This is a genomic window from Roseibium sp., from assembly GCF_965276855.1.
In the GTDB taxonomy this organism is placed as follows: domain Bacteria; phylum Pseudomonadota; class Alphaproteobacteria; order Rhizobiales; family Stappiaceae; genus Roseibium.
In genome coordinates this window covers 514,777-745,462 of the sequence record NZ_OZ255700.1, presented here as the reverse complement: position 1 = coordinate 745,462, position 230,686 = coordinate 514,777, and the positions used below count along the sequence as shown (strand labels likewise).

General features: G+C 56.5%; 203 protein-coding genes, 2 tRNA genes and 1 pseudogene (2 of these 206 running past the window's edge). 107 read left to right on the top strand and 99 right to left on the bottom strand.

Annotated elements, in window-relative coordinates; all coding sequences use genetic code 11:
- The 3 genes from tssH to ACQY4Z_RS03315 all read left to right on the top strand — a co-directional run.
- A protein-coding gene (tssH, locus tag ACQY4Z_RS03325; protein WP_428526656.1) for a type VI secretion system ATPase TssH crosses the window boundary here: on the top strand, positions 1–1,580 show its 3' portion. It extends 1,162 nt beyond the left edge of the window; only the last 1,580 of its 2,742 coding nucleotides appear in the window; the start codon falls outside the window, past its left edge; its stop codon occupies positions 1,578–1,580.
- 117 nt (positions 1,581–1,697) lie between these two features.
- Positions 1,698–3,317, top strand: coding sequence for a sigma-54-dependent Fis family transcriptional regulator (locus ACQY4Z_RS03320; RefSeq protein ID WP_428526654.1), 1,620 nt, complete (start codon positions 1,698–1,700; stop codon positions 3,315–3,317).
- 106 nt (positions 3,318–3,423) lie between these two features.
- Positions 3,424–4,872: a serine/threonine-protein kinase gene (locus tag ACQY4Z_RS03315; RefSeq protein WP_428526652.1), complete on the top strand. Its 1,449-nt coding sequence runs from the start codon at positions 3,424–3,426 to the stop codon at positions 4,870–4,872.
- A gap of 13 nt (positions 4,873–4,885) precedes the next feature.
- On the opposite strand, the gene ACQY4Z_RS03310 is transcribed toward ACQY4Z_RS03315, so the two are convergent.
- A complete protein-coding gene (locus ACQY4Z_RS03310; RefSeq protein WP_428526650.1) occupies positions 4,886–5,659 on the bottom strand; it encodes a MinD/ParA family ATP-binding protein in 774 nt (257 codons plus the stop codon).
- A 26-nt stretch (positions 5,660–5,685) separates the two neighbouring features.
- The gene (locus ACQY4Z_RS03305; RefSeq protein WP_133950685.1) at positions 5,686–6,111 is read right to left on the bottom strand and encodes a hypothetical protein; all 426 of its coding nucleotides are present in this window, start codon (positions 6,109–6,111) and stop codon (positions 5,686–5,688) included.
- Between the two features lie 149 nt (positions 6,112–6,260).
- Between ACQY4Z_RS03305 and ACQY4Z_RS03300 the strand changes: the two genes are divergently transcribed.
- Positions 6,261–6,887, top strand: a complete 627-nt coding sequence (locus ACQY4Z_RS03300; RefSeq protein ID WP_428526648.1) for a LysE family translocator — start codon at positions 6,261–6,263, stop codon at positions 6,885–6,887.
- Between the two features lie 158 nt (positions 6,888–7,045).
- Positions 7,046–7,846 (top strand): hypothetical protein, encoded by an 801-nt coding sequence (locus tag ACQY4Z_RS03295; protein WP_428526646.1) that lies wholly within the window; start codon positions 7,046–7,048, stop codon positions 7,844–7,846.
- 88 nt (positions 7,847–7,934) lie between these two features.
- Here the strand turns inward: ACQY4Z_RS03295 and metG are convergent, their stop codons facing one another.
- The 3 genes from metG to ACQY4Z_RS03280 form a co-directional block, all read right to left on the bottom strand.
- Positions 7,935–9,455 carry a methionine--tRNA ligase gene (gene metG / locus ACQY4Z_RS03290; protein WP_428526644.1) on the bottom strand — a complete coding sequence of 507 codons (1,521 nt, stop codon included), beginning with the start codon at positions 9,453–9,455 and terminating at the stop codon, positions 7,935–7,937.
- Positions 9,456–9,798: 343 nt separating this feature from the next.
- Positions 9,799–10,794: a YeiH family protein gene (locus ACQY4Z_RS03285; protein WP_428526642.1), complete on the bottom strand. Its 996-nt coding sequence runs from the start codon at positions 10,792–10,794 to the stop codon at positions 9,799–9,801.
- A 15-nt stretch (positions 10,795–10,809) separates the two neighbouring features.
- The gene (locus tag ACQY4Z_RS03280) at positions 10,810–12,072 is read right to left on the bottom strand and encodes a cytochrome-c peroxidase (RefSeq protein WP_428526640.1); all 1,263 of its coding nucleotides are present in this window, start codon (positions 12,070–12,072) and stop codon (positions 10,810–10,812) included.
- 57 nt (positions 12,073–12,129) lie between these two features.
- Between ACQY4Z_RS03280 and ACQY4Z_RS03275 the strand changes: the two genes are divergently transcribed.
- The gene (locus tag ACQY4Z_RS03275) at positions 12,130–12,624 is read left to right on the top strand and encodes a tetratricopeptide repeat protein (RefSeq protein WP_409690887.1); all 495 of its coding nucleotides are present in this window, start codon (positions 12,130–12,132) and stop codon (positions 12,622–12,624) included.
- Between the two features lie 94 nt (positions 12,625–12,718).
- Here ACQY4Z_RS03275 and dctP read toward each other — a convergent pair whose 3' ends face one another.
- The 6 genes from dctP to ACQY4Z_RS03245 all read right to left on the bottom strand — a co-directional run bounded on the left by dctP (position 12,719) and on the right by ACQY4Z_RS03245 (position 18,318).
- Entirely contained in the window at positions 12,719–13,777 is a 1,059-nt protein-coding gene (gene dctP / locus ACQY4Z_RS03270) for a TRAP transporter substrate-binding protein DctP (protein WP_133950671.1), read from the bottom strand.
- Between the two features lie 27 nt (positions 13,778–13,804).
- Positions 13,805–15,094 (bottom strand): TRAP transporter large permease, encoded by a 1,290-nt coding sequence (locus tag ACQY4Z_RS03265; RefSeq protein WP_133950669.1) that lies wholly within the window; start codon positions 15,092–15,094, stop codon positions 13,805–13,807.
- Entirely contained in the window at positions 15,094–15,684 is a 591-nt protein-coding gene (locus ACQY4Z_RS03260; RefSeq protein ID WP_428526637.1) for a TRAP transporter small permease, read from the bottom strand. The genes ACQY4Z_RS03265 and ACQY4Z_RS03260 overlap by 1 nt, the downstream gene beginning before the upstream one ends.
- A 74-nt stretch (positions 15,685–15,758) precedes the next feature.
- Positions 15,759–16,274 (bottom strand): flavin reductase family protein, encoded by a 516-nt coding sequence (locus ACQY4Z_RS03255; RefSeq protein ID WP_133950665.1) that lies wholly within the window; start codon positions 16,272–16,274, stop codon positions 15,759–15,761.
- Positions 16,274–17,164 carry an aldo/keto reductase gene (locus ACQY4Z_RS03250; protein WP_428526634.1) on the bottom strand — a complete coding sequence of 297 codons (891 nt, stop codon included), beginning with the start codon at positions 17,162–17,164 and terminating at the stop codon, positions 16,274–16,276. Before ACQY4Z_RS03250 ends, ACQY4Z_RS03255 begins: the two co-directional genes overlap by 1 nt.
- Positions 17,164–18,318: an LLM class flavin-dependent oxidoreductase gene (locus ACQY4Z_RS03245; protein ID WP_428526632.1), complete on the bottom strand. Its 1,155-nt coding sequence runs from the start codon at positions 18,316–18,318 to the stop codon at positions 17,164–17,166. The genes ACQY4Z_RS03250 and ACQY4Z_RS03245 overlap by 1 nt, the downstream gene beginning before the upstream one ends.
- A 146-nt stretch (positions 18,319–18,464) precedes the next feature.
- Between ACQY4Z_RS03245 and ACQY4Z_RS03240 the strand changes: the two genes are divergently transcribed.
- The 5 genes from ACQY4Z_RS03240 (at position 18,465) to ACQY4Z_RS03220 (ending at position 24,544) form a co-directional block, all read left to right on the top strand.
- Positions 18,465–19,175, top strand: coding sequence for a GntR family transcriptional regulator (locus tag ACQY4Z_RS03240; protein WP_428526630.1), 711 nt, complete (start codon positions 18,465–18,467; stop codon positions 19,173–19,175).
- 38 nt (positions 19,176–19,213) lie between these two features.
- Positions 19,214–20,338 (top strand): Gfo/Idh/MocA family protein, encoded by a 1,125-nt coding sequence (locus ACQY4Z_RS03235; RefSeq protein ID WP_428526628.1) that lies wholly within the window; start codon positions 19,214–19,216, stop codon positions 20,336–20,338.
- Between the two features lie 287 nt (positions 20,339–20,625).
- A complete protein-coding gene (locus ACQY4Z_RS03230; protein ID WP_428526626.1) occupies positions 20,626–23,304 on the top strand; it encodes an SH3 domain-containing protein in 2,679 nt (892 codons plus the stop codon).
- A 511-nt stretch (positions 23,305–23,815) separates the two neighbouring features.
- A complete protein-coding gene (locus tag ACQY4Z_RS03225) occupies positions 23,816–24,079 on the top strand; it encodes a hypothetical protein (RefSeq protein WP_428526624.1) in 264 nt (87 codons plus the stop codon).
- Positions 24,080–24,082: 3 nt separating this feature from the next.
- Entirely contained in the window at positions 24,083–24,544 is a 462-nt protein-coding gene (locus ACQY4Z_RS03220) for an imm11 family protein (RefSeq protein ID WP_428529697.1), read from the top strand.
- Between the two features lie 874 nt (positions 24,545–25,418).
- On the opposite strand, the gene ACQY4Z_RS03215 is transcribed toward ACQY4Z_RS03220, so the two are convergent.
- Complete coding sequence (locus tag ACQY4Z_RS03215) at positions 25,419–25,880, bottom strand: Lrp/AsnC family transcriptional regulator (RefSeq protein WP_428526622.1); 462 nt, start codon at positions 25,878–25,880, stop codon at positions 25,419–25,421.
- A 104-nt stretch (positions 25,881–25,984) separates the two neighbouring features.
- Between ACQY4Z_RS03215 and ACQY4Z_RS03210 the strand changes: the two genes are divergently transcribed.
- Both ACQY4Z_RS03210 and ACQY4Z_RS03205 read left to right on the top strand, forming a co-directional pair.
- Positions 25,985–27,466: an aminotransferase class V-fold PLP-dependent enzyme gene (locus tag ACQY4Z_RS03210; RefSeq protein ID WP_428526620.1), complete on the top strand. Its 1,482-nt coding sequence runs from the start codon at positions 25,985–25,987 to the stop codon at positions 27,464–27,466.
- Positions 27,467–27,481: 15 nt separating this feature from the next.
- The gene (locus ACQY4Z_RS03205; RefSeq protein WP_428526618.1) at positions 27,482–28,270 is read left to right on the top strand and encodes a class II glutamine amidotransferase; all 789 of its coding nucleotides are present in this window, start codon (positions 27,482–27,484) and stop codon (positions 28,268–28,270) included.
- Here ACQY4Z_RS03205 and ACQY4Z_RS03200 read toward each other — a convergent pair.
- A complete protein-coding gene (locus ACQY4Z_RS03200) occupies positions 28,260–28,640 on the bottom strand; it encodes an STAS/SEC14 domain-containing protein (RefSeq protein WP_428526616.1) in 381 nt (126 codons plus the stop codon). The two genes, ACQY4Z_RS03205 and ACQY4Z_RS03200, sit on opposite strands and share 11 nt — an antisense overlap.
- Positions 28,641–28,921: 281 nt before the next feature.
- Here ACQY4Z_RS03200 and ACQY4Z_RS03195 point away from each other — a divergent pair, with 281 nt between their 5' ends.
- Positions 28,922–29,941, top strand: a complete 1,020-nt coding sequence (locus ACQY4Z_RS03195; protein ID WP_428526614.1) for a hypothetical protein — start codon at positions 28,922–28,924, stop codon at positions 29,939–29,941.
- A 61-nt stretch (positions 29,942–30,002) separates the two neighbouring features.
- Here the strand turns inward: ACQY4Z_RS03195 and ACQY4Z_RS03190 are convergent, their stop codons facing one another.
- The 3 genes from ACQY4Z_RS03190 to ACQY4Z_RS03180 all read right to left on the bottom strand — a co-directional run bounded on the left by ACQY4Z_RS03190 (position 30,003) and on the right by ACQY4Z_RS03180 (position 32,446).
- Positions 30,003–30,626, bottom strand: a complete 624-nt coding sequence (locus ACQY4Z_RS03190) for an HD domain-containing protein (RefSeq protein ID WP_428526612.1) — start codon at positions 30,624–30,626, stop codon at positions 30,003–30,005.
- A gap of 49 nt (positions 30,627–30,675) precedes the next feature.
- A complete protein-coding gene (locus ACQY4Z_RS03185) occupies positions 30,676–31,293 on the bottom strand; it encodes a helix-turn-helix domain-containing protein (protein WP_428526610.1) in 618 nt (205 codons plus the stop codon).
- A gap of 526 nt (positions 31,294–31,819) precedes the next feature.
- Complete coding sequence (locus tag ACQY4Z_RS03180) at positions 31,820–32,446, bottom strand: DapH/DapD/GlmU-related protein (protein WP_428526608.1); 627 nt, start codon at positions 32,444–32,446, stop codon at positions 31,820–31,822.
- Between the two features lie 386 nt (positions 32,447–32,832).
- Here ACQY4Z_RS03180 and phnC point away from each other — a divergent pair, with 386 nt between their 5' ends.
- The 5 genes from phnC (at position 32,833) to ACQY4Z_RS03155 (ending at position 38,322) form a co-directional block, all read left to right on the top strand.
- Positions 32,833–33,666 (top strand): phosphonate ABC transporter ATP-binding protein, encoded by an 834-nt coding sequence (gene phnC, locus ACQY4Z_RS03175; RefSeq protein WP_209173395.1) that lies wholly within the window; start codon positions 32,833–32,835, stop codon positions 33,664–33,666.
- A 55-nt stretch (positions 33,667–33,721) separates the two neighbouring features.
- Positions 33,722–34,639: a phosphonate ABC transporter substrate-binding protein gene (gene phnD / locus ACQY4Z_RS03170; protein ID WP_428526605.1), complete on the top strand. Its 918-nt coding sequence runs from the start codon at positions 33,722–33,724 to the stop codon at positions 34,637–34,639.
- Positions 34,640–34,711: 72 nt separating this feature from the next.
- Positions 34,712–35,560: a phosphonate ABC transporter, permease protein PhnE gene (phnE, locus tag ACQY4Z_RS03165; protein ID WP_428526603.1), complete on the top strand. Its 849-nt coding sequence runs from the start codon at positions 34,712–34,714 to the stop codon at positions 35,558–35,560.
- Positions 35,561–35,575: 15 nt separating this feature from the next.
- The gene (gene phnE, locus ACQY4Z_RS03160) at positions 35,576–36,910 is read left to right on the top strand and encodes a phosphonate ABC transporter, permease protein PhnE (protein WP_428526601.1); all 1,335 of its coding nucleotides are present in this window, start codon (positions 35,576–35,578) and stop codon (positions 36,908–36,910) included.
- A 212-nt stretch (positions 36,911–37,122) separates the two neighbouring features.
- Entirely contained in the window at positions 37,123–38,322 is a 1,200-nt protein-coding gene (locus ACQY4Z_RS03155) for a lytic murein transglycosylase (protein ID WP_428526599.1), read from the top strand.
- A 17-nt stretch (positions 38,323–38,339) separates the two neighbouring features.
- Here the strand turns inward: ACQY4Z_RS03155 and ACQY4Z_RS03150 are convergent, their stop codons facing one another.
- Complete coding sequence (locus tag ACQY4Z_RS03150; RefSeq protein ID WP_428526597.1) at positions 38,340–39,881, bottom strand: diguanylate cyclase domain-containing protein; 1,542 nt, start codon at positions 39,879–39,881, stop codon at positions 38,340–38,342.
- A gap of 220 nt (positions 39,882–40,101) precedes the next feature.
- Between ACQY4Z_RS03150 and parA the strand changes: the two genes are divergently transcribed.
- The 4 genes from parA to ACQY4Z_RS03130 all read left to right on the top strand — a co-directional run bounded on the left by parA (position 40,102) and on the right by ACQY4Z_RS03130 (position 50,155).
- Positions 40,102–40,743, top strand: coding sequence for a ParA family partition ATPase (parA, locus tag ACQY4Z_RS03145; protein ID WP_428526595.1), 642 nt, complete (start codon positions 40,102–40,104; stop codon positions 40,741–40,743).
- A 159-nt stretch (positions 40,744–40,902) separates the two neighbouring features.
- Complete coding sequence (locus ACQY4Z_RS03140) at positions 40,903–46,377, top strand: alpha-2-macroglobulin family protein (RefSeq protein WP_428526593.1); 5,475 nt, start codon at positions 40,903–40,905, stop codon at positions 46,375–46,377.
- 24 nt (positions 46,378–46,401) lie between these two features.
- Complete coding sequence (gene pbpC, locus ACQY4Z_RS03135; RefSeq protein WP_428526591.1) at positions 46,402–48,528, top strand: penicillin-binding protein 1C; 2,127 nt, start codon at positions 46,402–46,404, stop codon at positions 48,526–48,528.
- 451 nt (positions 48,529–48,979) lie between these two features.
- The gene (locus tag ACQY4Z_RS03130; RefSeq protein WP_209177502.1) at positions 48,980–50,155 is read left to right on the top strand and encodes a porin; all 1,176 of its coding nucleotides are present in this window, start codon (positions 48,980–48,982) and stop codon (positions 50,153–50,155) included.
- Between the two features lie 158 nt (positions 50,156–50,313).
- On the opposite strand, the gene ACQY4Z_RS03125 is transcribed toward ACQY4Z_RS03130, so the two are convergent.
- The gene (locus ACQY4Z_RS03125) at positions 50,314–51,228 is read right to left on the bottom strand and encodes an alpha/beta fold hydrolase (RefSeq protein WP_428526589.1); all 915 of its coding nucleotides are present in this window, start codon (positions 51,226–51,228) and stop codon (positions 50,314–50,316) included.
- Positions 51,229–51,502: 274 nt separating this feature from the next.
- Between ACQY4Z_RS03125 and dapA the strand changes: the two genes are divergently transcribed.
- Both dapA and smpB read left to right on the top strand, forming a co-directional pair.
- Positions 51,503–52,381, top strand: a complete 879-nt coding sequence (dapA, locus tag ACQY4Z_RS03120; RefSeq protein WP_428526587.1) for a 4-hydroxy-tetrahydrodipicolinate synthase — start codon at positions 51,503–51,505, stop codon at positions 52,379–52,381.
- A gap of 42 nt (positions 52,382–52,423) precedes the next feature.
- Positions 52,424–52,903: an SsrA-binding protein SmpB gene (gene smpB, locus ACQY4Z_RS03115; protein WP_133950617.1), complete on the top strand. Its 480-nt coding sequence runs from the start codon at positions 52,424–52,426 to the stop codon at positions 52,901–52,903.
- Positions 52,904–53,083: 180 nt separating this feature from the next.
- Here the strand turns inward: smpB and ACQY4Z_RS03110 are convergent, their stop codons facing one another.
- The 4 genes from ACQY4Z_RS03110 to ACQY4Z_RS03095 all read right to left on the bottom strand — a co-directional run bounded on the left by ACQY4Z_RS03110 (position 53,084) and on the right by ACQY4Z_RS03095 (position 56,266).
- The gene (locus tag ACQY4Z_RS03110; RefSeq protein WP_428529695.1) at positions 53,084–53,449 is read right to left on the bottom strand and encodes an acyl-CoA thioesterase; all 366 of its coding nucleotides are present in this window, start codon (positions 53,447–53,449) and stop codon (positions 53,084–53,086) included.
- 86 nt (positions 53,450–53,535) lie between these two features.
- Positions 53,536–54,699, bottom strand: coding sequence for an iron-containing alcohol dehydrogenase (locus ACQY4Z_RS03105; RefSeq protein WP_428526584.1), 1,164 nt, complete (start codon positions 54,697–54,699; stop codon positions 53,536–53,538).
- A gap of 277 nt (positions 54,700–54,976) precedes the next feature.
- Complete coding sequence (locus ACQY4Z_RS03100; RefSeq protein WP_428526582.1) at positions 54,977–55,705, bottom strand: hypothetical protein; 729 nt, start codon at positions 55,703–55,705, stop codon at positions 54,977–54,979.
- 153 nt (positions 55,706–55,858) lie between these two features.
- Positions 55,859–56,266 carry a DUF2000 family protein gene (locus ACQY4Z_RS03095; protein ID WP_428526580.1) on the bottom strand — a complete coding sequence of 136 codons (408 nt, stop codon included), beginning with the start codon at positions 56,264–56,266 and terminating at the stop codon, positions 55,859–55,861.
- A 16-nt stretch (positions 56,267–56,282) separates the two neighbouring features.
- On the opposite strand from ACQY4Z_RS03095, the gene ACQY4Z_RS03090 reads away from it, so the two are divergent.
- Positions 56,283–57,164 carry an AraC family transcriptional regulator gene (locus ACQY4Z_RS03090; protein ID WP_428526578.1) on the top strand — a complete coding sequence of 294 codons (882 nt, stop codon included), beginning with the start codon at positions 56,283–56,285 and terminating at the stop codon, positions 57,162–57,164.
- Here ACQY4Z_RS03090 and parC read toward each other — a convergent pair.
- Positions 57,161–59,413: a DNA topoisomerase IV subunit A gene (parC, locus tag ACQY4Z_RS03085; RefSeq protein WP_428526576.1), complete on the bottom strand. Its 2,253-nt coding sequence runs from the start codon at positions 59,411–59,413 to the stop codon at positions 57,161–57,163. The two genes, ACQY4Z_RS03090 and parC, sit on opposite strands and share 4 nt — an antisense overlap.
- A gap of 294 nt (positions 59,414–59,707) precedes the next feature.
- On the opposite strand from parC, the gene ACQY4Z_RS03080 reads away from it, so the two are divergent.
- A complete protein-coding gene (locus tag ACQY4Z_RS03080) occupies positions 59,708–61,756 on the top strand; it encodes a putative bifunctional diguanylate cyclase/phosphodiesterase (RefSeq protein WP_428526574.1) in 2,049 nt (682 codons plus the stop codon).
- Between the two features lie 13 nt (positions 61,757–61,769).
- Here the strand turns inward: ACQY4Z_RS03080 and recO are convergent, their stop codons facing one another.
- The 9 genes from recO to rpoZ all read right to left on the bottom strand — a co-directional run bounded on the left by recO (position 61,770) and on the right by rpoZ (position 69,712).
- On the bottom strand, positions 61,770–62,525 hold the full coding sequence (gene recO / locus ACQY4Z_RS03075; RefSeq protein ID WP_428526572.1) for a DNA repair protein RecO: 756 nt from the start codon (positions 62,523–62,525) through the stop codon (positions 61,770–61,772).
- Positions 62,526–62,586: 61 nt separating this feature from the next.
- Positions 62,587–63,486 carry a GTPase Era gene (gene era / locus ACQY4Z_RS03070; RefSeq protein WP_428529693.1) on the bottom strand — a complete coding sequence of 300 codons (900 nt, stop codon included), beginning with the start codon at positions 63,484–63,486 and terminating at the stop codon, positions 62,587–62,589.
- Between the two features lie 120 nt (positions 63,487–63,606).
- Positions 63,607–64,314, bottom strand: coding sequence for a ribonuclease III (gene rnc / locus ACQY4Z_RS03065; protein WP_428526570.1), 708 nt, complete (start codon positions 64,312–64,314; stop codon positions 63,607–63,609).
- Between the two features lie 48 nt (positions 64,315–64,362).
- Positions 64,363–65,115, bottom strand: coding sequence for a signal peptidase I (gene lepB, locus ACQY4Z_RS03060; RefSeq protein ID WP_428526568.1), 753 nt, complete (start codon positions 65,113–65,115; stop codon positions 64,363–64,365).
- A gap of 113 nt (positions 65,116–65,228) precedes the next feature.
- Entirely contained in the window at positions 65,229–65,660 is a 432-nt protein-coding gene (gene acpS, locus ACQY4Z_RS03055) for a holo-ACP synthase (protein ID WP_428526566.1), read from the bottom strand.
- Positions 65,661–65,715: 55 nt separating this feature from the next.
- The gene (locus tag ACQY4Z_RS03050) at positions 65,716–66,318 is read right to left on the bottom strand and encodes a DUF2062 domain-containing protein (protein ID WP_428526564.1); all 603 of its coding nucleotides are present in this window, start codon (positions 66,316–66,318) and stop codon (positions 65,716–65,718) included.
- A 35-nt stretch (positions 66,319–66,353) separates the two neighbouring features.
- Positions 66,354–66,935, bottom strand: coding sequence for an orotate phosphoribosyltransferase (pyrE, locus tag ACQY4Z_RS03045; RefSeq protein WP_008189523.1), 582 nt, complete (start codon positions 66,933–66,935; stop codon positions 66,354–66,356).
- Between the two features lie 31 nt (positions 66,936–66,966).
- Positions 66,967–69,207 carry a RelA/SpoT family protein gene (locus ACQY4Z_RS03040; RefSeq protein WP_428526561.1) on the bottom strand — a complete coding sequence of 747 codons (2,241 nt, stop codon included), beginning with the start codon at positions 69,205–69,207 and terminating at the stop codon, positions 66,967–66,969.
- A gap of 103 nt (positions 69,208–69,310) precedes the next feature.
- Positions 69,311–69,712 carry a DNA-directed RNA polymerase subunit omega gene (rpoZ, locus tag ACQY4Z_RS03035; RefSeq protein WP_428526559.1) on the bottom strand — a complete coding sequence of 134 codons (402 nt, stop codon included), beginning with the start codon at positions 69,710–69,712 and terminating at the stop codon, positions 69,311–69,313.
- A gap of 380 nt (positions 69,713–70,092) precedes the next feature.
- On the opposite strand from rpoZ, the gene ACQY4Z_RS03030 reads away from it, so the two are divergent.
- Together ACQY4Z_RS03030 and ACQY4Z_RS03025 are read left to right on the top strand one after the other, a co-directional pair.
- Positions 70,093–70,683 (top strand): NYN domain-containing protein, encoded by a 591-nt coding sequence (locus tag ACQY4Z_RS03030; protein WP_428526557.1) that lies wholly within the window; start codon positions 70,093–70,095, stop codon positions 70,681–70,683.
- A gap of 10 nt (positions 70,684–70,693) precedes the next feature.
- Positions 70,694–71,353, top strand: coding sequence for a uracil-DNA glycosylase (locus ACQY4Z_RS03025; protein ID WP_428526555.1), 660 nt, complete (start codon positions 70,694–70,696; stop codon positions 71,351–71,353).
- A 6-nt stretch (positions 71,354–71,359) separates the two neighbouring features.
- Here ACQY4Z_RS03025 and ACQY4Z_RS03020 read toward each other — a convergent pair whose 3' ends face one another.
- From ACQY4Z_RS03020 to hemB, 4 genes are all read right to left on the bottom strand, one after another.
- Positions 71,360–72,139 carry an arginyltransferase gene (locus tag ACQY4Z_RS03020; protein WP_428526553.1) on the bottom strand — a complete coding sequence of 260 codons (780 nt, stop codon included), beginning with the start codon at positions 72,137–72,139 and terminating at the stop codon, positions 71,360–71,362.
- A 30-nt stretch (positions 72,140–72,169) separates the two neighbouring features.
- Positions 72,170–74,008 carry an SLC13 family permease gene (locus ACQY4Z_RS03015; protein ID WP_428526551.1) on the bottom strand — a complete coding sequence of 613 codons (1,839 nt, stop codon included), beginning with the start codon at positions 74,006–74,008 and terminating at the stop codon, positions 72,170–72,172.
- A gap of 155 nt (positions 74,009–74,163) precedes the next feature.
- Positions 74,164–74,679 (bottom strand): RDD family protein, encoded by a 516-nt coding sequence (locus ACQY4Z_RS03010; RefSeq protein WP_428526549.1) that lies wholly within the window; start codon positions 74,677–74,679, stop codon positions 74,164–74,166.
- A 227-nt stretch (positions 74,680–74,906) separates the two neighbouring features.
- Complete coding sequence (gene hemB / locus ACQY4Z_RS03005; protein ID WP_409692110.1) at positions 74,907–75,902, bottom strand: porphobilinogen synthase; 996 nt, start codon at positions 75,900–75,902, stop codon at positions 74,907–74,909.
- A 268-nt stretch (positions 75,903–76,170) separates the two neighbouring features.
- Between hemB and ACQY4Z_RS03000 the strand changes: the two genes are divergently transcribed.
- From ACQY4Z_RS03000 to ACQY4Z_RS02970, 7 genes are all read left to right on the top strand, one after another.
- Positions 76,171–77,310: an isobutyryl-CoA dehydrogenase gene (locus ACQY4Z_RS03000; RefSeq protein WP_428526547.1), complete on the top strand. Its 1,140-nt coding sequence runs from the start codon at positions 76,171–76,173 to the stop codon at positions 77,308–77,310.
- Positions 77,311–77,364: 54 nt separating this feature from the next.
- Positions 77,365–78,396 (top strand): enoyl-CoA hydratase/isomerase family protein, encoded by a 1,032-nt coding sequence (locus ACQY4Z_RS02995; protein WP_428526545.1) that lies wholly within the window; start codon positions 77,365–77,367, stop codon positions 78,394–78,396.
- 18 nt (positions 78,397–78,414) lie between these two features.
- Complete coding sequence (locus ACQY4Z_RS02990; RefSeq protein ID WP_133950576.1) at positions 78,415–78,834, top strand: DUF6163 family protein; 420 nt, start codon at positions 78,415–78,417, stop codon at positions 78,832–78,834.
- Between the two features lie 115 nt (positions 78,835–78,949).
- Positions 78,950–79,840 carry a 3-hydroxyisobutyrate dehydrogenase gene (gene mmsB, locus ACQY4Z_RS02985; RefSeq protein ID WP_428526542.1) on the top strand — a complete coding sequence of 297 codons (891 nt, stop codon included), beginning with the start codon at positions 78,950–78,952 and terminating at the stop codon, positions 79,838–79,840.
- 156 nt (positions 79,841–79,996) lie between these two features.
- Positions 79,997–80,512, top strand: coding sequence for a transcriptional regulator LdtR (gene ldtR / locus ACQY4Z_RS02980; protein ID WP_428526540.1), 516 nt, complete (start codon positions 79,997–79,999; stop codon positions 80,510–80,512).
- A 384-nt stretch (positions 80,513–80,896) separates the two neighbouring features.
- The gene (locus ACQY4Z_RS02975) at positions 80,897–82,123 is read left to right on the top strand and encodes a L,D-transpeptidase family protein (protein ID WP_133950572.1); all 1,227 of its coding nucleotides are present in this window, start codon (positions 80,897–80,899) and stop codon (positions 82,121–82,123) included.
- 57 nt (positions 82,124–82,180) lie between these two features.
- A complete protein-coding gene (locus ACQY4Z_RS02970; protein ID WP_428526538.1) occupies positions 82,181–82,468 on the top strand; it encodes a DUF6898 family protein in 288 nt (95 codons plus the stop codon).
- Positions 82,469–82,544: 76 nt separating this feature from the next.
- On the opposite strand, the gene ACQY4Z_RS02965 is transcribed toward ACQY4Z_RS02970, so the two are convergent.
- From ACQY4Z_RS02965 to ACQY4Z_RS02950, 4 genes are read right to left on the bottom strand one after another with little or no spacing between them, the layout of a single operon-like run.
- The gene (locus ACQY4Z_RS02965) at positions 82,545–83,366 is read right to left on the bottom strand and encodes a GGDEF domain-containing protein (protein ID WP_428526536.1); all 822 of its coding nucleotides are present in this window, start codon (positions 83,364–83,366) and stop codon (positions 82,545–82,547) included.
- A complete protein-coding gene (locus ACQY4Z_RS02960) occupies positions 83,363–83,761 on the bottom strand; it encodes a DUF1987 domain-containing protein (protein WP_428526534.1) in 399 nt (132 codons plus the stop codon). The genes ACQY4Z_RS02965 and ACQY4Z_RS02960 overlap by 4 nt, the downstream gene beginning before the upstream one ends.
- A gap of 18 nt (positions 83,762–83,779) precedes the next feature.
- On the bottom strand, positions 83,780–84,331 hold the full coding sequence (locus tag ACQY4Z_RS02955; protein WP_209173505.1) for a SiaB family protein kinase: 552 nt from the start codon (positions 84,329–84,331) through the stop codon (positions 83,780–83,782).
- A 9-nt stretch (positions 84,332–84,340) separates the two neighbouring features.
- Positions 84,341–85,927, bottom strand: a complete 1,587-nt coding sequence (locus tag ACQY4Z_RS02950) for a SpoIIE family protein phosphatase (RefSeq protein WP_428526532.1) — start codon at positions 85,925–85,927, stop codon at positions 84,341–84,343.
- Positions 85,928–86,278: 351 nt separating this feature from the next.
- Here ACQY4Z_RS02950 and glyA point away from each other — a divergent pair, with 351 nt between their 5' ends.
- From glyA to ACQY4Z_RS02905, 9 genes and pseudogenes are all read left to right on the top strand, one after another.
- On the top strand, positions 86,279–87,586 hold the full coding sequence (glyA, locus tag ACQY4Z_RS02945; RefSeq protein WP_422024387.1) for a serine hydroxymethyltransferase: 1,308 nt from the start codon (positions 86,279–86,281) through the stop codon (positions 87,584–87,586).
- Positions 87,587–87,614: 28 nt separating this feature from the next.
- Positions 87,615–88,091: a transcriptional regulator NrdR gene (gene nrdR / locus ACQY4Z_RS02940; protein WP_133950560.1), complete on the top strand. Its 477-nt coding sequence runs from the start codon at positions 87,615–87,617 to the stop codon at positions 88,089–88,091.
- A gap of 14 nt (positions 88,092–88,105) precedes the next feature.
- The gene (gene ribD, locus ACQY4Z_RS02935) at positions 88,106–89,233 is read left to right on the top strand and encodes a bifunctional diaminohydroxyphosphoribosylaminopyrimidine deaminase/5-amino-6-(5-phosphoribosylamino)uracil reductase RibD (protein WP_428526529.1); all 1,128 of its coding nucleotides are present in this window, start codon (positions 88,106–88,108) and stop codon (positions 89,231–89,233) included.
- A 1-nt stretch (position 89,234) separates the two neighbouring features.
- Positions 89,235–89,846: a riboflavin synthase gene (locus tag ACQY4Z_RS02930; RefSeq protein WP_428526527.1), complete on the top strand. Its 612-nt coding sequence runs from the start codon at positions 89,235–89,237 to the stop codon at positions 89,844–89,846.
- Between the two features lie 168 nt (positions 89,847–90,014).
- On the top strand, positions 90,015–90,464 hold the full coding sequence (gene ribH, locus ACQY4Z_RS02925; RefSeq protein ID WP_209173509.1) for a 6,7-dimethyl-8-ribityllumazine synthase: 450 nt from the start codon (positions 90,015–90,017) through the stop codon (positions 90,462–90,464).
- 5 nt (positions 90,465–90,469) lie between these two features.
- Positions 90,470–91,003 (top strand): transcription antitermination factor NusB, encoded by a 534-nt coding sequence (gene nusB, locus ACQY4Z_RS02920; RefSeq protein ID WP_428526524.1) that lies wholly within the window; start codon positions 90,470–90,472, stop codon positions 91,001–91,003.
- 2 nt (positions 91,004–91,005) lie between these two features.
- The gene (gene thiL / locus ACQY4Z_RS02915) at positions 91,006–92,004 is read left to right on the top strand and encodes a thiamine-phosphate kinase (RefSeq protein WP_428526522.1); all 999 of its coding nucleotides are present in this window, start codon (positions 91,006–91,008) and stop codon (positions 92,002–92,004) included.
- 135 nt (positions 92,005–92,139) lie between these two features.
- A pseudogene (locus ACQY4Z_RS02910) lies at positions 92,140–93,363 on the top strand (MFS transporter).
- Positions 93,364–93,580: 217 nt separating this feature from the next.
- On the top strand, positions 93,581–95,719 hold the full coding sequence (locus ACQY4Z_RS02905; RefSeq protein ID WP_306146763.1) for a sodium-translocating pyrophosphatase: 2,139 nt from the start codon (positions 93,581–93,583) through the stop codon (positions 95,717–95,719).
- Positions 95,720–95,797: 78 nt separating this feature from the next.
- On the opposite strand, the gene ACQY4Z_RS02900 is transcribed toward ACQY4Z_RS02905, so the two are convergent.
- A complete protein-coding gene (locus ACQY4Z_RS02900; RefSeq protein ID WP_428526520.1) occupies positions 95,798–96,235 on the bottom strand; it encodes an outer membrane protein assembly factor BamE in 438 nt (145 codons plus the stop codon).
- Between the two features lie 114 nt (positions 96,236–96,349).
- Between ACQY4Z_RS02900 and ACQY4Z_RS02895 the strand changes: the two genes are divergently transcribed.
- The 6 genes from ACQY4Z_RS02895 (at position 96,350) to ACQY4Z_RS02870 (ending at position 100,797) form a co-directional block, all read left to right on the top strand.
- A complete protein-coding gene (locus ACQY4Z_RS02895) occupies positions 96,350–96,895 on the top strand; it encodes a ubiquinol-cytochrome C chaperone family protein (protein ID WP_428526518.1) in 546 nt (181 codons plus the stop codon).
- Positions 96,896–96,919: 24 nt separating this feature from the next.
- Positions 96,920–97,495 carry a YceD family protein gene (locus ACQY4Z_RS02890; RefSeq protein WP_428526516.1) on the top strand — a complete coding sequence of 192 codons (576 nt, stop codon included), beginning with the start codon at positions 96,920–96,922 and terminating at the stop codon, positions 97,493–97,495.
- A gap of 204 nt (positions 97,496–97,699) precedes the next feature.
- The gene (plsX, locus tag ACQY4Z_RS02885) at positions 97,700–98,764 is read left to right on the top strand and encodes a phosphate acyltransferase PlsX (RefSeq protein ID WP_209177536.1); all 1,065 of its coding nucleotides are present in this window, start codon (positions 97,700–97,702) and stop codon (positions 98,762–98,764) included.
- Complete coding sequence (locus ACQY4Z_RS02880; RefSeq protein ID WP_428526514.1) at positions 98,761–99,738, top strand: beta-ketoacyl-ACP synthase III; 978 nt, start codon at positions 98,761–98,763, stop codon at positions 99,736–99,738. The genes plsX and ACQY4Z_RS02880 overlap by 4 nt, the downstream gene beginning before the upstream one ends.
- Before the next feature lie 142 nt (positions 99,739–99,880).
- Entirely contained in the window at positions 99,881–100,186 is a 306-nt protein-coding gene (locus ACQY4Z_RS02875; RefSeq protein WP_040451807.1) for an integration host factor subunit alpha, read from the top strand.
- 8 nt (positions 100,187–100,194) lie between these two features.
- A complete protein-coding gene (locus tag ACQY4Z_RS02870; RefSeq protein ID WP_428526511.1) occupies positions 100,195–100,797 on the top strand; it encodes a MerR family transcriptional regulator in 603 nt (200 codons plus the stop codon).
- Positions 100,798–100,800: 3 nt separating this feature from the next.
- Here ACQY4Z_RS02870 and ACQY4Z_RS02865 read toward each other — a convergent pair whose 3' ends face one another.
- From ACQY4Z_RS02865 to ACQY4Z_RS02855, 3 genes are all read right to left on the bottom strand, one after another.
- Positions 100,801–102,129, bottom strand: a complete 1,329-nt coding sequence (locus ACQY4Z_RS02865; protein WP_428526509.1) for a hypothetical protein — start codon at positions 102,127–102,129, stop codon at positions 100,801–100,803.
- A 120-nt stretch (positions 102,130–102,249) separates the two neighbouring features.
- Complete coding sequence (locus ACQY4Z_RS02860) at positions 102,250–103,458, bottom strand: glycerophosphodiester phosphodiesterase family protein (RefSeq protein WP_428526507.1); 1,209 nt, start codon at positions 103,456–103,458, stop codon at positions 102,250–102,252.
- Between the two features lie 71 nt (positions 103,459–103,529).
- On the bottom strand, positions 103,530–104,765 hold the full coding sequence (locus tag ACQY4Z_RS02855) for a cytochrome P450 (protein ID WP_428526505.1): 1,236 nt from the start codon (positions 104,763–104,765) through the stop codon (positions 103,530–103,532).
- A gap of 274 nt (positions 104,766–105,039) precedes the next feature.
- Between ACQY4Z_RS02855 and ACQY4Z_RS02850 the strand changes: the two genes are divergently transcribed.
- Positions 105,040–105,225 carry a hypothetical protein gene (locus ACQY4Z_RS02850; RefSeq protein ID WP_428526503.1) on the top strand — a complete coding sequence of 62 codons (186 nt, stop codon included), beginning with the start codon at positions 105,040–105,042 and terminating at the stop codon, positions 105,223–105,225.
- A gap of 62 nt (positions 105,226–105,287) precedes the next feature.
- Here the strand turns inward: ACQY4Z_RS02850 and ACQY4Z_RS02845 are convergent, their stop codons facing one another.
- The 8 genes from ACQY4Z_RS02845 to ACQY4Z_RS02810 form a co-directional block, all read right to left on the bottom strand.
- Positions 105,288–105,872 carry an SOUL family heme-binding protein gene (locus ACQY4Z_RS02845; protein WP_428526501.1) on the bottom strand — a complete coding sequence of 195 codons (585 nt, stop codon included), beginning with the start codon at positions 105,870–105,872 and terminating at the stop codon, positions 105,288–105,290.
- A 213-nt stretch (positions 105,873–106,085) separates the two neighbouring features.
- Positions 106,086–107,171, bottom strand: coding sequence for a matrixin family metalloprotease (locus tag ACQY4Z_RS02840; RefSeq protein WP_428526499.1), 1,086 nt, complete (start codon positions 107,169–107,171; stop codon positions 106,086–106,088).
- A gap of 235 nt (positions 107,172–107,406) precedes the next feature.
- Positions 107,407–107,616 carry a hypothetical protein gene (locus ACQY4Z_RS02835; RefSeq protein ID WP_428526497.1) on the bottom strand — a complete coding sequence of 70 codons (210 nt, stop codon included), beginning with the start codon at positions 107,614–107,616 and terminating at the stop codon, positions 107,407–107,409.
- A gap of 124 nt (positions 107,617–107,740) precedes the next feature.
- Positions 107,741–107,817 (bottom strand) — tRNA-Pro (locus tag ACQY4Z_RS02830).
- Positions 107,818–107,954: 137 nt separating this feature from the next.
- A complete protein-coding gene (locus ACQY4Z_RS02825; protein ID WP_428526495.1) occupies positions 107,955–109,223 on the bottom strand; it encodes an O-antigen ligase family protein in 1,269 nt (422 codons plus the stop codon).
- Positions 109,220–110,821, bottom strand: a complete 1,602-nt coding sequence (locus ACQY4Z_RS02820; RefSeq protein ID WP_428526493.1) for an undecaprenyl-phosphate glucose phosphotransferase — start codon at positions 110,819–110,821, stop codon at positions 109,220–109,222. The genes ACQY4Z_RS02825 and ACQY4Z_RS02820 overlap by 4 nt, the downstream gene beginning before the upstream one ends.
- On the bottom strand, positions 110,821–112,050 hold the full coding sequence (locus tag ACQY4Z_RS02815; protein WP_428526491.1) for a glycosyltransferase: 1,230 nt from the start codon (positions 112,048–112,050) through the stop codon (positions 110,821–110,823). The genes ACQY4Z_RS02820 and ACQY4Z_RS02815 overlap by 1 nt, the downstream gene beginning before the upstream one ends.
- A gap of 105 nt (positions 112,051–112,155) precedes the next feature.
- On the bottom strand, positions 112,156–112,713 hold the full coding sequence (locus tag ACQY4Z_RS02810; protein ID WP_428526489.1) for a polysaccharide biosynthesis/export family protein: 558 nt from the start codon (positions 112,711–112,713) through the stop codon (positions 112,156–112,158).
- Between the two features lie 196 nt (positions 112,714–112,909).
- Here ACQY4Z_RS02810 and ACQY4Z_RS02805 point away from each other — a divergent pair, with 196 nt between their 5' ends.
- Positions 112,910–115,285, top strand: a complete 2,376-nt coding sequence (locus tag ACQY4Z_RS02805; protein WP_428526487.1) for a succinoglycan transporter — start codon at positions 112,910–112,912, stop codon at positions 115,283–115,285.
- A gap of 36 nt (positions 115,286–115,321) precedes the next feature.
- Here the strand turns inward: ACQY4Z_RS02805 and ACQY4Z_RS02800 are convergent, their stop codons facing one another.
- On the bottom strand, positions 115,322–116,524 hold the full coding sequence (locus ACQY4Z_RS02800; RefSeq protein WP_428526485.1) for a GNAT family N-acetyltransferase: 1,203 nt from the start codon (positions 116,522–116,524) through the stop codon (positions 115,322–115,324).
- A 153-nt stretch (positions 116,525–116,677) separates the two neighbouring features.
- Between ACQY4Z_RS02800 and ACQY4Z_RS02795 the strand changes: the two genes are divergently transcribed.
- Positions 116,678–117,751, top strand: a complete 1,074-nt coding sequence (locus ACQY4Z_RS02795) for a polysaccharide deacetylase family protein (RefSeq protein WP_428526483.1) — start codon at positions 116,678–116,680, stop codon at positions 117,749–117,751.
- A 32-nt stretch (positions 117,752–117,783) separates the two neighbouring features.
- Here ACQY4Z_RS02795 and ACQY4Z_RS02790 read toward each other — a convergent pair whose 3' ends face one another.
- Entirely contained in the window at positions 117,784–117,996 is a 213-nt protein-coding gene (locus ACQY4Z_RS02790; protein WP_428526481.1) for a DUF2842 domain-containing protein, read from the bottom strand.
- Positions 117,997–118,132: 136 nt separating this feature from the next.
- Here ACQY4Z_RS02790 and ACQY4Z_RS02785 point away from each other — a divergent pair, with 136 nt between their 5' ends.
- On the top strand, positions 118,133–119,260 hold the full coding sequence (locus ACQY4Z_RS02785; protein WP_428526479.1) for a COX15/CtaA family protein: 1,128 nt from the start codon (positions 118,133–118,135) through the stop codon (positions 119,258–119,260).
- Positions 119,261–119,331: 71 nt separating this feature from the next.
- Here the strand turns inward: ACQY4Z_RS02785 and ACQY4Z_RS02780 are convergent, their stop codons facing one another.
- The 3 genes from ACQY4Z_RS02780 to ACQY4Z_RS02770 form a co-directional block, all read right to left on the bottom strand.
- Positions 119,332–120,612 (bottom strand): O-acetylhomoserine aminocarboxypropyltransferase, encoded by a 1,281-nt coding sequence (locus ACQY4Z_RS02780; RefSeq protein WP_428526477.1) that lies wholly within the window; start codon positions 120,610–120,612, stop codon positions 119,332–119,334.
- A 1,045-nt stretch (positions 120,613–121,657) separates the two neighbouring features.
- Positions 121,658–122,188 (bottom strand): CoA-binding protein, encoded by a 531-nt coding sequence (locus ACQY4Z_RS02775; protein ID WP_428529691.1) that lies wholly within the window; start codon positions 122,186–122,188, stop codon positions 121,658–121,660.
- A gap of 5 nt (positions 122,189–122,193) precedes the next feature.
- Positions 122,194–123,015: an enoyl-CoA hydratase gene (locus ACQY4Z_RS02770; protein ID WP_428526475.1), complete on the bottom strand. Its 822-nt coding sequence runs from the start codon at positions 123,013–123,015 to the stop codon at positions 122,194–122,196.
- 102 nt (positions 123,016–123,117) lie between these two features.
- Here ACQY4Z_RS02770 and ACQY4Z_RS02765 point away from each other — a divergent pair, with 102 nt between their 5' ends.
- Positions 123,118–124,005: a DUF1194 domain-containing protein gene (locus ACQY4Z_RS02765; protein ID WP_428526473.1), complete on the top strand. Its 888-nt coding sequence runs from the start codon at positions 123,118–123,120 to the stop codon at positions 124,003–124,005.
- 11 nt (positions 124,006–124,016) lie between these two features.
- Here ACQY4Z_RS02765 and ACQY4Z_RS02760 read toward each other — a convergent pair whose 3' ends face one another.
- Positions 124,017–124,358 carry a hypothetical protein gene (locus tag ACQY4Z_RS02760; protein ID WP_428526471.1) on the bottom strand — a complete coding sequence of 114 codons (342 nt, stop codon included), beginning with the start codon at positions 124,356–124,358 and terminating at the stop codon, positions 124,017–124,019.
- Positions 124,359–124,576: 218 nt separating this feature from the next.
- On the opposite strand from ACQY4Z_RS02760, the gene ACQY4Z_RS02755 reads away from it, so the two are divergent.
- Positions 124,577–125,263 (top strand): DUF2161 domain-containing phosphodiesterase, encoded by a 687-nt coding sequence (locus tag ACQY4Z_RS02755; RefSeq protein WP_428526469.1) that lies wholly within the window; start codon positions 124,577–124,579, stop codon positions 125,261–125,263.
- A 22-nt stretch (positions 125,264–125,285) separates the two neighbouring features.
- On the opposite strand, the gene ACQY4Z_RS02750 is transcribed toward ACQY4Z_RS02755, so the two are convergent.
- Positions 125,286–127,472: a putative bifunctional diguanylate cyclase/phosphodiesterase gene (locus ACQY4Z_RS02750; RefSeq protein ID WP_428526467.1), complete on the bottom strand. Its 2,187-nt coding sequence runs from the start codon at positions 127,470–127,472 to the stop codon at positions 125,286–125,288.
- Between the two features lie 306 nt (positions 127,473–127,778).
- On the opposite strand from ACQY4Z_RS02750, the gene ACQY4Z_RS02745 reads away from it, so the two are divergent.
- On the top strand, positions 127,779–128,765 hold the full coding sequence (locus tag ACQY4Z_RS02745) for a calcium/sodium antiporter (protein ID WP_428526465.1): 987 nt from the start codon (positions 127,779–127,781) through the stop codon (positions 128,763–128,765).
- 30 nt (positions 128,766–128,795) lie between these two features.
- Here ACQY4Z_RS02745 and ACQY4Z_RS02740 read toward each other — a convergent pair whose 3' ends face one another.
- On the bottom strand, positions 128,796–129,521 hold the full coding sequence (locus tag ACQY4Z_RS02740) for a spermidine synthase (protein ID WP_428526463.1): 726 nt from the start codon (positions 129,519–129,521) through the stop codon (positions 128,796–128,798).
- A 195-nt stretch (positions 129,522–129,716) separates the two neighbouring features.
- Here ACQY4Z_RS02740 and ACQY4Z_RS02735 point away from each other — a divergent pair, with 195 nt between their 5' ends.
- Together ACQY4Z_RS02735 and ACQY4Z_RS02730 are read left to right on the top strand one after the other, a co-directional pair.
- Positions 129,717–130,700 (top strand): LysR family transcriptional regulator, encoded by a 984-nt coding sequence (locus ACQY4Z_RS02735; RefSeq protein ID WP_428526461.1) that lies wholly within the window; start codon positions 129,717–129,719, stop codon positions 130,698–130,700.
- Positions 130,701–130,838: 138 nt separating this feature from the next.
- A complete protein-coding gene (locus ACQY4Z_RS02730) occupies positions 130,839–133,274 on the top strand; it encodes a GcvT family protein (protein ID WP_428526458.1) in 2,436 nt (811 codons plus the stop codon).
- Positions 133,275–133,306: 32 nt separating this feature from the next.
- Here the strand turns inward: ACQY4Z_RS02730 and ACQY4Z_RS02725 are convergent, their stop codons facing one another.
- The 8 genes from ACQY4Z_RS02725 to ACQY4Z_RS02690 all read right to left on the bottom strand — a co-directional run bounded on the left by ACQY4Z_RS02725 (position 133,307) and on the right by ACQY4Z_RS02690 (position 143,326).
- Positions 133,307–135,343, bottom strand: coding sequence for an ASKHA domain-containing protein (locus ACQY4Z_RS02725; protein ID WP_428526456.1), 2,037 nt, complete (start codon positions 135,341–135,343; stop codon positions 133,307–133,309).
- Positions 135,344–135,462: 119 nt separating this feature from the next.
- A complete protein-coding gene (locus ACQY4Z_RS02720; RefSeq protein WP_428526454.1) occupies positions 135,463–136,416 on the bottom strand; it encodes a methyltetrahydrofolate cobalamin methyltransferase in 954 nt (317 codons plus the stop codon).
- Complete coding sequence (locus tag ACQY4Z_RS02715; protein ID WP_428526452.1) at positions 136,417–137,310, bottom strand: methylenetetrahydrofolate reductase; 894 nt, start codon at positions 137,308–137,310, stop codon at positions 136,417–136,419.
- Positions 137,303–137,605, bottom strand: coding sequence for a virulence factor (locus ACQY4Z_RS02710; RefSeq protein ID WP_133950486.1), 303 nt, complete (start codon positions 137,603–137,605; stop codon positions 137,303–137,305). Before ACQY4Z_RS02710 ends, ACQY4Z_RS02715 begins: the two co-directional genes overlap by 8 nt.
- Positions 137,606–137,708: 103 nt before the next feature.
- Complete coding sequence (locus ACQY4Z_RS02705) at positions 137,709–138,386, bottom strand: DUF1638 domain-containing protein (protein WP_428526450.1); 678 nt, start codon at positions 138,384–138,386, stop codon at positions 137,709–137,711.
- Positions 138,387–138,392: 6 nt separating this feature from the next.
- Positions 138,393–139,097 (bottom strand): corrinoid protein, encoded by a 705-nt coding sequence (locus ACQY4Z_RS02700; protein ID WP_409691125.1) that lies wholly within the window; start codon positions 139,095–139,097, stop codon positions 138,393–138,395.
- 721 nt (positions 139,098–139,818) lie between these two features.
- Positions 139,819–141,423 (bottom strand): hypothetical protein, encoded by a 1,605-nt coding sequence (locus tag ACQY4Z_RS02695; RefSeq protein ID WP_428526447.1) that lies wholly within the window; start codon positions 141,421–141,423, stop codon positions 139,819–139,821.
- A 232-nt stretch (positions 141,424–141,655) separates the two neighbouring features.
- Positions 141,656–143,326 (bottom strand): formate--tetrahydrofolate ligase, encoded by a 1,671-nt coding sequence (locus tag ACQY4Z_RS02690; RefSeq protein ID WP_133950480.1) that lies wholly within the window; start codon positions 143,324–143,326, stop codon positions 141,656–141,658.
- A gap of 201 nt (positions 143,327–143,527) precedes the next feature.
- On the opposite strand from ACQY4Z_RS02690, the gene ACQY4Z_RS02685 reads away from it, so the two are divergent.
- Positions 143,528–144,088, top strand: coding sequence for a helix-turn-helix domain-containing protein (locus tag ACQY4Z_RS02685; RefSeq protein WP_209177562.1), 561 nt, complete (start codon positions 143,528–143,530; stop codon positions 144,086–144,088).
- 122 nt (positions 144,089–144,210) lie between these two features.
- Here the strand turns inward: ACQY4Z_RS02685 and ACQY4Z_RS02680 are convergent, their stop codons facing one another.
- Positions 144,211–144,489: a hypothetical protein gene (locus ACQY4Z_RS02680; RefSeq protein ID WP_209002457.1), complete on the bottom strand. Its 279-nt coding sequence runs from the start codon at positions 144,487–144,489 to the stop codon at positions 144,211–144,213.
- Between the two features lie 236 nt (positions 144,490–144,725).
- Here ACQY4Z_RS02680 and ACQY4Z_RS02675 point away from each other — a divergent pair, with 236 nt between their 5' ends.
- From ACQY4Z_RS02675 to ACQY4Z_RS02665, 3 genes are all read left to right on the top strand, one after another.
- Complete coding sequence (locus tag ACQY4Z_RS02675) at positions 144,726–145,913, top strand: glycine C-acetyltransferase (protein WP_428526444.1); 1,188 nt, start codon at positions 144,726–144,728, stop codon at positions 145,911–145,913.
- Positions 145,910–146,947: an L-threonine 3-dehydrogenase gene (gene tdh, locus ACQY4Z_RS02670; protein ID WP_428526442.1), complete on the top strand. Its 1,038-nt coding sequence runs from the start codon at positions 145,910–145,912 to the stop codon at positions 146,945–146,947. The genes ACQY4Z_RS02675 and tdh overlap by 4 nt, the downstream gene beginning before the upstream one ends.
- A 121-nt stretch (positions 146,948–147,068) precedes the next feature.
- A complete protein-coding gene (locus tag ACQY4Z_RS02665) occupies positions 147,069–147,794 on the top strand; it encodes a hypothetical protein (protein WP_428526440.1) in 726 nt (241 codons plus the stop codon).
- A 151-nt stretch (positions 147,795–147,945) separates the two neighbouring features.
- Here the strand turns inward: ACQY4Z_RS02665 and ACQY4Z_RS02660 are convergent, their stop codons facing one another.
- Both ACQY4Z_RS02660 and ACQY4Z_RS02655 read right to left on the bottom strand, forming a co-directional pair.
- Positions 147,946–148,149, bottom strand: coding sequence for a YgaP family membrane protein (locus ACQY4Z_RS02660; RefSeq protein ID WP_428526438.1), 204 nt, complete (start codon positions 148,147–148,149; stop codon positions 147,946–147,948).
- Between the two features lie 140 nt (positions 148,150–148,289).
- Positions 148,290–149,501: a winged helix-turn-helix domain-containing protein gene (locus tag ACQY4Z_RS02655; RefSeq protein WP_428526436.1), complete on the bottom strand. Its 1,212-nt coding sequence runs from the start codon at positions 149,499–149,501 to the stop codon at positions 148,290–148,292.
- 156 nt (positions 149,502–149,657) lie between these two features.
- Here ACQY4Z_RS02655 and ACQY4Z_RS02650 point away from each other — a divergent pair, with 156 nt between their 5' ends.
- The 3 genes from ACQY4Z_RS02650 to ACQY4Z_RS02640 all read left to right on the top strand — a co-directional run bounded on the left by ACQY4Z_RS02650 (position 149,658) and on the right by ACQY4Z_RS02640 (position 152,284).
- Positions 149,658–150,497, top strand: a complete 840-nt coding sequence (locus ACQY4Z_RS02650; RefSeq protein ID WP_428526434.1) for a substrate-binding periplasmic protein — start codon at positions 149,658–149,660, stop codon at positions 150,495–150,497.
- A 29-nt stretch (positions 150,498–150,526) separates the two neighbouring features.
- Positions 150,527–151,282 (top strand): sulfite exporter TauE/SafE family protein, encoded by a 756-nt coding sequence (locus ACQY4Z_RS02645; RefSeq protein WP_428526432.1) that lies wholly within the window; start codon positions 150,527–150,529, stop codon positions 151,280–151,282.
- A gap of 102 nt (positions 151,283–151,384) precedes the next feature.
- On the top strand, positions 151,385–152,284 hold the full coding sequence (locus tag ACQY4Z_RS02640) for a substrate-binding periplasmic protein (RefSeq protein ID WP_428526430.1): 900 nt from the start codon (positions 151,385–151,387) through the stop codon (positions 152,282–152,284).
- 76 nt (positions 152,285–152,360) lie between these two features.
- Here the strand turns inward: ACQY4Z_RS02640 and ACQY4Z_RS02635 are convergent, their stop codons facing one another.
- A complete protein-coding gene (locus tag ACQY4Z_RS02635; RefSeq protein ID WP_133950463.1) occupies positions 152,361–153,395 on the bottom strand; it encodes a GlxA family transcriptional regulator in 1,035 nt (344 codons plus the stop codon).
- A gap of 458 nt (positions 153,396–153,853) precedes the next feature.
- On the opposite strand from ACQY4Z_RS02635, the gene ACQY4Z_RS02630 reads away from it, so the two are divergent.
- A complete protein-coding gene (locus tag ACQY4Z_RS02630; RefSeq protein ID WP_428526427.1) occupies positions 153,854–154,666 on the top strand; it encodes a ferredoxin--NADP reductase in 813 nt (270 codons plus the stop codon).
- An 84-nt stretch (positions 154,667–154,750) separates the two neighbouring features.
- Here ACQY4Z_RS02630 and ACQY4Z_RS02625 read toward each other — a convergent pair whose 3' ends face one another.
- The 4 genes from ACQY4Z_RS02625 to ACQY4Z_RS02610 all read right to left on the bottom strand — a co-directional run bounded on the left by ACQY4Z_RS02625 (position 154,751) and on the right by ACQY4Z_RS02610 (position 159,355).
- Positions 154,751–155,419, bottom strand: a complete 669-nt coding sequence (locus ACQY4Z_RS02625; protein ID WP_428526425.1) for a TylF/MycF/NovP-related O-methyltransferase — start codon at positions 155,417–155,419, stop codon at positions 154,751–154,753.
- Positions 155,420–155,429: 10 nt separating this feature from the next.
- A complete protein-coding gene (locus tag ACQY4Z_RS02620; protein ID WP_428526423.1) occupies positions 155,430–156,128 on the bottom strand; it encodes a phytanoyl-CoA dioxygenase family protein in 699 nt (232 codons plus the stop codon).
- 9 nt (positions 156,129–156,137) lie between these two features.
- Positions 156,138–156,899 (bottom strand): TylF/MycF/NovP-related O-methyltransferase, encoded by a 762-nt coding sequence (locus ACQY4Z_RS02615; protein ID WP_428526421.1) that lies wholly within the window; start codon positions 156,897–156,899, stop codon positions 156,138–156,140.
- A 158-nt stretch (positions 156,900–157,057) separates the two neighbouring features.
- On the bottom strand, positions 157,058–159,355 hold the full coding sequence (locus tag ACQY4Z_RS02610) for an N-acetylneuraminate synthase family protein (RefSeq protein WP_428526419.1): 2,298 nt from the start codon (positions 159,353–159,355) through the stop codon (positions 157,058–157,060).
- A gap of 405 nt (positions 159,356–159,760) precedes the next feature.
- On the opposite strand from ACQY4Z_RS02610, the gene ACQY4Z_RS02605 reads away from it, so the two are divergent.
- Together ACQY4Z_RS02605 and ACQY4Z_RS02600 are read left to right on the top strand one after the other, a co-directional pair.
- The gene (locus ACQY4Z_RS02605; protein ID WP_428526417.1) at positions 159,761–160,444 is read left to right on the top strand and encodes an acylneuraminate cytidylyltransferase family protein; all 684 of its coding nucleotides are present in this window, start codon (positions 159,761–159,763) and stop codon (positions 160,442–160,444) included.
- Between the two features lie 232 nt (positions 160,445–160,676).
- Positions 160,677–161,597, top strand: a complete 921-nt coding sequence (locus tag ACQY4Z_RS02600) for a class I SAM-dependent methyltransferase (RefSeq protein WP_428526415.1) — start codon at positions 160,677–160,679, stop codon at positions 161,595–161,597.
- A gap of 22 nt (positions 161,598–161,619) precedes the next feature.
- Here ACQY4Z_RS02600 and ACQY4Z_RS02595 read toward each other — a convergent pair whose 3' ends face one another.
- The 4 genes from ACQY4Z_RS02595 to ACQY4Z_RS02580 all read right to left on the bottom strand — a co-directional run bounded on the left by ACQY4Z_RS02595 (position 161,620) and on the right by ACQY4Z_RS02580 (position 166,361).
- Entirely contained in the window at positions 161,620–163,473 is a 1,854-nt protein-coding gene (locus ACQY4Z_RS02595; protein ID WP_428526413.1) for a tetratricopeptide repeat protein, read from the bottom strand.
- A gap of 170 nt (positions 163,474–163,643) precedes the next feature.
- Positions 163,644–163,718, bottom strand: a tRNA-Val gene (locus tag ACQY4Z_RS02590).
- Positions 163,719–163,803: 85 nt separating this feature from the next.
- Positions 163,804–164,466, bottom strand: a complete 663-nt coding sequence (gene gph / locus ACQY4Z_RS02585) for a phosphoglycolate phosphatase (RefSeq protein WP_428526411.1) — start codon at positions 164,464–164,466, stop codon at positions 163,804–163,806.
- Positions 164,467–164,591: 125 nt separating this feature from the next.
- Complete coding sequence (locus ACQY4Z_RS02580) at positions 164,592–166,361, bottom strand: methyl-accepting chemotaxis protein (protein WP_428526409.1); 1,770 nt, start codon at positions 166,359–166,361, stop codon at positions 164,592–164,594.
- Positions 166,362–166,601: 240 nt separating this feature from the next.
- Here ACQY4Z_RS02580 and rpiA point away from each other — a divergent pair, with 240 nt between their 5' ends.
- The 3 genes from rpiA to gor all read left to right on the top strand — a co-directional run bounded on the left by rpiA (position 166,602) and on the right by gor (position 169,475).
- Entirely contained in the window at positions 166,602–167,300 is a 699-nt protein-coding gene (gene rpiA / locus ACQY4Z_RS02575; RefSeq protein WP_428526407.1) for a ribose-5-phosphate isomerase RpiA, read from the top strand.
- A gap of 51 nt (positions 167,301–167,351) precedes the next feature.
- On the top strand, positions 167,352–167,864 hold the full coding sequence (locus tag ACQY4Z_RS02570) for a DUF2059 domain-containing protein (RefSeq protein ID WP_209002454.1): 513 nt from the start codon (positions 167,352–167,354) through the stop codon (positions 167,862–167,864).
- Positions 167,865–168,098: 234 nt separating this feature from the next.
- A complete protein-coding gene (gene gor / locus ACQY4Z_RS02565) occupies positions 168,099–169,475 on the top strand; it encodes a glutathione-disulfide reductase (RefSeq protein ID WP_428526404.1) in 1,377 nt (458 codons plus the stop codon).
- 75 nt (positions 169,476–169,550) lie between these two features.
- On the opposite strand, the gene ACQY4Z_RS02560 is transcribed toward gor, so the two are convergent.
- The 3 genes from ACQY4Z_RS02560 to ACQY4Z_RS02550 all read right to left on the bottom strand — a co-directional run bounded on the left by ACQY4Z_RS02560 (position 169,551) and on the right by ACQY4Z_RS02550 (position 174,236).
- On the bottom strand, positions 169,551–171,080 hold the full coding sequence (locus ACQY4Z_RS02560) for a diguanylate cyclase domain-containing protein (protein WP_428526402.1): 1,530 nt from the start codon (positions 171,078–171,080) through the stop codon (positions 169,551–169,553).
- 269 nt (positions 171,081–171,349) lie between these two features.
- Complete coding sequence (locus ACQY4Z_RS02555) at positions 171,350–172,882, bottom strand: diguanylate cyclase domain-containing protein (protein ID WP_428526399.1); 1,533 nt, start codon at positions 172,880–172,882, stop codon at positions 171,350–171,352.
- A 166-nt stretch (positions 172,883–173,048) separates the two neighbouring features.
- Positions 173,049–174,236, bottom strand: coding sequence for an aminotransferase class V-fold PLP-dependent enzyme (locus ACQY4Z_RS02550; RefSeq protein WP_428526397.1), 1,188 nt, complete (start codon positions 174,234–174,236; stop codon positions 173,049–173,051).
- A 49-nt stretch (positions 174,237–174,285) separates the two neighbouring features.
- Between ACQY4Z_RS02550 and ACQY4Z_RS02545 the strand changes: the two genes are divergently transcribed.
- Positions 174,286–174,879, top strand: coding sequence for a gamma-glutamylcyclotransferase family protein (locus ACQY4Z_RS02545; protein WP_428526395.1), 594 nt, complete (start codon positions 174,286–174,288; stop codon positions 174,877–174,879).
- Positions 174,880–175,044: 165 nt separating this feature from the next.
- Entirely contained in the window at positions 175,045–176,499 is a 1,455-nt protein-coding gene (locus ACQY4Z_RS02540; protein ID WP_428526393.1) for a M10 family metallopeptidase C-terminal domain-containing protein, read from the top strand.
- 59 nt (positions 176,500–176,558) lie between these two features.
- On the opposite strand, the gene ACQY4Z_RS02535 is transcribed toward ACQY4Z_RS02540, so the two are convergent.
- Positions 176,559–177,293, bottom strand: coding sequence for a VIT1/CCC1 transporter family protein (locus ACQY4Z_RS02535; RefSeq protein WP_428526391.1), 735 nt, complete (start codon positions 177,291–177,293; stop codon positions 176,559–176,561).
- 275 nt (positions 177,294–177,568) lie between these two features.
- On the opposite strand from ACQY4Z_RS02535, the gene ACQY4Z_RS02530 reads away from it, so the two are divergent.
- From ACQY4Z_RS02530 to gltX, 5 genes are all read left to right on the top strand, one after another.
- The gene (locus ACQY4Z_RS02530) at positions 177,569–178,951 is read left to right on the top strand and encodes a class II 3-deoxy-7-phosphoheptulonate synthase (RefSeq protein WP_306146831.1); all 1,383 of its coding nucleotides are present in this window, start codon (positions 177,569–177,571) and stop codon (positions 178,949–178,951) included.
- A 260-nt stretch (positions 178,952–179,211) separates the two neighbouring features.
- Entirely contained in the window at positions 179,212–179,685 is a 474-nt protein-coding gene (locus tag ACQY4Z_RS02525; RefSeq protein ID WP_428526389.1) for a response regulator, read from the top strand.
- A gap of 119 nt (positions 179,686–179,804) precedes the next feature.
- On the top strand, positions 179,805–181,472 hold the full coding sequence (locus ACQY4Z_RS02520) for an NAD+ synthase (protein ID WP_428526387.1): 1,668 nt from the start codon (positions 179,805–179,807) through the stop codon (positions 181,470–181,472).
- Between the two features lie 24 nt (positions 181,473–181,496).
- Positions 181,497–182,720: an MFS transporter gene (locus ACQY4Z_RS02515; protein WP_428526385.1), complete on the top strand. Its 1,224-nt coding sequence runs from the start codon at positions 181,497–181,499 to the stop codon at positions 182,718–182,720.
- An 83-nt stretch (positions 182,721–182,803) separates the two neighbouring features.
- Positions 182,804–184,165: a glutamate--tRNA ligase gene (gene gltX / locus ACQY4Z_RS02510; protein ID WP_428526383.1), complete on the top strand. Its 1,362-nt coding sequence runs from the start codon at positions 182,804–182,806 to the stop codon at positions 184,163–184,165.
- Here the strand turns inward: gltX and ACQY4Z_RS02505 are convergent.
- Positions 184,128–185,465, bottom strand: a complete 1,338-nt coding sequence (locus ACQY4Z_RS02505; protein ID WP_428526381.1) for a DUF2865 domain-containing protein — start codon at positions 185,463–185,465, stop codon at positions 184,128–184,130. The genes gltX and ACQY4Z_RS02505 overlap by 38 nt on opposite strands.
- Positions 185,466–185,594: 129 nt before the next feature.
- Positions 185,595–186,059: a MarR family winged helix-turn-helix transcriptional regulator gene (locus ACQY4Z_RS02500; RefSeq protein WP_428526379.1), complete on the bottom strand. Its 465-nt coding sequence runs from the start codon at positions 186,057–186,059 to the stop codon at positions 185,595–185,597.
- Positions 186,060–186,460: 401 nt separating this feature from the next.
- On the opposite strand from ACQY4Z_RS02500, the gene ACQY4Z_RS02495 reads away from it, so the two are divergent.
- A complete protein-coding gene (locus ACQY4Z_RS02495; RefSeq protein WP_428526377.1) occupies positions 186,461–187,684 on the top strand; it encodes an MBL fold metallo-hydrolase in 1,224 nt (407 codons plus the stop codon).
- A 138-nt stretch (positions 187,685–187,822) separates the two neighbouring features.
- Complete coding sequence (locus ACQY4Z_RS02490) at positions 187,823–188,338, top strand: CreA family protein (protein ID WP_428526375.1); 516 nt, start codon at positions 187,823–187,825, stop codon at positions 188,336–188,338.
- A 23-nt stretch (positions 188,339–188,361) separates the two neighbouring features.
- On the opposite strand, the gene ACQY4Z_RS02485 is transcribed toward ACQY4Z_RS02490, so the two are convergent.
- The 3 genes from ACQY4Z_RS02485 to ACQY4Z_RS02475 all read right to left on the bottom strand — a co-directional run bounded on the left by ACQY4Z_RS02485 (position 188,362) and on the right by ACQY4Z_RS02475 (position 190,803).
- Positions 188,362–188,721 carry an ArsR/SmtB family transcription factor gene (locus tag ACQY4Z_RS02485; RefSeq protein ID WP_008188976.1) on the bottom strand — a complete coding sequence of 120 codons (360 nt, stop codon included), beginning with the start codon at positions 188,719–188,721 and terminating at the stop codon, positions 188,362–188,364.
- Between the two features lie 65 nt (positions 188,722–188,786).
- Positions 188,787–188,975, bottom strand: a complete 189-nt coding sequence (locus ACQY4Z_RS02480) for a sugar transporter (protein WP_133950422.1) — start codon at positions 188,973–188,975, stop codon at positions 188,787–188,789.
- A 139-nt stretch (positions 188,976–189,114) separates the two neighbouring features.
- On the bottom strand, positions 189,115–190,803 hold the full coding sequence (locus tag ACQY4Z_RS02475; protein ID WP_428526372.1) for a L,D-transpeptidase family protein: 1,689 nt from the start codon (positions 190,801–190,803) through the stop codon (positions 189,115–189,117).
- 276 nt (positions 190,804–191,079) lie between these two features.
- Between ACQY4Z_RS02475 and cysS the strand changes: the two genes are divergently transcribed.
- From cysS to rarD, 5 genes are all read left to right on the top strand, one after another.
- A complete protein-coding gene (gene cysS / locus ACQY4Z_RS02470) occupies positions 191,080–192,507 on the top strand; it encodes a cysteine--tRNA ligase (RefSeq protein WP_428526370.1) in 1,428 nt (475 codons plus the stop codon).
- Positions 192,508–192,588: 81 nt separating this feature from the next.
- On the top strand, positions 192,589–193,068 hold the full coding sequence (locus ACQY4Z_RS02465; RefSeq protein ID WP_428526368.1) for a GFA family protein: 480 nt from the start codon (positions 192,589–192,591) through the stop codon (positions 193,066–193,068).
- Entirely contained in the window at positions 193,065–193,571 is a 507-nt protein-coding gene (locus tag ACQY4Z_RS02460) for a GFA family protein (protein WP_428526366.1), read from the top strand. The genes ACQY4Z_RS02465 and ACQY4Z_RS02460 overlap by 4 nt, the downstream gene beginning before the upstream one ends.
- Positions 193,568–195,163 (top strand): citramalate synthase, encoded by a 1,596-nt coding sequence (cimA, locus tag ACQY4Z_RS02455; RefSeq protein ID WP_428526364.1) that lies wholly within the window; start codon positions 193,568–193,570, stop codon positions 195,161–195,163. The genes ACQY4Z_RS02460 and cimA overlap by 4 nt, the downstream gene beginning before the upstream one ends.
- A gap of 26 nt (positions 195,164–195,189) precedes the next feature.
- Positions 195,190–196,122, top strand: a complete 933-nt coding sequence (gene rarD / locus ACQY4Z_RS02450; RefSeq protein WP_428526362.1) for an EamA family transporter RarD — start codon at positions 195,190–195,192, stop codon at positions 196,120–196,122.
- A gap of 12 nt (positions 196,123–196,134) precedes the next feature.
- On the opposite strand, the gene ACQY4Z_RS02445 is transcribed toward rarD, so the two are convergent.
- Complete coding sequence (locus tag ACQY4Z_RS02445; protein ID WP_428526360.1) at positions 196,135–197,394, bottom strand: GGDEF domain-containing response regulator; 1,260 nt, start codon at positions 197,392–197,394, stop codon at positions 196,135–196,137.
- A 159-nt stretch (positions 197,395–197,553) separates the two neighbouring features.
- Positions 197,554–198,189, bottom strand: coding sequence for a TIGR00730 family Rossman fold protein (locus tag ACQY4Z_RS02440; RefSeq protein ID WP_428526358.1), 636 nt, complete (start codon positions 198,187–198,189; stop codon positions 197,554–197,556).
- Positions 198,190–198,385: 196 nt separating this feature from the next.
- On the opposite strand from ACQY4Z_RS02440, the gene ACQY4Z_RS02435 reads away from it, so the two are divergent.
- The 3 genes from ACQY4Z_RS02435 to ACQY4Z_RS02425 all read left to right on the top strand — a co-directional run bounded on the left by ACQY4Z_RS02435 (position 198,386) and on the right by ACQY4Z_RS02425 (position 202,551).
- On the top strand, positions 198,386–200,029 hold the full coding sequence (locus ACQY4Z_RS02435) for a LysM peptidoglycan-binding domain-containing protein (RefSeq protein ID WP_428526356.1): 1,644 nt from the start codon (positions 198,386–198,388) through the stop codon (positions 200,027–200,029).
- Positions 200,030–200,165: 136 nt separating this feature from the next.
- Positions 200,166–200,555, top strand: a complete 390-nt coding sequence (locus tag ACQY4Z_RS02430; RefSeq protein WP_428526354.1) for an ArsR/SmtB family transcription factor — start codon at positions 200,166–200,168, stop codon at positions 200,553–200,555.
- A gap of 40 nt (positions 200,556–200,595) precedes the next feature.
- Positions 200,596–202,551 carry an ABCB family ABC transporter ATP-binding protein/permease gene (locus ACQY4Z_RS02425; RefSeq protein WP_428526352.1) on the top strand — a complete coding sequence of 652 codons (1,956 nt, stop codon included), beginning with the start codon at positions 200,596–200,598 and terminating at the stop codon, positions 202,549–202,551.
- Between the two features lie 51 nt (positions 202,552–202,602).
- Here the strand turns inward: ACQY4Z_RS02425 and ACQY4Z_RS02420 are convergent, their stop codons facing one another.
- Positions 202,603–202,785, bottom strand: a complete 183-nt coding sequence (locus ACQY4Z_RS02420; RefSeq protein ID WP_209177599.1) for a hypothetical protein — start codon at positions 202,783–202,785, stop codon at positions 202,603–202,605.
- 96 nt (positions 202,786–202,881) lie between these two features.
- Between ACQY4Z_RS02420 and ACQY4Z_RS02415 the strand changes: the two genes are divergently transcribed.
- From ACQY4Z_RS02415 to ACQY4Z_RS02395, 5 genes are all read left to right on the top strand, one after another.
- Complete coding sequence (locus ACQY4Z_RS02415) at positions 202,882–203,832, top strand: LysR family transcriptional regulator (RefSeq protein WP_428526349.1); 951 nt, start codon at positions 202,882–202,884, stop codon at positions 203,830–203,832.
- Positions 203,833–203,991: 159 nt separating this feature from the next.
- Positions 203,992–204,696, top strand: a complete 705-nt coding sequence (locus ACQY4Z_RS02410) for a phosphatidylserine decarboxylase (RefSeq protein WP_428526347.1) — start codon at positions 203,992–203,994, stop codon at positions 204,694–204,696.
- A gap of 69 nt (positions 204,697–204,765) precedes the next feature.
- Positions 204,766–205,578 carry a CDP-diacylglycerol--serine O-phosphatidyltransferase gene (pssA, locus tag ACQY4Z_RS02405; RefSeq protein WP_371932239.1) on the top strand — a complete coding sequence of 271 codons (813 nt, stop codon included), beginning with the start codon at positions 204,766–204,768 and terminating at the stop codon, positions 205,576–205,578.
- A gap of 21 nt (positions 205,579–205,599) precedes the next feature.
- Positions 205,600–206,106, top strand: coding sequence for a GNAT family N-acetyltransferase (locus tag ACQY4Z_RS02400; protein ID WP_428526345.1), 507 nt, complete (start codon positions 205,600–205,602; stop codon positions 206,104–206,106).
- Positions 206,107–206,218: 112 nt separating this feature from the next.
- Positions 206,219–206,968 carry an SDR family oxidoreductase gene (locus ACQY4Z_RS02395; protein WP_428526343.1) on the top strand — a complete coding sequence of 250 codons (750 nt, stop codon included), beginning with the start codon at positions 206,219–206,221 and terminating at the stop codon, positions 206,966–206,968.
- An 18-nt stretch (positions 206,969–206,986) separates the two neighbouring features.
- Here the strand turns inward: ACQY4Z_RS02395 and ACQY4Z_RS02390 are convergent, their stop codons facing one another.
- The 4 genes from ACQY4Z_RS02390 to ACQY4Z_RS02375 all read right to left on the bottom strand — a co-directional run bounded on the left by ACQY4Z_RS02390 (position 206,987) and on the right by ACQY4Z_RS02375 (position 213,322).
- Entirely contained in the window at positions 206,987–207,940 is a 954-nt protein-coding gene (locus ACQY4Z_RS02390; protein WP_428526341.1) for a helix-turn-helix domain-containing GNAT family N-acetyltransferase, read from the bottom strand.
- 126 nt (positions 207,941–208,066) lie between these two features.
- Positions 208,067–211,642 (bottom strand): efflux RND transporter permease subunit, encoded by a 3,576-nt coding sequence (locus tag ACQY4Z_RS02385; protein ID WP_428526339.1) that lies wholly within the window; start codon positions 211,640–211,642, stop codon positions 208,067–208,069.
- Positions 211,639–212,742 carry an efflux RND transporter periplasmic adaptor subunit gene (locus ACQY4Z_RS02380; protein WP_428526337.1) on the bottom strand — a complete coding sequence of 368 codons (1,104 nt, stop codon included), beginning with the start codon at positions 212,740–212,742 and terminating at the stop codon, positions 211,639–211,641. The genes ACQY4Z_RS02385 and ACQY4Z_RS02380 overlap by 4 nt, the downstream gene beginning before the upstream one ends.
- A gap of 22 nt (positions 212,743–212,764) precedes the next feature.
- Positions 212,765–213,322: a PadR family transcriptional regulator gene (locus tag ACQY4Z_RS02375; protein ID WP_166672746.1), complete on the bottom strand. Its 558-nt coding sequence runs from the start codon at positions 213,320–213,322 to the stop codon at positions 212,765–212,767.
- A gap of 271 nt (positions 213,323–213,593) precedes the next feature.
- Between ACQY4Z_RS02375 and ACQY4Z_RS02370 the strand changes: the two genes are divergently transcribed.
- Entirely contained in the window at positions 213,594–213,968 is a 375-nt protein-coding gene (locus ACQY4Z_RS02370) for a hypothetical protein (RefSeq protein WP_409691255.1), read from the top strand.
- Positions 213,969–214,535: 567 nt separating this feature from the next.
- Complete coding sequence (locus ACQY4Z_RS02365; protein WP_428526334.1) at positions 214,536–214,820, top strand: hypothetical protein; 285 nt, start codon at positions 214,536–214,538, stop codon at positions 214,818–214,820.
- Positions 214,821–214,849: 29 nt separating this feature from the next.
- Here ACQY4Z_RS02365 and ACQY4Z_RS02360 read toward each other — a convergent pair whose 3' ends face one another.
- Positions 214,850–216,235 carry a mannose-1-phosphate guanylyltransferase/mannose-6-phosphate isomerase gene (locus ACQY4Z_RS02360; RefSeq protein WP_428526332.1) on the bottom strand — a complete coding sequence of 462 codons (1,386 nt, stop codon included), beginning with the start codon at positions 216,233–216,235 and terminating at the stop codon, positions 214,850–214,852.
- Positions 216,236–216,394: 159 nt separating this feature from the next.
- Between ACQY4Z_RS02360 and ACQY4Z_RS02355 the strand changes: the two genes are divergently transcribed.
- From ACQY4Z_RS02355 to ACQY4Z_RS02345, 3 genes are read left to right on the top strand one after another with little or no spacing between them, the layout of a single operon-like run.
- Positions 216,395–217,273 (top strand): ATP-binding cassette domain-containing protein, encoded by an 879-nt coding sequence (locus ACQY4Z_RS02355; protein WP_428526330.1) that lies wholly within the window; start codon positions 216,395–216,397, stop codon positions 217,271–217,273.
- Complete coding sequence (locus ACQY4Z_RS02350; RefSeq protein ID WP_428526328.1) at positions 217,266–218,090, top strand: metal ABC transporter permease; 825 nt, start codon at positions 217,266–217,268, stop codon at positions 218,088–218,090. Before ACQY4Z_RS02355 ends, ACQY4Z_RS02350 begins: the two co-directional genes overlap by 8 nt.
- Positions 218,091–218,093: 3 nt before the next feature.
- Positions 218,094–218,504 carry a Fur family transcriptional regulator gene (locus ACQY4Z_RS02345; RefSeq protein WP_428526326.1) on the top strand — a complete coding sequence of 137 codons (411 nt, stop codon included), beginning with the start codon at positions 218,094–218,096 and terminating at the stop codon, positions 218,502–218,504.
- On the opposite strand, the gene ACQY4Z_RS02340 is transcribed toward ACQY4Z_RS02345, so the two are convergent.
- Entirely contained in the window at positions 218,501–218,986 is a 486-nt protein-coding gene (locus ACQY4Z_RS02340; RefSeq protein ID WP_428526324.1) for a DUF3429 domain-containing protein, read from the bottom strand. The two genes, ACQY4Z_RS02345 and ACQY4Z_RS02340, sit on opposite strands and share 4 nt — an antisense overlap.
- 256 nt (positions 218,987–219,242) lie before the next feature.
- Between ACQY4Z_RS02340 and ACQY4Z_RS02335 the strand changes: the two genes are divergently transcribed.
- The 7 genes from ACQY4Z_RS02335 (at position 219,243) to ACQY4Z_RS02305 (ending at position 230,180) form a co-directional block, all read left to right on the top strand.
- Positions 219,243–220,376: a Gfo/Idh/MocA family protein gene (locus ACQY4Z_RS02335; protein ID WP_428526322.1), complete on the top strand. Its 1,134-nt coding sequence runs from the start codon at positions 219,243–219,245 to the stop codon at positions 220,374–220,376.
- A 121-nt stretch (positions 220,377–220,497) separates the two neighbouring features.
- Entirely contained in the window at positions 220,498–221,073 is a 576-nt protein-coding gene (locus ACQY4Z_RS02330) for an NnrU family protein (protein ID WP_428526320.1), read from the top strand.
- Positions 221,074–221,281: 208 nt separating this feature from the next.
- Positions 221,282–221,959 carry a tetratricopeptide repeat protein gene (locus ACQY4Z_RS02325; RefSeq protein ID WP_428526318.1) on the top strand — a complete coding sequence of 226 codons (678 nt, stop codon included), beginning with the start codon at positions 221,282–221,284 and terminating at the stop codon, positions 221,957–221,959.
- An 8-nt stretch (positions 221,960–221,967) separates the two neighbouring features.
- Positions 221,968–223,308, top strand: a complete 1,341-nt coding sequence (locus ACQY4Z_RS02320; protein ID WP_428526316.1) for a PQQ-binding-like beta-propeller repeat protein — start codon at positions 221,968–221,970, stop codon at positions 223,306–223,308.
- Positions 223,309–223,468: 160 nt separating this feature from the next.
- On the top strand, positions 223,469–224,896 hold the full coding sequence (gene der, locus ACQY4Z_RS02315; RefSeq protein ID WP_209173605.1) for a ribosome biogenesis GTPase Der: 1,428 nt from the start codon (positions 223,469–223,471) through the stop codon (positions 224,894–224,896).
- 85 nt (positions 224,897–224,981) lie between these two features.
- Positions 224,982–225,782 carry an inositol monophosphatase family protein gene (locus ACQY4Z_RS02310; protein ID WP_428526314.1) on the top strand — a complete coding sequence of 267 codons (801 nt, stop codon included), beginning with the start codon at positions 224,982–224,984 and terminating at the stop codon, positions 225,780–225,782.
- 627 nt (positions 225,783–226,409) lie between these two features.
- On the top strand, positions 226,410–230,180 hold the full coding sequence (locus ACQY4Z_RS02305; RefSeq protein WP_428526312.1) for a LamG-like jellyroll fold domain-containing protein: 3,771 nt from the start codon (positions 226,410–226,412) through the stop codon (positions 230,178–230,180).
- A 24-nt stretch (positions 230,181–230,204) separates the two neighbouring features.
- Here ACQY4Z_RS02305 and ACQY4Z_RS02300 read toward each other — a convergent pair whose 3' ends face one another.
- Positions 230,205–230,686: the 3' portion of an SDR family NAD(P)-dependent oxidoreductase gene (locus ACQY4Z_RS02300; protein WP_428526310.1), read on the bottom strand. It continues 247 nt past the right edge of the window; the window shows 482 of its 729 coding nt (coding positions 248–729); the start codon falls outside the window, past its right edge; its stop codon occupies positions 230,205–230,207.

Sequence of the window (230,686 nt, the reverse complement as noted above, 5' to 3'; positions counted from 1 at the left end):
TCTACATTCGCGACAATGCCGTTGTAGCCGCAGCAAAACTCTCCGCGCGCTATATTTCAGGCCGTCAGCTGCCGGACAAGGCCGTGGATGTGTTGGACACAGCCTGTGCGCGCGTGAAGCTGTCCTTGTCATCCAAGCCGTTCGTGATCGAGCTGAAGGAGAAGCGGCTTGGCGAATTGAACCGGGCGCTCGGATCATTGACCCGGGATTCGCAGGCTGATTTTGCTCCCGATGATCCGCAAGTTGAAGAGATCGATGCTGAGATCAAAACAGTCGAAGCGGAAATCGCTGAGCTGACAGCCCGTTGGCAAAAGGAGCTGGATCTCGTCAATCAGATCCTGAAACTTCGCCATGACCTCGGCCTTAGCCTTGAGGGGGACGAGCCGGCCGCAGAGGAAGAGGCGTCCAGCGAAGAGGGCGACGGAACCTCCGATGATGCAGAAGCCGATGCAGGCGACGACGCAGCCGCAGCCGATGGTCCAGTTGATATCGAAGCCATGAAGGCGAAGTACGCGGAGATCGCCAAGGACCTCAAGGAAGCTCAAGACGGCGATCCTCTTGTGTCCTTTGAAGTCACCGAAGAAGCCATTGGGCAGGTGATTTCCGATTGGACCGGTGTGCCGCTCGGACGCATGGTTGAAAACGAAGCTGACTCAGTCCTGAAGCTCTCCCAGAACCTACAGGCACGGGTGATCGGTCAAGACCACGCCATTCAGGCTGTCGATGAAACCTTGCGGACTGCAAAGGCCGGGGTTCAGAATCCGGACGCGCCGATGGGCGTCTTCCTGTTCGTCGGCCCATCAGGTGTTGGTAAAACCGAGTTGGCGACGGCAATCGCGGACCAGCTGTTCGGAGGCGAGCGCTTCCTGATTTCCATCAACATGTCGGAGTTCCAGGAAAAGCACACCGTATCGAAGCTCGTTGGATCTCCTCCGGGCTATGTCGGCTATGGCGAGGGTGGTGTTCTGACTGAAGCTGTCCGCCAGCGGCCCTATTCGGTAGTACTGCTCGATGAAGTGGAAAAAGCGGATCTTGAGGTGATGAACCTCTTCTACCAGGTGTTCGACAAGGGTGTCTTGTCGGACGGGGAGGGGCGCCAGATCGACTTCAAGAACACGATTGTTGTCCTGACCAGCAACCTGGCCACGGATGTTCTGACCGAGATGGGCTCGCTTCCGGAAAAGCCAGATGTCGATGAGTTGGTGGCAGCCTGCCGTCCGATCCTGAGCGCGCATTTCAAGCCGGCACTTCTGGCGCGGATGCAGATCGTACCGTTCTACCCGCTGATCGGCGAGCCGCTTGAAAAGATTGTCCGGTTGAAATTGAACAAGGTCGGCAAACGCTTGCGTGAAAACCAGAAGATGGAACTGGTCTATTCCGATGAAGTCGTCAAATCGATTGCCGCGCGCTGCACGGAAGTTGAAACCGGTGCCCGGAACATCGACCACATCGTCAACCGCACGATCTTGCCGGAGCTGTCCACCGAGCTTTTGACAAAAATGGGCGGCGACGGAACAGACTTTACCAAAGCGACCATTGATGTCGGCGAGCCGGGCCACTTTACCTACAGCCTGAGCTGATGACCTTGCAAAGACAGGCTGGCAAAGGCGCCGCCTGCAAACATGAACACAAATGGCTTCCGGGCGGGCATACTGCTGCCCGGGGGATGAGTTCACATCTGTGCAGGCGGAAACCGAATGATACTCGATGACCTGTTGGATTTGACTGAGGCGCTGGCGGGAGCCGAGCAGGTGGAAACTGTTCTGGAGCTCGTGCTGGATTCGGCGCTCAAGATCTCGCGCGCAGAGGGCGGGTCGATCTATACCCTCGACACGCTGGGGCAGCATTTGCACCGCACGGCGTCCCGGTATCATGGTGTTGTCGCCACTGCGGCAACAGGCGAGCGTGTTTCCATATACGGTGATGACATGATGCCGAACCTGCAGGCTCCAGCTGCGCTCGTCGTCTCCACCGGTACAGTGATCAACATCGCTGACATCACCTCAGCGGTCGGATACGACTTTTCCCGCATCGAGGAAGATGACCGGCTGTGTGGAACCAAAACACAGTCCTTGGTCATTGTGCCGATGACGGTTCTAAGGGACAGGTCCATCGGGATCTTGCAGCTGATCAACCCACGTAATGCAGAGGGCCAAACCGGTGCCATCGGCGACGAAGTTCTGAAGCAGCTCAAGGCACTGTCCATCCATGCGGGGATCTGCATCTGGAACACACGCATGCATGAGGAAAACACGCGCCTCAAGAAACAGTTCGATCGCTATATGAAGGAGCTGCCGCGCCAGCTGACGAAAGACAAGGCGCAGCCGGCTCCGGTCAAAAAGCAAAAGCCACAAGGGCTCGTCGGTGACAGCCCGCCGATCGAAAAGGCCATCAACCTGATCGGCAAGGCGGCCAATTCCGATGTCCCGATCTTGGTTCGCGGGGAAACCGGGACCGGCAAGGAGATGATGGCAAGTTTCATCCATCAGTCCAGTGACCGGTCGGACCAGGCATTTGTCGTGCAGAACTGCGCGGCGCTCCCCGAGGCATTGCTCGAAAGTGAGCTTTTTGGACACGTCAAAGGGGCGTTTACAGGCGCGCAAACGGATAAAGCAGGCCTCGCACATGAGGCGCACAAGGGCACGCTGTTCCTCGATGAGATCGGTGACATGCCGCTCGCGCTTCAGGCGAAGGTCCTGCGTTTGCTGCAGGAAGGCGAAGTCCGCCGGGTTGGAGCGACGAAAACAGAACATGTTGATGTCAGAATCGTCGGGGCAACAAACGTCAATCTGGAAGAAAAAATCGCGGAAGGCGAATTCCGAAAGGATCTGTTTTACCGTTTGAATGTCTTCCCGATCAGTTTGCCGCCTTTGCGGGAACGTCCTTCTGACATTCCGAAACTCATTGATCATTTCCTGAAAAAAGGCGCTGCCAAGGCGGGCACGGCCGTACCGATCGTGTCCGCAGACGCGCTCGATGCGCTGTTGTGCTGGAGTTATCCCGGCAATGTCCGCGAACTAAAGAACATTTTGGACCGGGCCCGCTTGATGGCGGAAGCTGGTTATCCCATCCAGTTGGAGCACCTGCCGTTGGAGCTGACAGGGCCCATGAATGGTGGTGCAACGCCAATGCCGGGCGGGATCCCGGAGGGGGATTTGAAAACCATCGTTGGCCAGTATGAAGCACTGGTCATCGAGGCAAAAATGCGGGAAGCTGGTTGGAACAAAACCAATGCGGCGCGTTTACTGAAAGTAAGCAGGCGCACCATTATTGAAAAGCTGAACCGCTACAACATCACCCGTCCGGCTGGCTTCTGACAGTGGTCGGGCCATCAGGAGACACCGCAGTCTGAAACTCTTTGGGTTTAGCGCGAAAAAACAGGATGCCACTGGTGAAGGTCCCGATTCACTGGTGAAGGCTTTTGTGTCCGGCCGTTTGTCCTACGATGCGCTTCTTCACGGGTTGAAGGAGGTGTTTCATCGCTCTGATTCACACGCGGCCGACGTTCATGCGACCTTGGGACAAGCTGTTGAAAGCGGGCGGCTGCCGAACGACCTCGCTCAAATCATACGGACACAACTGCCCCCAGGCCGCGGGTCAAACGACTCCGATGGGCCGGCAGCGCCCTTAGACACGGCTGCAATCGCGAGCGCGGCCGCAGAGCCTGCGGCTGAAGACGATCTGGATGAGCCGACCATCCCCAATGGCGTGGTCGGTCGCGCGTCTTCAGCGGCTCAGTCAAAGCCTCCCAGGCAATCGCCTTACCTGCCTCCCTTGCCGTATCTGACTGAACCACCCGCACAGGCGGGCGATGACATGCGCAACAAGGTTGATGATGTTGTCCTTGGGTCGATCGTCGACGGATTCAAGGATTTCCGGAAAGCCCGGACCAGCGGCGGCGATCAAACTTTTGGGGAAGCACAGTCGGGAAAGTTGGATCAGTTTCTGACCGGCTACAAAAGTGCGCGCCTGCGCACGAATGCCCGTAAGGCGGCAGCAGGTCAGTCAGGAGGGGCGGCCGATCTGAATTCGCTCGCGGGTGCCGGAGCAGAGCGGGCAGGGGTGGGAACGCTTCTGCGCGACAGGTTCGTGCTCGACCGGGAGGTTGGCCGGGGTGCCATGGGCGTCGTCTATGCCGCCGTCGACCGACGCCGCTTGGAGGCCGGGCACGACGAGCCGTATGTGGCGCTCAAACTCCTGACCGATGAAATCCGGTCCGACACCGGCGCCTTGCGCCAGTTAGAGGCGGAGGCCCGCAAGGCTCAGGCGCTCGCGCATCCAAATATTGCAACGATCTATGATTTTGACCGGGACGGCGGTGAGGTCTTTATCGTGATGGAACTGCTGCGTGGGACCACCCTGGACCGCAAACTTTCAGCTGCACTGGGCCATTCGCTGCCTGCCAAGGAAGCCTTGCCGATCTTGCAAGGTATCTGCGACGGCCTCATCTATGCGCACAGTCAGAATGTCGTCCATTCCGACTTGAAGCCGGGGAACATCTTTGTTCTCGATAACAATGTGGTCAAATTGCTCGACTTCGGTCTCGCAGCCGTTACGACCGCTGACATGGCCGATAATGGCCTCGGCAGCGCATTGACCGCGTCCTACGCAAGTCCGGAAATGTTTCAAAAGGCACCACGGGATCCGCGCGACGATGTGTTCGCGCTTGGCTGCATCGCCTATCAGGTTCTTGCGGGTCGCCATCCGTTCTCATTGAAAGGCTCGGATCAAGCTGCCCGGGAAAACATGGTACCTGAGCCTTTGGAAGGGCTGGATGCCGACGTGTGGCAGGCTCTTGAGAAAGCCTTGGCATTCAAGCGCGAAGACCGGCTGGCCAATGTCAGCACGTTGCGGGCTGCACTCTTCGATTAATCCATAACGTGGATCATTCAATTGAGTCCGCGATCTTCTCGATCGACCGGGTGAATGCATGGTCCGGGTGCAGAGTGCGGATGAGGCCGGTGCTGCCGATCTGGATCAGGTCGGTCGAGAGCGGCAGGACCGCTGCAACAGGCGTCCGGTAATTTGAAAAGATCCGCTGGGACAGATCCTGGAAGTCGAAGGTTTCCAAGGCCTTGTTGACCACCAAAAACAACTGCGGTACTTCCAGCTTGCGGGCAAGCTCCAGCGTCACCGCTGTCCCCTGATAGTCCTGAATATCCGGACGCAGTATTAATAATAGCGTGTCGGAGATCGCGATCGACAGCAGCGTCTCTTCGTTTACGCCCGGATGGGTGTCGATCAGAAGGTAATCGAGATCCATAGTATCGCAGAATTCCATGAACCCGCGATTGAGGGCTTCCACATCATACATCTCCTTCACGATCCGCGCGATGTCCCCGGTCTTGATCGAGGAGGGAATGAAGAAGACCTTGCCCGGCCCGGTGATCGACGGCTGGCCGTCCGGGCCTTTGACACCGTCTGTGATGTCCAGAACGGTGTCCTTGATACCGCAATAGCCCCAAAGGTAGTTGTTGAGCGTATGCGTCACCGTGTTCAGGTCGACATGAAAGAGCGTGTGAATGCCCGGTGACTGAATATCCGTGTCCACGATCCCGACCTTGTGGCCGCGCAGGGCAAGGCTTGCAGCGATGTTCGCTGTCACGTTCGATTTGCCGGTGCCGCCGCGATAGGAATGGGTGGAAATGATTTTGGTCACAGGAATTCTTTCAGTCTAAAGAAGCCTCAAGGCTGCTTCTTATACTTTGATCTCATCGACTTTGCGCGGGCCTGAAGCGTGCGGAAATAGTCGGTATCAGCGACTTTTTCTACCTCCATCTTGGCTTCTTGTTCGTCATAAGCGACTTCGAATTTGTCGAGGCGGACTTTCAGTTCCTGGTTCTCCTTTCGGAGCTGAGCTTCAGCGAGTTCCAGTTTGCGCCGTGTTTCGGTCAAATCCTCAATAAGCTGGCCGGAATGGAATTCCCGGGCCTCGACCTGCACCACCATGCTGGAAAACGTTTCGGCAAGCGCGCGGATGCTTTCCGGCACTTGTTTATCCGTGATGATGTCAAAGAGGCCATCTACATCATCATAGCGGCCATTCGCGATTGCTTCGCACGTCTTTGCGAGGCTTGCGATGGCAGGCTGCATGGCGTCCGGTGAGCTCAAAAAACCTCCTGAAGATCGGCGGGTGCTGGACCGTCGCCCTTGAATACACCAACACACGGGGGACCCAAAGGCAAAACTGTCTTTGTTTTCCCTGACCTTGACCGGAGAATTTTAACCGGCGAAAGGTGAACGAACGATTGGAGACCCAAATGATTCCGGTAGATGTCCTTGGTGTATTTTTTGTCGCGGCCGTTGCCTTGGGTCTGGCGCCGGGGCCCGACAATATCTTTGTTCTGACCCAATCAGCCCTTTACGGACGGCTTGCCGGCCTAGTCGTGACGTTGGGGCTGTGCACAGGTCTCATCTTTCACAGCGCGGCCGTCGCATTGGGTGTCGCCGCGATCTTTCAGACCTCTGCTCTTGCCTTTACGCTGCTCAAGTTCGCTGGGGCTGCCTATCTCGTTTACCTGGCAGTGCAGGCGTTCCGGGCCGGTAGCAGCAAGATCAACGGGAACAGTGCTCCGGAAATGTCTCTCCCGGCGCTCTATGTGCGCGGCATTATCATGAACGTGACCAATCCCAAGGTTGCGATTTTCTTTCTGGCGTTTCTGCCGCAGTTTGCAGACCCTGCGCGCGGCTCTGTACCGCTTCAGATCCTCATGTTCGGCGGGCTCTTTATCATTGCCACGATCCTCGTTTTTGGCGGTGTTGCACTCGGAGCCGGTTCTCTTGGGGGGTATCTGAAGCGTTCTCCATCAGCCCAAGTCTGGCTCAACCGTTTGGCGGGTGTTGTCTTTGTCGGTCTGGCCGTCCGTCTGGCAATTGCCGAGCGCTGAGGCTGTGTGATTATTGTTCGGCTGGAGCTTCTGTGAGTTTATCAACATCAAGTTGTAGAATGCTCCGGATTTTTACACAGCATTAACCATAAGACGCGCACAACTGTAGGACGAAACCCGAAGGTGGCCTTCGGCAAATCCAAATGGCGTGTCAGCTCATGAAGACCAGTGTAGTTACAATTCTTTCGGCCATTACGGCGGCCGGCTCTGCCATGGCCGCAGATCCTTTTCCATATGATCCAGGCATGTCAGGCGAGGTCTACACCGCATCGACGTTGCGCGGCTCTATCGGGCTTCGTTATTGGTACAGCCAGGGATCAAATGAGTTTAATGGGGCCTTGGGTACAGCCAACGCGGAGAACGTGACTGGCCATACTGCCGAAGTGTTTGGTATTCTGGAGGATATTTCGACCCGAACTTCCGCAAAGACAATGGTCGGTTTTGGTAAGAACTCCAACGGTGATCAAACCTGGGTCGGGTTGGAGTCCAACGACTGGAACACAACCAATCTTGGATATGTCCTGCTCGACGGCGGTTGGGAAGTCGCCAAATTTGCTGGAGGTAAGGGACGTATCAAGGCGCTGGTCGGCTACCACTATCTCAGCGATAAGACGTCGGCGACTTATTTTGGAACGCAAAAACGTGCTATGATGAACAAGTGGCATGCCCTTCGGCTCGGCGTTGCTGCCGATGGCGAGCTGAGCGACAGGATTGGCTGGTCAATTGATGCTGCGGCCGTGCCTTGGTCCTACAACCAGTTTGATGATGGTTTCAACACGCTTGAGAGCGAATACACCTACGGCTTTGAAGCCGACGCCGCATTGAACGTTGCACTGACCAGCAATTGGGACATTGGTGTCGGCGGCCGCTACTGGTGGCTGCATTCCGAATATGAACTCGACCAAGACCAGACCTATCAGCGGTATGGCCTGCTGATCGAGAGCAAATACAAGTTCTAGAAAGTCTCTCTCGACCGTCCGGAAATCACTTGTTTTCAAGAAAAACGCCGGCCAAAAAAGCCGGCGTTTTTTGGGAGGAGTTTGAGCCTTACTGAACCCGGGGGAAGAGCGCGTCGATCTCGCCGAGTTCTGTCCCGCCGGCCAGCTTGTCCAGCTCCGGTTTCCAGGGGCTCGCCGCTTCCGGGGCATTCAGCATGCCAAGCGCTCGGGTGGCTGAACCCGGGATGACCTGGGTCAGCGCCTCGAACAGGATGCGCTGGCAATCGAGCGTGACATAGAGAACGGTTGCGCAGCGCTCGCGGGTCTCTTCGTTCTTGAAAAGAGACCAAGGAGCTTGTTGGTCGATATACTCGTTCATGGCCACAGCCGCATCGACGATTTGCTGGGTCGCTGCCGGAATATCCTGCAGATTGATCCAGCCGGCGAACGCCTTGCCTGCCTCGACAACGGTGTTGCGCAGCGCCTCATCTTCGGCCGTCAGGGTGCCCGGCATCGGCACCTTGCCGTCGAAATTCTTGTTTGAGAATTTCGCAACTCGGGACAAGAGGTTGCCGATCTTGTTGCCAAGTTCGGAATTGTAGGACTGGGTGATCAGGTCGACCGAGATCTGGCTGTCGCTGTCCGCGCGCATGTGCCGGGCAAGGTACCAGCGCAGTGCGTCGACGCCGAGCTTGTCCATCACCTCGATCGGGTCAACCACGTTGCCGATGGATTTCGACATCTTGACGCCGCCTGCGCCCACCCAGTGGCTGTGCACCGAGAGCTTCTTCGGCAACGGCAGATCAGCGGCCATCAGCATCAAGGGCCAGTAGACGCCATGCGGCTTCAGGATGTCCTTGCCGATCATGTGCTCGCATTCCGCCCACCAGTCCTGGTAGCCGTCTTCCGGCCAGCCGATGTTGGTCAGGTAGTTGGCAAGCGCGTCGAACCAGACGTAGGTCACGAAATCCGGATCGAACGGCAGATCGACACCGAGCGTGACACGGGTTTTCGGCCGGGAGATACAAAGATCCTCCAGCGGCTCGGCCAGCATCTTCTTCAGCTCGTTTTTGAACGGCTCCGGCTGAACGAAATCCGGGTTCTCGTCGATGTGCTTCAGGAGCTTTTCGCGGAACGGTTCCATCTTCAGGAAGTAGTTGGTTTCGTCTGTCTGCTCGACCTTCATGGTCGGGTGCAACGGGCACTGGCCGTCCTCGGTGAGATCGCTTTCCTTCTTGAATTCCTCGCAGCCTTTGCAATAGGTGCCGGTGTACTGCTTCTTGACGATCAGGCCCTTGTCGAAGATACGCTGCTCCATCTCCGCGACAGCCGTCTTGTGGCCCTCGCGACTGGTGCGCACGAAATAGTCGAACTCGACGCCGAGCTGCTCAAACACATCGCGGAATTCCTTACAGCGCATGTCGAGATAGTCGGTCACAGGCATGCCGAGATCCTCGGCCGCTTCCTGGTTCTTCTGGCCGTGTTCGTCGACACCGGTGGAGAGCATCATCTCATACCCCAGCGCCTGACGGTTCCGCTTCAGGATATCAGCCATGATCGAGGTGAAGGCGTGGCCAATATGCGGGGATCCGTTGACGTAGTAGATCGGAGTGGTGATGTAGCTTTTCATCAACATGCTTTCGAAATTTCTAGGCAGGGGCCGGGGTGCCTTTTCGTTCAAGGACCGGCCAGAAAATCCGCCGTGAAGAGGTGCGAGCTATATTTCACACTCGCGCCCCCAAGAAAAGCCCCGGCGGGGCAAAAGCGGATGGGTGGTTGCTTAGGATATAGGGATTTGAGGCGGATGAAGCTAGGTGTAAACGCTACTCCGTCTGCCGTCCCGGCCTTGAGCCGGGACCCCTGCTTGTTAGAAACAAACGGCCCCGGCGCAAGGCCGGGGCGGCAAGGTTGGAGCGAGCCACCACAGGTTGGTCAGCTTGTCGCTATTTCTGATCCAGTTCTCGCCCGAAAGATCACCCGATTAACCAGATCCCGGCAAGCACGAACAGGGCAAGAAATACTGTTTGCGTGACCACCATCCAGATCGCCGGCCCGCCGACTTCCAGGAGTTTCGGAATGGAGGTTTTCATGCCGACAGCGGCGATCGCCGCCAGCAGCGCCCAGCGGGACACCTGACTTGCCCCATCCTTCACGATCTCCGGGATCAGTCCGAAGGAGTTGAAGGTTGCAAGGATCAGGAAAGCGACGACAAAAAGCGGCATCAGAGGCGGCCGGGCAGCTCCAGGTTCCGATACTTTGCGCAGGATAAGCGCTGCGATTAACACGATGGGGGCCAGCAGGGTGACCCGGATCAGCTTCACCAGCGTTGAGAGATCACCGGTTTCTTCTGAAACGGAAAAGCCAGCGCCGACTACTTGTGCAACATCGTGAATGGTGCCGCCCAGGAAAACGCCCGTCGCATCCCGGTCGAGCCCGAGTGAGGCGGTCAGGATCGGATAGAAGATCATCGCGAGTGTGGACAGCACAGTCACTGTGATGACGGTAAACGCAAGGTCCCGTTCTGCATGCTCACGTTTTGGTAATATCGAACCGATGGCCATCGCAGCCGAAGCTCCACAAATGGCGACCGCACCGCCAGACAGAAACGAAAACAAGCGGTCCTTGCCAAAGAGGTTTCCGATCAGGAGTGAAAAGCCGATGGTCGCCAGGACCCCCGCAACAACGAGAGCCAGAAACGGCAGTCCAAGCGCCTGAACCATATCAACACTGATCCGAACACCCAGCAAGGCAACCCCAATCCGCAACAGTGTGCGTGCAGAAAAGGCGATGCCGTCCGCTGTGCGTTTCTCGTCAGAGAGAAAATTGAGCGGCATTCCAAGCAGGATCGCCATCAGCATCGCGGGCGCACCATAGTGCTCGTTCAAAAACTGCGCCGAGATCGCGACCAGGCCGGCAATCGCTATTCCCGGGAACAATTCGTGAGCCCGGTGTTTGATCTTGTCGATCATTTTTCGTCCTTGTTCTTATTTGTCGATCGGAAGACCGCTTGGAACGGAAGTTGGAATGCCAAAGGGCGGAAAAGCTACGGAATCTGCGCCTGTAAGCGCTTTCATAAAATCTACTATAGCATCAATTTCACTGTCAGAAAGGTCAATGGTCTCAACGTCGCGAAAAAGACTTTGGCGGGCCATTTCGCGGCTGTCCGACCAAACGACAAAATCGATGGCCTCCAACCAGGGAGCTGAGGGAAGGGCGGCAAGTTTTGGGTCCCATTTCGCCAGCATGCCGTTGGGATCAAGATGATGGCGTATGATCCCCTCCAGTGTTGGATAGGCGCCATTGTGCCCGTAAGGCGCTGTGAGCGCGACATTGCGCAGCATAGGCGTGCGGAACCGGTAGGCATCTTCCAGACTGTCGCTTTCGGCCATGCGTCCGGTGTCCCGTACCATCGGGTCAAACCGGCGGGTCCGGCCCGGTCCGAAAGGCGGTAGCCCGAGCGCGTGGAACTTCTGGTCACTCAAAAGACTTCCGGAATGGCAGCTTGAACAACCGGCTTTTCCGTAAAAGAGATCGAGACCCTGTATTTGTTTCGCCGAGAGCGCCTCTGTGTCTCCGGCCAGATAGCGGTCAAACGGACTGTCGAAGCTCTTCCATTCGATTGCCTGAAAGGCGGCAAGAGCGTTGGCAATCTCAACGATCGTGACGTCTTCGGCTGACTCAATATGGTCGAAAGCTTCGATAAACATTTGACCATATTCAGGAATTACGCGCACCCTTTTTGCGAGGATCGGCCAGGCCGCATCGATCCGGTCGTGGACCGCGCCGGCAATCTCGTTTTCTTTCGGGTTTCCGGACATCTCGAATTGCGCCACAAGGGGAAACACAGCCTGGGCCGCGAGCAGCGAGTTGAAGCCTTCCGGCAGCCATTCTTCCGCGGGTGAATTGAAGCCGTTCTCATAGGTGTCGGCAACGGAAATGCGGCCGTCATGAAACAGGGTGTGAAGGTCTTTTGCGCCCAAATTCCAAAGGCCTGGAGCATTGCGCGGAATCCGTTTCTTAATCCGGCTGTCACCGGCTCCGGCCATGCGATCCGGTCCGAGTCCTTCGCCGCCCTCGCCAATGCCGAGTGACAGGCCGTCACCGGTTCCAAACTCTGGATGATGGCAGGTTGCGCAGGCAATATTCCTGTTGCCGGACAGGATCTTGTCGTAAAAGAGAAGTTGGCCGAGCGCGGCCTGCTTGCGATCAAATTCGAGAAAGTTGGATTGGGTCAGAGGTGCTGGCAATTCAGCTGCGTCAGCTGGCAATATGCAGGCGGACAAAAGCGAAGGAACGAGGATAACATGACGCCACTTCGATCTGCGGTTGCCGCACTTTGCATCCTTGTCGGCGCGGCAATGACCAGCCCCGCGCGTGCGGAGATCGAAGAAGCGCGCGATCTGATGGAATCCGGCAAATTCGAAGAAGCCAAGGATGCGCTTTGGCCAGCGGCTCGGTCCGGCAACGCTGACGCCGAAGAGCTGATCGGTGTCATGTATGCCATGGGCCTTGGCGTTGAGCGGGACGATCAAAGGGCGTTTGAGTGGTATCTCAGAAGCGCCATGAAGGGGCATCCCGGCGCGCAGTCCGGTGTCGGCTGGTACTACGAAATCGGACGTGGCATGCCGGCGCCCGATCTTGTGCGCGCTTACATGTGGTACACACTGTCTGCCATCGGCGGCGATCCGGACGCGGCGATTTCGCTTGAAGAGGTGGTCAAAAAGATGACCGCGGAAGAGATCGAAAAAGCGCATATTCTTGTCGCCGACTACAAGGTCTGGATGTACCCGTTCCGCTGATTTTGATCAGGGAATGGCTTGGGAGACAAGGCCATCGCCAGATCAAAAAGATGGCAAGTTAAGAGCCCGGCAAATTGCCGGGCTCTATTTTATCTTAGTTCAGGTCTGCGTCGCGCGCGCCGTTCACGTCTGCCTCGGCAGCTGCCACGGCTTCTTCCAGAGCGCCGAAGATTTCGCCGCCGCGGTCAACGTTTTCCTTGAACCAATCGAAGACCGGGCTTGCAGCTTCTTTGAAGGCTGCCTTTTCGGCCGGGGTTGGAACGTAAAGATCACCACCACCTGCGACAAAGTCTTCATAGGCCTGGATCGACTTGCGCTTTGGAGATGCAAAGGTTGCTTGTTGCAGGGCATAGAAACCATCAACAACCACGCGGCGCATGTCTTCCGGCATGGAGAGGAACTTCTCGTTGTTCATCCACCACAGAGCGCCCATGTAGGCGTGTCCGTCGAGGGTGACGTATTGCAGGCCGGCATCCGGGAATTTCATGCCCATGATGTCGGTGATGCCGTTCTTTGAGCCTTCAACCACACCGGTCTGGAAGGAGGTGAACAGCTCCGGCCACGGGATCGGGGTCGGAGACGCACCGAGCGCTTTGACAAGAACCTGCGGCAGATCAGCAACGACAGTCCGGATCTTCAGGCCTTCCATGTCAGCAGGTGCCGCAATACGGCGTTTTGTGTTTGCGAAGTTCCGCCAGCCGCCGGTGTTGCCGATGGTCATCAGGCGGATCATGTTGTCGCTGTCTTCCAGCGCCATGTTGCGCATGGTGCGGGTGAAGTCGCCGGACAGGACGTGTTCTGCGATCCGGTCGTCAGACATCATGTATGGCAGGTCGAGAACCTGAACATACGGGAAGATGCCGGATGCGCCGCCGGATGTGGAGATGTAAATATCGATGGCACCGCCTGCAACGCCTTGCAGGCACTCAGCGCCGTTGGAGCACAGCTGCGTACCGATAAAGAGTTCGACTTCGATGGCGCCGTTCGAAGCGGCTTCCACGAAGTTCTTGAACACGACAAGACCATCATAGTCTTCATCGTTTTCGTTGGAGTTTGCAGTGGCGCGCAGGGTGTAGTCGGCCGCCGTTGCACTCAATGCGGACCCGGCGAGCATCGCCGCGACCGTCAAGGATTTAAGGGCAGATTTGAGCATTGAAGTCCTCCCTAGGTAAAGCTCAGATCAGTTGGCAAATCCGGTCAGACGCGGGATCGTCATCGAAAGTGCCGGAATGTAAGTGATCAAGAAGATCACTGCGATCTCCACCGCCAGAAACGGCAGAATAGCCTTGGATATCGTCTCCACCCGTTCCTTGGAGACAGATGCTGCAACAAACAGGACCAGCCCCATCGGAGGCGTTGCCAGACCGATGGTCAGGTTCACGCTCATGATGATGGCAAAATGGATCGGATCAACACCCAGTTCGAGAAAGATCGGTCCAAGGATAGGTCCAAGAATGATGATCGCCGGTCCCGCATCCAGGAACATGCCCACGATGAACAGAAGCAGGTTGATCAGGAACAATAGGAGCAGCGGGTTTTCGGTGAGGCTGAGTACGAAATCGGCCATGATTTGCGGTGCGTAGCTGAGGCTGACCACGGTTTTGAAGGCCATGGCGGCCCCGACCAGCAGCAGCACAACGGCTGATGTGATGCCAGCACGGTTCAAAACACCCGGAATTTCATGCGGCTTCAAGGTTCTGAGAACAAACAGCCCGATGAAGAGGGCATAGGCCACAGCAACGGCTGCCGCTTCTGTCGGTGTGAAGACACCAGCCAGAATGCCCCCGAGGATGATCACCGGGGTCAAAAGCGGAAAGAAGGCCTTGAGTGATGCCTGGCCACGTTCGCCCCAGGTCGACTTCCGGGAAGCTACGGGGAAATCATACTTGTCGGCCATGAACTTGACCATCAGCATCAAGCCGACGCCGACCATGACACCGGGAACGATACCGGCAAGGAACAGCGCAGCAACGCTTTCGCCCATCACATAGGCGTAGATGATCATGATGCCGGATGGCGGAATGATCGGGCCAATCACCGAGGAGGCTGCCGTGATTGCAGCGGCGAATTTGCGGGTATAGCCCTGTTTTTCCATGGCCGGGATCAGCATGGATCCGAGCGCTGAGGTGTCGGCAACCGCCGAGCCGGAGAGACCGGCAAACAGCATCGACGACAGGATGTTGACGTGCGCCAGGCCGCCGCGCAGGTGCCCCATGAGTGCCTGGGAAAACTCCACCAGCCGCATGGTGATCCCGCCTTTGTTCATCAGCTCGCCTGCGAGCATGAAAAACGGAATCGCCATGAGAGGAAAAGAGTCCATCCCGTTGTAGACGTTACGGTAGAGAAGGGTGATGTCCCGCTCCTGACCGTTCAGCCACAACAACATGCCGGGCGCTGCGAGCAGGCCGAAAAAGACCGGCAAACCGATCATCAGGAAAACGAGGAAAACGGGAAGAAACCAGATCAGCATCAGTCTGCCCCCGCCATGTCGATATCCGGAATGCCCGGAAGGTCATCCTTGCCACCGATCAAGGAGATCAGACTGCGCAAGATGAGCTCTACATTGACCAGAGCGAGCAAGATGACGCCTACGAACATCGACATCATCATCCAGCTGCGCGGCACCCGGATCCACTCGGTCAACGCCAAATTGCCCGGCACGTAGAGGGAGGCGGTCGCGAATTTTCCACCAAAACCGGTCACTTCAGCGTAGCCAATCTGAACAGCGACGATCAGCACCACGAACGAGACGCACAACAAGAAAAGGGAAAGGACGCTTGCCAGGATTTTGGGCAGCATGATCACCAGCGTGTCGATGGCCACGAACCCGCCGCGCCGGAAGGCGGTCGGCGCCATCAAGCCGGTCATCCAGAGCATACAGAAACGGGCGGCCTCATCAGGCCAGGGGAGGGCATTGTTGAACCCATAGCGGGCCACGACCTGTATCAGGATCGCAACCACCATCAACGCAACGGCGACGACGCCGATCCCTCGTCCGATCCGCAAAAGATGCGAATTGACGAAGGCAAGCGGTTTCAAAACCGCCAGCAATGCCCCCATACGGGCTCCTCCCTGGTACGTCCATTATGGCAGGGGCGATGTTCGTCCCGGCCTTTGCTTATCTTTGCACGCTCTTACTTTGGCGCGATTTGTCCGAGTTTGCCGGAAAAAAATGTCAGCGCATCCCCGGTGCGCATCTCAGCCTGCATCACTTGGCCCAGAACAATCAAATGATCGCCACCCTCGTAGGCCGCGAACCGTTTGCATTCGAAGCGCGCCAGGCAGTTCTCGATCAGCGGTACGTTGTTCTCGCAAAGCTGGTATGTCAGCTGATCAAAAGCATGTGCGTTCTTGACGAACCCATTGCAAATCTCCGCCTGCTCGTGGCTCAGAACATGGATTGCATAGCGTTCTGCTTGCTCAAAGTAGCGGAACCGGCGCGAGCCCTTGTCCGGCATCCAGAGGACGAGTGGCGGGTCCATGGAGACGGAAGAAAAGCTGTTGGCGGTAATCCCGACCGGGCCGTCTTCAGAATGGGTGGTCACAACAGTAACGCCGGTCGCAAATCGACCGAAGGCATCCCGCAAGAGCCGGGAGTTTTCAGAATGCGGCGCGAACGTCACGGTGTGATCTGCATTTTGCATTGTCATCAGGGAACCTCGTTTCCAAGGGCTGCCTCGTAGAGGCGGTACCAGGTTTCGCGGTCAAGTTTGACTTTGAGCGCGTCTGAGATTTTCCCGATACGCTCCAGATTGTTGGTGCCCATGACCGGCATGAGATGTGCCGGATGCGCCAAAAGGAACGCAACGGCAACAGCAGATCGGTCAACACCGAAGGAACTCGCGATTTCGTCCATCACGGACCCGAGCTTGCCGCCTTCCGAAATCAGCGATCCGCCACCAAGCGGTGACCAGGCCATCAGTTTTGTGCCGAGCCGCTGGTGGAAGGCCAAATCGCCATTTGTAAATGGCGAGATTTCCTTCAAGGAGATCTCGATCTGGTTGGTCACCAGCGTGTTGGACATGGCGGATTGAAGAAGTTCCCAGTCCCAAGGACGGAAATTGGAGACGCCGATGTTTTTCACCTTGCCAGACTTCACCAGATCATCCAGCGCAGCGCCCGTTTCATGATGGTCCATGAACGGATCCGGGCGGTGAATCAGAAGAAGGTCGACCGTCTCGATGGCCATTTCGGTGAGAGAAATCTCGACCGATTTCTCAATGTGAGCCCGCGACGTGTCGTAGTACTTTACCTTGGCATCGGCATACCGGCCACACGGAGCGACGATGTCACACTTGGTGACGATTTCCATTTTGTCGCGCAGGGACGGATTGGCTTTCATCGCGCCGCCGAGCACGGCCTCGGCACCGTAATCGCCGTAGATATCTGCCTGATCGAAGGTCGTGATGCCCTGATCAAGACAGGATTGGATTTTCCGCTCCACATGCGCCGGGGATGTGTCCGCATCATCGCCCAGCCGCCACATGCCATAGATGAGGCGGGAAAATTCAAGCGTGTCGTTAAGTTTGACGCGATCCATTAGCGGCGGACTCCATTGCCGAGCGGTGTTGCAGGGGTTTCGGCCGGAACGCGGCCGTAAGCTTCGGGAAGCGAGCAAGTCTTCAGGTTTGGCATGACGCGGGAACCGAAGTGCTTGGCTTCTTCTTCATGCGGGTAGCCGGAGAAGATGAACGCGCGGATGCCCATTTTCTGATAGGCTTCGATCTTGGACATCACCTGATCGGTGGAACCGACAAGTGCCGCCCCGCAACCGGAGCGGGCCCGGCCAACACCGGTCCAAAGGTTCGGCTCGATGTAACCAAATTCATCCGCGATCTCGCGGTTCTTGGATTGGTGGCTTACACCAAGAGACTTTGCGTCGAGCGCCCGTTCGCGGATGGCGGTGCCTTTGTCATCGTCCAGCTTGGAAACGATATAGTCGGCGTATTCCTGCGCTTCCTTTTCGGTGTCGCGGACGATCATGTGGACGCGCAGACCGTAGTCGAGAGTGCGATCGTATTTCTCGGCGACGGCATGAACAGCCTTCATGCGGCCTTCCAGCTCTTCAATCTTTTCCGGCCACATCAGGTAGACATCACAGTGCTGGCCGCACAGGTCCAAAGCGTCTGGCGAATAGCCGCCAAAATAAAGAAGGGGGCCGCCGGTCTGGTAAGGCCGGGCCGGATCCGTGGTCAGGCCTTTGAAATTGTAGATCTGGCCTTCGTAATTGATCTCGTCCTGTGTCCAGGCTTGCTTGAGGATTTCAACCACTTCGCGGGACCGTTGATAGCGGTATCCGCTGTCGGCTTCTTCGCCCGGGAAGTTGGAGGAGATGATGTTGACCGTCAGCCGGCCTGCCAGCATGTGGTCCAGCGTCGCGATGGTCCGCGCCAGCATGATCGGCTGCATTTCGCCACAGCGGACAGCCGCCAGCAAGTTAATCTTGTCGGTAATCGGCGCGCAGCCGGCGACGAAACTCAAGGTGTCCTGCCCGACCTGGTAAGACGACGGGCAAAGAATGTTCCGGAAGCCCTGGGCCTCGGCTGTTTTGACGATGGAAGAGCAGTGCTCCCATGAGGACCGCAAGTGGCCTTCCGGCACGCCGAGGAACTGATAGTCGTCCGAGCACAGCGCCGCGAACCAGGACACTTCAGCTGCATCTAGGTCCGGCGAAGTTACGGGAACAACGGTCATCTAAGGCTCTCCTCCCCAATATTTTTCGGGCATTTCGTTTGTTTTCGAAGGCCTTCATTTGGACCTTCACTTTTTCCTTGCTTATCACCCGCCTTGATGTAAATCAATAGTGTATCAATTTTCGAAAGACAGATCGCCGCACCGCAATGCCAACCGCCTCGCAGACCTCAAATGCCTTGCCTCTTTATGTCCAGATAAGTGAGCTTCTCATTCGGGATATCGCGGCTGGCCGCCTTCTTGACGGAGAGCGTTTGCCGCCGGAACGGGACATGGCGGAAGAGCTTGGGATCTCGATCGGTACGCTGCGAAAAGCGCTGGCTGATCTTACGGAAAAAGGCCTGCTGGAACGGATCCAGGGCTCGGGAAACTACATACGTCAGGGCGGAACAAACGAAAGCGTTTACGCCATGTTCCGTCTGGAGCTCCTGTCCGGTGGTGGACTACCAAAGGCGGACATTCTTGAGGTCGACCGTGTATCCAAACCGGAAGATCTTCCGGAGTTCGGCACGAGCGGTGAGGGCACGCGCATCCGCCGTCTACGCTACCTCAACGAAACAATCATCGCGGTTGAGGAAATCTGGCTGGATGGGGATTGCGGTTTTGTCCGCAAAGACCAGCTTTCAGATTCGCTTTACCGTTTCTATCAAAAGCAGCTTGGCTTTTGGATCGTTCGCGCTGAAGACAGGGTGACGATCAAGGCCGTGCCGGACTGGGCGCCAGAGGTCTTTACCAAAGCGCCCGGCACTCTCACAGGATACATCGAACGGTTCAGCTGGGCGGACAAGCCCGAGCCGGTCGAGTTTTCGCGCACCTGGTTCGATACCGACAGGGCGCATTACGTTCAAAGACTGAAATAGGCGGGCGCGAAACGATCCGCCGACTTAAGGAGAGCCAAATGCCTGCGAAGGTAAAATACGGTGTCATCGGCTGTGGCATGATGGGTCAGGAGCACTTGCGCAACATCGCGCTGCTGCCGGACACCGAAGTGGTGGTTATTTTCGAGCCGGATGTCGGTATGGCGGAGCAAGCCGCCAGGTTTGCGCCGCATGCCAAGCTCGTCGATTCCGTCGACGCTGTTTTGAGTGTTGATGAGCTGGATTGCATCCTGATCGCAAGTCCCAACCATTGCCATGTGCCGCAGATGGAAGAAATCCGCCAAAAACGGCCACTGCCGCTGCTGGTTGAAAAGCCGCTGTTTACCGACCCGAAAGACATTGCAGCGCTCGAGGCCTTCAAGGCATCGTATCCAGCCCCGGTCTGGGTCGCGATGGAATACCGGTACATGCCGCCGATCGCAGCCCTGATCGAACAGGCAGAAACGGCGACGGGCGGCATCAAGATGCTGACCATCCGCGAGCATCGCTTTCCGTTTTTGGACAAGGTCGGATCCTGGAACCGGTTCAACCGCTATTCCGGCGGGACATTTGTCGAAAAATGCTGTCACTTTTTCGATCTGATGCGGCTGATCATCATGAGCGAACCGGTCCGTGTCATGGCCTCAGCGGGGCAGGACGCCAACCACAAAGAAGAGCTCTATGACGGCGAAACGCCGGACATCCTCGACAACGGGTATGTGATCGTTGATTTCGAAAACGGCGCCCGCGCAATGCTGGAACTGTGCATGTTCGCAGAAGGCTCCCGTTACCAGGAGGAAGTGTCTGCGGTCGGGCCGGCTGGCAAGATCGAGGCCTTGGTCCCGGGGCCGGGCCGGTTTTGGCCAAGAGATTTGGGCGAGCCGCCTGTTCCCCAACTGATCGTGTCGCCCCGCAATCCAAAAGGCCCGCGCCAGATCGACATTCCTGTTGATCCGACCATCCTGGACGCCGGCGACCACAACGGCTCGACCTTCTATCAGCACCAGCATTTTGTCGCTGTCGTTCGCGGCGAAAAGACCGACGTGGAAGTCTCTTTGGAAGATGGACGCAAAGCCGTCGAGATGGGGCTTGCCGCCCAGCAGTCCGCGCGCACCGGTCAGGCCGTTGCTGTCATCGGCCGGGCTGTATCTTCCATGGCGTGCTGAAGTCGGCTGGCTGAATGCCATGGTCTTCCCACGCGAAGGACCTCATTCCGCCTGAAATTGTGTTTGTTCGGTCCCGGCCTTGAGCCGGGACCATTTGATTTTAGGCCCCGGCTCAAGGCCGGGGCGGCTACTACCAAAACATCTAAAAAAAGCGCGCCGGTACTTTTTGATAAAGAATTTCAAAGATCACGGCTGACCCTGCTGTGAAAATGCCATAACGTTCGGGCTAAGGTATTGAGAACCCGCCGGAAGAAGCTGGGCCGTCCGATATTTTGGGAGGTTTTGCTGTGCGTAAAGTTGTTTCCGTCGCCCTGTCATCTGCCTTGGTGCTGCAAACCGTTCTTTTGAATGGCGCTCTGGCAGCACCGGCTGTCACCACGGCGAATGTGAATTTCCGTCAGGGGCCCGGGACCGGGTTCGGCTCGCTCGGCACCGTGCCGAACGGCACCCCCGTCGAACTTCAGGATTGCGACGACACCGGCGCTTGGTGCTCGGTGACCTACAACGGCCAGAACGGTTTCGTCAGTGGCAATTACCTGCAGCTTACTGAAGCTGAGGATACGACCGGCTGGCCGCGCACCTACGATACGGATGCGGGCGCGACACTTGTCCTCTATCAGCCTCAGGTCACCGAATGGACGGACTTCAAGGCCTTGGATGCCCTGATCGCCGCGGAATACATCAAGGACAAGGATGCGGCCCCCGTGTTTGGCGTGATCGGCGTGAGCGGCAAAACCGCGCCCGATCCGCAAGCCGGCTTGATTGATGTCTCAGACATTCAGGTGACCCGCCTTGATTTTTCCGCGCTCGACCGGACGGCGCTGTCGGATCTGTCTCTTCAAGTGGGCAAGATCCTGCCGACGGGCGTCGTGACGGTGAAGGAAGACCGCATTACCGCAAACCTGGCGGAATACAAGCGGATGGAGGATGTGGATGGCCTCAACGCCGAGGCTCCGCCGCTGTTCATCTCCTATGAGCCGGCAATCTTGGTGCAAACGGAAGGCGAACCCATCCTTGCCCCGGTCAAGGGCGATCAGGGCCTGAGCTTTGTGGTCAACACCAACTGGGACATCCTAAAGCCGGATGAAGGCTCGGACTATTATCTCCGGGATGAAAAATCCTGGCTCAAATCATCAGAGTTGACTGGCACCTGGGAAGCGGTGATGGACTTGCCGGGCCCGATCACCAATTTGCCGGACGACGACAACTGGAAAGAAACCCGGGAGGCGATCCCGCCACAAGCCTTTCCGGACAATAAAGCACCCAATGTCATATATTCCGACAAACCGGCTGAAATGATCGTCTTCGAGGGTGAGCCGAAACTGGAACCGGTACCAGGGGGCGATCTGGAATGGGCCTCTAACACCGACCACGATGTCTTTTTCCTGAAAACCACATCGACCTGGTACATCCTCTTGTCGGGGCGCTGGTTCAAGTCGGCGTCTCTCGACGGTCCGTGGGCGTTCACCACGCCTGACATGCCGTCGGACTTCCTGAACATCCCCGAAGATGCACCTTACTATTCGGTCCGGTCGTCCATTCCCGGCACCTCTGAAGCCTCACAGGCCCGACTGAAGGCCAGCATTCCAACGACGGCGCGCGTTGAGCTGGGGTCGGTCAGCGCGGATGTCGCCTATGCAGGCGATCCGGAGTTCACGCAGATCGAGGGCACCTCGATGTCCTATGCGGTGAACACCAACGATCAGGTCATTCAGGTCGGCGCAAAATACTACGTGCTTCAGGATGGCGTCTGGTTTGTCGGTGACAGTCCGCAAGGACCGTTTGTCGTGGCGCAAGCCGTGCCGGAAGAGATCTACACCATTCCGCCATCCTCGCCGGTCTACAACGTCACCTATGTGCGTGTCTATGAGACTGAACCCAATGCCGTCTGGTACGGCTACACAATGGGGTATGTAACCGGGTTTCTGGCATGGGGCGTCTTTGTCTACGGCACGGGCTGGTACTACCGCCCGTGGTACCGGCCGGGCATCCGGCCAATCTACTTCCCGCGGCCGGTGACCTACGGGATCGGTGCCTACTACAATCCCCTTCGCGGCACCTATGGCCGGTATGGCTATGCCTATGGCCCGCGCCGGGGCATTGCAGGCGGGGGCATCTACAATCCGCGCACGGGTGGCTATATCCGCGGCGGAGCGATCAGCGGCCCGCGCGGCAGTGCGGGTTTCATCTCCGCGTATAATCCCCGCACGGGCAATCGCGTCGTCGCAGGTGGTGCTCGCGGCATCTACGGCTCCTGGGGTGGGGCTGTCGTCTCCGGCCCGCAGTGGTCGCGCAACCGTGAAGTCAGGGCATCGGCAGCAAACCGGTGGCAGCAACAGGGTGGCCCTGGCCGTGCGGCAACACTGAACCGGCGGGGCGGGGACGTCTTTGCGGGCCGCGACGGCAGTGTTTATCGCCGCGACGGACAGAACTGGCAGAAGTTTGAAGGCGGGCGCTGGAACGGCGTCGACGCCCCTTCGCGCGACGCTCTTCAAAACCGGGCGCGCGATCTCGGGGCAGGGGCCGCGATTGGAGCTAGTGCCGGAGCCGCGCTTGCCAACCGGCCGGCCGGGGATCGGATCCAGAACAGGCCAAACGCCGGACAACGTCCGAATGCGGGCCAAAGACCCAATGCCGGGCAAAGACCGAACGCGGGCCAACGTCCGAACAATGGCCAGAGGCCCAATGCCGGCCAAAGGCCAGGCAATCAAAGACCAAATGTGCAGCGGCCAGCCAACCGGCCGGAGACACGCCCGGCTCAACGGCCCGCCCAACGCCCCGCCACCCGGCCAGCACAGCGGCCGCAGGCACCGGCACATCTCAACCGGGACCGTGCGGCGCGCGAGGCCGGCAACCGTCAGGTCAACCGCCAGCGCAACGTGCAACGGTCCCGGCCGCAACAGGCCCGCCCGCAACGCGGCGGCGGTGGCCGCGCCGCCCGCGGAGGCGGCGGCCGCCGGCGGTAAAAGGTCACGCATTCTTGTTGCGGAAGACGGAGTGCCGATCACTGGTGCCGTCCCGGACGTGATCCGGGACCCTATAGGTCTTGTGAGAGGCGGTCCCGGCTCGGAGGCCGGGACGGCTGAGCACGGAAACACGCCCCTTCACCGCAATTCTCACTCCTTTGAGAGTGCTGGGTCAACAAACATGAGCCGAAATGCCTGCCAATAGGCGCCAAGTGGCTTCTCCCGCGAGGCGGTGGCGGCGTGTGTGCCGGGTGAGGGGAGTGCAGAGCAGAATTGAAGACCAAAACCCTGGGAACCGGTGCCGCCACCGTTGCCCGGTCCATCTGGGCGATGAGCGATGGGTTGGAAACTGTTTACACTTTCAACTTAAAGAATGGATCTTCCGAACCTGCACTTTGTGTGAGGGCAGGCAGATGTTCCCATCCTATGAGACAAGCGTCTTGAATTTACCCCTTCCTAAACATGGCAACCGATCCAAGCGCCCGACCTTCGGTAAGCGTGGGAGGAGCTGATGGCTTATTTTTTGGAGATCGTTCATCAGTCTTGGTCCACGCCGCATTTCGACTGGGATGAAATTGGAGACGAGTACAGAAAATTCGGGAGCATTGCTTTTGGTCTAAGCGAGGGGTTTTGGATAGACCCGAGGGCAGTTCCGAAATCAGGACATCAGACGACCACAAAAAAAATCCCGGATGTCTTTCCGATGCCCGGCTGCAACGCTGTCAATCAGCGGTTCAAGGATCTGGTTGAAGAGTTCGAGCCAGGGGTGCATTAGTTCATACCCATTGATCTGCGGAATAAGGCCGGGGAGCCGCTGACTGAAAACCACTATGTTTTCAACTGCATGGTTTCGGTCGATACGGTTCTCGTAAATCAAAGCGGCGTTCAGTGGGAAATTGATGAGCCCTCAGGCCAGCCGTTCACTCGGATAAAATCCTTTAAGCACGACATGGTCTTAAGCCGTCCAGCGATCGGCGATCGCCATCTCTGGCAAGGTCTCTATCTGCAGCCAGTCAGTTCAGGCGGCGTCTTCTGTTCGGATGCGTTTCAAAAAGAGCTGAAGAAACGCAAGATCCGGTTTCTCGATCAAACACAGTGCGGCGAAATGGACTCGAATTGGGAGCCGGAAGACAACATCCAGCCGATCCTCGATTGGGAGGCCGCGCACGGCCTTCACGAAGGTCACCGGTCCTGGAAACGGGCAAAGGTCCTCAAGGAACGCGGGAAACTGGAACTTTAGAGCAGCCCCGGCAAACTCAACAGCTCAGACTGTCACCCCGGCCAAGCGGAGCGCCGAGCCGGGGCCCACTCGCGGTACCGCTTGCGGATGACGTCGCTGCGTACGGCACGTGCTCTGGAAACGAGTGAGCCCCGGGTCTTTACTGCGTTCGCCCGGGGTGACCGTTTGGATTGGTCGGCGGGTTTCCCACGCTCCGTCATGCCCGGCTTGATCGGGCATCCATACCGTTTTGTCTCCATCTGATCAGTGGTGCTTGGGCAGGGTCAAGGAGTGGTTTCCCCCCGGAACAAGGTCCGGGGCAGGCTCTTCAAGCCGGCTATTGATGGAAGTTATTGAGCATCTGTGCCCTGGTTGTCACCCCGGCCAAGCGGAGCGCCGAACCGGGGCCTACTCGCGGTGCCACTTGCGAATGGCGTCGTTGGTTCCGGCACATGCTCTGGAAACGAGTAGGCCCCGGGTCTTCACTGCGTTCGCCCGGGGTGACCGTTTGGATTGGTCGGCGGGTTTCCCACGCTCCGTCATGTCCGGCTTGATCGGGCATCCAGATCGTCTTGATCCCACCTGAGCAGTGGTGCTTGGGGCAGAGTCAAGGAGTGGTTGCCCCCGGAACAAGGTCCGGGGCAGGCTCTTCAAGCCGGTTGGTGATGGAAGTTATTGGGCATCTGTGCCCTGGTTGTCACCCCGGCCAAGTGAAACGCCGAGCCGGGGCCTACGCGCGGTGCCGCTTGCGAATGGCGTCGTTGGTTCCGGCACATGCTCTGGAAACGAGTAGGCCCCGGGTCTTCACTGCGTTCGCCCGGGGTGACGCTTGAGGGCGACCGTCTACCCAAGGCATCAAACCGCCTTTCTCTGAAGTGCTATCGATAGAATCCTGTCAAATCGGCAGGTCGCGGGCGTCGGCGATGGCTTCCATGGTCATGTAGGAGGTAACCGTGTCGAGATCGACCTTGTCGATCAGCCGCTGGTAGACCTGATCGAAGGCGTTCATGTCTTCGGCGACCACTTTCAACATGTAGTCGTAATCCCCGGCAAGCCGGTAGAAATCGATCACGTTCGGGATCCGTGTGACCTCGCTGCGGAAAGTCTCCAACCACTCCTTGGAATGGTGGCGCGTGCGGATCATGACAAAGACCGTGAGATTCAGGCCGAGCTGCGCCGGATCAAGGCGAATCGTGTGCCCTTCGATCAATCCGCTCTCATAAAGGGCTTTCAGCCGCCGCCAGCAGGCGTTTTGCGACAATCCCACTTCCTCGGCCAGCTCCCGCTGCGACAAGCGGGCATCCCGTTGCAGGGCTCTCAGAAGCGCGCGGTCAATTTGATCGAATTTTTTCACCATGAACGATCATATGACACAAAATAAGGAATTCTGCAATAAAAATAAGTGCGGATTTCTGAATATGATTGGTCGTATGATCCGTTCAAAGACATTTGGAGCAGAACATGACCCAATCTCAACACCTCGCGTCTTCCGGAACTGCGCTCGAGACCTTTAAAAGTGCTTTGAAAGGCCCGGATCTGATCGAACGGCTCCGCGCTGGGCTGATCGGAGACGGCATGGTGATTGAGGGACCGTTTGGCCCGAAAAAGATGATCTATGCCGATTATGTCGCCTCCGGACGGGCCCTTCGGCAGGTCGAGGACTTCGTCATGGAAGAGGTGCTTCCGGTCTACGCCAACAGCCACACCGAAGCCTCTTATTGCGGGATGACCATGACCCGGATGCGGGAGGCGGCGCGGTCCGAGATTGCCCGCATCTGCCGGGCTTTCGACAGCTACGCCACAGTCTTTTGCGGGTCAGGTGCGACGGCAGGACTCAACCGGCTGGTTCACCTGCTAGGTGTCTCCGGGGCCGCGGAACGGGGCGAAAACCCGCTGGTCATCTTGGGTCCTTACGAGCACCATTCCGATATTCTGCCGTGGCGGGAAAGCGGTGCCGAAGTGATCGAGATCAACGAGGCTGCCGACGGTGGTCCGGACCTAGCCGAGTTGGACGCGGTTCTCGCCGAAAAAGCAGCTGGCCGTTTGACCGTCGGCGCGTTTTCGCTGATGTCCAATGTCACCGGCATTGTGACCGATGATGTGGCAGTTACGCGGATTCTGAAACGCCATGGTGCCTTGAGCGTCTGGGACTGTGCCGGATCGGGGCCTTATCTGCCGATCGACATGAAGCCGGGCACTGACGCAGAAAAAGACGCGGTTGTCGTTTCTCCGCACAAGTTCATTGGCGGTCCGGCCGCGTCCGGCGTCATGATCGTGCGCAAGCAAGCGGTCTGTATCAAAACTCCGGTGTTTCCGGGCGGCGGAACCGTTCGCTTCGTTTCCCCGTGGGGGCACGACTACTCCGAAAACATTGCCGCCCGTGAGGAAGCCGGGACACCGAATGTCATTGGCGACATCCGCGCCGCGCTGGCGTTTCTGGTGAAGGAAGCCATCGGTCAGGCCGAAATGGATGCCCGCAACGAAGCCTGGCGCGCCCGGGCCCTGGCAGCCTGGCAGAAAAACCCGGCCATCGAGATCCTCGGCAATCTGGAGGCAAGCCACACCATGCCGATCTTCTCTTTCCGGGTGAAGGATCTGGAGCGCGGTGGGTATATCCATCAGCAGCTGGTCACACGGATGCTGTCGGATGTTTATGGGGTTCAGGCGCGCGGCGGGTGTGCTTGTGCTGGGCCGTATGCCCACCGGTTGCTCGGCATCGACCGGTCGGAATCCGACGCCCTGCGCGATGGCATTCTTTCCGGTGAAGAACTGAAGAAACCTGGCTGGACCCGGCTCAATTTTTCCGTTCTTCTGGATGAAGTGAAAGCTGATCAGATCATCCAGGCCGTCGACCAGCTGGCGCGTAAGCCGTACCCTGTCGCCGACAGCTATGCGTGCGATGAAACGACCGCAAGGTTCAAGGCCGCACAAAAAGCTGCATAAGGATTACGAGCGATCATGTGCCGATGGGCTGCCTGGAGCGGGGCTCCGAAATATCTGGAAGAGGTTATCTGCGATCCGGAGCATTCGCTGATCGATCAGAGCCGCAATGCAACGTCCTGCAAAACGGCGGTGAACGCCGACGGGTTTGGTGTAGCCTGGTATGGCGACAAGGAAACGGCGTGTCTTTACAAGGATGTGCGCCCGGCCTGGTCGGACCCGAACCTGTTGCAGATCGCAAAGCACATCCGGTCGGGGCACTTTCTGGCCCATGTTCGCGCGTCGACTGGTACGGCAACGACACGGGACAATTGTCATCCGTTTACCTTCGACCGCTGGACGTTCATGCACAACGGTCAGATCGGCGGCTATGACAAGGTCCGCCGGCGGCTCGACAACATGATCCCGGATGATCTTTACCGCGACCGTATGGGCGGCACTGACAGCGAGAGCCTCTTTTTGATTGCGCTCGCCTATGGGCTCAAACATCACCCGCGCGCGGCCATGGCCCGCGCGGTTCATGAAGCCGAAGCGCTGTCCAAATACTCGGGCTGCACGCCGCACATGCGCTTTGCCTCTGCCTGGTCGGATGGAGAGACGCTTTATGCGGCCCGGTACGCATCAGACAGCTATCCGCCGACCCTCTATTACCGCGAGTTCAACGACGGCGTCATGGTGGTCTCCGAGCCACTGGACGAGGCGCGGAACTGCTGGATGGAAGTGCCGCACGGGCACATGATTACGGTCTCCGGCGGCAAGGTCGAGCAATGTGCTTTCCTGAGCGACGAAGAGCTGCTCACGGCGTAGGCATCGTTTCCTCGATCCAGTCCCAGGCGGCGTCGAGTTCGGCAGTTGAAAAGTGTTTCTCTTTGATGCCGGCGAGGTTTGCAAAGGTGGCGTCAATGTCCACCAGCGCCGAAATAAACTTGCTGTCCGTTACGACAGCAACCCGCGCGATCTTGTCCATATGGGTCATAAGCCACTTGATGTCGGACGCCACTGCTTTCAGCGAGACACCGACATGGTCGCCGAGAACCACCAGAAAACTGGCCTTGCCATAGGTTGAGACCTGCTCATCTGCCTTGGCAATCAGCTCTTTTTCTTCCTCTAACGTTAGCGTGCCAAAGACTTTTACGCCGAGAACGGCTCCGTCGCTGCGTGGCAAAATCTCGTACATTCCAGACCTCCCGAATGGTTTGTAAGCACCTGCAAGTCTATTTGACGATCGCTGGACCCGCGTTCAAGGCGGTCCGGGTTTGTGCTTATGGTTTGGGTTGAATGCTATCGCCATTGGATTGGTTAACGCTGTCTAACAATCTGGCGACAACTCGAGTGAAGCTGCTAATTCGCCTTTAAAATGCGCCCGTTAAACTGTCAGTCATGAAAAAGCGCGGCTGCCGAAAGGTGGTCGCGTTTGTTGTGATCCGTTGAAAACAATAAGAGACGTGGAGACGTTCAATGGCGCTGGCTGACTGGAATGGGTTTTACGACCCGGACGCAGCGAACCTGGACAACACAGCGGCAAGTGCTGCGAGCAATGCAGCCGCACGCATGGATTCAAGCCGCAGCTGTTACTTTTATGTGCCGTCAACGAGCTCAGACGAGGATGAACACCGCCTCGGAGCCGTTTTGCGTCTTGGCGAATATGCCGACATCGAAGAACAGGCGTTTCAAGCCGATGATCTCGACGAGTGGTATCCGCAACAGCACATAACTGACGAAGGCAGCAATGCGGATGCCTACAAGAATGCATCCGGTGGTGGTGACGGGATCCTGCTGGCCTGTGATGGCCGGATCCTGGTGAAGGCTGAGGAGAAGATGTATGTGGAAACCGCTGATTTCAGACAGCAAGTCAACGGTGATTATACGCTCAATGTCGATGGCGCTGCATCGGTAACGAGCTCCGGAAAACTGGAAATGACCTCGTCTGCGGACGTGGTTTCCATTTCCAGCGGAGCGGGCAAGGACATCACTTTGTCTGCCGGCGATGGGTCTGGTGTTATTCAGACCAGCGCCAAGGAGGAAACCAAAACGATTGCCGGTGACACGTACGAATATAATTCCGGCAACACCAAGAGTTTCACCGAAGGCAACAGCATCGACATGACCTTCGGCGGATCGCTCGCGATTTTCGGCGGCGGTGACCTGAGCATCGGGATGGGAGCCACAACCGAAATCAATGCCACCATCGCGGTGGGGGTAGCCGCCGTCACAGTCGATGTCGTCGGCGTCGCGGCCGAAGTGACAGGTAGTGAAATTGATCTGAAAGAAATGGCGGTCAAGCTGAAAACGCTTGTGGTCAGCAACGAGACCATGGCCGCAAAGATCAAGCAGATGGTGGCGGAAATCGCCCAGCTGAAGGCGGAAAGCACCACCGTCAGCGCCGCTCAGACGACGGTGGCGGCCAAGTCCGAAACCGTTAAAGCCAAGTCTGGCGGAGTGACAGCTGATACGACCGGGCTGGTCGTCAATATTTGACCGCAATCGGTGCATATCTGCCATGACTGGACAAGAGATAAGGATCTGATACCTACGCCGTCTAAGCTTTTTGGGCGCTTTGACGGTCTCTTATGAGCTCTTTCGTTCGCACGTCGATCCCTTCGCGGATCTGGCGGGTTAGGGGAAAGACGTCAGTCCGGTCTCGTCCATAATTCAAATTGAACGCATGGAAATCGGCATCGGCACCCGGCATGAGCTGGTGCTGCAACATGGTTTCCAGCTTGTCGAATGCTTTGGCAAGTTGCGCTTCCGGTGTCACGGCATCGGCGTATTCGTCCCAAAGCGCCATGAAATCATCGGCCACGTCATCGGGCAGATCGGCACACAGCGCTTGAAAGTCCCGTCTTTCGCGCTCCTGCCGGTTGTCACCGTCCGATTGGTGCGGGGCCGGAACATCACCAGAGATTGCTTCGCCAAGATCATGAAGAACACACAACTTGAGCAGCTTTTTGATATCGACACCAATGATGTCTTTCTCAAAGAGCAGAACCATCAAACACAGCCGCCAGCTGTGCTCCGCAGTACTCTCCGCTCGTCCGCTCCGGCTGGTGCCGGATCGCAAAGTGTCCTTGAGCTGTTCGGCTGCCTGAAAAAAGGCAAGAAGACCGGTCAGCCGGCCATGGTCAATAAAGGGGGCGTGGTTGCCGTCGGTTTCGCTGTTCATGGGCGGAAGTTTACTCCGGCCAACACCGCTTGACGACACGCTGAATATTTTATGCAAGCCGGGCAGGGTCGTCCCGCACAAGCCGGGCAAAACGGCCGTCGGACAGGGCGAGCCGCGTGATCCTGATCCGGCTTTCCGGGATCGTCATCTCCGGAAAATCAGCGCGCTCTGTTGAAAAGACGATATCCGGTGCATGAGATTCGAACCAGCCTTTGGCGCCAAGGCCCTGTTCGGCGGCCTGGATCCCCTCCGACGCATAAGGCCAAAGCGGACGGTCCATCAGCTCGGTCACGCCCGCATGCCAGTCCCGCGCACGGGCAGGGGAGACGGCCAGAAGCCGGTGGCTGAGATCGCACACCAGATGAACTGGCGCGCTGTTCCTGCTGACAAGCTCCATCAAGGCCCGGTCCGCTGCACTGTCCGGCCGGGCAAGCAGAAGCCGCTCAATCCTGGCACGGTCAAGTCCGTCGGGTTCTGAAGCACCGCTCTCCCACCGCGAGATTTTGGATTGGGACACTCCGAGCTCATCGGCCAGTGCCTGCTGTTTGACGCGATTGAGCACCCGCCAGCGGCGAAGGGACGGGCCGAGGTTTCGCGGATTTGGGATGATGTCCAAGCTCATATTGAGATGACTGTAGCAGAAACCAGAAAGGGTGTCGGCTTTCACCAACACCCCCCTGTTCAGGTCAAGGTTATCGGACCCGGAAACCTGCCGAAGCGGGATCGATAGTCCGTCTTGATCTCAACTCGACATCAGATCTCCGAAGACATCTGGTGCCTGCCGACCCCTCGTCCCCGAAGAGATTTGAAGCCTGCACCGATATTGCAGATAACCCGCTGCTCACCGGAGAGCCGGGGCGCTGGCTGCGGAGCGCTCCGCATCAAGCGCAAACTGGGTGCCTCACAGCCGGTCCGCGAGAGCCGCAAGCGACCCCTTGGGACTGTGCCCAGACAGCGATAACAAAAACCGTATGCTTTGGTTGGCGGTCCGAAACAGGTCTCTGCCGTGCTGTTGATTGGAGTTCACCACAGGAATGTGCTGCTGTCGAATCGCCCCTGTTAACCATTGTGACTTGTGGGGAAAGTCATCTCTTTCGTCTGAAAGTCGCAGAAATGCAGGCCTGGTAGTGAGTTGAGTTCCCTCACTGAAATCAAATGCAAGTTAAGAAATGATTTTCCGGCAAAATAATAGGTCAGCGATACTTCTCTATGAATCCATCGATCGGCAGGTTGCGAAAATCGGGCAAGCGATCCTTCAGCTGATCATGGCTCCAGTCCCACCAGGCGATCGCCATCAGAGCTTCTTCCTGGGTTTCCGTAAACCGGCGTTTGATTGGTTTCGCCGGAACACCGCCGACAATCGTATAGGGCGGGACGTCTTTCGACACGACCGCGCCTGCGGCAACGATTGCGCCGGTCCCGATTGTGACCCCGGCCAGAACCGTCACATTATGACCGATCCAGACATCGTGCCCGATTGTGACCCAATCGTCCGTGCGCCATTGAAAGAACTCCTGGTCATCATCACCCAGCCCATAGGCGGCCGCCCGGTAGGTAAAGTGATGTTGTGACGCGCGCCAAGTGGCGTGATTGCCGGGATTGAGACGCACCCGGCGGGCAATCGAGCAAAACTTGCCAATCGTTGACCAGACCACATCCCCCTCCTGAACGATGTAGGAGTAATCGTCCATCTGGCTTTCGCGCATTTCGGTCAGCGCGCCGACTTCTGTCCACTTTCCGAGCTCACAGTTTTGAACGACCGCGTCTGGGTGAATATTGGGGGCTTCGGTCAGGCCGGGTTTTTGGTGCGGTGCGGACATTGCGTGTTCCATTGTTTTGTGACAGGCGCAGATGGATAGCTTTGGTCACATCATGAAGCGTGACGTTTTGATGACGTATCCATGAACTCTTTCTCTTTTCCTCAGTTTCGGCCGGTTTGAAGCACCCTGACTAATATTTCAGCGCGGAAACACGCTTCTCGGGCTTTGTTCTTCTCTTGCAACCGTGATTTGCCGCGTAATGCAGAACCCTCTGAGGAAGCAGGAAAATAAAGTCTTGTCCGGGCGCTGTATGTGTTCCGGCAGGTCCTTGTCATTGAAATGTCATCGTTTCTTCAAGGGACTGATAAATAGCTGTCATCGCGTTGTTACGCTCGAATGGCTCTTGTCGCGCAGCAAATACGAACAAACACGGACAGGGCTGCCGCGTGATTCAATTTCAGGACGTCACCAAGACCTTTGGGTCCCGGACTGCGGTGAACAAGGTATCTTTCAACATCGACAAACCGCAGATGGTCGGCATTATCGGCCGCTCCGGTGCAGGCAAATCGACCTTGCTGCGCATGATCAACCGGCTGACGCCGGCGACCTCCGGTCAGATCCTCTTCAATGACCGCGATATTCTGAGCCTCAAGGGCGGCATGATGCGTCGCTGGCAGCGCGACTGCGCCATGGTGTTCCAGCAGTTCAATCTTGTGCCCCGCTTGGATGTGGTGACCAACGTGATGCTCGGCCGTCTGAATGGCCACGGCACGCTCAAGAGCCTCTTTAATATCTTCGACCAAGACGACGTGAAAACCGCACTTGCTGCGCTGGACCGGCTTGGCATTGCTCAGGAAGCACCCAAACGGGCCGAAGAGCTTTCCGGCGGTCAGCAGCAGCGCGTGGCAATTGCACGAGCGCTCATGCAGGATCCGCATATGATCCTGGCCGACGAGCCGATCGCTTCGCTTGATCCAATGAATGCCAAGATCGTCATGGATGCGCTTCGGGAAATCCACGAACGCGACAACAAGATCGTCATCTGCAATCTGCACACGCTCGACACCGCACGCACGTACTGCGACCGCGTGATCGGCATGCGCGACGGCTTCATTGTCTTCGACGGGGCGCCAGACGCCCTGACCACAGATGTGGCGCGCGAGATTTATGGCGCCGATGAAAGCTTCAACGAAGCGGCAACATCAACCGCCATCGATGCTGGTAAATCCGGCTCTCAAGAATCCGCCGGTGTGATGACCCCGGCGGCAGCAGCGGGCTGACCGTCTGCTCCCAAATCATCGTCATCAATTGTGAACCCTCGGGGGAGTGTCCCAAATGAAACTGGTTTCCAAAGTTGCTGCGCTGGCTGCAGTCAGCATGATCGCTCTGAACGCAACCGCTGCCGTTGCTGAAGAAATCTCCGAATTCCGCATCGGCATTCTCGGCGGCGAAAACGCTTCCGACCGTCTGCGTGCTTACACCTGCCTTGAAGAAAAGACTGCTGACCTGCTCGGCGTTCCGGTCAAGCTTTTCGCACCGGCAGACTACAACGGCGTGATCGAAGGCCTGCTCGGCGGCAACCTCGACATGGCTTGGCTCGGCGCGTCCGGCTACGCCAAAGTCTACCTGACCGATCCGGAAGCGGTTGACCCGGTTCTGGTTAAAGTCAACGTTGATGGCGGCTACGGCTACTACTCCATCGGTTTTGCCCGCAACGATGCCGAAATCAACTCTCTGGAAGATATGAAGGGTAAGGTCTTCGGCTTTGGTGACCCGAACTCCACATCCGGTTACCTGATCCCGTCCATCGCCATCCCGCAGGAAGGCTACTCCATGGAGCCGGGCGACTACTTCGGCGACGTTAAGTTTACCGGTGGTCACGAGCAGACCATCGTTGCTGTTTCCAACGGCGACATCGACGCTGGCGTAACCTGGGCCGACGGTCTTGGTGAATGGGAAGACGGCTACAACTCCGGCGCTCTGCGTAAAGCGTCCGATGCCGGCCTGGTCGACATGACCGAACTGCGTGAAATCTGGCGTTCGCCGGTGATCCCGGAAGGTCCGATCGTTCTTTCCAAGAAGCTTCCGGAAGACGTCAAAATCAAAATGACCGCTCTGATGGCGTCCCTGAATTCTCTGGACCCTGAGTGCGCATACGGCGTTGCTGCTGGTGAGACCAAAGGTTTCATGCCGATCACTCACGAAGCTTACGTCAACATCGTTGAAGCTCGTAAGGCAAAGAGCAAGAACTAAGCGTTCTTGAATAGCGCGCGGGCCGGTTTCCGGCCCGCGTTTTTTATGCGTGACGTTTAAAGGACATTGAAGATGGCCGTCGCTGCAATGGAAGAGGAAATCCTCTCCTTACGCAAACGCCGTCAGCTTTATTCGCTGATCGGACTTTTGTTGGTCGTTGCCGTTATGGTTTCGGGATATTCGAAATCCAACGACATGAACTCCGGCGGTTTTCTGCAGGGCCTGAGCAAGTTTTTCGATTATCCAAGCGAGATCGTGCTTGAAGCCTGGGAAGCCGGGCCGGCGTTCTTCGGTCTGATCATCCAATATCTCCCAGCCATGCTGGAAACCTTGAACATTGCGGCCGTTGCGACGCTTCTGGGGGCTGCCATGGCCGTCGTGCTCGCCATGGCCTCCACGCGCAACGTCGACAGCTGGGGTCCCTTGATCCCGGTGGTGCGCCGCATGATGGATATCATGCGCGCCTTTCCGGAACTGATCATCGCGTTGTTCCTGATCTTTGTTCTCGGCTCCAGCCCGGTTCCTGCCATGATCGCCGTCGCGTTTCACACCGCCGGTGCGCTGGGCAAACTGTTCTCCGAAGTCAACGAGAACATCGACCGCAAGCCGATCGAAGGCTTGTCTGCCTGCGGGGCCAACTGGCTGCAGCGCATCCGGTATGCAGTGATGCCGCAAGTGGCGCCGAACTACCTGAGCTACTTCCTGCTGCGTCTTGAGATCAACGTGCGGGCTTCCGCGATTCTTGGCTTCGTCGGCGCCGGTGGGATCGGCCAGGAGCTGCGGCGCACCATCGGATGGGGGCAGGGCGCAGGCGATGAAACCGCCGCGATCTTCGTGCTCCTCTTCGTCACCATCATGATTATCGACCAGGCTTCGTCATATCTGCGCGGCAAACTGGTCGGCGCCGGCAGAGCGCACTAAGAGGGATCAGCGAACATGTCCACCGATACCCTCGAACAGCTTGTCACGCCGCAAGATGTCTGGTCGAAAGTGCGTCGCCGCGCGTGGCTGACGATCCTCGTCCCGCTTGGAATTCTTGCCTATCTCACCTACACATGGTTCGCCTTTGGCGTGCCGGATCTCCTTGCAAAGGCCCAGCCGGAGCGAGCCGTTATTCTGGCAACGGATTCAGTTGCCTATAAAGTTCATGTCACCAAGTTGCTTCGCCGCGACATTCTCGAGGTCGCAATCGAAGGTGAGCGCCGCGCGACCTACGATGAAGCGGATCTGCCGGACTGGGTCGAAGTCGACGGCAAGGATGCGTTTGTCGACCTTGGTGAAGGGTATCTTGTCGAGATCATCGGCAACCGGATGTCGTTTACGGTCCCGGGCTACGGAACCATCATCGGTCAGGCAACCAGCGATGGTGTCGATATCGAATTGCCTGAAGGCGATGTTCCGGAGTGGCTTCTTACCAATCCGAAGAAACTCGACGCCCGTCCGACCCTTGACCGCCGGGTCCAGGTCACCCGGACAAAGATCGAGGTGCACAACTACTTCGGTGGTTGGGAAAACTTCTGGTTCCCGTTCGACTCGGAGTTTTACGGCAAGTCGTTCAGCCAGCTTTATGCGCTTGCTTTGAGCGCGGATCGGCTAAACCCGGACTACTCAAATCTCTGGTACATGGTTCAGGACTTCCTGGAGAACCCGGACTGGCAGCACGGTGAGATTTTCGTAGCGCTGTTTGAAACGATCATGATGGCGGTGCTTGGAACGATCACTGCAGCCTTGTTCGGCCTCCCGCTGGCGTTCCTCGCGGCCCGGAACTTCACACCCTCGATGTTCCTGCGCTTCGGGGTCCGCCGTCTGTTCGACTTCCTGCGCGGCATCGACATGCTGATCTGGTCGCTGATCTTCATCCGCGCCTTTGGTCTTGGACCGTTGACCGGTGCGCTGGCGATCGCCTTCACGGATACGGGAACGCTCGGCAAGCTCTTCTCCGAAGCTTTGGAAAACATTGACAACAAACAGGTCGAAGGCGTGCGTGCCACCGGCGCAAATCAGATCCAGCGGTACCGGTTCGGCGTTATTCCGCAGATCCTGCCGGTGTTTGTTTCCCAAGTGCTCTACTTCCTGGAATCGAACACCCGTTCGGCGACGGTTATCGGCGCGCTTGGGGCTGGCGGTATCGGCTTGATGCTGGTGGAAACCATGAAAACCTCCCGCGACTGGGAGAACACCAGCTACATCATCATTCTGACCATTGTTGTCGTGATCTTGATGGATCAGACCTCCAGCTGGCTGCGCCGTAAGCTGATCGAAGGTAAATAATGCATCGCAGCAGTCCCGGCCTTGAGCCGGGACCTACAGGGTAGAAAACAAGTCCCGGCTCCAAGCCGGGATTTTTGGTTTAACGGCCTCGAAAGGGCGCCTGTTCGTCTGAATTCCTTTGATAACGACCAAGTTCATCTTCCTGCCGCATTTCGGTCGCGGTCCCGTGGCAGCGTTTCCGCAAGGTGATTCAAAAGCTAGCGGGACTGGGTATGCGGCGAAGATCTTCAGGTGTTTTCTCTTCGGTCATGATGTTGGCGGTTTTGGGGGCGGCCACCCTTTCAACGCCTGCCTTGGCCATTGAAAGCTGCGTTGCATCGCTGAAACAGCAAGCGATTTCGGCAGGCGTCCGACCGGAAGTTGCCCAGAAGATGCTATCAGGCGCGAAATACGACGAGAAAGTCATCCGCTTTTCAACGGCTCAGCCGGAGTTCAAGACCGAAATCTGGGACTATATGGCGTTTCTCGTCGACCCGCAGCGGATTCAGGATGGAAAGGCCAACCTGAAAAAGCATGCGCGGACACTGGATGCTGTCGAAAAACGTTACGGCGTCGACAAGCACATCGTTTTGGCGGTCTGGGGAATTGAGAGCGATTACGGCAATTTCCGCGGGGATTTTTATACGCCGCACGCCCTTGCCAATCTGGTGTGTGCCGGCAAACGCCGACAGAAGTATTTTCGCGGCGAGCTCATGAAAACGCTTCAGATTGCCTCGCGCGGCGATGTTCGGATGGACGACTTCCAAGGTTCATGGGCCGGCGCCTTCGGACAAACCCAGTTCATGCCGACAACGTTTGCCAGTCTTGCGGTCGATTTTGACGGAGACGGGCGCAAGGACCTTGTGAACTCTGTTCCGGATGCCTTGGCATCGACCGCGAACTTCCTGAAAAATGCCGGATGGCGCAACAGCCGTTTGTGGGGTTTCGAGGTGAAGGTGCCCAAGGGCTATTCCGGCCCGTCCGGCCGCAAGAACTATGCCTCCATGAGCACCTGGACCAAACGCGGTCTTAGAAATCTCGACGGCAGCACCTTTAAAAGCAAGGCCGACACGGCGTTGATCCGGCCGGCAGGCGCGAACGGCCCGGCATTCCTCGTGACGCGCAATTTCAAGGCGCTCAGATCTTACAACGCGTCGACGTCTTATGGTCTTGCAATCGCGGTGCTGTCTGAGCTTGTTTCCGGCGGCGATCCGATCATGACGCCCTGGCCGACGGACAATCCCGGTCTTTCCAGAGCGCAGCGTTTGGAGCTGCAAAAGCTTTTGAACAGGAACGGCTTCAATGTTGGTGAGCCCGACGGCAAAGTTGGCCCGATGACGCGGAAGGGCATCCGGGCTGCGGAAGCGAAATACGGCATGCCCGTCACCGGGCGTCCCTCTTGGAACGTCTATTACGCACTCGGTGGGCGGTAAAAGAAATCAGGCTGACCTTATGAGCCGGTTTTTGCGGGAAGCGGTTCCATGAACGCCTGATTGCGGCCAGAGCGTTTGGCGGCATACATCGCCTCGTCCGCTGCCTGAAGGAGGCTGCGTTCCAGATTTGGCCGGATCCTGGCAACGGAAATCCCGATACTCGCACCGACCGCCCCTTGATCGCCAGGCAAATCTATCGGCTGATTGATACACTCAAGAATGTCATGGGCAAGCTTTGAAAGCTCGTCCTGATCCGTTCTCACTGTTGAGGCCACCAGAAACTCGTCGCCGCCCATGCGCACCAGGAGTTCCTGGTCAAGCAGGAGCGTTCTCAAGCGCTCACTGATGACCTTGATCACTTCATCGCCTGTTGCGTGACCAAACCGGTCATTGATGGATTTGAAGCCGTCAAGGTCGATGAGAAGGGCCGCAATTTCTTTAGCGCCGTTATCGGACTGTTCCGCCCGGCCGAAATACTGGGTCATCATGCGCCGGTTTCCGATGCCGGTCAGCGCATCGTGTAGGGCGTTGTGTTCAATGCGCCGGTTCAGCATCTGCAGCGTCTCATTGGCCTGGACCAATTCTGTATTCAGCCGGACGCTTTGATCGCGAAGCTCGCGTTCGTATTCCGCACTGCGGCGGGCGAGCTGGTACTCCAGTTGGCTGCGCAGTTCATAGCTTTGCCGGTGTGCTTCAACCTTGAACTGTGTCGCTTGCATCTCGGCATAGACTTTGAGATGTGCGAGTGCCTGCTGGAATGTGCCCATCGCTTCGTGGGTCTGGGAGAGGTGCAGGTGAAAGTTCCGGATCCAGAGGTGATAATCGAACACGGTAGCTTCTGTAAGGCCCTGTTCGAAGACCTTCAGCGCGTCCGCCGGACAGTTTTCTTTCAGGTAGCTTGAACCGATTGCAAAATGCAGCTGGCAAGTGACCCGCGGATCATCGCTGAATACAGCTGCTGTCAGCCCTTTTTCAGCTTCTTCGCGGGCCTTTTCATAGTCTCCGCTGGCAACAAGCGCGCCGGCATAAACTTCTTCGGCATAGGGCAGCATGATCGCGTTCTGCCGCGACCGGTTCTGTTCGACACTTTGCCGGCCTGCATCGAGCGCAGCATCAATGTTTCCGGCAAGGCAATTGACGCGGCAAAGATTATGCAACACGCGCCCGGGCTCGAAATAAAGACCGGCATCCTCTGCGATCTGCAAGGCGTCTCGAAGATGCGTTAGGGCCTCGTCATAGTTTTCCGAGTATTGGCGCAAGGTTGCCAGGATGGTCAGCACCTCAATACCGGCACCGCTCTCCGCATGCGGGCCAAGCGTTTCAAAACCGTCCTTCAGGAATTCGTCTGCGAGCTTGTGATCACCGAGGCTGTAGGCGCAAACGGCCTTGACCACGAGAAGTTCTGCCCAACCTTCCGGATCGGACTGTTTTGACATGGACTGGAAGGCGACATCCGCCAGCTCACCGGCGGGTTTGAAGTTGCCGCGCCAACGTTCCAGCCAGGATAGATTGAAGGCCAGCGGCCGTCCATCCAAGGCCGGCACTGTCCGAGCATCCATGGCTTTTTCCAAAAGTGCCCTGCAAAGTGCCGGGTTTCTCCAGCGCAGCGCCCATGTCCTGGCTTGCAAGCTTGTCAGGTTGAATCTCCGAATAGTTTCACAACCTATGGATATAATTATCACTGGTACAAATGATGTATGGGTTAACGAAACACGGTTTTCTACGTGTTGCAATGCGAAAGAGTGCGGCGCAATATGGCGGCGAAGCATGGAGGTGTTGATGTCCGGACGAATTCTTACAGTTGCACAACAAAAAGGCGGGTCCGGTAAGACAACCCTTGCGGCACATCTTGCTGTTGCACTGGCAGCCAAATCCGGGGAGCCGGTCGCCATTCTCGATGTGGATCCGCAAGGCTCGTTGGGCACCTGGTATGAGGCCCGCGAAGAAACGCTCGGGGAAGACGAGACCGGTCTGGAATTCCGGACCGCCTCCGGATGGGGTGCCCGCCGGGAAGCCCGGTCTCTGGCGCGCTCGCACGGTTATGTCATCATCGATACGCCGCCGAAAACGGATACGGATGCCAAGCCCGCAATTGATGCCGCCGACTTTGTGATCGTGCCAATCCAGCCAACGCCCGTCGACCTTTGGGCGACATCCCAAACCATCGACCTGGCAGCCCGGGAAGATACCCCGGCACTCCTTGTCATGAACCGGGTCCCTCCGCGGGCTTCCTTGACCGGCGAAATGGCCGATGCCATTGCCGCATCCGGCTATGACACATTGGGCGCACGACTTGGAAACCGCACCGTGTTTGCTTCTGCCATGGGCCGGGGAGCGTCCGTGACTGAAAACGCCCCGTCCAGCAAAGCCGCTCAGGAGGTCAATCTATTGATTGAAGAGTTGGTCGCCCGCGTCGGCTGATCTTGCCGCAAGGTTTGCGTTTCAGAAAAATTGCCTTGTCCTCGTCATCTTCCGGTGCCTTCATAGCTGAAGTTATTCGGCCCGGGAGGACTGGCCATGTGGCGTTTTTTGAATAATTCTTCGCAAAATCAATCAGATAGCTCTGTTTTCAGATTCTCTTTGTTAATCGCAGGGGCAATCCTGACGAGCGGAGCGGCAATTGGTGCATTCACCGAAACAGCCGACGCCGAGGACAGACGGATTGTCACCATTGAGGACGCGGATTTCTTCGGCGGTGATTATCAGACGGTCAAGGATGTGGACCTTGATGGCTGCAAGTCGGCGTGTCTTAGCGACAACCAGTGCCAAGCCTTCACCTACAACACCAGTGCCGGGTGGTGTTTTCTAAAGTCCTCCGCCGGGCAGATGCAGAGTTTTGCCGGTGCGATTGCCGGCCGCGTGGTGGAGGTCCAGAGGTCGACCTTTGCGACCACTGGTGAAAGAAAGGCTGAGCTTGATTTTCTAAGCCGTGAGACCTTGGAAGCAGCGGAAACCTATTTGCAGCGGATCGAAGAGACGGTCCGGCCGAGCAGCCCCGATGCAGATACACTCCGCCGCAACGGCTCAAACGCGCTTGCCAACAACAACAACGCTCTGGCAGAGGCTGACTTCCTCCAGCTGATCGCCTTGGACCCAACGCGGTTCGATCCGTGGGTTCAACTGTCGACAGCGCTCATTCTGCAAGACCCAAACGATTGGCAGGAGCGGGAAACGAAGCGCAAGAACCTCGTCTCGGCCGCGGTCAATGCCTATTTGCGGGCTGGAACGCCTGAGGAACAGGCCTTTGCGCTCGAATATCTGGGGCGCGGTCTTTCCCTTCGACAAAACTACAAAGCAGCCATCAAGTCCCTTCGGGCGTCGCTCGCACTGGAAGAACGTGGCTCCGTGCGACGGCGCTACGACAAACTGATGGCGGAGCATGGTTTCCGGATTGTCGATCATCAGGTCGATTCGGACAGTGCAACGCCGCGAATCTGTCTGGTTTTTTCGCAAAAGCTGCCGGTTGGGGAAGATCTGAGCCCTTATGTTTCTGTCCGGGGCGACGGCACAGTGTCGATTGAAACCGATGGATCTCAGGTTTGCGCAGAAGGTGTGCGCCACGGCGCGCGCTACCAGTTGACTGCGAGGAGCGGCCTGCCGGCAGCTGACGGAGAAGTTCTCGAAAAGTCTTCAGATCTCTCGATTTACGTCCGGGACCGCAGTCCGTTGGTCAACTTCCTTGGCCGGTCTTATGTGCTTCCCGCAGGTGGGGATCCCACGATCCCGATCATTTCGGTCAACACCAACGAAGTTGAAGCAACCATCTACCGGATCGGCGACCGGTCGGTAGCCGATGTCCTGAGAGACAACCGCTTCCTGCGCCAGCTGGGCAGTTATCAGGCCGACCAGATCGAGGAGGATCTCGGGGAAAAGGTCTGGAGCGGTATCGTTGATACCGGCAATGAGCTCAATCAGGACATCACGACGGCCATCCCGTTATCTGAAACCGGGCTTGAGATGAAGCCGGGTATTTACGCCATGACCGCAAGGTCAAAGCTGGACGTAAAGAACCAGTGGGGCCCGCTCGCAACACAGTGGTTCCTCGTTTCTGATCTTGGGCTTACCGCCATGTCCGGCACGGATGGAATTGCGGCCAATATCCGGTCCCTGTCCAGCGCTGAGGCGCTCACAGGCGTCAGTGTCCGGTTGATCGCTGTCAACAACGAGATCCTCGGAACAAGTGAAACCGATGCGGACGGGTTTGCCAGGTTCGCCTCAGGTCTCACCCTTGGGCGTGGGGGCAGTGCGCCCGGCATTCTGGTCGCAGAAACGGCAGAGGGCGATTACGGCTTCCTGGATTTGCGCAAACCCGCCTTTGATCTGTCAGACCGCGGCGTCGACGGACGCCCGGCACCCGGTCCCTTGGACGTCTTCGCCTGGTCTGATCGTGGGATCTACAAGGCCGGCGAAACTGTTCATGCGCAGGCCTTGCTCCGAACAGCGAAGGCCGAAGCACAGACCGGTTTGCCGCTGACATTCATTGTCCGGCGCCCGGACGGGGTCGAACATGCGCGGTACACGCTGCAGGATGGCGGTCTCGGCGGATATGTTCAGGACATTGATTTGAGCCCGACCGCCCAACAGGGCATCTGGTCTTGGCAGGTCCTGCTGGATCCGGATGGCGAAGCGCTTGCGGACAAGACCTTCCTTGTCGAGGACTATCAGCCGGAGAGGGTCAATTTTACGCTGGAAACCGCCTCTGAGACCTTCAGCCGAACTGCACCGATCGACGTCTCATTGTCGGCAAAGTTCCTGTATGGTTCGCCCGCAAGTGGCCAATCTCTGGAAGGTGATGTGATCGCGCGCCCGGTGCGCACGATGGAGGCGTATCCGGGATACCGTTTTGGCATTGAAGACTCGGACGCTTATTCTGAGCGCACGCGCTTGCCGTCCGGGCTTCGGACCGATGATCAAGGCGCGTTGACCTTCTCTGCTGATCTGCCGGAGCTGCCGGAAACAACGGGTCTTTATGACGCCGAGATTGTCGCCCGTCTTGTGGAAACCGGAGGACGTTATGTTGAGCGGACGCTGGATCTGCCCGTCAGCCTCGACGGGCCACGCATTGGGATCCGGCCTGCCTTCGACGGCGGTGTCGATGAGGGTGGTCCTGCCGAGTTTACAGTAATTGTGATTGGCGAAACCGGCGAGCGGATCGCGGCAAACAGCTTGAGCTGGACGTTGTCCAAGGTCGACCGGCGCTACCAATGGTACCGTCTGGATGGTCGCTGGTCGTACGAGCCGATCACCTCGACCCGCCGGATCTCGACAGGAACCCTCGATGTGTCGGACTCCCAACCGGCCAGCCTGTCGCTCCCTGTGGAGTGGGGAGAGTACCGCCTGGATATTGAAGGCAGCGGTACGCTGCAGACCGCAACACGGGTGACCTTCCAGGCGGGCTGGTACACCGCCAATGCGACATCCGACACGCCGGACTATCTCGATGTCGGGCTCGACAAGGAAAACTACCGGCCAGGTGAGATCGCAAAACTTCGCTTGAAACCGCAAATGGCGGGCACAGCCGTGATCAACGTGGTGTCCGGCGGCCTTCTCTCAACCCAAACAATAGACGTCTCCGGAGAAGAGACGGAGGTCGACATTCCGGTGGACGCGGCCTGGGGGGCAGGGGCCTACATCACGGCTAGCCTCTACCGGCCGATGGACGTCGATCAAGCTCAGATGCCGTCGCGCGCCATGGGGCTCTCCTGGCTGCAGGTCGACCCCGGTGATCGGGATCTTGAAGTTGCGATGGATCTGCCGTCGATGATCCGGCCACAAACCCGGCTGGATGTTCCGGTCCAACTTGCCAATCTGGCCGCAGGTGAAGAGGCTTACATCACGGTTGCCGCGGTGGACGTCGGAATACTCAACTTGACGGCCTATGAAACGCCGGCCCCTGAAAAGTGGTATTTCGGTCAGCGCCGCCTCGGAAGCGATATCCGCGATCTTTACGGCCAGCTCATTGACCGAATGTCTGGCGCACGGGGCAAGGTTCGCTCCGGCGGAGACGGTATGGGCATGCGTTTGGATGCGCCGCCGCCGGATGATGAACCTGTGGCGTTGTTCTCCGGCCTTGTGAAGCTTGATGACAATGGCGAGGCGGTGGTCTCGTTTGACGTGCCTGACTTTAACGGTGCCTTGCGCGTAATCACCGTGGCCTGGAGCAAGTCCGGTGTCGGTCATGGAGAACAAGAGATCGAGGTGAGAGCGCCGGTCGTCATGACGGCGAGCACACCGGCCTTTCTTGCCCCGGGCGATACATCCCGGCTAGTTTTGGAAATCGACCCGGTCGATGTCCCGTCAGGTGCTTACGATCTGGAGCTGACTGCAAGCAACGGGTTGAGCCTCGGAGACGGTCCGGGCGAGCCTAGAATTCTCGATCTGGAGACGGGCAAGAAGGCGCAAGTCATTCTGCCGATGGTGGCGGGCGACGCACTGGGAAGCGCCGAAATCGTTGCATCCCTGACCGCGCCTGACGCTCAAACCGTCCTCAAACGGATCAATCTGGATATCAAGGACACCCAGCCGGAAGTTCTGCGCAGTTATGCGTTCGAGTTGGCGCCGGGGAACAAGCTTGAGGTGGATGCCGCCAGCTTTGACGATCTTCGCGGAGACAGCGTGAAAGTCACGCTGACAGCGGGTGGGGCGGCACGCATAGATGTGGCTGGCCTTCTGGCAGCGCTGGATCGGTATCCTTATGGCTGTACCGAGCAGACCACCAGCCGGGCGCTGCCGTTGTTGTACTTGAGCGACGTTGCAGAAGCCGCTGGCCTTGGCGGAGACGATGAAATTCGTGAACGGGTGGTCAAGGCGATTGCCGCCGTTCTTGCCAACCAGTCCTCTGGCGGGTCCTTCGGGCTCTGGAACAGCTATGGCAGCGGTGGGACGTGGCTCGATGCTTATGTTGCCGACTTCCTGACCCGGGCGCGGGAAAAGGGCTACCTGGTTCCAGATCTCGCCTTCACGTCCGCGCTCGACAATCTGGAAAACAGGCTTGCCTACGCGTCTGACTTTGAAAGTGGTGGTGAGGACATTGCCTATGCGCTTTATGTCCTGGCGCGCAATGGCCGGGCCTCCATGGGGGATCTCAGATACTATCTGGATGCCAAACTGCAGAACTTTGCGACACCGCTCGCCAAGGCGCAGCTTGCGGCCGGTCTTGCGCTCTACGGCGAAGATGAGCGGGCGGCAACCGGATTTGGTGCCGCTCTTGATGCATTGGATCGGACAGCATCCAGCACCTACCGGGAAGACTTCGGATCAAAGCTTCGCGATGCGGCTGGTGTCACTGATTATGTGGTGACGGCTTCTGTCAGTGAGCAGTTGAACACCCGCGCGGTTTCAGAACTGACATCGGTGGACAGCAGCGCCCGGAGCCGGTCAACACAGGATATGGCGTGGTTGCTGCTCGCAGCGAATGCGCTGAACGAGTCGGCGGAAGAGGCCCGCCTGTCTGTGGATGGTGTGGAAACACCGGGCCGGCTTGCCTGGACACTTGGCTTTGACGAGTTGAAGTCCGGCCAGGTGGATGTCCGCAATGCCGGCGAAAAGCCAACTGAAGTGCTGATGTCGATTGCCGGTCAGCCGCTTAGCCCGGAACCGGCCGACGGCAAGGATTATGCCGTCGAACGGACACTCTATGACCTCGATGGCAATGTCATTGACCCGTCCGCGGTGCCCGTGAATACCCGGATCGCCGTTGTCCTGACCGTACGGCCGCTCTCTGATCAGCCGGGCAGGTTGATGGTCGTCGACCGTTTGCCCGCAGGGCTTTCAATCGACAATCCGCGTCTGGTGCGTTCCGGTGATCTCGGCGGCTTGTCATTCCTTTCAACGATCGACCAACCGGATTACAGCGCGTTCTATTCCGATCGGTTCGAAGTCTCGGTCGATGAAAGCAATTGGGGCAACCGGGAGCTGACCTTTGCGTATCTCGCGCGCGCGGCGACACCGGGGACGTTCACGCATCCACCGGCTTCGGTTGAAGACATGTACCGGCCGGACCGGCGGGCCATCACGGAAACCGCCCGTTTCGTGGTGCTTGGACCGACCAGGTAGAAAAGCTGTGCGGTGCGTGAACGGATGAACAGACGGTCACTGAAACGATGGGGGCTCATTGCTGGCGCTGGTGGTTTGCTGGCACTCGGCACCGCTACCTGGACCGTTTTTGCAGACTATCGGCAACTGCCGCCTTTGCCGAGGGCCTCCGATCTGTCTGTGTCAACCGTCGTTCTCGACCGTGAAGATCGTTTGCTGCGCGCTTTCACAAGCGCTGATTCCAAGTGGCGTTTGCCGGTCAAGCTTGACGAAATCGATCCGCTCTATTTCGAACTGCTGCTCGCCTATGAGGACAACCGCTTCCGGCAGCATGGTGGTGTTGATGTTTTGGCGTTGGGCCGCGCCGCTTTGCAGGCCATTGCCAGCGGCCAGCTTGTTTCCGGTGGCTCGACACTGACAATGCAGGTTGCCCGGCTTCTGGATGAGACGCCGACCAAGTCGCTGAAACGGAAGTATCAGCAGATCCTGAAAGCTGTTCAGCTGGAGCAGGTGGCCACCAAGAACGAGATCCTGCACCTTTATGCTTTGCGCGCGCCCTTCGGCGGCAATCTGGAAGGGGTCCGGGCGGCAAGCCTTACCTGGTTCGGCAAGGAACCGCGGCGTTTGACCCCGGCCGAAGCGGCCCTTCTTGTGGCTCTGCCGCAAAGTCCGGAGAACCGCCGCCCTGACAGGCATCCCAAAAATGCACTGAAGGCCCGCAACCGTGTTCTGGCGCGTGCAGTCCGGGAAGGTGTGCTGGGTGAAGAGGAAGCTAGATCCGCAGCCAACGAACCACTTCGGGCCGAGCGGCATCCAATGCCGCTGCTCGCAGCCCATGAGACCCGTGAGGCAAGAGCCGCATACCCTTCCGAGCCGGTTCTGCGTTTGACACTGGACAGGGACTTGCAACAGGCTCTGGAAGATCTCGCCCGTCGCAGGGCGGCGGTGATGCCTGCACCGCTGTCGATCGCGATGGTGGTTGCGGATCATAAGTCCGGCGAGATCCTGGCAAGCGTTGGCGCACCCGACCTTCTGGATGAAAGCCGGGAAGGACACGTGGACATGACCCGGGCAACCCGGTCACCCGGGTCTGCCTTGAAACCCTTTATATATGGGCTCGCCTTTGAGGAGGGGATTGGCCAGCCGGACAGCTTGATTGTCGACAGGCCAACCAACATTGCCGGATATCGTCCTACCAATTTTGATCGGGGCTATCAGGGAACGGTCACTTTGGATGAGGCCCTGCAACTTTCCTTGAACACACCTGCGGTCCAGCTTTTGGAATCAGTTGGTCCGGCGAGACTTCTTGCCCGGTTGAGACGGGCGGGCGTTCAGCCGCAGCTGGAACCAGGCAGCGCGCCTGGGCTTGCCATTGGTCTTGGGGGAATCGGATTGTCGCTCCGCGACCTGACGCAGACCTATGCCGCCCTCGCACGGCGCGGAGATCCGGTTGAACTGCGATCCTGTCGATACCCATGCAAGTCTGGTTCGGGGGCTGCGCGGCAGGCCATGCCGGTTCTGAACGAGAAGTCGGCGTATCAAGTCACTGACAGTCTGTCCGGCTTGCCGCAGCCTCTCAATCCAGCAAAAGGGGCCATCGCGTACAAAACCGGCACATCTTATGGCTATCGTGATGCCTGGGCTGTTGGATATGACGGTCGTTATGTGGTGGGCATCTGGACAGGCCGGGCCGATGGGTCGCCAGTCCCGGGCCAAACCGGTGCCTCGTCGGCGGTGCCAATCCTTCATGAAGCTTATCAGTCTTTGGCTGCGGGGCGGGAACCTTTACCCAAGCCGCCGGAAGACATCGCTCACGCCGCGATGCGGCCGCTTACCGAACCGCTCCGATATGCCCGTGTCAAATCCCGTCCCAAGATGACCAGCACCACCAGCCGTTTGGGAATCACCTTCCCGCCGGATGGTGCACGGCTGCAGATTGGCGAGGATACATCTGAGGGCGTGCATCCAATGGTCGTCAAGTTTGATGGCGGTCAACGGCCATTCCGGCTTTTCGTAAACGGAACACCGACGGGGAAGGCAACTTTTGAACGCCGATTCTTCTGGAACGCACCCGGTTCCGGCTTTGCCGACCTCATGATTCTCGACGGGAAGGGGCAGACGTCCAAGGTGTCTATCGTCCTTGAGGTAACCCAAAGCCCGGAAAAACCTTAGCTGCCGGAGCCGCATTCAGCGGCAGTCTTCCGGAATTACGATCTAAGGGCGCTCTGCGACCGGAGTTGAGGTGGGAAGCGATTCCTTGGCGCGATTCCGGTCTTTTGGGGCGTCGAACCTATGCTGCTCTGTGGAGTAGGATCAGCTCAGAAACCCCTTTTAACCCACTCAAACGTCTCTAAATCCTACCAAATCCTAAATGTCGGGGCTGATTTTGTGACATTCACGCAACACCGGTTTCTGAAAACCCTGCCCGGCGGCTCCAAACCGGATTTCGGAGTTGAACGGCAGATCGGGATGCGTATGGTCACAACTGCGAGCGGCTTCGGGCCGCACTGATTTGCATACCGCGGACGTCCAACCTCCGGCAGGAAGCAAATACAGAAATTATTCGCGGGGATAATGGCATCACTTTGATGCTGGCAAATTTGACTGATTTTGGAGGTCAGACATGAAACTCTTTAAGGGCATGATGCTCGGCGCTGCAGCCGTTGCTACCGCCACAACTGCTCAGGCAGCTGATCTTCCGGTTGCTCCGGAGCCGGTTGACTACGTACGTATCTGTGACGCTTACGGCGCTCGCTTCTTCTACATCCCGGGCACCGAAACCTGCCTGCGTGTAGGTGGTCGTGTTCGTGCCGACTACGGCATCTCTGACTTCGGTAACGACGGCCCGAACTCTTGGGACTCCAAGGCTGACGACAGCCTGCGTTTCCGTGCTCGTGGTTACATCCGCCTCGACGCTCGTACACAGACCGAATTCGGCCTGCTGCGCACCTACACCGACGTTTGGTTCACTTCCAACAACTCCAACTTCGGTTCCGCTGGCGGCAACACTGAGCTGTGGGACGCATTCGTTCAGCTCGGCGGCTTCACCTTCGGTCGTACCGGTTCTTTCTTCGACTACTGGACTGGTGAATCCTGGGGTTCCCGCATCGGTCAGGGTCTTGACTCCCGTGCAAACCTCGCAGCTTACACCGCTACCTTCGGTAACGGCCTGTCTGCAAGCGTCTCTCTCGAGTCCAACACCGGTGAGCGCTCCCCGAGCACTTACATCGGCGGTTACTCCCGCGGTGGCTTCCGCTACCCGGCTCTCGTAGCCAACGTGAACGTAGTTCAGGGTTGGGGCGGCGCTCAGTTGATGGGTGTTGTTAAAGCTAACCGTGCTTCCACAGCTCCGGTTGACTCTGAGACCGGTTGGGCGATCGGTGCATCTGCACGCTTCAACCTGCCGATGCTCGGCTCCAACACTGGCCTCGGCCTGCGCGCTGTCTACGCTGACGGTGCAATCGGCTACATCCACGAAGCATACGGTTCCTACGACGCGACCCTCAATGCTGCTGGCACTGGCCTGTCCAACTCCACCGGTTGGGGCGTTGCAGCTGGTATCACTCACTACTGGACCCCGACCATCTACACCGCGGTTCAAGGTCAGTACTGGGATATCGACGCTCTGAACAACGTCAACGACCTGTCCGCTTGGTCCGCACACGCGACCCTCGGCTGGACACCGGTCTCCGGTCTCGTAATCGGTACTGAATTCGAGTACAAGGACGAAGACTTCGGCGGCGGCGCTACCGACAACCAGGACATGACTGTTACCTTCCGCGTACAGCGCACGTTCTAATCAATCCTTATCTTAAGGTTTGATGGAAAACCCGGCGGAAACGCCGGGTTTTCTTTTTGCCCAGCACGACCTGCGGCAAAGAAAAAAGCCGGGACCCAAATGGGTCCCGGCTTTTTCTCTTATTGTTTGGCGCAACGGCCAAACAAATACGGGGAGTGTCAGACCTTGCTCAAAAATTCTCCGATACGCTCATGCGTCTCGCTGTCCCACAAAACAGGCGCATGACCCTGGCCTGCAACCGTGTGAAGCACAGCGTTCAAGTGGCTATCCACCATCCTTTGTGCAGTGTCTTCTCCCAAAAGGTCCGATTTTTCTCCGCGAATGACCATGACGGGCCTATCTTTCAAGAATTCATAAAGTGGCCAAAGATCGGGAACCGGAGCGCCGTCATCAAGACTTGCAAATTGATGCCCAAGGGCCGGATCGTAGTCGAGCACAACCTTTCCATCCTTCTCAGAGGCAACCTGGCCCGCCATTTTCAGCCAATCGTCAGCTGAAAACACCGGAAACTGCATTCCGAGCATGTGCCGAAGGGAACCGGCGACCTCATCAAGGGACGCGTAGGACATGTTGCGGCCAAGTGTTGCTGCAATCCGATGGATGGCCCGCATCTCGATATGTGGCCCGATGTCATTGAAAATCGCGGCGGCCAGCCGGTCGGGTGGGTACCGGTGGGCCATTGCGAGCGCATGCAGCCCGCCCCGGGATGTGCCCAAAATCGCAAAACGATCAAGTTTGAATGCCTCGATCGCGGCATCGATGTCCTTTTCCTCAACGGGAAGCGCGTAGTTCTGCCACTCCGGGTCCCAATCACTGTCGCCGCGTCCGCGATAGTCCAGGGCAATGACACGGTGACCTTGGCCTTGAAGAAATGCAGCGATCTCATTGAAGTCCCGTGTATTTCTCGAAAGGCCGGGAAGGCACAGGACCGTGACTTTTTCGTCTTTTGCCGCGGACTGTGGCACGGGCCATTCTTTCGCCGCCAGCGTCAGTCCGTCCGGGCTTCGATAGGTCAAGCTGACCGGAACACTGGATGGGACAGCGTGCGGCGGTTCCTCTGGTGCAAGCGTCAAGGCGGTTCTCCCTAGGATATGTTGTGTTTTTTTGAAAGATAACGGGAGCGCGCGGCGGCTGCCATAGGAAGATTGCTTAAACGACACGCCAACTAAGTGGCAGAAATTCGAACCAATGGTGCAACAGCCGCAAGAAAAGCGAAATTGAGCCTTCTAAACAGCAGTTGCAGGATTGCCGGAAGCGGGCCGGGTGAGTATGTTGCGCCTCCGTTAGAACTCTTTGGGCATTCGTCCCAAGCTTAGCCACGTACTGCCGATCCAAAAGGAAACCGAGATGTTTAAAGGCTCCATCCCAGCGCTTATCACGCCCTTCAAGGACGGTGCGCTTGATGAGAAACGGTTTCAGGAGTTCGTGGATTGGCAGATTAAGGAAGGCTCCACTGGCCTCGTTCCGGTCGGAACCACCGGTGAAAGCCCGACGCTTGGCCACGATGAACACAAGCGTGTTATCGAGCTCTGCATTGAGGCTTCCAGCGGCCGTGTTCCGGTCATCGCGGGCGCAGGGTCCAACAACACGATCGAAGCGATTGATTTCGCCCAGCACGCTGAAAAGGCGGGTGCGGACGCACTTCTTGTAGTGACACCCTACTATAACAAACCGAACCAGGCGGGCCTGAAGGCGCACTATAAGGCCATCAATGATGCTGTCGGGATTCCGATCATCATTTACAACATTCCGGGGCGGTCCATCATCGACATGACACCGGAGACCATGGCCGAGCTCTTTGAGACCTGCGACAACATAAAAGGTGTCAAGGACGCAACTGCGGACATGGCAAAGGTTTCGCGGCAGCGCCAGTTGTGCGGGCCGGATTTCATTCAGCTCTCCGGTGAAGACATTTCTGCGTTGGCTTTCAATGCACATGGCGGGGTGGGCTGCATTTCGGTAACAGCCAATGTCGCACCGCGGCTGTGTTCGGAGTTTCAGGCTGCGACACTTGCCGGTGATTACGCGAAGGCGCTGGAGTATCAGGACCGTCTCGCACCGCTTCATCGGGCCTTGTTCCTTGAACCGAGCCCAACAGGGGCCAAATATGCCTTGTCGCTTTTGGGTAAGATCGACGAAGAGCTGCGTTTGCCGCTCGTTCCGATTTCCGAAGGCACGCAGGCAGAGATCCGTAGCGCGTTGTCGCATGCAGGTCTGATCAACTAATACAAAGAAGGGCGTGCTGCGGCGCGCCCCAGGAATACGCTTATGGCTCCGAAAAAAGGGGGGCATCCGGGCCGGACCATCATCTCCGACAACCGGAAGGCCCGGTTCAATTACGAGATCGAAGACACGCTGGAAGCCGGCATCGAGCTGAAGGGGACGGAAGTCAAATCCCTTCGCACGGGAAAGGCGAATATTGGCGAGTCTTACGCTGCCGAGCACAAGGGCGAGATCTGGATCTACAACGTCTATATCCCGGAGTATCTGCAGGGGAACCGGTTCAACCATGAACCGCGCCGTCCGCGGAAGCTGCTTTTGCACAAGCGCGAAATCGGCAAGCTGGCCGGAGCCGTTCAAAAAGACGGCAAGACGATTGTTCCGCTCAAGCTCTATTTCAATGAGCAGGGGCGGGCGAAACTCGAATTGGCCCTGGCGCGCGGCAAGAAACTTCATGACAAGCGCGAGACGGAGAAAAAACGCGACTGGCAGCGTGAGAAGTCTCGTTTGATGAAGAATTTTTCCTAAAGCGGTTGTTCATAAATCGAGTTGGCTCTCGGCAACGGCGTGTGGAACAGCCTGTCTATAACCTGTTGCTAGCGTGTGGATAAGCTGTGGGTAGACCACTGTTGATCACCTGTGCGCAGATTGTTGAGATGTGGAGAACTTTGCTCCAGCCAAGGGCGATTTTGCTGATAAGCTAACAACTTAACACAGCGTTTCCAGAACCTTGCGGGTTTTGTCCGGAATTGGAAGCGGGCGCCGGGTTCGTCTGTCAACATGGATATGAACAAAGCGGCCGTGCGCTGCAGTCAGAAGGTCTTCGCCGGAAAAGAGACCGACCCGAAAAACCACTGAGCTCTTACCGATTTGTTCTATTCTGAGACCCGCTGAAACAATGCTCGGGAACAACAGCTCCGCGAAATAGTTGCAACCCGTCTCAGCAACAAGAAACACGGTTTCTCCGCGCACCGGATCCAGCAGACCATTTTCGATATACCAGCTGTTCACGGCTGTATCGAAGTAACTCAGGTACTGGACATTGTTGACATGACCATACATGTCCACATCCATCCACCGGGTGGGGATTTCCAGGAAACTTTGGAAATCTGACCGTTGTAGTGGTTTCGCGCGTTCAGGCGCTGCAGATTTGTTTGCCGTCATAGGGCCGCCGCGTAGATGTTGAAGGCGTCCGTCTCGGTGACTTCACGCGGATTGTTTACGAGAAGCCGGGTCTGTTTCATGGCATCACTCGCCATTTTCGGCAGATCCTTTTCAGAGATACCAACTTCACTCAAACGGGTCTGCAGGCCGAGGTTTTCCGTAAGTGCGGCGAGACGCTTTGCAAAGGCATCCGCGCGCTCGTCGGCGCTGGCAAGTTCGATCAGATCCGGAAACAGTGCAGGGGCAAGGTCCGCGTAGGTGGGTGCGGCAACCGCATTGTTGAATTCAAGCACATGCGGGAGAACCAGCGCGTTCGAAAGCCCGTGCGGTACATGGAACGTCCCGCCTATCGGGTAGGCGAGGGCATGCACAGCCGCAACCGGCGAATTGGCAAACGCCATTCCAGCCAGTTTCGAGCCGAGCAACATGCCGCCACGGGCGCTCACATTGGTGGGATCAAACACGGCAGTTTCGATATTGGCACCGAGCAGCTTCAGTGCTTCGACCGCAAGCGTGCGCGACAATGGATTGTTGTTGGCGGACTTTGAAGCATAGGCTTCGATCGCATGCACCATGGCATCCACACCGGTGGCAGCAGTCACATGGGCCGGCAGGCCAAGGGTCAAAAGCGGATCGAGAACGGCCAAATCCGGCAAAAGGTGCGGGGAAACAACACCGCGCTTTTCATCGGCGCCGACCGTGATGATCGAGATCGGCGTGACTTCAGATCCGGTGCCGGCGGTGGTCGGGATCAAAATGAGGGGAAGGCGCGGCCCTTTGGCATTGCCGATGCCCCAGGCATCGTTCAGATCTTCTCCGCTGCCGAGCAATAGGGCGACCAGTTTGGCAACATCCAGAGAGGAGCCGCCGCCAAACCCGATGATTGAGGTCGCGCCATGGTCCTTGGCGGCTGTGACGGCCTCTTCGACCAGTTTTTGCGGCGGATCTGCAACGACCTCTGAAAAGCGGCCAATCTGATATCCGGCGCTGGTCAGGCTTGCTTCACACGCTTCTTGCAATCCGAGGGAAACGATTCCCGGATCGGTGACCAGAAAGGGCCGGTCACCCAGAAAATCCGCCGCATGCCGGTCAAGCGCAGCTGCGGCACCATTTTCAAAAACAATCCGTTCGCTGGTATGAAAAGTAAACGCCGCGACCATATTCCCTCCCGATTTTTCGCAAGTGTGCATAACAAAACCGGCCGCGTCGAGGGGCAATTCGTCTGGGAAGTGTAACTGTGGTGTCGATGGCTCCTGCCAAAACCGCTGGTTTTGTCCATGGCGCCGAAATATCTCACTGCGCTGCTATGTTAAAAAATTGAATCTAATATTTTAATGAAGGATGTCAGGTGCATAGCTTATTGGCCAACGATTAATGATGAGCCAAGGTCCGGACTGCGAGAGGCCAACATTGTTTGCAATTCTTCTACAGAATGTCTCATTTCCAGATCCTTTTGAATGCGCCATGAGTGAGGTTTCGGTAGAATGGCTGAGGCATTTCGTGAGTGAACTCACCAAGATGTCGCGAGGGATTGTCTGACAACCAAGGCAAGCGGTTATCGATTCCAGTGGAGACGGGGACGTCGGTGAAGGTGAGGCCAGCACTTACGAACCGGACATCAGGCCCAAATGCTGTGCCCAGATCCTGCGGCAGAACCTGCTGCGCGGTCTCAGAGCGCAGCGGGTCCTCAAACCGGACCATGACGGGCAATTGATTCTCAGCGATGGGGCAGGAGCCTTCGAGCCGCTTGAACCGGCGGACGAACACCGCGAAGTTGGGCTGTTCCTTCTTGATCTCGCAGGCTGTCTCAACGAGATAGGCATAGCCATATTTGCATTGTCCCCATTCCGTCTTCCCTGGACAGTAGAGCGCCATGGTCACGAACAAGGTGCCGCGCCCGGGAATATCCAGGGCTAGCGCCTGACCGCGGACTTTGCGTGTGATCAGTTTGCCCGACAATCCCCGAAAAAGGCCGTGATTGACAGTGAGTTCCTGCACCACGCTGCCGGTCACCGGTTCGCCGTCTACCTCCAGGGTCACTTCCAGCTCGTAGCGGACATGGGCCGTTGGTGCGAACCAGGACAACAGTCCCCAGCCGATCAGCCCCAGGACGACCAACACCTTCAACGAGGTCAGGCAACCTTTTTTCGTTGCAAGCTTGGCCATGCCGGAGGACGTCCTTGCTAAGAGTGCATTGTTGATGCGCGCAGAGTAGGTATTCTGGCTGCTGGCAATCCCGAGTTGCCTGCAGGGTGTTGCATAATCGCAATCCCGGTGCGGGGCAATCGGTCAACAGGGTGTTCAGTCCCGTAAAACCTACTATCCGTGCATCTTTGAACCTTTGGAAATCTTGTCGGCGGTCTTTTTGTCCGTGTGAAAAGCAATGCCGACGACCATTGCGTCATCTGGAGCATGCTCTGCAAAAACTGCGCGGTTGGCGCTGTCGTGGCCGGTTGAGAACATTTCTTCGATGTAAAGGCTCGATTTGACTTGCCGCTCAAGCGTGCGCCGGTGGATCTTCTTCAGCGTATCTGCATTGGCACTCAAAACGATCACGGGTTGGACGCTCATCGGATGATAGACATTGCCGTCAGCGTCTTTATAGGGCATTCCGATGATGTCCGGCTTGGCAGCGGCGACGCCGGTAGACAAGAATGCAGTGACGTTCAGTTTCTGCCACATGGCCAAGTCTTCGCGGACGACGATGACGAATTTGGTATCGAACATGAATGAAAATTCCAGAATGGGATTTGAGGAAAGGCGAGAGACGGCCAGCCTAGGCGGTGCGGCCGGAAACGGTCTTGAACGTTTGTGCAAAATCGGCCGGGACGGCATTCGCGTAGCGCCGACTGAAGCCGGGATTGAGCGGATCGAAGCCAATTTCCAGGGCAACGGCTTCTCGGCTCATCGTCATGATACCTATGCCATTGGCCTGACATTGCACGGCGTGCAGCGGTTCAAATATCGCGGTGCGGAGCGGGCGTCTTGTCCCGGTCAGGTGATCGTCATCCACCCGGATGAAGTTCATGATGGCGGGGCCGGGACAGAGACTGGCTTGCGCTACAGGATGATGTATATCCCGCCGGAAATGATTGCGGAGGCGCTTGGGGGGAAGGCGCTGCCCCACGTTGCGACTCCCGTTCTGACGGATCCAGTGTTTCAGAGAAGCTTGATCGAAGCCTTGCAGGGTCTCGACGGTGAAATGGGGGACTTGAGGGTTTCTGATCTTCTGGCAGATCTGGCCAGTTGTTTGAGCCGCTTCTCAGATGATGCACGTCCCGTCCGGCGGACGCTCGACTGGCCGGTTCTGAAAGCCTGCGCCGAGTATTTAAAAGAACATGCGGCCGACCCGATTGACTCAGGTGACCTGGAAGCAGTCTCAGGTCTGGACCGGTTTGCGCTGTCCCGACAGTTCCGGGCGGCTTTTGGAACGAGCCCGCATCGGTATCTGGTCATGCGCCGTTTGGAGCGGGTCAAGAGCGGCCTTGCGGGTGGCGAATGCCTTGCGGCAGCGGCCACGGCCGGTGGCTTTGCAGACCAAAGCCATATGTCCCGTCATTTCAAACGTGCGTTTGGCATGTCGCCTGGAAAATGGCGGCAGTTGAATGCCGCCAGCTTGGTTTAAAGCGTCTTCGGCCCAAACTTGTTCGAGCGCGGGAACCCGGTCGGGGGCAGGCGGCCTGCCTGGCCGCGGTCGCCGAGCCATTCGGAAAGCTCCTCCAGCGAGCGGGTGAAGCTGCGCCCGGAACTGTCGGTCCAGGTAAGACCGTCTTCGCCTTTGAACACGCGGATGTCAGAGACATTGCCATCCCGGTAGCGCTGCAGGCGGACACCGCGGCCACGCCCCATCTGGGCGATCTGCGCGAGCGGGAACACCAGAAGCTTCCGGTTCTCACCAATGATCGCAACATGATCGCCGGTCGCATCGACACACAAAGCCGCTTCAGCCGGTGCTGTGAGGTTCAAGACCTGTTTGCCTTTCCGGGTGTTGGCAACGACATCATCTTCGCTGACGACAAAACCGCGGGCTTCGTTGTTGCTGAGGAGAAGGTTCCGTCCGGGTTTGTGAACGAAGGCGCTGACGACATCCTGCGCCTCGTCCATTTCCACCATCAAACGGATCGGCTCGCCATGGCCACGTCCGCCCGGCAGGCGGTCCGCACCGAGCGTGAAGAACTTGCCGCCGGTGGAGAAGACCAGGATCTTGTCGGTCGTCTCCGCATGGAAGGAGAGCTTAAGCTTGTCGCCTTGCTTGAAGGAGAGGCTCGAAAGGTCTGCCTGGTGGCCCTTGAGTGCCCGGATCCAGCCCTTTTCAGAGATGATGACCGTAATCGGTTCCTTTTCGATCATCGCCTGCTGAATGTCGACCAGATCCGCTTCCGGAGCTTCCGCTTTGTCCGTGCGGCGTTTGCCGATGGCTGTTTCCGGGCCATAGACCTTAGCGATTTCGCCGATTTCTTTGGAGATCTTGGTCCACTGGCGCGCATCGGATCCAAGAAGTTTGGTCAGCTGATCCTTTTCATCCGTCAGCTTGTCGTGTTCCTTGCGGATCTCAAGCTCTTCCAGCTTGCGCAAGGAGCGCAAACGCATGTTGAGGATCGCTTCGGCCTGGACGTCGGTCAGCTCGAAGGTGCGGATCAGCGATGCTTTGGCGTCGTCTTCCTCGCGGATGATGCGAATGACTTCGTCAAGGTTGAGATAGGCGATCAGATAGCCGGCCAACACTTCCAGCCGGTGATTGATCTGGCCAAGCCGGTGTTCGGAGCGGCGAACAAGGACGACCTTGCGGTGGTCCAGCCACTCCCGCAGCACCTGCTTGAGGCCCATCACCATCGGGACCTTGCCCATGGATAGGACGTTCATGTTCAGCGAGAAACGGTTTTCCAGGTCCGTCAGCTTGAACAGGGATTCCATCAAGATGTTGGCATCGACGTTCTTGGTGCGCGGCACCAGAACGATCCGGATGTCTTCGGCGGATTCGTCGCGCACATCGTCCAGAAGCGGGAGCTTTCGGGCGGTCAGTAGCTCGGCGATCTTTTCTATCAACCGGGATTTTTGAACCTGATAGGGGATCTCGGTGACGACAATCGCCCATTGCCCCCGGCCAAGCTCTTCCACTTCCCAGCGTGCCCGCACCCGGAAGCTGCCACGCCCCGTCGCGTAGGCCTCGCGGATAGAACCCTGGTCGGAGACCAGCAGGCCACCGGTCGGGAAGTCCGGGCCTTTAATGTGCTCTAGAAGCTCATCGACCTCAGCATCCGGGTTCTTGATCAGATGCTGACAAGCGTTGCAGAGTTCAAAGGCATTGTGCGGCGGGATCGAGGTTGCCATGCCTACCGCAATACCGGACGAACCGTTGCCGAGAAGGTTTGGGAACCCGCCTGGAAGGACGATCGGTTCCTTGTCCTCGCCGTCATAGGTTTCGCGCCAATCGACCGCATCCTCGTCCAAACCGTCCAGAAGGCGTTTGGCGGTGTCGGTCATGCGGGCTTCGGTGTACCGCATGGCCGCGGCGTTATCGCCGTCAACATTGCCGAAGTTGCCCTGACCATCGATCAGCGGATAGCGTTGTGCAAAGTCCTGGGCCAGGCGGACCAGCGCATCATAGACTGCCTGGTCCCCGTGGGGGTGATACTTACCGATGACATCGCCGACGACGCGGGCGCATTTCTTGAAACCCTGGCCTGGATCCAGCTTTAAAAGCCGCATTGCGTAGAGTAGGCGCCGGTGCACCGGCTTCAGGCCATCACGAACGTCAGGCAGAGCCCGGTGCATGATGGTCGACAATGCGTAGGCCAGGTAGCGCTCTTCCAGCGCGTCCTTCAGGTTGATGCCTTCAATGCCGCTTGGCGGCGGTGTCACTTCTTGTCCCATACTTGCTTGCTACCGGCTTCCGCGGAGCAGTTCAATCAACCGGCGCGCACATAGGGATCAAAACCGCAGATTTTCAACGGTTTTCCGCATGATACACAGGCAGCAGCAAGTGCGGTTTGAGTTCAAATTCGAGCGCTCAACGCAACCCTGCCCGTTTGAAGGGGTGTTTCGGTTTTAGATGCGACCATTAGTTGTTTTTTTACCGTAAAAATAACAATGAAAAAGGCATTATGGTGTTTTTAACACCTCGGATCGAGGCTGTCTGAGAAGTTGCCCGAAATGTAACGAGCAGGATTGTCGACGATCATCGGTATGAACAGAGTTTCCAGCCCTTTTTCTGGTTTGAAGTCCGCGCTGTCCACTTGGTTGCTGGATGACAGCCAGGACATTGAAGTTGCAAAAGCGCAGTATGAATCGACACGGCGCCAGGCCCCTTTTCTCTACATCATCCGGTTCATCTGCGCCTGGACCATTGCGTTCACGCAAATCAGTTACGCGCCGCTTTGGCTGGTTCTGATTTATCCAATTTGCACAACTCTCTGGTCCTACTGCCGTATTCGCCGTCTTTGGTCCGCACCAAAATCACCTCCGAGAACTCTGGAGGCCTTGATCGTCTGGCGGAAGAGAACACAGATCATTGCAGCCCTGGCCCCTTCTATTTTTACAATCTGGGCTCTGGTGCTGTTTCCCTATGGAACTGCATTTTCGCAGGTTCAGATTTTCCTGGCGATCCTTGTCGGCAACCTGAGTGCCTTGTTCAGCCTGACGCATCTGCGCTCAATCGCGGTCACCAACGCGGTTTCCAGCACAGGCATCTACACATTGTTCTTCAGCTGGTACGGGGACCCGGCCTATCAACTGATGGCACTCTTTGGGGTGGCGGTTACATTCCTCGTGGCGCTGATTGAAATGAATACCTATCGGGACTTCATTTCGCTCATCAAGACCGGCACGCGCTTCAAAGAGCAAAGCCATAATCTTGAGCAGAAACATCGGGAAACCGAGAAGCTCAACGCGCTAAATTACCAGCTCGCCACCACTGATCATCTGACCGGTGTCGCAAACAAGCGGTTTTTCCGGCAAGAACTGGACCGGCAACTTCGGGCCGCGAATGCATCGGGAGAGCGTTTCGGTCTGTGCATCTTCGACATCGGTGGCCTTAAATCGATCACTGAGATTTACGGACTGGATGCCGGAGACCAGGTGTTAAAGGAAGTTGCCCGCCGTCTAGCCGGCATGGAAGGTGAAGGGGTGTTCGTTGGCCGGGTCGGCGGCGACGAATTCGGGTTATTCGGGACCTGCGATCCTGAAAAGTATCAAAGGGTGGAAGCGGCGTTTGAGCGCCTGATCGAGCAACCGGTTGAAACGAAACAGGGCCGCTTTCGGCCCAACTATTCCGCCGGCATAGCCCACTCCAACGGGGCTGTGACATGTGCAACGGAATTGTTTGAACGGGCTGATTTTGCCCTTTCCACCGCCCGCGACAACCGCAAGGAAACCTCTGTTTCCTATGATGCTTGCCTTGATGCCCGCCGGTCCCGGGACACCGAGATCCTGTCAGCGTTGCTCGATGAAGAGACCAGAGACGGTCTCTACCTCGCGTTTCAGCCGATCATCGATATTCGAAACAATTCAATCCTCGGCGTTGAGTGCCTTGCGCGTTGGCATCATCCCCAACTTGGCCACGTCGCACCGGTCGACTTCATCCCGCTCGCCGAACGGTCCGGTGTGATCAATCAGATTAGTCTCGATCTGTTCGAAAAGGCCTTGTTTCAGGCCAAAACATGGCCGGAGAGCCTTCGACTGTCTTTCAACCTGTCGGCGTCCAACTTGTCTTCAAGACGTTTCATCGTTGAGTTTTTGAGGATCCTCCAGCAATCCGGGATCGACCCTCAGCGGTTGAGCTGTGAAGTGACCGAAACGTCCGTCATGTGGGACTTCAAGGAAACACGGCGCGCGCTGGACACCTTGAAGGAAGCAGGTGTCCGGATTTCTCTGGATGACTTCGGAACCGGGTACTCGAGCCTTTCCCACGTTCATCGCTTGCCGCTCGACTGTATCAAGATCGACCGCAGTTTTGTGTCTAACCTTTGTCCGGGAAGCACCGGCTATGGCATTGTGAAATCACTCCTGGCACTCAGCCGGGATATGGCAATCTCGTGTGTGGTCGAGGGCGTTGAAACGGAAGAAGAACTGTCTGTTCTGAAAGACCTCGGAACATCATTCGTCCAAGGCTATCTTTTCTCAAAACCGCTTAACGCAACAGAGTTGGCTCAGCTTCTGGCAACGGGATTACCGGATCGAACAGCCCCTTCAATCGACGGGCTTCCAAGAGCCAGCTGATCTGGGCTCAGGGTCAAAAATTCCAAGGGAATTCAGATCTGTAGCGTTTTTCTAGTGCATTCGTTAGAAGCGCGCGCGTACCACTGTCAGTGATGTTGCGCTCGCCAAGCTGCCGGTCGAGAAAGAAGCCAGTTAGCTGAAACCCTTGGGTGACGTCTTGCCAGGTCAACTCGGTCCCGGCTTGGCGCTGCCCCTCCAGCAAAAACGAGGGCAGGGGGAGCAGCTTGTCATGATAGGGACGCCCCGCCTCCCGGCTTACAGCGCGGGAAGAGCGCGGCGAGACATAGGCAAGGTCGTCGGTCGTTCCGGTCGCGGCACAGGATGTCAGATCCAGACCGGCCCCCAGTTCCTGCAGCAATTCCAGCTCAAAGCGGATCATGAGAGCGGCAGCCGCATCGCTTGCATCAAGGTGATCCAGCACAACATTCAGCGCGCTATAGATGCGCGGATAGGGATGGCGTTCTGGGAGAAGCCGGACCAATGCCGCAAGGTGTTGAACGGCAGCCAATCCAATTCCGCTGTTCATCAGGTCAGCAGCACGTGCCGTGTGTGGTTCTATCTGGAATTGCCCGAGGTGATCGGAAAGCCGGGCTTTCCAGGTGAGAGACAATTCATTGCCGGGCTGCAATGCAGGACGGTGGCGCTTTGACCGGCCACCACGAACAAGGCCGAGGTGACGGCCGCGGTCTGCGGTCATCACTTCCAGTATGACGTCGTTTTCGCCGTGTTTGCGGGTGGTTAGAACCACACCGTGTCCGCTCCATTCCAACGCGACTGTCCCTAGCTCAGGCCGACGCTAGACCGTGCCGGATTCTCGTGCAGAAGGCCAACTACTTTGGAAATTCCAGCCCCATTTCCCGGTAGCGCTCCGGATCATCGGCCCAGTTTTCACGCACCTTAACGAACAGGAACAAATGCACTGGTGCTTCGATGATGTCCGAGATCTCGCTGCGCGAGGCCTGGGAGATCTGCTTGATCGTTTGGCCCTTCTTGCCGAGCACAATGCTCTTCTGGCTGTCGCGCTCTACATAGATGGTCTGTTCGATCCGGGCTGATCCGTCTTTCTTGGTCTCCCAGCGCTCAGTCTCGACTGTAGAAATGTAAGGCAGCTCCTGATGCAAGCGTTCAAAAAGCTTCTCGCGCGTAATTTCAGCCGCAAGAATGCGCAAGGGCAGGTCGGACGGCTGGTCTTCCGGATAAAGCCATGGGCCATCCGGGATCTTTGAGGAAAAGTAGTCCAAGATCTGCTGCGTGCCGTCGCCGGTCAGCGCGGAGATCATGAAAGTTTCTTCAAACTCAATGTGTTCATTGGCCGCTTGGGCAATCTTTAATAGCTTCTCCCGATTGGCAACATCGGTCTTGTTCAGGATCAGCACCTTTGGTGCCGTCTGACCTTTGAGACGCTTGAGGATGGATTCCACCTCCTCATCGATGCCTTTCCGGGCGTCAATCAAAAGGGCGATGACATCGGCATCGCGCGCACCACCCCAAGCGGTATCGACCATGGCCCGGTCGAGCCGCCGTTTGGGCTTGAAGATCCCAGGGGTGTCGATGAATACAATCTGGGCAGTGCCGTTCATCGCCACACCGCGCACGATGGAGCGGGTGGTTTGCACCTTGTGCGTGACGATCGAGACCTTCGTGCCGACCAGCTGGTTGATCAGCGTCGATTTTCCGGCATTCGGTGCGCCGATCAGGGCGACAAAGCCGGCCTTCGTGTCTGATGGCATTGCCCCCAGAGGATCGGGCAGGGGAATATCGAAGCGGCCTTTCGGCGCTACAAACTCTGTACCTTCGTCGTCGGTCTCAAAGTCTTCAGGTTCGTTTGAGGTATCGTCGCTCAACGTCGTTCAGTCCTTCCACACGCCTTCGCGGCGCAGCACCGCTTCGGCGGCGTGTTGTTCGGCAATCCGTTTCGACCCGCCTGTTCCCTCACCGTTCTTCAGGCCCTGCACAATGACGGACACTGTAAAGCTCGGTGCGTGGTCCGGGCCTTCCCGGCTGGCAACTTCGTAGCGCGGCGTTGGCAGGCTCTTGGACTGGGCCCACTCCTGCAACGTAGTCTTTGCGTCTCTCAAAGGGCCGGTCCAGGATAGCATACGCGGCTCCCAAAGGCGCCGGACGAATGCATCTGCGGCGTCAAAGCCGCCATCGAGATAGATTGCGGCAATGATCGCTTCGCAGATATCTGCAAGGAGGGCCGTTTTCTTCCGCCCGCCGGTCTGAGCCTCTGCCTGACCGATCCGCATGGCATCACCGACGCCGAGTTCGCTGGCGATCTCCGCGCAGGTTTCGCGTTTGACCATGTGATTGAACCGGCGGGCCAGCTCGCCCTCATCTGCCTTTGGGAAATGGTGATGGAGCATGGAGGCGACCACCAGCCCGAGCACACGGTCACCAAGAAACTCAAGGCGTTGATAGCTGCCCGACACCGTGTCGGCCGGGTCAAGGGCGCTGGCATGGGTTAGCGCTACCCGGAGGAACTCCAGATCCTTGAATTCATAGGCCAGCGCCGCTTTCAACGCCGCGATGGGGTTTTGCTTTTTTTCTTTTGTCATATCGTTGGTCCGGTGACATTCACCGGACGTTGCCTATCGATGAGGGCGTCAAAGACCCTGGCCAATGCGGTCCCAACGGACCGTCCACGGCCATGTCCAGATCTGCCAGGCCGGCGTGCCGTCACCGATGGAGAAGAACAGGATCTCTGCCCGGCCGATAAAGTTTTCATAAGGAACATAGCCAACCCGGCTGAGGACACGGCTGTCGACCGAGTTGTCTCTGTTGTCACCCATCATGAAGTAATGCCCCTCCGGCACCGTGTATTCGCGAGTGTTGTCCAGTTGGCCGCGGTCCGTGATGTCCAGTGTGTCGTAGCTCACACCGTTAGGCAGTGTTTCGCGGTAGCGCGGCACCCGGCGCACGGCACCACCGGAAGATTCTTCAATATAGTCGTCGATGCGGACGCGCGGGACAGCCTCTCCGTTGATATGAACCACACCATCGATCATCTGAACCGTATCGCCTGGCAGGCCGATAACCCGCTTGATATAGTCAACGGAGGTGTTTGTCGGCAGCTTGAATACAGCGATATCGCCGCGCTCTGGTTCCGCATCCCAGACGCGGCCGGAAATCGGCGCAAGCCCAAACGGGAAGGAATAGCGCGAATAGCCGTAGCTGAACTTCGATACGAACAGGTAATCGCCGATCAACAACGTGTCCTTCATGGACCCGGAGGGAATGTTGAAGGGCTGAAAGAGAAAAGTCCGGACCACAAGGGCGATCAGAAGGGCCTGGATTATGACTTTTACGGTCTCGTAAACGCCACCTTCCTTATCTTTTCCGTTTTCGGTCACGCTCATGCTGTCCCTAAAGTTATTCTCTAAAGTCCGCCGGAGCCGGTGCCCGGATCCCGGCCACTCTTAGCCGGTTGCGGCCAGTGAAGCAATCAATAGCCAAAGCTTCGTTGTCATGCTCACGAGGAAGTTGTTGATGGGGGCTCCGGCCAGTCTTCCGGCCACGCAGAAATGACAACAAAGGCCTGCGCCAACGGAAAATCGTCGGTGATGGTCAGGTCAATGGACGCCTTGAACCCTTCCGGTACCATGGCGTTCAAGCGGTCCGAAGCGCCACCGGTGAGGCTGATTGTGGGTTTGCCGGAGGGCAGGTTGACAACACCCATTTCCCGCCAGGCGACCCCCATGCGAATTCCGCTGCCAAGTGCCTTGGAGCAGGCCTCTTTGGCAGCAAACCGCTTGGCATAGGACGCCGCCCTTTGGGCCCGGCGATCGGACTTTGCTCGTTCGATCTCTGTGAAGACCCGATTGGTGAAACGCTCCCCAAACCGCTCCAGGGTCTTTTCGATCCTGCGAATGTCGATGAGGTCACTGCCGATGCCCAAAATCATGTTTGGTCAATTCCATTCGTTCCGTTCAGGACCGATTATGTAGGGTTGAGACCGCTCAGCTGCCAGCTTCGTCGTCAAATGACCGGTGTGGGTCTGGAAAGAGCCTCTTGTTCCGGGCATCAAGTGTGACCTTCCGGCGCCGCTGATACACCTCAACGCTCTTATAGACGACAAAATACGAAACCGTGCCGAGCACCAAACCCATGGGCAAAGCACCGATGAACATCGGCTTGACCATGGGCAAAAGCGAATCGAGCGATTTGGTAAACAGTGAGCTTTGGAACTGCGCATGAACCGCGTGCGGATCAGCATCCGGGGCCTGACCATAAAGCACCCACTGACCGATCTTGTAGGTGAACGCCCAGATGAACGGGAAGGTGAGAGGGTTGCCGATCGATGTCCCCAGCGCCGATGCAATCATGTTGCCCCGAAGAAGCCACGCCAGTGCAAAAGCGGTCAGAAAGTGAAAACCGATTAGGGGCGTGCAGGACGCAAATGCACCCGCCGCAAAGCCGATAGCAATCGCATGAGGCGTTGCCGTCAACCGCAGGACACGCTTGCCGAAGTACCGCGTCGAGCGGGTCCAGCTGTGCCGCGGCCACACGGCAACCCGAAGGCGCTCGACATGTGTTGGTCTATTACGGCGGCGGAACAGCATTTGGCGGCGTTAAGTCCTCTCAATCACATTTTTATTCAGGCGAGGCCACGGCTGCCCGGCTTGACGGCCGGGAGTGCGGCAAGTTCTGGCGGCAGGTTGTCCGGCTCATAGGCCGGAACCTTGTAATCCGCCAAAGCAATCACCGGAACCCCTGCATCTGCCTCACCGCCGGACCGGTCGATCAGGCAGGCGACTGCAAGAACTTCAGCACCAAGTGCTTTCAGAGACGTTACCGTCTCGCGGCTGGACAGGCCTGTCGTGACGATATCTTCCACAATAATGACCCTCGCACCTTCCGGCATCTCGAACCGGCGCAGGCGGAACTCACCATCTTCGCGTTCAACCCACATTGCCGGAACGTCTAGATGGCGGGCGGTTTCGTAACCGGGAATAAGGCCGCCGAGCGCAGGGGAGACAACAAAATCCAAAGGTCCGAGATCCGACGCCTGGATCTTCTCAGCCAGCGCCTTGCACAGGATCTCCGTCTTGTCCGGGTACATAAAGACCCGGGCCTTTTGCAGGAAAATCGGGCTGCGAAGTCCTGATGTTAGGATGAAATGCCCTTCGAGAATTGCACCGGCGTCGCGGAAAACGGACAGCACGTCGTCACGTGTCATAAAGCGGGTCCTTTTGACTTGATCAGTCCGGTCAGCCGTTTACCCGGCTTACACTGGAGACATTCGGTTTGGAACGGAGTTGATTGATGATGCGGTTCAAGTGTTTCAAATCCCACACTTCCAAATCAATCAACATTTGATGAAAATCCGGTGCGCGTTGAAGCATTTTGACGTTATCGATATTGCCACTGTTCTCGCCAATGACCTGCGCGATCGTTGCCAGTGACCCGGGCTCGTTTGCCGCGGAGATATCAAGCCGCGCCGGAAATCGCTCCGGATTATTGACATCGATATCCCAGCGCACATCAACCCAGCGCTCAGTCTCGTCGTCATATTCTTTCAGGGCAGGCGATTGTATCGGATAGATGGTCAGCCCACCGGATGAGGTCAAGATCCCGACAATGCGATCACCGGGCACAGCACCGCCATCTGGCGCAAAGCTCACCGGGATGTCGCCGGACAAGCCCCGAATTGGCAGCGCATTGGTATCTGACCAATCATCGCCGTCCTCAACGATTGCATCGGCAAGCCCTGTTGGAGGTATGCGAAACTTGAGACCGTGGCCTTGTTTGAGGTCAAACCAGCCTTCGCCGGACGGCGGCCCGGAGATGGCCACGCGTTCATCCTGATAATCTGGATGGGCGGTTTTCAGTACGGTCTGGGCGCTGAGGTCGCCCCGGCCTACGGCGGCCAAGAGATCTGCAACGCTGTTTTGGTGATGCGTGTCTAAGACTGCCTCAAGAAGGTCTTCAGAATAACTTTTGTCGGCACGTGCAAAGGCGCGTTTGAGAATATGCTCGCCCAGCGCGCCGTATTGCTGGCGCACAGATTCCCGGGTTGCCCGGCGGATCGCGGCACGCGCTTTTCCGGTCACGGCAATCGCTTCCCAGGCTGGCGGCGGTGTTTGCGCCTGCGAGCGGATGACTTCGACCTCGTCGCCGTTGTGAAGGGCGGTTACCAGCGGCATGATCTTGCCGTTGATCTTGCAGCCGACGCAGGTGTTGCCAATGTCTGTGTGAACCGCGTACGCAAAATCGATCGGTGTGGCGCCGCGTGGTAGTGCAATCAGCCGCCCCTTGGGTGTGAAGCAGAACACCTGATCGTGGAAGAGTTCCAGTTTCGTGTTTTCAAGAAACTCTTCTGGTGTGTCCCCTTGGGCCAGAAGCTCTGTGGTCCGGCGGAGCCATTCAAACGCGCGGCAATCCTCGGTGTGATTGGCAATGTTCCGCCCACCGAATTCACCGTCCTTGTAGAGCGCATGTGCGGCAATCCCGTATTCGGCGACCCGGTCCATGTTCACTGTGCGGATTTGCAGCTCGACACGCTGGCGGGACGGGCCAACAATCGTGGTGTGCAGTGATTTGTAGTCGTTTTGCTTCGGTGTGGAGATGTAATCCTTGAACCGGCCAGGAACAGTTGGCCAGGTTGTGTGAATGACACCAAGCACCCGGTAACACGCTTCCAGAGTGCCGACCGTTACCCGGAAGCCGTAGATATCCGACAACTGTTCAAAGCCGATCGCCTTGCGTTGCATCTTGCGGAAAATGGAGTAGGGGCGCTTCTCCCGTCCCTTGACCAGCGCAGCCATACCACGTTCCGACAAGCGTTCCGTCAGTGTGGTCTCAATGTCGAGAATCAGATCCTTGTTGCGCTCTCTAAGGTCCTCAAGACGCTCGTTGATCGTCTCATAGGCTTCTGGATTGAGCGTGTGGAAGGAAATGTCCTCCAGCTCTTCCCGCATGTCATGCATGCCCATGCGGCCGGCCAGCGGCGCATAGATCTCCATGGTTTCTTCCGCGATCCGGCCGCGCTTGTGCTCTGGCATATGCTGAAGCGTGCGCATGTTGTGGAGGCGGTCGGCAAGTTTCACCAACAGGACACGCACATCGTCTGCGATGGCAAGAAGCAGTTTGCGGAAGTTTTCCGCCTGCTTGGCCTTTCGGGATACCAGATCCAGACGGCTGATCTTAGTCAGACCGTCGACAAGTTTCCCGATTTCTTCACCGAACAGAGAATCAATCTCGGCGCGGGTTGCATCCGTGTCTTCGATGGTGTCATGGAGCAAGGCGACGGCGATGGTCGCATCATCAAGGCGCAAGTCCGTCAGGATCGCCGCGACTTCCAGGGGATGTGAGAAGTAGGGGTCACCGGAGGCCCGCATCTGCGAGCCGTGCTTTTGCATGGCGTATACATAAGCCTTGTTGAGCAAGGCTTCGTCTGTATCCGGGTTGTAGCGGGTGACACGCTCAACCAATTCGTATTGACGCATCATGGCCGAGACTGACCCATGCAACCGCCAACTTACACGGCGGGACTGATAAAATGCAGCCGGAGCGCCAGGTCAGTCCAGCAACGCTCCGGCCATGAGAATGATATCAAATATCGTCGGTCCGCTCAGGCGGCACAAGACCTTCCAGGCCGCGCAGAAGGTCTTCTTCTGTCATGCGGTCGAATTCAACGGCACTGTCGTCGACGGTGTTGACCTGGGTGACCTGCTGTTGACCTGGAACAGCGACAACCGGAACAGATTCGGCTTCCGGCTCATCCACTTCAACGAACTTTTGAAGAGAGTGAATGAGGTCTTCTTTCATGTCTTCAGGGCTGACGGTCTGTTCGGCGATTTCACGCAGAGCGACAACAGGATTCTTGTCGTTGTCGCGGTCGATCGTCAACGGGGAACCACTGGAAATCATGCGAGCACGATGCGCAGCAATCAGCACCAGCTCAAACCGGTTTTCGACCTTGTCGATACAATCCTCGACGGTCACGCGCGCCATTCGACGTCTCCATAGCTTTAGTAACAAGAACTTCAAGCGTATAGTGATGCGGTTACTAAAAAGCAACCCCTTGTCGAAATTCCGGGGAGATGACGGGAATTGTGCAAAAATACAGTTATTTTCTCTATGTACGCCTGCCAAAGCCGTTGCGGCTGGGAGAGCAGATGGTGTACGCCAGTCTATAGCGCCCTATGTGTAAAACAAGGCGTTCTAGAAGAACTAAAAAGAACCTGATTGCAAACGTGGCAAAAAGAGCCGGTGGTCAGGAGTTATATGCGTTATTTTTGTTTTTGTTCCGTTCGGTTCCTTTGGTGGGAAGGATACTCGGGTCTGCGGTCATAAACCGGATGCGCATACCACTTAGAAGGGTTTCAATATAAATGTTTGATGCACGAGAAAAGGTTGCCTTGTTCATCGACGGTGCAAACTTGTATTCGACTGCCAAGGCCATCGGCTTTGACATTGACTACAAGCGTCTGCTGAAGGAATTTCAAGGCCAGGCCTATCTGTTGCGTGCCTACTATTATACGGCGCTGATTGAGGATCAGGAATATTCCTCCATCCGCCCGTTGATCGATTGGCTCGACTACAATGGCTATAAGGTCATCACGAAGCCTGTGAAGGAGTTCGTTGACAGTGCGGGACGCCGCAAGGTCAAGGGCAATATGGATATCGAGCTTGCTGTTGATGCTATGGAACTTGTGGAATCCGTTGATCACATCGTGCTCTTCTCCGGTGACGGCGATTTCCGTTCACTTGTCGAAGCGCTTCAGCGCAAGGGCCGCAAGGTCAGTGTCGTATCGACCTTGAAAACACAGCCGCCGATGATTGCCGATGATCTGCGCCGCCAGGCCGACCACTTCATCGATTTGGCAAGTCTTGCCAACAAAATCGGCCGCGATCCGGCTGAACGTCCTCAGCGTCCTCCAATGCCGGAGATCGATGACGAGGATGATGACGACGATTACTAAGAGCGGTTAGATGCCGGTCAACGATGTTCAGGCTACGCCCGTCGATCCGCCTCTGGATTGCCGGGCGTGCCCTCGTTTGGTTGAATTCCGGGAGGGCCTTCAGGCCGAGCATCCCGAATGGTTCAATGCGCCCGTTCCATCCTTTACGTCTCCAAATCCGAGATTGCTGGTCATTGGACTTGCTCCGGGCATGCGCGGTGCAAACGCGACAGGCCGGCCGTTCACCGGCGATTATGCCGGTGATCTCCTTTACAAGACCATGCTGGATTTCGGTTTCGCCGAGGGGCGGTATGAAGCGCGGCCGGATGACGGGTTGGTGCTGACTGACGCACTGATTACCAACGCTGTACGCTGCTTGCCGCCTCAGAACAAACCGACAGGACCGGAAATCAAGACCTGCCGACCATACCTTTTGTCGACGCTGGCGGCCAACCCGTCTATCCGGGCAGTCTTGGCGCTTGGCCGGATTGCACACGAGACGTTTTTGACAGCGCTGGACCTGAAGCGGGCACAATTCCCGTTTTCCCACAATGGGCGCCATGAACTCCCCAAGACGGACCTTGTCCTGTTCGACAGCTACCACTGCTCCCGGTACAACACGAATACGGGGCGGTTGACCGAAGACATGTTCCGCGATGTCTTCACGTCGATCCGTCAGCACATTCTGTAGGAAGCGTCAGTCTTTTGTTGAACCGCTGGGCCCACTCGGTGCGTCGACTGTCGTCCAGCCGTCCGGCCCGAGATGTTCTTGTGGCCGGAAGCGCGCCTTGTACGCCATCTTGACCGAGCCATCGACCCAGTAACCGAGATAGATGTAAGGCAGGCGGAGTTTCCGCGCGCGCTCGATGTGATCGAGAATCATATAGGTGCCGAGCGCGGTCTCGGTGAAGGCCGGATCGTAGAAGGAATACACCATCGACAGGCCATCGCTGAGCTGGTCGCTCAAAGCAACGCCAAGCAGCGGCCCAGTCCCGGCGCCTGTTATGAATGTATCCGGTCCGCGTTTGCGATACTCGATCACCATCGTTTCGACATGCGTATCCTCCACCATCATGGCGTAATCGAGGATACTCATCTCGGTCATGCCGCCGTCTTCGTGGCGCGCCTGCAGGTAATCGCGAAAAAGATCATATTGTTCGGCCGATGGACTCGGCGGAAGGCGGGCTCCGATCACATCCGCCCCGGATTTCCAAACCCTCTTGAGCGATTTGGTCCACTTGAAGTCGTCGACGCGAACACGCACGGAGACGCAAGCCTGGCAGTTCTCGCAGGCCGGACGATAGGCGATGTTCTGGCTGCGGCGGAAACCACCTTGTGTGAGCACTTCGTTGAGCGCAGGCGCGCCGTGGCCGACGAGATGCGTGAACACCTTGCGCTCCTGCAAACCCTCAAGATAGGGGCAGGGCGCGGGGGCAGTCAGATAAAACTGCGGATGGTCGGTCGGGTGGCGTGTCACCAGCTATTCCTACGGCGTAAAAGTCGTCCCTCACAGCCCATAGTACCATGGTGCGATCAGTGAGAAGGTCAACCATAAAACAAGCGCCAGCGGGACGCCAGCACGCAGGAAATCAGCAAAACGGTAATGTCCGGGGCCCATCACAATCAAGTTGGTTTGATATCCGACGGGCGTGGCAAACGACGTGTTCGCGGCAATGATCAGGCAGACAATAAAGGCTTCTGGCGGCTGGCCGATCTGATCAGCGAGATTGATGGCAATGGGTGTGAAGAGGACTGCGGCTGCGTTGTTCGACAGGAAGTTCGTCAGGATCATCACCATAAAGAACAAGGCGGACAGGACGACGCCAGGCGGGCTGCCGTGAAGGATGTCGGCAAGTGACATGGCAATAGCCGAGGCGCCCCCGGTGGATTCCAGGGCGACCGCCCCGGCAAGTGAGGCGCCGACCAGCATGAATATCCGGCTGTCGATGGCCCGCATGGCCTGGCGGATGTTGAGGCATCCGGAGGCGATCATGGCAAAGGTCCCGGCAACGGCCGTGGACACAATCGGTACCAGGCCTGAGGCTGCGAGCGCGACAACGCAGGCAAAAATCGCCAATGCTCTCGGCGCATAACGTTTGCGTGGAACTTCTGCCGTCGACCAATCAAGCAGCAGGACATCCCGGTTGCCACGCAGCCGCGCGATATCTTCTTCAGATCCTGCGACCAACAGAACGTCACCGGCTTCCAGGCGGATATCATTCATGGCCATGCGCGGCATGCGGCTGCGGCGCTGAATGCCCATCACAAGACAGCCGGTTTCTGTATAGAAGCCCGATTGCGGCAGCGTGCGGCCCATGAGGCGCGAAGCGGGGGCAACGACAGCTTCCGCAAGGCTGAGAGAACCATCCTGGTTTGGCATGGCCTCACGGCCGGTTACATTGGTCTCGCCCCCATCTGTTTCCATCAACGGCTGGCGCCGTGCAAGAGCATTGGCAAGTGCGGTGCGGGTGGCAGCCACGATCACCGTGTCTCCTGGTGACAGAATCACATTCTCAAAGGGTGGAAGAAGCGGCTGCTGACCCCGCTGAACCAGGCGGACGGTCATATCCTTGAGGCTTGGAAACATGCCGGAGACGGCTTCGGTGCCGACCAGGGGATGCTCATAGGTGATTTCGATCTGGGCGATGAACTGCTTGCCGGACGTTGCCTGAAACTCCTCGGCCATGGTTTTGCGATTGCGCATCAGATGCGGCATGACGAACAAAACGTAGAGGATCCCGGCACCGGCAACCATGATCCCGATTGGGGTGAAGCTGAAGAAGGTCAGCTTCAGATCCGAGGACTGCGCCGCGTAATTGGCCACCAGCAAGTTGGTGGACGAGCCAATCAGGGTGGTCATGCCGCCGAGAATTGCGATGAAGGAGAGGGGCATCAAAACCCGTGAGGCCGATTGTCCGGCTGTTGCCGCGACGGCGGTCAGGATCGGCAGAAACATCACAACCACTGGCGTGTTGTTCAAAAACGCGCTGAGGACGGCGACGGCCAGCAGGATTGGAGCAGTCGCCCATTTAGACCGGCCGCGGGTCCAGCGGACGATGGCCTTGGCCGGTCCTTCCAATGCATCTGTCTGAAAGAGGCCCTGACCGATCACAAGCAGGCAGATGACGGTGATTAGGGCCGGATTGGCAAACCCTTCCAGAAAATCACCCGTTGCAACGCGTGATCCGTCGCTGTGAAAGACCGGTATCAGCGAAAATATTACGATGAAGCTGGTGACGGATCCGAGCGCGACCGTTTCTATCGGGTAACGCTCAAGCGCATACAAGACGACGGTGGCGGTCAGGACCACAAAGGTCAACGCCATCGCGATATCAACTGAGAGCATTCACCCGCCCAGATCCTAACTGCCCATTTCTTATGGCAGTTTAGACCAGCCGCTTGAGGCTTTGGAAGGCCTCACCTTTCGAATTCACACCCGGAACGCTGCTCATATTTCATGCAGAGCGTTGAAAAAAGATCATTTTTTCTTTGAGCAAGAAATCACGCAGCAGCGGAATGCTCGCGGGTGTAGGCCCGGTGGTAGGCCGAATTGATCACCACAGTCCCCAGGATCAGGTCATGCAACAGGCGCTTGCGGTCCGAGAACAGGGATACCAGCAGCACGAACGGCGTGAGCAGGGAGATGGAAAACCAGAACAGCAACAGGTGCACGGCGGCCAGTAGCGGGTAGGGTTTTGCGCCATACCAAAGCCGCATCTCAAGACCCATCGCGCGCATGCCGATCGTGGAGGCGCTTGGTCCGCCCAGCGTAAACGCGACATAAATCAGCGCAACGGACACCGGCAGGATTGCATAAAGCAGAAAGCCGAGGCCCAGGGTGAAGACCCCAAGAATGAACACGAGAATACCCGCCCCGAGTGTCAGCAGGGTGATCACAAACGCATCGATAATGAAAGCGAAAATCCGGCGGCTGCGCACGCCCTCAAACAACTCCGGTTGCAGGAGCGGATCAAATGCGTCTTGCCTGGAGGATTGGGACGATGTGTCGGCGGACATGAAATAAGCTCTCCAATTCGTGATGAGCTGGATATGGGGATGAGAGTTGGGAAACGCAAATGCACACCGTCAGGTGTTGAACAGCAACGGCGCAAGCCTTGTTGATGAGGCTCCATATGTTAGGGATGTGGTCCCGGACTTGATCCGGGACCACCCATCCGTGGCAGGCCATTTTCCAGAGTGACCCCGGCTCGAAGGCCGGGGTGGCAATTGGCTGTTAGCAGATCTCAGTCCTTGCCCGCCAGCATCTTGGCGACGGTGGGTGCAAAATAGGTGAGAATGCCATCGGCGCCGGCGCGTTTGAAGGCGAGAAGGCTCTCCATCATGGCACGGTCGCCGTCGAGCCAGCCGTTGCCGCTCGCCGCCTTGATCATCGCGAACTCGCCGGACACCTGATAGGCGTAGGTCGGCACCTGGAACTCGTCCTTCAACCGCCGGACGATGTCCAGATACGGCATGCCGGGTTTCACCATGATCATGTCGGCGCCTTCGGCTATGTCGAGCTCTGCCTCGCGCAAGGCCTCGTCCGTGTTGGCCGGATCCATCTGATAGGTGCGTTTGTCGCCCTTCAAGGTGCCGGATGAACCGACCGCGTCGCGGAACGGGCCGTAGAATGCGGAGGCATATTTGGCGGAATACGCCATGATCTGCGTACCACGATAATCCTGAGTGTCGAGGGCCTGCCGGATGGCACCGATCCGTCCGTCCATCATGTCGGACGGGGCAATGACATCGGACCCGGCCTCGGCCTGATTGAGTGCCTGACGGCAGAGTTGATCAACGGTCTCGTCATTCAAGATGCTGTCGCCGTGCATCAGCCCGTCATGGCCGTGGCTTGTATAGGGATCCAGCGCAACATCCGTCATCAGGCCAAGGTTCAGACCTTCGCGCTTGATCGCGCGGCATGCCTGACAGGTGAGGTTTTCCGGGTTGAGGGCTTCTGAACCCGTGTCGTCGCGCAGGTCCGGGTCGGTGTACGGAAAGATCGCGATCGCCGGAATACCGAGCTCTGCCGCAAGATTTGCATCGCGCACAGCCTCGTCGACAGAAAGGCGCTCCACGCCCGGCATGGACGGGACTGGCTGGCGAATGTTTTCGCCATCCACGACGAAGATCGGCCAGATCAGATCATCCACGGTCAAGGTGTTTTCCCGGATCAGCCGGCGGGACCAGTCGGTCTGCCTGTTACGGCGCATACGGGTGCCGGCAAGCAGCGAGTCCATATGATCGGATGTGATGGGCGGAAGAGAGCGGTGGGACGGCATAAAACGGGCCTGCACTTAGGTGAGAAAATTCAGATCGGATGTCCGCCGGACATTTGTGCCACATTATCACGCAGATTTCTGACGTCCAACATTCTGTAAAATAACTGAAATTAAATACGAAAAAGAGTTTGTTTGACGTTTGCGTCAAATGTGGTTTTATGCGCGCCAGAAATCAAACACATCCTGTATGGCTAGAATCGGCCGTGCAGGTTCCCGGGAGGACATCGTGGACTTTCAACTGAACGAAGACCGGCGGGCAATTCGCGATATGGCGGCAAGCTTTGCGCGGGAAGAACTCGCACCGCACGCCGCGCAGTGGGATGAAGACAACCATTTCCCAATTCCTGTCATGCGGAAAGCGGCCGAACTCGGACTTGCCGGAATTTATGTCCGGGACGATGTCGGGGGCTCCGCTCTGACCCGTTTGGACGCAGCGCTTATCTTTGAAGAACTGTCGAAGGGTTGCACGTCGACCGCTGCGTACCTGTCGATCCACAACATGGTCGCCTGGATCATCGATACGTTCGGCAATGAAGACCTGCGCCAGAAGTTTCTGCCGAAACTCTGCACCATGGAACTCCTGACAAGCTATTGCCTGACCGAGCCGGGATCAGGCTCTGACGCCGCGGCCTTGCGGACCACAGCCAAGGATGATGGAAATCATTACATCCTTAACGGTTCCAAGGCCTTCATTTCCGGCGGCGGTGTCAGCGATCTTTATGCGGTGATGGTCCGGACCGGTGATGAAGGGCCGGGCGGGATTTCTTGCCTGCTCGTTGAAAAAGGCACACCGGGCCTCAGCTTTGGTGCGAACGAAGTGAAAATGGGCTGGAAGAGCCAGCCGACCGCGCAGGTGAACTTCCAGGATTGCCGTGTTCCAAAGTCCAACCTCATCGGTGTCGAGGGCCAAGGCTTTAAGATCGCAATGGCCGCGCTTGATGGCGGGCGCTTGAACATCGGTGCCTGCTCGATCGGCCCGGCACAGGAATGCCTCGACCAGGCGATTGCTTACATGCGGGAGCGCAAGCAGTTCGGCAAACCGCTGACGGCTTTCCAGGCGCTTCAGTTCCGCCTTGCCGATATGGCGACCGAGCTGGAGGCCGCACGCCTGCTCCTTTACAAGGCGGCAACCGAGGTGGATGCGAAAACACCGGATGCGCCGAAGTTCGCAGCCATGGCCAAGCGCCTCGCCACGGACACCGGTTTCAAGGTGGTGAACGACGCGCTTCAACTGCATGGCGGTTATGGATACTTGCGGGACTATCCGATCGAGCGGTTCTTGCGCGACGTTCGCGTGCACCAGATCCTGGAAGGCACCAATGAGGTCATGCGTTTGATCATCTCACGGCATCTCCTGAAAGACTGACCGTCTTCTCACGGCGAAAACACGACCACTTTTCCAGTTTCTTGAGGACATGCAGTGAGCGACATCCTGTTTGAAAAGCGCGGCAAGGCCGGATTTGTCACCCTCAACCGGCCGAAGGCGCTGAATGCTCTGACCCATCCGATGTGCTCTGCGCTGGCGGCTCAGCTGACCGCGTGGGCGGAGGATCCTGGCGTTGCCCATGTGGTGATCACCGGGGCCGGAGAAAAAGCATTCTGCGCCGGTGGTGACATCCGCAGCATCTATGATGCGAAGATGGCCGGCGAGATGGAGGGCCTCGGAGAGTTCTTCAAGGAAGAGTATCTCCTCAACGCGCAGATCAAGGCCTATCCCAAACCCTACATCGCTCTCATCAATGGCATCGTCATGGGCGGCGGCGTTGGTGTATCGGCCCATGGCAGCCACAGGGTTGGAACAGAAAAAACAATGTTCGCCATGCCGGAAACCGGGATTGGTTTCTTCCCGGATGTTGGCGGCACGTATTTTCTGCCGCGCATGCCAAAGAAAACCGGTGTCTATTGCGCCCTGTCCGCCGGCTGTTTAAAGCAGGGCGATGCGCTGGCAACGGGTGTACTGACCCATGCCATCAAGGAAACGGACTTGCCGGCAATAGAAGCTGAGCTCGCGGAAAGCGCCAACGTGGATGAAGTTCTTAGCCGCTATGCATTTGAGGCTGAGCCAGGACCCTTGATGGCCGCCGCGGACACCATCGAGCGCTGCTTTTCGGAAGACAGTGTGAATGAAATTTTGGCAAAACTTGACGAGAGCAGCGACGAATTCGCATTGAAGGCTGCTCAGGCGATCCGGCAAAAGTCCCCGACCAGTGTGCTGATCGCCTTTGAGCAAATGCAGCGCGGTGGGGATTTGAGTTTCAACGAGTGCATGAAACTCGAATACCGTATTGTCTCCGAAATCCTGAAAGGCTCGGAGTTCTACGAAGGTGTGCGCGCGGTGCTTGTCGACAAGGATCAGGATCCGAAATGGTCCCCCCCAAGCCTTGATCAAGTGGACAAGGAAGGCCTGGCAGCGTATTTCCGGGAACCGGCAGGCGGAGACTTGCCGCTCTAACGCACAAACGGACCGGCCATGATCACGAGCTTTCAGGACCTCTTCTATTCGCGCCCGCCCTGGAGCACCGTGCTGATCTGGTATCTGCGCGCAATGGCACTGCTTCTGATGGGCGGAGGCGTGATCTATTGGGCCCGGATCATTGGCATCGTTGAATGGCGCGGCATGTGGTTCTGGGAAATGCCGATTGCCATACAAGGTGCTGTGGTTTTCTTCGCGGTCCTTGACCTTGTGGCGGCGATCGGCCTTTGGCTGACCGTATCCTGGGGAACGGTCATGTGGATCTTCCGGTGCTTCTGCCAGATCGTCATGCACACGGCCTTTTCTGATCTCTATGGCCGCCGCCCTTATGAGATCGCTTTCTACCTTTTGACCATATTGATCTTTGCGGGGCTCACCTATCTGATGCGCCGCGAGAACCGAACGGCAACGGCTTGATGCAGAGGGTTGTGCTGGAGCCAGCTGACTCAACTTTTGAAGGGCTTGGTCCGGAGCATCAACAAGTCGGCCTATAAATCTGAAAATACGAAAAGAATTGTCACGGGAGAAAACAATGGCAACCACGGTTGGCTTTATCGGTCTTGGGAACATGGGCGGCCCGATGGCCATCAATCTTGCAAAGGCAGGGCACCGGGTCCTGGGCTTTGACATGTCGAAGGCAGCCATCGACGCTCTTGTAGCCGAAGGCGGCGAGGCGGCATCCGATGTCGCTCAACTGGCCTCTGAGGCCGATGTCATTGTGTCCATGCTCCCGGCAGGCAAGCATGTCCGTCAAGTCTACATGGGCGAAGGCGGCATCCTGGACAACGCGAAGGCCGGAACCCTTCTGATTGATTCCTCCACGATTGATGTCGACAGCGCGCGGGCGGTGAGCGCTGCGGCGGCGGAAAAGTCCATGCCAATGGTCGATGCGCCGGTTTCCGGTGGTGTTGCCGGAGCGGCTGGTGGAACGCTGACATTCATGGTCGGCGGAGAAGAAAGCGCCTTCGAAGCAGCCAAGCCCTATCTCGATATCATGGGCAAGACGATCGTCCATGCGGGCGGGGCAGGAACGGGGCAGGCAGCCAAGATCTGCAACAACATGATCTTGGGCATTTCCATGATTGGCGTCTCCGAGGCTTTTGTTCTTGCAGAGCGCCTTGGTCTCGACGCGCAAAAGCTGTTCGACATTTCCTCGACCGCATCCGGTCAGTGCTGGTCGCTGACATCCTATTGTCCGGTGCCCGGACCGCTGCCCACATCTCCTGCCAACCGTGACTACCAGCCAGGCTTTGCCGCGGGCATGATGTTGAAAGATTTAAAATTGGCTCAGGAGGCCGCGCATTCCTCAGGCGCAGCGACACCGATGGGTGCAGAAGCCGCGTCGCTCTATTCGCTCTTCTGCAACCAGGGCGGGGAATCCCTGGATTTCTCTGCTATTGTCAAATTTATCAGGGGCTCATAGTAAATCAAAGATTAAATCGGCCTCTAAAACACCTTGTGGAAGTTAATATTTGATTCAGTGTGTCTCTTAAGCGGATTTTAGAATCGCTTCTGTAGATTGTGCATCAAGGCGGGAAAATATCCGTCGAATGACAGGTACAAAAAGAGGCGCAATCACATGATCACCGCAAGTAGGGCAGTCGATGCTGTGTCGCAGGGTGAAGGGGAAGACGTGGCCATCAAGCCGCTCTACCTCGAGGCTCTTACACTTGTAGAACGTTTGCACCGGCGTTTGCTTGACGTCATCAAGGACGAATTCGATCGCATGGGCCGGTCGGATGTCAACAGCGTACAGGCGCTGTTGCTGTTCAACATTGGCGATGCCGAGCTAACTGCTGGGGAACTTCGGACCCGTGGGTACTACCTCGGTTCCAACGTGTCCTACAATCTCAAGAAACTGGTCGAAACCGGTTACATTCACCACCAACGCTCGCGCATGGACCGCCGGTCCGTCCGGGTCAGCCTGACCGACAAGGGCCAGGAAGTGGCAAAGATCGTCAACGATCTTTATGAGCGCCATATTCTGTCCGTTGAGCAGGTTGGTGAAATCGGCCCGCAAGACTTTGTTACACTGAACAAGTCGCTGCGCCGTCTCGAGCGGTTCTGGACCGACCAAATTCTATATCGCCTCTGATCAGTTCACGGCGTATCCAGATGACAAAGCACCGCCCAAGTGGCGGTGCTTTTGTTTTTGGGCACTTAATCGGCTGACAAATTCGTGATCGGCTTGCGGTCGGCCGAATCCGACATCATGTGGACACAAAGGAATGGCCTCTAGGCCGTTAAATCGTGGCGGGTGAGCAGTCTTTGAATTTGTTAACCTTGCTGCAGTACCCATAATGGTCGTTTGCCGGTAATCTACCGGCGAGGTCAACGACCGTTGAACCGGATTGACGATGAACGCGCCGGATGGCGCCTTGTACACAGCACTGTGGGGTCGGCAATGACACTTTTTTCCGCTTCGGCTGGGACAAAGTCTTCTTTCAAGTTGAACGCCAAATTTTGGAAAAACGGGCTGATGCTCCTTGGTTTGGCCGCTCCGGTGGTGGTCACGGGAGCTGCGTCTGCGCAGCAGTCTTTCCGGACTGCGGGGCAGGACCTTGAATGGGCCGACAGCTTCGATATCGCAACGGACAACATCACCGAGGTGAAGTCATACGCCCCGACCTTGTCTCCAACGACGGTCGACTACATCGGCGCTGCGATCACACGCTATCAGTCGATCGTGCAAATGGGTGGATGGGGCACGGTGGCCACGGGCGGCAAAGCTCTGCGCATCGGTATGAAAGACCCGCGCGTTGTGCAGTTGCGCCAGCGTCTGATTATTTCTGGTGATTTGGAGCAGCAATCCGGGCTCTCCGACACCTTCGATTCTTATGTTGATGCTGCCCTGCGTCGTTTCCAGCTTCGTCACGGCTTGATTCCGGACGGGGTAATGGGCGAGAGCACTGTTGAAGCGCTCAATATCCCGGCTTACGTGCGCTTGCGCCAACTTGAAACCAACCTGGTTCGGGTCCGGTCCATGTCCGGCAATCTTGGTGACCGGTATGTGATGGTGAACATTCCGGCGGCTGAGATCGAAGCCGTGGAAGATGGCCGTGTCCGTTCGCGCCATACCGCCGTCGTCGGCAAGATCGACCGACAAACACCGATCCTGAACAGCAAGATCTACGAACTGAACTTCAACCCATACTGGACCGTGCCTGTTTCCATCATCCGCAAGGATCTGATCCCGAAGATGAAGGAAGACCCGGAGTATCTGTCCCGCAACAAGATCCGCATCTTCAACTGGCGCGACAACCAGGAAGTGGCGTGGCAACAGATTGACTGGAATACGGACGAAGCGACACAGTACCGCTTCACCCAGGATCCGGGACAAGAAAACTCACTTGGGTCCGTGCGGATCAACTTCCACAACAAACACCAGGTCTATCTCCACGATACGCCGTCCAAGACCTTGTTTGGTGAAGATTACCGGTTCCACTCGTCCGGTTGCGTGCGCGTTCAAAACGTGCGGGAATTGGTGACTTGGTTGCTGCAATCCACGACACCGGATTGGGACCGCACCAAGGTCGATTCAGTCATTCGGACGGGCGAACGGGAAGATGTGAAGCTGAAGCGCTCGATCCCGCTTTACATGACTTACGTGACCGCCTGGGCGAACTCAGACGGCGTGGTTCATTTCCGCGAAGATATTTACAATCGTGATGACCTCAGCGGCACAGGCGAGCAAGCCCGCCTCTAGGAACACACGCATGTTATGAATGGTCTGGAACGCCGGTCTTGATGAGGCCGGCGTTTCGTGTCTATTGAGGCAGGAGAGGGACCTTTTGAACCAGCAAAGGATTCAGGCCGGATGAATCGCGGTCCGAGGGCGGGCGAAATCTATATCGAGTTCAGGCCGATGGGAAAGCAGGTGCAGGTCACGGCGATAGATGCTGCGACGGGCGTCGAAGTCTCGATGTTCGGCCCGTCTTCTGCTTTGCAAAGTGACTTACAAAAGCTCGCCGTCCGCAAGCTAAAACGCCGGGTCGAGCAGGTGCGTGCAGCAGAGCTTGCTAACAAGGACCGGGACCCGACACTGTATTGAAACGTGTGGTGACATTACTTTTTGTGATTTGAATACGAGATATCTGGACGGGCTTCGGCCGCGATAGTGCGTGCCGCTAGTCGACGGCTTCAGCGGTTTCCAGAAGGCGGGCCTTCGCTGTAATCACCTTGTTCCGGCCCGCGCCTTTGGCTTCATAGAGCGCGTCATCTGCATCTTTGAACAACAGATCAATGGGGTCAGCGCCGGTTTTCTTACAGGCCGGGTTGGGCCCTTCCATCGTGGCTACCCCAAAACTTGCGGTCAAAGAGAAGCTCTTGCCGTCTTCTTTGATAATTATCTCAGAAAGTGTTTTGCGCAGACGGTCCGCCAAGCCAGAGGCATTTTCAGAACTTGTTTCCGGCATTAGAAGACTGAATTCTTCACCGCCCCACCGGCACACGACATCGCTTTGGCGGAGACTGTTTTCAAGAGTGCGCGCGACAACCCGCAGCGCTTCGTCACCGGCGGCATGCCCGTAGGTATCGTTGATGGACTTGAAATGATCAATGTCCAAAAGCGCAACACTCAGCGGTGCTTCTGTCCGGCTGCGCGCTTTAAGTTCGTGATTGCAGAGTTCCAGAAAATGGCCGCGATTGAAAACCTGCGTGAGGCCGTCCGTAATCGCCTGCATGCGGAATTGCTCGGCGAGTTCCGCGCGGGCTTTGACTTCGCCTTCCAAGCGTTCCTTGACCGCGATCAGCTCCTCTTGCATCCGGTCGCAAAGGCGAACCATCCGCTTCTGGTCCTTGACTGCCCGTTTATAAGCCGTCGTGAGCGTTTTTATGAGGTCAGTCGTTTCCTCCAGGCCGTCAAGGATCGTGCTGGCATGTTCCAGCACGCGGTCTTCACTGTCGAAGAGCGTAAAATCTGAATCGGCTTTTCTGGAGCGCTCGGTCATGCGTCCTCTGTTTCCGGCCTCAAGTTGAATGTGGCATGTTCGAAGTCTTCGGCAAAGTCCTCGCCCATCTCCTCCATCATGTCGTCTTCTGGATCAAAGTACCAGTTGATGGTGATGGTCTTGCCGTCTTCAGCAGCCTCTTCCAGCATCTGAAAGAGGTTCATGATGGCTTTGGCGCTTGAGGAATTGAAATAGATGAACCGCATGTCGACCGTCAGCGCTTGTCCTTCAGAGGCAGCCACGTGTTCGGCAACGGCCTGGAACACCGGACCGAAGAAAGCGCTTGCATCTTCCGGGTAGCTTTCCCCGGACATAGACAGCGTGCCGTTTGTAGCGTCCAGATGCACTTCCGGAGAGCGCGTGGTTGCTTCGATCTTAAGAGACGTATCTGTCATTTTGTTCTCGTTCTCTCTTCAGATGAATGCTTTGAGCACGAAGAATTTGCGATTGCCTTCGATTTCATGGAAATCGAATTCCAGCGGCTGGGTGGCCCGCCGGGCGATCTCCAGAAGGCCGATAGACCCACCTTCGCTTTGCTCTTCCGGTTCTTCGCGCAACTTCGTTCGATAATGCTTGCGCAAAGTCACTTCGTCCATGCTGGCAATTTCTTCAAGACGGGTCCGCAATTGCTCGGCCTCGGAGCCGGGCACCGGGTTGCCGCAAATCACGAAGAACCGCTCATGTTCATGGCCGAAGGCAACGACGCCGCCGGAAAGACGGTCGGCCTTGGTTTCTGAGAGGAATTCCTGCTCATCAGAATACCGAATGATGTTTTGGACCTGTTCTACAAAAACAGAAAAGACCCGTTTGGCCACTTTGCTTTCGGCGTTCTTCAACTCCATTTGCTGCTTGACGGAATTGCCGAGCGATTCAAGAAGATGCTCCGAAAGATAGCCGGAGTATGCAAACAGCATTTTCCGGTCGCTGAGTTCCTGTTTGAATGAATACATGTCGTTTGCGAGCACTTCGGCCTCCTACTCAGCTGCCTGCTTGTGCGCTGGATTGTTTGAACGTGGCGTCACCGCCAGAACCGTGTAGTCGTCCCGCGCGGGCTCTGAGCCGCGATAGTCTTCCAGGACAGATTTCAGCTTTGAAAGCTGCGTTTCGAGATCTGCGTAGGCATTGGCCTCCAGAACCTCGAACAAGCGTTTCCGGCCAAAGGCGCGTTTGCGTTCGCCGCCAATGTGATCGGTTGCTCCGTCCGTCGCCAGATAGAAGGTTTCGTCTTCTTCGACGTCCAGATGATGCACCTTGAAGCTTTCCGGGCGGCGTAGACTGCGGTACCCAAGCCGGTGCCGGTCTGCCGGGATCCGCTTGATTCCGTCTGAGGATTGGACGTAGAGCGGAATGCCAGCCCCGATGAAGGTTAGGGTGTTTTCGGCAGGGTCATAGATTGCCAAGGCGGCTTCAAAGCCATCATCGGACGTTTGGTTATCGTTCCCCGCATCCGAAGGCCGATCTTGGCCAAGGCGCTGACGAACACCCCGATCGAGATCCAGCATCAATCGCTCAGGGTCGGCGAGTTCTCCAAGGTCCAGGAGTTTTTTCAGCTCTGAAGAGACAACCATGGTCAAAAGCGCGCCGGGAACCCCGTGCCCGGTACAGTCGGCAACGAAAAACACTGTTTTGCCATCGACTTCCGAAGACCAAACAAAGTCGCCGCTGACGACCTGCAGCGGCTCCCACAGCATCGCAGCATCCTTGACCGATGTCCGCATGTCCGTGACATCGGCGAGCACGCCTTGTTGGATCTTGCGCGCGTAGTGGATGCTTTCCAGGAGCTGCTCATTGGCCTCTTTCAGCTCGATCCCGCGCTTTTCTGAAATACCCAACGTCTTTTGAAGTTGCGCCATTGTTTCGCGTATTTTGCGGGCCATCGGTTGGAAGATGAAAACAATTTCCAATAGGATCAGAAGCAGTGTCAGAGCCCACATTGCCGTGATGAAACGGTCCAATGCATGAAGGGACTCTTCGCCTTCATCCTGAAACACGCGGACAAGTGTGTTCAGTTTCACCGGCAGTTCCAGATTGGCCATCTGTACGATTGCGTCGATGTCTTCTTGCCGTGGCGGTTCAGATTGTGCGACAGAGACGGCCCGGTTGATAAAGTCCCGCAACAAGGGATCAAGCGGATAATTGCCGCCAAAAAACGCGCCCTGGAGAGCCGGCGAGAGATCACCTGCCGGAACATCTTCAGCAGCGCCGACATGGCAGCTGATGCCCTCGCCAAGTGCCTTTTTGATCCGGTCAATATCCGTTGAAAGAAGTGCCGTATGCGCGCGCATCATCTGGTCTGCGCAACCGATCAACATGAAACTTGGGCTGGCTCCGTTGACACGCTCAAACCGGCTCATGTCCTGAGCGACCATCGCAATGCGCTGGCTGAGCATGCGCTGCCGACCTGCCAAGTTCACTTCGGCACCAATGCGATGCTGGTCTGCAAGAAATCGTGTATCCGCAACCCAGATAGCAGTCACGGCGAAAGCAATGAGACCCAAGCCGAGACTGTAGGCCATGGTGGGCAGGTTCTGCTTGTCTTTCAGCCAGCCAAGTATCTTCATGTCCCCGGGCCCAATACAAGTTACAAAGTTTTTCCCAACTCGCATTAGTCTTCAATTTCGTTTGGAAACGATTAAAGAGAGCTTCAGTCTTTTGTAGAAAGACGGCGGATATCTATTCTACTAGTTAAATACATCAGTGTAATTGTGCGGGCAGCAAATACCCTTAGGGGAGGTCATGCTGAGCAGGAAACCGAACCATGCCGGTTTCAAGAAGCCCCGCGTCGCTGTTGCTCTTGGTTCCACCACAAGGCTGTGTTACTCCCACGCCACATGATGGCGAGATGGCGTTGGCCCTGAAAACGGCCCGGACCCTGAAGCCGTGCTACGAAACAACACAACAAGGATGGTGCTATGTCTTTGATGGAATCCTCCGATCAATCCGTTCAGTCGGATTTTTTCACCCGCGGTCTTGCTGAAGCAGATCCGGAACTCTTCGGCACCATCGAAAAGGAACTCGGCCGCCAGCAACATGAGATCGAGCTGATCGCGTCTGAGAACATCGTGTCACGTGCTGTTCTTGAAGCGCAGGGCTCTGTGCTGACCAACAAATACGCCGAAGGTTACCCGGGCCGGCGCTATTATGGCGGTTGTGAATTCGTCGACATGGCGGAAAACCTGGCCATCGATCGCGCAAAGAAGCTCTTTGGCTGTGGCTTTGCCAACGTTCAGCCGAACTCCGGCAGCCAGGCGAACCAAGCGGTCTTCCTTGCGCTGATCAAGCCGGGTGACACCATCCTCGGCATGAGCTTGGATGCAGGTGGCCACCTGACCCACGGCGCCAAGCCGAACCTTTCCGGCAAGTGGTTCAACGCTGTTCAGTACGGCCTGAACGTTGAAACCGGTCTGATCGACTATGACGCTATGGCAGCCTTGGCTCGCGAAACCAAGCCGGCCTTGATCATTGCCGGTGGATCTGCGTACTCACGTCAGATCGATTTTGCCAAGTTCCGCGAAGTTGCGGATGAGGTCGGCGCGTATCTGATGGTCGACATGGCGCACTTTTCTGGTCTGGTAGCGGCTGGCGAGCATCCGAGCCCGTTCCCATATGCCGATGTTGCCACCACCACGACCCACAAGACCCTGCGCGGTCCGCGTGGCGGCATGGTGCTGACCGACAAGGAAGAGATTTCCAAGAAGATCAATTCCGCGGTTTTCCCGGGTCTCCAGGGCGGTCCGCTGATGCACGTAATCGCCGCAAAGGCGGTGGCGTTCGGAGAAGCTCTGACGGACGACTTCAAAAGCTACATCCGTGCCGTTCGTGAAAACGCTCAGGTTTTGGCTGAAACTCTGCGCGAAGGCGGTATGGACATCGTCTCCGATGGCACCGACACGCACCTGATGCTGGTGGACCTGCGTCCTAAAATGCTGACCGGCCGCGATGCAGAGAAGTCTCTCGGTCTGGCAAACATCACCTGTAACAAGAACGGTGTCCCGAACGATCCGCAAAAGCCGATGATCACCTCTGGTGTCCGTCTCGGCACGCCTGCGGCGACCACGCGCGGCTTCGGCGTTGCGGAATTCCGCGAAGTTGGCCTGTTGATCACGGAAGTGTTGGACGGTTTGAAGGCTGCAAACAGTGAAGATGGCAACGCGGCAGTTGAAGCCGCAGTCAAAGCCAAGGTAGAAGCACTGACAGCACGGTTCCCGATTTACGGGTAAAGACCGGCTCGGTCAGGAGCTTTGACATATGAAATGTCCGTTTTGCGGCGGCGAGGAGACCCAGGTAAAGGATTCCCGCCCCACCGAGGACAACACAGCCATTCGCCGCCGCAGGATCTGCAACACCTGCGGCGGCCGATACACGACATTTGAACGTGTACAGCTGCGTGAGTTGATGGTGCTGAAGCGGTCTGGCCGCCGGGTGCCGTTCGATCGCGAAAAGCTGATGCGGTCCGTTCAGATCGCAGTGCGCAAGCGCCCGGTCGACCCGGAGCGGATCGAGCGCATGGTGAGCGGCATCGTACGCCAGCTGGAAAGCTCCGGCGAAAGCGAGATCACTGCCGAGACCATCGGCAACCACGTCATGGAAGGGCTCAAGGGCGTTGATGACGTGGCCTATGTCCGGTTCGCATCCGTTTATAAGAATTTCCGTGAGGCCAAGGATTTCGAAGCTCTCCTCGATGAGCTGAGCGATCCTGTGACACCGGTCTCCGACAAAGACTGATTTCCGGCGCGCTTATGTCTTCAATTACAGAAACCGACAACCGGTTCATGGCGGCCGCTGAACGGCTGGCCCGGCGGGGGCTTGGCCGCGTTTGGCCAAATCCGTCTGTCGCCGCCATGATCGTTCAGGAAAACTCCGACGGCGTCCCTGTGCTTGTGGGCCGCGGCGTCACGTCCCGGCCCGGAATGGCGCACGCGGAAGTCAACGCCCTCAACCAGGCCGGTGAATTGGCCAAAGGCGCAACGTGCTACGTTACCCTGGAGCCTTGTTCGCATTACGGACGCACGCCCCCGTGTTCGCTGGCGCTTATCGAAGCCGGTGTGTCGCGAGTCGTTGTCGGAATGCTGGACCCGAACCCGCGTGTCTCCGGACGGGGTGTCGGCATGCTTCAGGATGCTGGCATTGAGGTGGTCACAGGCGTCCGGGAACGGGTCCTCACAGATCTCTACCGAGGTTTCACCTACCGGCAGCGCCGGCATCGGCCATCCGTTTTCCTAAAGCTTGCGGTGTCAAAAGACGGCTTCATTGGCCGGGAAGGGGAAGGCCAGATCAAGATATCCGGGCCGATCTCCATGCGTATGGTCCATGGGTTTCGGGCCGCATCAGACGCGATCCTGGTTGGTATCGGCACCGCGCTGGCCGATGATCCCCAACTGACCTGCCGTTTGCCGGGGCTATATTCCCGCTCGCCGGTTCGGGTGGTGGTCGACCGGCAAGCCCGGCTTCCGCTCAACTCCAAGCTTGTCCGGACCTGTGTGGACGTCCCCGTTTGGCTGATATGCGGAAACGGCGCGGATGCCGATCAGGTCAACGCGCTGGCTGCAGCCGGTGTCAATATCATCCGCGTACCGGCCACACCTTCCGGCATCGACCCGGATGTGATCTTGAGCGCTCTTGCAACGCGCGGCGTGACCCGTGTGATGGTTGAGGGCGGCGCACGGCTTGCCTCCTCTTTCCTGGACGCCGGGCTGGTGGACGATCTTTGCGTTGTCACCGGAGACATCGAGATTGGCGAGGGCGGAATACCTGCCTTGCATGACCTTGATCTTGCAAATGTCCTGACCGACCCCCAATTTGCCCGCATCGGAGCCGGGTACCTTGGGGCCGACCGATATACTTACCTCAGAAAGAGTGGAACCTGACATGTTCACCGGTATTGTGACCGACCTCGGCGAGATTCAGTCCGCGTTGGACATTCCTGCAGGCAAGCGGACCCGCATCAAGACCGTGTACGACACGGACAGCTTCGATATCGGGGCGTCCATTTCCTGCGACGGCGTCTGCCACACGGTGACAGCCAAGGAGAACAGTTCAGGCGGTAACTGGTTCGAAGTTGAATCTGCCGCCGAAACCCTGGCGTTGACGAATGTCTCTGATTGGAAAGAGGGGCAAAAGCTCAACCTGGAGCGCTCGCTGACCATGGGGGCGGAGCTTGGCGGTCACCTGGTTCTCGGCCATGTTGACGGTGTTGCCGAAATCACCAAGCGCGAAGATCATCCAGACAGCGTCTATTTTCAGTTTCGTGCACCGCAGGATGTCGCCAAGTTCATCGCCAAAAAAGGATCCGTGGCACTCAACGGTACATCGCTGACCGTCAATGAGGTCGACGGTCTTTTGTTTTCCGTCTTCCTGATCCCGCACACGCTGGAAGTGACCAACTGGTCAGAGAGCAAGGCCGGGGACCTCGTCAATCTGGAAGTGGATATGATGGCGCGCTATGCGGCACGTCTTGCGGAATTCACCAAGACCGGGTAGGGGACGGTCCCAACACTTTCAAGCAGATCTGAAGCCTGGACCCGAGCACATCGGATCGGCGGAACCAGATGGCAGCTATGCCGTCCGGTCTTAACGGTCTTGCAGGAATGACACTGGACAAACCGGGGCAGACGTGGTTCCTGTCGCGGCCTTACAAAGGATCAAGCTATGAGCGCTGCACCGAAACTCTTGATCATTGAAGCCCGCTTCTATGACGACCTCGCTGATTCCCTCGCCGAAGGCGCTATCGCAACGCTAGAAGCTGCGGGTGCGACTTATGAGCGTGTGGCCGTCCCTGGTGTTCTGGAGATCCCGGCAGCGTTGTCGATGGCCATGACTGCCATGGAGAACGAGGGCGCGCTCTACGATGGCTTTGTTCTTCTGGGTGTGGTGATCCGCGGGGAAACCACGCATTACGACATCGTGGCAAATGAATCCAACCGCGTGATCATGGACTTGATCGTCGATGCGGATCTTGCTGTCGGAAATGGTATTCTGACAGTCGAAAACAACGAGCAAGCGTGGGCCCGCGCAAAAGTTGGCGACAAGAACAAGGGCGGAGCAGCGGCTCAGGCAGCTCTTGACATGATCGCCCTGCGCGAACGCTTCGGAGTATAAGAAAAATGACCGGAAAGGCCGACCCGGACAAACCGGCACGACACAAAAACGACAACGCAACCCGCCCCGCCAACAAGCGTGGCGTTGCCCGTCTGGCTGCCGTTCAGGCTCTATATCAAATGGATATTGGCGGCGCACCGCTGACCAATGTTGTGAGCGAATACACGGCGTTTCGTTTGGGCAAGGAAATCGACGGCGAACAGTATCGCGACGCCGACGAGCAATGGTTCAAGCACATCCTGGCGGGCGTTGTTGCGGACCAGAAGTTTCTGGATCCCTACATCCATACTGCCTTAAAGGAAGACTGGCCGCTCAAGCGGATCGACAGCCTGCTTCGGGCCATCTTGCGCGCTGGAGGCTATGAGCTTCTGCGGCGCAGGGATGTGCCGGCCAAGGTGATCATTTCCGAATATATCGATGTTGCTAAAGCGTTCTTCGAGGATGATGAACCGGGACTGGTCAACGGTGTATTGGACCGGTTAGCCCACGAGCTGCGAAGCCCGGAATTCGACGTCAAGGACGCGGACGGACAGGCCTGAACATGGCCGCCGACCGGCCCGGAGAGTTTGAACTGATCAAGCGGTTTTTTGCGCCCTTGGCAAAAGATCCTGGCAGTCTTGGCTTGACGGACGATGCTGCGGTTCTCAAGCCCCGGCCGGGTTTCGATCTCGTTCTGACAAAAGACGTTCTGGCCGCCGATGTTCACTTCTTTGCCGAAGATGCCCCGGAGGCCATTGCAGCCAAGTCTTTGCGAGTCAATCTTTCCGATCTGGCAGCAAAGGGAGCCACACCGCGCGGTTATCTTCTCGGCATCGCGCTGCCCAAAGGCTGGACGGCGGATTGGCTCGAGCGCTTCTGCAAGGGACTGGCTGCCGATCAGGCCGCTTACGATATTCAACTCCTTGGCGGTGATACCATACGATCTTCCAATGGCTTGCAGGTGTCTATTACCGCAATAGGTGAAGTCTCAAGCGGACAAGCCGTCCGCCGCTGCGGTGCCAAAGCCGGTGATATCTTGTTTGCAACGGGCACGATCGGCGATGCCGCCGCGGGACTGAAGGCACGGCTCGACAGCGGTTTTGCAACCACAACCACTCTTGCAGCAAGTGACGAGGCGCACATCCTCGATCGCTATCTGCTGCCGAGGCCGCGCACCCGTTTGGCGCCCTTGATTGTCAAATACGCCACCGCGTCCATGGACATTTCCGACGGTCTCTTGTCGGACGCAGGCCATATGGCTTCGGCGAGCTTTTCCACCATTCAGATCAATCTGGAAACAGTGCCGTTGTCACCTGCGCTGACCCATCTGCAGATCGCGGCTTCGGACGTCTTTTTCGCGTGTCTAAATGGCGGCGACGACTACGAGATTCTGGTTTCAGTTCCTGAAGCCGTTTCGCAGGACTTTTCGGCGGAAGCTTCACAGCTCGGGTGCCCCGTGACTGCCGTCGGCAAGGTCGTGGAGGGTGAGGGGAAAGTTGATCTGCTCGACAACGGTGTTCCCGTATCTGCCGATCTTCAGAACGGTTTCAGGCACTTCTAAGAGGGCCTGCTTCAACTTGATCGAAAAAGGCGCCGCGGTGCTTTGCGAGTTCCCGCAAGCGTGATAGGCAAGGTGTCTTTCCCATGCCAAAGGCGATCACGCCCTGAGGCCTTGTCCCGTTTGAGATCCTGATTGATGACTGCTGTTGCGCAAGACGCCTTTGTCGACGACCGTTTGGCCAAAAGAAATGCCGTTCTTCTTGCTCTGGCCCAGGCGCTTGGAGGGGCATCCGCCTCCATCGTAATCACGACGGGATCGTTGGTCGGGTACATGATGCTCGACGAAGACAAGGCGTTGGCGACTGTACCAGTATCCGCCATGGTTCTCGGAACCGCATTTGGCACGATTCCCGCCGGAATCATCATGCGGCGCTTCGGCCGCCGGGCCGGGTTTATGGGTTCCGCCATGGTGGGTGTTGCCTCTGGTCTGCTTGCCGCTTACGCCGTGCTGCTGAACCACTTTCTGCTGTTTTCCTTTGCTTGCGGTTTGGGTGGTTTCGCAGGAGCCTTCGTCCAGCAATACAGATTTGCCGCCGCCGATACGGCGAGTGATGCTTTCAAACCCAAGGCGATCTAGTGGGTCCTAGCCGGTGGGGTGCTTGCCGGTGTTGTCGGACCTCAAACCGTCATTGCCACCAAGGACATGTTTGCGCCGATCCTGTTTGCCGGAACCTATGTCGCACAGGCCGGCCTCGCCTTGATCGCAATGTTTTTGCTGGCCTTTATCAAGATCCCGAAGCCGCCGCGTCAAAGCCACAAGCAGGCTGGTGGACGGCCACTTGGGCAAATCATGAAACAGCCGCGCTTCATCGTGGCGGCAGCATGTGGCATTTGCTCCTACGCTTTGATGAGCCTTGTGATGACCGCAACACCGCTTGCCATGATCGGCTGCGGACTGAGCGAAACGGACGCTGCGCTTGGAATCCAATGGCATGTTCTGGCCATGTTCGGTCCAAGCTTCTTCACCGGCAGCCTTATTGCGAGATTTGGCAAGGAACGCATCGTCTCGATTGGTTTGGCGCTTTTGGCCGGCTGTGCCGTAGTCGCCCTCATGGGGCTGGAGCTCGCCCATTTCTGGACGGCTTTGATCCTCCTCGGCCTCGGCTGGAATTTCGGCTTTATCGGTGCAACGGCCATGCTGACCGATACGTATCGTCCGGAAGAGCGCAATCTCGTTCAGGCCGTTAATGATTTCCTCGTCTTTGGATTCGTTGCGGCAGCGTCCTTCTCGTCCGGCGCGCTTCTCAACGCGTTCGGCTGGGCGACGGTCAACATCCTTGTGTTCCCGTTCGTTGTGTTGTGCATCGGTTTGTTGATCTGGCTCGCATTGGCAGAAAGAAAAGCCGTTACAACCGCTTAAAGTCTCTGCGCAAATTCACTTCGCCATTGCAGCATAATTGCTGCGCTGCGCAAGTTAATGACGCAACGGCATATAGAAATAATACAATCGAAGTGCTTGACGCCCCGCGCTGCTTTGCTGCTATCGTGCAGTTGCTTCACGCTGGGGAATTCAGGTGTGAGGCGATATGGCGGGTAAAACTACAACAACACCGCCCGCCACAGCCTTGGGAGGAAGCATGATCGAGCTTGTCGTCATCATTATTTGTGGCCTCTTGTCCATCGCGTACGGCGCATGGGCAATTCAGTCCGTTATGGCAGCGGACGCGGGGAACGCCCGCATGCAGGAGATTGCTGGAGCGATCCAGGAGGGGGCCAGCGCATATCTTAACCGTCAATACACAACAATTGCCATTGTCGGTGCTGTTGTTTTTGTTCTTGCATGGATCCTGCTTTCCGGACCTGCTGCGATCGGTTTCCTCATCGGGGCCGTGTTATCCGGGGCCGCCGGATACATCGGTATGATGGTGTCTGTCCGGGCCAATGTGCGCACCGCCCAGGCCGCAAGCCAAAGCCTGGGTGCGGGACTGGAAGTTGCTTTCAAGGCCGGTGCTGTCACCGGCCTTTTGGTTGCCGGCCTCGCGCTTCTGGGCGTCGCCGTCTACTACATGATCCTCACTGGTCCGATGGGCTACGCGGCCAGTGACCGGGTGGTGATCGATGCGCTGGTGGCGCTCGGTTTCGGCGCATCTCTGATTTCCATCTTCGCCCGTCTTGGCGGCGGCATCTTCACCAAGGGTGCGGATGTCGGCGGTGACCTTGTCGGCAAGGTGGAAGCGGGTATTCCGGAGGACGATCCGCGCAACCCGGCGACCATTGCGGACAACGTCGGCGACAACGTGGGCGACTGTGCCGGTATGGCGGCCGACTTGTTCGAAACCTATGCTGTGACCGTGGTCGCAACGATGGTTCTGGCGTCGATCTTCTTCACCGGTGCCCAGGCAACCGAGTTGATGCTGTTGCCACTCCTGATCGGAGCCAGTTGCGTGGTCACGTCCATAATGGGAACGTTCTTCGTCAAACTCGGCGAAAACAACTCCATCATGGGCGCGCTCTACAAAGGCTTTATCGCCACAGCCGTCTTGTCTGCGGTTGCCCTGGCCATCATCGTCTTCGGCTGGCTGGGCGCAGGGACCGAGTATACGACCTCCGGCGGCGCAAGCTTCACCGGGTTCGATCTCTTCATCTGCGGCGTGATCGGTTTGATCGTGACTGGCCTCATCATCTGGGTGACGGAGTACTACACCGGTACAGACTACCGGCCGGTGAAGTCCATCGCGCAGGCCTCTGTAACCGGACACGGAACCAACGTGATCCAGGGTCTTGCGGTCTCCCTTGAGGCAACAGCGCTTCCGGCAATCATCATCATCGTTGGCATTCTGTCGACGTATGCCTTTGCCGGGCTCTTCGGCATCGCAATCGCGGTGACGACGATGCTTGCGCTTGCGGGGATGGTCGTCGCGCTCGACGCGTTCGGCCCGGTGACCGACAATGCCGGCGGTATTGCTGAAATGGCGGATCTACCGGCAGAAGTCCGGACCACAACAGATGCGCTCGATGCGGTTGGTAACACCACGAAAGCAGTGACCAAGGGCTATGCGATCGGTTCTGCCGGTCTTGGGGCCCTGGTGCTGTTTGCTGCTTACACGGAAGATCTCAAGTTCTTCAGCGCCAATGCGCAGGAAGGGTCGATCTTCTACGGCATCTCCGTGGACACCCTGTTCTCCTTGTCCAACCCGTATGTCGTTGCCGGTCTGTTGTTTGGCGGATTGCTGCCGTATCTGTTCGGCGGCATTTCGATGACTGCTGTGGGCCGGGCCGCAGGGGCCGTGGTGGAGGAAGTCCGCCGCCAGTTCAAGGAAAAGCCGGGCATCATGGAAGGCACGGAACGGCCGGACTATGGCCGGGCGGTTGACATGCTGACAAAGGCGGCGATCAAGGAAATGATCATCCCGTCGCTGCTGCCGGTTCTCTCGCCAATTGTCGTGTTCTTTGTGGTGCGTGCGGTGGCAACACCTGCGGATGCTTTTGCTGCACTCGGTGCGATGCTGCTTGGTGTGATCGTCACTGGTCTCTTCGTGGCGATTTCCATGACCGCCGGGGGCGGGGCATGGGACAACGCCAAGAAGTCCTTTGAGGACGGTTTCACCGATAAAGACGGTGTGACGCACCAGAAGGGCGGCGAAGCGCACAAGGCGTCTGTCACCGGTGATACCGTGGGGGATCCCTACAAGGATACTGCAGGTCCCGCGGTGAACCCGATGATCAAGATCACCAACATCGTGGCGCTCTTGCTGCTCGCGGTTCTTGCGCACTGATCGGCATCGAAGCCAAGAAAACAGAAAAGCCCCGGTCGAGTGACCGGGGCTTTTTTCTTTATCCAAAAAGCGTGCGGCTTATAGACCCAGGCCCGGGTTCGCCGCGCCCTTGAGGATCTGGCTGAGGAAGCCGTAGTCTGCGCCGCCGGTGCGGGTTGTCCGGGTCACAATGTCGACGATCTTGCCATCTTCAAGGGTGTAGTTGCCCATGTCCTTCACAAAGCCGTCTTCATCGAAGTAGACGGCAACAACCCGCTGTTCGACGATGTCGGGTGCCAGGAAGGCTGTCGTCGCGGTTTTTTGCGAGATGTAGTAATACGCATCGCCGTCAAGACTTGACCTGGTCGACGGCGAACCCAAAACAAGTTCTACCTGTTCGCGGCTCGAGCCGACTTGAACCTGGCTCATCATGTTGGACGTGATGACATGGCCGTGCGTGTAGGTAGATGTGAAACAGCCACCAAGGGGCAGAGTTGCCATCAGGGGAAGTAACAGGGCGCAAGCCTTGAGGTTCATCTATGAAGTCCCGTAATGCCAGATCAGTCCGGCTGTATGTCAATTTCGTTGCTTGGCAAAGTCACTATCGTGGGATAGGGCACAAGGCAACACCTGAATTCTAAGGAGACCGCCATGATCCTCGGCTTGTTCCGCCGCAGATCTCGTGACGCCGAACACAAAACCTACTGTGAAATCGTGGCTCAAGCACGGCAGCCCGTTTTTTACACGGATTTTCTTGTCCCCGACACAATAGATGGGCGTTTCGACCTCATCGTATTGCACGCTGTCCTTTATTTTAAGCGCATGCAGGGTGAAGGCAAGAAGGTCGCCGAGTTCACGCAGGATGTCTTTGATCTCTTCTTTCAGGACATGGATGCGTCCTTGCGCGAAATGGGTGTAAGCGATACACGCGTTCCCAAGAAAGTCCGGAAGATGGGCGAGGCGTTTTTTGGCCGCGCGGATGCTTACATGGCAGCCGTTGAAGCCGGAAACGCAGAGGACCTCGCGCAGGCCCTTGGCCGCAATATCTACACGGACAAAGAAGAGCCGATTGCTCAGGAAAGTCTTGCTCGCTATGTCATCGCTGCCGCTGCAGAGCTGACGGGGCAAGATACGCAGGACCTTTTGAACGGTGACATCAGTTGGCCGGATCCTGCACCGTTCCTGTCGGAAAAATGAACAAAAAGACGAGCCTCAAAAGACATGGCCAATGAAACCTTTCCTTACAGCCATAAGGTGAACGCGGCGCGGGTCGTGGACAAGGATGAGAAAATAACCGTGACGGCAAACGAGGGGGACCGGGCTGCGATTGCGAAAGCCTATGACCTCGATGGCGTCAAAAGCCTTGTCGCAGATCTTGTTCTAAAGCCGTACCGGAAAGCCGGACTGCGGGTTGCTGGACACATCACGGTAGAACTGGAGCAGACCTGCGTCGTTTCTTTGGAGCCATTCGTCCAGGAACTGAAACTCGACATCGACCGGACTTTTGAGCCGCATTCCAGCCGGCCTCGGAAAATCCGCGATCTCAACGAGGATGGTGAAATCGAGATTGATCTTGAATCGCTGGATCCGCCCGATGTCATAACCGACGGCGTGCTCGACCTTGGCAATGTCATATGTGAAGAGCTTGCGCTTGCGCTTGATCCGTTTCCGCGTAGACCCGGTGTCGAGTTTGACGGAGGCGAGGAAGACGCTGATCCTTCAGAGCCAATTGAGGAAACCGGCAAATCCTCTCCATTTGCCGCACTCAGCGCATTGAAAGAACCGCCCCAAAAATAAAGCCAAACGGGATGGGCCTGCGATTACCGACGCGTAAGCGGGCGCTTTTTCGTGCAAGCTGCCATGCATTGGCAGGAAAACGGTTGTCACCTCAGCCAAAACCTTTATGTTCGCGCCCGGTTCAAGACCCCTTAGGGACCGGTTCAACATCTGTGACAGCGAGGCAATCTCCGCCTTGCCGGTAAACGTTTAAAGACTTTCTAAATGGCGAAAACGATTCCGATTTCACTTGATGTCATGGGAGGCGACCACGGAGCCGAGGTCGTGATCCCGGGCGCTGAAATTGCGCTTGTCCGGCATCCAGATATCCGGTTCCTGCTGTATGGCAATGAAAACGTCGTCCGTCCGCTTCTCGACAAATATCCTCGCGTGCGCGATGCCTCCGTTTTTCATCACTGCGAAGTCTCCATCGCGATGGACACCAAGCCCAGTCAGGCGCTGCGCCAGGGGCGGTGGAAGTCCAGCATGTGGAAATCCATTGAGGCTGTGAAAACCGGCGATGCTGCCGTATCTGTTTCCGCTGGCAACACCGGCGCGTTGATGGCCATGTCCAAGTTCTGCTTGCGGACAATGGCCAACATCGAGCGTCCGGCGATTGCGGCCATTTGGCCAACCTTGCGGGGCGAATCCGTTGTGCTCGACGTTGGCGCGACCATCGGCGCAGATGCTCAGCAGTTGATTGATTTTGCCATCTTGGGTGGAGCAATGGCGCGGGCGCTGTTCGGCATTCAAAAACCCACTGTTGGCCTCCTGAACATCGGCGTCGAAGAGGTCAAGGGACTGGAAGAGGTGCGCACGGCGGGACGCCTGCTGCGCGAAACGCCGCTACGCTCCTTGCAATACTCCGGCTTCGTCGAAGGCAATGATCTGGGAGCCGGCACGGTCGATGTTGTTGTCACCGAAGGTTTTGCCGGCAACATCGCGCTGAAGACGGCAGAAGGAACAGCCAAACAGATCGGCAGTTACCTACGCTCGTCCATGAACCGCACTTTTATGTCGAAACTCGGCTACCTATTTGCCAAGGGCGCTTTTGACCTGCTGCGCGAGAAAATGGACCCGCGCAAGGTCAACGGCGGGGTGTTCCTTGGCCTCAACGGCATTGTCATCAAAAGCCACGGCGGAACGGATGCGGAAGGGTTCGCATCGGCCATCGATCTGGCTTACGACATGGTGAAAAACGAACTGACGCACAAGATCGCGCAAGATCTTGTGCATTACCATCGCGGGCGCTTCGCTGAAGCGGCGCCGACATCGGAAGGTGATTTGTGAGCGTTATCCGTTCAATCGTTACTGGTACCGGAAGTTATTTGCCGGAAAAAATCCTGACCAACAGCGATCTGGCCAAGATGGTCGACACTTCGGACGATTGGATCGTTCAGCGCACCGGCATTCAGCAGCGCCATGTCGCAGCTGAAGGGCAGGTGACTTCGGATCTCGCAGTCGAAGCCGCTCTGCGTGCCCTGGAAAGCGCCGGCAGGAAAGCAGACGACATCGATACGATCATCCTGGCGACAGCGACGCCGGACAACACGTTTCCGGCGACCTCCGTTTCCGTGCAAGCCCGTCTCGGCATCAACCATGGCTTTGCATTCGACGTCCATGCGGTTTGCTCAGGCTTCGTCTATGCACTCACGACAGCAGACGCCTATATCCGCGCGGGTATGTCCAAACGCTGCCTTGTAATTGGCGCAGAGACCTTTTCCCGAATTCTGGATTGGAACGACCGGACCACGTGCGTCTTGTTCGGTGACGGCGCTGGGGCTGTGGTTGTCGAAGCGTCAGTTGGCGAAGGCAATACGTCCGACAGGGGTGTTCTCACGTCGCATTTGCGCTCGGATGGCCGTCACAAGGACAAGCTCTTTGTTGATGGCGGGCCGTCTTCGACCCAGACGGTTGGCTATCTACGGATGGAAGGCAAGGAAGTCTTCAAACATGCCGTTGGCATGATCACGGATGTGATTGAAGATGCATACTCCGCCACGGGCATGACGTCCGAGGATCTGACCTGGTTTATTCCACACCAGGCCAACAAACGCATTATCGACGCCAGTGCGAAGAAGCTGAAGATCGCGCCGGAGAAGGTCGTGACCACCGTTCAGATGCACGGAAACACGTCCGCAGCCTCCATTCCGCTGGCGCTGGATCTGGCCGTTCGGGACGGACGTGTCAAAAAAGACGATCTCATCATGCTTGAGGCGATGGGCGGTGGATTTACATGGGGCTCTGTGCTTTTGCGCTGGTAAGTATTTCTGACGGTGCAAGAAACAAATCGCAGTCCGATTAAGACTTCCTGTTGACCGGGTCCCTTTGAGGCAATACCGTGAGAGCCTGCTGTAGAGTTTCTGTGTAAAATCAGCCAGATCAATGGCGTCCTGAGGAGGGGTTATGGGCAACCGGACTATTACCCGAGCGGATCTGTGTGAAGCCGTTTATCAGAAGGTGGGTCTTTCTCGGACCGAGTCTTCGGAATTGGTGGAGCGCGTTCTTTCCGAAATTTCCGACTGTCTCGTGACAGGAGAATCGGTAAAATTGTCTAGCTTCGGGTCGTTCGTCGTCCGCTCTAAAGGGGAGCGCATCGGCCGCAACCCGAAGACCGGCGAGGAAGTTCCGATTTCCCCACGCCGTGTGATGGTCTTCAAGCCATCGAATGTCTTGAAACAACGGATCAACGACGCCCTGACCGGCAGCTAACGGGTTGCATGAGCTCACAGGACAAAAGCCCAGACGCTTTTCGCACCATCAGCGAAGTCGCTGAGGATTTGGATTTGCCGCAGCATGTGCTGCGTTTCTGGGAAACCCGCTTTTCGCAAATCAAACCGCTGAAACGGGGCGGCGGCCGCCGTTATTACCGGCCAGATGACGTTGAGCTCCTCAAGGGAATCCGCCATCTTTTGTATGGTGAGGGTTACACCATCAAGGGTGTGCAGCGGATTCTGAAGGAGCAGGGTCCGAAATTCGTCATGCAGATCTGGCGCGAGGATGCCGATCCGCTCATCGTCAACCAGCAAATCAAGTCTTCAGCACCGGCTCCTCTGACAGAAGAAACGATACACGGCGAAACGGTCAGTGGGGCAATGCCCACAGGATCGGTGCCGCATGATGTCATCGACGGTGAAGCCGACAAACCTGCTGAGGGGCAGGGTGGCAGCGGCTTTGGTATTTTGAGCCGCTTGCGGGGTGAAAAGCCCGAGAGTGCGGTCGCAAGTTCTGCAAAGGCGATCTCGAAAGAAGATATCCGCCGCCTTCAGTCCACTTTGTTCGAGCTGCTGGAATGCAAGCGCACGTTGGACCGCGCGCGCTGAAATCTACTTGCGCTTCAAAAGCCGTCCAAGAAACCCTCGGCCCTTCTCCGGCTGCTCAGCGTCTTTTTCTTGTTGCGCTGCAAGCGCGATCTGACGCAGTTCATCCATGGATGACCGCTTTCTCGATACAGTCTCTGATCCATCAGAAGCCAGTTCAACGGTCGGTTTGTCCTTGCTGACTGCATGCAGCAGGCCTTGATGCTGCGCATCATCAGGCTGTGAAGCTTCTGCTGAAGACGCCAAGGGCGCCCGGCGTACCGGTTTTGTGCGGTTTAGCGCCGCGGCCTGGGCAGTGTCCGAAGCCTTCTTCCGGTTGAGTTGTTCCAGAATGGCAGCGTCGATCGGGTCATCCGGATCAAGAACGACCTCTTCGCCACCGTCAACGCGTTCACCTGTCAGTTCACCTTCGTTGTTGTATTCCTTGTAGATGGTTGGGACAGGCTCTCTCTCGATACCCAAAGATGGATTGTGGACGACCTTCAGCTCAATGCGCGGCGCGCCGCCGTCTTGTGGCGGGTGATGAAGCACTTGGATTTTTTCGTTCTCATCGGTTCCGAAAACATCACCGCTTTGGAAGATCTTGCCGCGTTTGAGAGTAAACCCAATGAAAGAATAGAGCCGTTCAATGAGGTAACCGGTTGGCAGATTGCAGGGTTTGAATTCCACTGCGTAGCCAATCACGGCCGTTGCACCCGATCCAATTACGCCAACGAGCTTTTCACCAGTCAGTGGAGACTTCTCGCTGTAGAGGTGCGGGTGAACATAAAGAAGAAGCGGCGTGTCTTCATCGGAAATCAGCTTGAACGTGTCTGGCGTCATAAGAAAAAAACTTGGCGCCCAAAAAACAGCGGAGGGAGATGAGGCGGCCTCCACGCTGGCGGTAATTGCCTTGACAATCGCCATCGCCGTCTCGCTTTCACGGCTGTTGCCGAAGGTTGCGACCTCCTTGCCAATCTCCTGCATTGCGCCTTCAGGAAAGGCCTCAATTGGGATGATGCCCTTTTGAACCGAGACTTGTGTGTAGTCAGTTGTCGCTGCGACAATGTCTGCGGCCTCCGGAAAGTTGCTCTGGACAGAGGAGCTGTTCAATGCGGTTTTTAGCAAGGCGTTCGCTTCAAACGGCACGGTCTGGGTCACCAGGATATGGTAGTTGCCACACAGCACCCGGATATCATGTTCCGTGGAGGTTTGCAGAAGTCTGCACTCTTCAGCGGGCAGCCCGGCAGCGACAGCCGCGCGCACGATCATTTCCAGGATGGAGTTACCGGCAATAGGCGCGTTCCGCTCCATCAACACCTGAGCATCTATGCTCGGGATCGGGAAAATCTTCATGGAGCGATACCTTACGGACGAAATATCCAGGAGATCTTAACGAAGCGCGCGCTAGAAAAAAGCATCAATTTTGCGTGTGCTGCGCACATCTCTCAAAAAAGGCAATTTCTTTAACACCACCTATTTCAGCCCCATGCAGGAGGCGTAAAAGGTCGTCGTGGCAGGCCAGTCGGAGAAAAGCCCCACGACCCCGGCCTCCTGCGCAAGGACATCGACCACCTCATAAACGCGGCCATCGCCGTCCATTGCATCCTTGACCGTCTGGAAATACCAGCCACCGCCTGTATTAAGCGGACCGGATCGCTCCAGTGTCCAGGTGATGAGATTAAGCCCTGCCTCCTTGGCCGCAAGTGCATAGGCGGAGGCTGCAATTTCCCCGTCCTCCAGCGTCAATAGCACCCAGAGCGGGGGTGCAATGTAGTTGACGCCCATCGCCTTCATTTCTTCCATCGTTGGAGACAGGGAAGCCGGGTCCATTGGGCTAAACCCGTTCTGACGGAAGCGGGCATCTAGGAAAACAGCCTGTTTTCCGAACTCCGGCTCGTTCTTGATCCAGTAAAGAACATCATTGAGATTGAACGACTGGGGGAAGACATCAGAGGCCGGAACACCGGCGGCCTTGTAGTCGTCGATCAGTTTCTGCGCGTAGTCTTCCTGGCTGAAACCGTCGAACGGCATATCCACCGACGGCGATTTGAGCTCCGGTGTAAACTTCACACCGAGGTCCTTGAATAAGTCAATCGATTCCGCATGGGTCATCAATGTGCCTGTTGCCGCATAAAGGTCTGTGCGCCATCCCGCTGTGCCATCCATATAGGCGTCAACGGTCGTGGCGCTCCTGTCGGCAGCGTCCATTTTGCCCTGGAGTGTCTTGAACTCGGCAAGCGTCAGGTCAGAGGCCCTGCATTCTGCAGAGGCTTTATTGCTGCCATCCGCCGGGGTGAAGCCTTTCGTGCAGTTTTCTGCCAGATCCGTTGCCAGTATATCGGTGGTGGTGTGCAGATCATTCTGGGCGTGACGGCAGACAAGTTCCTTGTCCTTGGTAAAGGTGACGTCGCATTCCAGAATGCCTGCGCCCATGAGGGCCGCCGCCTTGTAGCTTTCCACCGTGTGTTCAGGAAATTGCAGCGCCGCGCCCCGGTGGCCGATGGAGAACTCGGTGCGTTTTAGCGGTTGGCCGATACAGGCCTCCAGCTTGTCCTTCAAGGGTCCTTCGGCCATTTTGTCAACAAGGTAGTAGGGACGGGGGCCGAGCTCGATCGTGTCGGCAATGGCTGGAGCTGACAATACAGCAAGTGCGGCAATCGAAGCTGCTTTGGCAAAGCGCATGAGGATGAAAATCCTTGTTCTTTTGAGCGGCCGGGGTAACCCGGTTGAATGCAATCAGACTACTGTTTTTGTCAGGCAGGCGACCAGCGAATTTTCAGCGCCTCCGGCCCCCGGACCGACAATCCGCGCTTGTAGCGGACATCTTCCGCTGCAAGTTCAATCCTGGAAAACCGGCGCAGCAGAGTTGAGAAGATAATGTCCATGTCGAGCCGGGCGAGATGGTTGCCTAGGCAGAAATGGGCACCGCGGCCGAAGGCGATGTGCCAATTGGGCGACCGACCAACGTCAAAAGTATCCGCGTCCGGGAATTGCTTTGGATCGCGGTTGGCGGAGCCGTAAAGTACGCCGAACTTAGTGCCGCGTTCGAACTTCTGGCCACACACCTCCATGTCCTGTGTCACATAGCGATGGAAGAAGGGGAGGGGCGATTCATACCGGAACATTTCCTGAACCGCCGTTTTCATCAGGTTTTGATCGTCCCGCAGCCTTTGCATCTGATCCGGGAACTTCAAAAGCGCATGCATACCGCTGCCCAGAACGTCGATGGTCGATCCGTGCCCGGCCATCAGGATCAGCATCGCTGTTGAAATGAATTCGTCCTCGTTCATGTGGCCGGCTTTTTGGGCCTCGATCATCACCGAAATCAGGTCATCTTTCGGGGCAGCCTCACGCTGGCGCTTCAGATCCGAAAGGTAGTGATAGAACTCAGTCGTGTTGCGCTCAGCCAGTTCCTTGCGCTCGTCAGACCGGTCGATGTCGAAGTACTGAACAATGTTCTCCGACCAGATGCGCAGCTGAGGGCAGTCCGCGTCCGGAACGCCAAGAATGCGCCCGATGATATGCCCTGGAACATGGGCGGCAAGAGCCTCGATGAAGTCGATTTCCTCGCGGTCGGCCAGACCGTCTACAAGGCTGTCGACGTAGGTCTGGATCTCGTCCCGGAGCTTGTTGACCATCACCGGGGTGAACAGTTTGAACACCTGTTTGCGCAGCCGGTCGTGCACCTCGCCGTCGCTGTCGAGCAGGGAAAACTGCACGAAGCGCGAATGGTGCGGCATGTCGTGCCAGTTGCCGTCGCGCTTTTGTTTTTCAATCTCTTCGGCGCTCGCGATATGCTCCATGGACCGGACCATGTGTTCGCTCATCACGATTTCAGAGACATCGTCAAATCGCGCGGCCAGCCAGACATCAAAGTCCTCAAAATAGGTCAACCCCTCTTTGGCCCGCAACGCTGCATAAAACCGGTGGGGATCCTGTGCGAAGGCATCGGAAAGGGGATCAAACTCAAGATCGGATGTCTGGCTCATTCTGGGCTCTGGGTAATTTGACAGGTAGGGACGGCACCCGCTGCGATTCGCAAGGCCGTTCAGTGGTTTTGAGAAATACAAGCGAAAAGGATTTGAAACCACCCGCCGAACGTGTTTTCCGCAGGTCCGGGGCCCATGTGAGGACATCGGCTGGGGATTGTGAGGAAAGGACAGAATTGACAATGAGGCCGGGCGCGGCGGCTCTCCTAAGGTCGGCTCACGCCTGCTACAGGCGCTGTCTCAATAAACGATGGCGGAAGAACGGGGGGCTCAAATGCAATTGCCGGAACGGTTTCATGAGGAATACGAGACCTTTTTGCTGGAAACCGGCTTCGATGATCCGGACCCGCAAACCCTTTTGATGGAACTTGCGTCACTCAGCATGGAAGTCTACCTGAAAGAAATAGCGTGGCTGTCGGATTTTCTCGGGCGCTTGGAAAAAGGACGCGAGGTGGCCTGAGAGTAACGGGTGCCTGGCTGATAGCCGACCCGCTCTAGAAACCGATGCAACACTCACAGATGTTATCGGGATAAGGGAATTTGAACTTCGTTCCTCCGGAAGGGCGGCAGTGTAAAGGGCGCATTGAAATAGGCGAAAACGGTCGCTCCAGCTGCCTCTAAGCCGTTGTCAGATAGATGTTTCTCCAATGTCTGCAAATGCCGGTTGAAGTTTCGATCGGTCCACATGCCGGAAAACCGGATGGCGGCGACCTTCTTTCCTTTTACATTTACAATCCTGATCCGATCATCATTCGGCCGTGGCGCAGTGCGCACCGTGTATTCTGATGGCAGGTAAAAAGCGACACGCCACTCTCCATTCCCAGCCTGCTGCTGCGTGACCGGGGCGGTCATTGCAATTTCCGCCGGCTCCGCTTGCTGGCGGACGGGGGCTGTCATCTCGATTTTGTTGCTGCCTTGATTATCGCCAGAAATGTAGCGGAACAAAATCCTGAAAGCCTTGCGGGTCGCGGCGCTTCGATCGCCCGCAACGGTTACCTCTGCGGCAGCCGTATTCTTATACCGCCGGATCTCGATTGGGCCATCGGACGAGAGGACCTCGTAACTCGGCTGTTCGAGTGCTGCGGCGGCAGAAGACAAAATGGCCAAAAGCGCGACAACTGCTGAACCTGCGATTCCCAGCCATCCTGGTTTCCGGAGGTGAAGCGATTGAGGTGTGTGCATCATAAGTCAAATATGGGGCAGTACCGAACAAGAGCCACACCACGCGTGTCATTCATGCCTGAACGCCAAGTAGCCGTCCTTCAGATCCAGCCATGAAACCAGTTTCTCGTTCAGTTACTCAAGCAGTCGGTATGTCACCTATGCAACATCAACGTACCCAACAATCCCTTCATAATTGTACTGGGACAAGGTGGCGATCACATTGTCTTTTTCGGCCTCATTCGCGGTGTAGAAATGAGTGCCGGTGTCCGTATTGAAGAAACGATAAAGTGCAATGTCGTCTGAATCCGCCGTGCTGTGAAGGTGATAGGCGACACCCTCGTAATTGAACTGCGAGAGCGTGGAAATTACGGAATCCCTTTCTGCGGCGCTCGCCGTGAAGAAATGGGTTCCGGTTTCCGTATTGTAAAAACGGTAGAACTCGACCGCATTGGCATCGGTGCTGTTCACGCTTTTATAGGCAACACTTTCATAGCTGTATTGCGCCAGGTTGGTGCTGATTGAAACGGCTTCAGTGTGATTTGCTGAGTAAAAATGCGTGCCGGTGGAGCTGTTGAAGAAGCGGTAAACCCCCAAATCAACTTCGGGGATCGTTACCGTCGGAGTTGTTGGGGTCGTCGTCGCCGCCCCATAGATCGCCTGGACGGCGTTGATGTCATCCTGCGTCAGTGACGTGCCATAATTCTCGTTGACGACCACAGCAGCCATGATCGCGTTCGGATCCTCGCTGTGCCCAATCCCCAATGCGTGTCCGATTTCATGGATTGCCGTACTCAGGAAAGCCGTTGTGGTCCAGTTTTCTGCCGTGTCAAAGATGACTTGGACGGAATCTGTTGTATAGGTGGCTCCACCGTCACTGCTGGAAAACAGAGAGTCCGCAAACCCCAGCGTGTTGCTCAGGCCGTCGATTGCGTCCATTGCAAATCTGATTTGGACAGAACTTGCATCTGTCACTTCCCGAAAGCTGATATCGGCCACTTGCGCCCACGCATCAAATGCATCGCGCACCGCTTGTTGAAAATTCGGGTCCGTAATCGCGGCATCGGAAGCGTAGGCAGTTCCACCGGCTGTTCCGGTCAACGTCGTTGTTGCAAAGCTCCAGGAAACTTCACCGCCAGATGTGCCTGGGGTTCCGCTTGTCCCCCACTTGGGGAGCGGGCTGTAGAGCACGTAGTCACTGACAATGTTGAAATCGCCTTGCGTGCGCTCAGCGGTCCAACTCAAGCTGCCTGTTTTCTTTCCATCCGAGTTATAGCTTAGTGAGAAGTCAGCTATCGGGCTGCCGCAGATAATGCACATAGTATCTCCCCGCTTGATTGCTGTTCCTACCGCCTCCGCTCAACTATTTGAGAATTTTTTCGTATTATCTCCCAGGCATAATTGCGTTTGAGGTCGGAGGGACAATTCGTCTGACCGCAGTTGTATCATTCTGAGCGTCGTAGATGCCTTAAGGTAAGACTTATGAAAGCACGCTTGGACAGGCACCGCAATTCCGCAAAGCTACAAACAGCACAGAGGTCCTTGGCAGTTCAAAGTTGAAGACTTCGCGGAGGCCCGAGAGTTTGCTTTGGAGGCTGACTGGGGCGGTCTGGAACTCCCAGGTCGCAATCGTTCGGGAGATGAAGGCGCAGCCGGTGCCTTTGTAGGCAGCGCGATAATCGTGGTTCATGGCCCGATTATCCGACCGGAGTTGGGGGGGTGTCGTCCTGGTTTTGGCAGGGTTTATCGCGGCAGATTTGAACACATGTTCAAACCCCCACTTCACAAAATCGAAGATAAGTTATTGATTTTGTTGGTCGGGCAGGCCGGATTTGAACCGACGACCCCTTCACCCCCAGTGAAGTGCGCTACCAGGCTGCGCTACTGCCCGAACAGGCCCTAACTATCGCGTTCGCAAAGCACGCGCAAGATGCTTGTTGGCAGGCGTGCGGTGGTTTTGCCCAGCTTGTCGTATCCGCCGGGATTGGCGCCCGGAAAACAGGGATCATTGCGAACCAGGTCCCGGTGTCAAACCAATTGGGAATTCCGCCTGTTCCGGCGTTTCCGACGGCACCGTTCCAGCTTGTCCGCCGCAATCAGCCCCCAGGCAAGGCCATAAAGCATGAACAAATGCCGCCAGTGATCGGTGTCGATAACGACGGAAAGCAACAAGTGCGCGACAAAAACCGCAAAAACAGCTTGTACGAACGGGGTCCACGGGCGGGATTTGAAGATCAGCGGAAGGAACGCACAGACCGTCCATATGGCCATGACGATGTAGGCAATGCCGCCCATCCAGCCGTAGGTTGTAAAGGCCTTCAAATAAACATTGTGTTCGTCTTCACCGAAAATCTTGCCGAACTCCAGCGCGCCAAGGCCGAGCGGGTGCTCCATCACCATCTGGAAGCCGAGGCCATACCGGGCAAAACGGCCGAGACGTCCACCATCATAGTCCTGCACAAGGCGGGCACGCTGGGCGAACATGTCTGAAACAGTATCGAAGGAAAGAGCCACTGTTAGAAGTATCGCGCAGAAGAAAACCCCGGCCATACCGATCAGGATCAAGCGGCCCCGGCGGGCAAGATCCTGTTCGGTCACGAGCTGGATCGCATAAAGCAGCATCAGGGATACAAGCAACACACCCCAGGCGCCGCGAGAGAAACTGAGGAAGATCCCCGTAAGCAGAACGCTCAGTGGCAGTAAGACGTAAAGATTGCGCAAGGCGGGTCCGCGCAAGAACCTTAGAATGAGGAGTAGGGTTGGCAGAACCAGAAACGGACCAAAAACGTTGGGGTCCTGAAAGGTGCCACGAGCGCGTTCGAAGCGGGTAAAATACTCGGCTCCAGGAAAAAGATTCATATAGCCGGCGATCCCGAAGAGGGCAGCAATTACCGCTCCGATGATGTAGCCGCGCTCAATGATCCGGCTGCGTTCGGGCTTGTCACTTAAGATTGCGGCGTAGAAGATTGCCGTGATCGCAAGAAAACCGGAGACGGCAGCGTACATGAGCGCATCGCCGAAATCCTCTGCGAGCGGCACCGAGGCCAGACCGCCGGCGGTAAATACCATCATGAGCACGATCAGCGGTGCAAACTCGCGGCGCAGCTTGAGCCCGCATGCCAGCCAGATGACGGTGAGTGCCACCATATAGAGTTCATAGGGAGCCGGTTCTTCAATCACGAAAGCTGACAGAAAGGCCGCCAGCCACAAGGCACCATTGCCCAGCGACCTGACCGACAGGCCGAAGAGCGGCGGGGCCACAAGCGCCCGCCCGTCATGGGCGGCCCAGACGGTCAATAGGCGTTCTCCGTATTCAGGAGTTTCAGTGGTGTCAGGAACAGGATCTTCAGATCAAACAGGATCGACCAGTTTTCGATATAGTAGACATCGCATTCGACACGCTTCTGGATCTTTTCAGGCGTGTCGACTTCCCCGCGCCAGCCGTTGATCTGTGCCCAGCCGGTCACCCCCGGCTTGACCTTGTGGCGCGCGAAGTAGCCGTCAACCACGTCGTCCCAGGTCTCATTGTTGGTGTGAGCGTTGACAGCATGGGGGCGGGGGCCCACGAGCGACAAGCTTCCGGCAAGAACATTGAAGAGTTGCGGCAGCTCATCAATCGACGTCTTGCGGATAATGCGCCCGACCTTGGTCACCCGGGGGTCGCCCTTGGTCACCACCTTTTTCGCATCCGGGTCGGCCATGTCTGTGTACATGGACCGGAACTTCAACACCTCAATGATCTCGTTGTTGAATCCATACCGCTTCTGCCGGAAGATGACCGGGCCTTTGCTGTCCAGCTTGATGGCGATGATCGCGCCAATCATCACCGGTGCGAGACAAACAATTGCGATCACAGAGAACACAACGTCAAAGATCCTCTTGGCAACCATGTCCCAATCGGCGATCGGTTTTTCAGCCACATCCACAAAAGGCACGGTACCGATGAAGGACGTGCCCCGGTCACGGAACCGCACCTTGTCGGTATGTGCCGACAGGCGGATATCGACCGGGAGAACCCATAGGGTTTTCAAAAGCTCCAGAACACGTTTTTCAGCGCGCAGCGGAATGCAGACAATCAGCATGTCGATGCGGGCAAGGCGGGCAAATTCAACAAGAGCGCTGATGTTGCCGAGTTTCGGGTAGCCGGCTACGACCGGCGGCGACCGGTCGTCAAAGATCCCGCAGATGCGTATGTCGTTGTCCTGTTGCGCTTCCAGATCGTGGATCAGTTCCTGGGCAGCCGTGCCGCCGCCAACGATGATCGCACGCCGCTCCAGGCTTCCGGATCTCGTCCAGTTCCGCGCCAGTCGTGAGAGTATAAGCCGGGAGAGGCAAAGGCCGACAAGGCCCATGCTGTACCAAGCGCCGATCCAGGCGTCAGAGACACTGGACCCAAGACCCGTTGCCGTGCGCAAAACAGCAAACATCGCAAAGACCAGCGTCCAGCCCGCCGAGACCCGGCCGATTTGGGCCAATCGCTGACGCATGACCGGAACTTGGTAGACATCGGAGGCCTGAAAGAAGGCGAGTGTGAAGAGGACTGCCAGTCCTGCGGCGAGCGCATGGATACCTGTCAGACTGCTGGCGCCCGGCCCGATTAACAGTGCAATCGTTGCCGAAACAATAATAATCAGGACGTCTATCAACCGGACTGTGCCGCCAAGAACCGGAACGGAAATACCGCGCTTTCCGAGGTTCTGGGCAATATCGAGCGCATCAAGCGAAAGACTGGTATTCGCAAAATCCTCAAACGAGATTTTGGTCGCGTCTCTTGATGCCAAAGGAGATTGGCGCAGGCGGTTCTCAAGATGACCTCTGACGCCCGGTTGAGCGGCAGGCGTTGGTGCGCTTGCCGCCGCTCCCTGTTCGGCTCTATCGTATGCGGGTTCGCTCATTACTGCTGGCTCGATCTCGCATAGACAGAAGAGATGGCAGAGACTTGCTTGGCCGCGAGCTCGGGCTGTTGAACCGGGGCTTCACTGGGGGCAATGCCGAGCGCATCCATGTAGACCGAATTGATCCGATCGGTCATCAAGTCCGTGGAAAAGGTTTCCGCAAGACAGGGCCGCATTTCAATGGCTTCTGCCTGTTTTCTCTCGGGGGTTGCCAAGGCGTCTTCCATGGCAAGGGTCAATTGCGTGATCTGCCCAGGTTCGATCAACCGGTTCGCAAACCTGCCGAAAATCTCCGGGATCCCGCCGGCTCGGGTTGCGATCAGGGGGCGCTGCGCGGCGACCGTCTCGAGAATGATGTATGGCATGGCCTCTGCCCTGGATGGTATGACCACCGTTTTCGCAAGCTTGAAGGCCTCGCGTGCTTTCATCGGACCAGTGAAGGTAACCGATCCGGTCAAGCCGAGTTTTTCGACCATTTCACGGTACCGCGGTTCGTCCGGTCCATCTCCAACAAGGATGGCTGACGGTGCTTTCCCGAGCTTTAGGCGCAGATTGTAAAGTGCTTCGATAAAAAGGTCAGGTCCCTTGAGATCTCGCAGCATGCCAATGAAAACGAAATCCGCAGCATCGTCATTCGCTGTCACCGGTTCAAAGTCCTGCTTCGAAAGACCATTATAAACTATGCGATTTGTGGCACTGGCAGTGCCGATCTTGGTCTCGTAAGCGGCGCTTTCATAGTCAGAGACAAATATCAGGCCATCCGTAACCCGTCCCAAAAGGCGTTCAAGCGTGTGGTAGATGCGGCCTTCGAGCCGGTGCGGGTGATAATGCAGGCTCCCCCCGTGCGGCGAATAGATGCGAACAGGTCTTTGGCCCCGCAGCCCGAGAAATGTGCCGATCAACCGGGCGTAGGCACCGCCTTTGGCGCCATGGCCATGCAGTACCGTTGGTTTCAGATCTCTGATATGGCGGTAAAGAGCGCGGGTCGCCGAGAAGTCCTGGACCGTCAGTTGACGGCGCATCGGGAAACGGGCTAGCCCCAGGGACAATGATGAGCGCAGTTCTTCAATCTGGGCGTCCTCAAAGGCGCCGCCGGTTGTGCTGTCGCAAATGAGGCCGACTTTATGTCCTAAAGCTTCCTGGCAGCGCGCCAGATCGCGGACATGACGGAAAATCCCGCCGACCGGCGCGCGGACGCAGTGCACGATCCGCATTGGAGGCGTTGTCATGGTGCAATATCCCTGTTTTTGCTTTCAGGCTTCTAGGTGAGCCCGTTCCGCAGTCAGGTTGCACAATAACAAAGGGAAATGAGTCCGCGGTTAATTCGCGGCTTGTTAGAAATAGCGCTCCCGGACGTAAATTGTGTCCCCCGGTCGGACAGGATCCGAAATCGGAACGCGTCCGTTTAGAATTTCACCGTTAATTTGACGGGTGATATCGACGTCTTCCTGGCGGGCCCGAGAGCTGAAACCACCCGCTGTCGCGATCGCGTTTTGGACGGTCATGCCGGCAACATAGTTGTATTGGCCTGCATTTTGCACTTCTCCCATGACGAAAACGGGCCGATATGTGTCTACCTCAACCGAGACGTCGGGATCGCGAATGTAGCCCTGCCGCAGTTTGGCGGCGATTTCGGCAGCCAGCCCCTGTTGTGTTTTGCCGCGTGCGGCGACGCTTCCAACAAGCGGGAAGGAAATATACCCTGCCTGATCAATAACATAAGTGTTGGATAGATCATCCTGGCCAAACACGATGATGCGCAGCCGGTCGCTGGAATCCAGGCGGTACGGCTGGGTCAAGGTTTCATGAAATGCTGTCGGCGGTTGCCGGTACCCACTGCACGCAGCAAGTCCCAGGCACAACGCCGGTACCAGAAGCGCTCTCATTCGCATCAACGACTCTCCTACAATTCCGCAAGAGGATCGCAAGGTATGGTTAATTGAGGGTGAAGACGGAATTGCGGGAATAGATTGGGTGTCATTTATGCGTATGCACAAATTAACGTCTGTTCCAGCCAGCCGTGTTGAAGCTTAACCGAACGCTTACCATAATTGGACATAATTCGCCGCATATCTGGAGAGAAGTAACATGGATTCTGGGCGGCAGACCTATTCAGACGATGACATGGCGTTGGATCTCGGCGGGCTTTTAAAGGCTTTGGCGAGGTCGTTGCTGTGGCTTATTCCCCTGACGCTCTTGGTCGCGACGGGTGTGTTTCTCGCCCTGCAGTTCGTCGCGCCCAAGTATATGGGCGAAGCCCGGGTTCTGATCGAAAGCACGGATATCAACATTCCGGGAGGGACACGGGGTGTCGAGGGTGAACGGGCCCTGCTGGATACCGAAGGCGTTGCGAGCCAGATCCAACTGTTGATGGCAACCGATCTTGCACGCAAAGTTGCCCGGAAAATGGATCTAGCCGCAATTCCGGAGTTCGGAGCCCGTGGTGGCATGTCGTTTCTGGACAAGGTGCTGACAACGCTCGGATTCAGCCGCAATCCAGCAGGCGATACTGCCGAAGAACGGGTGCTTAAGCATTACTACGAGAATTTGGAAATCTACCGGCTCGACGAATCCCGGGTGATCGCCGTCGATTACGCAGCCGAAGATCCTCTTCTGGCCTCCGAAGTTGCCAACACCATAGTTGATGAGTTTCTTGCACTGCAGTCCAGTGCCAAGCGGCAGACAACTGAAATCACCTCCGCCGCTCTGGAGCCGCAGATCGTAGAGTTGCGGAAAAAAGTCCAGTCGGCCCGTCAAGCTGTTGCTGATTTCAGAGCGCGCGCTGATCTTTTGATTGGAGCGGACAACATTCCGCTTAATCAACAGCAACTGGCGGATACGAGCAGCGACTATTCGGCGGCTCAAGCTGCAAAGGCGGAAGCGCAGGCCAAGGCCGAACTGATCCGCGAACTTTTGAATTCCGGTGGATCTTTAGAGACTGCAACGGATGTCCTGAATTCTCAATTGATTCAGCGTTTGCGCGAACGACAAGTTGAAATCCAGTCCAACATCGCCGAACTGTCGATTACGCTTCTGCCCAACCATCCGCAGATCAAGGCCCTGCAATCTCAGCTCAATGATTACGACCGTCAGATTCGTTCCGAAGCGCGAAAAGTACTGGAAGGGCTGGAAAACGATGCGCGGGTCGCGAGCCAACAAGCGCTGGCGCTGGAGCGGCGCCTGGAGGAATTGAAGGTCGCAGCAGCCAAATCCAATGCCGATCAGGCCCGCCTCAGCGAGTTGGAGCGGGAAGCCGATGCGAAGGCGGCTCAACTTGATCAGTTGCTTTTGAGTTTTCAGGAAGCCGATACCCGGTTGCGGGCGCAGATCCTGCCGGCGGATGCCCGAATTGTGTCCCGGGCCAACGTTCCAGTGGAGCCGTTTTCTCCAAAACTCGTTTCGAGCACCATAATTGCGGCGCTGGTTACGTTCATTTTGGGGACGGCGTTCGTAATCATGCGCGAATTGTTGACCGGCCGCGCCCTCTATTCGCCTGCTCAGTCTGCAGGAGCAGGCCGTCCTGGAATTGAATCAGCACAAGCGCCGGTGCCGCCGGCACGAAATTCTGGCGGAGCCTTCACGTGGGGACCTTCCTACGCGGGGGGTTATCAGAATTACAGTTTCGGTAGCGACTTCGCATCGGGCCCTGATGTCGATAAGGCCGACGAGCCTCCCGTTGAGACGGAGCCTGCAGTTGGCGGCAATTCGGAGCCTGTGCTGATCGACGAGGAAAATAACAAGGGATCCAACCGGCGGTCGAGGCGTCTGAACAGTTATGATCAAGATGTTGCGCCGGATTGGCTTGGTGCAATGCGTTCAACACGGAACGACGAGGCTGTCAAACCGGAAGACGCAGATGTCGAGATGCAGGCTGCGCCAACTCTGCCATCCGACCAGCCACAAGTGGCTGCCGAAGTTGATCCGTCGGGCCGGATCGTTGTTTTAAGCGTTGATGAACCGGACCTGTCCCACAGTCTTGCTTTTGATCTCGCCCGGCGTGCGGCCGGGAAGGGGAACACAGCGCTGTTTCTTGAAGTCTTTCCTGAGCAGGTGAATGCGCGAGGAGCCGAAGGATTTTCAGATATCGTTTCCGGAGCTGCTCCCTTCGCCAAGGTTGTCTACCGGGATGCAGGGTCACGAGCGCATATCATCGAGGCCGGACGTGTCGGGATTACCGACGAGATGGTTGAATCCGATCGTTTCAAACTGGCACTCGATGCAATGCAGAAGACCTATCACACAATTGTTGTGGATCTTGGCGCGATCGACGGAACGCTCGCCAGTGCCCGCATGTTGAGCTTTGCAGACCGTGTGCTGATTGCTGCGGACGGGCCAGACCACAATCATGAACTCGAAAGCGCGGCCAATCTTTTGGCACACAATACAGGCGCGGATGTTGAGATTGTCATTCAAGGTGGTCCCGGTTCAGGGCCTCGGCGCAATGGGGATGGTCACGCAGCTTAAGTGTCCGCCACTCTGCGGGGGAGAACTTGAGTCAGCTTAGTGTCTAGATGCGCGCATCCGCCGGAGTTTTTTGACCATTGGCCAAAGCCGCTCCGAGTTGCGGATTTGTGATTTCAGGCGCGTCTTAGCCGTTTGAACCGCAGAATAGATCTTACCCTTGGTTGTTCTATAGAACAGGCTATCGTACATGGGTTCCGGTTGGGACCAGCTCGATTTGTAGTGCACTTCGCCGATCCCAAAATCAAAGATAGTAATGTCTGGGTCCGCGCAAAGTCTCTCAACAATTTCTCGGATGAGCACCAGACCCGGACTGTTTTTAAGAAACTCGTCGTGGGCTACACTGTTAGAGTAGGCGTAGAGCGTATCTCGATCTTGCGTACATAAATAGGTTGCTCTGATCTTTCCTCTGATAGACAGTGTCCAGATCTCGAGTGGCCCGTCTTGAATATTGCTCGTTGAGAGTGGTTCAAAAATGCCGGCCGTTTGGCGGAGGAACGCCTTGGCCTCAGCACTCCGAAAGATGTTGGGAACACCAGTAATCCGAGCACGGGCCTCGCGCTGATCCAGAAATGCTTGAAGTCCAGCGTCTATGTCGTCTGGTCGAAGGCATTTTCGGACCTGATAGTCTCCGGCCTCCTGAAGATGCCGTTGTTTGCGGTTGAGATTCTTGCGTGCGGACTTGTTGTGAAAGGTCTTAAATGTATCTTCAAAGTTGGCCGTAACAGATCCACGGTACAGCGGGTTCGGGCTGGTGTGCGCGGTGCCCAGGACTAAGGGGTGCGTCCGGCCGTTCCATTGTAGGGGCACGTTTTGCAGGTTGATGCAATCGGCATTGCTTTCCTCGCAAAGCTGACGAAGCACACTGCAGATCATCTCCGGTCCAACGGCTTCATAAAATGCCTTGTCCCAGAGCCCAGTGTTCTGATTTCCGATCCGCGCGCCCAGAAAGCTCAGAATTCGCACACCGCGGCGGGTGGAAAGAGAAAGGGGCAGCAACAAGACGGGGCGTCCGGCTTTGCGCACCAGCGCGATGCGAGCCTGGCTGCGATCCGCAGCTCCCAAGGTGATCTGGAAGGCTTTGCACCAGAGAAGACTGTGATATGGAGTTCCGATCCCTGCGCTCTCAAGCTGGGTCCACTCCGACGCCAGTTCTTCAAGGTCTTCTGTCAGTTGCAGATCGTCGTTCCCGGATCCCGATCCGGGGTGGGTGCCAGAGATATCTATTGCGGCGGCTGACATGGGAGATCACTCAATGAAACGGGATTGGTTAATCGGTGGTTAGCTATGTTTGGTGGTGCGCTCATTCGACCAAACTCTAGCGAGAAATATCAATAATTCTTAAAGAAAAGGTGCGCTAATGGACCGGTTCCAAACACACGGGCCGAGCGGCTGATGAGCATTCGCCAAACAGCAATTACCAACGCATTCCGGGTTCTGCAGACGACGGGACTGAGCCAACTCTTTGCACCGTTTACGCAAGGCTGCGGCGCTGTGTTCATGTTGCATCGTGTTCGGCCTGCGCGCGCTGGCGGTTTTCAGCCCAACCGGCACCTTGAGATTTCCCCCGAGTTCCTGCGTGCAACGGTGGAGCGGATCAGGGCCAATGGCTACAAGATCATCGCTTTGGATGAAGCGGTTGACCTTCTGAAATCCGGATATGGCCGGGAACGGTATGCGGTTCTGACTTTTGATGACGGCTATCGGGACAATCTGGAATATGCGCTTCCGGTCCTGAAAGAACTTGGCGCACCGTTCACCGTGTTTGTCGCAAGCGGTCTGGTCGACAGGTCGAGTGAGCTATGGTGGTTGGCGCTGGAGCTGATCATAGCCGCGAATGATCAGATCGTTTTCTCGTCTGAGACAGACGAGCCGACAGTCTGCGAAAGCGTCGACGAAAAGTGTTCTTGTTTCAATCGCCTAGTCACTCATTTGAAAAACGATGTAAGCGAAGGAGATCAAAGGGCAATCATTCGGGCCTTGTCGAGCAAGTACGGAATTGAACTCGCTGAGCTCGCGGACCAGGAGATGATGACTTGGGATGAGGTGCGGGCACTGGCATCAGATCCACTCGTCACGATTGGCGCTCACACGCACGATCATTTTGCCCTGGCGCGTCTCCCCGAAGACGCTGCACGGCAGGATATAGAAAAGGGTCTTGAACGGCTCGAAGCGGAATTGGGGCAGCGGCCCAAACACTTCGCGTACCCTTATGGGAAACACAACGCGGTTGACGCGGGCGCTGCCGAGGTTGTCGGCAAATTCGGCTTTGCCTCGGCTGTCACAACATTTCCAGGTGTTTTGCAATCGGCAAGTGCGCGGGACCTGATGCTTTTGCCACGTGTGTCGCTCAACGGTGTTTATCAGGACCCGGCCTTTGTCGATCAGTATCTAACCGGCGCGCCGTTTGCGCTTTACCGGGCCGCCAAATGGCTGACGTCCGGTTTTGGACTGCGCGCTCGAACTTAAACTGCGGGCCCGCACTTAAAACGTAATCGCAGTCAGCTCTTTTTGTCGCGTTCCATCCACCAGATGATGGCACCGGCCGGAATGACCCACGCCAGACCCGCGATTGCAAAGTAAGATAACTGGATGAGTGTGGACGCTTCTTGCAATCGGGGCGAGTCGCCAACCACCATCGCGGTGAGAGCATAGACAATCACGAATAGAACGAGCGCGATCATGCCGATAAATTTGCGGAGCGAGGGAACCATTCTTGACCCGTTCTGTAATCCAAAGAGCGATGATTTGCCGCGACCCGGCCACTAAGGCTTGCCGCTTTTCCCAAGCACCTATATCTCCCGATACCAAAGGTCAAACCGGTAGACGAATTTTGGAGACAACAGGGCAATGACAGTGTCCGCGGACAGCCTGGGAACGGCCAGCCAAACACAAGACATCAAGGACCAGGAATTTATTCGCTCCAGCCGTGCGATGATCCGCTGGTGGCTCTACGGCGTCTGCTTTCTCATTCTTGTGATGGTGGTCGTGGGTGGGGCGACCCGTTTGACCGAATCCGGGCTTTCGATCACGGAATGGAAACCAATCCACGGCGTGATCCCTCCGCTGACAGAGGCGGAGTGGCAGGAAGAGTTGGAAAAATACCGCCAAATCCCGGAATACCAATTGATCAACAAGGGCATGAGCCTTGATGAGTTTAAATTCATCTTCTGGTGGGAATGGGGACACCGTCTGCTCGGACGGGTGATTGGCATTGCCTTTTTTGTCCCCATGGTCGTGTTCTGGGCGTCCGGGCGGATTGAGCCTTGGCTGAAACCACGGTTGGTCGTTGGTCTGGCTCTTGGCGGTCTGCAAGGGTTCGTCGGCTGGTGGATGGTGGCATCGGGATTGGTGGAGAGAACAGATGTCAGCCAGTACCGCTTGGCAACCCACCTGACCCTTGCCTTCATTATCTTTGCGTATCTCTTCTGGATTGCCCGACGACTGGCGCCACATGGTGCGCCGCCGGCTGATACACGCTCCGCGTTGCTGCCGGTTGGCTGGGTGTTTACAGGCCTGCTGTTCTTGCAGCTGTTCATTGGCGGCCTTGTCGCGGGTCTGAACGCCGGTTTCACCTACAATACATGGCCGCTGATGGACGGTCAGATGATCCCGTCGGGTCTGTTGATGCAGTCACCTGTCTGGCTGAATTTCTTTGAAAACGTCCTGACCGTTCAGTTTCAACACCGGATGGTTGCCTATCTTCTGGGTGCTGCTGCGATTTTTCTGGTGTGGCGGACATGCGTTGTAACGGATGCCAAACGGGTCCGTTTGCCAGCGTTTCATTTGGTGGCCTTTGTCTTCCTGCAGATGGTTTTCGGGATCGTCACGTTGCTGGGTTTTGGAAACTACACCGGTGAATTGTCCATGCATCAACTCGGTGTGGCGCTTGTCCACCAGGGCTTTGCTGTCTTCGTGATCGCGGCAACGATAGATTACATGGCAGCCTTGAAAGGCGAGTACTCGATCAGGAACTGACGGATGCACAGGGTTTGAAATGAAAACAGCCCGCTAAACCGGCGGGCTGTTTTTTGTCCGTTAGCTAGTTGTTAGCCAGCGAGGGCCTGCTCCAGATCAGCGATGATGTCATCAACATCTTCGAGACCGACCGAGACCCGGACAACATCCGGGCCAGCGCCTGCAGATGTCTTTTGGTCATCAGACAGCTGGCGGTGGGTGGTGGAGGCCGGGTGAATGATGAGGCTTCGCGTGTCGCCGATATTGGCAAGGTGCGAGAACAACTCGACCTTGGATACCAGGTTCACACCGGCGTCGTACCCGCCTTCAACTCCAAACGTGAAGACAGCTCCGGCACCTTTCGGCATATACTTTTGTTGAAGCGCATGGTGCGGATCTTCCGGGAGGGCAGCATAGGATACCCACTTGACCTTGTCATGCCCTGACAAGTGCAGAGCGACCTTCTTGGCGTTGTCGGAGTGGCGCTGCATGCGGAGCGGCAGGGTCTCGATACCGGTCAGGATCATGAAAGCGTTGAATGGCGAAATCGCCGGGCCAAGATCGCGCAAGCCAAGAACACGGCAGGCGATCGCGAAGGCAAAATTGCCGAAGGTCTCGTGCAGAACCATGTTCTGATATTCCGGCCGCGGCGATGACAGAAGCGGATAGTTGCCTGATGCGGACCAGTCGAAGGATCCACCGTCAACGATGATGCCACCCATCGAGTTGCCGTGGCCGCCCATGAACTTGGTCAGGGAATGCAGGACAATATCGGCGCCATATTCGATTGGCCGACACAGGTATGGAGACGCCATGGTGTTGTCGACGACCAGCGGGACACCCTTTGCCTTGGCTATGGCGGCAATAGCTTCGATGTCGACGATGATCCCACCCGGATTGGCAAGGCTTTCGATGAAGATCGCGCGGGTCTTGTCATCAATCGCAGCCTCGAAAGACGCCATGTCCGATGGATCAGCCCACTTCACGCCCCAGCCGAAGCTTTTGAACGAGTGGTTCAGCTGGTTGATAGAGCCGCCATAGAGTTTGTTGGCTGCGACAATATTATCGCCCGGTTGCATGAGCGTATGGAAGCAGAGAAGCTGCGCCGAGTGGCCGGACGCTGTTGCAAGCGCAGCAGTACCGCCTTCAAGTGCTGCAACGCGCTCTTCAAGCACGGCAGTCGTTGGATTTGTGATGCGGGTGTAAATATTTCCAAAGGCCTGAAGGCCGAACAAGGACGCAGCATGGTCGACATCGTCAAAGACAAACGAGGATGTTTGGTAGATCGGGGTGACCCGAGCACCTGTCGACGGATCTGGTGTTGCGCCCGCGTGGATGGCCAGCGTGGAAAAGCCTGGAATATTTTCGCTCATAAAGAACCTCCCTTGGGTATGTGGCGCGCAGTTTGGCCAAAGCCGTGCTGGAGGTCAAAGAATCGATTTCTGAAACGGCGAAAAAACCGAAAAAACGTTCTTTTTCTGAAAGATAATTGGGGCCGAGGCTAGCTGGTCCCGTTATGGCGTCTTGATAAAGCGCCGGGGCGAGCGTTCATCTCGCTCCAAATTCATGTCCGTTTTCACGACAAGATAGATACCAAACAGGAGAACGCTGGCGGCGAGTGGCATTACCAAAGCGAGGAGGCCCGTATCTATGACTTCGTAAAGCATGGACTCGTCCGATCTCAACAAAGAATTTCTGTGATGAGATTTATGATAAGTGAGGCGTGTGGAGGAATCGGTAAGACCCGGTTCCAAATGAATAATAAAATCTCGAAAATATTGAAGAGAATTTTAAATAATGAGGTGGATTCGGGCGCTGTAATACATTGATGAATTGTTGCTGAAGAAGGGCGAGCAAACCGGCCACCCCAACCCGACCAATACTCATTACGCTGCGTGTTTTGCTCACTCTGACTGGTGTCCTGAGGGAGCGTGCCGTTTCGTCAGCGCAATTTAATCTGAAATGGCCCTGAAGATGAGCAGCATGACGATAGCGACAACCACAACCAAGTGATAGACAGAGAACTGCGTGAACGGATCGACCATGGATGCCTCCTTCGGGAAAAGGTCAACAAGTCGTTAAAGTGTCCGTTCGGGGAATAAAGATAGGACAAAGAAATTCGCTAACACTTTAGTCAACTGTTAATCATTGCCAATTTCTTAAAAATACCTTTGATTGTTTGTTGGTGCTTGTGCAATCATTTGGTGCTGAATTGGTTACTTAATTCTATACCGGTTCTTCGAAATTCTTTTTGTTTTTGAAGCAAATACGAGCCTGCAACCTTGGTTCTGTCCCCAAGATGAGACTGGCAAGCCTCCTATTTTCATGGTCCTGTCTACCGGGTGTCTCAATGTCAAAAAAAAAGAATTCTTTGGTCTTATTCGCGTATCGAAGGGCTCTCCAATGAGAGCGGAGAGCTTAGGTCTTCTTGTTCGGGGACAGTCCCCGATGCTGGAAACCGGCTTTCAGGGCAGGGCGTTTTGAGGACAGCGTCCGGGAATTGACACCGGCCCAACCGATTTCTCCGGACAAGCGCCCATACTCAATCTTGGGACAGCGGTCCATGACCACCTTGATGCCGGCTGCTTCCGCGCGCTGTGCGGCTTCATCGTGGCGCACGGTCAACTGCATCCAGATGACCTTCGGCAGTTGGCCGCTTGCGATCACCTCGTCGACAATTTGGCTGGCTGCCTCCGAGTTCCTGAAAACATCGATCATGTCTGGAGTGTCCGGGAGATCCTCAAGGGATGCATAGACCTTTTGTCCCAGGATCTCCTTGCCCGCTTGTCCAGGATTGATCGGCCAAACATCATAACCTTTGGAAAGCATATATTTCAGCACGAAGTAAGAAGGGCGCACGGTGTTCGCGCTCGCCCCGATCATCGCGATGGTCTTCACCTCATCCAGAATGCCCTTAATGTAGGTGTCGGAATAGCTGTCGTGGTCCATCGGTATCAGCTGTCCGTCCATTCCGGTTTGCGCTTTTGCAGGAAAGCATTGATGCCTTCTTCGGCATCGCGGGCCATCATGTTTTCCACCATGGTGTTTGCTGCAAAGTCGTAGGCGTCCGACAACGGCATTTCGAGTTGACGGTAGAAGGCTTCCTTGCCGATCTTCACGGTATGGGCAGACTTGGAGGAAATGCTTTCCGCGTATTTCTGAACGACCTGCTCCAGATAGTCGCGCGGCACGATCCGGTTGATCAGGCCGAAGTCCTTGGCGGTCGATGCGTCGATGCTTTCGCCGGTCAAAAGCATTTCCATCGCCTGTTTTGGAGCAACGTTCCGGCTCAGTGCGACCATCGGCGTTGAACAAAAGAGGCCGATATTGACGCCAGGCGTGCAGAACGTGGCGGTATCTGTTGCAATTGCCAGATCGCAGGACGCGACCAGCTGACACCCGGCAGCGGTTGCAACACCTGTTACGACAGCAATGACCGGCTTTGGCAGCCGTACGATCTGCTGCATCAGGTCCGAACACTGGCGCATGATCCGCTCGTAGGTCGCCTTGCCGCCGTCAGCTTCGGCCCGCGCACTTGTCAGTTCCTTCAGATCGTGGCCCGCGCAAAAGACCTTGCCCTCTGCGCCGAGGAGAACCACCCGCACATCCGGGTTCTCCGCTGCTTTCGTCAGTTCGGAGGACAAAGCGCTCATCATTTCGCTCGAGAGCGCGTTCATCCGTTCCGGGCGCTGCATGACGATCCGGTACACACCTTCATGCAGAAGCGTTGCCAGCATTGGTTTTTCGGCCATGTCGTTTGCAGCAGCGTCGGTCATGGAAAACTCCCTGAGGTCTCTATTTCAAAGCCTTATAGCTGAACTCCTGTTCGTCGGCGAGTACCCGAAAGGTTGCAGTCAATATTCGTTGCTGACGATCATTTGACACAAAGCGGAGGATTTCCTCTGGTCGGCGGGCCGGACTGCATTATTCTCATTTCTATGAAGAGCCTCGTCTCAACCCTGATCACCGTGATCGCCTTGTTAGTGGGGCAATTTGGTTCAGCTTCCGTCAAAGCGGCTCAACCCGTCGACGTAGCTCTCGTTCTGGCCGTTGATGTCTCGCGGTCCATGTCGGCGGAAGAATTGGCCATACAGCGGGACGGATATGCCGCTGCGATTGCGCATCCATCAGTCATTCGAGCTGTAGAGCAGGGGCTTCATGGCCGGATTGCACTGACCATGTTTGAATGGGCCAACGATGCGCATATTCGCGAGATCGTGCCCTGGACCCTCATTGAAACGCCGCAAGACGCAGAGGGTGTATCAACCATCATCAGCGAAGATCAGACCATTGGTCAGCGCAGAACCTCGATATCCGGTGCAATCCGGTATGCGTCGAAGTTGCTGCTGGATGTCCCTTTTCAGGCGGATCGGCTGGTTATCGACATATCCGGCGATGGGCCCAACAATCAGGGCATCGCTGTGACCCGTGCTCGGGACCTGGCAGTGGAGGCCGGTTTTGTGATCAACGGGTTGCCATTGATGACGACCGGCGGATTTGGCGGCCAGTTCAACATTCCGGATCTCGATGAATACTACCGCCGCTGCGTGATTGGCGGGCCGGGTAGTTTTGTTATTCCGGTAAACGATTGGGCCCAGTTTCCAGAAGCGGTTCGCCGGAAACTGGTCCTGGAAATCGGTGGGCGGGTGCCAGAAGAACCAGCACGCGTCTACCGGGCGCAGATCACGTTCGGCCAGCCTTATGATTGTATGGTCGGCGAGAAGATGTGGCGCAACTTGCGCGAAAGATTTTTTCTCGATCCCTGAGTGTGTGACCCTCAGATCCGTGGCCGACTTGCCCTGATCGCACGCTTTTCGCTGTATGCCTGTACAGCATAAGCTCCGGACATCGCGATCAGGGCCGCAACCAGTCCGATGGCAACATCAACGGCGCCGGAAAAGGGCAGCCTGAACGCGTAGATGAAAATTTCGATGTAGCTGACTGTGAAGTCAATCACGAGACCTATTGCAAGCAAGATTGAAATGCGGTCGCTTCCCCATCCTTTTTGATCGCGGGTCTCGCTCTGGAAGTGTCCGGAAACGCGAAAATACGCCCAAATGATGAACCCGAAGACCGCGGCAGAAAGGGTCATGACCGCAGCAGGTTGTATGATTTCCATTTTGTTGGATCCCTGTTTTAGGAATGCTATCCGGGCGGGGTTGTCCGGGAGTGACGGCGACATGGGAATCAATTGCGGCAACGGCAAGAGGTCACTCAAAATTTCCGGTTCTTGGCATCATCCGGTGTTTGCATCCAATGCAAGGAAGTCGTGGTCAACCTGTATCCGGCTCAGATCGCTGCTGGACCCGCTATTGGCGCAGCCATAGGATCGCATCCATGGCACGCATTCTGGAAACCGAGCTTTATGAGCCGGTCAAGGCATTCTTGGAAAAACAGGGGTATGAGGTGAAGGCCGAAGTAGGGTCGGCCGACATTGTGGCTTGCCGGGGTAACGACGATCCGTTGATCGTGGAACTGAAGACCGGCTTTACCCTCAGCCTGTTTCACCAGGCCGTTGACCGGCAAGGGGTGACCGACTCGGTTTATATCGCCGTTGCGCGGGGCAGCGGGCGCCGGTTTCAAGCGGCGCTAAAAAGTAATCTCAAGCTCGCGCGCAAGCTGGGGCTTGGACTTATTACGGTCCGGCTAGCAGATCAGCTGGTCGAAGTTCACGCTGATCCAGCGCCCTTCACACCGCGCAAGATGAAACCGCGGAAAGACCGGCTTCTGCGTGAATTTGCCCGCCGTGTCGGAGATCCGAATACCGGCGGCTCGACGCGCGTCACACTCGTCACAGCCTACAGGCAAGATGCCATGAGATGTGCTCAGTATTTAAGTGAAAATGGTCCAAGTCGGGGCGCAGAGGTTGCCAAAGCAACTGGCGTTGACCGGGCTACACGGATAATGGCGGATGATCACTACGGGTGGTTCGAACGGGTGGAACGTGGGATTTACGGTTTGACGCCGAAGGGCGAAAAGGCGAGGGAAAACAAGATAGTTGAAGCATCTGAAAGCAAAAAATAAGGGGCAATTCTACATAGAGATTTCAAAACAGGGCGTTTGACGAAAAGCCTACGGCATCGCCGGGAACCGGATGCCCGATCAAAAAGCCTTGGCCGAACGCCACACCAAGGTCTTGAAGCGCTGCAAGCTGTTCCTGTGTCTCGATGCCTTCGGCAACAATTTGCTTGCCAAGCTTGGCTGTGAGCTTTGCAATCGTTTCGACGATTGCCATATCGACATCGGATGTCAGCATTGAGCGAACGAAAGACACATCGAGCTTCACCAGATCAAACTCGGTTTCTTTCAAATGCAATAGAGAGGCATGTCCGGTTCCAAAATCATCCAGCGCGACAGTAATGCCGTTTTCTCGCAGGTGCCGAAGTATACTGGAGACGTTTTCGCGCTTCCTGGTAAGAAGAACATCTTCGGTGACTTCTACTTGGATGTGGCTTGGCTTTAACCCCGCATTGGCAATGGCCTCCATCAAACGATCGACAAATTGGGCATCACGCTGATAGGCCTGAAATTCCGGTGGCGAAATGTTGAACGCGATATGGCCAAAATCATGTCCTGCTTTGAGCCATGATGAGGCTTGATCGATGGCGCGCAAACGAACCATCTCTCCGATCCGGCGCGCGAGCACGCTGTCCTCGAACACCTCAGCGTAGCTGCTCGGCGGAACCAGCGTACCGTCCCCGTTGCTCAGTCGCAGCAATGCCTCAAATCCCGCCAGCTTTTGCGACTGCAAGTTTGCCTTCGGCTGAAAACACAATACAAAGCGTTCGTCGGTTAGTGCACGCCGTGCGGAGTTTAGGGTATTCGTCCGGTTCAGGGCTGCTGTGAGAAGCGCCTCTGAATAACAACGCACGGCATTTCCGCCCGCCGCCTTTGCGTCATAGACAGCAAGGTCGGCTTGCTGAAGGAGGTCGTTTACATCCGAACCGTTGGCGTGTGTTTTCTCTGCAAGACCCAGAGATGCCGAGCATTCAAACAAAAAACCTTCCCAGGCAATTGGCTTTGAAATTTCTTCAAGCAAGCGTTTGAAGTACTGAACCGTCTCCCCCCAGCTCAACTGAGCAGAAAAAATGACCGCAAATTCGTCTCCGCCAAGCCGGATTACGATCCCTGTATCGCCTATGTAGTCTACGAGCCTTTCGGCCAAGACGATGAGGGCACTGTCACCGGCAGGGTGGCCGTGGCAATCGTTGATCTCTTTGAAGTCATCAAGATCAATAATCGCGACCCCGCAGGATCGGCAATTGGATGAACTTTTGTGTAAGAGATCGTCCGCAATCCGCATGAAGTAGTGGCGATTATAAAGCCCGGTTAGCTGATCGCGTTCCGCATAGTACTGGGCGGTGTCCAGGAGCTTCCGATATTCGGTAATGTCACTGATCGTTCCGCCCATCTTGGTCGCGCGATTTTCATTGTTCCAAACGGCATGCCCGCGCGCGCGGACCCAGATCTGTTCGCCGTCTTTATGCAAAAGCCGTAAGGAAAGATCGAATGGAACGCGATCCTTGAGATGTTCTCTGAACACTTGTTCGACATTTGCCCGGTCTTCAGGATGAATGATCTTGATAAACAGACCAGGCGCATTCGGAAGGGTTTCTTCGGTGTAGCCCAGCCGCAGTTTCCACTGTTCTGACATGTAGTTGTGTTCGTCGTTGAGGTCCCATTCCCAGACGCCTTGGCTGGCTCCCGAAATGGCAAAAGCGTACCGCTCTTCGCTGAGCCTCAAAGCCTTGGTGCGTTGTTCCAGGATCTCTTCTTGGCGCTGGTGCAAGTCGCGGAGCGCGACTTCTGCTGACTTCAGCGACGTGATATCCTGGATGAACCCGTAGGAGCGCAGATGTGTGCCGTCGGCATCGACAACTGCGACGCCCCGCTCCCGCACAAAGATCTCTCCACCGCCCGTTTGGATGATGCGGTATTCGAGTTCGACAATACTTTTGGTTTCGCTTAAGCGGCGGGTCTGGGTCCTGTAGTGTTCACGGTCATCCGGGTGCACCCACTCCAGATCTGCGTCCATTGAGGTTGCGCGGCGCACGAATTCCTCAACTGTGACCCCATGCATGCGGGCAAGCTGTTCTGAACAGTAAATGCAGTTGTCGTTGACTTCGTCCCATTCCCAGTAGCCGATGCCGGCCAGCGCCTCGACTTCTTCAAACAGCTCTCCCGGTCGCCGTAGTGTTTGAACCGGGTAGACTTTGCTGACCTTGTTGTCCATCGAAGCTTGCGCTCACTGCAATTGTCAAAATCGAAAACAGTGAGCGGAGAATAGAAGCTTTTTGCTTCCAAATGCTTTGCTTTTTGTCAATTTCATGAAACATGAAAATTGGCTGATACTTATAACGATAATCTTGGTGAAGAGTTGAGGTAGATAATTCGTAATTGTTACAATCTTTTTCTGCTGCCGATTGGGGGCGAGCCGACAGCGTGTTGTTTTAGGCACCCTGCGCGGTTTGCCCCTTGTTGACGGTCATGACAACAACCAGATGCAGATCTTGGTTTTCTCGGGGTCATGGAGCTCCAGGTGTTTGAAATAGCAGTGCCGCTGATCGGCGGTTTGTGTCTTTTGATCATAGGTGGAGAGTTCTTGGTGCGCGGGGCTGTGAATGCCGCGACGCATCTGGGGGTGTCGCCGCTCGTGATCGGCTTGACCCTGGTCGGGTTCGGCACCTCGACGCCAGAACTTGTTACCTCTGTGCATGCCGCACTTGTGGGGGCGCCTGGCATTGCCTACGGCAATGTTGTCGGATCGAACATCGCCAACATTCTGCTGATCGGCGGTGTCGCGGCGCTGTTATTTCCGATCGCCGTGTCGTCCACCGCGCTGAAACGCGATGCAGCGGTGATGCTAGCCGTCACCTTGGTCTTTGCGGGCGTTGTCACCGTCATGGATGCCAGTCGGCTGATCGGCGGGGTCTTTCTTGCTGTTCTATGCACCTACATTTACATGGCCATCCGGCAGGAGCGGGCAGCCGTTCAGGAAAACCGTGGCGCAGTGCATGGAAAAAGTACCGCGTTAATCGAGACGGATCCGGTTTTGGACATTCCAGCCCGGCCGAAAGGTGGTCTGGTGGCCGCGCTGCTGCTCGCGCTGGGCGGTTTGGCGCTTGTGGTGTTCGGCAGCAAATTCCTGGTGGAGGGCGCTGTCAGCCTGGCGCGCGGTTTTGGAATTTCGGAAACAGTCATTGGCCTGACGATCGTCGCGATCGGCACCTCCATGCCGGAACTGGTGACATCAGTGGTTGCCGGCCTGAAACGTCAGACAGACGTTGCGTTCGGCAACATTATCGGGTCGAACATCTACAATATTCTGGGGATCGGTGGTGCAACCGCTCTGATCGCGCCGAGCGAAGTTCCGTCTCAGATCATCAGCTTCGACAATCCGGTCATGATTGGCGTTTCGGTGATCTTCGTGATTTTCGCAGCAACCGGCCTGCGGATCGGCCGGCGCGAGGGCGCAGTGCTGCTTGGCGGATATATTGTCTACCTTTGCGCCCTTTGGCCGTCCTAAATGTTTGAATAACGACAAGGCAGGCTATTGTCAGCTGTGTGCTTTCCGACCAAGGTATACTGCTTGTGTCACTTCGCGGTTTTCCTGAAGCGGGTTTTCGAATACCACCGGTTCTGCCCATGCCTCATCAAAGGCTTCGGCAAGTTTGGCGGTGATGGCGGCATCCGGTGCTTCGTCAGACCACAATCCAACGATACCTCCGGGTTTCAGGAACCGCTGCACAGCAGTGAAACCTTCCTGGGTATAAAAGCCCTTGGACCCAGAATGCAGCAAACGCTCGGGGGTGTGGTCAATATCGATCAAAACGGCGTCGTATTGGCGTTTCGGACGGCTGGCATCGAAACCGTCCTCTGACACTGCGAGGCCAAAGAAGTCTCCTTGAACCAATTGGCAGCGCGGATCATCCACCAGTTCGGTTTGCATCGGGACAAGACCCTCCTGGTGCCAACGGATAACCGGTTCCAGAAGGTCGACAACTGTCAGGCTTGAAACCGTGTCATGCGCCAGAACAGCCTTTCCCGTGTAGCCAAGGCCAAGCCCGCCGACCAAAACGTCCAGCCCGTCGCCTGAAAGGGCAGCAACGCCGAGATCCGCCAGCGCAACCTCGGACGCGGTGAACAGGCTCGACATCAAGTGCTCTTCTCCAAGGAGAATTTCGAAGACGTCGGTTTTCAGGGCCAGGAGATGCCGGCGGCGCAGAGACACGGCCCCGATCGGTGTCGGGGCATAATCCAGTTCTTCAAACATCTTACTCATGCCGCACCATGACGGGCGGCAAGTGATTTGGGAAGGGCGCGAATGCTCTTCCCCCAAACTAGACGCGATGAAGAGCCGCATTTCTATGGCGCTATGATTTAGGTGAGTTTGTTATAAGTTCGAACTTGTTGGTCTCTTGTTTCGAGTTGATCGAAGTTCAGCCTGTTTCTCACGTCTATTGAGTTGATTAACAACATGCCACGTTCATCTGCTCGCAAAGACCTTACCTTGAAAGCTCTGGAACTCTTTCAGATCTGCGCCCGCAAGTCGTCGGTTCAGGCGACTGCAGATGAAACAGGCTTGTCCATCAGTACTGTTTCGCACCACCTGCGCAGCCTTGAAGAACATCTTGGCGTAGAGCTGTTCGATCATGCCCGTCGCCCTATGATGCTGACGCCCAAAGGGCAGATGTTCTTGAAGGAAATCGACGTCGCCCTCGGGTCCATCCGCAAGGCGACGGCGGAAGCTAGTGCCGGGAACGTCACGGAATCCAGTTATCTCAGGTTCGGCAGTATTGCCGACATGGATAGCGATATTACGCCTGACCTTGCGGTTTACCTTTCCAGAAAAATGCCCCAGTGCAATTTCGTTTTCCGGTCCGGATCCAGCCGCGAACTCCTTGACATGCTTCGGGACCGGCAGTTGGACATCGGGATAGCGACCACGCCGCCAGAGGGAGTGAATAACCTGCAGGACACCCCGTTGCTCCGCGACCCGTTTGTGGTCGTGCTGCCAGAAGGGCGGACTGAGAATACAGCCGATGTTATGGCCGGCAAATCGGAACTGCCTTTTCTGCAGTTTACCAGTGACCTGCTCATAGCTCGGCAGATCGAAGCACAATTGCGCCGGTTGGGAGTGGAGATGCCCGACCGTTTCGAATGCGGCAACAACCAGACCCTCATGGCAATGGTGGCGGCAGGTGCTGGATGGACCATAACAACACCTTTGCTGTTCTCCAGGGCACGCCGGTTTCATTCAAAGCTTCGCATGCATCAGTTTCCTGGAAAAAGCTTTGCGCGGACGCTGTCTCTCATCACCACATCAGATTGCGCTGGATCTGTGCGTGGTCTCATCGATCAGAAACTCCGCAAGCTGCTGACACGCCATGCGCTGACCCCCATGCATCAAAGCAACGCTTGGCTTGAGGACCGATTTTGTCTGGTCACTGGTGCTGATTGACCGGAATGCTTCGGACAGCATTTCGTATCTACGAGTTTTTCGAAGTCCAATTTTGATATTTTCAAAAGTGCAGTCCGCCACATTGCCACTTTGTTCAAACTGCGGCACCCCGGAGAGAGGGGATGTCGGAGGTATTCCATGAAAACGCGTACGCAAGTGGTTGTGATTGGTGGAGGTATCGCCGGGTGTTCGACGATCTATCATCTTACTCAGGAGGGGTGGACAGATGTCGTATTGGTCGAACGAAATGAACTCACGTCCGGGACGACGTGGCATTCTGCAGCCCAAGTAACCAACTTCGGCATGAATCAAACCATGGTCGGTTTGAAGAGCCATTCTATCCGGCTTTACAAGGAGCTGGCAGAAGATCCAGATTACCCGATCAACTATCACCATGCAGACGGTGGCATTCGACTTGCCAACACCGAAGCCCAGATGCAGGGCTACCGGCATTTTGCGTCAATGGCACGCGGCATGGATGTCGACTTCGAAGTCATTGATGCGCAGGAGTGCGCACGCCGCCATCCCTTGATTTCAACAGACAATCTGCTTGGCGGTCTTTGGGATCCGCTTGATGGCGATATCGATCCGGCCCAACTTTGTCAGGCGCTGGCCCGCCGTGCCCGCAAGGCCGGGGCGGCCATCTATCGCAACACGCCAGTCACTGGCCTGACACAGCGCAAGGATGACACCTGGACGGTTCATACCGAGCATGGAGACATCGACTGCGACATTGTCGTGAACGCTGGTGGGTACAGGGTGAATGAAATCGGGGCAATGATGGGGGTTCATCATCCCGTCGCCTCGATGGAACACCAATACTTTCTGACCGAGGAAATACAGGCGATCAAGGAGGCGGGGCACCGGATGCCGTTGCTCCGTTGCCCGATCAGCGATTACTACTGCCGTCAGGAAAAGAACGGTCTGTTGGTCGGCTTTTACGAGCAGGATTGCAAGACGTGGGGTATGGACGGGATCGATCCGCATTTCGTCAACGCGCTCTGTCCGGATGATCTGGATCGGGTAACCGATGTCCTTGAGGGTGCTTTTGCCCGCATGCCTGCATTGATGGAAACCGGAATTCACACCGTCATCAACGGTCCGATCACCTATACAATCGATGGCGCGCCGCTGGTCGGACCGATCCCGGGCAAACGCAATGCTTTTTGTATCATCGGGCTTAGGGCCGGCTTGGGCGAGGGGGGCGGACACGGTTGGCTGCTTGCTCAGCAGATCGTGCACGGCGAGGCGTGCTACGACACTTGGTGTCTTGATCCGCGCCGCTTTACCGGCCACGCCAATGTCGAGCTCACCGCACTTAAGGCCATTGAAGATTACCAGAACGAGTTCCGGTTTCATTTCCCTCACGAACACCGCCCGGCCGGGCGGTCCGCCAAGACAACGCCGCTGACACCCGTGATGGCGGCGGAAGGGGCAGAATTTACGGTGGTGAACGGCTGGGAACGCGTGGACTACATCAAGCCGTCACCAGAGTTTCATCCAACGCTCGGGTTTCATTTCGATGAGGCTTTCGATGTGGTCGCCAGCGAGGTGCAACACATCCAGGCACATGTGGGCCTATGCGAGGTCAATGGCTTTAACCGGATTGAGATTACCGGTTCCGACCGGCACGCATTTCTCGATCGTCTGTTCTGTGGCACCGTCACGAAACGGGAAGGTCGGGTCGGTCTCGGGTATCTGCTCAATCGGCATGGCATGGTCAAGGCCGAGGCAACAATCGCCAACATTCCGGCTTCGGATCGTGGGCCGGCCCGTGTCTGGTATGGGTCGGCAGCAGCCTCCGAATATCATGATATGGATTGGCTAAAGTCCCATCTGCGTCCGGATGAAGATGTTGAGATCAGGAGCCTAACCAACGACCAAACCATTCTGGTTCTGGCAGGACCAAAGGCGCGGGCGGTTCTGCAATCGGCCAGCCGGGGCGACTGGTTAAAGGAAGGGTTCCCCTGGCTGTCGGTACGCGAAACCTTCATCGGGTACGCCCCGGCAACCGTTATGGGGGTCAGCTTTTCCGGCGAGCTTGCTTATGAGATCCACATCCCGAATGCTTCACTCTATGCTGCCTATCTGGCTTTAAGGGACGCTGGAAAGGCGCATGATCTGAGACTGGTCGGCGCAAGAGCGGTGGAATCCATGCGCATGGAAAAGGGCTTCTTGCACTGGAAGGCGGATCTGATCACCGAATTCGATCCTTTTGAAACCGGGTTGGATCGCTTTGTGAAGCTGGATAAACCCGATTTTGTCGGCAAGGACGCCTTGATACAGCGCCTAAAGGACGGGCCGAGGAAGACACTTGTGACCCTGAAAATTGACGCGACCCACGCACCCGCATATGGCGGGGCCTCGCTGATGCAGGGGGACACCGTTGTGGGGACGGTCACTTCCGGCGACTGGGGCCATCGCAGCGGCCTGAATCTCGCCTATGCGTTTGTCGATACTGCGCTTTCGGGAGAAGGAACGGTGCTTGATCTTGACCTTCTTGGAGCCAGGGTCAGCGTTGAGATCATCGCTCCGTCCCCCTACGATCCCGGTCATACAAGGATGCGCGGGTAGGGGCACGGGACATTTCACTAAGACAAAACAGACTAGCCGCGCCGTCTCCGCCGTCGCCGGCCGTCGCCTGTGCCTTCTGCTGCGACCGGCTCCTTGCGTTCGGGCAGTTCCACGGCAGCGCGCAGGTTCGGGAAAGGATCGAACTTGTTCGGCAGGGCCATGGCGTTGACGAAATGCTCCTGGAACTTCGGTTCCAGAGCGGTCTCGATCTTCTCGATGTTGTGGACCGTTTCTTCGATCTCGCGCCGGTAGCCTCGATTGAGCAGCGCCATGCGGGCGCCGGTGCCGGCAGCATTGCCGACGCCGGACACACCGTCGAGGGCGCAGTCCGGAATAAGCCCCAAGATCATCGCGTATTTAGGCTCAATATAGCTGCCAAAAGCGCCTGCAAAGCGGATGCGGTCGATGTGGTCGCTGCCGAGCTTGTCCTGTAGCAGTTTGATACCGGCGTAAAGCGCGCCTTTGGCAAGCTGAATGGCGCGGATATCCGTTTGCAGGATTGAAATCTCAATATCCCGGTCGGCGATCACATAAGAAAAAGTGCGGCCCTCGGAGCGGATGCGATGGGTTTTTTCCGCCATCGACCCGTCAATCACCCCGTCTTCGGTGATGAGACCAGCGAGATACATCTCCGCGACCGCCTCGATGATGCCGGAACCGCAAATGCCGGTGACGCCAACGCTGTCGATCTTTTCTGAAAAGCCCTCTTCATCCGACCATTCGTCGACGCCGATCACTTTGAAGCGCGGTTCCAGCGTGTCTTTGTCGATGCGGATGCGCTCGATGGCACCGGGCGCTGCGCGCTGGCCGGAGGAAATTTCCGCGCCCTCAAAGGCCGGACCGGTCGGGGAGGAAGCGGCCAGCAGGCGATGCTTGTTGCCAAGCACGATTTCCGCGTTGGTGCCGACATCCACAAGCAGTGTCGTTTCTTCGAGCGAATAGGGGCTTTCGGAGAGCGTGGCCGCGGCGGCATCCGCGCCGACATGTCCGGCAATACATGGCAACATGTAGACCCGGGCTCCCGGATTGAGATCAAGGTTGAGATCACGGGCGGTCAAGACCATGGCATCTGAGGCGGCCAGCGCAAACGGCGCGCCGCCAAGTTCCACCGGATCGATCCCGAGGAAGAGATGGTGCATGACAGGATTGCCGACGAATGTGGCATCAAGCACATCGGCGCGCTCTGCGCCGACATCGCCGATCAGCTTGCCGACAAGGGCGTTGATCGCCTCGCGCACGGCCTTGACGAGATCCGGCAATTTCGTCGGGTTCATTTGGACATAGGAAACCCGCGACATCAGGTCTTCGCCAAAGCGGATCTGCGGGTTCGAGGTGCCGGCGGAAGAAACCGTGCGCCCGTTTTGAAGATTGCAGAGATGCGCGGCAATGGTGGTCGAGCCAATGTCAACCGCCAAGCCATAGATGGCCTGTTTTTCACCCGGCCAGAGCGCCACCACTGTCGGGCCGCTCGAAACGTCCGTGTGGATGGCCGCTGTAACTGTCCACTGGCCCTTGCGCAGGATGGTCTGAACCCTTGGCAGCAGGACCGGATCGGTTGCGAGCGTCTCAAGGCCGGCCTTCTGGGCAAGCGCCTCACGCAACCGATCGATATCGCCGCGTGGTGTTTCCATGTCCGGTTCGTCGATGGATACGGTCACCAGCGAAATCGCGCTGTCCGGCTCGATCGTCTTGGCTTCTGCGCGCTTGCGCACAACCTGCCGGTTGGTTTGGGCATCTGTTGGAATGTCGACCACAAGGTCGCCCAGAATCTTGGCCTGGCACGAGAGGCGTCGGTCTTCGGGCAGACTGCGCAAGGTGGCATAGCGGGTTTCCGCTTCCGTTGCCCCCTCAAGATGGTCAGCAGCGCTGGTCAGGTTTTCCTTTGCAAAAGTGCCTTCAGACACGGAAATCTGGCAGCGCCCGCAAATGCCGCGCCCTCCGCATACAGACTCCACGTAAACACCCAGAGATCTCGCCGCATCCAGAAGCGGTGTCCCGACTTCAAAGGTGCCACGCCGGCCACTTGGCTGGAATACGACCTTGGCAAGTTTCGTAGAGCTCTCTGACATGTCCTGTGTGTCCAAGCGGGTTCGGTTTCAGGTCTTCATTGATCTGGCGCGGTCATGGCAAGACCCGGGATCGGCAAGCCGCCCGGGTCTTGAATTGTGCGGCCGAGTCAGTCTGGCAATCAGCCGGCCCGCCGGGCAGCGCGGCCCCCACGGCGGCGTCCGCCGGAAGCTGCAGCCTCTGTTGGTGCAGCCGTCGCCGCACCGGCCGCCGCCGGCTTGTGGTCGCGGTAGGTCATGATCCATTCCTGACAGTTCGGATCGGTGCCGTTCAGGACGTTGGCAGCGCGGACCGCTTCCATTTCCTGTGGGCGGCACGGGTTCATGATCGCGGACGTCATGCCAGCGCCGATGACCATCGGAATAAAACCGGCGTTGATGCCGTGGCGGTGCGGCAGTCCGAAGGAAATGTTGGAAAGGCCACAGGTGGTGTTGACCTTCAGCTCTTCACGAAGACGGCGCAGCAGCGCAAACACCTGCTGACCGGCTGTGCCCATGGCGCCAATCGGCATGACGAGCGGGTCGACAACGATGTCGTGCGAAGGAATTCCATAGTCCGCCGCACGCTCAACGATTTTCTTGGCGACCTCGAAGCGCACGTCCGGGTCTTCGGAAATACCGGTTTCGTCATTGGAGATCGCAACAACCGGCACGTCATATTTCTTGATGAGCGGCAGAATTGCTTCCAGCTTTTCCTCCTCACCGGTCACGGAATTGACCAGCGGGCGGCCTTTGGTGACTTCCAGGCCCGCCTTGATCGCCTCGGTGACAGAGGAGTCGATCGAGATCGGAAGATCGCTCAACTCCTGAACGATTTCGAGAGTTTTGACCAGAAGCGGCGGCTCGGTCTCATTCGGGTTCACCGCGGTAACGCCGGCATTGACGTCCAGCATGGTGGCGCCAGCAGCGGTCTGGGCCAAAACGTCGGCCTTCACGGTTTCGAAATTTCCTTCAACCATTTCGGCAGCCAGCTTCTTGCGGCCGGTCGGGTTGATGCGCTCTCCAATCACGCAAAACGGCTGGTCAAAGCCGATCACGACTTCCTTGGTGGCGGAGGCGACAATTGTTCTGGTCATTTATGCGCTCTCGTTGGCGGTCAGAGATGTTGACGAAGTTTGAAAGGACCAGCTCCCGCGGCTGGTGAGCCACTCAGCTGTTTTGGCGACACCGCCGAATGGATACACATGGATTTGGGCGAGCTGGCTGTCCGGCTGGCTGGTGACACGCGCTTCCAGCGGCTCGACCATGGTGTTCGGATCATAGCCTGCAAGCATGGAGACCACCGCGCCACCGCGCTTTTTCAGGAAGTTGAGCGAGTTTTCGACACCTGCGAAGGCCGCAAACTTCAAAAGCGTCGTCATCTTGGCCGGACCCGCGACGCCGATATGAACCGGGAACGTGTTGCCCCAACCGCGGATTTCGTCGAGCCAGACACTGACCTGATGCGGGTCAAAACCGAACTGAGTGACAATCCGGAACTCCGCGTCGCTGTCAGCGGCAAGCTCATGCTTGCGCATCAAGAACGATTTGATGACGTCCGGCTTGATGTCCGGTGCGCCTTCCGGGTGACCGGCAACGGCAATCTTTTGAATGCCCAGCTTGTCGAAAAGGCCCGTTTCGAGAAGGGCGACGGATGAGGTAAGAGGGCCAGCCTTGTCGGCTTCACCGGCAATTGCGAGCACTTCCTTGACACCGGCTTCCTGGGTCAGGCGGGTGATGCGGCGCTCGAAGTCGGTAACACTCGCATAGCGACGCGCGGCCATATGCGGCACGGCGGTCAAGCCCTTGTCGGTCAGGGTCTTGGCTGCGGCGACGATCGTGTCTTCCGGAGCATTGCCAAGATCGGTGACATAGACCTGGCTGCCAGCCGGGATCGCGGCCAGAAGCTCTGTCTTTTCGACCACCTGTTTGGGCGACATCTCGGTCGAGGCGGGCAGGCGGCCATTGGCCAAAAGGCTGCTATCAGTCATTTTCCAGGCCTCCATTCGCCATCAGGTCCATCAGGCGGTGTTTCGGGTAATCGGCAACAAGCGCTTCAAGCGCGGTGTCAGCTTCCTGTTCAAGGTCGTCGGAAACATCGACAGGCTCTGCCCGGCGCCATTCGGCCATATAGGCATCACTGTCTTTGGCGCCGACACGCATCGCGCACGCATCGATCGTTTCCATGAAGACAGCCGGCAGCTCCCGGCGGGCGGACTTGCGGCCCTTTTTCACCAGGATCTGTGCCGGGATGTCCCGCCAGTAAACGATTGTCTTTTGCGCCATTTCACGTCGTCCTCTTTCGAGCATGATTGCCGGAAAGCTCTCAATCCAAGTCGCTTGATAGCGGCATTGCACGGTAAAAAACCGACCCGTGCAGTGCCGCATGTCAGCGCGAAGGCATCGCAGGTTCTTTCGTCAGGAACGGTGCCAGCAAGCCATAGCCGGTGCGTTCAATTTCAAGTGGAAGCTGAAGACGTTCCGCTGCCCGTCTTGCGGCCTTTTCAAGGGCCGGATCATCTGTCTGCGCCAGGTAGAGAACCCGCGTGTAGTGGGCAAAGTACATGTCGCGCAGATGAGGGTGCCAATCGAGGCCAAGAGGTTCGATCACCATTGTCTGGAAGTGCCGGGCGAGGAAGTCGGTCAGATAAAAGCTGCCAAGCTGGTCTTCCTCGAATTGGTCGAATGCTTCCAGTCCGGCAAAGAACGCATAACAATGCGCGCCTTCGATCCGGCGGGTTCCGGTTTCTTCCAGAACCTTGTCGAGGAGACCGCCCGTGCCGCAGTCACCATAAGCAACCAGAATGTCGGAATAGATATCGCGGTTCTGAAGAATAACCCGGCGGACTTCGTCCGGGATCTTTTCCGGTGTGTTGTGCAGCTGAGCCGGGAGACAAGTCAGATCAATGTGATCCAGCCGATTGAGGTCGCGGATCGCGATGACCTCACGCGCCAATGCTCCGCAAGCTACAACAAGGACGCGGCCGATCTTGTCGTTCGCGTCATCTTGAGTTCCGATCGGGAAAAGAGGCTCACCCGCCTGCATGTCGGGAGCCTCCTCAAACATGGTCCGTCAGCCCCGGTTGGCGAGCTGGTTGTGCCGCCGGGCAATCAGGTCTTTCGCCATTTCAACGGCAACGGCTGCATCGCGGCAGTAGCCGTCTGCGCCAACGGCCTGTCCGAACTCTTCATTGAGCGGTGCACCGCCCACGAGTACGATGTAATCGTCCCGAAGACCCTTTTCCTTCATCTCGTCGATGACGACCTTCATGTACGGCATGGTGGTGGTCAGAAGAGCTGACATGCCGAGGATGTCCGGTTTGTGCTCTTCCAGAGCCGCCAGATAGTTTTCAACCGGGTTGTTGATGCCGATGTCGATCACTTCAAAACCGGCCCCTTCCATCATCATGGAAACAAGGTTCTTGCCGATGTCGTGAATGTCGCCCTTCACGGTGCCGATGACCATCTTGCCGACTTTCGGAGCGCCGGTCTCGGCGAGAAGCGGACGCAAAATGCCCATGCCAGCCTTCATGGCGTTTGCGGACAAGAGAACCTCAGGCACGAACAGAATACCATCGCGGAAGTCGACGCCGACGATCCGCATGCCCTCAACGAGGGCCTTGGTCAGGATGTCGTAAGGCGCCCAGCCGCGTTCCAGAAGGATGTTCACCGCATCCTGAATTTCTTCCTGCAGACCATCATATAGATCATCATGCATCTGCTCGACGAGTTCATCGTCAGACAGGGCCGACAGGTCGATGTCGTCTTCGTCAGACATTTGGCAGCTCCAAAAAGGCTATCGTGGCCGGTAAACGTTGAAAAACCTTATGCCTTAAGGGGAATTGCCCGATATCATCAATGCGACACGGCTAGTCGCTTTCGCGACAGCGGGCTTATGATCGGTCGAATTGGTGCTCCGCCCGGACTTGAAAAGATAAAACATGCATTCAATACTCAAGTTTAATAAGAGCTTGGAATATTGACATGAAATGCCGGATTTGGGCGTTGGTTCTAATTGATTGTACAGCTTTCCTGGCAGCCTTCCAGACGCTGGGTGGCGCGTAGTTTGTGCTTTTGAAAACCGGCTCTACGGTAGAGCAGCGAAGCGCTGCATTTGACGCCTGTCAGGTGCAGGCCTTGCAGGAGGTGCCACCGGCCTACAAGACAACGTCGGTTGGCGGATACGGCTTTGGCCGACCTTACTGCTACGGATATTCCTGCAGCTACCATGGCGAGGCATCTCCCCAGATCGTTAGTGTGGACCCGAACGAAAAGCTGCGTGCGCGCAGCTTCGATAGCTGCTTACGCGCAAAGGGATACACGCTTGCGCCGCGGCCGACCTGTGTAGATACAGCCGCTGCCAACGCCTATCGTACTCAGAGGTTTCAAAGAAGGGCCTCCGATGTCTCCTGCGTTGCCGGAAAACCCGCTCTTCAGAGCAGATGGGTCCCAAGCTAGGAGTGTATCCTCAACTGCTTAAAACGGGTGATTTCGAGAGCCTATTTGATTGTGCAATTCATCCCGTTCGGCATGGCCTTCGAGGCAGTAATCCCGGCTCCCGTTATTCCACCGTTTGTCTTGTCATATTTGTTGTCCAGCGTGAAACGGCACCAACAGGTGCCCTTGGATCCGCTGACATATGCAATAAACTCCTGCTTCACATTGATAGGGCTGGCAACGGTCACAAAGCCGTTGCGGTCGACTTTTATCGCCAGAGACCCGGTTCTCGGGCGGTCGAACCAGGTGATCTTCTCGTTGCCGTGATAGCGTTTCTGATCCCAGCGCTTCGAGTAATTGTCGCGCCCGAAGCTTTTGTCCCCGAAGCTGGGCACTGTCTTGCCGCCGGGTAGGACCGTGATCTTCACCTTTTTCTTCTTTCCCTGAAGGGTGATGGTGCCGTCCTTGTCAACGTCGGGCTTCAGCTTGGATTTGCCCTTTGGCAAAGGGAAACCGGCGACGTTCGAGCTGTCCTGAACGAACTGACCTTCTTTGCAGACCTTCGCGGAGCTTTTGGGGGTAAGGATGGCCTCGACCTCGAACCCGAAGCTGAGCTTGGATTGTTCAAAGGTCTTGTGCCCCAGGATCATTGGCGCGGCGAATGTCGGAGCCAACCGTCCGAGCGGGCACTGATAGACAGTCTCTCCGGGTCCGCATGGGTTCTTCTTCGGAGGCTTGATCTTGGCGCACAGGACATAATCCTCACGCGACATTTTGCCTGGTCCTTGCGGCTTTGCGCAGAAAAGACCAGACTTGCCCTTGGTCTTGATTGTCATCTGCTTGCAGCCGCAGGTTTCGGCAGGTTTTGGCGGCTTTTCCTTAGGAACCTTGCCGTCCTGAAGCAGGATCAGATCATCGTTACCGATCTGGAATTCGAAGGTTTGATCCCCGCGGCTGCCGTTATCCCCGAGCACATCGAGAGTAACATCATAAAAGAGCGCAGCGAGCGGAAGGCGGTACTGCAGTACGGGTTCGGTGGTTATAACGACCGGGCCACCCTGGCCGATGGACCAGGCATACCGAAACGGCCCGCCGTCCTCTGGTCCGGAAATCTCTGCCTTGAAGGTTGCCAGCACCTTGCCGTCTTCCGGCTCCAGGCTGACCGGCGCGAGCTCGATACCAGCCGGTTCCGCAACGGTGATGGTGACAGCGTCTTGAAGCTCGATGCCGGCTGCTTGAACGTACACGGTAATCACCCGTTCTCCGGGCGGGTAGCCGGACAACGGCAAGTGGGTGGTGACGTCAAGGGCAAAGTCCTCGACCGACGTGGTCCGCGAATAGACCAGCACAGCCTCCTTTTCGTCGCTCACCGTAATATCGATGCGCACATCGTCCTTGATCTCTTCTAGCGGCAGCAGCACGGCGGCGGCGACCTCCAGCGTATTGGCGCTGGTATACACAGCGCCATCTGAGGGAAACAGAATATCGAGAGCGGGGTTTGTTCCGGCGGTTTCGGAAACGCCTGGAACCTCGATGATAGGCAGCTCGACTGGTAAGCCAGTGGTGTCGGACCTGTCAGCGGCCTCTGCGCGCTGCGGCGCGTCCTTTGCATGGCCCGGATAGATGAACTGACATGCAAGCAGAACCAACAATGCGGCAAGTCTCATAAGCCCCTCCCCAACAACACTCAAACCCATGCTTTTGCTTTTGATTGACGTGATGATACTGCAACTAGAGCGTAACTGGTAGATCTTTATGCAATTATTGGTGATATGAGTGGCCGGGTAAGATGTAACGTTTCTTCCGCTGGTGTCGAGAAAGCCTTGTGAGCGCCGTGGGCTAAAGAAAAAGGCGGATCACTCGGATCCGCCTCAAGTTTTCTGTTCTGGTCCGGACAGATCAGAACAGACCCTCGATCAAGCCTTCGTCGTTCAGCTTGATATGATTTGCGGACGGCACGCGGGGCAGACCCGGCATGGTCATGATTTCCCCACAGATCGCAACGATGAAGCCGGCACCGGCGGACAGGCGGACTTCGCGGATCGGCACTCCATGGCCGGTCGGCGCGCCGCGCAGGTTCGGATCGGTGGAGAAGGAATACTGGGTCTTGGCCATGCAGACCGGCAGGTTGCCGAAGCCGTCTGCTTCCCAGCGGCGAAGTTGATCCCGGATGGATTTGTCGGCCAGGACCTCGTCGGCGCGGTAGATGCGCTTTGCAATCGTCTCGATCTTTTCAAAGAGCGGCATATCGTCTTCGTAGAGCGGAGCGAATTGGGCTGCACCGCTTTCTGCAAGCGCTGCGACTTTTTCGGCAAGTTCTGCTGTGCCTTCCGAGCCTTTGGCCCAGTGGGACGCCAGAACGGCATCGACACCAAGATCCGCACAGAAGTTTTTGATCTCCTGGACTTCAGCGTCCGTGTCTGCGGTGAAGTGGTTGATCGCGACGACGGCCGGGACGCCGAACTGCTTGATGTTTTCGATGTGGCGGCCGAGGTTGGCGCATCCCTTCTGGACCGCTTCGATGTTTTCTGCGCCTAGGTCTTCCTTCGCAACGCCGCCGTTCATCTTCAGTGCACGCACGGTGGCGACGATCACCACCGCATCCGGCGAAAGACCAGCCTTGCGGCATTTGATGTCAAAGAATTTCTCGGCGCCAAGGTCCGCGCCGAAACCGGCTTCGGTCACGACATAGTCGGCAAGTTTCAGAGCCGTTTGGGTCGCCATGACGGAGTTACAGCCGTGGGCGATGTTGGCAAACGGGCCGCCGTGAATGAAGGCCGGATTGTTTTCCAGGGTCTGCACGAGGTTTGGCTGGATGGCCTCTTTCAGGAGAACGGTCATCGCGCCGTCGGCTTCTAATTCGCGCGCGGTGATCGCGGTGCGGTCGCGGCGGTAGGCAACGATGATGTCGCCCAGGCGCTTTTGCAGATCTTCCAGATCTGTCGCCAGGCAGAGGATCGCCATGATTTCGGACGCAACGGTGATGTCGAAGCCGCCTTCACGCGGGAAACCGTTGGCAACACCGCCGAGTGAACAGACGATTTCGCGGAGCGCCCGATCGTTCATGTCCAGCACCCGGCGCCAAACCACCCGGCGCTGGTCGATGCCGAGCTCATTGCCCCAGTAGATGTGGTTTTCGATAAGGGCGGCCAGAAGGTTGTGCGCGGATGTGATTGCATGGAAATCGCCGGTGAAGTGGAGGTTGATGTCCTCCATCGGCACCACCTGCGCATAGCCGCCGCCTGCTGCACCGCCCTTCATGCCGAAGCACGGGCCAAGCGACGGCTCGCGCAGACAGATCATGGCGTTCTTGCCGATCCGGTTGAGACCGTCCCCCAGGCCGACGGTCGTTGTGGTCTTACCTTCGCCGGCCGGTGTCGGGTTGATTGCGGTGACCAGGATCAGCTTGCCGTTTTCCTTGCCGTTCAGCCCTTCGATGAAGTCTGCGGAGATCTTCGCTTTGGTGCGGCCATAAGGCAGCAGCGATTCTTCCGGAATGTTCAACCGGTCGCCGATCTCTTGGATCGGTTTCATTTTGGCTGCGCGTGCAATCTCGATATCACTGGCCATGCTGTTTCCTCGACATGTTATGTTTCCCGGAAAAAGCCGGGCGTTGTCTTTGCCGCACGCTAGAAGAGAGGGCGGTGCAACAGATGTTCTGAATGCGACCTACTAAGTTTGGGATGCGACGATGGCGTTTCTGCTTCGATAATTGCGAAATGGCACTGGTTCAGAATTGCATTTTCTAGCCAAGCGGATTTTAATTCCGCCATGACAGATTCAGATATTCTCTCCCGTTTGCCGGAGCGGTTGAAAAAGGCCCGCCGGGCGCAAGGCTTGTCGCTTGAGGCGGTTGAAAAGCTCTCCGGTGTGTCGCGCTCGATGGTCAGCCAGATTGAGCGGGGCGAATCCAATCCCACGGTTGCGACGCTTCTCAATCTGACCCGGGCACTCAATGTCGATTTTGCCGGCCTGCTCGGAGAAGAGGCTGTCGAGGATCGGGTGGAAATTGTGAAGGTGAGCCAAACCCCGGCGCTTGATCGGGCGGGAGATGGATGCAAGATCCGGATCTTGTCCGCGCCTCAGGACACGGGCCGGTTTGAAGTCTATGAGCTCATATTTGCTGATGGCGGCAAGCTGGAGAGCAAACCTCATGAGCGTGGAACCCGGGAGCAGTTGATCGCCGAAGAGGGAACGTTGAAGGTCATGTCCGGCGTTGCAACGGGGATGATTGAAAAAGGCGATACCGCGCGTTACGCCGCCGATGTGGCGCACACGATTGAGGCGGTCAACGGGCCAGCCCGTGCTATTTTGATGGTGGTCCGTTTCTAGTAGTCGTCATCTAGTGAGATGGGCTTCAGCTGCTCAGTCGGTATTAAGTCGCTGTCCAAATTTGAGAATGTGTGGCCCCTGATCAGGGGATGGATCAGGGCGCCACGAGGTCCCGGGAGGCGTCAGGTTGTTCCCGGGACAAAAAATGAAAAGCCGGCATCCTTCGGGTTGCCGTTTGCGTCTTGAATGTTCACCTGGCAGGTGTTTTCCGCAAAGATATTCAGGCCAACAGTGAGGCCATCGCCCCACACTGTGGCCTGTGCCCCAGTGACAGCTGAAAAATTGCTATCATAGTTCACCATGTAAGAGCCGGTGCCGGTGTGGTCGCAACTGGCCACATGTTGTGACGAAGTTAGGTTTCCATCGCTGCCGACAAGAGCTGATGCAAATGAAGCTGTCATGTTTGCCTCCCGGTTGTATTCAATGGGGATGCGGCTCAGAGAGCCGAGTGTGCAATTCAAGAATATCAACTAAAAGTAGATTCGTAAGTCTGATATAACCCGCAAGGTTGAGTCATTGTCGGATGGATCATTGCATCCGTGAAACTGCCATCCTCTCCGTGATAATGGAAATTCCACTTTCGCCAAACATAAAAATCCGCTATTATGGATAAAATTCCAAATTATCGGAGATTGCCGTGTCGCAGGCGTTCTTGGAAAACATTTCCACTACCTTGAAGGAAATCGAGGCGGAAGGGCTCTACAAGCGCGAGCGGTTGATCACATCACCGCAAGGCGGCCATATCGCCGTGGGTGGGCGCGATGTCATCAATCTGTGTGCCAACAACTATCTGGGACTGGCCGATCATCCGGTCCTGATCGAAGCCGCCAAGAATGCCATGGATCCAAAGGGGTTCGGCATGGCTTCCGTGCGGTTCATTTGCGGCACACAGGACATTCACCGCGAGCTGGAGCAGCGCCTGGCAAGGTTTTTGGCTAAAGACGATGCCATCCTGTTTGCCGCTTGTTTTGATGCAAACGGTGGCCTGTTCGAGCCGCTTCTTGGCCCGGAAGACGCGATTATATCGGACGCGCTCAATCACGCCTCTATCATTGACGGCATCCGCCTGTGCAAGGCCAAGCGCTACCGCTACCAGAATTCCGATATGACGGATCTGGAGGCAAAGCTCCGGGAAGCCCGCGAGGCTGGTGCCCGTCACATCATGATCGCGACCGATGGCGTCTTTTCCATGGACGGATATCTCGCCAACCTGCCTGAGATCACCGCGCTCGCCAAACAATACGAGGCTGTCGTGATGGTCGATGACTGCCACGCCACCGGCTTCATGGGACCGAAAGGCGAAGGCACGCCGGCACATTTCGGCGTGGATGTCGACATTTTGACCGGAACGCTCGGCAAGGCGCTGGGCGGCGGCATCGGCGGTTACATCGCTGGACCGCAACCGGTCATTGACCTGTTGCGTCAGCGGGCAAGGCCTTATCTTTTCTCAAACAGTTTGCCGCCGTCCATTGTCATGAGCGGTCTTGAGGCGATCCGTCTGGTGGAAGAGGGGGATGAGCTGCGGAGAAACCTTTTTGACAATGCGCGCTATTGGCGGGCCGGCCTGGAAGCTCTTGGCTTTACGCTGTTGCCCGGCGAACACCCGATCATTCCGGTGATGCTGGGAGAGGCCAAATTGGCCCAGGCCATGGCGGCAAACCTTTTTGAGGAAGGGGTCTATGTCTCGGGCTTCTTCTTCCCGGTTGTCCCGCGCGGCCAGGCGCGTATCCGCACCCAGATGAATGCGGCGCTGACACGTGTAGATCTCGACCGGGCGCTCGATGCTTTTGCGAAAGCCGGCAAGACCACAGGAGTGTTGTCATGAGTAATCAGATGAAGGCTTTGGAAAAATCCGAGCCACGGGAAGGGCTCTGGATGACCCGCGCGCCGATTCCGGAAATCGGTCCCGACGACGTTCTTATCAAGATCAACAAGACCGGAATATGCGGCACGGACATCCATATCTGGAACTGGGACGATTGGGCCTCCAAAACGGTGCCCGTACCAATGATCACCGGACACGAATTTGCAGGTGAGATCGTCGAAGTTGGCCGCAACGTCGACGATCTTGAAGTCGGGCAGCGTTGTTCCGGGGAGGGGCACCTGATCGGCAAACATTCCCGGCAATCCCGGTCAGGCAAGTTTCATCTGGACCCAGAGACACGGGGCATCGGTGTCAACGAGCAAGGCGCATTTGCTGAATACTTGCGGCTGCCGGCGTTCAACGTGGTGCCGCTGCCCGATGAGATTGACGACGAGATCGGCGCCATTCTCGACCCGCTCGGCAATGCGGTCCACACGGCCTTGAGTTTTGATCTGGTTGGCGAAGATGTGCTGATCACCGGTGCAGGACCGATTGGCATCATGGCAGCTGCCGTCGCGCGCCATGTCGGCGCCCGCAATGTGGTGATCACGGACGTTAACCAAGCCCGCCTTGATCTTGCAACGCGCGTTGCAGATGTCGTGCCCGTCAATGTCGCGCGCGAAGATCTGAAGGGCATTGAGAAAAAGCTCGGCATTAAGGAAGGGTTCGATGTCGGTCTGGAGATGTCCGGCAATCAAATCGCGCTCGATCAAATGGTTGAAAACCTCGTTATGGGCGGGCGCATCGCCCTGCTTGGTATTCCGCCAGGCAAATCACCGGTCGACTGGTCGCGAATTGTGTTCAAGGCGATTACGATCAAGGGGGTCTATGGCCGGGAGATCTTCGAGACCTGGTACAAGATGATTGCGATGCTTCAGAACGGCCTCGATGTGCGCAATGTCATCACGCATCGGTTTGATGTCGATGACTTTGAAAAGGGCTTTGCGGCGATGAAATCCGGCGAAGCAGGCAAGGTGGTCCTAAGCTGGGACTAAGTCCTGGAGGCATATTGCCTGCGATTCTTGAACGTAATTTTACGTTAAATAAAAGAACTACCAAATAGTGTATCTAGCAAAGACCTCGATGTTAGGCCGATTATTCGCTGGAGGCTCGCGGATGCCAGCCAGAACCGCCAAGAGCAAAATGACATGGCCGAAGTTAAGCGGCCCGCATATCTGTGCCTCAGTCGGCCAACAATCCTTGGAGTTGGCCCAAAAGGCCCTGGTTGGCGCTGCCAACAAACGTGGCGGTTCTCTGAAGGCATCAGAGATCGCAGCCGTATTTGAGTTCCTGTCGGCCTCCCAGCAAATGTTCGATGTTTTTCGAACGAACTACGAGGCGTGTGGTAAAATCCATCGAAAACAGTCCTTCGTTGGAGCCAACAAAGGCTTCTTTGCCATGTCTGTCCTGCGGTTTCTCTGTTTCGATGTGCTTCGGAAAGTCTTCGAACCCCAAATAAGCCGGACGGATGCGGCATGGGAAATTGAGTTTCTGCAGGCTTTCAGCGGCTACATTTGCCAGACCACGGATGCAGATTTTGAAGAGAACTTGTCTGCTGCCTACCGCCGCCTTGCGAAGGACAAGGGCAGCGATATCACGGCGATGACAATAGCGCATGATGACGGAATTCAGAAAATCGTTCGGGCAGCTGTTCGCTCGTTTCCAAGCGACCACATGGACTTCGTGAATTTTTCGAATGCGGTCAACAAAGCTTTGACAGACAAGTACGAGGTATATGGCCCATCACCGATCAAGGTATCCGAACCGGTGATAGAGCGTTTCTTTGGCGCATTGTCAAAACCATCGGAAGCGAACTACTTCCGAAATCAGGTGCTTGGGTAACTCATGTAAAGGCCCTAAAATGGGCTTGGGTTCATGCCTTTGACACGCGCAAAGTGGCGGATTGCCCAAGTGTGGGCTCGGACAATCCGCGATTGCCAATCCAGTCCGGTGGGCAACGGACCGTTTGGCAACGATTGAGCGTGAGATCGCTTCAGGAGAAACCCGGACGTTGCGGCAGGCCGAGTTTTTTCAAGGTCATGACCACCGGACAGAAGCCGGTAAATGAGGCTTGCATCAGGTGAACACCGAGAATTCCGGTTAACCAGAGCCAGTTGATGTTCACGTAAATGGCCAGCAGTACAGTGGCCAACACGAGCGCGCCAACCACCAGCAGAATTCCCCGTTCAACCGTCATGATCCTCTCCGTTGTGTAAACAATTCAAATTTTCGAAAATATGCAATTAAAAAGACTGCAACACCAGTCTGAATAGTGCGGCAAAGAGTCATTCGGCTTTGGTCGTAGGTGTCTCAGCCAACAGTCTTATGGTCAGGACCCTAGGCAACTCGCAGCCAGTCCGGATCAAAGCTGACAGATCCGCAGTCCGCGAACCTGGCAATCCGATTGATTTCGCCTTCGAGTTTTCCAACCCGGCCCTTACCCGTCCGGGTCTTTGCCTCCGGCCAGAAGGCCTTGACGTGAAGCCGGTTTTCAGCCCGGTGGGCTTTCATGTCGATCCTGCCAATCAGTCTGTCTCCCTCCAGGACTGGAAAGACATAATATCCGTATTGCCGCTTCGGTTCAGGAACGAAGACTTCGATCCGGTAATGAAAGCCAAAGAGCCGTTCCGCGCGTTTGCGATCCCGCAAGGCCGGATCAAATGGCGACAAAACACGAACCCTTGATGGCAGCGGCGGCAGGGTATCCAGTGCCGCCAGTGTCTCCGGCCTTAGGAAGCTTTTTCGAAAGGCACCATCGGCGCATTCGATCAACGCCTCAATGATTTCACCGCCTGCAAGCTTCGCTTCGCACCATGATTTCGCCTCTGTCGGCGTGATCAGATCCCAAAACGCGGCAATTTCACCTGATGTTGCGAAGCCCAGCCGGTCCAAAGCCGACCGTGCAGCCCAATCGATTGTCTCTTCCACGTCAAAACGCTGCGCCAAATGCGCGTGCGGAATGACACGTTCGGTCAGGTCATAGACTTTTTGAAATCCTCGACGGTGGCAGACAGACAACTCACCGGTTCGCCACAGAAACTCAAGCGCTGTTTTCGACGGATGCCAGTTCCACCAACCACCCTTGTTGCGGGCTTCATCCTCTCCAACTGTAGACGAAGACACCGGCCCATGATCAGAAACCTGTTTCAGGACTTCGTTGAACTTTTCTTCAAACCCGTTTTGCCGCCAGTTGCGCCAACGCCCGATCAACTTTGCCCGGTCGCGGTCGAAGCGCAGCCGCCAATGCGGAAAGCTTTCCGTTGGGATGATCGAGGCATCATGGGTCCAGTGTTCGAAAAGATGACGGTCTTTCTCAAGCAGCCGTTTGAGATGCGTTTCCTTGTAGCCGGGAAGGCGGGAGGAAAGGATCATGTGATGGGCGCGGGAAACAGTATTGATGCTGTCGACTTGGACAAAGCCAAGTGTGGAAATTGTTTCACTTACACGATCGGTGGTCGTGCGGCCCGAAAGAACCGCAAGACCATGGCGGTCCAAAAAAAGCTGGCGTGCGGTTGTATTGTCAATAATCGGGGTGGCTGCGCTCATCATGAGCCTATCTAACACTCCAAACATCGGTAATAAAACCCGATTTCCGCTTTAGAGGCTGAGCGGGTTTTGCCCTTGCTTGCCAATTTCGCTTGACCTTTCGTAAGCTGTATGGGCAGTGTTCGTGTTATAGGTGTGGCTGGGGAGTGTGCAATTAAAATGGGGAAGAATATTAAGCCACGCAGCCGCGGGGAGTTATTTGCATTTGTTATTGCTTATAGTCTGGTCCTGTTTGCAAGCGTCTCTGCATATGCGAGCTGCGACGTTCTAAAGGTGAATGGCGCCAATGAGTGGCGGCCGTTTTCCTGGAGAACGCCTGAGCTTGGTGAAATGAAGGGCATATTCCCGGCGATAACACATCATGTCTCAGAGACGGTGCCTGTCAGGAGTGAATATGGGCCGGACCTGCCATGGAACCGGCTGTTTGCGCTCTTGGAACACGGCAGTATCGATGTTCTCGCGGGTGCCTATCTGTCAGCGGAGCGGCAAGCCAAGTTTGAACTCAGCCATCCGGTTCACGAAGATGAGGTGGCCGTTTTTATAAGGGCAGGGATGAAAGCGAAGCCTGACGGTCTGGATGGTCTCATTGGATTGCGCGGACGCGCTCCTTATGGCGTTCACCTCGGCGAAGACAACAACAAATTCGCTGCCGACAACCTCGTCATCGATAGCCAGTCGCTTGATGATATTGCCGGTGATCTGGAAATGCTGACGGATGGCAGGTTCGATTACATCCTGATGTCCCGCAGTTACGGAAAAAAGGCGGTGTCCACGTTCGGTTTCGACGGCCAGATTGAAGATGTGCCCTGGACAGCTGCGCGCCGGTCGGTGCATTTCATGTTTTCAAAGAAATCGCCCTGTGTGAATCTTCTTCCGGAATTCAACGCGGTGATCGATGAACAGCTGCAAACCGGTTTCTTGGACGAGTTTCAAACCGGATTTGATAACGTCGGGGGCTTCAGGAACACTTCCACCACCGTGGGTAAAGCAGCAGAATGACAGTCCGAACCATGCCGAGCCGTCATTAGATGAACAGTCCAGAGCTCTATCTGATCGCATCGGTCGTTTTTGTTCTGGCGGGGATTGTCAAGGGAACCGTTGGAATGGGGCTGCCGGCAATCAGCCTCGGTTTGATGACTGTGTTCGTCGGGGTTGAAGCGGCCATAGTCCTGATCCTTTGGCCCACTTTCCTGACCAATCTCTGGCAAGCGGTCTACGGGGGGCACCTGAAGGCACTGACCAGCCGGCTATGGCCGTTTCTTGCTGCTGCCTCTGCAACGCTGATGCTTGGAACTTTCATTCTGACAAAGGCTCCACAGGGTGTGCCGGATTTGATCCTGGGTGCCTTGATGATTGCCTATGCAGTGCCGATGCTTGCAGGTCTTCGATTGCACATCCCGTTGGAATGGGAACGGTCCGTTGGTGTGGTCCTTGGGGCGTTGAACGGGATTTTTTCCGGGTTGACGGGGGCTTATACAGTCCCGGGTGTGATGTACCTTCAGGCTTTGGGCCTTGATCGCGACGAATTGGTACAGGCCATGGGGCTGTTGTTCTTGTCTGCAACGGTCATGCTGGCGCTCGCGCTGGGCGGCTTCGGCCTTCTCGAATTTGAGGGAGCGGTCCAGTCTCTGCTCCTGACGGTTCCAGCCCTTACCGGTGTTTATATAGGTCAGCGCTTGCGGGGTCGTCTGTCCGACGCCGGGTTCCGCCGCGCATTCCTTGGCGCCATTCTATGCCTCGGGCTCTATTTGGTGCCGTTGGGCCTCTGGCGAATAACCGGTTGATCTCCCTGTCTCTGGGTTAATGCAACCGGATTGTTTTCAGAAGTTGTGTTTTGTGTTTTTTAGGAATGCATGCGCAGACTGTCTGAGTGTCACCAGAGATGCTTGGCGCTCTGGTATTTAGAAGGCCGACAGGATCGAGGGACGGTATCTATGGTTCGATACCCCGGGTACATGTGCTCCGACCGTAATACTTTTCTTAAATCCCGGCGCGGGTTTACTCGCCTGCTGGGAGTGCTGCTGGCGGCGTTGCTGATGTCTGCTGGCGGAGCAGGTCTGGCCCAGGCCGCGGAACGCTGCGATAGAATCCGGGTGAATGGCACCGTGGATTGGTATCCGGTCATCATGCGACCAAGCGATACGGGCTTGGCGTCTGGAGTGCTGCCGGCAACAATGATCGAACTCGGGCGTCGCGTCGGGATCGATGTCATCTTCCAACCTACAACGCCTTTCAAGCGGCAACTTGTTCAACTGGAAAACGGCAGTCTCGATGCTGTACTGGGTGCATACTGGACAAAAGAGCGCGCAGAAAAATTCCAGTACTCTTCCAGTGTGTTAGATGACGAAGTTGCTATTTTTGTTTTGAAGGGCAAGGAGTTTCCCTTGTCGAAGTGGTCCGATCTGGTGGGCCGGTTGGGCATCAGGCCGTTTGGCGGATCTTATGGCGAAGACTTTGACCAATATGCGCGTGAACATCTCGCGATGGAGGAGATTGCTCCCGTTCCAACGGATTTTAGACGTGATATGCTTGCGATGCTGATGAACGAAAACGCGGATTATGCCGTCCTCGGCCGATTTCACGGGTTGAAAATCATTGAGGAGGGTGAGGGGGCGGATCAGCTAATCGATCTGGAGTGGCCGGTTGTCTCCAATGGAGTGCATATTCTGTTCTCCAGGACATCGCCTTGTGCGCACCTTTTCGAGCGCTTCGAAGAACAGCTTCAAAAGCTTCGGGCCGAAGGATGGATAGACACTGTCCTGGCAGACTACCGAAGGCCTGGATAATAAAGACCATCCCACTGGTTATAATTAAAAACGCCGCCCCAGTCAGAGCGGCGTTTGCAAGTAGGAATGGCCGTAGTTACTTCGCGACAAGGCGCATGGGGGTCGCCGTGCCAACATTCGATGTTGGTTTGGTGTTGGCCCATTGATAGGACTGGCGCTCTTCTGTCGGGGTGCACAAGAAGCGCTCCCGGTAGCATTTGGTGAAATGCGATGTGGATGCAAAGCCACAGGCAAGTGCGACGTCCAGAACCGGACGGCTCGTGCGCCGCAACAGATCGCGCGCGGTCTCAAGACGCAAACGCAGATAATACTGGCCGGGCGTGCAGTTGAAGTGCCGGCGGAACAACCGCTCCAGCTGACGCGGAGACAGGTTCACCGTCATAGCAAGCTGCTGGCAGCTGAGCGGGTCTTCAATGTGCAGATCCATAATTCGGATAGCATCGAGGATCTTGGCGTTGGAAATCCCGGTCCGGGCTTCAATGTCGTGACGCTGTGCGGATTCGCCAGACCGCATGTTTTGATAGAGCGCAACTTCGGCCACTTCGTGCGCAAGATAGGCGCCGTGCTGAATTGCGATCAGCCGCAGCATCATGTCCAAAGAGGCCATTCCGCCAGCGCAGGTGATGCAGTTGCGGTCAATCGAGAAGATATCTGATGTCACTTCAACATCCGGGAATTCTTCGCGCAAGGAGCGTAGGTTTTCCCAGTGGATGGTGCAGCGCCGGCCATCGAGAAGATTGTAACGGGCCAGCAAATATGCGCCGGTACAGATGGCACCGAATGTCCGGCCAAGGGCATTGAGACGGCGCAGTTTATTGCCGAGTTCCGGATCAAGAGGCAAGCGCTCGACATCGACGCCAGTACACAAAAGTGTAATGTCCGCATCGCCAAGGTCGCGAATAGATTTTTTTACGGAAATTTCGCATCCGTTGCTCGCCACCACGGGATTACCGTCAAGGGAGTAAGTCTCCCAAACGTAATAGTCCCTGCCGAGCATCCGATTTGCTATGCGAAGTGGCTCGATGACACTCGCGAATGCATTCATGGAGAAGCGGTCCATGATCACGAATGCTATTTTTTGACAGCTGTCGTCGTGCGCGCGTCCGGACATTTACTTTGCCTCATTGGAAGGTATTATTGAAGCTTATCTTTTGATTGCAGTAAGTTGTTGGTTTTTGACTTGGCTGTCAAATAAAATCCGACGTGAAGACGAATGTTCGTGATTTTGTCGTAAACCATCCACGGGTAATGCTTGAGGTTTGATCGCATTGATCAATTTCTGGCCGTCACCTGCCCAGAAGCTGAGCGGCAATACAAGATTGGTCTTGTCGCGTGCCAGTAATGGATATGTTGCGCTGCGGTATTGCTGTGACGGTCAGACAGTGAAGGCCGCAGGTCCTAAGCCCCCGGGCATTGCCGACGCCAGCGGATAAACCGCATTACACCGCTTTTTTGGATGTTTTTTTTGCCGAAAGCGCATTTCGTGGTCCCATGTTGCTTCAAGTCAAGGTGCACTTGGTGGTACACGGGCTTTAATTGTATGTGCCAAGACCCACGGATCGATCAAATATGAACGTACTTGCCAAACCCGCAGATCTCGCAGACGCCGCCCCAGCCGGTGTCTTCGTGGAAGAGGTCAAGACTGTCCAGCACTATACCGACCGGCTGTTCCGCTTCCGGATGACCCGGCCGTCCAGCTTTCGGTTCCGCTCCGGCGAGTTTGTCATGATTGGTCTCATGATCGATGGCAAACCACTTTACCGCGCCTACTCGATTGCAAGCCCGGCCTGGGATGAAGAGCTTGAGTTCTTCTCCATTAAGGTGCCGGACGGTCCGCTGACATCTCATCTTCAGAAGATCCAGCCGGGTGATGCGGTTCTGATGAAAAGGAAACCAACGGGCACATTGGTCAACGATGCACTCGTACCGGGCAAGCGGGTCTACATGTTCTCAACGGGTACCGGGATTGCACCATTTGCCAGCCTGATCCGGGATCCGGACACGTATGAGAAGTTCGATCAGGTGATCCTGACCCACACCTGTCGGGAAGTGGCTGAGCTGAAGTATGGTGAGGACCTTGTTCAGGAAACACTCAATGATCCGCTGATCGGTGAGTTCGCGAAAGACAAGCTGATTCACTACACCTCGGTTACCCGGGAAGATTTCCCGCGCAAGGGCCGGATCACCGACCTGATCCAGTCAGGCAAGTTGTTTGAAGACCTCGGCGTTCCGCCGCTTGATCCGGCGATCGACCGCGGCATGATCTGCGGCTCGATGGACATGTTGCGCGATACCAAGGCGCTACTGGAAGAAGCGGGCCTTACCGAAGGTGCCAACAACAAGCCGGCAGAATTCGTCGTCGAACGCGCATTCGTCGGCTAACGGACGTCTCCATTGACTGAGAATCACAAAGGCCGGGGCGACCCGGCCTTTTCAATGTCTGATTGTTGTCACTGCCGCGGAAGTTTAGAGCGGTTTTCTGATGAAGGCCGGGACGTGATAAAAGGGCAGCTTCTCAATCTTCAATCCGTGCTGTCTTACGAAATTGTCGACTGACAAAGTCTCACCGGCAACGGCATTATAGTCGTCAAAAACGATCAGGCCGCCTGGGACGACGCGCTGATACAACATTTCAAGGGCGAAGTCGGTCGGCTCCTTTACGTCCATGTCCAGATGCAGGAAGGCGAGACGGGTTTCCGGATTTTCCTCCAGATAGCTTGGGAGGGTGTCAAAAACATTGCCCTTGACCAGTGAGAAATTCTCAAACCCCTTACTGACAAGAAGGTCGTTCAACTCTTCGCGGGAAAGGCCGTGTCCGCCAGCCTGTTCAAAGCGTTCGACGAATTTCAGATCGTCTTCGACTTTCAATCCGTCTGTCGGAAACTCACCGAAAGCGTCGAAACCGACAATCTTCCGGGAGAAATCATTCTCGAGCGAATCCCGGAACGTGGCAAGCCGAATGAGCGAGGCACCCTTGTAAACGCCGAGCTCGAAGATGTGCCCTGGCAGGCCGACGATGCTCTGGTAGAGCTCATAGTGAGCAAGCATCTTGTTCAGCCGGGATTTGTGCGAGAACCAGTAGAAACCGTTCTCATAATCCCAGACGCTGTCTTTGTCCAAGCCCCTGACGATCATCAGTTTTTCCTCAACTCGCAGCTTTGCGGGCGTAGTCTTCGACGTCCTGCCGGCGGCTCGCCCGCAGGAGGAATGTGATCCGGACCGTATCCTTGCTGTTCACGCCACTGCGGTGCCGTCTCAGGAAGTCGAAGATGACGGTTTCCCCAAAGTGGGTTTCTGCATATTTGGTGGTCTCGGGAGCTGGAACTTCCACTCTCATGAAACGCTTGGAGACCGGATCCATGTAGCGCTGATCGTGGTCCAGCACATCCGCTTCGGTATTGGGGGCAACTTCAAGAGCTCCGCCGCTTTGATCGCAATCGTGAAGATAGGTCGATAATACCACGCTTTGCGGGCAGCAATTTCCCTTTGACAGGTAATACCCCGCTTCCTGATGCCAGGGCAGGGACATCTTTATTTCGTCCTTTTTAAAGTAGTTCGGCAAGTCAATTCTCAGATGCGGAAAAGCAATCAGGATATCTTCCGGCTGACAGTCGAAGGCATCGGCTGCAAGTTCTGTCCACATTGGATGATCGACGAACTGCGCAAATTCATTGCTGGCGATGATCTTGTCTTGAATCTCGGCAGTGAGGTTATCGCCATTTTGGTGGGCAGCGATCAGTTTGGCCGAAAACTCCTCGATTGAGGCCGCGTCCAGTTGATTGAGAACGAAACGGGTGAACTCAGCCAAGTCTGCTTGGTTTGGAACTTTCGAGATGTTCAGCATGGTCGCTCCTTACACTCTCACGTAGCCCGCCATCGAGGCTTCCCTGACCCGTCTTAACTCAATGTTGTTAAGCCCCAGTTTTTCCATGACTGCGATTGTTTCGCCCGGATAGTCCTTGTGATTGATTTCATCGAACACAATGATCGAGCCTTTGGGCATACGCTCCAGCGCATGAGAGAGGACATCAGCCGTCGGCTTGTAAAGGTCGAGATCGAGATGCAGCAGTCCGATGACGGTTGCAGGGTTGTTTTCCAGGTATTTCGGCAGCGTTTGTGAAATGTCGCCCTTCTCCAGAAACACCTTCTGAATGTTCCCGATCATCCGGTTCTCATCATAAAATCCGATTGCATCTTGAAGATATTCAAAGCTGTCGTAGCTCAAGCCGCCGGTTTGCATATGTTTGGCGGTGGACGACAGATCTTCCTTGGACGGTTCGGTGAAGCCCTCAAACGTGTCAAATCCGATGATTTTGCGGGTGTAGTGGTGCGGTTCATAGATGGCCGAAAAGTGGGCCATGGCCATCATGAACTCGCCGCCGGCGACACCACACTCGAAGATATCCCCCGGTATGTCCGTAATCAATTCCCAGTATCTCAAGGTCTCAATGAATCGGGTCACCCTTTGGCGGGGCGCGAACACCGGGAAAGTATCAACAAGCCGGTGCGGCAGCATCGGGTTGGCATCCAGGTATTCTTGGCGCCGCTGGTACCAATCCAGCTGTTTTTCCGTGTTCCGGTTCTTTTCAATGTTTTTCAGAGTTGTTTCATTCATCTCAAAGGACCTCGCGCGCTTGTGCGCAATTGTGGACGTTTTTCAGTAAAACGGGCCGGAAGTTTGAGGAAGGTCGCCCAATCGGGGCGAGAGACCGTTGCCCTAATCCGAAGACGGCTTTGTTCAAGTTTATGACTGTTGGAGACAGGGAGGCCAATTCATTCGCCCGCCACAGCGTAAGAGCTGTCCGCGATGCGGTTCCTGGCTCGTTCGAAGTGCTTTTCCAGGAGTTGGAGCGCTTTCAGGGCTCCTTCACCATCATTTTTGTGTCCTTGCCAGATTTCTGGAATGAACGAGGCGCCCGGCATCTGCCGGAGGACTTGCTGAGCCAGGACCGTCCAATCGATGTCTCCTTCTTCAATTTGAAGGCCTTCGCCATCGACGCCAGCTGCATCAGCCAGGTGAAGATGTGCCGTGTATGGTGCAACCAGCTCCACGAATTCTGAAAAGGACCAGCCATGATGCACGCAAGCGAGTTTGGAGTGAGAGACGTCCAGGCAGATGCGGGTGCCATTGCGCCTGCAGAAGTCAGAGATTTCGACCGGGTCCACAAACAGATTGTGGAATTGCTGGCCCCCAAAGTGCCAGGGGAAGGGCGGCATGGTCTGCGGAATGATCTCAACACCCTCTGTGTCCAATTTGGAGAGGCTGTCCTCCAGTATCTCATAAAGTGCAGCAGTCCCGCCTGCGCCCAAATGATTGTCGTGACTGAAGCCGCCGACATTGGTCACCAGCAGAACGGGCGTAGAGGTTGTAAAGTGTCGCGATAGTTCGCGCGCAATATCAACCACTCTTTGCATCTCCGACAAGGAGCGCTGGCGGTAATCGTCTTTCGTGGAGCACAAGTCCAGGGTGTGATCACCTGCGAACAATTCCGGCGTGTGCACAACGAGATCCAGTGTAAGCCGTTCCTTGAAGTAGTCCGTCAGGTCGACTTCCATGTCCTTGTAGCTCAGGTGGATTTCGGCAAGGTCCAAATTGGTGAGCCGGATCATCTTGTCCAGATCATGATATCGGACCGGGATGCCCCATCGCAGCGGAAAGGAAAAGTCGCGTGGCTCAACCCGTCCAGCGCCAAGATCGGAAGGGAAAAAGAAGTCACCTGCTTTTTTGGCAGTCTGCAAACGGCGGCCAATCAATTCGCTCTTTCTGTTGGGCTGCAGGCCTTGGCCCGGACACTTGATGTCGATCATATTCGCGGTGACTTCCGTTCCCGCTGGAATATCGACAGACGCAATCAAGCTTTTGGCAAGGTTCTCGCGGTTCATCATCTCGCCTTGAGAGACCCTGCGTTCCTCCACGGTGCCGAGAGCCTGTTCCATCTCTCTGATGCCGGTCATCATCTGCGCAAACTCGTCCGGCAGAAGGCTGACGCGGTGATCGTTGCCTTCCATGGCACGGTCAAGCGTGAAGTGCTTCTCGATGACCTTTGCCCCGAGTGCGACCGCGCCAATCGCAATATTGATGCCCCGCTCGTGACCGGAATAGCCGACCAGGCAATCTCCCTGCCGTTGCAGGTGCTGCATGTACTTGATGTTGATGTCCTTGAAGGGTGCCGGGTAGGTGGAGTTGCAGTGAAGCAGGACAAACGGAGCCGCCAAACCACGAAGCTTGGCAATGCCTTGCTTGATCTCCGCCTCCGATGTCATGCCGGTGGAGCATATCATTGGTTTGCGTGTTGCAGCGATTGCCGAGATTAAATCGTAATTTGTGAAGTCAGCGGATGCGACCTTGAAAGCGTCAAGGCCATACCGGTCCAGTTTGCCAAGCGACTCCTCGTCCCACGGCGTGCAGAGAGGGATGATGCCTTTTTGATGGCAATAGTCAAAGGCGGCGAAAAGCTCATCATCCTTCAGCTGGAAGCGGGACAGGAGATCCATCGTGTACTGCGTTCCGAGATCCGCGCTGTCATCGACCATTTTTTCGGACGACTTGTAGAGCCTGGAGAGAGAGCGCATCTGAAATTTGGCACAATCAGCGCCAGCCCGGACCGCTTCGTCAATCAGCTTCTTAGCCAGTTCAAACGAGCCGTTGTGGTTGTTACCGATCTCGGCGATCACGAATGCTGGATCATCTTCGCTAATGATCCGGCCGCCAATTTCGATGGCCTTGTGATGGCCGAACGCGATCGCGACGATCCGGTGCTGGCTATCGACGAGGGGGACCGCCTTGAAGCGGTCATTTAGCAGGCGGGAGACGATCTGTGGTTCGTCATCATGGCGGGCAAAAACAATGGTCTTGTTTATGATGCTGCTGATCGAGCCATTCAGGTCGATATGGTCTGTCCCAATTAGCCAGCGGCGCAAATCACCGTCGGTTAAGGCACCCTCCAGAATGCCACCTTCCGAAACGGTGAAGATGACGCCTTCCTTGTTCGCGCTGATCTTGTTGAGAGCATTCAGGATCGAATCTTCAGAGAAGACAACGAACCTTGAGACATTGCGATCGATGATCATGGTTTGCTTCTCGCCCGTACAGACCAATTCCTGGAGCGCTGTTCTAAGTGGCGCATATTGAAAGAACTTCACTTTGATACATCATAAGAGAGCGAAAACTTTCATATGCTTTAAGATCTTAAGGTACATCATTGAAAGTTTGTCCCGCTAGCCGGGAACACGGAATAGTTGGGGTTAATGAATGCCGTCCCCGCTCAAAATGCTTCTATGAATCAAGGAGTGCGCACTTGAGTGCCCGTCGACAGGATATATACTGTCAAAAATAGCGAGGAATTTCGGCGCTATCTGAATTTGTCTATCCTGTACCCAAAGTGATTCCGCTGACTCACCTCTACTGGCTGGTCGTTGCGGTATCTGGCTCACAAACACGTAACGAGTAGGCGATTTTCAGGGGGCGACGTTAGGATGAAAAAAGCTGTAGCGATTATTCCGGCGCGTGGCGGCTCCAAGGGAATACCTCATAAGAATATCAAGGCATTTCTTGGACTGCCGCTTGTTGTTCATTCAATCAAGGCCGCATTCGCGGCTAAAACGATTTCGAACGTTGTGGTTTCAAGTGATGATGAGGAAATCCTTCAAATCGCGCAAGCCCACGGCGCCATTCCCTTGAAAAGACCGGGTGAAATTGCTGGCGATGAAGCATCTTCTGAAGCAGCTCTTATTCATGCAATCTCAAGTGTGCCCGCGTGCTCCGAGGCGGACACCGTTGTGTTTTTGCAGTGTACCTCGCCACTGACAACTGCCGATGAGATTGATCATGTCGTCAGTGCTTTCCGCGAAACAGGCGCTGACACCGCTTTTTCCGTTGTTGAGAAGCACGCGTTTTTGTGGGGTATTTCGGAAGACGGAAGCGGCTTCGGTATCAATCATGATGCGTCAAAGCCCCGTCAACGTCGGCAGGACCGGGTGCCCGAGTATCAGGAGACCGGAGCCATTTATGCACTGAAGAAAGATGGCTTTGTGCAGTACGGACAACGTTTCTTTGGCAAATCTGTACCGGTGCCGATTGACGGGGCAGTGGAAATCGAGATTGACACTCCGAGGGACTGGGCGACCTTGGAAGCGTACGCGCGCGCGTCACAAAACTGATGAGGCAGGTTCTCAACACCAGTCCATGGATAACCGATTTCGCAGCTATAAACGCGTGGTTGCCAGCATGGGAAAGTACTCTTTGTCTTTTTGTTGAAAATATCAATGTAATAAATGTCAAAAATGGATATTATTTTGTGATGTTCTCCTTTTTTATTTCAAGATAGCGGGGCTTTTGTCAGTAAATTGTGGTAATTTACTATAGGCAATTTGCTTTGCGTTGGAAATACCTATGGTTGAAAAAAGTAGAAAAGGAGAAGACTTCGGTACATCCTCACTCGGATTGTTTGACACCTTGGCTGCCATAGGGATCGTAACTGACGCCCATAGAGAGGTTTTTGCCAAAGGGACCCGAGACCGTGCAGATGTTACCGTTTACCGGGACCGGCAATCAGAGGTGATTTTCATCGATGGATTCTATGGTGGCGATGCGGTCTATGAGGACGGGGCGTATCGTAAATCCAACGAAGATCAATTCGGAAAGCGGGATCTTGAGGTTATCAATGATACTGCGCGGCGGCTCGCCTCCTACCGCCCATATGTGACCGGCCGCAAGATTGTCGAGTTTGGGTGCGGTGACGGTGCATTTCTTCAAGCGATCAGGAGTGAAGTAGACAGTTGCTGTGGCATAGAACTACAGGAAGACTACGTTTGGGCACTGAATGAAAAGGGCCTGCCATGCCACAAATCCCTGTCGGCCATTCCAGATGGATCTATGGACAGCGCGCTAAGCTTCCATGTGCTTGAACATCTGCCGGATCCATTGTCGATACTGTTTGAATTGAAACGGGTCCTGAAACCAGGAGGGATACTCGTCGCAGAGGTGCCACATGCCCGGGACCTCCTTATTAACGAATTGAAGAATAAAGCGTTTACGGATTTCACACTTTGGAGCCAGCACCTGGTGTTGCACACGCGGGAAAGTCTACGACGTCTTCTGAGTGCTGCCGGTTTTGAGAACACCATAGTAGAAGGGGTTCAGCGCTATTCACTGTCAAATCACATGACTTGGCTGTCTAAGGGGAAACCGGGGGGGCACAAGTCAGTGCTTTCTGCAATTGACACTCCCGACCTAAGACAAGCTTACGAGGCCACATTGAACCGCATTGATGCAACGGACACTCTGGTTGCCATTGCTCGTGTGCCTGCTTGACCAATTAAAGGCTTTGTATAGGCTATAGCCCTAGTCGGGCATTCCTTTGATCGGGTGACCAGTTTGCTATTTGCCTCTTGAATTCCTTGATGATTTCCGGGACAAAATCGGCGCAGGCACGGTCGGTATAAGAGCGCATGTAAGTCATCGCCGGGTACCAGGGCGGATTGTCTTGACCGAGTAGCAGGGCAGGTTCCTGAGTGCCAAAACGGATTGTCGGCACGTTATAGATGCCACAGATATCGGCAACACTGGTATTTGCCGAAACGACGAAGTCGCAGCAGTTGGTTAGGGCAGCTGCCCCGAGCAAATCATCGAACAAATCGACGTCTTCAAAGAAGTTGAATTTCTCAGGGAACCTTTGTTTTAGATACTCAATTTCCTTGTCGACAGTTGCGTATTGCAGATTCACGAAGATTGCGTCGTGCGATTCCAATACCGGAGAGATCTCTGGCGCAGACAAATAAAAGCGGGCCCGGTTGGCAGCAAGGTTGCGCGACCGCCAAGAAAAACCCACCACAGGTTTGTTTTCGTAACCCTGCAGGCGTTTGAGATAGGAAATCGCGCGGTCTTTTTCAAAAGAATAAACCGGGCACTTCGCTGCTTTGAACGCCTGGATATTCGGCCGAAAAAACCGGGCCAAATCAGTCAAGTTGATATGGCAGTCGTAATCGTGAGCGGTTGCTTCCTTGTCAACATTCATTTTTGCGGGGCGCGCGAGCGCATCGGGAAACGAATATTGGTAGAATTTCGCCCCCTTTGCGGACCCCTCGATGATAACCTTTCCGGCTTTTTCCATTACTTCTGGAATCATCGTGCCGGATTTTAGTGCATCGCCCAGCCCTTGGTCGCCCCACAGCAAGATGGTCTTGCCGGAAATGTTTTCGCCGTCCCATTCGGGGACGTCGAACTTGCGCTTCATTACGACGCTGGCCGGATCATCGAAACGCGCCCGATGGAGCCTCCAACCCTTTTCAAGATCGCCATTCGCGAGATAGGCAAGCGACATGTTCCAGTCGACCGTCGGGGCGAAAGCCGGGGCCTGTTTTCTTGTTGCATTGAGAATTTCAAGTGCTTCCTTGCGCTCTCCGTTCATCAGCAAGTTGACACCGAGCGTAACACCCTTGTGGTAGTCACGTGGATCAAGTTTGTAAGCTCGTCTGGAATAATCGACAGCCATACTTGATTCATTCATGCAAAACAGGAGCCGGGCAGCTTCGTGTTGGACGTCGGCATTATCGGGAAACCGCTCCAGTGCTTCGGTCAACTCGTACTGGCTTGGCTCGAATTGCTTCAATTGCATCCTGCATTTCGCGCGCAAGACATAGTTTTCCGGATTATTCGGCTTAAGCATGACCGCTTTGATGAAGAAATTAATCGCATGATGCGCGCGGTCGGCATCCATTAAGAGATTGCCGAAGTTCCGATACGCGTCTTCATTGTCTGGGTCTTCAACAAGCAGTCCTTGAAAAAGAAGTTCGGCCTCTTCGAATTCCTTCTTCTTGGTAAGAGCGATGCCCTTTATGTTCCGCGCTTCCCGTTCTCTCGGGTTCAAAGACAGCGCCTTGTTACAGACAGCTAGCAGGCTTTCTGTATCCGAGCCGAGATCCATCATCGTGCGCGCAAGATTTGCATAAAATGCGGATTGGTTCGGATCGAGTACGATCGCCTTTTGGATGTATTCAAGTGCGCGTTTCGGATAGCCGAGTTGGCGGTAAGTAACGCCAAGCAGGTGGACAGCGTCGGCGTTGTTTGGGGCCTTTTTGACCGCTTGTTTGTAAACGCGTTGCGCCTTTTCGTACTCGCCGGCCTGTTGCAGCGAAATGCCCTTAAGCAGTCTGTCTCGAAGGGTGTTGGGCGCAGTTTGCGTAGCCATCGGTATCGGCCTCATCGGGAATCAATTGCTTAAAGAATAGCAGGCTGCGCCGAATGTGACAGTTGTGCCGCCGGAACTGGGGAAATCCCTTGGGGATTGCCATGCTCAACCCCGGTGAAGTGACCTTTGCCACCAAAAAGACCTTGGCCAGAAGAAACTGTTTCCGCAAATGGTGGGCGATATTGGGATTGAACCAGTGACCGTTCCGGTGTGAACGGAACGCTCTCCCGCTGAGCTAATCGCCCTCAGCAATGAATGTGCTCAGTCACTAATCGACGATTTCGGTATAGGCAAGAGCCGGTTAGCCTAATCCCGGCTTTGTTCTGTGCTTCAGGTTCGCAGTGCGGCCACCGCATCTGTAAGCTCGTCAAAATGGGAAATGATCCGATCCGGACCAAGCTCACTAACTGGTACAGGCGTATAGCCAAAATCAACGGCGACAACGGGAATGCCCGCGGCGCGGGCAGCTTTGATGTCGGTTACACTGTCGCCGATCATGATTGAGCCTTCTGGAGTGCCGCCAGCGCGCTTTATGGCACCCAGGACCGGTTCTGCATGGGGCTTGGAAACGGCGAAGGTATCGCCTCCGACGACCGCCTCGAAGTGATCTGTCATTTCGAGCGCGGCGAGCAAGGGTAGGGTGAGGCGCTCGGTCTTGTTGGTGCAAACCGCCAGCTTCCAGCCATCGGCACGGAAACGGTCTAGTGCTGGAATAACACCATCGAACGGCCGTGTGTGAACTGCGATGTTGGCAGCGTAGTACTCTAGGAAGTCTTCATAAAGCGGTGTGATCGTCTCGTCCGACCAGGCAATTTCAAGATGGTCCAAACCGCGTTGCAAAAGAACCTTGGCTCCCATGCCGACCATGTTGGCGACCTTGTCCTGAGGAACAGTCCCATGACCGGCTTTGTCCAGAACCGCATTCAAGGTCGCAACAAGATCTTCCATGGAAGACACGAGTGTGCCGTCCAGATCGAACACAAGTACAGACATGAAACCCTCAGCTATAAGTAAACAGGGTTCTGCCTAGCTGTCTTTGTGGCTTCCCGCAAGATCCCGCAAGCCAATGGACGCCTGCCTTTGAGGCGAAAATCAAAACGTTACAAGGCCGTCGGTTGTCACAGCTTATAGGCCGTGCGAAATCCGCCCCAATGGCGGCCTTGCACCAGTATCGGCGCATCGATTTCCTGCATCCAGATGATGTTTCCGCCTCCCATGTCCCTTGGATAGGACTGGACAAGGTAAGGCCGCATGTTGCGGGCAGCGCTCAAGCCGGCCCGGTCATCAAAGATCCGTTTGTTCCGGCAGTTGGCGGTGTTCCAGGCCGGATCATTCGGTTTCTGCGGTTTCGAGAAGATGAGGTTGTGAACTGGCAGGTACCCGTTGCGGTCGACTGCTGCGCAAAATGCCATGCCGGAGTTGTTCTTCAGAATTTCTTCCTGAATGTCCGGCAAAGAGCGCTCCAGTGCGCTGAGGGCTCTTGTTGAAACCTGGAGCGGGTTCGTTCCTTCTATCGGCCGGTAGTCCGTATCGAAGAGAGCATCAACGGATAGCGCGCCGCTTTCGATCATGCGCTCCATTGCAGCAGTTACACGCGCAGCGCCAGTTTGCGCCGTTTCTATCTGCTTCGCGAAGCCTTGCTTCAAAGATGCTATCCGTTGTTCGAGCGCGGTCTTGAAAGCCCCCGCCGAAGACGTGAAGGCGCAATGGCATCCGCCATCAGATACATTCACGACTTTCACTTCGGTCGAGCCGATCCCACTCAAATCCAGATGCAGTACAGCACCAGTGTGCGGAACAGTGTCAGCATCGGTTATGAACAACACCCCGCCTTTGGAGATGTCCCGCGTTTCGATACGCATTGTGACGTTTCCGCTGGTCGCTGTACCCGACAGTTTCAGCGGCAAACGATCATCAACCCGGCGATCACCGACATCGGTCTGCCGTATCATCATGGCAAAGCGGGCCTGGAGGGCCTTGGTGCTGGCGCTCATATTATCACCAGCATCGCGAACCAGCGTACCGCTTTGCTCAGCTTCTGCGGCAGAGGCGTTGATCCGGTCGACATGACTTACGACATCTTGAACGAAGCTTTTGGTGTCCTCGGCTTGTCGGCTCACCGTTTCGGTTGTTTCTACCTGTACCTGCACCGCCTGTTCGACAGCTGCAAAACTGGGCCGGATTTGGCCGATCACATCAATGATCCGGCCGACAGATCCAATACTCATCTCAGCCGACTGGTTCAGCTTGTTGATATTGGCAACAATCTGTTCTGTGGCAGATTGCGTTTCCACGGAGAGCGACTTCACCTCACCGGCGACCACGGCAAACCCTTTGCCTGCGTCTCCGGCGCGCGCCGCTTCAATTGTGGCATTTAGGGCCAGAAGGTTGGTCTGCTTGGCGATGTCAGAGATGAGGCCAACGACATTTGCGATATCTTCGATTGCGCTTTTCAGCTCAAGAACACCCTGATTGGCCTGGTCGGCAATATCTCGGGCTTCGATCGCCAAATCATTTGAAACGCTAACCTGGGAGCCGATTTGAGCGCTGGCGGCGGAGAGTTCTTGAATGGAATGCGTCAGCTCGCCAACATTATCGTTGGCTCTAGCTGCTTGATCGGTCAGGACTTGGCTTTCAGATATGATGGAACCCAAGGTGCTGGCCTGCTCCACCAAGCGGTCCTGCACTTTGGTTGCCGCAGCATCAATGCTTTTCGCCGCAACCTGAAGGTCATCTTCCAGACTGTCGAGGGCACGGCTCAGACCGCTGGATGCGTTCTCAGTTTTGGCGTCGCCATCTGAGACTGGATTCTCGTGTGCTTGAGTGTCGTCAGGCACCAAGTCGACTTCGCCAACAGAAGTCTTCCGCCGCATCTTAACACTGAACATTTGTCGCGCCCTTATAGAGTGTTCTGCGATTCAATCAGGCAATATTTCCAGAAGGGTCTGAACCTTACGTTAACCATGCCCAATATGTTGGCAGGCGCCGTTCTTCGTTGAAAACTGGAAACGATCTGGACCCGTGCTTGCCTGACATGTTAAGGACCGCGCGGCCATCTGAACTGATCGGAGGGCAAGCGCTGGTAATGCGGCGCTAACCAGCGACGCAGAGGCCAGAAAGGGTGAGGTATGAGCGACAACCTGAAACAGCAGGCAGCTGAACGCGCGGCAGAGGATGTCACCTCCGGCATGCGCCTTGGTATCGGCACAGGGTCGACTGCAGAGTTTTTCGTTCACGCCCTTGCAAAACGTGTCGCAGACGGACTGGACGTGATCGGTGTTCCGACCTCTGAGCGCACAGCAGAGCTTGCTGCCAGTTTGGGAATAAAACTCACCACCTTGGAAGAGTTGCCCGAGCTGGATCTGACCGTTGACGGTGCAGATGAGCTGGATGCCAACCTGGCCCTGATTAAGGGCGGTGGCGGTGCCTTGCTGCGGGAAAAGATTGTCGCAGCAGCTTCTGGCAAAATGATCGTCATCGCAGATGGCACAAAGAACGTGGATACTCTCGGGCAATTTCCGTTGCCGATTGAAGTTGTGCCGTTTGGTCAAGAAGCAACGCGGCGGGCCATTCTGGCAATGTTTATGGAAATGGGTTTGCCTCAAAACCTTCAGCTGAGAATGGCTGGGGAGCATCCTTTTGTCACAGATGGCGGGCATCACATCTTTGACGCCCATCTTCTGAAGATCGAACAACCTGAAACGCTTGCACAAGCTCTGGTAAAGATCCCGGGCGTTGTTGAGCATGGTCTTTTCCTCAATCTTGCCTCCAAGGCTTACGTGGCCGGTGAAGATGGGGTAAAGACGATTACGCCTGCGTCGATTTAGCGAATTTTGGTTGCCGGATCGCCTCCGGAAAACCGCCAAGGAGTCAAGGAAATGAAGTCAGTGAAGTTTGCCGGTGTTGGTCTCGCCATGTTGGCGTGGGGCGCGATCTCCGGCGGTGCGGTTGCTCAGGACAGCTTTTCAGAAAGTCATTTGGAAGCTGCAAAAGCTGTTGCCTTGGAAACCAAAGTCCTGGAACCGTTTGACGCCATCTTGTTCGTCATGGCGGAACAGACCTTGTCCGCTTTCACGCAGAATGAACCGACGCGTGCGGAAGAAATCGCAGAGGTCGTGGAACAGGTCGCGTTGGAGCTGGCGCCGCGCCGCGCCGTATTAAACGAGCAGATCTTCCGCATTTGGGCGACCGCCTTCACCGAAGAAGAGCTGGTTCAGCTGGCTGAATTCTATCGCACCCCGCTCGGTATGAAATTGCGCGACAGTGTTGCCGACATTACAGCTGCATCTGTGGAAGCCAGCCGCGAATGGCAGGATCGGTTGAGCGTCGATATCGTTGCGATGGTGCAGGAAGAATTGGACAAGCGCAGCGCTGCGGCCACAAACCAATAAGTGATCAAGGCGTGAGCAATCAGATTGCGCACGCTTTTTCAGATATTGAGACGGGTCAATCGCCCGCACTGTCTGCAAACCGGGCCGCGAAAGCGGCCCTTTGTGCAATAAGGTATGCGTTTCAGGACACCGAGCTGACCAAGGCCAAGCCTTGTGAATAGGGACTGAGAGCTTATCTGGGCTTCATGGCCGCGTGCGCTGGCCGTTCGAATACCAAATCCCGAGGGGCATTGAATGAGCGATTTTGACTATGATCTGTTTGTGATCGGTGGCGGTTCCGGCGGCGTTCGTGCGGCCCGGATTGCGGCCACACATGGCGCTCGGGTCGGTATTGCAGAAGAATACCGTTACGGCGGAACCTGTGTGATCCGCGGCTGTGTTCCCAAAAAACTGTTCGTCTACGCATCCAAGTTTTCCGAAGAGTTTGAAGATGCTGAGGGCTTTGGCTGGAGTGTCGGCGAACGCAGCTTTGCTTGGGACAAACTGATCGCGGCAAAGGATCAGGAGATCACGCGCCTGGAAGGGATCTACCGCCGGAACCTGGACAACACCGGCGTCGAAATTCACGACAGCCGCGCCGTGATCGAAGACGCCCACACGGTTCGTTTGTTGTCCACGGGTCAGACGATCACCGCGAAGTATATCCTTGTAGCGGTCGGAGCCTCGCCAAATGTCGATAACAGCTTGCCGGGCGGTGAGCACGTCATCACGTCGAATGAAGCATTTCACTTGAGCGAATTGCCGAACCGCGTGGTGGTTGCCGGCGGCGGCTACATCGCCGTTGAGTTTGCCGGCATTTTCAATGGCCTCGGTGTCGACACGACCCTGATTTATCGGGGTCCTGAAATCCTGCGTGGATTTGATATGGACCTGCGCCGGACTGTACGCGAGGAAATGGAAAAGAAGGGGATCAAGATTGTTTTGAATGATACCTTCTCGTCCATCGAAAAGCAGTCGGACGGTTCCTTGATCGGGCGCACCAATGGTGGCGAAAACCTGGATGCGGACCAAATCATGTTTGCGATTGGCCGAAACCCGCACACGCGCGACCTCGGATTGGAAAAGGCAGGCGTTGAAACCGATGCCATCGGTGCGATCAAAGTCAATGAGGAGTCCCGCACAAATGTTGAGTCCATCTATGCCGTTGGCGATGTAACCAACAGGGCAAACCTGACCCCGGTCGCGATCCGGGAAGGCCACGCGTTTGCGGATACCGTGTTCGGCAACAAGCCCTGGACGGTGGATCACAGCCTGATCGCAACGGCTGTGTTTTCACAGCCGGAAATGGGAACAGTCGGCCTCACACAAGAAGAGGCGCTGGAGCGTACGCCGAACCTGGATATCTACAAGTCCAGCTTCCGGCCGATGAAGCATACGCTGTCAGGCCGGGATGAAAAGATGCTCATGAAGATGATCGTCGATGCGGACAGCCAGAAAGTGCTTGGGGTCCATATTGTTGGCCCGGACGCTGGTGAGCTTGCGCAAATCCTTGGAATAACGCTTGAAATGGGCGCGACCAAGGCTGACTTTGACAGGACGATCGCGGTGCACCCGACCGCAGCGGAAGAACTTGTGACAATGCGCGAGCCAACGGAACGCTTGCGCGGCTGATTACGAAACCGCTGATGCCAATACGGAAAAACCGCCGCAAGAATTTGCGGCGGTTTTTTCAATAAGAGGGAAATATTAGGCGCTGAGCGAGGACATACCGGCTTTCGCTGAAGCATCATTTTCTGGGATAAAGGTGTCCTTCAGCAGGTCCTCGTAGAACGCGTGTACACCACGCCCGCGGTCTTTTGCCCTGTAGAGTGCGGCATCAGAGCGGGCAACGAGTTCTTCCGGTTCAGTCCCATCCGCCGGGGCAACGGCGATGCCAATACTCAGTCCGACATGCGCCGTATTGCCGCCTTCGATTTGAATGGGTAAAAGCGCCTTGTTGATCAACGCGCGGCAAAGGGTGTCCAATTCTTTGCGGCTTGTGCCTCCGCGGTAGATCACCATGAATTCGTCGCCACCGATCCGGCAAACCAAACCCGGCTTGCCGACAACTTCGTTGAGCCGTTTGGCCATGATCTTAATCACCGTGTCACCAGCAGCATGACCATAGGTGTCGTTGACCGCTTTGAATTTGTCGAGGTCGCAATGCAAGACAGCGAAGCGTTTCTGCGGCAACTCGGCCGTTGAACTTTCCAGAACACGGTTGAACTGAAGTCTGTTGGCGAGACCGGACAGATTGTCGTGCAGAGCCAGGTAGCGGTTCTGCTCCTCGCTTTTCTGAAGCGACCGGGTCAGTTGACCGATCCGCCAGGCAATTCCGAATGCGAGCGCGCCAAGGGTCAGACTGAGCATGGCAATGACCGGAATGACCGTCGGCCAGATCGAGTCGATCACAGTCTGGCTCTCCCAGCGGAATGAGCCAACATCCACGCCTTCCTCGCTTGTAACCAGATGTGACGGACCGTCTTCCGGCTCAAATGCCCTGGGCTCAAAACGGAGCCGGGCGAAGTTCAACTGCGAGTTCAGGCGTTCCAGAAGCGTGTCGTCGATGTATTTCACGGAGATCATCAACGACGGCCCGCCATCGGGGAGGGTCGCGGTGTATTCATCCGGCATGATCGGCATCGCGGAGAAAAGCGCCGGTTTTCCATCAAGCCTGATGACACCCATCAAGGCATATTGGTCTGTATCAAGGCCTTGAAGAGACCGGTGACCAAATCCGCCGGGCACCCGCACGCGATTGGCTGCGTATAGCGCATGAGCTTTACGGATGACTGGCGCCAATGCGGGTGTTTCGCTGGAGGGGCGTTTTGTGATGTGCGTGTAGTCCTGAAATGACTCGGCCAAAACCTGATTATTCCCGGAGATCAGGATGACCTTGTTGTGCCGGTATCTGGACCAGAGCGCGTGAAAGTGCTGGCGGGCATAAACCGGATCGAACGTCCGCACCAACTTCCGAACGGTTTCATCAGATACGGTGACAGTACGCTGTTCGCGGACAATATCCCGAAGGCGTTCGTCCAGTGCATTTCGAAAAAGGCGTTCTTCGTTCGCAATAGCCTGCTGTGTGGACGCATGAGAAGCTACAAAACCAACGAACACCAGCGAGGCTGATGTAACCGCGATCAAAAGAGCTGCCAGCAGAAAGGCAAGTCTTGAGATGTGGATACGGGACTCACTGTCCGATCTGTCTGAGTATCTCCGACGAAATTCAGCCAACGCCTGTTGTTCCCACCTTCGCAGGCCTTGGAAAGCCAGCGTAGTATCTTTGTTATGCCCACATCGTGTTGAGACAGTGCTCATCCGAAATCCTTGGGTTTCGCCTTATATGGATCCGGCTGTCTCAGATGCTTATCGTAGCGTCCGAAATGTTAATTAGTAGTGGTGATGGTCGCAGAGACTTGCACCTGCATTGCCAAAAACTGCAGCTTTGGATCACATTTCAATATATGAATACAACTTTAAGTTAAATTTGTAGTAAACCCAACTTACATTGTCATACGGCGATCGGTTTCGCTACGGCGATCGAATGCAGTATCCGGTTCTGTATACGCAAAAGCGTAGGTGTTGCGGCCCGCATCCTTTGCCCGGTAGAGTGCTGTATCAGCTGCCCGGATCAGATGTTTCTCCGACAGTCCTGCGTCTGGCGCCAGCGCAAGGCCGAGACTGATGCCGATGCTCACGCTTTGTCCCGGATTGATTTCGATCGGCTCTGCGACGGAAGCCAGAATCTTATTGGCAATTGTCTCAAGCTCAGCCTGATCCTGATACTTCATCAGTAAAATGACAAATTCGTCGCCGCCAATGCGCCCGACCACACCCTTGTCGCTGATAATGTCCTGCAATCGCGAGGCCGTCACGCGCAACACGATATCTCCGGCCTCATGACCATGTGTGTCGTTAACAGGTTTGAATTTGTCGAGGTCACACGCAATGACAGCAAAGCCGTTTTCGGGAAGGCCATCGATTGCGTAGGCAAGGCGGTCAGAAAAGTGGTGCCGGTTCGGCAGACCGGTCAAGCTGTCGTGATGCGCAAAGTAATGATTGCGGCGTTCGCTTTGTTCCAGCGTTGATGACAAGCGGCCAATCCTGCGGGCGACAATCACAGAAATTGCCGCAATCAAAACCGCCAGGATCACGATCAATGGAAGGGCGCGCATCCAGACCCTCAATCCGGGTTTGGAATGGTTCCATTGAAAATAGCCGACAAGGCTGCCGTCCGGACCATAGGCCCGCAGTTGCGTCGGGTGTTCGCGCGAAGGGGCACCTTCGGTGAAGGTCAGATCGCGAAACCCATAGTGATCCGACATCGACTGAAACCATGCCTCTCCAAGGGAGTAGACGCTGACAAGCAGGCGAGGATTGGCGTCTGAGAGCGCAGTAAGCGGTGTTTCCATTTCCACCGGAACCGCGCTCAGCAATGCGGGGGTGCCCTCGATCACGGCAAGCGCTGCGATCGAGGCATCAAACATTGCGCGCGGCGGCGGGAAGGGGCCTTGAGGACGATCGCGCCGCGGGAAACTTGGAGACCGGAAGGCTGCGGTGAAGAGCTCAGACAGTTTTTCGGTGTCTTCCCATGGGGCAGAAGATCCGCTCTGATTGTGAACAGCCGTTTCTGAAAGAGCCATGAGATCACCGTTCTCTTCCAAGAGATAGGTGCGCTCCAGATCACTGACAGCTTTGAAGCGGTTCAATATGGAGGTGGTGACGGCAGACCTATCCATTGGGCCCGTCAGCATCTCTTGAACATCTTGGTGCTGGATGGCGGTCATCTGGTGGCGGGCAATTTCCCAATACTGATCTTCAACGGTGTCAAGGAAACGCATTTGCGCTGTTTCAAGCGCATGCCGATCGGCGGCCCGCCACGCGAACTGTGCGATGAGGGTGAGTGCGCCGCTAGACAAGACTATCAGTAAGGCTGCGAGCCCATAGACCCACATGGTGATTTGACGGCCGGATACCGTGCCGCTGCCGGAACCGGGGGTAGGCCCGCGGTCAGGTTGCGCCTGTCGTGTCGTCATGCGTCCGGCACTCTCCTCCTGTCCGCAAAGAACGCTGGTCTTTCTCATTATCCAAGCGGATTGAACTATCAGCATAGATCTTACGGGAGATTTCTTACGGAAGAGTGCCCGGAACCCGATGTTTTCAACACTTTACGACACTGTTTGTTTAAGAATTGGGCCGCTTCTAATCTGCCAGGAGCTTCACCATAAGTTCCAGCTCACTCTCCGTGTTGAAAGCGTGCAAGGAGGCGCGAACCACCGCGTCCAGACCGCGCATCGGCAGGTCAATCCGAGCTGAGCTTGCCTGACTGACCGAGACATTGATCTGGTGATCGGCAAGCCGCGCCTTCGTTGCCGCTGGCGTCTCTCCATCGACAGCGAAGGTCACGATACCGCCTTTCCGCGCGCCTTTGTCATGAAGCGAGATGCCAGGAACAGCGGAAAGTTCGGAGCGGAGCTGTGCACCCAAGGCACAAATCCGGGCGCCGATCCGGTCCATCCCAAAGCCGATTGCATAGCTGGTGGCAACGCCCAGGCCGACCTGCCCGGCGACATAACGTTCCCAGTTCTCAAAGCGCTGTGCGTGCGGTGCTAAACGGTAAGAGGACTCGTCCAGCCATTCGGTCGCCTGGAGATCTACAAAGGGTGGTTCCACCTGATCGAGAACATCGTCGCTAACATAAAGAAAACCTGTCCCGCGCGGTCCCCGCAGATATTTGCGGCCGGTGCCCGAGAGCATCTGGCACCCGATTTCCTTGATGTTGAGCGGGATCTGTCCGGCAGATTGGCAGGCATCAAGGAGGTAAAGAAGTTTGTGCCGGGCGGCAATCTCGCCGACATCTTCTGCTGGATTGATCAAACCGGAAAAGGTTGGGATATGGGTGAGCGCAATGAGGCGGGTCTTCGGCGTGATGGCTGCCTCCAAAGCCTTCAGATCAATCTGTCCGGTCTCGTCATCTTCGATGAGATCGATTTCAATGCCCTTCCGCTTCTTCATCTGCAGAAGTGCCACGTAATTGGAGACGTATTCCGCGCGGCCGGTGATGACACGGTCACCTTCACGGAAGTTGATCCCGTAAAAGGCCATATCCCATGCGCGGGTTGCATTTTCGATGAAGGCGATCTCGTGTGGAGTGGATCCGATCAGCGCCGCAATCGATGTATAAAATGCGTTCGTTTCCGATTGCGCCGCTGCCGCCGCCTCATATCCACCGAGCGTGGCTTCCAGATCAAGATGGTGTTTGACTGCGTCCAATACCGGTGTTGCAGCAAGACCTGTTCCGGCATTGTTAAAGTGAATGCATCTGTTTACACCGGGGGTCTCGTCCCGCATCAGGTCTATTTCATTCTGGCTGAGGGAAGGGACGATCATGGGGAGCCTTTCCGGTCACGGGACGCAATCGATTGGATGTAAAACAAAAATGATCACAATCACATATTTTGGATATGGGTCCCTCGTCAACGCCGCAACGGTACCTGATGGGGCCGAGATCGTTCCCGGGCGATTGAAAGGCTGGGTCCGGGAGTGGCGTGTGTGCGGCGTCTGGGAAAACGGTCAGGGCCGCTGTGCCTTGAGTGTACGTCAGGAGCCGGGATCGGAAATCCGGGGCGTGATGACCCGGGAGCAACAAAGCCGGTTGCGGGCCCTGGAGCAGCGTGAAAGCCGGTATGAAAAGATCGGGCAGATCGGCACGTCTTTCCGGTGCGAGGCGGAAAGCAAGCCGGGACCGGAAGAGCTGTTTCTCTTCAAGGCTACGCCGGAAAACGAACGTTGGGGATGTGATCGGCACCCGATCCTGCAAAGCTACCTTGATTGCGTTTTAGCCGGGTTTCATCAAATCTGGGGCGAGGAGGGCGTCAGCCACTTCTTCGACACAACCGACGGCTGGCATGTTCCTGTCCTTCAGGACCGGGCAGCGCCGCTTTACCCCAGAGCGGTCAAGATCGACACGAAGCTTTTGCAACTGTTCGACGATCATATTGAACGCCAGAAGCTGACCCTGATATCTGCTTAACCTTTTGTTTTAATGAAAAAAATATTTCGGGGGATCTCCCGATCCCAAGGTGCCGCCATATCGGGCGGAGGTCTGCGCGCGCGTAAACTTAAATTTCCCTTTACGTAAACTGTAGCTGCTGATAAATGATTGCATATGAGAAAAATGCAATCTAGAGAGGAGTGCATGGGTTTCTTTGAGTACAAGGGGCAAGAGGCTCTGGGTCTCGTGTCGGAAGCGCGGGATCTGATGATCTACAGCTATCACGGCATTGAGGACATTCTACAGCCAGGCAACAGTGAGGAGGCTGCCCGGCAGGAAATCGAAGCCAAAGGGTGGACGGTGCTCACCCCCGATGATCTCGGTATCCCGGCGGCAGACATTGACCGGAACGGCACATTTCAGGGCGAAACGGCTCAGTTCAAGGATTCCCAGGCCGATGTGCTGGCCAGATTTGACGAGACCGGTGCCATGACCCAGATCGGTTTGGCTTTTCGAGGAACGACCGGTACGATCGACAACATCATCAGCGATACGGTTGGCGACGTTATCGATTACCTGGAATTCCTGAGCGCAGATCCGAACTATGCTTTCGGGGCGTTTCCGGACTTGATGGGGGCCATCAAGACGCTTCTGGAGTCTAACGGTCTCACTGCAGCAGACTTGATCGTAACGGGTCATTCGCTTGGCGGTGGTGCTGTCACCAACATGGCCGAGCGCAGCGATGATTTTTTCGACGGGTTTTACAAAGCCGCCGACTATATCGGCTTTGCAGCTCACTATACGCCGGAAGACGGCGCCTCCGTATTGGACAGCGGCGCGGAAGTGCTCAGCGTGGATATTGAAAATGATCCGGTTCCCTCGGTCATTTCCGAAGGCCAGATCAACCTCTTTGGCAACGATACAGACTACGCGTATGAAACGAGCAATCTGGTGCTTTTCAACGATTTCTACGCAACACCCGCCTATTGGGATGGCGGCAACATAACCAACCTGATCGCCTGGACTGCTCATTTGCCGTCCAACTATGAACAGGTTGTTGAGGCAATCGCCGGATCAGAGTTCTACACCGAGATGTCGCGTGACAGCGTCGTCATCGTCTCGGACCTGTCCGATCTCACGCGCGGCGTCGTCTGGGTTGAAGACACAAACCCCTTGTTTGATCCAACGGGCCATCAGGGCGACGATGCCTTCATCCTCGGCTCCAGCAAAGACGATTTGCTTGCGGGCAAATCCGGCAAGGATGCGCTGGAAGGGTTTGCGGGGGACGATCATCTGAAAGGCGAGGGCGGCGCAGACCGGTTGTTCGGCGGGACCGGGAACGACACGCTGGAAGGTGGCGCCGGAGACGATGTGATCGTTGGCGGAGCCGGTACAGACACCCTTTATGGCGGGGATGGCGCCGATATCTTTGTCTTTTCATCCGGTGATGGTGCAGATGAGATCAAGGATTTCGAAGTCGGGATCGACAAGATCGATGTGAGCGGTGCCGGCGTGACGCAACTCTCCGAACTTTCCATAACGGCCAATGGTTGGTGGACCGATGTCAGGATTGAGTTTGGTGGAGAGACATTGCGCCTGGATACAGGCTGGCGTCCTTCATTACCGGATTTGACGGCCGGTGATTTCCTCTTCGCCTGAGTTGAGCAGCACTCAAGATCGGTTTGATCCATTAATTGGGGCGGGCCTTCCTGCCTGCCTCATCCGCCGAACACTTGCTGCAGGCCATGGCCGGCAAGAAAGGCGATGGCCGCGGCCGCCATGCCGATAGCCGTTGTTTCCAACCCGCAGCCAACCCAGTGCCGCTGCGACCAGCGGGCTCTCAAAGACCCGATCGCGAAGAAAGCGCATGCGGTGAGACCGGATGCAAGCGCGGCGCTAGCCTCAATGTCAGCGAGAAAGGGCAGGAGCGGCAGTGCACCGAATAGGACGAAGGCAGCGAAGGTATAGAGCGCTGCCTTCAAAGGCGCGCGACCTCCATCCGAAACGCCATATTCGGCCAGCATCATGGTCTCGATCCAGGTGGTCCGGTTGGACGTTACCAGGCGCACGATGTCTTCCAGATCATCGCCCTCGTACCCCTTGGCCTTGAAAATCTGTCTGATTTCCTCGCGCTCTCCATCCGGTTCAACCCGGATGTGTTTTTCCTCGATCGCACGAAGCCTTTGAAAGTCTTCATTCTCGGACTTGGACCCGCTATAATTGGCGGCGGCCATTGAAAAGCCGTCGGCCAGGAGATTGGCAACGCCAAGGATCAAGATGATCCGAGTTGATAAGTTGGCTCCGACAGAACCGGCAACAATGGCAAAGGTGGTCACAGCGCCGTCGATGCCGCCATAAACCCAGTCGCGCAAATAGCTCGTATCCGGCCCCCGCGCCAATCTGTCGGCGATATCATGAGGCTGGTGGCTGTGTTCGAGTGGTCGGTTCGGCATGGCTGGTTTCCCTGGCTAGCGTCGGCCAAGTTTAGGGTGATCTGATCGTCAAAACCTTGATCCGCCGCAATCGCCCGTGGGCTTTGGGCAACACTATTTGGCCAGCGTTCCGCAAGGGGCATTTTTGCGATGAAGCGTGGGTGGCAATCAGGCTAAACGCCGTGTATAAGGCCGCACGTTTGCTCTGTTTGAGTGGGCGGAAACGAACAAAAATATCGCGGGGCGTGTGTCTGGAGTTCGAATTGAACAGACCGTCCCGATGAGGAGTTGGTACTATGGCGGACAAGTGGAGCCCGGACAGCTGGAGATCAAAACCGATCCTGCAGGTCCCGGAATATCCTGATCAGGCAGCTTTGACAGATGTTGAGCAGCGCCTGTCGACCTATCCGCCGCTGGTGTTTGCCGGTGAAGCGCGCGCTCTGAAGAGCCAGCTTGCGGATGTTGCCAACGGCAAGGGGTTTCTGCTGCAAGGCGGTGACTGCGCCGAAAGCTTTGCCGAACACCATCCGGACCACATTCGTGACTTCTTCCGTGTGTTTCTGCAGATGGCAGTTGTGCTGACCTATGCAGCGAGCCAGCCGGTGGTGAAGGTTGGCCGGATCGCCGGTCAGTTCGCCAAGCCGCGCTCTTCCAATATCGAGAAGAAGGGTGATGTTGAGTTGCCGAGCTACCGCGGTGACATTATCAACGACATCAACTTCACCTCGGACAGCCGTATTCCGGACCCGACCCGTATGTCGATGGCGTACCGTCAGTCGGCGGCAACACTGAACCTTCTGCGCGCCTTCTCGCAAGGTGGGTTTGCCAACCTGGACCAGGTGCATCAGTGGATGCTCGGTTTCATCACCGACAGCCCGCAAGGCCACCGTTACAAGGAATTGGCAGACCGCATCAGCGAGTCGCTTGCCTTCATGCGGGCTTGCGGCATCAACAGCGACAGCGTTCCGCAACTGCGCGGAACAGATTTCTTCACCAGCCATGAAGCACTTTTGCTGGGTTATGAAGAAGCGTTGACCCGCGTCGATTCCACGTCCGGTGACTGGTACGCAACGTCCGGCCACATGCTGTGGATCGGCGACCGGACCCGCCAGCCTGATCATGCCCATGTCGAGTTCTTCCGCGGCATCAAAAACCCGATTGGCCTGAAGTGTGGTCCGTCCCTGACGCCGGATGGCCTCCTGGAGCTGATCGACGCTTTGAACCCGGACAATGAGCCAGGCCGTCTCACGTTGATCGCCCGTTTCGGCTCCGACAAGGTGTTCGATCACTTGCCGCAGCTCGTGCGTGCTGTCGAGCGGGAAGGCAAGTCGGTGGTTTGGTCCTGCGACCCGATGCATGGCAATACGATTTCTGCCGGTGGCTACAAAACCCGACCGTTCGACCGGATCTTGAAGGAGGTTGAGGCCTTCTTTGCCGTTCACCGTGCGGAAGGCACCCATGCGGGTGGCGTACACGTTGAAATGACTGGCCGGAACGTCACCGAATGCACCGGCGGTGCCCGGGCCCTGACCGAAGAGCAACTCGGTGATCGTTACCACACCCATTGCGATCCGCGTCTCAATGCGGACCAGGCTCTTGAGCTGGCTTTCCTGATTGCTGAAAACCTCAAGAAAGAGAAAGACGGCAAGCAGAAAGAACCCCTGGCTGCGAGCGCTTAAGACCGCACTTTTCCGGTGTTTGATAGTTTTGAGGGGCAGCTTCGGCTGCCCCACATTTTTTTATATCGATTTTTGTCAATTCTGCCGCCGCGGTAACAGGCGGTTAAGGCTCCAGATGCATATGTGCGACGTGGGATATTTGCACCGCAGGGGGGGGCGGTGCTCGTCAACCGGACGCTCTGGGTAGGGGATTGTGAAGCGTGCGCGAACCGTGGGATCTTTCTAAGATTTCGTGCCTGGTGGTGGAGGACAATCCACACATGCGCACGATCTTGCGCTCCGTTGTCGGCGGGTTTGGTGTTCGCACGATCTGTGAGGCCACCGAAGGGGCTGAAGCCCTTGAATTGGTCGTCGACCGCAAACCCGATATTGTCTTGTGCGACTGGAATATGAGCCCGTTTGGCGGTGCCGATTTTCTAAGAATACTGCGCAGGGATACGGATCTGATCGTCAAAACAACGCCTGTTCTGGTCATCACGGCTCATGCCCGCCGACCAGTCATTCTTGAGGCTTTGAACATCGGCATCCACGGGCTTGTTGCAAAACCGTTGGCCCCCGCAGTTCTTTACCGGCACATTGGTGAGATCCTGCAGCGTCAGGAATTGAACGGCCGTAGCACGGGAATTTCCATGCCGGGGATGCCCGGTCACACGGGCGGCAGTGTGCTGGACTTGTCCTCAATGGCGCCGGATCAACCAACTGAATCAGAAGACCAGTCGCTCGCCCTTCTTTGAGCCGGAAAGGCTCTTACCTGGTTGCGAACAATCCGGCGCTGGTTTCAGCATTTGTATGATTGAAACCCATTGGTCTTGACGGTACATCTCGGATCTCCTCTTTGTCCGGCACGAGATTCATGACCATCAACTCCTTCCGCCTTGCCGTTGCCCAGCTCAATCCGACCGTTGGCGATGTCGCCGGGAACGCGGCGCTCGTCCGTCAGGCGCGTGCCGACGCGAAAGCGCAGCAGGCGGATCTGGTCTTGACGTCAGAGCTGATGCTGGCCGGTTATCCGCCGGAAGATCTTGTTCTGAAACCGGCCTTTGTCCGTGAATGCATGGAAACCGCGCGCACACTTGCCGAAGAGACCGCCGATGGTGGACCCGCGGTGATTCTGGGAACGCCGTGGTACTCCGATGCCGGCGACCTCCACAACGCTGTCCTTCTCATCGATCAGGGCGAAGTGAAGGCGGTTCGCTACAAGAGTGATCTGCCAAACTACGGAGTTTTTGACGAAAAGCGCGTGTTCAAGGCCGGGCCGCTTCCTGGGCCCGTTGACTTCCGCGGTGTGCGCATCGGGTTGCCGATCTGCGAAGACATTTGGAACGACGAGGTCTGCGAGTGCCTTGAGGAAACCGGTGCGGAAATCCTTCTGGTTCCGAACGGATCCCCTTATTGGGAGAACCGGGCCGAAGAGCGCCTGCAAGTGGTCGTGGCCCGTGTGGTTCAGACAGATCTGCCGCTCGTCTATTGCAATCAGTTGGGCGGCCAGGACGAGCTGGTCTTTGACGGTGGATCCTTTGCCCTTCAGGCGGATCGGAGCCTTGCGTTCCAGATGCCGCAGTTTGAGACAGCGCTCGGCATCAGCGACTGGAAAAGGGACGGCGAAACTTGGGTTTGTACCAGCGGTCCGGTGGCTAAGCTTCCCGATCTTGATGAAGCCAACTGGCGGGCCTGTGTGCTCGGGCTTGGTGATTATGTCACTAAGAACGGCTTCCCGGGCGTGGTGCTCGGCCTTTCGGGCGGCATCGACTCTGCCATTTGCGCGGCGATGGCTGTTGATGCGCTGGGGGCAGATAAAGTGCACAGCATCATGCTTCCCTTTCGTTATACCTCAGAGGAAAGCATCAAGGATGCCGCGGACTGCGCCAAGGCGCTGGGCCTCAGGTACGACACGGTCCCGATTGCAGAGCCGGTCGAAGGATTTACCAAGGCATTGGACGGGCTGTTCGCTGGCACGGAAGCGGGTGTGACGGAAGAGAACCTTCAGTCCCGGACACGCGGCGTCATCCTGATGGCCGTCTCCAACAAGTTCGGCCATATGGTCATGACCACGGGCAACAAGTCGGAAATGTCGGTTGGCTACGCAACGCTCTACGGCGACATGAACGGCGGCTACAATCCGATCAAGGATCTCTACAAAACCCAGGTCTATCATCTCGCCGCCTGGCGCAATGCCAATAAGCCAGCCGGCCTGCTCGGGCCGGAGGGTGAGGTGATCCCGTCCAACATCATCACAAAGGTCCCGACGGCGGAACTCCGGGAAAACCAGACAGACCAGGATTCCTTGCCGCCCTATGACGTGCTCGACGACATTCTGGAATGTCTTGTCGAGAAGGAGATGTCGGTCGGTGAAATCGAAAAGCGCGGCCATTCCCGCGACTTGATTCATCGCATTGAGCATTTGCTCTACATCGCTGAATACAAACGCAGACAGGCTCCTCCCGGCGTAAAGATCACGGAACGCAATTTTGGCCGAGACCGACGCTATCCAATCACCAACCGCTTCCGCGATCGGTCGTAAAGCTTCTCAATCCGGCGGAGACGCATGACCTATCTGACGTTTCTGCAAACCAATGCCCGCTGGCTCGCTGGCGGGTTTCTGCTGACCGCTTTTTCCGGGTTCGGGCAGACTTTTTACATTGCGCTGTCTTCGGGGCACCTGCGCGAAGAGTTTCACCTCAGTCACGGTGATTTCGGTCTTCTTTACATGGCGGCGACGCTCGCCAGCGCGCTATCGTTGCCCTGGATCGGACGCAGCGTTGACGTGTTTCCCCTTCGCCTTGTCGGGCTCGCAACATGCGTCACACTTGGCCTTTTCTGTCTGTCGATGGCCTTGGTGAATTCGGTCTTCATGTTGTTTGTGGTGCTATTCGGACTACGGCTGTCCGGGCAGGGCATGATGACCCACGTCTCCATGACCGCCATGGGCCGCTGGTATTCAGCGCAGCGCGGCCGAGCGGTGTCTGTCGCGCAGATGGGATTTCCCGTGGCCGAGAGCTTGTTTCCGGCCAGTTTTGTGTTGATCTCAGGGGTCGTTGGATGGCGGACCAGCTGGGCGCTTGCCGCCGGCATCATGGTGCTCGGGGCGCTGCCTATGCTCGCCCTGTTGTTTGCCAAAGATCGCATCCCGCAATCAGACGAACAGGGTTCGGGGCCAATCGAAGGGCGTCAATGGACGCGCAGCGAGGCGCTGTGCGACCCGATTTTCTGGCTTTTGACAGCCGGTGTGCTGGCGCCGCCTTTCATCGGAACAGCCATCTTGTTCAATCAGGTGTATCTCACTGAGTTGCGAGGTTGGCCGCTTGAGCTCTTCGCCTCTGCCTTTCCGGTCATGGCCGGCACTGCAATTACAACGGCGCTGGTGCTTGGGCCCCTGATCGACAAGTATTCCGCACGGGCGCTGCTTCCGGCCGTGCTGCTGCCGCTTTTCTTTGGGTGTCTTGTGCTTGCATTGCTCCCAGCCGCACCAACAGCCTTTGTATTCATGGGGCTTCTCGGCATCAGCAGCGGATTTACCGCCGCAATGTCCGGTGCCCTCTGGCCGGAGCTTTATGGCAGCCGTCATATCGGCGCGATCCGCTCTGTCGCATTTGCTTTGATGGTGTTTTCTTCGGCCGCTGGCCCAGGCCTTGTCGGCGTTCTGATCGATGCCGGTGTCGACTTTGATCGTCAGCTTCTGGTGATGAGCGGGTACTGCGCGCTGATGACAGGTGGACTTGCAATCGCGTCGCACAAGCTTCGTGACCGACAAAACGGTCCGATGGTTTGAAAAGCTGAAATCTGGCCCGGCCAAACGGGGTAAAATCACCATTTGCACTTGCAGAGCTCAAGGGAGGCGGGTACCTGAGGCGCATGACTGTTACTGTACGCTTCGCGCCGTCTCCGACCGGCCACATTCACATCGGCAATAGCCGTCCGGCCCTCTATAACTGGCTTTATGCCAAGAAGATGGGCGGGCGCTTCATACTGCGTTTCGACGACACCGATCTTGAGCGCTCCAAAAAGGAGTATGCGGAATCGATTGAAACCGATCTCCGCTGGCTCGGCATTTCACCTGACGTGATTGAGCGGCAATCTGACCGGGTGGCCGCCTATGAGACGGCTGCGGAAAAATTGAAAACCGCTGGCCTTTTGTATCCCTGTTACGAAACACCGGATGAGCTGGAACGTCGTCGCTCCCGTCAGCGCGCGCTTGGCCGCCCTCCGGTTTATGACCGCGCCGGACTGAAGCAGACAGAGGAAGAGCGGGCCGCGTTCGAAGCGGAAGGCCGCAAGCCGCATTGGCGGTTCGTGCTGCCGAACCATGATGGCGATCCGTTCCAGACCAAACGCACCGAAGTGACCTGGAATGATCTGTGCCGTGGTGACCAGACGGTAGACTTGGCCTCTATGTCCGATCCGGTCCTGATCCGCGCGGACGGCACGTTTCTCTACACGTTGCCATCGATTGTCGACGACATCGATATGGGGGTGTCCCATATCATCCGCGGTGAGGATCATGTGTCGAACACCGGTGTCCAGATCGCGATCTTCGAGGCACTGGGCGCAAAAGCGCCTGTCTTCGGTCACCACAATCTGCTGACCACGCGGGATGGCGAAGGGCTTTCAAAGCGCAAGGGGGCCTTGTCGATCGGCTCGCTGCGGGAAACCGGTGTCGAGGCGATGGCGGTCTGTTCGCTTGCCGTCCTGACCGGTACCAGCCAAGCCGTTGAAGCCGTTCCAAGCATGGACGCCCTTGTGGAGAAATTCGATCTGACCAGCGTGTCACGGTCCTCCGCCAAATTCGATCCGGAAGATCTCAAGGGACTGAATGCGCGCCTTGTGCATGAAATGCCGTATGCAGATGCCAAGGATCGGCTCGATGAGATGGGTGTCGGCGGCGGCGAAGCCTTCTGGACCGCCATTCGCGGCAACTGTGAAACCGTGAATGATGCCAAAGGCTATTGGCAGATTGTCGGCGGTTCGGTTGAAAGCCGAATTGAAGATGAAGACCGGGAGTTCATCGCCAAGGCGAAAGAGCTTCTTCCGGACGGCGAGATGACCCTGGAGACCTGGGGCGCATGGACATCTGCACTGAAGGCGGAAACCGGCCGCAAGGGGCGGGGGCTGTTTATGCCGCTTCGCCGTGTGCTCACGGGTCTCGATCACGGTCCTGATATGAAGGACATGCTGCCGCTTATTGGGCGTAAAAGTATTCTGGACCGACTACCCTGACAGGGACATCACGATCCGGGGCCGGACGGAACCCCGGGTCGTCCGACTTGAAGACCGGCGGGATCGAGGCTGTTTCAAGGTTTTCGTCCGCCAGAGATCTGCGGTTTCCAAGCAACGGCAGCTCTCCAGGTTTGCCATTCGAACCGTCGCTATCAGTGGCAACCGGTTTGAGCTGTTCAGCGGCTTTCGCGATCGACGCTGTCACATCAAAACCTTTTTCCAGGTTCGCGCGGGTATCAGGGTCTTCATAGGCTGGCAGTTGCTCTTTGGTCAGCGGTGTCCGGGAAAGCGTTGAGTTCGACTCAAGATTTGCTGGCCGCGAAGTGCGGATGTTTTCAGCTTTGTAGCTTGGCGGCAGCCCACTGCTGATGTCCGAAAACGCAATTCGCCGCCCGGATGCGCCGGGGTTGCTGACTTCTGTCCAGCCAGAGCGACTCTTCGCCTTCCCCGTCAGCCGGCAGCTGCATCCCTCGACAAATTCGCTTTTGTAACGATCAGCAAACGGCTGTTCGGAATAAAGGTCACCTGCAAGTGACATCATGTCGGACCGGTCACCGCCCGGGTTCTTGTAGACGTAGAGCTCGGTTTCAGAGGCCGGACAAATTTCGTTGCAGCGGGCAGCATCATTGGCAAACTGCCGTTTTCCGGTCGCAAAACTGACCGGGAAAAAATACCCATCGCACGTGCGCACACAAAGGGTCCGGAAGGTTCCACCTGACGGGATTCTGCGCTTGCCGCTGGAATTGGTGCGTTTCTTGGTGCTTTGAGCAGACCCTTGTTGCTTGGTTTGAGCCGGCGTTTGCTGCGGGTTGAAAAGACGGGCCAGCAGCGAACGCGGCGCATCTCCAGAGTTCGGATTGGCGGCCGCATTGCGCGTATTCGCGGGGGCGCCGCAGTTTTGGCGCTTGAGGGCCGCCTGTAGCTGCCGGATGCGTTTTTGATTGCTGGCGTTTCCACCACCAGCCTTTGCCAATTGACGATCGATGGCTCTTAAATTGGAACGCATGCGCTGAACTTTGCCAGACAGTGCCTGGCACTGCGGACTGGCGTTGCTGTTGCAACCAAGATAGCTGAAGTCCCGCTCTGCCGCGCTGAGCGCCTTTTTCTGCTGGCTTTTAGCGGTTTGCCATTTTTGAGCACCCGCGGACGGTCGGTTACCGCGAGACTGAAGTTCCCGCAGTTCCGATGTCAAACTGGCACAGCTTGCAGCCTCTGCCGGGACAGCAACAAGCAGCTGCACCGGCGCAAACGCCAGCGCGCACGACATTGCCAAAAACGCGGCATGACTGCGAAGCTTCATCACTTTTCCCCACCGGCGCATATCATCCCCGCGCCTTGCTGCTCAAACAGCCGGATCAGTATCCTCTCGAAGCCAACCCATATCAAGGAAAGCTCTCATGTTCGGTTAATGGCGGGAAGGGCGGCAGGCTTATTTTTCCGCAGCGGCATGAAGACGTTGAAAGATCTCGTCCAGAGCGATGCGCTGCTCTTCGCTCAAGGCCGCTTCCAAGTGAAGGGAATAGCCCAACGCTTTTGGCACGAGGTCCTCATACATGGCACGGCCATTATCGGTGAGTTGCAACAGTTGTTCGCGCTGGTCATCCGGGTTCGCGCCGCGGCTGAGATGTCCTTTTTTCTCCAAAGCGGCGACGGCGCGGCTCACCTTCGTTTTGTGCATAGACGTTGCCTTGCCGATGTCGCGCGCTGTCATTGCTACATGTTCGCCGAGTGTTGCCACCACGCGCCATTCCGGGATCCCGATCCCGAAATCATCCGCGTAGATCTTGGACAGCGACCGGCTGACGGTCTCTGCCAGATGGTTCAGCCGGTAGGGAAGAAACTCATTGAGTTTCAGCACTGCTGTTACTTGGGGCGCATTGCTGGTTTTGGGCATGAGAACTCAGGTCTTGTTGGGACATGCTTCACGCAAGATACGGATCGCATGCTGGAGAGGCGCAGCACCCCGTCAAGCCGATTGGTTTTCGGTGGTCAGGGCCTCAATGGTAACTAAGCAGAAGTATAGCTGGTCAAAACAGAGGGGAAAGCACTCGGCGGTCATTTTGCAAATCTACGGAGCGTTTGCTTCTCGTTGTTCGGTTCAATGCCATAGAAATGCCTGTATGAGGCGCTATTACTGGACCTATCTGTTGATAAGAAAGAAACGTTTAACGAAATAATGCACCAAAATTTGCGAATCGATGCCGTAACAAGTGACGCTGGTGTGGCAAGAACATATTCACACCCTGAGACCGGTGAATTGCTCATCGGGTTGGCTGGCAGGAAAGCGAGGCTGTCATGACTACGGCAGACACATCATCTGAACGTGAACTCGGACAAGACGCGAAGATCCATGACCTTGGATCCGGGTGCTATGCCATTTCTGCCGAAGGCTGTCCGAACACCGGCGTGATCGTTGGCGAGCGCGGTCTTCTGGTTATCGACGCCCAGCCGACGGAAGAACTCGGCCAGATTTTCCTCAAAAAGATCCGCGAGATCTCGGACAAACCGATCAAGGTCCTGCTGCTGACACATTTCCATGGCGACAGCACGGCTGGTGCCGCAGCCTTTGACGCTGGCGAGGTGATCGCGTCTGATCTGACCAAACGCATGATGGAAACCCGCGGTCTTGATGATCGTGAAGTTCTGAAAGCCCGGTATCCGGACTTTTATCCTGCTGGTCATGCGCTCCCGGCGCTGGCGATGCCGACCATGACAATCGCATCATCCATGTCCATTGATCTTGGCGGCCGCGAAGTGCGCCTTATGCATCTTGGGCGGGGACACACGATGGGTGATCTGGTCGTTTGGGTCTCAGACAGTTCCGTGCTTTATGCTGGTGGACTGGTTCAATCAAACACCGCCCCTTATTGCGGCGACGCGCACCTGGCCGATTGGCCGCGGGCATTGGACCGGATCATGGCGTTCCGGCCTTCTGCGCTGGTCCCAGGTCATGGCCGCCCGGCTATCGGGTCGGCAGCCGTCGCAACCGCGATAGAAACAACCCGCGATTATGTCGTGACTTTGCGCGATGCGGCTGCAGCCTGTGCCGAGAGCAAGTTGGGCCTGCACGACACCTTCCAATCCCTCAACGATGCGCTTCAGCCGAGATTTGGCAGCGCGCTGCTCTTTGATGCGCACCTGCCGTTCAACGTCGCAAGGGCGTATGATGAAGCGCAGGGGCTGGACCAGCCGCAGATCTGGACACGGGAACGTTGCGACGATCTGGAAGATGCGCTGACCCGCACATCGCCGGTTTCTCAAAAAACGGAAGTCGCCGCAGCAGAAGATGAGCCAGTGGCTGCCGAAGAGATAGTGGCAGATGCCTTTGATGCGGATGTTGAACAAGACAAGGGCGAGACCGCAGAAGCACCTTCAGAAGCTTCAAATGAACTCGTGACTGACAGTGACTTTGCAGCGTCTTTGCTCGCTGGCGGTGAAGAGGCGGCTCCCGACGATGAACTCCTTCTGGAAGAAGAGATTGACCAGGACGAGAAGGTTCTGGAAAAAGCCGGCGCCTAAACAGCAGGCAATACTCGATAAACACCGCTCGGGTCCTATCATGGCCCGGGCGGTTTTGCTTTCTAACGCGGAGAGTGCTTGATACCCTGGGGCCGGTTCCCACATTGAAGACAGCTTTTCGACACTTGGAGTTTTATCATGCGGTTTCGCACTGCAGCCATCCTCTTTCTCAGCCTTTGCATGCAGGCCGCTGCCCCGGCGCTTGCCAACGATGAACCGGATCTGATCTTCAAAAAATCGACCGTCTGGAAGTTTTTGACCCCGGACCACAAGCTGGCGACCTATGCCATCGATGACCCTCTGATTGACGGAGTGTCCTGCCACTTCACTGTTCCGGAAAAGGGCGGCGTTTCCGGTTGGCTGGGCGTTGCCGAAGAGGTTTCTGACATTTCCCTCGCCTGCCGCCAGGTCGGACCGGTACAGATCAAGGAAAACTTCGAGCAAGGCGAAGAAATGTTCCGCCAGGGCCGTTCGTTCATGTTCAAGAAGATGCGGATCGTGCGCGGCTGTGACGTGAAACGGAACACGCTTGTTTACATGGTCTATTCCGACAAGCTGATCGAAGGCAGCCCAAAAAACTCAACATCAACCGTGCCGTTGATGCCTTGGGGAACCCAAAAACCACCGCGCTGTGGAGACTACTTGGAGAGCTAAGTCGGGAAGCCGCAGCTTACGCCTTATTGGCGTGAGCCCGGCTTGTCGCCTTCGAGCGTTTCGAGATGGTGGGCGACCGGGAGTTCGGCGTCCGCACAAAAATGCTTGTAGAGCATGGCCATCACATCTTTGACCGGCTCGCTGGCCAGACGATAATAGATGGTCGTGCCTTCACGCCGTGTTGAGACCAGTCCTTGCGCGCGCAACAGGGCCAGCTGCTGCGAAACGGTTGGCATGCGCATGCCGGTCTTCTCGGCAAGTTCGCCAACACTGCGTTCTTCGTCCATCACATGGCACATCAGAAGCAACCGGGGCGCAGAAGCCATCAACTTCATGAATTCTGCGGCTGTTTCCGCTTTTTCTTCCAGCGCTTTATAGTCCATCTAGAGACCTTGCCAAACTTCGTTATGAGACGCAATCAAAGAACGTTCTCGTTCTTTTGGCGCTTTTATATGCGGCTAGCCACTGTGACAACCAGGTTTCCATTGCCGCAACCAGTTCCGGTCATCAGGCAAACGCTTTTCTGTTGAACTTCGTTGCCGAATGCTTTGGTTCCGTCGGTGATTGCCAAAAGCGCAATGAACGGACCACCGAGAACAATAGCCAGGAAGATGATCACAAAAAGGCGGTTCAACATTTTCTCTCTCCAGAAGGCAACGCTGTGTTGTTGATCCGGAGAATAGGTTTTGCGCCTTGAACCCATGCTGAGTGCCGTATTCAGCTGGCGTTCAGGTTTATGAACTTCATTCAAGTTATTGATAGGTATGAGTAAATCTCTATAGATTCTCTGTCATTGCGGTCCGTAGCGCGTCCAGAAGCTTCTCGTCCCGGCCATATATGTCTTTTCTGAAGTGAGTCGAACCGTCCTTGTTCATCCATGCGGTCAGATAGGTGAGGTGTACTTCGATCGGCACGCTGGGTTTGACGACGGTTCGCTTTTCTGAATCCCGGATTTTCTCCCAATGCCCCTCATCCGCATTCTTATGGGCCAACAGGACATCAGCGAGTGCAAAGGGATCAGATACCCGGATGCAACCATGGCTGAAGGCCCGTTCGGCCCGGGAAAACAGGGATTTTGATGGCGTGTCGTGGATGTAGATGTTGAACTCGTTCGGGAACATGAATTTGATCCGGCCGAGCGCATTGCTGTTTCCCGGATCCTGCCGCAGCCGAAAGGGGAAATTGCCGCGGGCATAGCTGTTCCAGGCTACCTGCGTCGGGGCGATTTCAGTCCCATCCCGGAACACCCGGATGTTCTTGCTCGTAAGAGCCGAGGGATTTTGCTTCAGCTTCGGCAAATACTCCGACGTGGCGATGGAATAGGGGACGTTCCAAAAGGGATTGATCTCCACGTAGTCGAGCGTATCGGAAAACACCGGTGTGGCGTGGTAAGGCTTGCCAACCACCACCGGCGCCGTGTGGATGGTCTTGCCTTCCTTGACCACTTTCAGCTCTTGGTCGGCCAGGTTGACGAACACATAAAAGCTGCCGAGATCGTCCCGCATCCAGCGCCGGCGCTCCATGTTGAGCTCCATCTGGACCAGTTTTTCTTCCAAAGGAATGTTCAAGCGGGCGAGGGTTTCCTTGCCGATGACGCCATCGTTGGCTAGGCCGTGATGATCCTGGAAGGTTGTGACGGCTTCGATGAGAACACCGTCGTAAACATCGCCGCTGTGTTCGGCTGCTCCGGGAATGTCTTCTTCAATCAGCCGCTGCCGGAGCGCAGCAACGCGCGGATCGCTCATGCCGGGCTTGAGCACATCGCCCTCCGGAACAGTGGTGAAGGGGCCGCTGGCTGCTTTCTCGCGATATTGAGCAAGACGCCGTTTCAGGCGCGCGTAATTGTCAGAACGGGGCGCAAGACCTTCCAGGAACGCGCTAAAGTCAATCGCCTCTACGGCCTGTTCAAGCAGCATTGTCGGGTCCGGACGGTCCGGAAACAGGTTCAGGGCCTTGTTGACCTTGTTCGGTTGAACGCGGCCGGAGGAGAGGTGCGTGGCATAGCGCAGATACTGCTTGGTGAGTTCCAGCTCAAACTGAGCCCAGTCGTCTGCGGTTTGCGCCGAGGAGGCCATATCCACCAGCCCGAGCGGATCATAGTTTTCCGGATTGAGCGCGTGCTCATTTGCCGCCGCCATGGCTGCAACGGCCAAATGGGCGTTTTCGCTCATGCCTTCGGCGGAAAACCAGATCGGAGCAAAAGCGCGCTGCCCGTAAAACAGAACTGCCTTTTCCGAGACATCCGGTGACATCGCCGCTTGCAGCGCCTTGGCGATTGGCGTTTCCGGTTCCAGGAAGACGGGCGCTGGGACTTCCACGTTTTCTGCGGCACGTTGCGGCTTTGAGGTTGGGGCTGGCGCCGATTGGGCAAGCCCTGCCAAGGGCTGTATCGCGATCACCGCTGTTACCAGCGTGATCAGTGCTGCGTGTCGAATGTACCGGCTCGCATGATCTGTCCTGTGCATCGGAAAGCCCCTCCTTGATTCCCGCAACGTCAGATTAAAGGTTCCCGGCCTGCGCGCCAACGCCAGAACCTGAAGGAAGGGCTGTTTGCATGAAAAAGTGATCTTGACCGCTCTGATGAAACCGGTCCATAACCCTTGCCATGATGACGGCCACACGGAACATCATTATCACCACCATTATTTGCAGCTAGCGACACCGCTGGCTGTGGCCGTTCCCTCTTGGCAAATTTCCTTGTAGACGGACCGCCCGGCCAGCCGGCCAGGAGACCGTTTGACATGAGCGCCGCTGACCCAGCGAAATCCGGCACCTTCAAGGGCTTGAAGCTCACCAACACATTGACCCGTCAGAAGGAAGACTTCTGCGCGATCGATGATAGCAATGTGCGTCTCTATGTCTGCGGACCGACCGTTTACGACTTTGCCCATATCGGCAATGCGCGTCCGGCGATTGTGTTTGACGTTTTGTACCGGTTGCTGCGCCATCTCTACGGCGCTGAGCACGTTACCTACGCCCGCAACATCACGGACGTTGACGACAAGATCAACGCACGTGCGCTGCGCGATTATCCGGATATGCCGCTCAATGAGGCGATCGCCAAGGTCACCAAAAAGACGGCGGATCAATACCAAAAGGATGTTGCATCCCTTGGCTGCCTGGAGCCGACGGTCCAGCCGCGGGCAACCGAGCACATCGATGGCATGGTCAAGATGATCGAACTGCTCATCGAAAAGGGGCATGCCTATGTGGCTGAGACCGCGGATGGTGGCGAAGTGCTGTTCGACACGGTTTCAATGCCGGATTACGGCGGTCTATCCAAGCGCAAGCTGGATGAGCAGATCGCGGGTGCCCGCATTGCGGTGGATAGCCACAAGAAGAACCCGGGAGACTTTGTGCTCTGGAAACTGTCCTCACCGGAGGAGCCGGGCTGGGACAGCCCCTGGGGGCGTGGGCGTCCGGGCTGGCACATCGAGTGCTCCGTCATGAGCGAGCACCATCTTGGCAAGGTCTTTGATATTCATGGCGGAGGGCTGGATCTTATCTTTCCGCATCATGAAAACGAGATCGCCCAATCGTGCTGCGCCAACGACACAAAGACCATGTCGAATTATTGGGTTCACAACGGTTTCGTGCAGGTTGAAGGCCGGAAGATGTCCAAGTCTGAGGGCAACTTCTTCACCATCCACGAGCTTCTGGAGACGGAGAATCTCGGCGGCCGCAAATGGCCTGGCGAAGTGCTGCGCCTTGCCATGCTGATGACCCACTATAAGGAGCCAATCGACTTTTCCGTCCGCAAGCTGGAAGAGGCGGAGAACCTTTTGGGCAAATGGCCGGATCTTGTCGAGACTGATGCGGCTCCGGCAGCAGACGTGCTTGATGCCATGAACGATGATCTGAATACGGCCGCCGCCATTCAGGCCTTGCATGGCCTTGCGGGCGAGGCGAACAAGGACCCGGTTAAACTGGCCGAGTTTTCAGCTTCTGCAGCTCTGTTGGGTCTCAAGCCTGTTGCAGCGGATATGTCCGGCATCGACGAAACCGCAATCGCGGCTGCCATCAAGGCCCGGCTTGAAGCGCTCAACGGTAAGAACTGGGCCGAAGCCGACCGGATCCGCGATGAACTTGCGTCTCAAGGCATTGCGCTAAAGGATTCAAAAGACTCCGAAACCGGTGCCCGCGTAACAACCTGGGACCTCAAGCGGTGAACCGGGTCAGGGAAAGACTGGCCTAACGGTTCTTCGCAGTTCACGAAGAGCCGTTAGAGCAAAAAGGGAGAGGCAAAACGGATGGCGGAAGAAACAGACATCAAATCTGGTGGCTGCCAGTGCGGGGCGGTGCGGTACTGTGCTGAAGGGTTCAAACGGCCTTCCATCTGCCATTGCCGTATGTGCCAAAAGGCGGTCGGAGGCCCGTTTGCGGCGCTGGTCGTCGTTGAAAATCTCAGTTGGACGCGTGGAGAGCCAGCTTACTTTCAGAGCTCCAACCTCGTTCGGCGCGGGTTCTGCCGGGACTGTGGCACCCCGCTGACCTATGAGTTTGAAGGCTCTCATATCGACATCACGATTGCGAGCCTCGACCAGCCTGATCTCATCGCACCGGAAATCCAGTTGGGACTTGAGAACCGCCTGTCCTGGTGCGAGGGACTTGTGGATCTGCCGACCCGGACGGAAGAAGCGGAAGCTGCGGCTCAGGAGGTGTTTTCCGGCATCCGCAACCATCAGCACCCGGATCGGGATACGGTTGCCTGGCCGGAGGCCGCCAAATGACCGAGATCTACAACGGTGGCTGCCAATGCGGCGCGGTTCGGTTTCGCATTGAGGGAACACTGGGCGAAGCGAGCATCTGTCATTGCCGGATGTGCCAGAAGGCGTTCGGCAATTTCTTCGCTCCGCTGGTAGATGCGCGCCACGAAGATCTGACCTGGACCCGCGGGCAGCCAACCTATTACGCCTCCTCTGATGTGGTCGATCGCGGGTTTTGCAGCTACTGCGGGACACCGCTTGTTTTTGCCTATCGCGATTATCCCTTGATCGGGCTGGCGATCGGGGCATTTGATGAGCCCGCCCGTGTTCCCGTAACGAAACAACACTGGAAGCGGGACAGGATCTCGGGCGTTGACACATTGCATGCGTTGCCGGGCGGGCCCGAAGATGACCCGGAATTTGCAGATGTGATCGCCGAAATTGACGCCAGCAACCACCAACATCCAGACCACGATACAAAAGAGTGGCCCGTAGCGCCGCAGATGTCCGACGGAACAGACAGATGACCAAAGACCGCCTCTACCTTTTCGACACGACCCTGCGCGACGGCGCGCAAACCAGCGGTATTGATTTTTCCGTAAACGAGAAGATCGTCATTGCAGAACTGCTGGAGCGGCTTGGGGTCGATTATGTAGAAGGCGGTTACCCCGGAGCAAATCCGGCCGATACCGAGTTCTTCTCTCAAAAGCGGACAAAAATTGCGACGTTTACTGCCTTCGGAATGACGAAGCGGGCAGGGCGGTCGGCGTCGAACGATCCCGGCCTTCAGCAGATCCTGGCCAGTCAATCTGACGCCTGCTGTTTCGTGGCAAAGGCCTGGGACTATCATGTCGATGTCGCCCTTGGCTGCACCAATGAGGAAAACCTCGAAGCGATTGAGGACACCGTCAAGGCTGCGGTCACGGCCGGCAAGGAAGCCATGATCGACTGTGAGCACTTCTTCGACGGCTTTAAGGCCAATCCGGATTACGCGCTCGCATGCGCCCGCACTGCCTATCAGGCCGGAGCCCGCTGGGTTGTTCTGTGCGACACAAACGGCGGCACATTGCCCGACGAAATCCACTCTATCGTGACGAAGGTTCAAGAGATCGTGCCCGGCAGTCATCTTGGCATTCACACGCACGATGACACAGGTCATGCGGTGGCCAATTCCCTGGCCGCGGTTGATGCCGGTGTGCGCCAGGTCCAGGGGACCTTGAACGGTCTGGGGGAGCGCTGTGGCAACGCCAACCTGATCACGCTGATCCCGACCCTGAAACTGAAATCACAATATGCCGACCGGCTGGAAATCGGTGTCAGCGAAGACCAGCTTCAAGACATCACCGCGATCTCCCATGCCTTTGATGAGATCCTCAACCGCTCACCCAACCGGCATGCACCCTATGTGGGGGAAACGGCTTTTGCCACTAAGGCCGGCATTCATGCCTCGGCGATCCTGAAAGATCCGCAGACCTATGAGCATGTGGCCCCGGAGACCGTGGGCAACCAGCGCCGTGTGCTGGTTTCCGATCAGGCCGGGAAAAGCAACCTGCTGGGCGAGCTGGCACGTGTCGGCATCACGGTCGACAAGGCCGACCCTCGTCTGGACCGGCTGCTGGCCAAGGTCAAGGAACGGGAAGCGCTGGGCTATGCCTATGAGGCAGCGGATGCATCCTTTGAACTGCTTGCGCTCCGCGAACTCGGCGAAGTGCCGGATTTTTTCCAGGTAGATTCCTTCAAGGTCATGGTCGAGCGTCGGTTCAATGCCATCGGTGATCTGATCACGGTCTCCGAAGCGGTGGTCAAGGTAAACGTCGATGGGGAGACGCGCATGTCCGTTGCGGAAGGTAACGGCCCGGTCAACGCGCTCGACATGGCCCTGCGCAAGGACCTTGGAAAGTATCAGGCCGCGATTGAAGGGCTGGAGCTGATCGACTATAAGGTGCGCATCTTGAACGGTGGTACCGATGCGGTGACCCGGGTTCTGATCGAAAGCCATGATGCCAGGACCCAGCGGCGCTGGTTCACCATCGGTGTCTCCTCCAATATCGTCGATGCGTCCTTTCAAGCGCTGGTCGATTCCATCACATTCGCGCTTGTCAAGGCTCAGGAGAGCTAAGGTTCGGCGCCAGAAAGGCACGCGCTATGTCTGAGCCCGTGACACGCACCGAGGCGGAAAACGAACTCCGCCGTGGCCTCCTCTTTGGCCTTGCGGCTTACGGCATGTGGGGGTTCTTTCCGGCCTACTACAAGCTGACCGATACGGTTTCGGCGGACCTCGTCGTTGCGCACCGGATTGCTTGGTCCGTTCTGTTCGTTGGCGGCTTTCTGTATCTTCGGGGCCGCTGGCAGGAAGTTCTTGATGTCTTTGCTGACCCGGCAGTCTTGAAAAAACTCGCGATGTCCGCGTCGTTCATTTCGGTCAATTGGCTGGTGTTTGTTTGGGCGATTGCGAACGAGCAGGTGCTGGATGTATCGCTCGGCTATTTCATCAATCCGCTCGTCAGCATTCTGGTTGGGCTGATCGTTCTGCGCGAACGCATGACGAAATGGCAGTACATTGCCGTTGCCATGGCCGGTTTCGCGGTCGTCTTGCAGGCGGTTCTGGCCGGTGGGCTGCCTTGGGTGTCTCTGGTGCTCGCGTTCTCGTTCGCAGGCTACGGCTACGTGCGGAAGGTGACACCGGTCAAGGCAACGCCTGGCCTGTTCGTTGAAACGGTGCTGCTGTTTCCGATTGCCATTGGATACCTGCTTCTCAGCCTTTCATGGGGTGTCGATGCGCTGATCTTGGATGATATTCCAGTCCTCATTGCGCTTGCAGGCACAGGCATTGTTACGGCGTTGCCGCTGATCTGTTTCAGCTCGGCCGCACGCCGTCTGCCACTCTTCATGCTTGGTTTGATGCAGTACATTGCGCCATCGATACACTTTCTGATGGCGGTTTATGCCTGGGGAGAGCCGTTGGATCAGGTCAAACTGCTCGGTTTTGTCATGATCTGGATTGCGCTCGTGGTCTTTACATTCGACAGCTGGCGGAATGCACGAAACGCCAGAAAAGCGCAGCAGGCGACGGTCTAATCTGCTGGTCTGTCATCCGTCGGAAGCGACGGCGAGCATTTCAAACCCACTCCGCTTGGAGGCGTAAAGATGTTTGTCGGCGATGCTGAGCGCGTCGGAGATCTCTCCGCCCTCGAGCTTTGCAATGCCGACACTTGTTTGGCACAGAAGGTCGGTTCCCGAATGCCGGATCGGGTGTGTGCTGAGGCTCTTCATGAACCCGGCCAGTTTCAGGGTTAGGCTGTCGCGCGTTTCCGATCGGAAGATCATGCAGAACTCGTCGCCGCCCAGCCGGATGATCATGTCCTCCGGTCCGGCGAGCGCTCGAAGCTGGCGCGCAAAACCTAGAAGGACACTGTCGCCGACATCATGTCCGTATTCGTCGTTGATCTGTTTGAATGAATCGAGATCAAACACCGCAATCCAAGACGCTTTATTGCCCGAATGTGCCCAGGACTCGATTTGCTTCACGGCCTTTGTGAAAAGGAAGTGCCTATTGTGAACCCCTGTTAGCGCATCCTGCATGGCAAGGGTGTTGAGCTCCGCGATGCGGTCCATCATGTCCAGGTTCAACGAAATCCGGAGAAGGATTTCTTCTGGCGCATAGGACTTGTCGATGAAATCGGCAGCGCCGTACTTCAAGAAGCGGATGCGGTTATCTGAGTTCGATAGCGACGACATGCCGATCACGCTCAGGCGTTCGCGGCTGTATTTCCGCCGCACTGTCTTCAGAAATGCAAAACCGTCTTCGTCCGGCATGTAATAATCGGCAAGAACAAGTCGGATGTGCTGGTGATCCCGCAACATCTGCAGGGCTTCAGCCGGCGTGCTGGCTTGGTAAGTCTGATAAAGATGGTGCGATGTGATCTGGGCGATCCGCTCCCGGTCGACAGAGGAATCATCCAGAATCAAGATGCCGATCTTGGGATTGTAGGACAGCCGTTTCAGCAACTCAGCCACATAATCGAGGCTTGCGGGTGTATCCTTCAGGACATAATCGATCACCCCTTTTGCAAGGGCCTTTTCACGGACTTCGTTGTCGAACTTGCTTGTGAAGATGATAGTCGGAATGTTTCTGTTGCGGCAAAGGTCTACAATTTCGCCATTTGGCGCGTCCGGCAGAGTCAGATCCACCAATGCAAGATCGGGTTCGCAGATCGGCATGTCCAGGCAGCTTTCCGCTTCACTGAAATTTCGCGCGACCATGATCTGGTGACGTCCGATATCCTGAAGCCGGTCAACGATCGCCTTTTCGAAGAACGATGCGTCTTCCACCAGAAGCATAGTGCGCATGTAAGCTGATCCGCCCGTGTGATTTGCTTGGCAAATTTACAAGGGAAGAAGCTTCCAAGACCTTAACCAGAGGGTCAAAACATACCGAAAAGACCAGCGAAAATCGTCGTCCAGTCGCCGAACACCTAACGTTCGGAGATTTTCGTTATTTTTTGCTGGCTAAAGATCTGCGGCCGCCGCTCCACCTTCAAACGGCGCATCAGAACCATCGCCGATACTTTTTTCGAGCATGGGGATGATCTGATCCACTTGTTTGGCAATTAGGTAAGGGACTTCAGTGTCTGGCCGGATGTATCCCTGCGCGCGCATGTGATCGAGCAGCTCAAGAAGGGGGGACCAAAAGCCGTTGATATTTGCAAGAACAACCGGCTTGCGGTGCTGACCCAGCTGAGCCCAGGTCATCATCTCCACGGCTTCTTCCAGCGTGCCAATCCCACCGGGCAGTGCAATGAAGGCATCCGATTTCTCAAACATCAGATGTTTGCGTTCGTGCATGTTCTGGGTGATCACCAGATCTTCAACGGTGTCCAGCATCACCTCGCGTTTTTCAAGAAACTGCGGAATAATTCCCGTGACCTGACCGCCGCATTCCATCGCTGCGCGCGCGACGGTCCCCATCAGGCCAACCGAGCCCCCGCCATACACAAGCCTCAATCCGGCTTCGGCAATCAACTGGCCAAGTCGAGCGGCTGCCGCCTCATGTGCAGGGTCCGACCCGAAGCTCGAGCCGCAATAAACACAAACGCTTTTGAGATGCTTAGGAGAATTTGTCTTCATAACGACATGATGTGGCATTGCCCCATGCAACAGGTCAAGCATTGTGTTTGAAAGGTGGACCGGTGATCCGCGGTTTTCTTGCCGCAGCACAAAAAGGCCGTTATGCATGTGAATAAGTAAAACTGTGGGGCGCGCGGACATTTGCTGCCGTCTGCCAAGGGGAAGAGACGAAAGCACCGATCGATCGATCGCCTGGCTTTCGATGGGAAGAGCAATGAACAAGCAGACCCTGATCCGGACTTTGATAATCGCCGTGCCTGTCGGTGTGGCGGCATTGATCACCGGTTACTTCTATCGTGACAGTGGCGAGATGCCGGTGGAGCAGGAGCGCGCAGATAGCCAGGTTCCTGGAACCACAAACGAGTCCTCCAAAGGCGATCAACAGGCAAGTGCTGCTCCGGACCAGCAGGCCGTCACGCCTGAACCCGCAGTTCAGCCAGAAGAAAACCCGGCCGCCACACCTGACGAACCCGAGGCGTCTGAAACTGCGGCAGTGTCAGACAAGCCGAGCTTCGACGTGGTGGGTGTGGAACCAACCGGCGAGACGGTTGTCGCGGGTCGGTCGGAAGCCGGAGCCATTGTGGCGCTGACAGCAAACGGTCAGGTGGTTGGCAAAACCATTGCCAACCCGGCGGGCGAATGGACCATCATTTTGGATGAGCCGTTGAAGCCGGGCGACTATGACGTTGCTCTGGAAGTTCATGATCAGGGCGGAGAGCAGCTGTCCACGTCTGATGAACGGGTTGCCATCTCCATTCCGGACGGTGGAAAACAACAGCCGCTCGTGGTCCTGAATTCGCCTGATGGACCGTCCAATATCTTGCAAAAGCCGGAAGCGCCGGTCGCAGTCGCCGAAGCGCCAAAGGCTGAGGAAACTGTTGTCGCAACGGCACCTTCCTCTGACACCGGTGGGGACACACCGAGCACTGCTTCCGAAGAGAGTGTGACTGCTGAGGCGGGCGATTCTGATGGAACTGCCCCTGCTGCCGCTGAAACGACTGTGTCGGCAGCTGCGTCGAGCACTGACGCTGACACAGCTTCGAACGGAACTGCGACCGCAGACACACAACAACAAACTGCCGACAGCGGTTCCCAAGCGTCTGAGCAGACGGCAGAGGTAGCCGCAACCAGCACAGCTTCAGAAACGGAAGGCACCGCGGAGCCTACAGAGGCGACAACAGCCGCTGCCACGGACACACCGGCAAGTTCTGGTGATGCGGCTCCAACCGACACAAACCAGCAAGTTGCCGCGGCCTCTCAGGGCGAGACGAGTGCATCTGCCGAAACCGGCACTGAGGGCGGTAACCCGCCTGTTACGGTTGAAGCAGTGGAGTCGGAAGAGAACAAGGTCTACGTCGCCGGCACCGCAGAACCCGGATCGTCTGTCCGTGTCTATGTCGGTGATGATTACCAGGGCGAGGCCACAGCAAATTCCAGCGGCCGGTGGCTTCTTGAAGGCGACAAGTCGGTCGCGGAAGGCAATGTGGAAGTCCGGGCTGACATGATTGCCGAAGACGGCAAATCAGTGGATGCGCGGGCAGCCGTGACCTTTGAAAAACAACAGGATGAACAGATCGTCCTGACAAAGGTCGTCGCGAGTGGAACCTCCGGCTCGGCAGACGGTGATGGCGCGGACGTCAAGAAGGCGCTGCCTGTTGTGATCATTCGCAAGGGGGACAATCTCTGGCGGATCTCCAGGCGCCTTTATGGGGACGGTATCCGCTACACCACAATCTACCAAGCCAACAAGGGCCAGATTCGCGATCCGGATCTGATCTATCCGGGACAGGTGTTCCTGACACCGGAAGGAGACCTGAACTGGCCCGCACCTACCTCGGATACCGGCCGCAACGGCTGATAATTGTAGGGTTTTCAAAGCTATTATTGGGGCGGGCGCCATTTTGGTGTCCGCCCCAATTCGTGTTGGACCTTGTCTTTTTGGGTATTGATCGCATATTTACGATTATTGGCGCCGCCCGAAAGGAGTTCCCCGCATGAGCGATCAGGTTTGCCCGCCCACCGCAAGCGGCGAAAACGCGTCCGGTCTGTCGGGATGTGAAAGCCTGGCTGCACAGTTCCGGGCGCTTGGGCACCCGGCGCGCCTTGCGATCCTGCGGCGTTTGGCCGGTGAGAAAGAAGCTTGCTGTGGCGAAATTGTCAGTGCCTTACCGCTCGCTCAATCGACCGTGTCACAGCACCTTCAAGTCTTAAAAGATGCAGGGTTTCTGACCTGCGACACCCGTGGGCGCAATTGCCATTATGTTTTGAACTGGGATCAGATTTCAAAAACGCAGGAAGCATCGGACGCATTCTGGACGCTTTTGAACTCCGAGCACGGCAACGGCGTTCTTGGCGCGGTGAACGAGTTGGCGGCAAACGAATAAGTCACCGGAACGGCCCGCAAAGGGCATCGGGAGAGAATACTTGACGCAATCACATGGGACGTCGGCCGGTTCGGCACCGTCAAACCCTGCTCATGCAAAAAACAGCGCGCCCGCACAAAAGGCTGTTAGTGCGGATGAGGGCGACACGCTTTCAACGCTCAAAAACCTTTGGCCATATATCTGGCCGTCTTCACGGCCAGATCTGAAGAAACGGGTTTTGCTGGCAGTTGCTGCACTTGTGGTAGCCAAGTTCATTACCGTTCTATCACCTTATTTCTTTGCCTGGGCCACAGATGTCCTCGCTGGCGAAGATGTTGGCCTGCCAGCCTTCCTTTTGGCCCCGGTCATGCTGGTTCTGGCCTACAACGCGGCTCGGGTGATGGCCGTTGCGTTCAACCAGTTGCGCGATGCCTTGTTTGCCCGCGTGGGCCAGCACGCCGTCCGACAGCTTGCCAAACTGACCTTCCGACATTTGCATCAACTCTCCTTGCGGTTTCATCTGGCCCGGCGAACCGGTGGCCTGAGCCGGGTTATTGAACGTGGGGTCAAGGGGATTGAGTCGATCGTCCGCTTCACGATCCTCAACGGGATTCCGACCGTTCTGGAATTCGCGCTTATGGCTGGTGTGATCTGGTTCCAGTTCGGCTTTGCCTATGTCGTGATCGTTGCCGTGATGATTGTGGCTTACGTCTGGTTCACGATTAAGGCCTCCAACTGGCGGATCGCTATCCGCCGGGAAATGAACGACAGCGACACGGATGCCAATTCGAAGGCCATCGACAGCTTGCTGAATTTCGAAACCGTCAAATACTTCGGCAACGAGAAAATGGAAGCCGAGCGCTTCGATGTCTCGATGGCCAAGTATGAAAAGGCGGCGACAAAAACCTGGACGTCGCTTGCCTGGCTCAACTTCGGTCAGGCAGTGATCCTGGGGCTCGGAATGGCGGCCTGTATGGGGCTTTCTGCCCGCGCGGTCATGGCCGGCGAACAGAACATTGGCGATTTTGTTCTGATTAATGCACTGCTGATGCAAATCTCCATGCCGCTCAATTTCATCGGCTTTCTCTACCGCGAAATCCGTCAGGGTCTGGCCGATATCGAATCGATGTTCGATCTCCTGCTTGTGCCGGCCGAGATCAAGGACAAAGAGGGGGCCGCTCCACTCAAGGCTGTTGCAGGCACGATCCGCTTTAAAGATGTCGAGTTCCACTACGATGCCGATCGGCCGATCCTCAAGGGCGTGGATTTTGATGTTCCGGCCGGCAAGACGATCGCCATTGTCGGCCCGTCCGGGGCAGGAAAATCAACGATCTCAAGACTGTTGTTCCGGTTCTATGATGTGACCGGCGGCGCCGTTGAGATCGATAGACAGGATGTTCGCGATGTCACCCAGGAAAGTGTGCGCCATGCGATTGGCATGGTCCCGCAGGACACTGTCCTTTTCAACGACACTATCGCGTATAACATCCGCTACGGACGGCCGGATGCGTCCGATGATGAGGTCAGGGACGCGGCGCGCATGGCGCAGATCCACGACTTTATCGAAAACCTGCCGCAAGGCTACCAGTCTGAAGTTGGTGAGCGTGGGCTCAAGCTGTCCGGTGGCGAAAAGCAGAGGGTCGCAATCGCCCGGACGATCCTCAAGGCACCGCCGATCTTGATTCTCGACGAAGCAACCTCGGCTCTGGACACCCATACGGAACGCGAGATCCAGTCGGCATTGGATCAGGTGTCAAAGAACCGCACGACGCTGGTGATTGCTCACCGTTTGTCCACGGTCGTGAATGCGGACCAGATCATTGTGCTCGAAGCTGGTGAAATTGCAGAACGGGGAACACATTCGGAGCTTTTGGCCAACGACGGACTGTATGCATCGATGTGGGCGCGCCAGCGTGAAGCCGATGAGGCGGAAGAGCGTTTGCGGGCAGCGCGCGAAAACGACGATCTCGGGATTATTACCCGCGGGCAACCGGCGGATTATGTCCCAGCAAAATAGCCTTGGGACTTCGCCGCGATTGCACTCCTTGAGTGAAAAGAACTCCCGCGCTTAAGCCGCGCGGGAGGTTGGAAAGTCCTTGTCATTGGCGCTTGTGAGCCTGTTCGGCATCTTGGCGGCTGTCTCCACAGTCCGGCCGAACAAAAGGCCGGACAGGGCATGTCTCAAGCGGCGCAACTCGTAGTGACGTTCAGCGCGGGCGCGGTTTTCAAATTCGTCTCCGGTGTGGAACATGGTGGTCTCCTTCGTTTCGGTGGAGACGTTGTCCCATATTGCGTCCATTTGAAGAATGTGGCTTATATCGCAAGGATATTTCGAAAGTTTGGTATAATGCGTCTGGACGATTTGGAGTTCTTTATCAGGGTCGCCGAGCTTGGCAGCCTGTCAGGTGCCGGCCGGGAGATTGGATTGTCGCCGTCGGCAGCGAGTGCGCGTCTGACCAATCTTGAAAAGACGTTTGGAGCGCAACTTTTTGCAAGAACAACCCGGAAGACAACACTGACTGAAGCCGGCCGCGTCCTTCTTGATCACGCGCGGTCTGCGATCAATGAGTTGCAGCAGGCACGGCAAGCGCTCGAGGCGACGCAGGATACTCCTCAAGGCGCGTTGCGCATTTCGTGCAATACCTTCTTCGGCCGGAAACACATTCTTCCGCATCTTGTCGAATTCCGGAGCCTTTACCCGGATGTCCAGATTGAAATGGATATCTCTGACCGAATGGTCGATGTGGTTCAGGAAGGCTACGATATGGCCATCCGGGGCGCGCCGCTTGCCGACAGCTCACTTCTGGCCCGCAGGCTGGGCGGAAATCCAAGAGCGTTGTGCGCATCGCCTGATTACCTTGCCCGGAAAGGCCGGCCCAAAACCCCTGAAGACCTGAATAACCACGATTGCATCAGCATGGCGTCCGTCCCGGTTTGGTATTTCGATGGTCCGGACGGGGAGGTTGGTTTTGAATTGAAGAACCCGGTGATCAAGGGTGACAGCGGTGACCTGACGTATGATGCTGCCATCCATGGCCTTGGACTGAGCCTGAAATCGCTGGCTCATGTGTGGGAGGATCTGCGGGACGGGCGTCTCGTGGCTGTGATGGAAGATTATCCGGTCGCCCGTGTCGGGGCGATTTGGGCGGTTTATCCGCCAACACGCTTTGTCCCGCCTAAGGTCAGTGTCTTCGTCGATTTTCTGATCTCCAAATACGGCAAACCAGCCTATTGGGAGAGTGATTACCGGGATGCTCGGGCATCCGGTATCGGCACTGCTCCGGCAAAAAGCGCTTGAACTGCCCCGAAAACGGTTCTCATTGAGAAAAAAAGCTTTTAGAAGCGGGGGCAGTGGCCCTGCGCATCAGGTGCGCTCGGTGACCAATGAGCAATTTGCGGTGAGATCTTCGCCGCTCGAAAATGATCCTGCCCGTTTGTGGATGCTGAAAGCAGAACTATGTCGATTGTCGATTCCGTAACGAAATCCCTGGTCCCGGTTCACCGTGAAGGCTGGCCCTTCGTGGCCATTGCGCTGGTCGCGACCCTGGTTGTCGGCTGGTTCGTCGATCCTTTGTTCTGGATCGGTCTCTTCTTCACAGGTTGGGTATGCTATTTCTTCCGAGACCCGCAACGGGTGACACCGGTTGGCGACGGCTTGGTGATTTCCCCGGCAGATGGCGTCGTAAGCCATGTAGGTCCAGTGCGCCCACCAGAAGAGCTTGAGCTGGGCGCCGAACCTTTGGTCCGGGTCTCGATCTTCATGAACGTCTTCAACTGCCATGTGAACCGGGCACCGGTTGGCGGCAAGATTGTTCGGGTCGCATACCGGGCGGGCAAGTTCCTCAATGCGGAGCTCGACAAGGCCAGTGATGACAACGAGCGCAACGGTCTGGTGATCGATCACAATGGCACGCACATCGGTGTTGTTCAGATTGCAGGCCTGGTCGCGCGCCGGATCGTCTGTTTTGTGAAGGAAGGCGAAAACCTTTCTGCTGGCGAACGCTTCGGTTTGATCCGCTTCGGCTCCCGGCTTGATGTCTATTTTCCTGCGGGAACAGTGCCGAAGGTCGCGCTGGGTCAAACCATGATTGCGGGTGAAACAGTCCTGGCAGACCTCAACCAGCCGCAGGCTCCGGCACCCACACTAACCCGGGTGAGTTAAGGCGCGATCGTGATCGAGGATACTGGCCCCACATCCATCAAGACCAAGCGGCAGCCGCGTTTTCGCAGGGTGCCGCTGCGCCTGATCGTGCCGAACATGGTGACGCTCCTGGCATTGTGTTCCGGGTTGACGGCAGTCCGCATGGCGTTTGAGGGCCGTTGGGAGTTTGCCGTTGGCGCGGTTTTGATTGCCGCTGTTCTCGATGGGCTGGATGGCCGGGTTGCCCGTCTGATGAAGGGAACGTCAAAATTCGGCGCTGAACTGGATTCACTGGCGGATTTTGTCAATTTTGGCGTCGTGCCGGCGTTGATGCTCTACATCTGGATCTTGAATGAGGCTGGCTCTCTCGGCTGGATTTCCGCTCTGATTTTTGCCATTTGCGCCGCTCTGCGTCTGGCAAGGTTCAATGTGGCCTTGGACGATCCGGACAAACCAACCTGGGCTTCTAGGTTCTTTACCGGCGTGCCAGCTCCCGCCGGTGCATTGACCGTCCTTTTACCGCTTTATTTCGACTTTCTTGGCCTGTTTCCGCACTGGTTTGCAGACAGTGCGGTGGTCGCGGCTTACACCATTGCAATTGCTTTCCTTCTGATCAGCCGGCTGCCGACGTTTTCAGGCAAAAATTTCGGTACGCGGGTGCGCCGGGATTATGTTCTGCCACTGTTTGTCTTTGCCGTTCTGATTGTTGCGCTCACGGCCAGCTATCCATTCCGGATGCTGGCGGGCGGGTCAGTGCTCTATCTCTTGAGCATTCCCTTTTCGTGGCAGCAACATCGCAAACTTGTCCTGGCTGACACGGGACAGAGCATCGATGAAGATGGCGATGAAAGCGACACCGACCTCGATAACATTGCAGACCGTGACAAGGATCACGGCAGCTAATCGCGATAAGGCACGGGCGATATGATCTTTCGGGAAAGCACCACAGAAGATCTGCAAAGCCTGGAGCGGATCTATCCGGCTGCATTTCCGGATGAGGATCTCCTGCCGGTGGTCCGGTCTTTGTTGACTGGATCCGTCGATGTTCTTTCACTCGTTGCGGAAGACAATGGGAGAGTCGTTGGTCATATCGCATTTACGATTTGCAGTGTTGGCGATGTGTCTGTCGGTCTCTTGGCTCCGCTCTGCGTGGACCCGGCTCAGCACAAACAAGGGATCGGCAGCGCGCTGGTTCGCGAGGGGTTCAAGCGTCTTCAGGAGCGCGCGATCGACAAGGTTCTGGTGCTTGGGGATCCGGCATATTATGGCCGTTTCGGCTTCGCTACAGAGCGCGCGATCCACCCGCCTTATCCGATGCCTGAAGACTGGGCGGATGCCTGGCAGTCCGTATCGCTGGGGACAGGAGCTGATCAGTTGGAAGGCCCTCTGATCGTACCTGACGTTTGGCAGGATCCGTCCCTCTGGGGCTAGGCCCCTCTCTCCGCTACAACTGAATTCCAAAAGAAAGGGGCTCGGAAATCGGGTTTCTCGGTGGAGAATTGTGCGTCAATTAGGCTCCCTCACGTCAATGAGGGACTAAAAAATGTTGCAAGACAAAACAATTCTTATCACGGGTGCCAGCAGTGGAATCGGTGCAGCGGCTGTGAAGCTGTTTGCCGAAGCGGGAGCCAATCTGGTGATCACGGCAAGGCGAGCCGATCGTCTCGAAGAGGTCAGGAAAAGTGTGGGCGCTGACGCGGATCGGGTGTTGATTGTGCCCGGCGACGTAAACGATCCGCACTGCGCGAAAGGCCTTGTTGAGGCTGCAAAGGATCATTTCGGCGGACTTAACGGTGCATTTAACAACGCAGGGATCCTGGGCGATCTTGGTCCCGTTGAGGACATGCGTCAGGAAGCGTGGAACACTGTTTTGAATACGAACCTGACAAGCTGTTTTCTTGCGGCCAAATACCAGGTTCCGGCCCTTCGGGAAAACGGCGTCGGAGCAATTGTATTCACATCCACTTTTGTCGGACACACGGTTGGCATGCCGGGGATGGCAGCGTATGCCGCGTCAAAGGCCGGACTGATTGGCTTGACCCAGTGCCTCGCAGCGGAATGCGGCCCCGCCAATATTCGGGTCAATGCGCTGCTTCCTGGAGGGACGAAAACGGATATGGCTGGGGATGATCCCGAGCACCATGAGATCGTCAAAGGAATGCATGCGCTGAAACGTATGGCCGAGCCGGAGGAAATCGCCAGAGCGGCTATGTTCCTCTTGTCGGATGCGGGCTCGTTTGTCACTGGGTCTGCCATGTTGTGTGACGGCGGTAATTCCATTTCCAAAACATGACCCTGGCACCGGCCCACACTAAGCGGGCCGCATCCGGATGAATTTCTGTTCCATGACTTCCTGGCCCCACTGATCGCCGAGGTATTCTTCCGCCAGATCAAAGCCGTTCTTTTCATAAAGGGCGCGTGCAGCGTCCAACCCCTTCAGGGTCCAGAGATGAATTTCGTCGAAGCCGAGCCGGTCGCAATGCGCCATCGCTTTGTTGAGGAGCACTTTGCCGAGCCCCTTGCCGCGCAAGCGTTCAGACAGGATGAACCAGCGCAGGTGGGCAATGTTATTGCCCAGATCTTCGCCATCAATTGTGATGGAGCCGATCACGGCTTCATTTTCCAGAACGCTCCAGCTGTTGTTCATTGGACGCTCGACCCGCGGCATGAATTCCGCCATGGCTTGAGAAACAACACTTTCAAAAGCCGGTCCCATGCCGACAATCGGGCCATGTGTCCGGGCGTGCAGGGCCGAGATGTCACCGATCATGCCGGTCTGATAGCCTTCGACGACCGGATATTGTGTTCCGTCAGGCGCAGCATTGGAGCCGTCGCTGCCAAGGGCCTGGGCATAAGAGGTGAGGGCGTTGGCGATTGTTGCCGTGTCGACGCCCGTGATGTTGGCAAGCGCGGTGCGGGCCTGATTGTCTCCAAACCGGTTAATCGCAATCCAAGTGTCTTTGCCCTTTGGGGTGAGGTGGAGCTGGAAGGCGCGTCCATCGGTCTTGGATTGGGTTTGAACGATTTCCCCCCGCGTTTCCAGGGATTTCAAAAGACGGCTGATCGTGGACTTTTCCAATTTAAGCCGTGCCCCCAACTCCTTTGCAGTCAGGCCGGGAGTGAGGCCAATTTCTATGATTGCGTGAACCCCCGAGCCGGAAAGATCTGTTCCAGCGATCGTCTTTTCCAAAAAGCCAAACTCGCGCACCAACTTTCTGGACGCTGCGCGAATGTCTTCGATGAGGTGAGGGGCTTGAGGGGTCATGGCTCTAACATCCAAAATAGTTGTATTAAGCAACTATATAGGTGGTGAGCGGTCAGACGGCAAGCTGAAAAAAGAAAAGGCCGCCGGATACCGGCGGCCTTTCCACGAGCGGCGTCTACTGGAGGTCTACTCAGCCGCGTGCGGGAGTTCTTCCTGGTTCGGAACCTTCGGCGGCGCAGGTTTTGGCATCGACACCACTTTAGCAGCCGGGCGTTCCTTCTCCTGTTCCGGATCTGTCCACTCCACATCCTGATCAGCGTCAGTGGTGGGTGCGGCAGCCGGAACAGGCTTGCGCCGGAACCGCTGTGCGATGGACCGCGCTGAACCGACCCAGACACTTGGCAACGCAATCATCACCGGGATCATGATCAGTGTCAGGATTGTGGAGAAGGCGAGACCAGAAATCACCGCTGTCGACAACTGGACCCACCAAACGGCGGTGATGCCGCCATAGGCCGTCACCTGGTTGGCGAAGTCGAAGTTGATCTGTGTCGCCATCGGGATCAAACCGGCAATCGTGGTGATGGTTGTCAACAGGATCGGCCGGATCCGCTGCGCAGAGGTTTTCAAGATCGCTTCCAGCGGATCAAGCCCATCATCGATAAACCGGTTATAGGTATCGATCAGAACAATCGCGTTGTTCACGACAATCCCGGCAAGCGCCACGACCCCTGTCCCTGTCATGATGATCGAGAACTTCTGGCCAGTCACCATCATCCCGAGCAGCACACCGAAGACCGACAGAACCACCGTGGAGAGGGTCAGGAAGGTCTGATAGAACGAGTTGTATTGCGTCAGCAGGATTAGGAACATCAGGAAGAGCGATCCAACCATCGCCTTCATCAGGAATTCACCCGATTCCTTCTGATCCTCATCAGCGCCGCGGAACTGCAAATACACGTTGTCCGGCCAGGTTTGCGCGTCCAGCCACTTCTCCAGCTCGCCAACCTGTTCATCCGGTGTGGATCCGGAAGCCGGGTTGACGGTTGCCTTGACCATCATGGAGTAGAGGCCGTCACGGCGGACGATTTCCGAAACCTTCTGGGCCGGAGAGCGATCGACGAAGTTTGCCAGCGGCACAAGTCCGAGCGAGGTTTGAAGACGCAGTTGGTCAAACCGGTCGATCGTGCGTTCGTCTTCCGGCAAGCGGACACGAATATCGACCTCGTCTTCGCTGTCATTCGGTCGGTACTTGCCGATCAAAACGCCGTTGGTCACCAGCTGAACCATGTTGCCGACCGAAGCGATATGAGCCTGGTAACGGCCTGCCTGTTCCCGGTCGATGGCGATTTGCCATTCGATGCCCGGCAGCGGGCGGTCGTCTTCCTGGTCAATCAGCGCTTCGACGCCATTCAGATGATTGCGGACACGGGCAACGTTCTCAACCAGCGTGTCGTAATCCGTCGACTTTAGCTCAAGCTGGATGTCCTTACCGGTCGGCGGGCCGCCCTCGATCTTGCGTGTTTCCACCTTGATGCCCGGAATGGAGGATGTGCGTTCGCGGATCTCTGCAAAGATTTCCTTGGCTTCACGCCGGCAGCAGAAGTTTGCCAGTTCGAGCTGTAGCTCGCCCATAACATCGGCAGGCTTGTCTTGAACACCGCCAACAGACGGGCCACCCGAAGAGCCGCCCGGTGTAAAGGCGGTGGTGACGATGTGGGCCACACCTGCGACCTCCATCACTTCCGCTTCAACCTTGGCTACCTGCTCAAGCGCTTCTGCAGCAGACATGTTGCCTCGGCCGGAGATCAGAACCACAGCCTGATCCGGCTCTTCATCAACGAAGAATTCCACGCCGGTCGGATTGGAAACGAAGGACATCATGATGTAGCCGCACACGGCAATCATCGCGACGATCGTGACGATGTTGCCGATCGGGTTCCCGGCCAGCAGCTTCAGGAAGCGGACATAAAAGCCGGTGAAGCCTTTTACCTTCTTCACATCGAAGTGGGCCTTGCCGGAAAGAAGCTCCGCTTCGGCCCGGTCTTTTGCGGCACGAACAGCAGCCCGTTCCTGGGACCAGCGCACGAACGGGCGCAAAATCCGATAGGAGACGTAGCCGAGGCCGACAAATGTAACCAACCCGGCCAGAGCGCTGACCAGCGGAACCACACCCTCAGGAACGGCACCTGCCAGAAGACCCGGCACCAAGGGACCGCTTCCGATCGCAAATGCGCCGCCTGCCGCGATTGTCACGGCCAGCAAGGCAGCCGCGTGACGGCCGAGCCAATGCGAGACATCTGCCAGAACGCCACCAGTCACCGGCAGGAACACCATCGCCGTGACCAATGAGGCCGCCAGAACGATGATCACCATGATCGGTAGGTAGCTCATGAATTCACCGGCAACACCCGGCCACAAAAGCATGGGCAGGAAAGCCACCAGGGTTGTCGCGGTGGACGAGACAATCGGCCAGAACATAAGTTTTGCAGCACGGATATAGGCCTCACGGTCCTCCATGCCCTCATGCACCTTCCGGTCGGCATACTCCGTCATCACGATGGCACCATCGACGAGCAGGCCGACGGTCAGAACGAGGCCGAACATGACCATCGTGTTGACCGTGTAGCCAATGCCGCCAAGGATCAGGAAGCCCACCATGAAGGATGTCGGGATCGCGAGACCCACGAGCAGGGCGGACCGCATACCGAGCGCTGCAAGAACCAGGATCATGACCAGGAAGATCGCAGTCAGGATCGAGGACTGCAGAGAGCCAAGAACCTCATAGATGTTGTCGGATTGATCGAGCAGGATGTCGACTTGGATCGTCTCCGGCCAGTCTTTCGAGGCTTCCTCAACAACAGCACGTACGGCTGCATTGTTCTCGATGATGTTCGTGCCGATCCGCTTGGTGACTTCCAGCGCGATAGCCGGTTTGCCGTTCACGCGGGTGTAAGAATCCGCATCCTTGAAGGTTCTGCGGATCTCTGCAACGTCAGCCAGCGTGACGACGCCTTCACCGCTTTGTTTCAGCGGCAGACTGTAAACGTCGGCTGCATTTTCAATGAGGCCAGGAACCTTGACGTTGAAGCGCCCTTTGCCACCGTCAATGAAGCCAGCTGGAACCAGCTGGTTGTTGGCGGTCAGTGTGTTCAAAAGCTCTTGCTGGGTGATCGCATATGATTCCAGCTTCTGGGTATCGATCAGGACTTCCAGGAGCTCTTCCCGGTGCCCGGAAAGATCGGCAGAGCGGACGGTGTCGACCGCTTCAATCTGGTCCTTCAGACGCCGGGCATGCTGATAGAGCGTGCGTTCAGGGACATTGCCTGAGAGTGCCACGAACATGGTCGGGGCAAGGGCAAAGTTCATTTCCGTGATTGTCGGTTCTTCAGCGTCAGCAGGCAGCTCGCCCTTGGCCTGATCGACCTTGTCGCGCACGTCGGCAAGGGCCTCGTCCTTGTCGAACGAAATGTCGAACTCTAAGACGATACCGGCATGGCTTTCAGAGGCAATCGCCGTGATTTCCTTGAGGCCATCCAACCCGCGCAGTTCGGTTTCCATCGGCCGCACGAGCAGGCGCTCGGCATCTTCCGGAGAAATGCCCTGCTGGGTGATCGATATGTAGAAGATCGGGAGATCGATGTCGGGGCTGTCTTCTTTGGGGATCGACACATAGGTCATGACCCCTGCGGCCAGCAGCGCGAGCATCAGCACGAAGACCGTCTTTGGACGGCGCAAAACGCCTTCAAGCATGTTGATCATTGGCTGATCTCCGCGGTTTCAAACACCGGATCTACAAGAACGCCATCAGAGACATATTCCTGTCCGACCACAATTGCATTGACGGTCTCCGGAAGGCCGCCGACCCACATGCCGTCCTGCTCTCCGCCGAGAACGGTGACTGGATAGAACACGGTGACATTGTCTTCGCCAACGCCGCGGATACCGACCTGGCCGGTATCGTTCAGCGTCAGGATGGCTGGCGAGATCTTGTGCGCTTTCTCGACTGGCAATGGCAGGCGGCTAACGGCCGTGACGCCATCGCGGGCAACACCTTCTTCATTCGGGATTTCAACTTCGATCCGGAAGGTCCGCGTGTCGGGATTGGCAGAAGGTGAAATGTAACGCACATGACCTTCCAAGGTCTCGCCCGTTACAAGGACCACCTCAGCCGGCATGTTCAGGGAGATCTGGGCGATGTTCAGTTCGCTCACATCACCGATGGCAATCATCGGATCGGAATTCACGACGGTTGCGCAAATGCTGCCCTTGTCGAGTTGGGCGCCAATTTCGGCCATCGGGCTTTCGATCACGCCGTTAATCGGCGAGCGGATCACGGTCCGGCGCAGCTCACGCTCAGCTTCTTCCAGACGGGCCTTGGCGGCATCATACTGGGCCTGAACCGTCATCACGCGCGTTTCGGCTGTAAAGCCCTTGCTGCTCAGCTGAGTGGCGGCTTCTTTCAGCATTTCAGCTTCTGCAACCGCAGCCTTTGCCTCAAGCACACGCGACTCCCGGGTTCCGCGATCAAGGACACATAAAATGTCTCCAGCAGCCACGCGCGCGCCTTCGCGCGCCGGCCGGTCGACCACGTCATCTGTAATGTGTGAGCGAACGGCAACCTTTGCCTCGGCTTCCGTCCGGCCACGCACTTCCAGAACGGCTTGTCGTTCTTGCGCAGTAAGAGCCACAACCTGGACCTTGAACAGCTTGTCGGTTGCTTGAGCAACACGCTGAGCAGGAGAGGGCGCAGCATTTTCACCGTCGCCCACGCCACCGATCACCACGGTGCCGCTATACATCCACGCGCCAATACCGGCCGCGAGGCCGGCTGCAAGGACGTAGGAAAACTTGATACGCATTTCGGAGGTCTCCAAATCGGGCTTACTCGGCAGCGGCCTGGGAGGGGGCAGCTGCGTCTTCGGCGATCTTAATAAGGGCTTCCCCGTGGTCTTCGAGGTAGCGCAGTGTGAAATTCATGCAGGCAATCCCGTAATCGCGGGTCCAATCGGAGCCTGCATGTGTGCATCCGTTCTCATCATCAATTCCGCTTAACAAGCGGAGCTCTTCGTGAACCTGCGCCTTACGGCGTTCAAGGGCGCGGCGCAGGACATCCGGCGGAAGTTTGGCAGCATTCAAGGCAATCAAGAGGAAGGGTGACTTGAAGGTGTCCGGCGCTTGGGGTTCGCACAAGGACCGAATGAACTCGTCCCGCCCTGCCTGCGTTATGGAATAGACCTTGCGGGATGGTTTTCCAGCTTGCGGTTCTTCGCGCACGGTCACCATGCCTTCCGCTTCCAGGCGCGCAAGGGCAGGGTAGATGGAGCCAAAGCTGGCGTCGTCGAAATAGCTGAACCGGCCTTCTGTCGATTCTTTGCGTATTTCGTATCCGGTGGCGTCCCCACCGGACAGGATGGCTAGGCACAAACCGCGCACGCTCATGATTGGCTCCTTCAGCATCTGTCGATGCCGCCAACAGCAAATCCGCGAGTTGCTTTGCTCGCGGCATTCGCAAAACTGTCATATGCCGGATCGATATATCGAACTAATATATATCAAACCGGCATTTCGCAAGGTGTACGCCTCGAAAAAGAAAGCGGATCCTTAATGGAACTTGTACGACACAGAATTACTGCGCGGATTTGACAGGTTGCGCTCATCGGGTCGGGCCCTAAGCTTCTACAAAGGCGTCGAGAGACAAAGGGCTTCTGAAATGACCGTGAAAGTAGATGCAATCGCAAAACGGTTTTTGCCAAAAGATCCGTTTTTCCGGCTCTTGGTCGTAAACAGTTTGGCAGGTGTCGGGATTTCCGGGCTGGTCGTTGGCGGCATTTTTTATTCGAACATCGGCAACCTGACAGTTCTGATTAGAGGCGATGACAGCCCTTTGGTGCCGATACTTATGCTCGTCGCTGGACTGGTCATTACACTGGTGTCGGTTGTTGTCGGCTCCGCGATCATGCTCCTTGGGGCTGATCAAACAAAAGGCGGACCGGGTTCGAAATTGCCGGCGATGTTTGAGCCGAGACTTGAGCCGATCCCGGTAAAGGCAGATACGGCGCGAGCGCACCGCCGTGAGGTTCGATAGGCTTGAAAAATAGAGCTCCGTCTCCGATTGACCCACCTACGGATGGGTCACATTGACTGCTATTCAGATCGGCCGAAAAAAGCGCCGACGGTTTGCGGGTCGACCTGATATTACGGGCTTGGCTGAATAAACAGGGTCATGACGCATGCTGCCAATATGAGCAGCAAACCCAGTGACGAAAGTCTCATTTCGCCGCTCCTGTTGAACATGTGTATCTCCTTGAACTTCTGCCGCGTTGTAAGGGGATACTCCGGAAAACTGCGGTAATTCTTCCTGTAAAACTTTATCGATCAGCAAGTTAAGGTGAGAGCTCGCCTCTAAATTGCGTCTTTGTTTGTGTTCGGGATCGCCCGGCCGTTAACCATATGAGGCAAAATTCCAGCGAGCAAACAGGCAGCCATCTTGAGTTTTGTTGCACCCACAGTTACCAAAAAAAGCGAGTTAACATTTTGTTAACTAATCGTGGGGGTTGCGGTGGGATACTTCCTGAGAAATTTTCATATACTTGCTTTTGCATTTGTTTTTATCTTTGGGGCGATTTGGGTCGGCCTGAATCCGGATCGAACGGTGAGCTTAATAAAGCCGGTGGTTGAAGATGCTGAAGAGCTGGGCCGTTTGGCTGAAACGGTCTATGAAGCGGTAGCTGAAATCGATCTGGAGGCTTCTGCAAATGAGGCGATCGCGGTTTACACAGCAGCTCTGCGCATGCCGAGCATGGTTCTGGAGCGCGTCGACTACAACCTGAAGGATGCGGCGGAACGTATAGCAGGGTTCAGCAGCCGTTCAGTCGCGCCGCAGTCCGCAGACAAGCTTACGCTTCGCGAAGTCAGTGCCAAGCTGAAAGACCTCTAACACCCAATGGGTGGGGGACCGCCGCTTCTTCAGGAATGACGAACGATATCGTCTTCCTGAAGATAGGTTCCGGATTGCACCTCGATCATTCGGACAGGAATGCGACCTGGATTGTGCAGAGTATGCTGCGCACCGAGCGGGACATATGCGGACTGATTCTCCGTTAGAAGGCTCACCTGACCATTGATGGTGATCTCCAGCGTCCCGGAGACGACGACCCAATGCTCGGCGCGATGCAAATGGCTTTGAAGGCTAAGGCGCTTTCCTGGTTTAATCATCATGGACTGAACGGCAAACCGGTCGCCTGCGTTGATCCGCTCTGTGTAGCCCCATGGCCGGTAGGTCCGCGGATGCCGTTCGGTTTCGCTGCGGCCCTCCGATTCCAGCTGTTCGACCACTTTCTTTACATCCTGCGCCTTGTCCTTGTGGGCAACAAGCACACTGTCTGTGGTCGCAATCACCATGACATCTTCCAGGCCGATGACGGACACCAGCCGTTGGTCGGCATAGGCAAGGCATTCCTTGCAGTCGAGGAATCGGGCATCGCCGATCGCCGAGTTTCCGCTGCCGTCCTTATCAAGCACACCCCAGATCGCTGACCAGGAACCGAGATCATCCCAATCCGGAGCCATCGGCGCACAGACAACGTTGTCTGCCTTCTCCATGATCGCATAGTCGATTGAAATGTTTTCAAGCGCTGCAAAACCGTCCTCATCGAGGCGGGTGAAGTCCAGATCACCATGGCGTGTGGCCATCAGCGCGGTAATCGCCTCTGACAGGCCGTGTTGGTAAGTCTTGAAGGCCTCAATCATCGTCTTCGCTGAATAGAGAAAAATCCCGGCATTCCAGACATGGGCACCATCGGCCAGAAAGGCTTTTGCCCGCTCAAGGTCCGGCTTTTCAACAAAAGCTGCAACGCCGCGAACCGGGTCGCTGCCCGGCTCCAGTTTGATATATCCGTATCCTGTGTTGGGTTCGGTCGGCGTGATGCCGAATGTGACGATTTTTCCCGACAGGGCAGCGTCCCGCGCGTGGTGAACTGCCGTCATGAACACATCTTCCTTGCCTATCAGGTGGTCTGACGGAAGAAGCAGGATCAGGGCATTCGGATCCTCTTCATACGCCAGCAACGCGGCCATGAGGGCAGGCGGGGCGGTGTTCCGGCCCACCGGCTCCAGCAGGATCGTTGTGGCTGCAGTGTCGATCTCGGCAAGCTGTTCGCCCATTAGGAAGCGATGGCTATCGCCGCCGATTACGATCGGATTGGAAAATCCTTCGCCCGAGACTCGCTTGCAGGTCTTTTGGAACAGGCTCTCGCCGCCGAATATTGGCAAAAACTGCTTCGGGCGGTCTTTGCGGGACAGCGGCCAAAGGCGGGATCCAATACCACCAGACAAAATGCAGGGATAAATCATCGAGCCGATTCCTGATGTGAAATTCAATGCTTGTTTGTAAGCGGATAGTTTGCAGGGAAGTGTTAACAGCGCAGCAGCAGCTTGCAACCGGAGACATGAAACAGTACTTACGTAATAATATAACACTCTGGGGCAAAGAATCCCCAAAAGGCGAGTTGAATGAGCGAAGCAGCCGACAATCTGGTGCAGTTGACCCGGGCCGGGATCCAAAAGAGCGGAAGCTGGCTTGTGCGCGGTGTCGATTTGACCGTCTCAGCCGGTGAAATCGTCACCCTCATAGGTCCGAACGGTTCCGGAAAGTCGACGACGGCGAAAATGGCGTTGGGGATCCATAAGCCAACAGAAGGCTCTGCTGTTCGGCGCAACGGTCTCTCTGTTGGGTATGTTCCACAGAAACTGTCGATAGACTGGACGCTGCCGCTGAATGTCAAAAGGTTCATGCGGCTCACCAATCCTTTGTCCGATGCTGAATGCATGGCCGCGCTTGAGCGTACCGGTGCGGCCCGATTGGTTGGCGAGGAAATGCGCACGCTGTCTGGGGGCGAACTTCAAAGAGTGATGTTGGCGCGCGCTATCGCGCGGTCGCCGGATCTCCTTGTTCTGGATGAACCGGTACAAGGCGTCGATTATGCCGGCGAGATTGCGATTTACAGCCTAATTTCGGAGATCCGGAATACGGTCGGATGCGGCATCTTGATGATTTCACACGACCTGCACGTGGTCATGGCGGCAGCGGACCAAGTGGTGTGCTTGAATGGTCACGTGTGCTGCCGCGGCACACCATCCGATGTCAGCAGGGACGAGAGTTATCAGCAGTTGTTCGGCACCCGGGCCGGTGGCGCGTTGGCAGTCTACGAACATGATCATGATCATGTTCATTTGCCCGACGGCCGTGTGCGCCATTCAGATGGCACGGTCTGCGACCATTGCCCTGGAGAGCATGACCACATGCATGAGGCTCACGGGATATCCGGGGGCCAGCCTTCGCACGAAACAGCCGCTCATAAACGGGTCGCGGGCGGTATAGCTGATGCTTGATGATTTCTTCACGCGGGCGTTGATCGCAGGCATTGGCGTGGCCTTGGTCGCTGGCCCCTTGGGGTGTTTTGTGGTCTGGCGGCGTATGGCTTATTTTGGGGATACGTTGGCACATGCGGCGCTATTAGGTGTCGCTTTGGCGTTTTTGCTGGATGTGAATACAACGCTTGCCGTTGCTGCTGCTTCCGTTGTTTTGTCCATGTTGCTGTTGGCTCTTCGCCAAAGAGGAAATCTGCCATCAGATGCTCTGCTTGGGCTCCTATCACATTCAGCGTTGGCCATTGGTTTGGTCTGCATGGCGTTCATGACGTGGGTGAATTTCGACCTCCAAGGGATCTTGTTCGGCGATATTCTCTCCGTCACTCGTCTTGATATCGCTATCATTTATGGTGGGGGAGCCATCGTTTTAGCGGGCCTGATTTGGATATGGCGAAGCCTGTTTGCGGCGACTGTCAGTTCCGATCTTGCAGGCGCGGAAGGGTTGCGTCCTGATTTCGCAGAGCTGGTGTTCATGCTGCTAACTGCCATAGTCATCGCAATCGCGTTGAAGGTAGTCGGAGCGCTCCTTATCACAGCGCTGTTGATAATACCGGCGGCCGCCGTTCGGCGCCTTTCAGCATCACCGGAGCAAATGGCGGTCTTTGCAAGTCTGGCTGGGATCGTGGCGGTTGTAGCCGGGCTCTACAGTTCTCTTTACTACGATACGCCATCAGGACCGTCGATTGTGGTCGCTGCCATGCTTCTTTTTGTGCTCAGCCTTCTTCCGGTTCGAAGGTTGATCAAAAAACTGACCGCTGAAAACCGAGGAGGGATTTAGGACATGGCGCATGCCCATCCGGATCTGACTAAAAACCAGGCGCTGGTGTTCGGTAAACTATCTGACGCCAGCGGTCCTTTGACGGCCTATGCCCTTCTCGACGACTTGCGTGAGCAGGGGTTTCGCGCGCCGCTTCAGGTCTACCGGGCGTTGGACAAGCTGGTCGACTACGGTCTGGTGCATCGCCTTGAAAGCCTGAACGCCTTTGTTGCCTGCCGCCACAAAGGTTGTGCAGATCACAAGACCGCAGCGTTTGCGATCTGCGAGACGTGCGGCAACGTTCAGGAGTTTTCTCCGGATCGCGCGATTGAAGACTTGCTCAAGTGGACGAAGGAGCAGGAGTTTAAACTGTCGCGCACGACCATCGAACTGCGCGGGCTCTGCAAGGTGTGTTCAGCGTCTCAACAAGTTTAACCTGCCAGAACCGGCGCAATCAGCGAGACAACCACGGCAACAGTGACCGGAATGCGCAGTTTCGGATACCAGCGCGGTGCAGAATGTGACTGTGTTCGCCAGAGATCATATCCGAGCCATGCAAGAAAACAGGCGGTAAGCGTCAGCGCGGTCCACATGCCGCTCAAGAACAATGCGAGCCAGCCAAAGATGGATGGCAAGACGCCAATCACCAGCCGTATTGGCGACACCGGGCGCGACTGCACAAACGTCATGGCAAATTCCCAGCCCCAATAAATCCCGCCCAGAAAAGACAGGATCACCGCTGCATAAGCGTGTTGGGCGGGCAAGATCCACGGATGGGCCTCTACGGGGAGCAACACTGCGGCAAATGACAGTGCTCCGAATGGTAGAAACCCTGCTGCTGTGAGTAGAAAAACAGTGAGCGGCACTTCATCATGTGAGACAACAATCCGCGGTGCTGCATCAGCGCTGTTCGACATGTGGTGTTCTCCGATTTTGGATTTGAACTGCCTACGACAGCCGAGAGTTTACGGATCAGGGAACCCTCGATTTCATACCTTGTGGCAATTGGCTGAGATCACTGGAGACCATTTGGCGTTGCTAAGAATTGTTGCGACCGTGAGACGGATTTGGGATGCTAAACCCTCGTTGTTTTTGCCTGTCTTGCTGGCTGCTGCATCTTCGGTGTCTACTTGAACCGCAAGACTACAAAAGTAAGCACCGGAGACGCCCACGATGTCGGAAGAGCTGGGTATCGGGATCCTGGGGTGCGGCAACACTTCGAGGATCTATTTTGAACTTATTCCGAAGTTCATGGGCCTGCAGTTGCGCGCCTGTGCGGACCTTAATAGGGAAGTAGCACTTATCCGGGCCGAAGAGTTCGATATTCGCGCCGAAACGGTTCATAACCTGTTCCAGGCAGATGATATCTCCGTAATCGTCAATCTGACAGCGCCCGATGCGCATGCCATGATGAGTCGGGAGATACTCAACAACGGCAAACATGTTTATTCCGAAAAGCCGTTTGCGCGAACCTCCACAGAAGGTGCCGCGGTTCGGCAACTGGCCGAAAAGCTCGGACTGTTTGTGGGTTGTGCGCCCGATACGTTTTTGGGCGGAGCACCGCAAACGGCCCGCAAGGCCGTTTCGGAGGGTCTGATCGGAGAAGTCACCGGTGCCACGCTTCATGCAATGAACCATGGAATGGAAGCTTGGCACCCGGATCCCGAAATCTTCTACAAATCCGGCATTGGGCCAATGGCCGATTTCGGCCCTTATTTTATTTCCAGTGTCCTCAATTTGCTCGGGCCGGTCGAGCAAGTGGCGGCGATGTCCAGCACGCCCAGCATAACCCGGACGATTGGCCAGGGGCCGCGTAAAGGCGAAGTTTTCAATGTCGAAACACCGACAACAATCCACGCTGCCTTGTCAGTGAAGGACGGTCCATTGGTCGCGTTTTCCGCAAGTTGGGACGTCCAGGCCCATGCGCATTCCGCCATGGAAATTTATGGATCCGAGGGAACGCTCTTTTTGCCGGATCCCTTGTTTTTTGGCGGTGACGTAATACGGGTTTTAAAGGACGGAACACGTGAGGTTCTGAACCAGGACAACCACCCGTTCGGCCGGCCCAATTTCAAGATCCATGGCCGCGAGCGGGCCAACTACCGGTCTGCTGGTTTGGCGGACATGGTCAATGCAGTGCGTCTTGGAACGGACTTTCGCTGCTCGATGGAGCGCGCTCTTCATGCTGTTGATGTTATCGAGGCTATCCAGACCGCAGCATCAACCGGCCAGCACGTAAAGATCAGCGAAATGCCAACACGGCCGGAACCGCTTAGTCCGGACCAGGCCGACGCCCTGCTGCGCTGATAAAATTCGCGATAAAACAATGGCAATTCCGGTTGCAGGCCCTTGATGCCGCTCTTATTGTCCGGCTTTGAAGAGGCGCTGATGCGTCAAGTGGTGGCCAATGCCTTGAGGGAGAGCGGGCATGCTTTTGCTGATTGCCGGATTGATTCTGTTTTTGGGAATACACAGCCTGCCTATGTTCGCTGACAAGCGGTCGGCATTGGAAGAAAAGTTCGGTGTTCTTGGCTACAAGGGCCTGTTTGCTGTGGTCTCCGCCATCGGCTTTGTCCTGATCATTTACGGTTACGGTGCTGCCCGCGCCGAAGGCCCCGCGATCATTTATGACCCGCCATTCTGGCTACGTCACGTCACCATGCTGTTCATGGTTCCGGTCTTCATCTTCCTTGTGGCTGCCTATGTTCCGTGCCGGATCAAAAAGGCCCTGAAACACCCGATGCTGGTTGCCGTGAAATTGTGGGCGTTCTCTCACCTTCTCACCAATGGCGATCTGGCGTCTGTTTTGTTGTTCGGCAGCTTTCTTGTCTGGGCAGTGGCAGACCGTATTTCACTGAAACGGCGCGGCCTTGGCGGTGGTGCAGTGATGACAAAAGAGCCCGGCAAGTTCTCCGACATCATCGTGATTCTCGTTGGTCTAGGTCTCTATGTGCTGTTTGCCTTCAAACTGCACGTGCTTTTAATCGGTGTGCCGGTTGCATAAGACCCGCTGCGGCGTGTAAATCGCACCGGGACTGGGACAAAAACAACGAAAATCGGGCACTTGCCCCACTTGCGCCATGAAGGGCGGTTTAAAGCCCGGTCGGGGAATTGCCCGAGCCAGATCAAATGGATAATGTGCGCCCCTTGATGGGGAGCCAATCCGGATTTCCGGACCGGCGCAGCAGAGTAAATTCAGGAACTAGCCACGTATGTCTGATATTTTTCGTGAGGTCGATGAGGACATCCGCCATGAGAAGTACCGCCGTCTCTGGGACCGTTTCGGGTCTTGGGTGATCGCGGTCGCTGTCTTGATCGTGGTTGGCACCGGTGGTTACCGGGGCTGGCTCTACTGGCAAGACACACAGTCTCAGTCAGCGGGTGACACATTCCTTGAGGCCATCAGCTTGTCGGAGGCTGGTCAATACTCGGAAGCCGCGCAGCTTTATACCGAACTTGGATCTTCCATTGGCGGATATCCGGCGCTCGCACAGATGCGCCAGGCAACCGACAAGGCGAGTGCCGGTGACGCAGCCGCCGCCCTGGCGGAGTTCGATGCTCTGTCACGGGATTCGAGCTTGGCACCGGCTTTGCAGAATGTGGCAGCTCTCCGCGCGGCCTATATCGCAGTCGACAGCGAACCATATGATGCGATTGCAGACCGGATTGAGAGCCTAACCGGCGATACGGATGCCTTCCGTGCAGCTGCTCGTGAACTGCTAGCTCTGAGCGCCTGGAAAAATGGCGATGCCGAGACGGCGCTTACCTGGATCACGGCATTGGACGATGACGCCGAAACGCCTCAAGACATTCGTCAGCGCGTGACACTCCTGGGCGGACTGATCCGGGGACAGACCGGGACACCGGCTGAAGAGGGCACTGCACAGTGATCTGTTTTTTGAAAAACGTATCTGTCCGGCCATTGGTTGGCACGCTGGCACTGTCGGTCTTTCTGGCCGGTTGCGGATCAGTCAGTGAGTTCGGCAGCTCGCTCAATCCGTTCAGCAAGGAAGAGATCTTGCCGGGCGAACGGCAGGCTGTATTTGATGGTGTCGACCCGGCTGCCCAAGCTCTTGGCAAGGCGGCGAGCATTGGCGCTGCGACCGGCGGTCAGACCTGGACGAGTGCTGGCGGTGGTCCCGCCAACGATCCCGGCAACGTGGCTGTATCTGTTTCCGGCAGCCGTGCCTGGCAGGCCAATGTGGGCAGTTCCGGCCGCGGCCTGACGTCGTCAGCCTTGCGGGTATCCTCCCGCCCGGTGAGCGATGGTAGCCGCATCTATGTCTATAAGCCGAACGGTGAAGTCGTCGCGCTGTCCACCGCCGGTGGCCGCCAGTGGACGCAAAACCTGCGCCCCGAAGGCGAACGCGACGTTGGTCCGGGCGGCGGTGTGGTAGTTGACGGCGGCGTTGTTTATGCTGCGACCGGTTACCGCCAAGTGGCGGCCCTTGAAGCGGGTTCCGGACGGGTCATCTGGACCGCGGAAATGGACACTCCGGCGCGTGGTGCCCCGGCAGCCGGTGGCGGTCACGTCTTTGTCGTGAACCAGTCCAACGAAGTCTATGCGTTTTCCAAGGAAGACGGCTCTGTGGCCTGGACATTTGCAGGGATCGAAGAGACTGCCGGTGTTCTGTCTGCAGCAAACCCTGCCATCTCTGGCAACCGGGTGATTGTGCCGTTCTCGTCTGGTGAAATCATGGCCATCAACATCAAGTCCGGTGAGCCGGATTGGATTGATGGTGTCTCCCGCGGCTTCCGGACACTGGCTCTGTCTGGTCTCGCAGATGTTTCTGCAAGCCCGGTTGTCTCCGGCAACACAGTTGTCGCGACCGGCGTTGCCGGGCGCACAGTGGCTGTTGATGTGCGCACCGGACAGCGTCAGTGGGATCAAAACCTTGGCAGCGTTCATACGCCGGTCGTCTCCGGAAACGCGGTGTTCATGGTGGATCTTGACGACCGCATGGTCGCGCTTGACCGCTCAAGCGGTGAAACCATGTGGGCGACGCAACTGCCGAAGCCGCAAAAGAAAAAGCGCCGCCGCAATTGGGCCGGTCCGATCCTGGCCAATGGCGCTCTTGTCGCCTTTTCCAGTGATGGCCAGATCGCCATGGTCGATGCCGCCTCAGGCAATATCATGACAACACAGCGCACCAACACCGATGTCTTCGTGACGCCGATTGCCGCCGGTGGCCGGGTGGTTGTCCTGACCGGCCGGGATGGCGTTGCCGCGTTTAACTGATCATTGGGCGCTGAGGCTCTAGTTGGGCCTCAACGTTTCAAAACTGGTCAAGCTATAGTATCTGAGCACCTTATCGTTGCCTGCCGGGCAAGGATGAGGTGCTTTGAGTTTGTTCAAGGGCGGGATCCTTTGGTTGATCCGCCTCTTAGGAGTGAATGCCGTGGGCGCTACCGTCGCCATCGTTGGACGGCCGAATGTCGGCAAGTCCACATTGTTCAACCGTCTTGTCGGAAAACGCTTGGCGCTCGTGGATGACACACCGGGTGTGACCCGTGACCGCCGTCCGGGCGAAGCCCGCCTTGGCGACCTGCGCTTTACGATCATTGACACTGCGGGTCTTGAAGACGCCGACAAGGCGTCCCTGGAAGGCCGTATGCGCCGTCAGACCGAAGAAGCGATTGAAACCGCTGATGCCGTGCTGTTTGTCATTGATGCGCGCGCCGGGGTTACGCCGCTCGACGCACACTTTGCAGATGTTGCGCGCAAGACAACCCGTCCCGTAATTCTTCTGGCCAACAAGGCCGAGGGCCGGGCTGGGGAGAGTGGGCTCTACGAATCCTTCTCGCTTGGGCTTGGTGAGCCGATCGCGATCTCTGCCGAGCATGGCGAAGGCCTGGCTGATCTCTACGATGCGCTGAAACCGCATGTTGACCGGGTGAGTGAGGAAGAGGACGCAAAGCGCGAGGAAGCCGTCACCAACGTCGATGTCGACGAGGACGGTGAGATTGTCGACGATGAAGATCCGGTTGGCACGAAAGAGCGGCCTCTGCGCGTTGCCATCGTTGGCCGTCCGAATGCCGGCAAGTCCACGTTGATCAACCGGATGCTGGGGGAAGATCGCATGTTGACCGGTCCGGAGGCCGGTATCACGCGGGATTCCATCTCCGTCGACTGGACCTGGCACGACCGGCACATCAAGCTGTTCGATACGGCCGGGATCCGCAAGAAAGCGCGTGTTCAGGAGAAGCTGGAAAAGCTCTCCGTCGCCGACGCCCTGCGGGCCATCAAGTTTGCCGAGGTTGTTGTTGTCACCCTTGATGCGACGATGTCGTTTGAAAAGCAGGATCTGCAGATTATCGATCTTGTGGCCCGCGAAGGCCGAGCCTTGGTGATTGCCGTCAACAAATGGGATTTGATCGAAGACCGGGAAGAGGCCTGGAAAAAGATCCGGGACGCCAACGAACGGTATTTCAATCAGATCCGCGGCGTCCGCATTGTGACCTTGTCCGGTATTCAGGGGCAGGGCATTGACCGGTTGGTTGAAGGTGTTTTTGCCGCCTATGATGCCTGGAATGCACGGGTGTCGACAGCTGGGCTGAACCGGTGGCTGGAACGGGCAACCACGTCGCATCCACCGCCCGCCGTTGCAGGCCGGCGCGTTCGCATCCGCTACATGACGCAGCCGAAAACCCGGCCGCCGCACTTCGTGGCGTTCAGTTCCCGTCCGGAGCAGCTGCCGGAAAGCTACACCCGATATCTGATCAATTCCCTGCGTGAGAAATTCGATATCCAGGGCACGCCGATCCGGTTGTCTTACCGCAAGGGCGACAATCCCTATGCGCCGAAGAAAAAGCGCAAAATCCAATAGCAGCTGCTGCGCAGCCTTGTCTTAGGTCCCGGTGGTCTACCGGGACCCTTTTGTTCAGATAAATTGATTTTCAAGGAGATCTTCCATGTCATCCGATCGGCTTGCTTTTACCGAAGCGCTTGCACAAAAGGCCGGACTTGTCGCGCTGGATTATTTCAGAAAGCTCGACACCCTGACGATCACGCAAAAGGGTCATCAGGACCTTGTAAGCGAAGCGGACCAGAACGTTGAGACACTCATTCGCGACGCGCTGTCTGAAGCCTATCCGGACGACGGGATCCTGGGCGAAGAACATGGCATGGAAGAAGGCGAGAGCGGGTTCACCTGGGTGATTGATCCGATCGACGGCACGGCGAACTTCGTCACCGGCATACCGCAATGGTGCGTCATCATCGCATGTGTTCAGCAAGGCCAGACCCTTCTCGGAGTGATCCACGATCCGGTCGCCGGGGAGACATTCTCAGCGTTGGCAGGCGGCGGTGCCTTTTTGAACGGCAAGCCGATCAAGGTATCGAATAGCGAAAGCGTGTCCGTCGGCTCCGTCGGCGTCGGCTTCAATGGCCGCACATCCGTGACCGATGCAGTCAACGCGGTTGGAGCGTTGGTCTCTAAAGGCGGTGTTTTCTTCCGCAATGCCTCTGGCGGCCTGATGCTGGCCTATACCGGTGCCGGGCGCCTGATCGGCTATATCGAATCTCACATGAACGCCTGGGATTGCCTGGCCGGCATGTTGCTCATCCAGGAAGCGGGCGGCCAAGTGCAAGAGCAGGACGTTGCCCACGCCCTTTATCATGGCACCCGTGTGGTGACCGGTGCGCCGGGTGTTTTTGCGGAACTGACCGACATCGCCGAAAGCTCCTTCGCCCCGCTGCAAGCGGCGGAGTAATAGGCCTGCCTAATCAAATGCTCTAGCTTGGGTGTCGATCAATCCGGCCTGCAGCTCATTTTGAGCCGCTTCAAGCCTTCACCATTTGGGACCTGGTTTCGACAGGGGTTCGGGGGTCAAGAGGTCCCGGGCCCTGGTCCAAAATGGCGTTTGCATCACGTGCTACGGACTGAATCTGGCGCGGGTGTGAACGGTGCAGATATTCAGACGCGCTGGGTTTGGTTCGATTTTCCCGTTGGTGAGTCGAAAATATCCGATCATGGAAGTGTTTTTGGAGACGGCATTTCCTCATGTGTATTTGAGATGAAAATTTCGAATATATCTAATTAAGGAATAATAAGATTGAAAAGAAAAATCCCTATTTCAGTAAAAATAGAAGAATCAATATTTTTGATCGATTCCCTAAGTGAAAGTATCAATTATAATTTCGAAATGTCGAATATATAATCTTACTAATTTCTGATTTTCAATTAATTTGAGCCATATTTGTTCAATTATTTCGTCAAATTCGGATCGTTACCTTAAGCCCGTTGAAGCAACTTCGGAAACTTAATCTCAAATGGCGAGCGCCATTCCGTGGCGCCATTGGGGCTGGTTTTGTTGAAATACTGCGGGGAGGGCAGAACCATGCAGTCGACAGGCAATACACTTTCGCGTTCAGCGATCTATTCGATAGAGGGTTTGACGAGTTTTTCAGGTGAGAAGGGTGATTATCTTCAGGCGGCTCATACCCCTGCGTTGTCCCTTTCTAATGGCACGGTGGCTTTGACCTTCAATGCCGATGATGTTGAGGCGAGCCGGACGTTGTTTTCCAAGGACGGCAAGGGGTACGATGCCGGAGGTCACCTGACGGTGTACCTGCGCAAGGGCGCTCTTATTGTCCGCCAGCAGTCGGACACGGAAAGCGAGTATCTGAAGGTCAAGGACGTAACGATTGCCGCAGGTCAGACCTATCATCTGGCCGTGTCCTTTGGAGCGGATGGCCTCAATGTTTATCTGAATGGTCAATTGGCTGCGTCGGAACCCGATTTCCAGCAAGGGCTGGAGTTAAACACCCGGGCGTTTGTCGTTGGTGCTTCAGGAGCCTGGCGGTCGGACGACGGTCAGCGGGCGTCATCTCAGTTCGACGGCACGATCTCCGATGTGATGGTGTTTGACAGCCAGTTGGGTCAGATGGATGTCGCAGCGCTGGCCGGTGTGGTGGATGCCTCGTTTGAAAGCGCTGCCCTGAAAGCGATGGTGCAGCAAGACCTGCTCCCCGCTTTCCAGCAGTTGCATCACGGCTCTGATGAGGCCAAGGCGCTGGCGATGGCCTATGGCATCTCCCATGACGGTGCCCTGACCACCGGTGTGGCAGTGCAGACCGGGACAGATGGAGCAGACACACTGACCGGGACCGGCGAGGCTGACGCGATTGATGGCGGGCTTGGCAATGACACGATTGACGGCGCGGCCGGCAATGATGTGCTGCAGGGCGGTTATGGCAATGACGACCTGAACGGCGGCGAGGGCAATGACGTTCTCGACGGCGGTCATGGAGAAGATGTCCTCAATGGCGGGGCGGGCGATGATCTTTTGATCTCGCAGTCAGATGGCCGGGAGGGGGCGATTGCCTATATCGAGGGCCGCGACGAGGGAGATCCGGAAAATGAACTGATCAACGGCAAGGTTTACCCGAACCAGCCAATCCCCGCCGATGACATCCTGACGGGCGGGCTTGGGGCCGACACGTTCTACTTCCAGACCCTAATCAACGCCAAGCAGCGTTACATTGAAAAGCATACACAGAATGATGGCACGATCCGCTGGCACGGTGTGGCCGGTGAAAACGACAAGCTGCATGACCATTGGGTCGACATCATCGGCCATGACGTGATCATGGACTTCAACCGGGGAGAGGGCGACCGGATCCTGATTGAGGGACATACCACGAAGATCCGGTCGATCAGCTATGGCGATGCCAATTCCGACGGTGTGATGGATCATTCCGTGATCCGGTTGTACTCCGATCAGGGCAGGGGCGGCGGCGCGCACAATCAGGATGATCTGGGCACGATCACGGTCTATGGGGATCTGGTCAAGCTGACCGACATCTCGACAACATCAAAACCGGCTTACGGCATCGTGACGTCCATTGCCGATCTCAGCGAAGCCATCCAGCCCATCCAAATCGCCGAAGACAGAGAACCATACACACCACCAACAAACCTGCCGGGGGTTGGCGATTTGCCGCTTCCTTCTGGATTGACACCTGTGTTTGCCTTCGAGGGTTCGACGAGTTTTTCTGGTGAGAGGGGCGATTATCTTCAGGCGGCTCATACGCCTGCGTTGTCTCTTTCCAATGGCACGGTGGCTTTGACCTTCAATGCCGATGATGTTGAGGCGAGCCGGACGTTGTTTTCCAAGGACGGCAAGGGATACGACGCCGGAGGCCACCTGACGGTGTACCTGCGCAAGGGCGCTCTTATTGTCCGCCAGCAGTCGGACACGGAAAGCGAGTATCTGAAGGTCAAGGACGTAACGATTGCCGCAGGTCAGACCTATCATCTGGCCGTGTCCTTTGGAGCGGATGGCCTCAATGTTTATCTGAATGGTCAATTGGCTGCGTCGGAACCCGATTTCCAGCAAGGGCTGGAGTTAAACACCCGGGCGTTTGTCGTTGGTGCTTCAGGAGCCTGGCGGTCGGACGACGGTCAGCGGGCGTCATCTCAGTTCGACGGCACGATCTCCGATGTGATGGTGTTTGACAGCCAGTTGGGTCAGATGGATGTCGCAGCGCTGGCCGGTGTGGTGGATGCCTCGTTTGAAAGCGCTGCCCTGAAAGCGATGGTGCAGCAAGACCTGCTCCCCGCTTTCCAGCAGTTGCATCACGGCTCTGATGAGGCCAAGGCGCTGGCGATGGCCTATGGTATCTCCCATGATGGTGCCCTGACCACCGGTGCGGCCATGCAGACCGGAACAGATGGAGCGGACGCACTGACGGGGTCTGGTGAGGCTGACGCGATTGATGGCGGGCTTGGCAATGACACGATTGATGGCGCGGCCGGCAATGATGTGCTGCAAGGCGGTTATGGCAATGACGACTTGAACGGCGGCGAGGGCAATGATGTTCTCGACGGCGGTCATGGAGAAGATGTCCTGAACGGCGGTGCGGGCGATGATCTTCTGATCTCGCAGTCAGATGGCCGGGAGGGGGCGATTGCCTATATCGAGGGCCGCGACGAGGGAGATCCGGAAAATGAACTGATCAACGGCAAGGTTTACCCGAACCAGCCAATCCCCTCCGATGACATCCTGACGGGCGGGCTTGGGGCCGACACGTTCTACTTCCAGACCCTAATCAACGCCAAGCAGCGTTACATTGAAAAGCATACACAGAATGATGGCACGATCCGCTGGCACGGTGTGGCCGGTGAAAACGACAAGCTGCATGACCATTGGGTCGACATCATCGGCCATGATGTGATCACGGACTTCAACCGGGGAGAGGGCGACCGGATCCTGATTGAGGGACATACCACGAAGATCCGGTCGATCAGCTATGGCGATGCCAATTCCGACGGTGTGATGGACCATTCGGTGATCCGGTTGTACTCCGATCAGGGCAGGGGCGGCGGCGCGCACAATCAGGATGATCTGGGTACGATCACGGTCTTTGGGGACCTGGTCAAGCTGACCGACATCTCGACCACATCGAAACCGGCTTACGGTATCGTGACGTCCATTGCCGATCTCAGTGAAGCGATCCAGCCCATCCAAATCGCCGAAGACAGAGAACCATACACACCACCAACAAACCTGCCCGGGGGTATTTCCGTGACACCTCCCCCAGGAGCAAGTGTTGTCGTGGTGGTGCCGGGGGCGATGAACTTCGATAATGTCCGCAATGATCAATTCGCCATTGAGCACCAAGAAAAAATGGCGGTTTCGGAAGGAACAATCGCCTTCACCTTCAAGGCAGACGCCATAACCTCGCACGACGCCCTGTTTTCCAAAGACGCCAAGGGAAATGGCGATGGTGGCCATGTGACGGCCTTTGTTACCGAAAGCGGAACGTTAAAGGTCCGGTTTCAAACTGCAGAGGATGAAACCTGGCTGTATGCCAAGAACTCAATTGTCGCGGGCCAAGAATATGATTTTGCGGCAACTTTTGGCGACGATGGGGTGTATTTGTACCTGAATGGCGCAGTTGTTGCCTCAGATGCAGAGTTCCGAACAAGCCTTGCTGGAAACAAAGAGTATTTGATACTGGGCGGCAATGGGTGGGGAAGCGAAGCCGGTGAGATTGGCTGGATTGGCAACCGGTTTGACGGAACCATCAAAGATTTCACACTGCTTGATCAACAACTCGACGAAGCACAGATCAAACCTCTGTTTTCGGACAGCGTCCTTGTTTGATCTCCGGTTTCACTAGCGCATGCGTTAGTATGAAACCCACTCGCGGCTGACGCGGTCGTAGAGTTTGCCGGTCTCATAGACATCGGTTTTTACGAGCTCGACCAGCTCGGGCGCGATGTCGCGTGGATGCGGCAGGTTTTCCGGTGGCTCGCCCGGCATTGCCTTGGCCCGAAGTCCGGTCCGGACGGGGCCGGGATCAGCCAGGTTGATCTTCATGTTGGTTTTGAGGCTTTCATTCGCCCAGGTACGGGCCATTGCCTCAACTCCGGCCTTTGAGACGGACTGCAGCCCCCAAAAAGCCGGGCAGGTGCTGGCCTGCACGGAAGTCAGGAACAGAGCGCGGCCGTCGTCCGACTGGCGTAGCAGAGGATCCAGAGACCGGATCAACCGCCAATTGGCGGTTACGTTGACCGACATGACCTTTTCGAAGTCTTTCGGGCTGATATGGCCGAGCGGCGACAGGATACCCAGCATCCCGGCATTGCCGATGAAGACATCGAGTTTCT

Excerpts from the sequence above, each read along its gene's own strand:
- ACQY4Z_RS03320 (WP_428526654.1), top strand. The coding sequence starts at position 1,698 with ATGATACTCGATGACCTGTTGGATTTGACTGAGGCGCTGGCGGGAGCC.
- ACQY4Z_RS03300 (WP_428526648.1), top strand. The coding sequence starts at position 6,261 with ATGATTCCGGTAGATGTCCTTGGTGTATTTTTTGTCGCGGCCGTTGCC.
- ACQY4Z_RS03295 (WP_428526646.1), top strand. The coding sequence starts at position 7,046 with ATGAAGACCAGTGTAGTTACAATTCTTTCGGCCATTACGGCGGCCGGC.
- metG (WP_428526644.1), bottom strand. The coding sequence starts at position 9,455 with ATGAAAAGCTACATCACCACTCCGATCTACTACGTCAACGGATCCCCG.
- ACQY4Z_RS03285 (WP_428526642.1), bottom strand. The coding sequence starts at position 10,794 with ATGATCGACAAGATCAAACACCGGGCTCACGAATTGTTCCCGGGAATA.
- ACQY4Z_RS03275 (WP_409690887.1), top strand. The coding sequence starts at position 12,130 with ATGACGCCACTTCGATCTGCGGTTGCCGCACTTTGCATCCTTGTCGGC.
- dctP (WP_133950671.1), bottom strand. The coding sequence starts at position 13,777 with ATGCTCAAATCTGCCCTTAAATCCTTGACGGTCGCGGCGATGCTCGCC.
- ACQY4Z_RS03265 (WP_133950669.1), bottom strand. The coding sequence starts at position 15,094 with ATGCTGATCTGGTTTCTTCCCGTTTTCCTCGTTTTCCTGATGATCGGT.
- ACQY4Z_RS03260 (WP_428526637.1), bottom strand. The coding sequence starts at position 15,684 with ATGGGGGCATTGCTGGCGGTTTTGAAACCGCTTGCCTTCGTCAATTCG.
- ACQY4Z_RS03255 (WP_133950665.1), bottom strand. The coding sequence starts at position 16,274 with ATGACAATGCAAAATGCAGATCACACCGTGACGTTCGCGCCGCATTCT.
- ACQY4Z_RS03250 (WP_428526634.1), bottom strand. The coding sequence starts at position 17,164 with ATGGATCGCGTCAAACTTAACGACACGCTTGAATTTTCCCGCCTCATC.
- ACQY4Z_RS03245 (WP_428526632.1), bottom strand. The coding sequence starts at position 18,318 with ATGACCGTTGTTCCCGTAACTTCGCCGGACCTAGATGCAGCTGAAGTG.
- ACQY4Z_RS03240 (WP_428526630.1), top strand. The coding sequence starts at position 18,465 with ATGCCAACCGCCTCGCAGACCTCAAATGCCTTGCCTCTTTATGTCCAG.
- ACQY4Z_RS03235 (WP_428526628.1), top strand. The coding sequence starts at position 19,214 with ATGCCTGCGAAGGTAAAATACGGTGTCATCGGCTGTGGCATGATGGGT.
- ACQY4Z_RS03225 (WP_428526624.1), top strand. The coding sequence starts at position 23,816 with ATGGCTTATTTTTTGGAGATCGTTCATCAGTCTTGGTCCACGCCGCAT.
- ACQY4Z_RS03215 (WP_428526622.1), bottom strand. The coding sequence starts at position 25,880 with ATGGTGAAAAAATTCGATCAAATTGACCGCGCGCTTCTGAGAGCCCTG.
- ACQY4Z_RS03210 (WP_428526620.1), top strand. The coding sequence starts at position 25,985 with ATGACCCAATCTCAACACCTCGCGTCTTCCGGAACTGCGCTCGAGACC.
- ACQY4Z_RS03205 (WP_428526618.1), top strand. The coding sequence starts at position 27,482 with ATGTGCCGATGGGCTGCCTGGAGCGGGGCTCCGAAATATCTGGAAGAG.
- ACQY4Z_RS03200 (WP_428526616.1), bottom strand. The coding sequence starts at position 28,640 with ATGTACGAGATTTTGCCACGCAGCGACGGAGCCGTTCTCGGCGTAAAA.
- ACQY4Z_RS03195 (WP_428526614.1), top strand. The coding sequence starts at position 28,922 with ATGGCGCTGGCTGACTGGAATGGGTTTTACGACCCGGACGCAGCGAAC.
- ACQY4Z_RS03190 (WP_428526612.1), bottom strand. The coding sequence starts at position 30,626 with ATGAACAGCGAAACCGACGGCAACCACGCCCCCTTTATTGACCATGGC.
- ACQY4Z_RS03180 (WP_428526608.1), bottom strand. The coding sequence starts at position 32,446 with ATGTCCGCACCGCACCAAAAACCCGGCCTGACCGAAGCCCCCAATATT.
- phnD (WP_428526605.1), top strand. The coding sequence starts at position 33,722 with ATGAAACTGGTTTCCAAAGTTGCTGCGCTGGCTGCAGTCAGCATGATC.
- phnE (WP_428526603.1), top strand. The coding sequence starts at position 34,712 with ATGGCCGTCGCTGCAATGGAAGAGGAAATCCTCTCCTTACGCAAACGC.
- phnE (WP_428526601.1), top strand. The coding sequence starts at position 35,576 with ATGTCCACCGATACCCTCGAACAGCTTGTCACGCCGCAAGATGTCTGG.
- ACQY4Z_RS03155 (WP_428526599.1), top strand. The coding sequence starts at position 37,123 with ATGCGGCGAAGATCTTCAGGTGTTTTCTCTTCGGTCATGATGTTGGCG.
- ACQY4Z_RS03150 (WP_428526597.1), bottom strand. The coding sequence starts at position 39,881 with ATGGATGCTCGGACAGTGCCGGCCTTGGATGGACGGCCGCTGGCCTTC.
- parA (WP_428526595.1), top strand. The coding sequence starts at position 40,102 with ATGTCCGGACGAATTCTTACAGTTGCACAACAAAAAGGCGGGTCCGGT.
- pbpC (WP_428526591.1), top strand. The coding sequence starts at position 46,402 with ATGAACAGACGGTCACTGAAACGATGGGGGCTCATTGCTGGCGCTGGT.
- ACQY4Z_RS03130 (WP_209177502.1), top strand. The coding sequence starts at position 48,980 with ATGAAACTCTTTAAGGGCATGATGCTCGGCGCTGCAGCCGTTGCTACC.
- dapA (WP_428526587.1), top strand. The coding sequence starts at position 51,503 with ATGTTTAAAGGCTCCATCCCAGCGCTTATCACGCCCTTCAAGGACGGT.
- smpB (WP_133950617.1), top strand. The coding sequence starts at position 52,424 with ATGGCTCCGAAAAAAGGGGGGCATCCGGGCCGGACCATCATCTCCGAC.
- ACQY4Z_RS03110 (WP_428529695.1), bottom strand. The coding sequence starts at position 53,449 with ATGGATGTGGACATGTATGGTCATGTCAACAATGTCCAGTACCTGAGT.
- ACQY4Z_RS03105 (WP_428526584.1), bottom strand. The coding sequence starts at position 54,699 with ATGGTCGCGGCGTTTACTTTTCATACCAGCGAACGGATTGTTTTTGAA.
- ACQY4Z_RS03100 (WP_428526582.1), bottom strand. The coding sequence starts at position 55,705 with ATGGCCAAGCTTGCAACGAAAAAAGGTTGCCTGACCTCGTTGAAGGTG.
- ACQY4Z_RS03095 (WP_428526580.1), bottom strand. The coding sequence starts at position 56,266 with ATGTTCGATACCAAATTCGTCATCGTCGTCCGCGAAGACTTGGCCATG.
- ACQY4Z_RS03090 (WP_428526578.1), top strand. The coding sequence starts at position 56,283 with ATGGGATTTGAGGAAAGGCGAGAGACGGCCAGCCTAGGCGGTGCGGCC.
- parC (WP_428526576.1), bottom strand. The coding sequence starts at position 59,413 with ATGGGACAAGAAGTGACACCGCCGCCAAGCGGCATTGAAGGCATCAAC.
- era (WP_428529693.1), bottom strand. The coding sequence starts at position 63,486 with ATGCCATCAGACACGAAGGCCGGCTTTGTCGCCCTGATCGGCGCACCG.
- rnc (WP_428526570.1), bottom strand. The coding sequence starts at position 64,314 with ATGACAAAAGAAAAAAAGCAAAACCCCATCGCGGCGTTGAAAGCGGCG.
- lepB (WP_428526568.1), bottom strand. The coding sequence starts at position 65,115 with ATGAGCGTGACCGAAAACGGAAAAGATAAGGAAGGTGGCGTTTACGAG.
- acpS (WP_428526566.1), bottom strand. The coding sequence starts at position 65,660 with ATGATTTTGGGCATCGGCAGTGACCTCATCGACATTCGCAGGATCGAA.
- ACQY4Z_RS03050 (WP_428526564.1), bottom strand. The coding sequence starts at position 66,318 with ATGCTGTTCCGCCGCCGTAATAGACCAACACATGTCGAGCGCCTTCGG.
- pyrE (WP_008189523.1), bottom strand. The coding sequence starts at position 66,935 with ATGACACGTGACGACGTGCTGTCCGTTTTCCGCGACGCCGGTGCAATT.
- ACQY4Z_RS03040 (WP_428526561.1), bottom strand. The coding sequence starts at position 69,207 with ATGATGCGTCAATACGAATTGGTTGAGCGTGTCACCCGCTACAACCCG.
- rpoZ (WP_428526559.1), bottom strand. The coding sequence starts at position 69,712 with ATGGCGCGCGTGACCGTCGAGGATTGTATCGACAAGGTCGAAAACCGG.
- ACQY4Z_RS03030 (WP_428526557.1), top strand. The coding sequence starts at position 70,093 with ATGTTTGATGCACGAGAAAAGGTTGCCTTGTTCATCGACGGTGCAAAC.
- ACQY4Z_RS03025 (WP_428526555.1), top strand. The coding sequence starts at position 70,694 with ATGCCGGTCAACGATGTTCAGGCTACGCCCGTCGATCCGCCTCTGGAT.
- ACQY4Z_RS03015 (WP_428526551.1), bottom strand. The coding sequence starts at position 74,008 with ATGCTCTCAGTTGATATCGCGATGGCGTTGACCTTTGTGGTCCTGACC.
- ACQY4Z_RS03010 (WP_428526549.1), bottom strand. The coding sequence starts at position 74,679 with ATGTCCGCCGACACATCGTCCCAATCCTCCAGGCAAGACGCATTTGAT.
- hemB (WP_409692110.1), bottom strand. The coding sequence starts at position 75,902 with ATGGACTCGCTGCTTGCCGGCACCCGTATGCGCCGTAACAGGCAGACC.
- ACQY4Z_RS02990 (WP_133950576.1), top strand. The coding sequence starts at position 78,415 with ATGATCACGAGCTTTCAGGACCTCTTCTATTCGCGCCCGCCCTGGAGC.
- mmsB (WP_428526542.1), top strand. The coding sequence starts at position 78,950 with ATGGCAACCACGGTTGGCTTTATCGGTCTTGGGAACATGGGCGGCCCG.
- ldtR (WP_428526540.1), top strand. The coding sequence starts at position 79,997 with ATGATCACCGCAAGTAGGGCAGTCGATGCTGTGTCGCAGGGTGAAGGG.
- ACQY4Z_RS02975 (WP_133950572.1), top strand. The coding sequence starts at position 80,897 with ATGCTCCTTGGTTTGGCCGCTCCGGTGGTGGTCACGGGAGCTGCGTCT.
- ACQY4Z_RS02965 (WP_428526536.1), bottom strand. The coding sequence starts at position 83,366 with ATGACCGAGCGCTCCAGAAAAGCCGATTCAGATTTTACGCTCTTCGAC.
- ACQY4Z_RS02960 (WP_428526534.1), bottom strand. The coding sequence starts at position 83,761 with ATGACAGATACGTCTCTTAAGATCGAAGCAACCACGCGCTCTCCGGAA.
- ACQY4Z_RS02950 (WP_428526532.1), bottom strand. The coding sequence starts at position 85,927 with ATGAAGATACTTGGCTGGCTGAAAGACAAGCAGAACCTGCCCACCATG.
- glyA (WP_422024387.1), top strand. The coding sequence starts at position 86,279 with ATGTCTTTGATGGAATCCTCCGATCAATCCGTTCAGTCGGATTTTTTC.
- nrdR (WP_133950560.1), top strand. The coding sequence starts at position 87,615 with ATGAAATGTCCGTTTTGCGGCGGCGAGGAGACCCAGGTAAAGGATTCC.
- ribD (WP_428526529.1), top strand. The coding sequence starts at position 88,106 with ATGTCTTCAATTACAGAAACCGACAACCGGTTCATGGCGGCCGCTGAA.
- ACQY4Z_RS02930 (WP_428526527.1), top strand. The coding sequence starts at position 89,235 with ATGTTCACCGGTATTGTGACCGACCTCGGCGAGATTCAGTCCGCGTTG.
- ribH (WP_209173509.1), top strand. The coding sequence starts at position 90,015 with ATGAGCGCTGCACCGAAACTCTTGATCATTGAAGCCCGCTTCTATGAC.
- nusB (WP_428526524.1), top strand. The coding sequence starts at position 90,470 with ATGACCGGAAAGGCCGACCCGGACAAACCGGCACGACACAAAAACGAC.
- thiL (WP_428526522.1), top strand. The coding sequence starts at position 91,006 with ATGGCCGCCGACCGGCCCGGAGAGTTTGAACTGATCAAGCGGTTTTTT.
- ACQY4Z_RS02905 (WP_306146763.1), top strand. The coding sequence starts at position 93,581 with ATGATCGAGCTTGTCGTCATCATTATTTGTGGCCTCTTGTCCATCGCG.
- ACQY4Z_RS02900 (WP_428526520.1), bottom strand. The coding sequence starts at position 96,235 with ATGAACCTCAAGGCTTGCGCCCTGTTACTTCCCCTGATGGCAACTCTG.
- ACQY4Z_RS02895 (WP_428526518.1), top strand. The coding sequence starts at position 96,350 with ATGATCCTCGGCTTGTTCCGCCGCAGATCTCGTGACGCCGAACACAAA.
- ACQY4Z_RS02890 (WP_428526516.1), top strand. The coding sequence starts at position 96,920 with ATGGCCAATGAAACCTTTCCTTACAGCCATAAGGTGAACGCGGCGCGG.
- plsX (WP_209177536.1), top strand. The coding sequence starts at position 97,700 with ATGGCGAAAACGATTCCGATTTCACTTGATGTCATGGGAGGCGACCAC.
- ACQY4Z_RS02875 (WP_040451807.1), top strand. The coding sequence starts at position 99,881 with ATGGGCAACCGGACTATTACCCGAGCGGATCTGTGTGAAGCCGTTTAT.
- ACQY4Z_RS02870 (WP_428526511.1), top strand. The coding sequence starts at position 100,195 with ATGAGCTCACAGGACAAAAGCCCAGACGCTTTTCGCACCATCAGCGAA.
- ACQY4Z_RS02865 (WP_428526509.1), bottom strand. The coding sequence starts at position 102,129 with ATGAAGATTTTCCCGATCCCGAGCATAGATGCTCAGGTGTTGATGGAG.
- ACQY4Z_RS02860 (WP_428526507.1), bottom strand. The coding sequence starts at position 103,458 with ATGCGCTTTGCCAAAGCAGCTTCGATTGCCGCACTTGCTGTATTGTCA.
- ACQY4Z_RS02855 (WP_428526505.1), bottom strand. The coding sequence starts at position 104,765 with ATGAGCCAGACATCCGATCTTGAGTTTGATCCCCTTTCCGATGCCTTC.
- ACQY4Z_RS02850 (WP_428526503.1), top strand. The coding sequence starts at position 105,040 with ATGCAATTGCCGGAACGGTTTCATGAGGAATACGAGACCTTTTTGCTG.
- ACQY4Z_RS02835 (WP_428526497.1), bottom strand. The coding sequence starts at position 107,616 with ATGAACCACGATTATCGCGCTGCCTACAAAGGCACCGGCTGCGCCTTC.
- ACQY4Z_RS02820 (WP_428526493.1), bottom strand. The coding sequence starts at position 110,821 with ATGAGCGAACCCGCATACGATAGAGCCGAACAGGGAGCGGCGGCAAGC.
- ACQY4Z_RS02815 (WP_428526491.1), bottom strand. The coding sequence starts at position 112,050 with ATGACAACGCCTCCAATGCGGATCGTGCACTGCGTCCGCGCGCCGGTC.
- ACQY4Z_RS02810 (WP_428526489.1), bottom strand. The coding sequence starts at position 112,713 with ATGCGAATGAGAGCGCTTCTGGTACCGGCGTTGTGCCTGGGACTTGCT.
- ACQY4Z_RS02805 (WP_428526487.1), top strand. The coding sequence starts at position 112,910 with ATGGATTCTGGGCGGCAGACCTATTCAGACGATGACATGGCGTTGGAT.
- ACQY4Z_RS02800 (WP_428526485.1), bottom strand. The coding sequence starts at position 116,524 with ATGTCAGCCGCCGCAATAGATATCTCTGGCACCCACCCCGGATCGGGA.
- ACQY4Z_RS02795 (WP_428526483.1), top strand. The coding sequence starts at position 116,678 with ATGAGCATTCGCCAAACAGCAATTACCAACGCATTCCGGGTTCTGCAG.
- ACQY4Z_RS02790 (WP_428526481.1), bottom strand. The coding sequence starts at position 117,996 with ATGGTTCCCTCGCTCCGCAAATTTATCGGCATGATCGCGCTCGTTCTA.
- ACQY4Z_RS02785 (WP_428526479.1), top strand. The coding sequence starts at position 118,133 with ATGACAGTGTCCGCGGACAGCCTGGGAACGGCCAGCCAAACACAAGAC.
- ACQY4Z_RS02780 (WP_428526477.1), bottom strand. The coding sequence starts at position 120,612 with ATGAGCGAAAATATTCCAGGCTTTTCCACGCTGGCCATCCACGCGGGC.
- ACQY4Z_RS02775 (WP_428529691.1), bottom strand. The coding sequence starts at position 122,188 with ATGGACCACGACAGCTATTCCGACACCTACATTAAGGGCATTCTGGAT.
- ACQY4Z_RS02770 (WP_428526475.1), bottom strand. The coding sequence starts at position 123,015 with ATGACCGACGCTGCTGCAAACGACATGGCCGAAAAACCAATGCTGGCA.
- ACQY4Z_RS02760 (WP_428526471.1), bottom strand. The coding sequence starts at position 124,358 with ATGGAAATCATACAACCTGCTGCGGTCATGACCCTTTCTGCCGCGGTC.
- ACQY4Z_RS02755 (WP_428526469.1), top strand. The coding sequence starts at position 124,577 with ATGGCACGCATTCTGGAAACCGAGCTTTATGAGCCGGTCAAGGCATTC.
- ACQY4Z_RS02750 (WP_428526467.1), bottom strand. The coding sequence starts at position 127,472 with ATGGACAACAAGGTCAGCAAAGTCTACCCGGTTCAAACACTACGGCGA.
- ACQY4Z_RS02740 (WP_428526463.1), bottom strand. The coding sequence starts at position 129,521 with ATGAGTAAGATGTTTGAAGAACTGGATTATGCCCCGACACCGATCGGG.
- ACQY4Z_RS02735 (WP_428526461.1), top strand. The coding sequence starts at position 129,717 with ATGCCACGTTCATCTGCTCGCAAAGACCTTACCTTGAAAGCTCTGGAA.
- ACQY4Z_RS02730 (WP_428526458.1), top strand. The coding sequence starts at position 130,839 with ATGAAAACGCGTACGCAAGTGGTTGTGATTGGTGGAGGTATCGCCGGG.
- ACQY4Z_RS02725 (WP_428526456.1), bottom strand. The coding sequence starts at position 135,343 with ATGTCAGAGAGCTCTACGAAACTTGCCAAGGTCGTATTCCAGCCAAGT.
- ACQY4Z_RS02720 (WP_428526454.1), bottom strand. The coding sequence starts at position 136,416 with ATGACCAGAACAATTGTCGCCTCCGCCACCAAGGAAGTCGTGATCGGC.
- ACQY4Z_RS02715 (WP_428526452.1), bottom strand. The coding sequence starts at position 137,310 with ATGACTGATAGCAGCCTTTTGGCCAATGGCCGCCTGCCCGCCTCGACC.
- ACQY4Z_RS02710 (WP_133950486.1), bottom strand. The coding sequence starts at position 137,605 with ATGGCGCAAAAGACAATCGTTTACTGGCGGGACATCCCGGCACAGATC.
- ACQY4Z_RS02705 (WP_428526450.1), bottom strand. The coding sequence starts at position 138,386 with ATGTTTGAGGAGGCTCCCGACATGCAGGCGGGTGAGCCTCTTTTCCCG.
- ACQY4Z_RS02700 (WP_409691125.1), bottom strand. The coding sequence starts at position 139,097 with ATGTCTGACGAAGACGACATCGACCTGTCGGCCCTGTCTGACGATGAA.
- ACQY4Z_RS02695 (WP_428526447.1), bottom strand. The coding sequence starts at position 141,423 with ATGAGACTTGCCGCATTGTTGGTTCTGCTTGCATGTCAGTTCATCTAT.
- ACQY4Z_RS02690 (WP_133950480.1), bottom strand. The coding sequence starts at position 143,326 with ATGGCCAGTGATATCGAGATTGCACGCGCAGCCAAAATGAAACCGATC.
- ACQY4Z_RS02685 (WP_209177562.1), top strand. The coding sequence starts at position 143,528 with ATGACAGATTCAGATATTCTCTCCCGTTTGCCGGAGCGGTTGAAAAAG.
- ACQY4Z_RS02680 (WP_209002457.1), bottom strand. The coding sequence starts at position 144,489 with ATGACAGCTTCATTTGCATCAGCTCTTGTCGGCAGCGATGGAAACCTA.
- tdh (WP_428526442.1), top strand. The coding sequence starts at position 145,910 with ATGAGTAATCAGATGAAGGCTTTGGAAAAATCCGAGCCACGGGAAGGG.
- ACQY4Z_RS02665 (WP_428526440.1), top strand. The coding sequence starts at position 147,069 with ATGCCAGCCAGAACCGCCAAGAGCAAAATGACATGGCCGAAGTTAAGC.
- ACQY4Z_RS02660 (WP_428526438.1), bottom strand. The coding sequence starts at position 148,149 with ATGACGGTTGAACGGGGAATTCTGCTGGTGGTTGGCGCGCTCGTGTTG.
- ACQY4Z_RS02655 (WP_428526436.1), bottom strand. The coding sequence starts at position 149,501 with ATGATGAGCGCAGCCACCCCGATTATTGACAATACAACCGCACGCCAG.
- ACQY4Z_RS02650 (WP_428526434.1), top strand. The coding sequence starts at position 149,658 with ATGGGGAAGAATATTAAGCCACGCAGCCGCGGGGAGTTATTTGCATTT.
- ACQY4Z_RS02645 (WP_428526432.1), top strand. The coding sequence starts at position 150,527 with ATGAACAGTCCAGAGCTCTATCTGATCGCATCGGTCGTTTTTGTTCTG.
- ACQY4Z_RS02635 (WP_133950463.1), bottom strand. The coding sequence starts at position 153,395 with ATGTCCGGACGCGCGCACGACGACAGCTGTCAAAAAATAGCATTCGTG.
- ACQY4Z_RS02630 (WP_428526427.1), top strand. The coding sequence starts at position 153,854 with ATGAACGTACTTGCCAAACCCGCAGATCTCGCAGACGCCGCCCCAGCC.
- ACQY4Z_RS02625 (WP_428526425.1), bottom strand. The coding sequence starts at position 155,419 with ATGATCGTCAGGGGCTTGGACAAAGACAGCGTCTGGGATTATGAGAAC.
- ACQY4Z_RS02620 (WP_428526423.1), bottom strand. The coding sequence starts at position 156,128 with ATGCTGAACATCTCGAAAGTTCCAAACCAAGCAGACTTGGCTGAGTTC.
- ACQY4Z_RS02615 (WP_428526421.1), bottom strand. The coding sequence starts at position 156,899 with ATGAATGAAACAACTCTGAAAAACATTGAAAAGAACCGGAACACGGAA.
- ACQY4Z_RS02610 (WP_428526419.1), bottom strand. The coding sequence starts at position 159,355 with ATGATCATCGATCGCAATGTCTCAAGGTTCGTTGTCTTCTCTGAAGAT.
- ACQY4Z_RS02605 (WP_428526417.1), top strand. The coding sequence starts at position 159,761 with ATGAAAAAAGCTGTAGCGATTATTCCGGCGCGTGGCGGCTCCAAGGGA.
- ACQY4Z_RS02600 (WP_428526415.1), top strand. The coding sequence starts at position 160,677 with ATGGTTGAAAAAAGTAGAAAAGGAGAAGACTTCGGTACATCCTCACTC.
- ACQY4Z_RS02595 (WP_428526413.1), bottom strand. The coding sequence starts at position 163,473 with ATGGCTACGCAAACTGCGCCCAACACCCTTCGAGACAGACTGCTTAAG.
- gph (WP_428526411.1), bottom strand. The coding sequence starts at position 164,466 with ATGTCTGTACTTGTGTTCGATCTGGACGGCACACTCGTGTCTTCCATG.
- ACQY4Z_RS02580 (WP_428526409.1), bottom strand. The coding sequence starts at position 166,361 with ATGTTCAGTGTTAAGATGCGGCGGAAGACTTCTGTTGGCGAAGTCGAC.
- rpiA (WP_428526407.1), top strand. The coding sequence starts at position 166,602 with ATGAGCGACAACCTGAAACAGCAGGCAGCTGAACGCGCGGCAGAGGAT.
- ACQY4Z_RS02570 (WP_209002454.1), top strand. The coding sequence starts at position 167,352 with ATGAAGTCAGTGAAGTTTGCCGGTGTTGGTCTCGCCATGTTGGCGTGG.
- gor (WP_428526404.1), top strand. The coding sequence starts at position 168,099 with ATGAGCGATTTTGACTATGATCTGTTTGTGATCGGTGGCGGTTCCGGC.
- ACQY4Z_RS02555 (WP_428526399.1), bottom strand. The coding sequence starts at position 172,882 with ATGACGACACGACAGGCGCAACCTGACCGCGGGCCTACCCCCGGTTCC.
- ACQY4Z_RS02550 (WP_428526397.1), bottom strand. The coding sequence starts at position 174,236 with ATGATCGTCCCTTCCCTCAGCCAGAATGAAATAGACCTGATGCGGGAC.
- ACQY4Z_RS02545 (WP_428526395.1), top strand. The coding sequence starts at position 174,286 with ATGATCACAATCACATATTTTGGATATGGGTCCCTCGTCAACGCCGCA.
- ACQY4Z_RS02540 (WP_428526393.1), top strand. The coding sequence starts at position 175,045 with ATGGGTTTCTTTGAGTACAAGGGGCAAGAGGCTCTGGGTCTCGTGTCG.
- ACQY4Z_RS02535 (WP_428526391.1), bottom strand. The coding sequence starts at position 177,293 with ATGCCGAACCGACCACTCGAACACAGCCACCAGCCTCATGATATCGCC.
- ACQY4Z_RS02530 (WP_306146831.1), top strand. The coding sequence starts at position 177,569 with ATGGCGGACAAGTGGAGCCCGGACAGCTGGAGATCAAAACCGATCCTG.
- ACQY4Z_RS02525 (WP_428526389.1), top strand. The coding sequence starts at position 179,212 with ATGCGCACGATCTTGCGCTCCGTTGTCGGCGGGTTTGGTGTTCGCACG.
- ACQY4Z_RS02520 (WP_428526387.1), top strand. The coding sequence starts at position 179,805 with ATGACCATCAACTCCTTCCGCCTTGCCGTTGCCCAGCTCAATCCGACC.
- ACQY4Z_RS02515 (WP_428526385.1), top strand. The coding sequence starts at position 181,497 with ATGACCTATCTGACGTTTCTGCAAACCAATGCCCGCTGGCTCGCTGGC.
- gltX (WP_428526383.1), top strand. The coding sequence starts at position 182,804 with ATGACTGTTACTGTACGCTTCGCGCCGTCTCCGACCGGCCACATTCAC.
- ACQY4Z_RS02505 (WP_428526381.1), bottom strand. The coding sequence starts at position 185,465 with ATGAAGCTTCGCAGTCATGCCGCGTTTTTGGCAATGTCGTGCGCGCTG.
- ACQY4Z_RS02500 (WP_428526379.1), bottom strand. The coding sequence starts at position 186,059 with ATGCCCAAAACCAGCAATGCGCCCCAAGTAACAGCAGTGCTGAAACTC.
- ACQY4Z_RS02495 (WP_428526377.1), top strand. The coding sequence starts at position 186,461 with ATGACTACGGCAGACACATCATCTGAACGTGAACTCGGACAAGACGCG.
- ACQY4Z_RS02490 (WP_428526375.1), top strand. The coding sequence starts at position 187,823 with ATGCGGTTTCGCACTGCAGCCATCCTCTTTCTCAGCCTTTGCATGCAG.
- ACQY4Z_RS02485 (WP_008188976.1), bottom strand. The coding sequence starts at position 188,721 with ATGGACTATAAAGCGCTGGAAGAAAAAGCGGAAACAGCCGCAGAATTC.
- ACQY4Z_RS02480 (WP_133950422.1), bottom strand. The coding sequence starts at position 188,975 with ATGTTGAACCGCCTTTTTGTGATCATCTTCCTGGCTATTGTTCTCGGT.
- ACQY4Z_RS02475 (WP_428526372.1), bottom strand. The coding sequence starts at position 190,803 with ATGCACAGGACAGATCATGCGAGCCGGTACATTCGACACGCAGCACTG.
- cysS (WP_428526370.1), top strand. The coding sequence starts at position 191,080 with ATGAGCGCCGCTGACCCAGCGAAATCCGGCACCTTCAAGGGCTTGAAG.
- ACQY4Z_RS02465 (WP_428526368.1), top strand. The coding sequence starts at position 192,589 with ATGGCGGAAGAAACAGACATCAAATCTGGTGGCTGCCAGTGCGGGGCG.
- ACQY4Z_RS02460 (WP_428526366.1), top strand. The coding sequence starts at position 193,065 with ATGACCGAGATCTACAACGGTGGCTGCCAATGCGGCGCGGTTCGGTTT.
- cimA (WP_428526364.1), top strand. The coding sequence starts at position 193,568 with ATGACCAAAGACCGCCTCTACCTTTTCGACACGACCCTGCGCGACGGC.
- rarD (WP_428526362.1), top strand. The coding sequence starts at position 195,190 with ATGTCTGAGCCCGTGACACGCACCGAGGCGGAAAACGAACTCCGCCGT.
- ACQY4Z_RS02445 (WP_428526360.1), bottom strand. The coding sequence starts at position 197,394 with ATGCGCACTATGCTTCTGGTGGAAGACGCATCGTTCTTCGAAAAGGCG.
- ACQY4Z_RS02440 (WP_428526358.1), bottom strand. The coding sequence starts at position 198,189 with ATGCCACATCATGTCGTTATGAAGACAAATTCTCCTAAGCATCTCAAA.
- ACQY4Z_RS02435 (WP_428526356.1), top strand. The coding sequence starts at position 198,386 with ATGAACAAGCAGACCCTGATCCGGACTTTGATAATCGCCGTGCCTGTC.
- ACQY4Z_RS02430 (WP_428526354.1), top strand. The coding sequence starts at position 200,166 with ATGAGCGATCAGGTTTGCCCGCCCACCGCAAGCGGCGAAAACGCGTCC.
- ACQY4Z_RS02420 (WP_209177599.1), bottom strand. The coding sequence starts at position 202,785 with ATGTTCCACACCGGAGACGAATTTGAAAACCGCGCCCGCGCTGAACGT.
- ACQY4Z_RS02415 (WP_428526349.1), top strand. The coding sequence starts at position 202,882 with ATGCGTCTGGACGATTTGGAGTTCTTTATCAGGGTCGCCGAGCTTGGC.
- ACQY4Z_RS02410 (WP_428526347.1), top strand. The coding sequence starts at position 203,992 with ATGTCGATTGTCGATTCCGTAACGAAATCCCTGGTCCCGGTTCACCGT.
- ACQY4Z_RS02400 (WP_428526345.1), top strand. The coding sequence starts at position 205,600 with ATGATCTTTCGGGAAAGCACCACAGAAGATCTGCAAAGCCTGGAGCGG.
- ACQY4Z_RS02395 (WP_428526343.1), top strand. The coding sequence starts at position 206,219 with ATGTTGCAAGACAAAACAATTCTTATCACGGGTGCCAGCAGTGGAATC.
- ACQY4Z_RS02390 (WP_428526341.1), bottom strand. The coding sequence starts at position 207,940 with ATGACCCCTCAAGCCCCTCACCTCATCGAAGACATTCGCGCAGCGTCC.
- ACQY4Z_RS02385 (WP_428526339.1), bottom strand. The coding sequence starts at position 211,642 with ATGATCAACATGCTTGAAGGCGTTTTGCGCCGTCCAAAGACGGTCTTC.
- ACQY4Z_RS02380 (WP_428526337.1), bottom strand. The coding sequence starts at position 212,742 with ATGCGTATCAAGTTTTCCTACGTCCTTGCAGCCGGCCTCGCGGCCGGT.
- ACQY4Z_RS02375 (WP_166672746.1), bottom strand. The coding sequence starts at position 213,322 with ATGAGCGTGCGCGGTTTGTGCCTAGCCATCCTGTCCGGTGGGGACGCC.
- ACQY4Z_RS02370 (WP_409691255.1), top strand. The coding sequence starts at position 213,594 with ATGACCGTGAAAGTAGATGCAATCGCAAAACGGTTTTTGCCAAAAGAT.
- ACQY4Z_RS02360 (WP_428526332.1), bottom strand. The coding sequence starts at position 216,235 with ATGATTTATCCCTGCATTTTGTCTGGTGGTATTGGATCCCGCCTTTGG.
- ACQY4Z_RS02355 (WP_428526330.1), top strand. The coding sequence starts at position 216,395 with ATGAGCGAAGCAGCCGACAATCTGGTGCAGTTGACCCGGGCCGGGATC.
- ACQY4Z_RS02350 (WP_428526328.1), top strand. The coding sequence starts at position 217,266 with ATGCTTGATGATTTCTTCACGCGGGCGTTGATCGCAGGCATTGGCGTG.
- ACQY4Z_RS02345 (WP_428526326.1), top strand. The coding sequence starts at position 218,094 with ATGGCGCATGCCCATCCGGATCTGACTAAAAACCAGGCGCTGGTGTTC.
- ACQY4Z_RS02340 (WP_428526324.1), bottom strand. The coding sequence starts at position 218,986 with ATGTCGAACAGCGCTGATGCAGCACCGCGGATTGTTGTCTCACATGAT.
- ACQY4Z_RS02335 (WP_428526322.1), top strand. The coding sequence starts at position 219,243 with ATGTCGGAAGAGCTGGGTATCGGGATCCTGGGGTGCGGCAACACTTCG.
- ACQY4Z_RS02330 (WP_428526320.1), top strand. The coding sequence starts at position 220,498 with ATGCTTTTGCTGATTGCCGGATTGATTCTGTTTTTGGGAATACACAGC.
- ACQY4Z_RS02325 (WP_428526318.1), top strand. The coding sequence starts at position 221,282 with ATGTCTGATATTTTTCGTGAGGTCGATGAGGACATCCGCCATGAGAAG.
- ACQY4Z_RS02310 (WP_428526314.1), top strand. The coding sequence starts at position 224,982 with ATGTCATCCGATCGGCTTGCTTTTACCGAAGCGCTTGCACAAAAGGCC.
- ACQY4Z_RS02305 (WP_428526312.1), top strand. The coding sequence starts at position 226,410 with ATGCAGTCGACAGGCAATACACTTTCGCGTTCAGCGATCTATTCGATA.